The 230,686-nt window shown below is 42.5% G+C and carries 200 protein-coding genes, 2 tRNA genes and 2 pseudogenes (2 of these 204 running past the window's edge); 116 read left to right on the top strand and 88 right to left on the bottom strand.

Annotated features, from left to right (window positions below):
- The 4 genes from clpB to AK822_RS09010 all read left to right on the top strand — a co-directional run.
- Positions 1–638, top strand: partial view of an ATP-dependent chaperone ClpB gene (gene clpB / locus AK822_RS09025; RefSeq protein ID WP_060491394.1) — the 3' portion only. It extends 1,960 nt beyond the left edge of the window; only the last 638 of its 2,598 coding nucleotides appear in the window; its start codon lies off the left edge, out of view; its stop codon occupies positions 636–638.
- 203 nt (positions 639–841) lie between these two features.
- Positions 842–2,095, top strand: coding sequence for a PQQ-dependent sugar dehydrogenase (locus AK822_RS09020; RefSeq protein ID WP_087945615.1), 1,254 nt, complete (start codon positions 842–844; stop codon positions 2,093–2,095).
- Between the two features lie 176 nt (positions 2,096–2,271).
- Positions 2,272–3,921, top strand: a complete 1,650-nt coding sequence (locus AK822_RS09015) for a BCCT family transporter (protein WP_060491393.1) — start codon at positions 2,272–2,274, stop codon at positions 3,919–3,921.
- A 236-nt stretch (positions 3,922–4,157) separates the two neighbouring features.
- Positions 4,158–5,813, top strand: coding sequence for a BCCT family transporter (locus AK822_RS09010; RefSeq protein WP_060491392.1), 1,656 nt, complete (start codon positions 4,158–4,160; stop codon positions 5,811–5,813).
- 137 nt (positions 5,814–5,950) lie between these two features.
- On the opposite strand, the gene AK822_RS09005 is transcribed toward AK822_RS09010, so the two are convergent.
- The 9 genes from AK822_RS09005 to dnaQ form a co-directional block, all read right to left on the bottom strand.
- Complete coding sequence (locus AK822_RS09005; RefSeq protein ID WP_060491391.1) at positions 5,951–6,283, bottom strand: hypothetical protein; 333 nt, start codon at positions 6,281–6,283, stop codon at positions 5,951–5,953.
- Positions 6,284–6,602: 319 nt separating this feature from the next.
- Positions 6,603–6,974: a DUF3144 domain-containing protein gene (locus tag AK822_RS09000; protein WP_372815298.1), complete on the bottom strand. Its 372-nt coding sequence runs from the start codon at positions 6,972–6,974 to the stop codon at positions 6,603–6,605.
- A 72-nt stretch (positions 6,975–7,046) separates the two neighbouring features.
- Complete coding sequence (gene metK / locus AK822_RS08995) at positions 7,047–8,213, bottom strand: methionine adenosyltransferase (RefSeq protein ID WP_045451444.1); 1,167 nt, start codon at positions 8,211–8,213, stop codon at positions 7,047–7,049.
- A 162-nt stretch (positions 8,214–8,375) separates the two neighbouring features.
- On the bottom strand, positions 8,376–8,972 hold the full coding sequence (locus AK822_RS08990) for a DJ-1/PfpI family protein (RefSeq protein ID WP_060491390.1): 597 nt from the start codon (positions 8,970–8,972) through the stop codon (positions 8,376–8,378).
- Between the two features lie 138 nt (positions 8,973–9,110).
- Entirely contained in the window at positions 9,111–9,806 is a 696-nt protein-coding gene (nth, locus tag AK822_RS08985; RefSeq protein ID WP_060491389.1) for an endonuclease III, read from the bottom strand.
- A 111-nt stretch (positions 9,807–9,917) separates the two neighbouring features.
- On the bottom strand, positions 9,918–10,766 hold the full coding sequence (locus AK822_RS08980) for an RnfABCDGE type electron transport complex subunit B (protein WP_060491388.1): 849 nt from the start codon (positions 10,764–10,766) through the stop codon (positions 9,918–9,920).
- Between the two features lie 123 nt (positions 10,767–10,889).
- The gene (gene nudC / locus AK822_RS08975; protein WP_060491387.1) at positions 10,890–11,915 is read right to left on the bottom strand and encodes an NAD(+) diphosphatase; all 1,026 of its coding nucleotides are present in this window, start codon (positions 11,913–11,915) and stop codon (positions 10,890–10,892) included.
- Between the two features lie 249 nt (positions 11,916–12,164).
- On the bottom strand, positions 12,165–13,847 hold the full coding sequence (locus AK822_RS08970) for a hypothetical protein (protein ID WP_060491386.1): 1,683 nt from the start codon (positions 13,845–13,847) through the stop codon (positions 12,165–12,167).
- A gap of 160 nt (positions 13,848–14,007) precedes the next feature.
- Positions 14,008–15,624 (bottom strand): DNA polymerase III subunit epsilon, encoded by a 1,617-nt coding sequence (gene dnaQ, locus AK822_RS08965; RefSeq protein WP_060491385.1) that lies wholly within the window; start codon positions 15,622–15,624, stop codon positions 14,008–14,010.
- 427 nt (positions 15,625–16,051) lie between these two features.
- Between dnaQ and AK822_RS08960 the strand changes: the two genes are divergently transcribed.
- Complete coding sequence (locus tag AK822_RS08960; protein WP_087945614.1) at positions 16,052–16,606, top strand: hypothetical protein; 555 nt, start codon at positions 16,052–16,054, stop codon at positions 16,604–16,606.
- Between the two features lie 91 nt (positions 16,607–16,697).
- The gene (locus AK822_RS08955; RefSeq protein ID WP_045445540.1) at positions 16,698–17,003 is read left to right on the top strand and encodes a hypothetical protein; all 306 of its coding nucleotides are present in this window, start codon (positions 16,698–16,700) and stop codon (positions 17,001–17,003) included.
- 123 nt (positions 17,004–17,126) lie between these two features.
- Here the strand turns inward: AK822_RS08955 and AK822_RS08950 are convergent, their stop codons facing one another.
- Entirely contained in the window at positions 17,127–17,537 is a 411-nt protein-coding gene (locus AK822_RS08950) for a YkvA family protein (protein ID WP_060491384.1), read from the bottom strand.
- 243 nt (positions 17,538–17,780) lie between these two features.
- Here AK822_RS08950 and AK822_RS08945 point away from each other — a divergent pair, with 243 nt between their 5' ends.
- Positions 17,781–19,058, top strand: coding sequence for an LD-carboxypeptidase (locus AK822_RS08945; RefSeq protein WP_060491383.1), 1,278 nt, complete (start codon positions 17,781–17,783; stop codon positions 19,056–19,058).
- Between the two features lie 33 nt (positions 19,059–19,091).
- Here AK822_RS08945 and AK822_RS08940 read toward each other — a convergent pair whose 3' ends face one another.
- Positions 19,092–20,114 (bottom strand): GlxA family transcriptional regulator, encoded by a 1,023-nt coding sequence (locus AK822_RS08940; RefSeq protein WP_060491382.1) that lies wholly within the window; start codon positions 20,112–20,114, stop codon positions 19,092–19,094.
- Between the two features lie 182 nt (positions 20,115–20,296).
- Between AK822_RS08940 and AK822_RS08935 the strand changes: the two genes are divergently transcribed.
- The 6 genes from AK822_RS08935 to arfB all read left to right on the top strand — a co-directional run bounded on the left by AK822_RS08935 (position 20,297) and on the right by arfB (position 26,401).
- Entirely contained in the window at positions 20,297–22,102 is a 1,806-nt protein-coding gene (locus tag AK822_RS08935; protein WP_060491381.1) for an acyl-CoA dehydrogenase family protein, read from the top strand.
- Positions 22,103–22,124: 22 nt separating this feature from the next.
- Positions 22,125–23,132 (top strand): NADP-dependent oxidoreductase, encoded by a 1,008-nt coding sequence (locus AK822_RS08930; RefSeq protein WP_060491380.1) that lies wholly within the window; start codon positions 22,125–22,127, stop codon positions 23,130–23,132.
- Between the two features lie 3 nt (positions 23,133–23,135).
- Positions 23,136–23,918, top strand: coding sequence for an SDR family NAD(P)-dependent oxidoreductase (locus tag AK822_RS08925; protein ID WP_060491379.1), 783 nt, complete (start codon positions 23,136–23,138; stop codon positions 23,916–23,918).
- Between the two features lie 169 nt (positions 23,919–24,087).
- Positions 24,088–24,852 carry an SDR family oxidoreductase gene (locus tag AK822_RS08920; protein WP_201554126.1) on the top strand — a complete coding sequence of 255 codons (765 nt, stop codon included), beginning with the start codon at positions 24,088–24,090 and terminating at the stop codon, positions 24,850–24,852.
- Between the two features lie 220 nt (positions 24,853–25,072).
- Complete coding sequence (locus tag AK822_RS08915) at positions 25,073–25,927, top strand: HpcH/HpaI aldolase/citrate lyase family protein (RefSeq protein WP_060491377.1); 855 nt, start codon at positions 25,073–25,075, stop codon at positions 25,925–25,927.
- Between the two features lie 60 nt (positions 25,928–25,987).
- Positions 25,988–26,401, top strand: coding sequence for an alternative ribosome rescue aminoacyl-tRNA hydrolase ArfB (arfB, locus tag AK822_RS08910; protein ID WP_060491376.1), 414 nt, complete (start codon positions 25,988–25,990; stop codon positions 26,399–26,401).
- Between the two features lie 101 nt (positions 26,402–26,502).
- Here arfB and AK822_RS08905 read toward each other — a convergent pair whose 3' ends face one another.
- Positions 26,503–27,702 carry a sugar transporter gene (locus AK822_RS08905; RefSeq protein WP_060491375.1) on the bottom strand — a complete coding sequence of 400 codons (1,200 nt, stop codon included), beginning with the start codon at positions 27,700–27,702 and terminating at the stop codon, positions 26,503–26,505.
- A 404-nt stretch (positions 27,703–28,106) separates the two neighbouring features.
- On the opposite strand from AK822_RS08905, the gene AK822_RS08900 reads away from it, so the two are divergent.
- The 7 genes from AK822_RS08900 to AK822_RS08870 all read left to right on the top strand — a co-directional run bounded on the left by AK822_RS08900 (position 28,107) and on the right by AK822_RS08870 (position 37,740).
- Positions 28,107–29,054 (top strand): LysR substrate-binding domain-containing protein, encoded by a 948-nt coding sequence (locus AK822_RS08900; RefSeq protein ID WP_060491374.1) that lies wholly within the window; start codon positions 28,107–28,109, stop codon positions 29,052–29,054.
- Positions 29,055–29,282: 228 nt separating this feature from the next.
- Positions 29,283–30,554, top strand: coding sequence for a 2-aminoadipate transaminase (locus AK822_RS08895; RefSeq protein WP_060491373.1), 1,272 nt, complete (start codon positions 29,283–29,285; stop codon positions 30,552–30,554).
- 229 nt (positions 30,555–30,783) lie between these two features.
- Positions 30,784–32,184 (top strand): 2-oxoadipate dioxygenase/decarboxylase HglS, encoded by a 1,401-nt coding sequence (locus AK822_RS08890; protein WP_060492245.1) that lies wholly within the window; start codon positions 30,784–30,786, stop codon positions 32,182–32,184.
- Positions 32,185–32,354: 170 nt separating this feature from the next.
- A complete protein-coding gene (locus tag AK822_RS08885) occupies positions 32,355–33,845 on the top strand; it encodes an L-piperidine-6-carboxylate dehydrogenase (protein WP_060491372.1) in 1,491 nt (496 codons plus the stop codon).
- Between the two features lie 301 nt (positions 33,846–34,146).
- Positions 34,147–35,607, top strand: coding sequence for a Na+/H+ antiporter NhaC (gene nhaC, locus AK822_RS08880; RefSeq protein WP_060491371.1), 1,461 nt, complete (start codon positions 34,147–34,149; stop codon positions 35,605–35,607).
- A gap of 17 nt (positions 35,608–35,624) precedes the next feature.
- Entirely contained in the window at positions 35,625–36,911 is a 1,287-nt protein-coding gene (locus AK822_RS08875) for an L-pipecolate oxidase (RefSeq protein ID WP_060491370.1), read from the top strand.
- Between the two features lie 373 nt (positions 36,912–37,284).
- Entirely contained in the window at positions 37,285–37,740 is a 456-nt protein-coding gene (locus tag AK822_RS08870) for a hypothetical protein (RefSeq protein WP_205628043.1), read from the top strand.
- A 143-nt stretch (positions 37,741–37,883) separates the two neighbouring features.
- On the opposite strand, the gene AK822_RS08865 is transcribed toward AK822_RS08870, so the two are convergent.
- Positions 37,884–38,522, bottom strand: coding sequence for a TetR/AcrR family transcriptional regulator (locus tag AK822_RS08865; protein ID WP_060491369.1), 639 nt, complete (start codon positions 38,520–38,522; stop codon positions 37,884–37,886).
- A 317-nt stretch (positions 38,523–38,839) separates the two neighbouring features.
- Between AK822_RS08865 and AK822_RS08860 the strand changes: the two genes are divergently transcribed.
- The 10 genes from AK822_RS08860 to AK822_RS08815 all read left to right on the top strand — a co-directional run bounded on the left by AK822_RS08860 (position 38,840) and on the right by AK822_RS08815 (position 52,711).
- Entirely contained in the window at positions 38,840–39,991 is a 1,152-nt protein-coding gene (locus AK822_RS08860) for an acyl-CoA dehydrogenase family protein (RefSeq protein ID WP_060491368.1), read from the top strand.
- 102 nt (positions 39,992–40,093) lie between these two features.
- Positions 40,094–41,302, top strand: a complete 1,209-nt coding sequence (locus AK822_RS08855; protein WP_060491367.1) for an acetyl-CoA C-acetyltransferase — start codon at positions 40,094–40,096, stop codon at positions 41,300–41,302.
- 85 nt (positions 41,303–41,387) lie between these two features.
- Positions 41,388–43,559: a 3-hydroxyacyl-CoA dehydrogenase NAD-binding domain-containing protein gene (locus tag AK822_RS08850; RefSeq protein ID WP_060491366.1), complete on the top strand. Its 2,172-nt coding sequence runs from the start codon at positions 41,388–41,390 to the stop codon at positions 43,557–43,559.
- A gap of 64 nt (positions 43,560–43,623) precedes the next feature.
- A complete protein-coding gene (locus tag AK822_RS08845) occupies positions 43,624–44,691 on the top strand; it encodes a CaiB/BaiF CoA transferase family protein (RefSeq protein WP_060492244.1) in 1,068 nt (355 codons plus the stop codon).
- A gap of 71 nt (positions 44,692–44,762) precedes the next feature.
- The gene (locus tag AK822_RS08840) at positions 44,763–46,448 is read left to right on the top strand and encodes an AMP-binding protein (RefSeq protein ID WP_060491365.1); all 1,686 of its coding nucleotides are present in this window, start codon (positions 44,763–44,765) and stop codon (positions 46,446–46,448) included.
- A gap of 443 nt (positions 46,449–46,891) precedes the next feature.
- Positions 46,892–47,815 carry an ABC transporter ATP-binding protein gene (locus tag AK822_RS08835; protein ID WP_087945612.1) on the top strand — a complete coding sequence of 308 codons (924 nt, stop codon included), beginning with the start codon at positions 46,892–46,894 and terminating at the stop codon, positions 47,813–47,815.
- Positions 47,816–47,879: 64 nt separating this feature from the next.
- Positions 47,880–49,574: an ABC transporter permease family protein gene (locus AK822_RS08830; protein WP_060491364.1), complete on the top strand. Its 1,695-nt coding sequence runs from the start codon at positions 47,880–47,882 to the stop codon at positions 49,572–49,574.
- A gap of 102 nt (positions 49,575–49,676) precedes the next feature.
- Entirely contained in the window at positions 49,677–50,681 is a 1,005-nt protein-coding gene (locus AK822_RS08825; protein WP_060491363.1) for an ABC transporter substrate-binding protein, read from the top strand.
- A gap of 141 nt (positions 50,682–50,822) precedes the next feature.
- Positions 50,823–51,965: a TIGR03364 family FAD-dependent oxidoreductase gene (locus tag AK822_RS08820; RefSeq protein WP_060491362.1), complete on the top strand. Its 1,143-nt coding sequence runs from the start codon at positions 50,823–50,825 to the stop codon at positions 51,963–51,965.
- Complete coding sequence (locus tag AK822_RS08815; protein WP_060491361.1) at positions 51,965–52,711, top strand: HAD family hydrolase; 747 nt, start codon at positions 51,965–51,967, stop codon at positions 52,709–52,711. Before AK822_RS08820 ends, AK822_RS08815 begins: the two co-directional genes overlap by 1 nt.
- Before the next feature lie 218 nt (positions 52,712–52,929).
- Here AK822_RS08815 and AK822_RS08810 read toward each other — a convergent pair whose 3' ends face one another.
- From AK822_RS08810 to AK822_RS08795, 4 genes are all read right to left on the bottom strand, one after another.
- Positions 52,930–53,490, bottom strand: a complete 561-nt coding sequence (locus tag AK822_RS08810; protein WP_228139002.1) for a GlcG/HbpS family heme-binding protein — start codon at positions 53,488–53,490, stop codon at positions 52,930–52,932.
- A 55-nt stretch (positions 53,491–53,545) separates the two neighbouring features.
- Positions 53,546–54,757 carry a CynX/NimT family MFS transporter gene (locus tag AK822_RS08805; RefSeq protein WP_060491360.1) on the bottom strand — a complete coding sequence of 404 codons (1,212 nt, stop codon included), beginning with the start codon at positions 54,755–54,757 and terminating at the stop codon, positions 53,546–53,548.
- Positions 54,758–54,909: 152 nt separating this feature from the next.
- A complete protein-coding gene (gene cynS / locus AK822_RS08800; protein ID WP_060491359.1) occupies positions 54,910–55,380 on the bottom strand; it encodes a cyanase in 471 nt (156 codons plus the stop codon).
- A 114-nt stretch (positions 55,381–55,494) separates the two neighbouring features.
- Positions 55,495–56,157, bottom strand: a complete 663-nt coding sequence (locus AK822_RS08795; RefSeq protein WP_060491358.1) for a carbonic anhydrase — start codon at positions 56,155–56,157, stop codon at positions 55,495–55,497.
- Between the two features lie 138 nt (positions 56,158–56,295).
- Here AK822_RS08795 and cynR point away from each other — a divergent pair, with 138 nt between their 5' ends.
- Both cynR and AK822_RS08785 read left to right on the top strand, forming a co-directional pair.
- A complete protein-coding gene (cynR, locus tag AK822_RS08790; protein ID WP_060491357.1) occupies positions 56,296–57,204 on the top strand; it encodes a transcriptional regulator CynR in 909 nt (302 codons plus the stop codon).
- Between the two features lie 47 nt (positions 57,205–57,251).
- Entirely contained in the window at positions 57,252–57,638 is a 387-nt protein-coding gene (locus tag AK822_RS08785; RefSeq protein WP_060491356.1) for a DUF6122 family protein, read from the top strand.
- A 212-nt stretch (positions 57,639–57,850) separates the two neighbouring features.
- Here AK822_RS08785 and AK822_RS08780 read toward each other — a convergent pair whose 3' ends face one another.
- The gene (locus tag AK822_RS08780; RefSeq protein WP_060491355.1) at positions 57,851–58,339 is read right to left on the bottom strand and encodes an META domain-containing protein; all 489 of its coding nucleotides are present in this window, start codon (positions 58,337–58,339) and stop codon (positions 57,851–57,853) included.
- 304 nt (positions 58,340–58,643) lie between these two features.
- Positions 58,644–59,093: a PACE efflux transporter gene (locus AK822_RS08775; protein ID WP_060491354.1), complete on the bottom strand. Its 450-nt coding sequence runs from the start codon at positions 59,091–59,093 to the stop codon at positions 58,644–58,646.
- Positions 59,094–59,183: 90 nt separating this feature from the next.
- On the opposite strand from AK822_RS08775, the gene AK822_RS08770 reads away from it, so the two are divergent.
- The 7 genes from AK822_RS08770 to AK822_RS08740 all read left to right on the top strand — a co-directional run bounded on the left by AK822_RS08770 (position 59,184) and on the right by AK822_RS08740 (position 68,013).
- Positions 59,184–60,062 (top strand): LysR family transcriptional regulator, encoded by an 879-nt coding sequence (locus AK822_RS08770; protein WP_060491353.1) that lies wholly within the window; start codon positions 59,184–59,186, stop codon positions 60,060–60,062.
- 662 nt (positions 60,063–60,724) lie between these two features.
- Positions 60,725–61,612, top strand: a complete 888-nt coding sequence (locus AK822_RS08765; RefSeq protein ID WP_060491352.1) for a hypothetical protein — start codon at positions 60,725–60,727, stop codon at positions 61,610–61,612.
- Positions 61,613–61,645: 33 nt separating this feature from the next.
- The gene (locus AK822_RS08760; RefSeq protein ID WP_060491351.1) at positions 61,646–62,230 is read left to right on the top strand and encodes an alpha/beta hydrolase; all 585 of its coding nucleotides are present in this window, start codon (positions 61,646–61,648) and stop codon (positions 62,228–62,230) included.
- Between the two features lie 237 nt (positions 62,231–62,467).
- Complete coding sequence (locus tag AK822_RS08755) at positions 62,468–63,109, top strand: hypothetical protein (protein ID WP_060491350.1); 642 nt, start codon at positions 62,468–62,470, stop codon at positions 63,107–63,109.
- A gap of 74 nt (positions 63,110–63,183) precedes the next feature.
- Entirely contained in the window at positions 63,184–63,924 is a 741-nt protein-coding gene (locus AK822_RS08750) for a hypothetical protein (RefSeq protein ID WP_060491349.1), read from the top strand.
- 123 nt (positions 63,925–64,047) lie between these two features.
- Complete coding sequence (locus AK822_RS08745) at positions 64,048–64,782, top strand: DarT1-associated NADAR antitoxin family protein (protein ID WP_372886004.1); 735 nt, start codon at positions 64,048–64,050, stop codon at positions 64,780–64,782.
- Between the two features lie 894 nt (positions 64,783–65,676).
- Entirely contained in the window at positions 65,677–68,013 is a 2,337-nt protein-coding gene (locus AK822_RS08740; RefSeq protein ID WP_060491348.1) for a FepA family TonB-dependent siderophore receptor, read from the top strand.
- A 256-nt stretch (positions 68,014–68,269) separates the two neighbouring features.
- On the opposite strand, the gene AK822_RS08735 is transcribed toward AK822_RS08740, so the two are convergent.
- From AK822_RS08735 to AK822_RS08725, 4 genes are all read right to left on the bottom strand, one after another.
- Positions 68,270–69,040, bottom strand: coding sequence for an iron ABC transporter ATP-binding protein (locus tag AK822_RS08735; protein WP_060491347.1), 771 nt, complete (start codon positions 69,038–69,040; stop codon positions 68,270–68,272).
- A 100-nt stretch (positions 69,041–69,140) separates the two neighbouring features.
- Complete coding sequence (locus tag AK822_RS08730; RefSeq protein WP_226951667.1) at positions 69,141–69,665, bottom strand: iron chelate uptake ABC transporter family permease subunit; 525 nt, start codon at positions 69,663–69,665, stop codon at positions 69,141–69,143.
- Positions 69,641–69,835 carry a hypothetical protein gene (locus AK822_RS14875; protein ID WP_157292385.1) on the bottom strand — a complete coding sequence of 65 codons (195 nt, stop codon included), beginning with the start codon at positions 69,833–69,835 and terminating at the stop codon, positions 69,641–69,643. Before AK822_RS14875 ends, AK822_RS08730 begins: the two co-directional genes overlap by 25 nt.
- A 117-nt stretch (positions 69,836–69,952) precedes the next feature.
- Positions 69,953–70,996 (bottom strand): siderophore ABC transporter substrate-binding protein, encoded by a 1,044-nt coding sequence (locus tag AK822_RS08725; protein WP_060491346.1) that lies wholly within the window; start codon positions 70,994–70,996, stop codon positions 69,953–69,955.
- Positions 70,997–71,489: 493 nt separating this feature from the next.
- Here AK822_RS08725 and AK822_RS08720 point away from each other — a divergent pair, with 493 nt between their 5' ends.
- The 3 genes from AK822_RS08720 (at position 71,490) to AK822_RS08710 (ending at position 73,857) form a co-directional block, all read left to right on the top strand.
- On the top strand, positions 71,490–72,425 hold the full coding sequence (locus tag AK822_RS08720) for an energy transducer TonB (RefSeq protein WP_228139000.1): 936 nt from the start codon (positions 71,490–71,492) through the stop codon (positions 72,423–72,425).
- Positions 72,426–72,548: 123 nt separating this feature from the next.
- Positions 72,549–73,238, top strand: a complete 690-nt coding sequence (locus AK822_RS08715; protein WP_060491344.1) for a MotA/TolQ/ExbB proton channel family protein — start codon at positions 72,549–72,551, stop codon at positions 73,236–73,238.
- A gap of 214 nt (positions 73,239–73,452) precedes the next feature.
- A complete protein-coding gene (locus AK822_RS08710; RefSeq protein WP_060491343.1) occupies positions 73,453–73,857 on the top strand; it encodes an ExbD/TolR family protein in 405 nt (134 codons plus the stop codon).
- Between the two features lie 371 nt (positions 73,858–74,228).
- Here the strand turns inward: AK822_RS08710 and AK822_RS08705 are convergent, their stop codons facing one another.
- Positions 74,229–75,251 (bottom strand): alpha/beta hydrolase, encoded by a 1,023-nt coding sequence (locus AK822_RS08705; RefSeq protein ID WP_087945611.1) that lies wholly within the window; start codon positions 75,249–75,251, stop codon positions 74,229–74,231.
- Positions 75,252–75,566: 315 nt separating this feature from the next.
- Here AK822_RS08705 and AK822_RS08700 point away from each other — a divergent pair, with 315 nt between their 5' ends.
- The 4 genes from AK822_RS08700 to AK822_RS08685 all read left to right on the top strand — a co-directional run bounded on the left by AK822_RS08700 (position 75,567) and on the right by AK822_RS08685 (position 78,819).
- Complete coding sequence (locus AK822_RS08700; RefSeq protein WP_060491341.1) at positions 75,567–76,235, top strand: nucleoside/nucleotide kinase family protein; 669 nt, start codon at positions 75,567–75,569, stop codon at positions 76,233–76,235.
- Positions 76,236–76,373: 138 nt separating this feature from the next.
- Positions 76,374–76,781: a hypothetical protein gene (locus AK822_RS08695; protein WP_060491340.1), complete on the top strand. Its 408-nt coding sequence runs from the start codon at positions 76,374–76,376 to the stop codon at positions 76,779–76,781.
- Positions 76,782–76,817: 36 nt separating this feature from the next.
- Positions 76,818–77,177 carry a hypothetical protein gene (locus tag AK822_RS08690; RefSeq protein ID WP_060491339.1) on the top strand — a complete coding sequence of 120 codons (360 nt, stop codon included), beginning with the start codon at positions 76,818–76,820 and terminating at the stop codon, positions 77,175–77,177.
- Between the two features lie 511 nt (positions 77,178–77,688).
- The gene (locus AK822_RS08685) at positions 77,689–78,819 is read left to right on the top strand and encodes a siderophore-interacting protein (RefSeq protein WP_060491338.1); all 1,131 of its coding nucleotides are present in this window, start codon (positions 77,689–77,691) and stop codon (positions 78,817–78,819) included.
- A gap of 597 nt (positions 78,820–79,416) precedes the next feature.
- Here AK822_RS08685 and AK822_RS08680 read toward each other — a convergent pair.
- Entirely contained in the window at positions 79,417–79,746 is a 330-nt protein-coding gene (locus AK822_RS08680; RefSeq protein WP_060491337.1) for a LysR substrate-binding domain-containing protein, read from the bottom strand.
- A 349-nt stretch (positions 79,747–80,095) separates the two neighbouring features.
- Between AK822_RS08680 and AK822_RS08670 the strand changes: the two genes are divergently transcribed.
- The 3 genes from AK822_RS08670 to AK822_RS15110 are packed head-to-tail and all read left to right on the top strand — an operon-like array spanning position 80,096 to position 81,331.
- Positions 80,096–80,848: an IS5 family transposase gene (locus tag AK822_RS08670; RefSeq protein WP_060490363.1), complete on the top strand. Its 753-nt coding sequence runs from the start codon at positions 80,096–80,098 to the stop codon at positions 80,846–80,848.
- 45 nt (positions 80,849–80,893) lie between these two features.
- Entirely contained in the window at positions 80,894–81,073 is a 180-nt protein-coding gene (locus tag AK822_RS15115) for a hypothetical protein (RefSeq protein WP_060491335.1), read from the top strand.
- A 39-nt stretch (positions 81,074–81,112) separates the two neighbouring features.
- A complete protein-coding gene (locus AK822_RS15110; RefSeq protein ID WP_060491334.1) occupies positions 81,113–81,331 on the top strand; it encodes a WG repeat-containing protein in 219 nt (72 codons plus the stop codon).
- A 47-nt stretch (positions 81,332–81,378) separates the two neighbouring features.
- On the opposite strand, the gene AK822_RS08655 is transcribed toward AK822_RS15110, so the two are convergent.
- The 3 genes from AK822_RS08655 to AK822_RS08645 form a co-directional block, all read right to left on the bottom strand.
- Complete coding sequence (locus tag AK822_RS08655; protein WP_228138999.1) at positions 81,379–82,467, bottom strand: MFS transporter; 1,089 nt, start codon at positions 82,465–82,467, stop codon at positions 81,379–81,381.
- Between the two features lie 300 nt (positions 82,468–82,767).
- Positions 82,768–83,385, bottom strand: a complete 618-nt coding sequence (locus AK822_RS08650; RefSeq protein WP_060491332.1) for a nitroreductase family protein — start codon at positions 83,383–83,385, stop codon at positions 82,768–82,770.
- A gap of 107 nt (positions 83,386–83,492) precedes the next feature.
- Positions 83,493–84,455, bottom strand: coding sequence for a DMT family transporter (locus tag AK822_RS08645; protein WP_060491331.1), 963 nt, complete (start codon positions 84,453–84,455; stop codon positions 83,493–83,495).
- A 171-nt stretch (positions 84,456–84,626) separates the two neighbouring features.
- Here AK822_RS08645 and AK822_RS08640 point away from each other — a divergent pair, with 171 nt between their 5' ends.
- Positions 84,627–85,145, top strand: a complete 519-nt coding sequence (locus tag AK822_RS08640; RefSeq protein WP_060491330.1) for a MarR family winged helix-turn-helix transcriptional regulator — start codon at positions 84,627–84,629, stop codon at positions 85,143–85,145.
- 352 nt (positions 85,146–85,497) lie between these two features.
- On the opposite strand, the gene AK822_RS08635 is transcribed toward AK822_RS08640, so the two are convergent.
- Positions 85,498–86,433, bottom strand: coding sequence for a LysR family transcriptional regulator (locus AK822_RS08635; protein ID WP_060491329.1), 936 nt, complete (start codon positions 86,431–86,433; stop codon positions 85,498–85,500).
- Positions 86,434–86,528: 95 nt separating this feature from the next.
- On the opposite strand from AK822_RS08635, the gene AK822_RS08630 reads away from it, so the two are divergent.
- Together AK822_RS08630 and AK822_RS08625 are read left to right on the top strand one after the other, a co-directional pair.
- A complete protein-coding gene (locus AK822_RS08630; RefSeq protein ID WP_060491328.1) occupies positions 86,529–87,098 on the top strand; it encodes a DMT family transporter in 570 nt (189 codons plus the stop codon).
- Between the two features lie 392 nt (positions 87,099–87,490).
- Positions 87,491–88,057 carry a hypothetical protein gene (locus AK822_RS08625; protein ID WP_060491327.1) on the top strand — a complete coding sequence of 189 codons (567 nt, stop codon included), beginning with the start codon at positions 87,491–87,493 and terminating at the stop codon, positions 88,055–88,057.
- A 281-nt stretch (positions 88,058–88,338) separates the two neighbouring features.
- Here AK822_RS08625 and AK822_RS08620 read toward each other — a convergent pair whose 3' ends face one another.
- The 3 genes and pseudogenes from AK822_RS08620 to AK822_RS15105 all read right to left on the bottom strand — a co-directional run.
- Positions 88,339–88,605 carry a hypothetical protein gene (locus AK822_RS08620; protein WP_228138998.1) on the bottom strand — a complete coding sequence of 89 codons (267 nt, stop codon included), beginning with the start codon at positions 88,603–88,605 and terminating at the stop codon, positions 88,339–88,341.
- Between the two features lie 80 nt (positions 88,606–88,685).
- Positions 88,686–88,910: a hypothetical protein gene (locus AK822_RS08615; protein ID WP_228138997.1), complete on the bottom strand. Its 225-nt coding sequence runs from the start codon at positions 88,908–88,910 to the stop codon at positions 88,686–88,688.
- A pseudogene (locus tag AK822_RS15105) lies at positions 88,907–89,371 on the bottom strand (tyrosine-type recombinase/integrase); the annotation flags it as partial. The gene AK822_RS08615 and the pseudogene AK822_RS15105, both read right to left, overlap by 4 nt.
- A 70-nt stretch (positions 89,372–89,441) precedes the next feature.
- On the opposite strand from AK822_RS15105, the gene AK822_RS08605 reads away from it, so the two are divergent.
- Positions 89,442–89,753 (top strand): transposase, encoded by a 312-nt coding sequence (locus AK822_RS08605; protein WP_060491324.1) that lies wholly within the window; start codon positions 89,442–89,444, stop codon positions 89,751–89,753.
- Positions 89,753–90,631 (top strand): IS3 family transposase, encoded by an 879-nt coding sequence (locus AK822_RS08600; RefSeq protein WP_060491323.1) that lies wholly within the window; start codon positions 89,753–89,755, stop codon positions 90,629–90,631. The genes AK822_RS08605 and AK822_RS08600 overlap by 1 nt, the downstream gene beginning before the upstream one ends.
- Positions 90,632–90,638: 7 nt before the next feature.
- Here AK822_RS08600 and AK822_RS08595 read toward each other — a convergent pair whose 3' ends face one another.
- Together AK822_RS08595 and AK822_RS08590 are read right to left on the bottom strand one after the other, a co-directional pair.
- On the bottom strand, positions 90,639–91,406 hold the full coding sequence (locus AK822_RS08595) for an Arm DNA-binding domain-containing protein (RefSeq protein WP_228138996.1): 768 nt from the start codon (positions 91,404–91,406) through the stop codon (positions 90,639–90,641).
- A gap of 26 nt (positions 91,407–91,432) precedes the next feature.
- Positions 91,433–91,648 (bottom strand): hypothetical protein, encoded by a 216-nt coding sequence (locus AK822_RS08590; protein ID WP_060491322.1) that lies wholly within the window; start codon positions 91,646–91,648, stop codon positions 91,433–91,435.
- A gap of 196 nt (positions 91,649–91,844) precedes the next feature.
- Between AK822_RS08590 and AK822_RS08585 the strand changes: the two genes are divergently transcribed.
- Positions 91,845–92,069, top strand: a complete 225-nt coding sequence (locus AK822_RS08585) for a helix-turn-helix domain-containing protein (protein ID WP_055125017.1) — start codon at positions 91,845–91,847, stop codon at positions 92,067–92,069.
- 436 nt (positions 92,070–92,505) lie between these two features.
- Here AK822_RS08585 and AK822_RS08580 read toward each other — a convergent pair.
- Positions 92,506–92,580 (bottom strand) — tRNA-Gly (locus tag AK822_RS08580).
- Between the two features lie 261 nt (positions 92,581–92,841).
- Between AK822_RS08580 and AK822_RS08575 the strand changes: the two genes are divergently transcribed.
- From AK822_RS08575 to AK822_RS08565, 3 genes are all read left to right on the top strand, one after another.
- On the top strand, positions 92,842–94,512 hold the full coding sequence (locus AK822_RS08575; RefSeq protein ID WP_060491321.1) for an alpha-keto acid decarboxylase family protein: 1,671 nt from the start codon (positions 92,842–92,844) through the stop codon (positions 94,510–94,512).
- Positions 94,513–94,705: 193 nt separating this feature from the next.
- Positions 94,706–95,041 (top strand): GlpM family protein, encoded by a 336-nt coding sequence (locus AK822_RS08570; protein WP_228138995.1) that lies wholly within the window; start codon positions 94,706–94,708, stop codon positions 95,039–95,041.
- Between the two features lie 214 nt (positions 95,042–95,255).
- Positions 95,256–97,025: a potassium/proton antiporter gene (locus AK822_RS08565; RefSeq protein ID WP_060491319.1), complete on the top strand. Its 1,770-nt coding sequence runs from the start codon at positions 95,256–95,258 to the stop codon at positions 97,023–97,025.
- 40 nt (positions 97,026–97,065) lie between these two features.
- Here the strand turns inward: AK822_RS08565 and AK822_RS08560 are convergent, their stop codons facing one another.
- On the bottom strand, positions 97,066–97,965 hold the full coding sequence (locus tag AK822_RS08560) for a LysR family transcriptional regulator (RefSeq protein ID WP_060491318.1): 900 nt from the start codon (positions 97,963–97,965) through the stop codon (positions 97,066–97,068).
- 233 nt (positions 97,966–98,198) lie between these two features.
- Between AK822_RS08560 and speB the strand changes: the two genes are divergently transcribed.
- The 6 genes from speB to AK822_RS08530 all read left to right on the top strand — a co-directional run bounded on the left by speB (position 98,199) and on the right by AK822_RS08530 (position 106,878).
- A complete protein-coding gene (gene speB / locus AK822_RS08555; protein ID WP_060491317.1) occupies positions 98,199–99,167 on the top strand; it encodes an agmatinase in 969 nt (322 codons plus the stop codon).
- Between the two features lie 109 nt (positions 99,168–99,276).
- Positions 99,277–101,010: a 5-guanidino-2-oxopentanoate decarboxylase gene (locus AK822_RS08550; protein ID WP_060491316.1), complete on the top strand. Its 1,734-nt coding sequence runs from the start codon at positions 99,277–99,279 to the stop codon at positions 101,008–101,010.
- Between the two features lie 157 nt (positions 101,011–101,167).
- Positions 101,168–102,976, top strand: a complete 1,809-nt coding sequence (dld, locus tag AK822_RS08545; protein WP_060491315.1) for a D-lactate dehydrogenase — start codon at positions 101,168–101,170, stop codon at positions 102,974–102,976.
- Entirely contained in the window at positions 102,960–104,366 is a 1,407-nt protein-coding gene (locus AK822_RS08540; protein ID WP_060491314.1) for a YjiH family protein, read from the top strand. Before dld ends, AK822_RS08540 begins: the two co-directional genes overlap by 17 nt.
- Positions 104,367–104,545: 179 nt before the next feature.
- The gene (locus AK822_RS08535) at positions 104,546–106,081 is read left to right on the top strand and encodes an aldehyde dehydrogenase family protein (RefSeq protein ID WP_060491313.1); all 1,536 of its coding nucleotides are present in this window, start codon (positions 104,546–104,548) and stop codon (positions 106,079–106,081) included.
- A gap of 185 nt (positions 106,082–106,266) precedes the next feature.
- Positions 106,267–106,878, top strand: a complete 612-nt coding sequence (locus AK822_RS08530) for a TetR/AcrR family transcriptional regulator (RefSeq protein WP_060491312.1) — start codon at positions 106,267–106,269, stop codon at positions 106,876–106,878.
- 192 nt (positions 106,879–107,070) lie between these two features.
- On the opposite strand, the gene AK822_RS08525 is transcribed toward AK822_RS08530, so the two are convergent.
- The 10 genes from AK822_RS08525 to AK822_RS08480 all read right to left on the bottom strand — a co-directional run bounded on the left by AK822_RS08525 (position 107,071) and on the right by AK822_RS08480 (position 117,773).
- A complete protein-coding gene (locus AK822_RS08525) occupies positions 107,071–107,724 on the bottom strand; it encodes a DsbA family oxidoreductase (protein ID WP_060491311.1) in 654 nt (217 codons plus the stop codon).
- A 28-nt stretch (positions 107,725–107,752) separates the two neighbouring features.
- Positions 107,753–108,307 (bottom strand): carboxymuconolactone decarboxylase family protein, encoded by a 555-nt coding sequence (locus tag AK822_RS08520; RefSeq protein WP_060491310.1) that lies wholly within the window; start codon positions 108,305–108,307, stop codon positions 107,753–107,755.
- A 238-nt stretch (positions 108,308–108,545) separates the two neighbouring features.
- Complete coding sequence (locus AK822_RS08515) at positions 108,546–109,355, bottom strand: sterol desaturase family protein (protein WP_060491309.1); 810 nt, start codon at positions 109,353–109,355, stop codon at positions 108,546–108,548.
- A gap of 50 nt (positions 109,356–109,405) precedes the next feature.
- Complete coding sequence (locus AK822_RS08510; RefSeq protein ID WP_060491308.1) at positions 109,406–110,047, bottom strand: CDP-alcohol phosphatidyltransferase family protein; 642 nt, start codon at positions 110,045–110,047, stop codon at positions 109,406–109,408.
- 64 nt (positions 110,048–110,111) lie between these two features.
- Positions 110,112–110,768, bottom strand: coding sequence for an ATP-binding cassette domain-containing protein (locus AK822_RS08505; RefSeq protein WP_060491307.1), 657 nt, complete (start codon positions 110,766–110,768; stop codon positions 110,112–110,114).
- Positions 110,769–110,867: 99 nt separating this feature from the next.
- Positions 110,868–112,655 (bottom strand): ABC transporter permease, encoded by a 1,788-nt coding sequence (locus tag AK822_RS08500; protein WP_060491306.1) that lies wholly within the window; start codon positions 112,653–112,655, stop codon positions 110,868–110,870.
- Positions 112,652–113,959: an ABC transporter substrate-binding protein gene (locus AK822_RS08495; RefSeq protein ID WP_060491305.1), complete on the bottom strand. Its 1,308-nt coding sequence runs from the start codon at positions 113,957–113,959 to the stop codon at positions 112,652–112,654. Before AK822_RS08495 ends, AK822_RS08500 begins: the two co-directional genes overlap by 4 nt.
- Before the next feature lie 51 nt (positions 113,960–114,010).
- On the bottom strand, positions 114,011–116,197 hold the full coding sequence (locus AK822_RS08490; protein ID WP_060491304.1) for an FAD-dependent oxidoreductase: 2,187 nt from the start codon (positions 116,195–116,197) through the stop codon (positions 114,011–114,013).
- Between the two features lie 260 nt (positions 116,198–116,457).
- Positions 116,458–116,862: a hypothetical protein gene (locus tag AK822_RS08485; RefSeq protein WP_060491303.1), complete on the bottom strand. Its 405-nt coding sequence runs from the start codon at positions 116,860–116,862 to the stop codon at positions 116,458–116,460.
- A gap of 377 nt (positions 116,863–117,239) precedes the next feature.
- A complete protein-coding gene (locus tag AK822_RS08480; RefSeq protein ID WP_060491302.1) occupies positions 117,240–117,773 on the bottom strand; it encodes a DUF2058 domain-containing protein in 534 nt (177 codons plus the stop codon).
- Between the two features lie 281 nt (positions 117,774–118,054).
- On the opposite strand from AK822_RS08480, the gene AK822_RS08475 reads away from it, so the two are divergent.
- From AK822_RS08475 to AK822_RS08445, 8 genes are all read left to right on the top strand, one after another.
- On the top strand, positions 118,055–118,918 hold the full coding sequence (locus tag AK822_RS08475) for a universal stress protein (RefSeq protein ID WP_060491301.1): 864 nt from the start codon (positions 118,055–118,057) through the stop codon (positions 118,916–118,918).
- Between the two features lie 124 nt (positions 118,919–119,042).
- Complete coding sequence (locus tag AK822_RS08470; protein ID WP_060491300.1) at positions 119,043–119,711, top strand: cupin domain-containing protein; 669 nt, start codon at positions 119,043–119,045, stop codon at positions 119,709–119,711.
- 940 nt (positions 119,712–120,651) lie between these two features.
- Complete coding sequence (locus AK822_RS08465; RefSeq protein WP_087945608.1) at positions 120,652–121,623, top strand: OmpA family protein; 972 nt, start codon at positions 120,652–120,654, stop codon at positions 121,621–121,623.
- A 58-nt stretch (positions 121,624–121,681) separates the two neighbouring features.
- Positions 121,682–128,017, top strand: coding sequence for a BapA/Bap/LapF family large adhesin (locus tag AK822_RS08460; RefSeq protein ID WP_060491299.1), 6,336 nt, complete (start codon positions 121,682–121,684; stop codon positions 128,015–128,017).
- 144 nt (positions 128,018–128,161) lie between these two features.
- Entirely contained in the window at positions 128,162–128,506 is a 345-nt protein-coding gene (locus AK822_RS15100; RefSeq protein ID WP_228138994.1) for a TolC family protein, read from the top strand.
- Between the two features lie 54 nt (positions 128,507–128,560).
- The gene (locus tag AK822_RS08455; protein WP_228138993.1) at positions 128,561–129,700 is read left to right on the top strand and encodes a TolC family protein; all 1,140 of its coding nucleotides are present in this window, start codon (positions 128,561–128,563) and stop codon (positions 129,698–129,700) included.
- Between the two features lie 46 nt (positions 129,701–129,746).
- Positions 129,747–131,990 (top strand): type I secretion system permease/ATPase, encoded by a 2,244-nt coding sequence (locus tag AK822_RS08450; RefSeq protein ID WP_060491298.1) that lies wholly within the window; start codon positions 129,747–129,749, stop codon positions 131,988–131,990.
- Between the two features lie 2 nt (positions 131,991–131,992).
- Entirely contained in the window at positions 131,993–133,162 is a 1,170-nt protein-coding gene (locus AK822_RS08445) for a beta-barrel domain-containing protein (RefSeq protein WP_060491297.1), read from the top strand.
- A gap of 25 nt (positions 133,163–133,187) precedes the next feature.
- On the opposite strand, the gene AK822_RS08440 is transcribed toward AK822_RS08445, so the two are convergent.
- The 4 genes from AK822_RS08440 to AK822_RS08425 all read right to left on the bottom strand — a co-directional run bounded on the left by AK822_RS08440 (position 133,188) and on the right by AK822_RS08425 (position 137,907).
- On the bottom strand, positions 133,188–133,877 hold the full coding sequence (locus AK822_RS08440) for a hypothetical protein (protein ID WP_060491296.1): 690 nt from the start codon (positions 133,875–133,877) through the stop codon (positions 133,188–133,190).
- Between the two features lie 125 nt (positions 133,878–134,002).
- On the bottom strand, positions 134,003–134,641 hold the full coding sequence (locus tag AK822_RS08435; protein ID WP_060490559.1) for an IS1595 family transposase: 639 nt from the start codon (positions 134,639–134,641) through the stop codon (positions 134,003–134,005).
- A gap of 174 nt (positions 134,642–134,815) precedes the next feature.
- Complete coding sequence (locus tag AK822_RS08430) at positions 134,816–135,571, bottom strand: siderophore-interacting protein (RefSeq protein WP_060491295.1); 756 nt, start codon at positions 135,569–135,571, stop codon at positions 134,816–134,818.
- A 98-nt stretch (positions 135,572–135,669) separates the two neighbouring features.
- Positions 135,670–137,907 (bottom strand): TonB-dependent siderophore receptor, encoded by a 2,238-nt coding sequence (locus tag AK822_RS08425; RefSeq protein ID WP_060491294.1) that lies wholly within the window; start codon positions 137,905–137,907, stop codon positions 135,670–135,672.
- A 344-nt stretch (positions 137,908–138,251) separates the two neighbouring features.
- Between AK822_RS08425 and AK822_RS08420 the strand changes: the two genes are divergently transcribed.
- Positions 138,252–139,745: a PepSY-associated TM helix domain-containing protein gene (locus tag AK822_RS08420; protein ID WP_060491293.1), complete on the top strand. Its 1,494-nt coding sequence runs from the start codon at positions 138,252–138,254 to the stop codon at positions 139,743–139,745.
- 120 nt (positions 139,746–139,865) lie between these two features.
- Here the strand turns inward: AK822_RS08420 and AK822_RS08415 are convergent, their stop codons facing one another.
- The 5 genes from AK822_RS08415 to AK822_RS08395 all read right to left on the bottom strand — a co-directional run bounded on the left by AK822_RS08415 (position 139,866) and on the right by AK822_RS08395 (position 149,330).
- Entirely contained in the window at positions 139,866–141,578 is a 1,713-nt protein-coding gene (locus AK822_RS08415) for a multidrug ABC transporter permease/ATP-binding protein (RefSeq protein WP_060491292.1), read from the bottom strand.
- A 112-nt stretch (positions 141,579–141,690) separates the two neighbouring features.
- Positions 141,691–143,979: a TonB-dependent receptor gene (locus AK822_RS08410; RefSeq protein ID WP_087945607.1), complete on the bottom strand. Its 2,289-nt coding sequence runs from the start codon at positions 143,977–143,979 to the stop codon at positions 141,691–141,693.
- A 325-nt stretch (positions 143,980–144,304) separates the two neighbouring features.
- Positions 144,305–145,432, bottom strand: coding sequence for a siderophore-interacting protein (locus AK822_RS08405; protein ID WP_060491291.1), 1,128 nt, complete (start codon positions 145,430–145,432; stop codon positions 144,305–144,307).
- A gap of 349 nt (positions 145,433–145,781) precedes the next feature.
- Positions 145,782–147,047 carry an HmuY family protein gene (locus AK822_RS08400; RefSeq protein ID WP_060491290.1) on the bottom strand — a complete coding sequence of 422 codons (1,266 nt, stop codon included), beginning with the start codon at positions 147,045–147,047 and terminating at the stop codon, positions 145,782–145,784.
- A 102-nt stretch (positions 147,048–147,149) separates the two neighbouring features.
- Positions 147,150–149,330, bottom strand: a complete 2,181-nt coding sequence (locus AK822_RS08395) for a TonB-dependent receptor plug domain-containing protein (RefSeq protein ID WP_060492239.1) — start codon at positions 149,328–149,330, stop codon at positions 147,150–147,152.
- A 480-nt stretch (positions 149,331–149,810) separates the two neighbouring features.
- Between AK822_RS08395 and AK822_RS08390 the strand changes: the two genes are divergently transcribed.
- The 8 genes from AK822_RS08390 to AK822_RS08355 all read left to right on the top strand — a co-directional run bounded on the left by AK822_RS08390 (position 149,811) and on the right by AK822_RS08355 (position 159,552).
- The gene (locus tag AK822_RS08390; RefSeq protein ID WP_060491289.1) at positions 149,811–150,944 is read left to right on the top strand and encodes a ChuX/HutX family heme-like substrate-binding protein; all 1,134 of its coding nucleotides are present in this window, start codon (positions 149,811–149,813) and stop codon (positions 150,942–150,944) included.
- A gap of 150 nt (positions 150,945–151,094) precedes the next feature.
- Positions 151,095–151,952, top strand: a complete 858-nt coding sequence (locus AK822_RS08385) for a heme/hemin ABC transporter substrate-binding protein (protein ID WP_228138992.1) — start codon at positions 151,095–151,097, stop codon at positions 151,950–151,952.
- Positions 151,953–151,999: 47 nt separating this feature from the next.
- A complete protein-coding gene (locus AK822_RS08380; protein ID WP_060491288.1) occupies positions 152,000–152,986 on the top strand; it encodes a FecCD family ABC transporter permease in 987 nt (328 codons plus the stop codon).
- A 15-nt stretch (positions 152,987–153,001) separates the two neighbouring features.
- On the top strand, positions 153,002–153,859 hold the full coding sequence (locus AK822_RS08375) for an ABC transporter ATP-binding protein (RefSeq protein WP_060491287.1): 858 nt from the start codon (positions 153,002–153,004) through the stop codon (positions 153,857–153,859).
- A gap of 332 nt (positions 153,860–154,191) precedes the next feature.
- Complete coding sequence (locus tag AK822_RS08370; RefSeq protein ID WP_060491286.1) at positions 154,192–155,433, top strand: efflux RND transporter periplasmic adaptor subunit; 1,242 nt, start codon at positions 154,192–154,194, stop codon at positions 155,431–155,433.
- Positions 155,430–156,713 (top strand): ABC transporter permease, encoded by a 1,284-nt coding sequence (locus tag AK822_RS08365; RefSeq protein WP_228138991.1) that lies wholly within the window; start codon positions 155,430–155,432, stop codon positions 156,711–156,713. The genes AK822_RS08370 and AK822_RS08365 overlap by 4 nt, the downstream gene beginning before the upstream one ends.
- Before the next feature lie 88 nt (positions 156,714–156,801).
- Positions 156,802–157,509, top strand: coding sequence for an ABC transporter ATP-binding protein (locus tag AK822_RS08360; protein ID WP_060492236.1), 708 nt, complete (start codon positions 156,802–156,804; stop codon positions 157,507–157,509).
- 360 nt (positions 157,510–157,869) lie between these two features.
- Positions 157,870–159,552 carry an NAD-dependent malic enzyme gene (locus AK822_RS08355; RefSeq protein WP_060491285.1) on the top strand — a complete coding sequence of 561 codons (1,683 nt, stop codon included), beginning with the start codon at positions 157,870–157,872 and terminating at the stop codon, positions 159,550–159,552.
- Between the two features lie 522 nt (positions 159,553–160,074).
- On the opposite strand, the gene AK822_RS08350 is transcribed toward AK822_RS08355, so the two are convergent.
- The 8 genes and pseudogenes from AK822_RS08350 to AK822_RS08310 form a co-directional block, all read right to left on the bottom strand.
- Positions 160,075–161,240, bottom strand: a protein-coding gene (locus AK822_RS08350; RefSeq protein ID WP_087945602.1) for an IS3 family transposase whose coding sequence is annotated in 2 segments (ribosomal slippage) — positions 160,075–160,982 and positions 160,982–161,240 — 1,167 coding nt in all. Because the reading frame shifts where the segments join, the coding sequence is not laid out codon by codon here.
- 21 nt (positions 161,241–161,261) lie between these two features.
- On the bottom strand, positions 161,262–163,382 hold the full coding sequence (locus AK822_RS08340) for a DUF3987 domain-containing protein (protein ID WP_060491284.1): 2,121 nt from the start codon (positions 163,380–163,382) through the stop codon (positions 161,262–161,264).
- On the bottom strand, positions 163,369–163,653 hold the full coding sequence (locus AK822_RS08335; protein ID WP_060491283.1) for a helix-turn-helix transcriptional regulator: 285 nt from the start codon (positions 163,651–163,653) through the stop codon (positions 163,369–163,371). The genes AK822_RS08340 and AK822_RS08335 overlap by 14 nt, the downstream gene beginning before the upstream one ends.
- Positions 163,654–163,771: 118 nt before the next feature.
- Positions 163,772–164,671, bottom strand: coding sequence for a hypothetical protein (locus tag AK822_RS08330; RefSeq protein WP_060491282.1), 900 nt, complete (start codon positions 164,669–164,671; stop codon positions 163,772–163,774).
- 57 nt (positions 164,672–164,728) lie between these two features.
- Entirely contained in the window at positions 164,729–165,352 is a 624-nt protein-coding gene (locus AK822_RS08325) for a tyrosine-type recombinase/integrase (RefSeq protein WP_416202330.1), read from the bottom strand.
- Positions 165,326–165,571: pseudogene (locus tag AK822_RS15280) on the bottom strand (phage integrase central domain-containing protein); the annotation flags it as partial. The gene AK822_RS08325 and the pseudogene AK822_RS15280, both read right to left, overlap by 27 nt.
- A gap of 15 nt (positions 165,572–165,586) precedes the next feature.
- A complete protein-coding gene (locus tag AK822_RS15055; RefSeq protein WP_060491280.1) occupies positions 165,587–165,907 on the bottom strand; it encodes an Arm DNA-binding domain-containing protein in 321 nt (106 codons plus the stop codon).
- Between the two features lie 631 nt (positions 165,908–166,538).
- Complete coding sequence (locus AK822_RS08310; protein ID WP_087945606.1) at positions 166,539–168,356, bottom strand: sigma-54-dependent Fis family transcriptional regulator; 1,818 nt, start codon at positions 168,354–168,356, stop codon at positions 166,539–166,541.
- A gap of 380 nt (positions 168,357–168,736) precedes the next feature.
- Between AK822_RS08310 and AK822_RS08305 the strand changes: the two genes are divergently transcribed.
- From AK822_RS08305 to AK822_RS08280, 6 genes are all read left to right on the top strand, one after another.
- A complete protein-coding gene (locus AK822_RS08305; RefSeq protein WP_228138990.1) occupies positions 168,737–169,051 on the top strand; it encodes a phenol hydroxylase subunit in 315 nt (104 codons plus the stop codon).
- Between the two features lie 81 nt (positions 169,052–169,132).
- The gene (locus AK822_RS08300; RefSeq protein WP_060491279.1) at positions 169,133–170,143 is read left to right on the top strand and encodes an aromatic/alkene monooxygenase hydroxylase subunit beta; all 1,011 of its coding nucleotides are present in this window, start codon (positions 169,133–169,135) and stop codon (positions 170,141–170,143) included.
- A gap of 53 nt (positions 170,144–170,196) precedes the next feature.
- Positions 170,197–170,463 (top strand): MmoB/DmpM family protein, encoded by a 267-nt coding sequence (locus AK822_RS08295; RefSeq protein WP_060491278.1) that lies wholly within the window; start codon positions 170,197–170,199, stop codon positions 170,461–170,463.
- A gap of 72 nt (positions 170,464–170,535) precedes the next feature.
- Positions 170,536–172,053 carry an aromatic/alkene/methane monooxygenase hydroxylase/oxygenase subunit alpha gene (locus AK822_RS08290; RefSeq protein WP_060491277.1) on the top strand — a complete coding sequence of 506 codons (1,518 nt, stop codon included), beginning with the start codon at positions 170,536–170,538 and terminating at the stop codon, positions 172,051–172,053.
- 146 nt (positions 172,054–172,199) lie between these two features.
- A complete protein-coding gene (locus tag AK822_RS08285) occupies positions 172,200–172,562 on the top strand; it encodes a phenol hydroxylase subunit P4 (protein ID WP_060491276.1) in 363 nt (120 codons plus the stop codon).
- A gap of 62 nt (positions 172,563–172,624) precedes the next feature.
- Positions 172,625–173,683, top strand: coding sequence for an NADH:ubiquinone reductase (Na(+)-transporting) subunit F (locus tag AK822_RS08280; protein WP_060491275.1), 1,059 nt, complete (start codon positions 172,625–172,627; stop codon positions 173,681–173,683).
- Between the two features lie 141 nt (positions 173,684–173,824).
- On the opposite strand, the gene pcaD is transcribed toward AK822_RS08280, so the two are convergent.
- From pcaD to AK822_RS08240, 8 genes are all read right to left on the bottom strand, one after another.
- A complete protein-coding gene (pcaD, locus tag AK822_RS08275; protein WP_060491274.1) occupies positions 173,825–174,601 on the bottom strand; it encodes a 3-oxoadipate enol-lactonase in 777 nt (258 codons plus the stop codon).
- An 86-nt stretch (positions 174,602–174,687) separates the two neighbouring features.
- Positions 174,688–175,920: a 3-oxoadipyl-CoA thiolase gene (gene pcaF / locus AK822_RS08270; protein ID WP_060491273.1), complete on the bottom strand. Its 1,233-nt coding sequence runs from the start codon at positions 175,918–175,920 to the stop codon at positions 174,688–174,690.
- A gap of 34 nt (positions 175,921–175,954) precedes the next feature.
- Positions 175,955–176,605, bottom strand: a complete 651-nt coding sequence (locus AK822_RS08265; RefSeq protein ID WP_060491272.1) for a 3-oxoacid CoA-transferase subunit B — start codon at positions 176,603–176,605, stop codon at positions 175,955–175,957.
- A 26-nt stretch (positions 176,606–176,631) separates the two neighbouring features.
- Entirely contained in the window at positions 176,632–177,324 is a 693-nt protein-coding gene (locus AK822_RS08260; RefSeq protein WP_060491271.1) for a 3-oxoacid CoA-transferase subunit A, read from the bottom strand.
- Between the two features lie 33 nt (positions 177,325–177,357).
- The gene (locus tag AK822_RS08255; protein WP_060491270.1) at positions 177,358–178,185 is read right to left on the bottom strand and encodes a SphA family protein; all 828 of its coding nucleotides are present in this window, start codon (positions 178,183–178,185) and stop codon (positions 177,358–177,360) included.
- Between the two features lie 250 nt (positions 178,186–178,435).
- Positions 178,436–179,359 carry a catechol 1,2-dioxygenase gene (catA, locus tag AK822_RS08250; protein ID WP_060491269.1) on the bottom strand — a complete coding sequence of 308 codons (924 nt, stop codon included), beginning with the start codon at positions 179,357–179,359 and terminating at the stop codon, positions 178,436–178,438.
- A gap of 60 nt (positions 179,360–179,419) precedes the next feature.
- Complete coding sequence (gene catC, locus AK822_RS08245; RefSeq protein ID WP_060491268.1) at positions 179,420–179,710, bottom strand: muconolactone Delta-isomerase; 291 nt, start codon at positions 179,708–179,710, stop codon at positions 179,420–179,422.
- Between the two features lie 43 nt (positions 179,711–179,753).
- Positions 179,754–180,920 (bottom strand): muconate/chloromuconate family cycloisomerase, encoded by a 1,167-nt coding sequence (locus AK822_RS08240; protein WP_060491267.1) that lies wholly within the window; start codon positions 180,918–180,920, stop codon positions 179,754–179,756.
- 198 nt (positions 180,921–181,118) lie between these two features.
- Here AK822_RS08240 and AK822_RS08235 point away from each other — a divergent pair, with 198 nt between their 5' ends.
- Together AK822_RS08235 and AK822_RS08230 are read left to right on the top strand one after the other, a co-directional pair.
- Entirely contained in the window at positions 181,119–182,036 is a 918-nt protein-coding gene (locus AK822_RS08235) for a LysR family transcriptional regulator (RefSeq protein WP_060491266.1), read from the top strand.
- A gap of 342 nt (positions 182,037–182,378) precedes the next feature.
- Positions 182,379–182,717: a hypothetical protein gene (locus AK822_RS08230; protein ID WP_227673302.1), complete on the top strand. Its 339-nt coding sequence runs from the start codon at positions 182,379–182,381 to the stop codon at positions 182,715–182,717.
- Between the two features lie 280 nt (positions 182,718–182,997).
- Here AK822_RS08230 and AK822_RS08225 read toward each other — a convergent pair whose 3' ends face one another.
- Entirely contained in the window at positions 182,998–183,873 is an 876-nt protein-coding gene (locus tag AK822_RS08225; RefSeq protein ID WP_167541672.1) for a LysR family transcriptional regulator, read from the bottom strand.
- A gap of 257 nt (positions 183,874–184,130) precedes the next feature.
- Here AK822_RS08225 and AK822_RS08220 point away from each other — a divergent pair, with 257 nt between their 5' ends.
- From AK822_RS08220 to AK822_RS08185, 8 genes are all read left to right on the top strand, one after another.
- Positions 184,131–185,009 (top strand): ABC transporter ATP-binding protein, encoded by an 879-nt coding sequence (locus AK822_RS08220; protein ID WP_060491264.1) that lies wholly within the window; start codon positions 184,131–184,133, stop codon positions 185,007–185,009.
- A gap of 56 nt (positions 185,010–185,065) precedes the next feature.
- Positions 185,066–186,748 carry an ABC transporter permease family protein gene (locus AK822_RS08215; RefSeq protein ID WP_060491263.1) on the top strand — a complete coding sequence of 561 codons (1,683 nt, stop codon included), beginning with the start codon at positions 185,066–185,068 and terminating at the stop codon, positions 186,746–186,748.
- Between the two features lie 77 nt (positions 186,749–186,825).
- A complete protein-coding gene (locus AK822_RS08210) occupies positions 186,826–187,812 on the top strand; it encodes an ABC transporter substrate-binding protein (protein WP_060491262.1) in 987 nt (328 codons plus the stop codon).
- Between the two features lie 102 nt (positions 187,813–187,914).
- Complete coding sequence (locus AK822_RS08205) at positions 187,915–189,057, top strand: TIGR03364 family FAD-dependent oxidoreductase (protein ID WP_060491261.1); 1,143 nt, start codon at positions 187,915–187,917, stop codon at positions 189,055–189,057.
- Positions 189,057–189,830: an HAD family hydrolase gene (locus AK822_RS08200; RefSeq protein ID WP_087945605.1), complete on the top strand. Its 774-nt coding sequence runs from the start codon at positions 189,057–189,059 to the stop codon at positions 189,828–189,830. The genes AK822_RS08205 and AK822_RS08200 overlap by 1 nt, the downstream gene beginning before the upstream one ends.
- A gap of 356 nt (positions 189,831–190,186) precedes the next feature.
- On the top strand, positions 190,187–190,684 hold the full coding sequence (locus AK822_RS08195) for a GNAT family N-acetyltransferase (protein ID WP_060491260.1): 498 nt from the start codon (positions 190,187–190,189) through the stop codon (positions 190,682–190,684).
- A gap of 155 nt (positions 190,685–190,839) precedes the next feature.
- Complete coding sequence (locus AK822_RS08190; RefSeq protein WP_060491259.1) at positions 190,840–191,040, top strand: hypothetical protein; 201 nt, start codon at positions 190,840–190,842, stop codon at positions 191,038–191,040.
- Between the two features lie 101 nt (positions 191,041–191,141).
- Positions 191,142–191,606 carry an NUDIX hydrolase gene (locus tag AK822_RS08185; protein WP_060491258.1) on the top strand — a complete coding sequence of 155 codons (465 nt, stop codon included), beginning with the start codon at positions 191,142–191,144 and terminating at the stop codon, positions 191,604–191,606.
- Positions 191,607–191,707: 101 nt separating this feature from the next.
- On the opposite strand, the gene AK822_RS08180 is transcribed toward AK822_RS08185, so the two are convergent.
- Positions 191,708–192,082: a recombinase family protein gene (locus AK822_RS08180; protein WP_228138989.1), complete on the bottom strand. Its 375-nt coding sequence runs from the start codon at positions 192,080–192,082 to the stop codon at positions 191,708–191,710.
- Positions 192,083–192,278: 196 nt separating this feature from the next.
- On the bottom strand, positions 192,279–193,265 hold the full coding sequence (locus AK822_RS08175) for a hypothetical protein (protein ID WP_060491257.1): 987 nt from the start codon (positions 193,263–193,265) through the stop codon (positions 192,279–192,281).
- A gap of 439 nt (positions 193,266–193,704) precedes the next feature.
- On the opposite strand from AK822_RS08175, the gene AK822_RS08170 reads away from it, so the two are divergent.
- The 3 genes from AK822_RS08170 to AK822_RS08160 all read left to right on the top strand — a co-directional run bounded on the left by AK822_RS08170 (position 193,705) and on the right by AK822_RS08160 (position 196,697).
- A complete protein-coding gene (locus AK822_RS08170) occupies positions 193,705–194,322 on the top strand; it encodes a trimeric intracellular cation channel family protein (protein ID WP_060491256.1) in 618 nt (205 codons plus the stop codon).
- 379 nt (positions 194,323–194,701) lie between these two features.
- Positions 194,702–196,081, top strand: coding sequence for a dihydrolipoyl dehydrogenase family protein (locus AK822_RS08165; RefSeq protein WP_060491255.1), 1,380 nt, complete (start codon positions 194,702–194,704; stop codon positions 196,079–196,081).
- Between the two features lie 40 nt (positions 196,082–196,121).
- Entirely contained in the window at positions 196,122–196,697 is a 576-nt protein-coding gene (locus AK822_RS08160; protein WP_060491254.1) for a TetR/AcrR family transcriptional regulator, read from the top strand.
- Between the two features lie 259 nt (positions 196,698–196,956).
- Here the strand turns inward: AK822_RS08160 and AK822_RS08155 are convergent, their stop codons facing one another.
- A complete protein-coding gene (locus tag AK822_RS08155) occupies positions 196,957–197,934 on the bottom strand; it encodes a zinc-dependent alcohol dehydrogenase family protein (protein WP_060491253.1) in 978 nt (325 codons plus the stop codon).
- Between the two features lie 120 nt (positions 197,935–198,054).
- Here AK822_RS08155 and AK822_RS08150 point away from each other — a divergent pair, with 120 nt between their 5' ends.
- From AK822_RS08150 to AK822_RS08145, 3 genes are all read left to right on the top strand, one after another.
- A complete protein-coding gene (locus AK822_RS08150; RefSeq protein WP_228138988.1) occupies positions 198,055–198,996 on the top strand; it encodes a LysR family transcriptional regulator in 942 nt (313 codons plus the stop codon).
- Between the two features lie 203 nt (positions 198,997–199,199).
- Entirely contained in the window at positions 199,200–199,355 is a 156-nt protein-coding gene (locus AK822_RS15005) for a hypothetical protein (RefSeq protein ID WP_087945604.1), read from the top strand.
- Positions 199,356–199,421: 66 nt separating this feature from the next.
- A complete protein-coding gene (locus tag AK822_RS08145; protein WP_060491251.1) occupies positions 199,422–199,646 on the top strand; it encodes a DUF3955 domain-containing protein in 225 nt (74 codons plus the stop codon).
- Positions 199,647–199,650: 4 nt separating this feature from the next.
- Here the strand turns inward: AK822_RS08145 and AK822_RS08140 are convergent, their stop codons facing one another.
- Positions 199,651–200,322 carry a hypothetical protein gene (locus AK822_RS08140; RefSeq protein ID WP_060491250.1) on the bottom strand — a complete coding sequence of 224 codons (672 nt, stop codon included), beginning with the start codon at positions 200,320–200,322 and terminating at the stop codon, positions 199,651–199,653.
- A gap of 239 nt (positions 200,323–200,561) precedes the next feature.
- Positions 200,562–201,029, bottom strand: coding sequence for an Lrp/AsnC family transcriptional regulator (locus AK822_RS08135; protein WP_060491249.1), 468 nt, complete (start codon positions 201,027–201,029; stop codon positions 200,562–200,564).
- A gap of 102 nt (positions 201,030–201,131) precedes the next feature.
- Between AK822_RS08135 and AK822_RS08130 the strand changes: the two genes are divergently transcribed.
- The 5 genes from AK822_RS08130 to AK822_RS08110 all read left to right on the top strand — a co-directional run bounded on the left by AK822_RS08130 (position 201,132) and on the right by AK822_RS08110 (position 207,114).
- Positions 201,132–202,289, top strand: a complete 1,158-nt coding sequence (locus tag AK822_RS08130; protein WP_060491248.1) for a cystathionine beta-lyase — start codon at positions 201,132–201,134, stop codon at positions 202,287–202,289.
- Positions 202,290–202,340: 51 nt separating this feature from the next.
- The gene (locus AK822_RS08125) at positions 202,341–203,504 is read left to right on the top strand and encodes a M24 family metallopeptidase (protein ID WP_060491247.1); all 1,164 of its coding nucleotides are present in this window, start codon (positions 202,341–202,343) and stop codon (positions 203,502–203,504) included.
- A 133-nt stretch (positions 203,505–203,637) separates the two neighbouring features.
- Positions 203,638–204,984 (top strand): APC family permease, encoded by a 1,347-nt coding sequence (locus AK822_RS08120; protein ID WP_060491246.1) that lies wholly within the window; start codon positions 203,638–203,640, stop codon positions 204,982–204,984.
- Between the two features lie 113 nt (positions 204,985–205,097).
- Positions 205,098–205,883, top strand: a complete 786-nt coding sequence (locus AK822_RS08115; protein ID WP_205628041.1) for a maleate cis-trans isomerase family protein — start codon at positions 205,098–205,100, stop codon at positions 205,881–205,883.
- Between the two features lie 79 nt (positions 205,884–205,962).
- Positions 205,963–207,114, top strand: coding sequence for a M20 aminoacylase family protein (locus tag AK822_RS08110; RefSeq protein ID WP_060491245.1), 1,152 nt, complete (start codon positions 205,963–205,965; stop codon positions 207,112–207,114).
- Between the two features lie 1,455 nt (positions 207,115–208,569).
- Here the strand turns inward: AK822_RS08110 and AK822_RS08105 are convergent.
- The gene (locus AK822_RS08105; protein ID WP_060491244.1) at positions 208,570–209,862 is read right to left on the bottom strand and encodes a dicarboxylate/amino acid:cation symporter; all 1,293 of its coding nucleotides are present in this window, start codon (positions 209,860–209,862) and stop codon (positions 208,570–208,572) included.
- Positions 209,863–210,308: 446 nt separating this feature from the next.
- On the opposite strand from AK822_RS08105, the gene AK822_RS08100 reads away from it, so the two are divergent.
- The 4 genes from AK822_RS08100 to AK822_RS08085 all read left to right on the top strand — a co-directional run bounded on the left by AK822_RS08100 (position 210,309) and on the right by AK822_RS08085 (position 215,807).
- Positions 210,309–211,220, top strand: coding sequence for a LysR substrate-binding domain-containing protein (locus tag AK822_RS08100; RefSeq protein ID WP_060491243.1), 912 nt, complete (start codon positions 210,309–210,311; stop codon positions 211,218–211,220).
- A gap of 279 nt (positions 211,221–211,499) precedes the next feature.
- Entirely contained in the window at positions 211,500–212,777 is a 1,278-nt protein-coding gene (locus tag AK822_RS08095) for a 2-aminoadipate transaminase (protein ID WP_060491242.1), read from the top strand.
- A gap of 63 nt (positions 212,778–212,840) precedes the next feature.
- Positions 212,841–214,268, top strand: a complete 1,428-nt coding sequence (locus AK822_RS08090; protein WP_060491241.1) for a 2-oxoadipate dioxygenase/decarboxylase HglS — start codon at positions 212,841–212,843, stop codon at positions 214,266–214,268.
- A 141-nt stretch (positions 214,269–214,409) separates the two neighbouring features.
- Positions 214,410–215,807 carry an FAD-binding oxidoreductase gene (locus tag AK822_RS08085; RefSeq protein WP_060492231.1) on the top strand — a complete coding sequence of 466 codons (1,398 nt, stop codon included), beginning with the start codon at positions 214,410–214,412 and terminating at the stop codon, positions 215,805–215,807.
- 991 nt (positions 215,808–216,798) lie between these two features.
- On the opposite strand, the gene AK822_RS08080 is transcribed toward AK822_RS08085, so the two are convergent.
- The 6 genes from AK822_RS08080 to AK822_RS08055 all read right to left on the bottom strand — a co-directional run bounded on the left by AK822_RS08080 (position 216,799) and on the right by AK822_RS08055 (position 223,626).
- Positions 216,799–218,535 (bottom strand): BCCT family transporter, encoded by a 1,737-nt coding sequence (locus tag AK822_RS08080; protein WP_060491240.1) that lies wholly within the window; start codon positions 218,533–218,535, stop codon positions 216,799–216,801.
- A gap of 42 nt (positions 218,536–218,577) precedes the next feature.
- A complete protein-coding gene (locus AK822_RS08075; protein WP_060491239.1) occupies positions 218,578–220,065 on the bottom strand; it encodes an aldehyde dehydrogenase in 1,488 nt (495 codons plus the stop codon).
- 61 nt (positions 220,066–220,126) lie between these two features.
- Complete coding sequence (locus AK822_RS08070; protein ID WP_060491238.1) at positions 220,127–221,164, bottom strand: LLM class flavin-dependent oxidoreductase; 1,038 nt, start codon at positions 221,162–221,164, stop codon at positions 220,127–220,129.
- Positions 221,165–221,226: 62 nt separating this feature from the next.
- Complete coding sequence (locus AK822_RS08065; protein WP_060491237.1) at positions 221,227–222,138, bottom strand: flavin reductase; 912 nt, start codon at positions 222,136–222,138, stop codon at positions 221,227–221,229.
- A gap of 35 nt (positions 222,139–222,173) precedes the next feature.
- A complete protein-coding gene (locus AK822_RS08060) occupies positions 222,174–223,010 on the bottom strand; it encodes an alpha/beta fold hydrolase (protein WP_060491236.1) in 837 nt (278 codons plus the stop codon).
- A gap of 13 nt (positions 223,011–223,023) precedes the next feature.
- The gene (locus tag AK822_RS08055) at positions 223,024–223,626 is read right to left on the bottom strand and encodes an amino acid synthesis family protein (protein ID WP_060491235.1); all 603 of its coding nucleotides are present in this window, start codon (positions 223,624–223,626) and stop codon (positions 223,024–223,026) included.
- 187 nt (positions 223,627–223,813) lie between these two features.
- On the opposite strand from AK822_RS08055, the gene AK822_RS08050 reads away from it, so the two are divergent.
- The 4 genes from AK822_RS08050 (at position 223,814) to AK822_RS08035 (ending at position 227,529) form a co-directional block, all read left to right on the top strand.
- On the top strand, positions 223,814–224,467 hold the full coding sequence (locus AK822_RS08050; protein ID WP_060491234.1) for a GntR family transcriptional regulator: 654 nt from the start codon (positions 223,814–223,816) through the stop codon (positions 224,465–224,467).
- A gap of 12 nt (positions 224,468–224,479) precedes the next feature.
- Positions 224,480–224,860: a carboxymuconolactone decarboxylase family protein gene (locus AK822_RS08045; protein WP_060491233.1), complete on the top strand. Its 381-nt coding sequence runs from the start codon at positions 224,480–224,482 to the stop codon at positions 224,858–224,860.
- Between the two features lie 26 nt (positions 224,861–224,886).
- The gene (locus tag AK822_RS08040) at positions 224,887–226,338 is read left to right on the top strand and encodes an NAD-dependent succinate-semialdehyde dehydrogenase (protein WP_060491232.1); all 1,452 of its coding nucleotides are present in this window, start codon (positions 224,887–224,889) and stop codon (positions 226,336–226,338) included.
- Positions 226,339–226,776: 438 nt separating this feature from the next.
- The gene (locus tag AK822_RS08035; protein ID WP_060490363.1) at positions 226,777–227,529 is read left to right on the top strand and encodes an IS5 family transposase; all 753 of its coding nucleotides are present in this window, start codon (positions 226,777–226,779) and stop codon (positions 227,527–227,529) included.
- A 350-nt stretch (positions 227,530–227,879) separates the two neighbouring features.
- On the opposite strand, the gene AK822_RS08030 is transcribed toward AK822_RS08035, so the two are convergent.
- The 4 genes from AK822_RS08030 to AK822_RS08015 form a co-directional block, all read right to left on the bottom strand.
- A protein-coding gene (locus AK822_RS08030) for an IS3 family transposase (RefSeq protein ID WP_087945602.1) occupies positions 227,880–229,045 on the bottom strand; the annotation gives its coding sequence in 2 pieces (ribosomal slippage) (positions 227,880–228,787 and positions 228,787–229,045; 1,167 coding nt in all).
- 232 nt (positions 229,046–229,277) lie between these two features.
- Positions 229,278–229,354 (bottom strand) — tRNA-Ile (locus tag AK822_RS08020).
- 95 nt (positions 229,355–229,449) lie between these two features.
- A complete protein-coding gene (locus AK822_RS14675; protein WP_228138987.1) occupies positions 229,450–229,683 on the bottom strand; it encodes an SDR family oxidoreductase in 234 nt (77 codons plus the stop codon).
- Positions 229,640–230,686: the 3' portion of a tRNA nucleotidyltransferase/poly(A) polymerase-related protein gene (locus AK822_RS08015; protein WP_060491230.1), read on the bottom strand. It continues 129 nt past the right edge of the window; only the last 1,047 of its 1,176 coding nucleotides appear in the window; its start codon lies off the right edge, out of view; it ends in the stop codon at positions 229,640–229,642. Before AK822_RS08015 ends, AK822_RS14675 begins: the two co-directional genes overlap by 44 nt.

The raw sequence follows: 230,686 nt of genomic DNA, 5'->3' as shown, positions 1-230,686 counted from the left end.
CTCCAGGTTATGTGGGCTACGAAGAAGGTGGTGCATTAACCGAAGCGGTACGCCGTAAGCCTTATAGTGTGATTTTGTTTGATGAAGTTGAAAAAGCGCACCCTGATGTGTTCAACATCTTGCTACAAGTATTGGACGATGGTCGCTTAACGGACTCACAGGGTCGCGTGGTGGACTTCAAAAACACGGTCATCATTATGACCAGTAACTTGGGTTCGCACAAAATCCAAGAGATGGTCGGTGAAAGTTACGAAGACATCAAAGCTGAGGTGATGGAATCAGTTGGGCAGCATTTCCGCCCAGAGTTTGTCAACCGTATCGACGAGATTGTGGTATTCCATCCGCTCGGTATGTCGCAGATGTCCGGTATTGCTTCGATTCAGTTGGATCGCTTGCGCCAGCGCTTGCATGAGCGTGAGATGGATATCGAGCTATCAGCTGATGCGATGAACAAACTGGTTGCGATTGGTTATGATCCTGTCTATGGCGCACGCCCACTAAAACGTGCGATCCAACAGGAAATTGAAAACCCATTGTCATTGAAGCTATTGGCTGGTGATTTTGGCGCAGGAGATATCATCAAAGTCGATGTCGGCGCGGATGATAAGTTGGTGTTTGAGAAACGTAGCATGAATTAATATCTAACCCTAACTGACCGTGGTTTAAAACCAACCTCTTACTTGCCTATTTTTTCTACAGGCAGGTAAGGGGTTTTTTTGTGCGCTATTATTATTTACGGTTTGAGTGCTTTGACTATGTTATAAATAAACTAAGCACTAAAAACTAAGCAATAGGAATTAAGCACTAGGAATAAGACATCAACAGTTACGGAGACGACAAAATGACGATCATCAGTATGCAGCACCTAAGCACGCCATTAATGTTACCGATAATGATCAGCGCACTGCTGTTTAGTGCTCCTGCTTGCTCCAATCAAACTGCCGTCGATACCCATGAAGACCTAACAGACTATAAAGAAGGGCAAGTCTCTGCTAGTGAATCGCTAGCAAGTACCGAAAAACCTACCTTTATCACCAAAAAAATAGCCACGTTTGATGAGCCTTGGGCAATGACAGCATTACCTACCGTTAATAATGAGCCCCCTAAATTACTTGTCACCCAAAAGACAGGAGGGTTATTCATTGTTGATACGGCAACAGGGGCTAAGACAACCATCAGTGGTATACCGAAAGTGGCTTATGGTGGGCAAGGTGGTCTTGGCGATATCGTTCTTGCACCAGATTTTGCTACTTCTAATCATGTCTATATGAGCTACGTTGAAGCAGGGAATGGCACTGATAATAATAAATTTGGTGCCAAAGTTATCAAAGCGACATTGATAGGATTGGATACAGCTACGCCACGTTTGCAGGATATTACGCCCATTTGGGAGCAAATACCGAAAGTAAAAGGGCAGGGGCATTATAGTCATCGCTTGCTGTTCTCGCCTGACGGAAAATATTTATATATCAGTTCAGGTGAGCGCCAAGAAAAAACACCGGCACAGGATATGAGCGTCAATTTGGGCAAAATTATTAGATTAAATCTTGATAGCTCAGTGCCAGCAGACAATCCTTTTGTAGATAATAGCAATGACATTGCCGCACAGTTTTGGAGTATAGGTCATCGTAATGTATTGGGTATGGCATTCGATGAAAAAGGTAGGCTTTGGGCGCATGAGATGGGACCACGGGGCGGTGATGAATTTAATCTGATTGAAAAAGGTCATAACTACGGTTGGCCAATCGTCTCAAATGGGCGTAACTATACAGGAACGGATATTCCTGACCATGAGACGCGTCCTGAGTTTACGTCGCCCAAAATTAGTTGGAAGCCAGTGATATCGCCGTCCTCGATGAGTATTTATAACGCTGGACAATATAATGATTTCCCAGCGTGGCAAGGTAATGCGCTCATTAGTGGCTTATCATCTAAAGCGCTGATAGTCGTCGATTTTGATGAAAATAGCCGCGCGACTGAGCGCTATCGCTATGATATGGGCGAGCGTATTCGTAGTGTGTTAAATGTAGATGGACAAGTTTGGGTATTAGAAGATGGCGATAATAGTGGATTATTACAATTGATTCCGCAGTAGTGATTAGTAGCCATTGCTCTTCAACTTTCCGAGCGTTTGCACTATTGTAGGTTAGGCTGCTAAATGGTTTTGGTCTATTTCTATCAATAAGAAAAACGTAAATAGCTAATTAGATTTGATAGTTGAGAGGTATCTTGTTAAGGTATTCTTCCTAAAAAACTAAGGCTAACAAACAAATGGATCATGTAAAAGTTGGCAGGTTAGGCCCTTTTCCACGGGTAAGTAAACCTGTGTTTATTACTTCAGCGCTACTTATCGTTGGATTTATTATCTTTGGTGCTTTCTTCACTGAAACCGCTGGTGCACTATTTAGCTTTTTGCAGAATTTTATTACGGATAAGTTCGGCTGGATGTTTGTTATATTAATGAACGTTGCGCTGGTATTCTGTATTTATCTAGCAGCGAGTCGTTATGGTGACATCCGTTTAGGTCAACAAACAGAAAAACCGCAGTACAGTTTGTTTTCTTGGATAGGGATGTTGTTCTCTGCTGGTATCGGTATTGGACTGGTATATTGGGGGACGGCTGAGCCCTTGTATCACTTTATGGCACCACCACTCGGTGAGGCGGAAACAATAGAAGCCGCCAAGCAAGCCATGAGTATCTCATTTTTACATTGGGGACTACATGCTTGGGCGATTTATACCATTGTGGCATTGGCCCTGGCTTACTTCCACTTTCGCCGTGGACTGCCATTGTCGATTCGCTCGACACTATACCCGTTATTAGGCGAGAAAATATATGGTCGCTGGGGTCATACGGTAGATATTCTAGCCGTGTTCGGCACGATGTTTGGTGTGGTAACTTCCTTAGGTCTAGGGGTTATGCAGATCAATTCAGGTCTTGAAAATTTATTCGGTATACCAAATTCTTTAACCGTACAGTTTATTATTATTGCCTTTGTGACTGCGTTGGCATGTGGCTCATTGATGCTTGGTCTTGATAAAGGTATCAAGCGCTTAAGTGACATCAATATGGGTTTTACAGGTGTGCTCTTGGCATTTATGGTCATCTTAGGGCCAACCTTATTTATTTTTGATAGTTTTATAGAAAACATTGGTAATTATGTTGTTGCCATGATTCCGTTATCAACATGGGGCGAAGCTTATAGTAATACGGATTGGCAGAGTGGTTGGACGATATTCTATTGGGCGTGGTGGGTAAGTTGGGCACCGTTTGTCGGCGTATTTATCGCTCGCATCAGTCGCGGTCGTACCATTCGTGAGTTCGTATTGGGTGTCTTATTGATTCCAATGCTGATTTTGTTTTTCTGGTTCACCACTTTCGGTGGTGTCGCTATCCATATGGAGCTTTTAGCGGCGCTTGATCCTGCTATGGCCAGTCCAGGATTGGTGGAAGCGGTGCAAGCAGATACGGGTAGCGCTATTTTCAAGCTGGTTGAGTATTATCCATTCGCGAAACCAATTACCTTGCTCATCGTTATTATGATTGTTTTATGGTTCGTGACTTCATCGGATTCAGCAAGTTTCGTCATTGATATGTTGACGGCGGGCGGCGATACCAACCCACCTAAGATTCAACGTTTATTTTGGGCGATTATGGAAGGTTTGATTGCCGCTATATTGTTAGCAGCAGGCGGATTAGGCGCATTGCAAGCCGCCGCTATTGTGGCTGGACTGCCATTTGCTTTAGTGATATTTGTCATGATGTATGCCTTACTTCGTGGCTTAAGCCGAGATCGATTGATACTGTATCGTGCTCAGCAGCACTTTATCACCGAAGAATCAGCAGATCATAATTCAGCCAATGAGTTTGCTGATGAGCACTTGTTAAAAGGACCACCTAAAATTGTAAAAGGTGATTAGCAGGTTCTATATATCAGCTTTAATACTGTTTTTATGAAATGAATCAGGCAGTTAGCTTCTTCTTTTTTTACGTAAAAACACAATATAACAATTGTGATTTGAAATCCTAAGATGCATCGTTATCTTAGGATCTTTTTATTTGCTAACCAATAGCAAGGTTATAAAGTGTCTGATTCGATTTGATAGTTGTGCAGTATCTTGTTAAGGTGAGCCCCTTCAAAAATTGAGATGACTAAATGGATCATGTAAAAGTTGGCCGCTTAGGCCCTTTTCCGCGGGTAAGTAAACCTGTGTTTTTAACTTCAGCGTTATTAATTCTTGTGTTCATTATTTTTGGTGCTCTTTTTAATGAGCAAGCAGAATTGTTGTTTGGTCATGCAAAAGCATTTGTGTCTTTGCGTTTTGGCTGGTTCTTTATTGTGGTGGTCAACTTAACGTTGGTGATGAGTATTTACATGATATTTAGTCGTTATGGCGATATCAGGCTTGGTCATCAAAATGAGAAACCAGAATACAATCTAGTATCTTGGATCGGCATGCTATTTTCCGCGGGCATCGGTATAGGCCTGCTTTACTGGGGGACGGCTGAACCCTTGTACCATTTTATGGCGCCGCCGTTAGGAGAAGCTGAAACAGTGGCTGCCGCCAAGCAAGCGATGAATATCTCGTTCTTGCACTATGGTTTGCATGTGTGGGCGCTCTATGGCATGGTCGCGTTGTCATTGGCTTATTTCCATTACCGAGTGGGCTTACCGCTGGCCATCCGTTCGACACTATATCCTATATTGGGCAAAAAGATTTATGGTGGCTGGGGTCATACGGTCGATACACTAGCGGTATTTGGTACGATGTTTGGAGTAGTGACCACTTTAGGTCTTGGGGTGTTGCAAATTAACTCAGGTCTTGAGACGTTATTTGGCATACCCAATAATATTACAGTGCAAATTATTTTGATTGCCTTAATCACTATGTTGGCAGGTCTGTCTCTATTTATGGGGCTAGATAAGGGGATTAAGCGCTTAAGTGATACCAATATATTATTTACTGTGATATTGCTCAGCTTTGTGATTATTTTAGGACCAACCCAGTTTATCTTTAATAGCTTTGTAGAAAATATTGGCAATTATTTGCATCAAATTGTGCCATTAGGTCTTTGGACAGAATCGTATGATGGTCAAGAAAACTGGCAAGCGTCATGGACGATTTTCTATTGGGCATGGTGGATAAGCTGGTCGCCTTTCGTCGGTGTGTTCGTAGCTCGTATCTCTCGTGGTCGAACCATTCGTGAGTTTATCTTAGGGGTGTTATTAATTCCTATTACTATTTTGTTCTTATGGTTCACCGCTTTCGGTGGTTCAGCCGTTAATATGGAATTAATGGCAGCCGCTGATCCCAACCTCATTAGTCCTGGCTTGATTGAGGCTGTCCAAGCAGATACTGGCAGTGCCATCTTTAAACTGATGGAATCTTATCCATTTACGTCAGCTTTGAACTTGCTTATCGTAGTGATGATTGTGCTTTGGTTTGTCACATCATCGGATTCTGCCAGTTTCGTCATTGATATGTTGACCTCAGGTGGCGATGCCAATCCACCGAAAATTCAACGCCTATTTTGGGCGGGTACAGAGGGTGTCATCGCTGCCGTACTATTAGCAGCAGGTGGCTTGAGTGCACTACAAGCGGCTTCCATTGTGTCAGGTTTCCCTTTTGCGATTGTGATAGTCGTTATGATGTACTCCTTATTACGCGGCTTGAGTCGAGATCGTTTGATACTGTATCGCAACCAGCAGTGGTTTGTCACCGAAGAGTCAGCAGAGCATAATTCAGCCAATGAATTTCGTGATGAAGATTTACTGACAGGTCCACCTGATATTGAAAAACCTGAAGGTTAGATTTTATCGATCTAAAAGATCATAAAAAAGCACCCGCCTATGATTAAGCGGGTGCTTTTTTATATGATTTAATTGTCTTTTTTAGTTTGATATAAAGTATTTACACAAAGTTATGAAGCCAAAGTTATAAAGCAAGGTTATGAGCACTGTCCTTTAACATAACCTACTGCTGCCGTTGTGCCACATGCCGAACATGAGTTGCCCGCAGTGCGATAACTAAATCCTGAGCTGGTTTTCACTTTGACACAAACAGGATCGTATTGCGCGGTGCACATCGTTTGCTCAGGGTTGTAAGGTGGGCACTTGATGAAAGGGTTGTCGCTGTTCTGTTGGCTGTGCCCAGTGCTATGAATAGGGGCGGTGTCAGGCGTATCGATGCTTTGGATGTTATTACAGCCAGCTAAGGCAATAGTGACTGATAACCCTAATAATGACAGGCATAATCGCCATGATTTGAATAAGTGGTTCATAATCATATGTCCTTATAAATAGTGTTCGGTAAGTCCCTGTTATCGATAGCTGGTTGCAACCATGTGATGAACAAGGTGGTTTCAATTGATAGTAGCCTATTTATCAGCAGTCATCTACCAAATCATGATTAATAAAAAACCCAAGCCTATGATTAAGCTTGGGTTTGAGCACCACTATAGTCATTCCACTATAAAAATATTACTGCGTTAACCTCGCTTGAGGTATTAAATATACATCTACACTCGGTTGCCTCGTACTACTTTTAAATTGAACCGACTATACTAGCCGTTTTATAAATGCCAGCTAAAGGCGATAGAGCTATTTGGCTGCTTTGTCATCTTGATTAAGCTGAACATATTTATCAAAGTTCTGCGCATAATCAGTCAGGTTGTCGCTCAGCATTTGGCGATACTGTTTGACATAAAATTCAACGATATCATCTTTTTCTTTGGCAAAGTCATCGCCTTTGACAAAGCCGATAGAAGCGACAGACGCGCTATAACGTGCGGCTGCATAAAGTAGTGATGCACCTACTTGTCCTGAATGCGCTTCAGAACCCAACTGACTGTTTGCGATACCAATAATGGCATCAGCACGTTGGTAAAATGCCTGCATTTCAGGGGTAATCTCAATGTTAGCGTCAACATTGCTTTCTTGAATGTTGCTGTCTTGCATATTGTCTTGAGACATAAGCGACTCCTAATAAGTGTCGGTAATTTTAAATTTATAAAGAGGGTTTGTAAGGGGTGCAAAGTTATATTTTTACAAACCAGCGTCTGCTTTTAAGATCTCAGCTTTGTCTGTTTTTTCCCACGTAAAGGCAGTTTCAGAGCCAGGACGACCAAAATGACCAAAAGTCGCTGTTTGCTGATACATTGGTTGTAATAAGTTTAGCATACGGGTAATGCCATAAGGGCGCAGGTCAAAATGGGTGCGAATCAGACGGATGATTTCATCATTGCTGATTTTATTCGTACCAAAGGTATTGACAGAGATAGAGGTTGGTTCAGCGACACCAATGGCATAACTAACCTGTATTTCACAGCGCTCAGCAAGTCCTGCCGCAACGATGTTCTTAGCCACATAACGTACGGCGTACGCAGCACTACGATCGACTTTCGATGGATCTTTACCACTGAATGCACCGCCGCCATGACGCGCCATACCGCCATAAGTATCAACAATAATTTTACGACCTGTCAATCCAGCATCACCTACAGGACCGCCAATCACAAACTTACCCGTTGGGTTGATATGATAGCGCGTGCCAGCATGCAATAATTCAGCAGGCAATACTTGTTTGATGATAGATTCCATTATTGCTTCTTGCAGATCTTTTTGCGAGATACTTGGATCGTGTTGCGTTGATAGCACCACGGCATCAATGGCAACAGGCTTGCTACCATCATATCTTAAGGTCACTTGCGCCTTGGCATCTGGACGTAACCACGGCAACTCGCCTGCGCGGCGCAGCTCAGATTGGCGTTCCATCAAACGATGAGCAAATTCGATAGGGGCTGGCATCAACACGTCAGTTTCATTGCTGGCATAGCCAAACATAAGACCTTGGTCACCTGCGCCTTGCTCTTCAGGGTCGCTACGATCGACACCTTGAGCGATTTCAGGAGATTGTTTGCCGAGCATATTGATGACCGCGCATGTTTCGCCATCAAAGCCTAAGTCTGAGTGGTGATAACCAATACCGTTTACGGTATCACGCACGATACGCTCAACATCGATATTTGCCGTCGTGGTGACTTCACCTGCTAGTATCACAGCACCTGTCTTAACCAAGGTTTCGCATGCCACGCGTGCATGCAAATCTTCACGTAAGATGGCGTCAAGGATGGCATCTGATATTTGGTCAGCCATTTTATCAGGATGACCTTCGCTCACAGATTCTGAGGTAAATAAGTTGTATTCACGCATAATGGGATCGCTTAATTGCAGGGACTGTATTCTACGAACTCAGTCATTATTAAATGTATATAAAAATAAAAGGCGAAAACGAATAAAAAAATTAGCACATTTTACCGTGTATCGAGGTAAAACTCTAGCGATGGATAATACTAAGAAGTAACTAGGCATGGATTAACCATGGTAAAAGTCATCAATCTCGCTATTTTCTTGCCAGCGATATTCAGTATAGTGAGCGATCTGGCGCGCTGTATCGATGTCATGTCTGTCGGCGATAAAACCAAGCGCCATGTCCATACCTGCACTGACACCTGAGGACGTATAAAATTTGCCATCAACAACCCAGCGTGCTTGCTCGGCCCAATGGACTTTGTCAGATTGCGCTATCACCCATTGCCATGACAGCTTATTAGACGTTACGCGCTTGTCATCTAAGACGCCAGCCTTAGCCAACAATGCGCTACCCGTACAAACGCTAAGTACCCAATCAGCATGGTCAACCAAGGTTATTAACGTCTGCAAAAATGGTCGGTGATTGATTTGCTGGCGAGTACCCATGCCGCCAACCATCAACAAGATATCAGTCTGATGCGCTAACTCGCTGACAGCGACTGTTTGCATCGCAACGCCATGCTTACTATGGATAATGCCGCCGTTTAAGGAGGAAAATTGCAGACGATAATGCTCAGGTAAGCAGCCAAACATCTCGATAGGTCCAAATAGATCTAAAGTCTCAAAATCATCGAATAATAGCGCGGTCAGTGTCTGCATCTGGCTTCCTGATTTTTAAATAATATTTACAAAAGTAAGTGGGCGTCTACTGCTTTTTTAACCACGCTATTTATGTTTTATTCATATAAAGTAGATAAATTAAACCTTTTATAACTAGAGCAGTTATCGTTCTAAAAATTATAGCTCCAAAAACTTGGCTTTGTCTTTAAACATACATTCGTCATAAACAGGACACGCCCCGCATTTGGGTGTACGGGCTTGGCAGGTATAGCGCCCGTGCAAAATAAGATAATGATGCGCATCCACGATGAAGTCATCTGGGATACGTTCGACCAACTTATTCTCAACGATCAAGACGTTCTTGCCAGTGGCAAGTCCTGTACGATTACCTACCCGAAAGATATGAGTGTCGACCGCCATGGTTGGCTGACCAAAAGCGGTATTTAACACCACATTGGCGGTTTTACGCCCAACGCCAGCGAGAGACTCTAAGTCTTTGCGGTTATCAGGGACGGTGCTATTAAATTTCTCAATTAAATCATGGCAAGTTTTGATGACGTTTTTGGCTTTGGCATTATATAAGCCAATATTTTTGATATAAGATTTTAGACCGTCTTCACCCAATGCCAAGATTGCTTCAGGTGTATTTGCTACGGGATATAATTGCTTGGTAGCAATATTGACGCTCACATCCGTCGCCTGCGCAGACAAGATGACCGCGATCAGCAGCTCAAAATTACTCTTATAATTCAATTCCGTAACCGGCTCATCAATCGTCGCTGCTAGCTTTTCAAAAAATGGACGCACGTCACGATTGGGCATTCGCCGCGATGGCGGGGTATCGGCAGTTTTGTGCTTGACGGTTTTACTCATAGTATTCTTACTATTTTTTGGCTATTGATAGTTAATAACTGATACAAGATATCGGGATAAATTTATTTTAGCGATGTTGGGTAGACTGTCTAACAAATGATAATTACGCTGTTAAAGCTGACTTAACTCTACTTGCAACGCGTCAAGCTCTACTTGTTTGCTCTCATTTGGACGGACACTTAGCTGCTTTTCTAGCTTTTTAATTTTACTACGAAGCTTCGCTGCGGCAATGGTATTTTTTGCCTGCGCTTCGCTGATGTTCAACGATTGACTAGCGGCATTGTTCAGTTTTGCTTCAACCATGCTGACCACAGGTCTACTATTGCTACTATCAGCCAGCTGCTCGGTGACGCGTCTTAAATGAGTATGATAGCGCTGTCTTAAATCTTCTTGCTCTGTGGTACGTTCAGAGCTAGACAGCTCCCGTTCAACAGTGACCAAGTCGATACAGTCTACTGGACAAGGAGCGATGCAAAGCTCGCAGCCCGTGCATAAATCCGTAAAGATAGTATGCATGTGTTTACCAGTACCGACAATAGCATCGACTGGGCAGGCAGGTATACATTTGGTGCAGCCGATACAGTCATCTTCACGGATCACCGCACGTACCTCAGTCGGACGTTCAGAGGTCGCATCTATTGGCCACTGAGAAGGCGCAGCGCTAAGTATCGCTTCATGACTATCTATATGAATGATTTGAGCGATAGCATTGGTAACGGGTTGACCACCGGGTACACATTTATTGTATGGCTCATTGTCAAGCACGATAGCGGCGGCATAAGGTAAGCAGCCGTCTGGGTGCTCGCAAAGTCCACATTGTGTTTGCGGTAGACAAGCATCAATATATGAGATTTTCGCTTGTATGTCCGCAGGTAAGCGCTCTATATCCAAAGTGTCGAACAAGGTTGGCAAATTGGTGAGACGGATGTGGGTGCTATTTTTACTAGTGCTGCTTTGCATATGCTTTAAAACCTTAATATCAGTGCTAAGTGCTAAGTGCTAAGTGCTAAGCGTGCTCTGAGCGCTGACATTAGAATAATAGGATAATAACGATATTGATAAATGCTGCATTGATATTATAGATTAAAGCAAAATACCTTGCTCATTGGCAATTTGTGCAATCAGCTCGTAAGCAATGCTACCTTTTGAGGGTATTTTTGGCAAATTTGATAGATCAAAAAAATCGGCGTGCGACAGCTCATCTTCTTGGATAACAATTTCGCCAGCTGCATAAGAAGCGCGAAAGCCTAGCATTAAATTAGACGGAAATGGCCATGGCTGACTGCTGACGTAACGAATATTTGATAGACTGATATTCACCTCTTCTGCCACTTCGCGCACCACCGCGTGTTCTAGGCTTTCACCCACTTCTACAAAGCCTGCAATCAAACCGTATAGTAACGGTTGTGGCGACTGTAATAAATGAGGCGCTGTTTTTTGCTGTCCATAACGATGATGATGGGCTAGCAAAATCTGCATTTCACCCGTTTGCGGATTCGGGCGAGTAATAGCTGTGATGACACAGGGTTGTACACGTGGGTACTGGCGCAATCGGCACACTGGACAGACCATCGCACGCTCATCTCGTTTGGCATGAATGGTTGGGGCAGCACAGCGACTACAAAACTGTGTATCTGTTTGCCAGCGCAATAACTGTATCGCTTGGCTAAGCTGATCGGACAAAGCCACGGGCAACTGAGTAATCAGCTGGCGGTAAGGAACAAACGCATTGCCACTGCCCTCAGCGAGGATGGGCAGTGCAATATGATGTGCAATTGCATAGTCATAAGTAATGGCGCTAGCCGCTTGCGCAGTAAAGGTGTGGGCAGTATTAATCGAACTGTCGGAACTTTCTAGAGTATCGGAACTTTCTAAAATATCGGCATACTTCAGAGTATCTACACTCGCGTTAGTATGATTGACATCAGGCGACCAGTGACGCGGTGCTAGGCTTTCGAGTAGTGTGACATGACCAACTTGATAAGCAAGCTGGGTCTCCTCGTCTGAATGTGTAGCGGATGGGGATAATTCAAGCTGCACCGGCCACCATCCATTAGGTCGCTGGTGGCATAAAACAGTATCATCACTAAATACAAAAGCGCTGGTCATAGGTAAAATTCCAAACCGGTTACGGTCAGTACGCATCAGTGTTGATACAGACTTTTTTTAATTGAAGTAAAGTCAATCCAATATCATTCGGATACGGTGTCAGTCAGGCTCGCTTAGCACTACTATTCGTAGTGCTTTCACTCACCTTGTTTATATCCGGATTATATGGGATCGACTATATATAAATGAAGGGCTATGGCAGCAAAGCCGCCATTTAAATATCATTTTAGTGCTTAAGTATGATAAAAATTAGGCTGCGAGTAAATGACTCAAGCTCTGCTGTCCCACATCTAATGCTTGTTTGCTGACCGGACGATTATGCTCAAAACCATCTAGATGATGATCGACGGCCATAATGACATCAGCGATACAGGCAAGCGTACTGTCTTCAATACGTTGTCCACCTTCGATACGTTGCTGAAGATAATTGGCCAATTGACTGAGCATGCTGGCAGGTGTTGGCAGCTGTAAGAAGCGCACAGCCCCTGCCACTTGGCGCATCATCTCAGGTATGTTCTGGATATTGAGCATATCGCGCTCTGGCTCAGCCAAATAATCGTTAATGGCTTGTTCTGCACTGGCAATAGCGGAACGACTTTCTTGTATCAAAGTATCATTAGCCGTATTGAGCTGATGTAAAGAGATATGCGGGTTATTCAGTGGCAAATAGATGGCCCCTGGTGTGTGCATTTCTGCCATTGCAATGGTGGCGTTTTCCGCATGCATTAATGCCAACAGCAAGTGATCGAAATCTTCAGGCGAGGGCGTTTGCCAATGACTAATAGCTTCTGCTGCTATGCTGAGACTATTGGCTGCATTTGATAAACCAAGCAAGCGTAACGCTGAGCTCAATTCTGTTAGCTCTTCGATAATCTGTGCGGTTTGCATATCGACAGGGTTCAATGAATCACCGCGTGCGTAGCTATCCACATTTTCTTTGATGGTATTAATTTGGGTCTGAATGATGGTGTTCAGCGTATCGGTCAGGGCGCGATTAGGACCGAATAAGAAACGCTTCATTTGCTCAAGTTGCGCGCTTTCCAAGTGGTTGCTGGCGTATTGCTCACGCAGTCGTTGCGCTGCATCACTGTCACGCTGGCAAGCAAAACTGACCAAATCAGCAAAACGTTTGTCCATCACAGGCAAGTAGCTTTGGAATTGCTGCTCTAAATAAATCAGTGTGTGTTTTTGACTCAGATTTAGCGGTAATATCGTGGCAATGTCAGTGACAGCTGCGGTGGCTGCTTGCCAAAATAGACTGCTGGTGTTCGATGCTATCAAAGCACACGCTGCACTCATAGCGTCAAGTTTCTGCTGATCGTCTGGGCTAACGTTGCCATCTTGATTGAGCAGAGCGACTCCAAGACCACTACGATAAGCATAAGTTAGTAGTTCAGTGTCTAGGTTAAGCTCGTCAAGTGGTTGGAAGTTTTGTTCAGGGTTGGCAATGATGACACTACTGCTACCAAAGGCTGCAAAATAGTCTGCTGTGATAGGGGTTTCTTGCCCGTGAGCATTGAGTTTATTGATGACAGGTAGTAACAAGGTTGGCTCTACCGACTCTGTCAAAAGTACAAACTCGATATAGCGATCCAGTGTCATAATGGCTTCTGATAAGTCCATAATCAAGCTGGTATCGTTATTATCGCCATTATCATAGAGGCGCTGTAAACCATTGACAATAGCGGTATTCAAAGCCTCTGCACCAACCAAAGATATCAGCTCAAAGATGCAAGACAGCTGCTTTAGCACAGTGATAGAATCTAATAATAAAGGGGCTTGACTATTATCATCATTAAATTCACTCAGATGAATCTCAGTATCTTTTAAGGTTACGATGATCTCATCATGCAACAAATGTAGCGATGGTAGATTGAAATCAGTAACACTAAGCGTTGGGGCCGTTAACTTCATTTGCGCAGACTGGTTCATAGGTGTTTTTCCATAATGTACTGATGAGAATGGCGATGGTTTAAATGATGATCGAAAAAGCACTTGCTGGTAACGTTTTAACGCTTAATATAACAATAATCAAGCCTATATTATACAAATGTTATTGCTCAAAGATTGATATCATCAGCTTATACGGCGACTACATATTGGCTTTTAGCTCAGGATACGCTTCAGCGAGCGCGGCATACCACTCTTGATTGGTATTTTCATCCGTAGATGACTCTAGCAACAAAGACGCTAAATTAGCAAAACTGGCGTGTGCTGTCTGCCCACCATCTGTTTGCGTGTCTTCTTCGATGGCGAGTGTAACCTGCCCACCTGTCATCGCCAGATAAACTTCTGCTAAAATCTCTGAATCAAGTAAGGCGCCGTGAAAAGTACGATCTTGCTTCCCCACATTTAGGCGACGCACTAAAGCATCTAAGGTGTTTTTTTGCCCAGGATATTGCTGCTTTGCCATGACCAGCGAGTCAGTCACTTGTACGCGCTCGGCAAAGTCGTTCATACCAACTTTGGCAAACTCCATGTTTAAGAAGTTCATATCAAAGGTGGCGTTATGAGCGATGATTTCTGCGCCGTCCATAAAATCATAGAGCGACTGAGCAACTTGATCGAAGGTAGGCTTGTCGGTCAAAAATGCCTCAGAAATACCATGGATACGAATGACTTCATCATCCATGCCGCGCTGTGGATTGATATAAACGTGGAGCTTTTCACCCGTAAATTTACGCCCGATCATCTCCACGATACCGACTTCGATAATACGGTCGCCTTTTAACGGATCAAGACCTGTGGTTTCAGTATCCATAATGAGCTGGCGATCAGACTCATGACGATGGATAGGTTTGGGCAGCAGCGGTATGAAATACGGATTGGCACGGCTGGTGTCGCCGTCGAATTTTGGTGTATTAGCTTCTTCTATGCCAGTAACGGTAGCAGGCACATGATCATTTATCGTCGCATCAGTCATAGACGTTTGGGTTTCCGGCATCTCTATTTTACTCATTGGTTTGCTAGCATTATGCTGATAGCGATCGGCTTCTATTACAGCATCTTTACTCATCATCTCATCGGCAGGGTTTGTATCGTTATCAGTGTCTATGACATCTTCGTCAAGCTCATCATCTGTCATATCCAGACCCAGTGGATCGAAACTTAGCCAGTCATCGTGAGCAGAATTTTGCGCTGTATTAGGCATTATTTGCCCTTTTTTTTTAGCCGTGTCTTCCGGCTCTATGCTCGATAATTCTTCACTGCTGGACGTCACGCCCAAGTTTGCCAGCTCGTCCGCTTTTTCATTGCCTGCATGTCCTGCGTGACCTTTTACCCAATGCCAGTCAACATCGCGCTGCTGGCATAGCTTGTCTAATTGCTGCCAAAGGTCTTGATTGGCGACAGGTTTTTTACTTGCCGTTTTCCAGCCTCTTTTTTTCCAACCCTCTATCCATTCGGTGATGCCTTTTTTGACATAGCTTGAGTCTGTCCAAATCTCGAGGTTGTGCTCATGCGGGCTATGGGTCAATGCTTGTATCGCGCCCATCAACTCCATGCGATTATTGGTCGTCTCTTTATCACCGCCGTACAAATCTTGTGTACGTCCATCACTAAAAATGAGGTGTGCGCCCCAGCCACCAGCGCCTGGATTGCCTTTACAGGCACCATCCGTATAGGCCACGGTGGTGTTTAATTTGGCGGCCAACGGATTCATCGCGTTACTGGTGTTGAATGGCTGCGCTGAGGTGCGATTGTCTGACATAAAAAATTATTGACCTAAAAATTGATAAACATAGGGAGGGTTGGAGGGATTTTGCTAGCGTTGTTTTTACACCAGCGATTCCGTTATATTTTGGGAATGAGTATAACAAATCTATCGTTGATGTGGGCAATCGTAATGCACAAAGTCGCCAAAAGCACAGATCATAATAGTAACCTTGCTATTTTCTGTTAAAATGAGCTGTGTTGCGACACACAGTATCAAACGGTATTGACTACGCAGCAGAGAAAATAGCAGTTTTCTTGCGTCAGTTAGTAGCGCAAATCATTCGACAGTGCCAATAGTTAATGAAAACATGCCCTAGAAAATCACGTTAATAGCAAGATTGTCATCATCACTGTTTAAAGGTAGTTTTTTTAAAGACAATTTTTCATAAAAGTTTAATGCATGAATGCAGGATAACCCTATTATGTCCTTACGCTCAAACATTTTTTATAAAAGGCTGATGTGCTTACCAGTCGGCATAGCGGTGAGCAGCGCGCTATTTTTAAGTGCTTGCAACGATAGCAACATTCAAGCTGATACCGGACTGGTCGAAGCGGCGACAGACTTATCGGTTTTTGAAGGTTGTTACACGGTTAGTCATGACGAGCCTGCCCAAATAAAAATCAGTCAACAGGATGGCTCGTGGGTGATGCAGATGAAAGAGCCGGCAAGTGCGAAGCGCGTTTGGGATGACGCTGAGCCGCTAGAAGTGATTGAAAATAGCGAAATTCCGCAGTTTTTCTCTATTGACCCTGACAATGTCGATGCGGTCATTGGGCGTCCTGATCGAGTGCTAGTACTGGCTCATGTTAAGCCTGTCTATGCCAATATCGATCCACTCTTAGATAGTGAATATTTATCCTATATTTATCGCGGTGCCAATACCATCTATCGTGTCGAGTGTGATGATGTTAATACCGATATTTTAGCCAATCCACATGCCAATATTGTGATTGATAATGTTAATGAGAGCCTCTAAAAAAGCATGGCTCATAAACAGAATTTATGATCGGTAGTGTTATTTTAAAGAGTGTTTTGCTATAAACCATATGTTATTAGAGTTAAGCAATATGAATTTTTTTAGTTACGTGGTATTGGGCGGATTTTCTTATGCAGCGGGTTGGGCAATCAGAACCTATGTACTTGATAAGAAGCCTGAACCTGAGCAACCTTATAATCTAAAGCATCCTGCAATTTTGGCGTACTTAGGCGGTTTCTTTATTATTATGCTGATTGTCTCGTGGCTGATTGGTCGCTATGCGCTTGGGCATGCTGCTATCGATTTGCCGTTTATTATTATCAATAGCCTCGTTGCAACCTTTGTCTATTCGTTCGGTCTCAATCCAGAAAAAGCGCGTTATGATGTTCCAGATTAACTCACATAAATAATTGCTATTAATGAATAAAAAAGCCACGGCTGATACATTGATTGTCAGTCGTGGCTTTTTATAACGATTATTTTTTATAACGATCATTTCAGGATGATAGCTTGTACAAAGTTACTTGTTTTTCTTTAAGTCGGTAGCGGTTTTGATAGCGGTTTGTTTTTTCTTCCAAGTTTGATATTTTTGCAAATCTTTTTCGACCAACTTCAAGCAAAAGGTGAGTACTAGCGCATCGTCAATATGACCGATAAAAGGTATGAAATCTGGAATGATATCGATTGGGTTGAGAGTATAGAGCAGTCCAACCACACCTGCTGAAATGGTCTTGTAGGGAATATCGCGATAGTTTCCTTGATAATAATCTTTAATCAAGCTCATGAATAATATCAAATCTTTGGCAAAACGCTCAAGATGGCTACTGTCTTTTAGCTTTTCTTGCAGTTTTTCTTCTTCGTTGATGAGGTACTCTAAATCGGTATCCAATATGTCCTCTTTTTTCTGTTTATAAATCGCTTTCTCAGCCATTATTATTATCCTTATTTAACCGAAATCGGTATTCTCATACTACAACAAAGTCGCGGAATGTGCCAATAGTGCTAGGTTTTTGGTGTAACATGGCGAAAAATTAAATAGTGGTAAGGGTTGGGCAACTACCATAGCCAAAAAAGCGTTTACAATATGCTGCTGTGTGGTTTAAGCAAGTAGACTGCAAAAATAAAGATGATGCAAAAATATATCAAAATAAAAACGATAAGGTGGCAGAGAGAGATGTTTTCCAAGAGTCAGTTATTAACAGATGATAAAAATAAAAATGGTCATACAGCGATTGAAACAACATCTGGGCTAAACCGTCGGCAGTTTTTGCGTCGAGTGGGTATCAGTGCGGGTACTGCGGCATTGGCGACCCATAGTATTTCTCAAGTATTTGCCGCCAGCCCTATCGACCCTAATAATAGTCGGCAGCTCACCAAGGATGATTTGCCAACCGCGTTATTGGATGAGCGTTCATCATCACAGCCGTTACTCACGCAAACACGCTGTATCACGCCAACGATTGAAACGCGGCTTTTTGCCAGCTCTAATGTGGGCGGTAGCGATGACCGCAATCAATTGGCATTGGAGCGTATGGCCTGTGCAGGTTTCAAAGTAAATAATCCTACGATTACCAATCGGCAGTATCTGCGTTTTGCTGGTACGGATTCGCAGCGAGCCAGTGATTTACAAAACCTCGCTACTGGTGCAATAGCCGCCCCAAAATTGTTACTCGGCGTGCGCGGCGGCTATGGTGCAATGCGCATATTACCGATGATTGATTGGTTGACGCTAGGACGGATTATGCAGGAGCGCGGCACGATACTGGCGGGCTTTAGTGATGTGACTGCTATTCAGTGCGCATTATTGGCAAAAGGTGATATGAGTTCGCTTGCAGCACCGATGCTCTATAGTGAATTTGGAAAAACTGTCCCTGATCAAGTCAGCTGTCGACAGTTTGTTGAAGCACTAACCAATCCTAATCTGGTTATTGATATATCAGACGCTACCTTAACCAGTCCAAATTTACCGAGTATTTTGACAAGTACTGAGCCAAAAAATATAACGGGCACTATATGGGGTGGTAATCTAAGCGTGGTGTCAGCGCTGGCAGGTAGCGAGTATTTACCGCGCATTGATGGCGGCATTGTTTTTTTGGAAGACGTGGGCGAGCAACCTTATCGTATCGAGCGCATGCTATATGATTTGTATCTGGCAGGTGTCTTTAAAAATCAACAAGCGATTGTATTTGGGGCATTGTCTGGTACAGGAGAGGACAGTTATGACAAGCGTTATGATGTCGCGACAGTCATTCGCCAGCTGCATAAATTGACCGGATTACCCATTTATAGCGGCATGCGCTTTGGGCACATTGGACAAAAACACAGCTTTCCACTAGGCGCAAAGTGTCAAATTAGCTCCAATACAGCTGGTGGCTATCAGTTGGCATTTAGTGATTACCCAACCATCAAGGCTGATGCTATCCAAGTAGAAGGCTTGTGGAAAACTGCTTAAACACTAATCTCTAACTACTATGCATTGCCATGACTAAATCGCTAATCGCGAAAATTTATCTTGATATTCTTTGGGAGTTAGCTCTGTCGCACGTTTGAATAGGCGTGTAAACGAGGAGATATCATCATAGCCAACTTGCTCGGCAAGCGATTTTATGGTCACATCGCCTAACTCTAGCAGGCGTTTTGCCTGCTCAATTCTGACGGCTTGAATATACTCAATCGGGCGCATAGCAACAGCAGATTGAAAGCGCCTGTTCAATGTCCGCGGGGTGATATTGACCATGGCAGCCAATCCGCTCACCTGAATAGTCTGATAAAAATTTTCCTCAATGAATTCTTGTACCTGCTTGATCAGTTGGTCTGAATGGGGTTTGTGCAAGGTCACATTGGTATAGCTGTTTTGACTGCCTCTCTTGCTATCAATAATTTGGGTTTTGGCTACTTGAGTAGAAATCTCACGTCCGCAGTAGCGCTCTATCAATAACAGTCCTAAGTCAAAAAAAGCACTACCACCCGCTGCACAAAATATATTACCCGACTGGCTGTCTGACTTGCTCTTTGAATGAGTGACAAACTGGTTTTCTTGTAAATCAACGAGCGGAAAATCCGCCTTGAATTTACTGGCGTAACCCCAGTGCGTAGTGGCGATTCTGTTATCTAATAATCCTGCCTTTGCCAAAAAGAAAGCACCGCTACAATTGCTGGCTATATCTGACTTGGTGTCTGCCAACCGCGTTAGATGGGGTATCAACGCTGCATTTCGGCTCAGCACCTTATCGATTGAATCACCAATCGTCGGAATCAATAGCAAGTCGCATTCCGCCACGTCATGGATATCGCAGTGTGCTTGCATGATTAAGCGGTTGCTACATCTGATATCTACGCCACCAACGCTTGCTATCTGCACGTTGAACCGTGGTTCTACTGGCTCATCTAAAAATCGCTGCCAACTGACACCCGTAAATGAAAATAAATCTAATGCGCCTGTCAATGCGCTACCGAGCACACCATCGAATCCGATAATGATGACTTTAAACGGTTTGAAATAGGGCATAGGTGTCTATCCTTCTTTTAATTCTAAAACCGAAAATATCAAATTTTTATCTGAACTCTCGAAATATAAACGCTATTTATGTCATATTTGACCATAATTATGTCATAAATGACAATACGGTAAGACGTTAAATTAGCTTAATATCGATTGATAACCAAATTTAATCAGTTAACGAGAATACTATGGCAGCAGATACGCTTATCAATGACTTTGAGTTACCGTTCCAATTATATGATGTATTGGGCACTGAAAATTTAACCAAGCATGCTAATTTTGCAGAGCATAGCCGCGAAACGTTTGACGCAGTACTGGATACGGCCAATAAAATTGCGACCCAGTTATTTTTGCCGCATAACCACGTAGCAGACAAGAATGAGCCACAGTTTGATGGCAAAAAAGTCAGCATGATAAGTGATGTAAAAGTCGCTTTTGATGCATTCCGTAAGTCAGGGTTTATCGCAGGTCGTTATAGTTTTGAAGATGGCGGAATGCAGTTGCCTGAGACAGTGATGACAGCCGTGGCAGGTTATTTTATGGCTGCCAATCCCTCAACCACTGCTTATCCATTTTTGACCACTGCTGCAATTAATGTCATCTCGCATTTTGCTAGTGATGAAATTAAAACTGCCTTTATGCCGCGAATGCTGACAGGTGAGTTCACCGGAACGATGGCATTAACAGAGCCACATGCAGGTTCGTCACTTGCTGATATCAAAACCACTGCAGTAAAACAAGATGATGGCTCATACCGCGTCAAAGGCAGCAAAATTTATATCTCAGGCGGCGATCACGAACTGTCTGACAATATCGTCCATCTCGTATTGGCCAAAGTGCCAGGTGGTCAAGGTGGGGTCAAAGGTATCTCTTTATTCGCCGTGCCCAAGTATCGCTTAAACGAGGATGCATCGGTGGGCGAGCGCAATGACGTACATTTAACAGGACTCATTCATAAGCTGGGCTATAGAGGCACGACGTCGACGGCATTGAGCTTTGGTGATGACGGCGAGTGTTATGGCTATCTAATTGGCGAAGAGCACTTTGGCTTGCGCTATATGTTTAAGATGATGAATGAGGCACGTATCGCTGTTGGTTTTGGTGCAGCGATGATTGGCTATCGTGGCTATCAGTATTCGCTAGATTACGCCAAAGATCGTACCCAAGGTCGCATCGCACCAAACAATAAGCCTGAAGATGCAGCGACTGCCATTATTCAACATGGCGATGTCAAGCGAATGCTGCTCGCGCAAAAGGCCTACTCTGAAGGTGGCATTTCATTATGTCTATATGGTTCAAACCTAATCGACCGTATCAACACTTGTGAAGACGAAACGCTAAAAAATGAGCTAACAGAGCTATTAGATTTGCTGACCCCAGTACTAAAAGCATGGCCGTCTGAGTATGGGCCGAAAGCCAATGATTTGGGTATCCAAGTATTGGGCGGGGCAGGCTATACGCGTGAGTATCAAGCCGAGCAGTTTTGGCGTGACAATCGTCTAAATCCTATTCATGAAGGCACAAATGGTGTGCAGGCGCTAGATTTGTCATTCCGTAAGTTATGGCAAAAAGGCGGTCTGGGCATTCAAATCCTAAAGCGTGAAATCACACAAGATTTGGAAAGCATCACTACACCTGAGAGCGCTCAATTGGCGGGTAAACTGATGCCTTATATGGGTCAGCTACATGAAGTATTAGTTCATTTAAGCAAAGTATTACAGACAGAGGAAGCATTAACGCTAACAGGTAATGCTCAAGCACTGATGAATATTTTTGCCTCAATTATACTGAGCTGGATTTGGATTCGCCAAGCCAGTAAAGCCGAGAAGCTACTGAGCACTACCCAAGATATTGAGCAGCAGAATTTCTACAAAGGCAAGATACAAGCGGCCAAATACTTCATCGATTGGGAATTACCATTAATCAAACGCGACATCGAATTATTAACCAATACCAACTCGGTTTGCACGGATATGCAAGCGGACTGGTTCTAAAAACAACTCTAAGGAAAGAGACATGACAACGATAAATAAACAATGGCGCTTAAAAGCAAGACCGGTAGGCGAGCCTAGTGCTGAGACTTGGGATTATACCGAGAAAGAAATCCCGACGATCACCGATGGTCAGCTACTGATTAAGGTTGAATATATCTCTATCGATCCGGCGATGCGTGGTTGGTTGAACGATGCCAAATCTTATATTGCACCGGTACAGATTGGTGACGTCATGCGCGCTGGTACGGTAGGCGAAGTGATAGAAAGTAAGCATGAGAAGTTTGCCGTTGGTGACTATGTCGCAGGTCACGATGGCGTGCAATCCTATGCCGTCAGTGATGGCGCCAATCTGTATAAAGTTGATCCAAAACTTGCACCATTGTCTTATTACTTGGGTGTACTCGGTATGCCGGGTATGACAGGGTATTTTGGTCTGCTAAAAACAGGTCAGCCAAAAGCGGGCGAGACCGTTGTTGTCTCTGGCGCTGCTGGCGCTGTCGGTAGTTTGGTTGGTCAAATCGCCAAGATTAAAGGCTGCCGTGTTGTCGGTATCGCAGGCGGTGCTGAGAAATGTAAATTCTTAGTCGATGAGCTTGGGTTCGATGCAACGATTGACTACAAAAACGAAGATGTGAAAAAAGCATTGAAAAAAACCTGTCCTGATGGCGTCGATGTGTATTTTGACAACGTAGGCGGTGATATCCTGAATGACGTGCTCACACAAATAAACCTGCATGCGCGTATCGTCATTTGCGGTGCGATTAGTCAGTATAACAACACCACAGAAGTCAAAGGCCCATCGAACTATTTATCATTATTGGTCAATCGTGCCCGCATGGAAGGCATCGTGGTATTCGATAATCTCAAAGAATATCCAGTCGCCATGAAAGACATCGCTGGCTGGATTCAGTCAGGTGATATGAAAGTAAAAGACCATATCGTTGAAGGCATCGAGACGTTCCCAGATACCTTAATGATGCTCTTTAACGGTGAAAACTTCGGCAAACTAGTACTTAAGGTAGAGGGATAGATCATGACACTGAATACAAACGGAATTGCATCAGATGTAACGGGTAAACGAATTTTAATCACGGGCGGCGCCTCTGGCATCGGTGCGGCTAGCGCGCTATTACTGGCAAGTCGCGGTGCGAAAGTCGTCATAGGCGATTTAGCAGAAGAGATGGGTGCTGCGGTTGCCAAGCAAGCTCAAGATGCTGGTGACAGTGTCGTCTTCAAAAAAGTAGATGTGACCAGCGGTGATGAAGTACGTGCGTTGTTCGACTTCGCAGTAGAAACGCTTGGCGGTCTAGATGTGGTGGTAAACAATGCTGGTATCGACCATAAGCCTTCGCCCATGCATGAGCTAAGCGATGATGACTTTGATCGCAATATCGCCGTGAATTTAAAAGGTGTTTGGCACTGTATGCGTGCTGCCGTCAACTGTATGCTACCTAATGGTGGTGGTCATGTGATTAACGTAGCGTCTATTGCTGGTCTGCGTTCAGCACCGATGATCTCAGCCTATAGCGCGGCTAAACATGGTGTTATGGGTCTAACCAAGTCTGCTGCCCATGAGTACGCGCGCGCCAATATTCGTTTTAACGCGGTCTGCCCAAGCTTCATCGATACGCCAATGGTACGCAATACCATGGCAACGATGGATGAGCGTACGCAGCAAGCAACGGTTAAGGCCAGTCCAATGCGCCGTTTGGGAGACGTTAACGAAGTGTCAGGCGCGATTGCTTGGCTGGCTAGTGATGAAAGCAGTTTTATGAATGGTCATGCGTTTACCCTTGATGGTGGCATGTTGGCTTAATAGTCAAATAACTGCTAAATCATTACGATGTTAGCCTCGCTCGATGTACTATGCGTACTATCTACGCTCAGCTGCCTTGTAATGGATTTGCAGTTTTTCGACTATAATTTATTAAGTGGTTACGATAAAAAATTGAAAACTGAATAGCTAATTCAAAATATAAGGAACAATGATGAAAGATTTATTTGATTTAACCGGTAAGGTCGCTTTGGTTACTGGCGCAAGCCGCGGTATTGGCGAATCTATTGCTCGTTTATTGGCATCCAGAGGCGCACATGTAATCGTCTCAAGCCGCAAAATCGATGCTTGCCAAGCAGTTGCTGATAGCATCATCGCAGATGGTCACAAAGCCAGTGCCTTTGCTTGCCACGTGGGCGAGATGGCACAGATTGATGCGATTTTTGAACATATTAAAAGCGAGTTTGGTCAAATCGATATCTTGGTCAATAACGCCGCAGCCAACCCATACTACGGCCATATCTTAGATACGGATTTAGCCGCTTTCGATAAGACGGTTGAGGTAAACATTCGTGGTTACTTCTTTATGTCGACGGCAGCTGGCAAAATGATGCGCGAGCAGGGCGGCGGCGTGATTTTAAATACCGCATCGGTCAATGGCTTGGTTGCAGGCGACAAGCAAGGCATCTACTCAATCACCAAAGCAGCGGTCATTAGCATGACTAAAGCTTTTGCCAAAGAATGTGGCCCACTCAATATCCGCGTCAATGCGTTGTTGCCAGGTTTAACAGATACCAAGTTTGCCTCTGCCTTGACGACCAATGATAAAGTCTTAAAAATGGCGCTACATGCTATTCCACTAGGACGTGTTGCGAATCCTGACGAGATGGCTGGCACAGTGTTGTATCTAGTGTCTGATGCATCAAGTTATACCACAGGCGCGACTATCGTTGTCGATGGTGGTATGTTGGCTTAGTTAGCCAGTCAGAAGACTTAGAATACCAGTTAAAGAAAGCATGACTATTAAGAACTGCATGAGATTAATTTTCATGCGGTTTTTTTGATTTTTTTTGATTGAATATCTAAGTAGCCTTAGTTTTGTGCTATAGGGTGAATCGCTAATTTTGAATGGGGATCAGCGATATAGTGGCATAATAAAGGTATTAACAGCTACTTGAATAATATGGGAATCAAGCATGAATTCAGTGACCAATCATAAAATAAATATAATCTCTCAAAATAAAACATGGCTATTCGTGCCAGCGACTCGCATTGATAGAGTAGCCAAAGCCTTTGCCAGTAATGCAGATGCTGTCATTTTAGATTTAGAAGATGCTGTGGCTCTAGAGGATAAAGACCAAGCCCGTGCAGCGTTACAACAATATCATGACAGTGCAGATTATCAGCCGATTTGGCTACGTATTAATAAAGCAGGGGGCGGAGAGTTTTTTAAAGACATCGTGCTTTGTCAGAAAATGCCTAATTTGGCTGGTGTGTTGTTAGCCAAAGCTGAACAAGCATCAGATATTGAGAGCGTGCACCAGCTTACTAATTTTTCTGTAATTGCCTTGATTGAGAATGCCATTGGATTGTATCAACTCGATAGTATGGCAAAAGCAGTTGGGTTAGCCGCGTTTAGTTATGGGTTTTTAGATTTATGCAATGATTTGCGGGTACAAGTAGGTACGCCTGCTGCGGATGTCATCGCCAATCAAATCCGCTATCAATTTATTCTGACTTCAAAAGTGCACCAATTGTCCCCACCGATTGATACTGTTTATCCTGATTTTAATGATGAGATAGGACTAAGCGCCCGAGTAAGTTTATGGTCACAGATGGGTATGTCAGGAATGCTGTGTATTCATCCCAAACAAGTAGCTGTCGTCCAGCAGGCATTAAAGCCGACTGACAAAGCATTGTCATTTGCTCAGCGTGTGGTCGAAGAGTATGAGCGCAGTGGACAGGCAGTGTTTGAGATAGATGGTCAAATGGTAGACGCGCCAGTGATTGAGCGTTGTCGCCAGCTATTAGGTTATTTATTGACGAAGTAGAAGGGGAGCAAATAATGGTTTATTATGCATCATACTTATTTATGATTTAAAAAGAGCTCTATGATTTTTATTAGTAACAGTATTAGCCTGAATGATAGTGATGTCGAGATTAGCGCCATACGCGCACAAGGCGCTGGTGGACAGAATGTCAATAAAGTGTCGTCTGCTATCCATCTGCGTTTTGATATTCATACCTCAAGCCTAAGTGATGAGCACAAACAGCGTTTATTGGACAGTAAAGACAGCCGAATCACCAAAGAAGGCGTGTTTGTGCTTAAAGCGCAGCAGTTTCGTACGCAAGAGCGGAATAAGATAGATGCCTTTGAGCGGCTGCAAAGCTTTATTATAAAAGCCACTCATGTCAATCAAACCAGAAAGCCGACTAAACCTAGCAGAAATGCTAAGCGTAAACGCGTGGATCAAAAGACCCAGCGCGGCAAAACAAAAGCCTTGCGCGGTAAAGTGAATTTTTAAATGGGTGGCTTATTTCTTATTTTTAAATGAACGAGAAAGCAAAATGCCCGCCCATTTAAGTGGCTGGCATTTTTTATGCTTATTTACTATCAAGTTTTTAGCTAACCAAGTCTTCTGCTTAATTCAGGAAAGCGCTTTATCATAAATAACATCAAGAGCAGCGACACACTGGCGATAGCGGCGCCGACATAGCCGACGCTTGATATTGAAATATGGGTCACTGCATAACCACCAAACAGCGCACCGGCGCCAATTCCTAAATTAATAATGCCTGAGAACATTGACATCAGCATGTCTTGTGCTGTGACATCGACCATGATGACTTTGGCTTGCATGGAGATAATCAGCAGCATAAGCGCCGCGCCCCACAGTAACGCAATCAAGCTGAGTGCCCAGATGGAGGTCACGGCAAACAATAGAACCAGCATAGAGATTAACATTAATATTATCGATATCAGCATCAATCTGGTATTAAAACGATCACCCCAGCGACTGAATATCACACTGCCCGCAATTCCTGCCACCCCAAACAATAGCAAGACAACAGTTGCGGCGTTTTCACTGATAGCGCCGACTTGACGCATAAAAGGTTCGATATAAGAATAAGCGGTATAGTGGGCGGTAAAGACCAGTAAAATGAGTAGATACAAACAGACCAATAAGGGGTTTCTAAGCAATTCTGGAATCTTTCTAAACGAGCCTTCAAACATACTTGGTAGCGTTGGCAATAGCCTTGCTTGTAGAATAAATACGATGAAAGCAATCACGCCAATACCACCAAATGTTGCTCGCCAGCCAAACCATTGACCGACCAAGCGCCCTAATGGCACGCCAAGTACCATCGCCAATGAAGTGCCGGTCGCAAGCACACTAAGTGCCAGTGCTTTTTTGCCTTCTGGTGCTACGCGTATCGCAATCGCCGCGGTGATTGACCAAAATATCGCGTGTGATAGCGCAATACCAACACGACTAATAAGCAATACATCAAAGCTCCAAGCAAATACGGACAATACATGACTGGCAATAAATACCACAAACAAGCCCAAAAGTAAGCTTTTGCGCTCAAAGCGGCTGGTGAGCAGCATCAATGGCAATGACATCGCCGCGACAATCCACGCATACAGCGTCAACATCCAGCCAGTTTCTGCTGTAGTGATGGAAAAATCTTGGGCAATGTCACTTAATAGGGCAACGGGGACAAATTCGGTGGTATTCATAATAAAGGCGCTGACGCCCATTAAGAATACTTGGAAATACTGAGTTCGGCGAGCATTTGCGCTCACCTCAAGGTTATGTTTCATATGATCCAATACAAATAAAGAAGGCGCTAATAGTGCAAATTAGCTGAAAAATAATTCATGAGTTTAAGAATAACGGCGGCATAGGTCGTAATGATGAAAAAGAGGAGGGCAAGATAGCAAATCAGTTGCGGTATGTGAGAGCCTATCATCAGACCCTACTATTTTATCAGCAATCGACGGTGTTTTTTGTAGGAAAGTCTTTAAAATTAGTGACCGAATAATTGGTTGAATGCTTAAGTAAATCCGATAATGACATCAGTGTCAGTTACATAGTGCTTATAGTGAGGTATCGCTATTTACGCTTGAGTATAGGTATGATGACGCCATAGGCTAGGAATGCCTGATAACGTGATTTTAAATAATCATTGATATTTTATTAAGATGGGATAAAAGAAAAACAATCTATGAAAACAGACACCAATAAACCATTAGCCTTTAGAAGATACCCTTCAACGACGGCGCTGCAATGTTTTGAGACCGCTGCCCGTCATTTAAGTTTTACCAATGCGGCGCAAGAGATGCACATGACCCAAAGCGCCATCAGTAAGCAAGTGGCGCAGTTGGAGGAGATGCTAAACCTGTCTTTGTTTTATCGGACGCCGCACCGGATTTCATTGACCCCTGCTGGCAAGTCATATTATCTTGAAGTGTTAGAGATTTTAAAACATATCGAGGTGGCAACCACCAATTTGATGTCGCATAGTAGTAATACTGAGCTGCTAAAAATTGTCTCGCATCCGACATTTTGTGCCCGTTGGTTGATTCCAGCACTCAGTGGCTTTAGTCAAAAATATCGGCTTATCAACCTAGATATCAAAGAGCTGGTAGGGCCGTTTTTTTCTGAAGACCAAAATGTTGATATTGCTTTTTTATATGGCGATGGCATGTGGGGCAATATGGAGGCCATAAAATTGTTCGATGAATATTGCGTTGCGGTCTGTCAGCCGCAGTATTTGCGAGATAAAACACTGAGTACCGAGTGTTTAGATGACTATGTCCTATTGCAAATAAGCTCGCGTTTAAGTGCGTGGTATGAGTACTTTAAGCAACAAGATATCAGCGTCGACGGCACCTTTGTAGGACCACGTTTTGAGACTTTTCATGCTTGCATCTCTGCCGCCTTACTGGGCTATGGTATAGCCTTGGTGCCGTTGCGTTTGGTTGAGCCTGAGCTACAATCAGGCGCTTTAGTCATGGCGTGGGATTATGCGGCAAAGGGTCGCGGCAGCTATTATGTGACTTATCCTGTTTCTTCGGGACAATCGCATAAGGTCAAAGCAGTTTTAGAATGGATTACGGCTTATTTAACAATCTCAGATCAGCGTGAAAAGGCGTTAGGGCTTGCTTTATAGTTTATATCTTATTATTGTATTCTACAAAGTTATCTGCTGTAAGAATTTAACAAGCTAAACAAAAAAACTGCCTTAATACGCAGTTTTTTTGTTTTTTAAAGGATTCGTTTAGGAAGTTGATTCACTGGTAATGACAAAAAGGAATGCCACCACAACTATTATTCGTTTGCTGCCGGAATGATGTTTTGTTGAAATGAGTCTAACTCAAGGAAGAGATAGAGATTCATCATGGACAAGTTTTATAACGTGACCGATGCCTTTACGATGGTGCATCCGCTCACGCTCGTCAAAGGCAAAAATGCCAGAGTTTGGGACAACAATGACCGCAGCTATATCGATTTTGTTGGCGGAATTGGTGTTTTAAACTTTGGTCATTGCCACCCTCACATCGTTGACGCCATCATTCATCAAGCCCAGTCGCTGATTCACTATGCCTACAATGCGGCAGCACATCAGCCTTATCAAACCTTTATGCCTCGATTGTGTGAGCTGGTGCCTATCAACGGCGAACTGGCAGGCATGCTGACTAACTGCGGTGCAGAAGCGACCGAAAATGCCATAAAAATCGCTCGTCTAAAGACAGGGCGCACAGGTGCCATTGCCTTTGATGGTGGCTTTCACGGGCGCACACTGGCTGCTGTCAATCTAAACGGTAAAGTTGCGCCTTATAAGCGCGGGCTTGGTGCATTAGGGAGCGGCGTTTATCATATTCCTTTTCCCAGTCCCGATAACAATATCAGCGACGAGCAAGCGATTGATGCGCTCCAGCGTTTATTTATGGTAGAAACCGATATCGACAATATCGGTGCCATTATCGTCGAACCTGTACAAGGGGAAGGCGGTTTTCAATTGCTGTCGCCCACCTTTGCGCAGTATCTACGTAAGTTTTGTGATGAGCATGGCATGTTACTTATCATGGACGAAATCCAATCCGGCTACGGCCGTACGGGCACGCCGTTTGCTTTTACCCATTTAGGGATTGAGCCTGACCTTATTTTACTTGGCAAAAGCATCGCAGGTGGCTTGCCCTTAGGCGCAGTTATAGGCAAGGCTAGTGTGGTCAATGGCCTACCCAAAGGCAGCTTGGGCGGCACTTATTCGGGCAATCCAGTTGCTTGCGCCGCTGCCAATGCCACGCTTGATATCATGCAAGCCGATGACGTTTGGCAGTCAGCCAAGCATTATGCCCAGACGATTGAGACGACCATCAGCCAATGGCAACAAGAAGGTATCTCACCTTGGTTATTTGGTCTTACGGGTATCGGTGCGATGCGCGGCATTGAGCTGCGTCATCCTGAGCATGATGTGCATCCGAGTGTGATGGCGCAAGTATTAACCAAAGCACGTGAGAAGGGATTGCTGCTGATGCCAAGTGGGCAATATCGCCATATCATTCGCTTATTACCGCCACTCACCATAGAACCTGACACCCTAAAAGAAGGGTTGGATATTCTAAAAGAGGTGCTCATCGCGCTTCCTGATGGATTGCCTGCCGCTTAATATTTAGGAGTGATTAAGAGTGATTAAGAGTGATTAAGAGTGATTAAGAGTGATTAAGAGTGCTTAGGATAGACAGCGCATCGTCATAACCAAATGCTCGAAATCAAATACTTATTATTAAGCTAAAAATTTATTAACTCTATTACAAGGATGTTTATTTGTGCAAAATAGTAGCGTCAGTCCAGATAAGGATTTTATCTGCAGCGATGATATCCGCCATCATTTCTCTATGGCAATGTCAGCGATGTACCAAGATGAGGTGCCGCTATACGGCGACTTGGTTGATTTGGTCAGTGATGTCAATGCCGAAGTATTAATCTCACATCCCGATATTAAATCACAACTGCTGCATACGGGTGAGATTGAACGTCTAAGCATGGAGCGTCACGGGGCGATTCGACTGGGTACCGCAGCAGAGCTGAGTATGATGCGCCGTCTTTTTGCCGTGATGGGTATGCACCCTGTCGGCTACTACGATTTAGCGCCTGCTGGCGTGCCGGTGCATTCAACAGTTTTTCGCGCACTTGACTCGCATTCATTGCATAAAAGCCCCTTTCGCGTTTTCACCTCGTTATTGCGTTTAGATTTGATTGCCGATGAAACCTTAAAACAAGAAGCCACGGCCACACTGGCGCAGCGTCAGATATTCACTACTGGCGTTATTGAGCTCATTGAGGTTTTTGAGGCGCAAGGTGGTTTAACTGCTGCGCAAGCAGAGCAATTTGTCCAAGAAGCGCTAGAGACATTTCGCTGGCATGATAAAACGCCGGTGGCAAAAGCGCTCTATCAGCGTCTATTAAATCAGCATCCGCTGGTCGCTGATGTGGTCGGCTTTAAGGGTCCACATATCAATCATTTAACGCCTCGAACCTTGGATATTGATGCGGTGCAACAAGGCATGCAAGCTCGCGGTATACCCTCAAAGGCCATCATCGAAGGGCCGCCACGTAGAGCGTGTCCTATCTTATTAAGGCAAACCAGTTTTAAAGCACTACAAGAAGCGGTTGGCTTTAAAGTTGCTGATACCTCAGACCCTAGCAATGGGGATTATGAGCAAGGGCACCATACCGCGCGCTTTGGAGAGATTGAACAACGCGGTGTGGCGTTAACGCAAAAGGGCCGCGCGCTTTATGATGAACTATTGGCCGCAGCTCGCCGCCAGCTTGGTGTTACCCCAAATGAGGACAATGCGGCTCAATACAATCAAATTTTAGCCGAAGTATTTACTGCTTTTCCTGATGATTATCAAACTCTACACGAAGAGGAGCTAGCGTATTTTTATTACCAGTTGACGGATAGCACCCTTGATTCTGAGGACGGTCAAGCGTTGTTGGCCGCGATCTTAACACGCGATGATTTGAATAAACTGCCTAATGCGAAGCTGACTGCTCTGATTAATGACGAGGTGCTTCGCATTGAACCCATCGTTTATGAGGATTTTTTGCCCGTCAGTGCCGCCGGTATCTTTCAATCAAATCTGCAAGAGGCGCAGCCAAGCCAATATGACGGTTACTCAAGCCAACAAAATTTTGAGCGTGATTTGGGGGCAGCCATTTATGATGAAATGGCATTGTATGAAGCGATGCAGGCGCAAAGCCTTGAGCAGTGCTTGTCCACCGTCAGTATTTAGTAAAATTTAGGCTAAAAATAGCCAGCTTATAGCCGACTTATTAGCACGTCATTCCAAAAAGGAATGGCTGCAAGAAATTTATTATTTTGCAACTTAGTAGGTAGCAGGGTAATTTTATAAGTCAGTCAAGGACGTAGTAAACCATTATACCAATATGCAAGGGATTGATTATGATTAAGCAATATATGTCTGCAATGGGCGTAGAAGAAGCACACTATCAAAATGGCGACTTTGAAGTCACCACCCCAATTGATGGCTCAGTTATCGGTAAAGTCACATTAGATACAGTCGCCGACGTCGATACTAAAATCCAAAATGCCAAACAAGCCTTTCAAGAATGGCGTGTCGTTCCTGCCCCTAAACGTGGTGAGTTGATTCGTCTGTTGGGTGAAGTACTGCGTGAGCACAAAGAAGACCTAGGTATCTTAGTATCGTTAGAGGCCGGAAAAATCAAAGAAGAAGGCCTTGGCGAAGTCCAAGAAATGATCGATATCTGTGACTTTGCCGTGGGCGTATCGCGTCAGCTTTATGGTCTAACCATCGCCTCAGAACGCCCAGGTCACCACATGCGTGAGACATGGCATCCACTCGGCGTCATCGGCGTCATCTCTGCCTTTAACTTCCCCGTTGCCGTTTGGTCTTGGAACACGGCGTTGGCCATCGTCTGTGGCAACCCTGTCATCTGGAAACCTTCAGAAAAAACCCCACTTGTCGCATTAGCGTGCCAAGCGTTATTTGAAAAAGCATTGGCAAAATTTGGTGAGGCACCAGCACATTTATCGCAAATCATATTGGGCAAAACTGATATCGGTAATGCCTTGGTTGAAAATAAAGACATCGCCTTGGTCAGTGCCACCGGCAGTACACGCATGGGCCGAGAAGTCGGGCCAAAAGTCGCTGAGCGTTTTGGTAAGTGTTTGCTTGAGCTTGGTGGTAATAACGCCATGATTTTGGCACCCACTGCCGATTTAGATTTGGCGCTCCGTGGCATTCTATTCTCAGCAGTAGGAACGGCAGGGCAGCGTTGTACCACCTTACGCCGTCTGTTTGTTCATGAGTCGGTCAAAGACGATATCTTACCGCGCGTTAAGTCTGCTTATGAGACGGTGAGCATCGGTCATCCGCTTGAAGGCAATTTGGTCGGTCCACTGATTGATGAAGACAGCTTTAATAACATGCAAGCGGCGTTAGAAAAAGCCCGCAATACTGGCGGTAAAGTCACAGGCGGAGAACGGGTGCTGATGGATAAATTCTCCGATGCTTATTATGTGACCCCTGCGATTGTTGAGCTTGATGAGCAAAATGACGTGGCACGTAGTGAGACGTTTGCGCCGATTTTATACGTCATGCCTTATAAAGAATTTGACGATGCGCTAGCGATGCAAAACGATGTGCCACAAGGGCTGTCATCTTGTATCTTTACCAATGACTTACGTGAAGCTGAAACTTTCCTCAGCGACCGCGGTAGTGATTGCGGTATCGCCAACGTCAACATCGGCACCAGTGGCGCTGAGATTGGCGGCGCATTCGGCGGCGAAAAAGAAACCGGCGGTGGTCGTGAGTCAGGTTCGGACGCATGGAAAGCCTATATGCGTCGTCAAACCAATACAGTCAACTACTCAACCGAGCTACCACTCGCGCAAGGCATCAACTTTGGCTAATAGTAGTTTGATTTGACGTGATGTGATGTGATGTGATGCTTGTTAAGTAGGCTCAGCGCTTATTTAGCAAGCCAATTATTAGCTATTTTGGTCGCCAATTATTAAGTATTTATTGTTTTAGTATGAAAGCCTGCGGAAGTGATGAATAAATATTCATGACTTCAAAAACAGGATTTTTTTACCCCCTTTTCAGTACTCTTTGCAGCGCTTTTTTAGCATTATCGGCAGCCATGGATTGGTTGTTTCCACTACTGTTATTTTTATGGCAGTAGTTTCCACTACTAAGGAAGGTAGGTGTCTTATGATGGATGATAAACCTTATGACGAAGCTAAAGATGGCTACGGTCCGTCTTCTAGTTTTTTATTAGATATTGCACCTCTGGTGTTGACTGCCATTATTCTGATGGTGCAGTTTTTCGTATTCAAAGATTTTACCCCTCACATTCCCTTAGCTTGCGGTATTTTAATCACTGGCTTGTTTATGAAGCTGCGTGGCCGTGACTGGGATGGCATGGAACAACGCTTTTTAAAGGTTGTCAAAATTGGTCTACCAGCCATGATTATCTTGATGGGCGTTGGTATGCTCATCGGCGCTTGGATTATCGCTGGTACGGTTCCCACGATTTTATACTATGGTTTTAGCGTTTTCTCTCCTTCATCATTCCTAGTCTCTGTCTGTATCATCTGTGCCATTATTTCTGTCGCTACAGGCACTTCGTGGGGCACGGTTGGTACGGTTGGTCTTGCCATGATGGGTATTGGGCTAGGATTGGGTATTCCGCCGTCACTAACGGGCGGTGCTATTGTTTCTGGCGCTTTTTTCGGTGACAAGATGTCTCCTTTATCGGACACCACCAACTTAACCCCAGCAGCGGCTGGTGTTGATCTTTGGGAGCACATCCGCGGTATGTTGCCAACCACGGTACCTGCCATGGTAACTGCATTGATTATCTATGCTTGGATTGGTATGGGTTACGGCGCAGAAAATGTCGATTTAACTTCAATTAAAGAAATTCAAACTTCGCTAGCGGCCAATTATAACTTGAGCATAATTACGTTATTACCGGCTGTTGTCGTTGTCATTGCAGCGGTGATGAAAATGCCAGCTATTCCAACAGTCTTATCTGGTGTGGTGGTCGCAGGATTGGTCGCGTTTTTTATGCAAGGCGTGGGTGTGCACGACATTTTTACTGTCCTACAAAATGGCTTTATCAGTGAAACGGGATTTGCTGTCGTGGATCAACTGCTGTCTAAAGGCGGCATCATGTCGATGACATGGGTTGTGACCTTGACCATCTTTGCTTTAGCATTCGTCGGCTCAATTGAGCATTACGGTACGCTAAAAGCCATCATGGCAAAAATTAATAAGATGGTGAAATCGAGATTTGGTTTAGTAATGACCACTTATGCCAGCACGCTTGGTGTTGGTACGCTCATCGGTGACGTCTATACCACACTGGTGTTGCCAGGTCGTTTATTAAAAGACAAATATCAAGAAATGGGCTACAAACGCACGACACTCACACGTTCTATTGAAGATACCGGAACCCTGTTATCTCCACTTATTCCTTGGAACATGGGCGGTAGTTTCGTCGCGGCAACACTAGGTATTGCGACCCTCACTTATGCACCATTCGCCTTTGCCTGTTGGTTATCACCGCTATTTGGTTTGTTATGGGTATTCTTAGACAAATTTATCCCCCGTGAAGAACCTATTGTTAATAACGACACAAACACGCTCTCCACTGTAGACAACGTGTAATTTAGAAGGAATATAAGATGTTGCAAGAGCAATGTTTGTGGAATATGACAGCCCCCATTATAGATACCTATAGCCAGATGAATAGCGATACTGCAGCGACTATCTGTGTTATAGGTGGCGGTTATACAGGGTTATCGGCGGCGATTCATTTGGCCGAAAAAGGCGTCAAAGTCATCCTTTTAGAGAGCCATACGATAGGTAGTGGCGGCTCTGGTAAAAGCGTAGGGCTAGTCAATGCAGGTACTTGGGCGCGCCCTGATGATTTGAGCGTCACTTTGGGTAAAGCATCAGGTGAGCGTCTGACTGAAGCACTGGGGCAAGCGCCAAGCTTAGTATTCGACTTAATCAAGCGTTATAATATCGATGCCCAAGCCACCCAATCTGGTAATATCCATATGGCACATAACGCTAAAGGTGAAGTCGATGTTGATATTAGATACGAGCAGCTCAGCCGCCGTGGTGCGAATGTTGAGGTATTAACCGGCAGCAAATGCCATGAGTATTGCGGGACGACAAGTATCAATAAAGCATTACTAGATCATCGGGCTGGTACGATAAATCCGCTGGCTTATGTCAGAGGACTCGCAAAAGTAGCAAAAGATCTTGGTGTTACTATCTATGAGCATTCTGCGGTTGAAGCATTAGAGAAGGTGGATGGCTATTGGTATACAAGGACGTCTAAAGCGCGCGTGAAATCTGAGCGCGTTATTATTGCGACCAACGCTTATACCGAAGGCGAGTGGACAGAAATCACAAAGACATTTTATCTGGTTTATTACTATCAGATTGCATCTGAGCCACTGAGTGGCGAGGCGGCAGATCGTATCTTACCTTACAAAACAGGAGCATGGGATACTCGTTTGGCCTTGTCTAGCTTTCGCCGTGATGACGACGATCGCCTATTATTGGGAACGGTGGGTGGTACACAGCTTAAACCAAAATCCTTTTATCAATCATGGGCCAATGCGGTGCAAAAGAGCTATTATCCAGATTTGCCAGCATTTAAGTGGCAGTATGAGTGGACTGGTAGTTTTGGCTTCACGCAAGATCATATTTTTCGAGTCATGGAGCCCGACGAGGGCTTGCTGACAGCAACGGCCTATAACGGTCGCGGCATTACCACAGGCACGCTAATGGGTAAGTGCTTTGCAGATTATATAATGACAGGTAATAGAGATAGTATTCCCTTACCATTTAAGACCTTAGAAGAGGCAAAAGTTTCTTTTGGCGGGATGAAATCTGGCTTTACTGAGTTGGGACTGACTTTATATCATGCAGGACAATGTCTAAAAATAATTAGATAGCTTTGTTGAGTCATCGTCTGATTTTTTCTACCGTTTTTAAATATAAAGGTATTCAGACTTTGACGGCGATAGAGAGACCGTAACAATCGTGTGATTACCAAAGCGTATTAATATCAGTATTTATTTTCTATTATCTGATATGCTATCATCTTTAAGTCATTATCGTGGGTTTAACAGTTTTGTCATTGCCAGCCATTATCGTTATAAATGGTGGCGTACAAACCTTGCAACTTCCAGCACGATATAAAATAATTCTGGTAAAGCGCATGAGCCTGTACTCCGACATCCTCATTTGTGCCTGATTTTATTTGCCTATTTGGGCGTATTTCAACCTTTTTCGTCGGAGTTACAGGAGTCTAAGGTGTTCAATATCATGAGCCACATTGCTAACCAATCCAAATATACCCGTCATTACCACCCACGTCACCTTCTTGCCCAGTATGCGATCAATCAGATAGCGACACTTGAGCTGCGTTCGCAAGATATTGTCAAAGCCATGGGTTATCCTATCAAGCATACCATCCCTGCTTGTGAGCGACTGCGTCATGTATTATCGAATAAATACCTTGGGCTTGATGGCAGCTATATGGATAAATATTTTACCGCTGAAGAATTTCTAGCCGCGCTATTTGCTGTGCTGGATATCCCTCATACGCCGTTTGCAGAAGACATTGCCCAGATCAAAGATGCTGCTGTGCAGGCTCAGCATGATAATAAAAATTCATCCTATGGCAGTGTGAGCAATGGCTATCAACAGATGAGTGAACAAGATTATGAAATGGTTGATAGGGTAGAAGAATATAAGCTAAAAAAATCTAAGGAATGTTGATTTTTAAGCATTAGTTTTTAAGCATTAAGTAAAGCCTCACTACAAAGTGAGGCTTTTTTCGTTGTGATTTTTAATTGTGAAATGGAAAAATTGGCTGGTATGAATTTTCATAATATCGTACAAGTTATTGTATATCGAACTGACTATATGTCAGGCTTTGATATGGCTCGCCATAAAATCACGAATAACGCATCAAACTCTGCATTAATGGGCGTGTCAGTCTGGCGAATGATATGCATCAAGCCAAGACGACTGATAAAACCCATAAACACATCAAAAAGTATATAAAGGGGCACGGTGTCATTTAGTACTCCGCGGTTTTGACCATCTTCTAATACATTCAAAAATGCGCCAATCAGCTCTTTATTTTCATAAATTGCAATATTACGTATACGCGATGCCGATACCGAAGACAGCACCATCACGGCATCAGGATGCGAATCTACAAAGTCAAAACAAACCCATAATGTCTTGCGCAGCCGATCTTGCACACTATCAATACCTTGCAAATGATCCATGATGCGCGCCGCCAACCTGCCCAATACAATATCCATGATGGTATAAAACAGCGTTTGCTTATCACCAAAATATTTATACAGCGTCTGTAGTGAGACATTGGCAGATTTTGCAATTTGTGCCATGGTCACCTCATTAGAGTCAAAACCTGCAAATACTTTACGAACGGCTTTTTCAATTTTTTCTAAAGTAGCAGGGCGCATATCGGATAAGGGTGCCAAAGCTCGGGCTGTATTCATACTGGATGTCTGATTGGTAGATTGCATGCTTGATGATCCCTGTGCGGTGAGAATTTTTAAACTGTGCTACAGCGTCTTATTTAACGGCTTAATAAGCTAGAGTTGAAACAGGTAATATAAATTACTATTGTTTGTTAATAGGTTGCGCATTGTCTTTTACTGTCCTAGTATAAGTTTCGTATGATATTAAATATAAAGAATGCTTATATTGTATATAACGGTAATTAAAATTACCATAAGTAATATGTTTACACTCAATAGTATTTTATATTAGGGCGTGTCCTCGTTTGAATTGGGAACACGTCCTAGCCATTATCAACTTCCCATCGTCAAGGACAGACAATATGAGTATTGAAAAATTCACCCCGAACTGGATGACCGAAGAACATCAAATGGTGCATGACAGCGCGCTTAAAATGTTTAAGAGCTGGGAGCCAAAGGATGAGCAGTGGCGTAAAAACGGCATGATTGACCGCGCTGCGTGGGAAGAGGCAGGCGCGATGGGTTTCTTATGTGCATCGATTCCAGAGGAATATGGCGGTGGCGGCGGTGACTTTGGTCATGAAGCAGCGCTTCTTTATGCGCAGGCTGAGGCCAATCAATCTGGATTCGGTGGCATGGTACATTCGGGTATTGTTGCGCCTTATATCTTGAGTCATGGTACGGAAGCACAGAAAAAAGAATGGCTACCTAAGATGGCGACGGGTGAGTATGTGGCTGCGATTGCTATGACCGAACCGGGTACTGGCTCAGATTTGCAGAACATCAAAACCTATGCCGTAAAAGACGGTGATGATTACATTATTAATGGCTCAAAAACCTTTATTACTAATGGTCAGCATGCCAACCTAATTTTGCTCGCGTGCAAAACAGATCGTGAAAAAGGTGCGCAAGGTGTTTCGCTTATCGTGGTAGAAACGGACAAAGTAGAAGGGTTTGAGCGTGGTCGTAATCTCGATAAGATTGGTCTGACTTCACAAGATACTTCGGAGTTATTTTTCAGCAATGTACGTGTGCCGCAAACAAATTTGCTTGGTACAGTAGAGGGCATGGGTTTTATTCAAATGATGCAAGAGCTGCCACGTGAGCGTTTAATTATTGCCTTAACGGGCGTTGGTGCGATGAAGCTGGCGATTAATTTGACCCTAGATTATGTCAAAGGTCGTGAAGCCTTTGGTAAGCCTATTTGGAAGTTTCAAAATACGCGCTTCAAAATGGCAGAATGCTACGCTGATTATCTCGCTGCCAGCACGATGTGTGATGCCGCTGTCGATGCCATGTTAGAGGGCAAATTAACCGTACCGCAGGCGTCTTTGATTAAATATTGGGTGACGCAAAAGCAATGTGATGTGATAGACGAATGCGTCCAGCTGTTTGGCGGTTATGGTTATATGACGGAATACCCAATCGCTCGCCTATATGCTGATGCACGAGTACAAAAAATATACGGCGGCACCAATGAAATCATGAAAGAGCTGGCGTCACGCTTTATGTAAGCGGCTGATTTGCTTTTTGGTTCTACTTCTTGATTCTAAGAAATAGATTATATTGCCATCATCCATCATGGTTATTTATTCAAAAAATAAAAAGGGATTTTTATGACTGAGACTGCTTACATTTATGATGCTATCCGCACCCCACGTGGTAAAGGCAAAAAGGATGGCTCCTTGTATCAGTCGTCACCGATTTGGCTTGCCCGTACCTTGTTAAAGGAAATGCAACAGCGCCACCATTTGGATACCAGCTTGGTTGATGATGTGGTGCTTGGTTGCGTGACGCCCGTTGGTGAGCAAGGTTCTGATATTGCCCGTATAGCCGTCATTGATGCAGGATGGGCGCAAAGTGTCGCGGGTGTCACTTTATCTCGGTTTTGTGCCTCAGGTCTGGAGTCTATCAATCTAGCTGCCGCCAAAATCATGTCAGGTATGGAGGATATGGTAGTCGCAGGTGGCGTTGAGTCCATGAGCCGCGTACCGATGGGATCTGATGGCGGTGCATGGTATATGGATCCACGGGTTAATGAAGCGACGCATTTTGTCCCGCAAGGCGTTGGCGCTGATACCATAGCGACGCTAAAAGGCTTTAGCCGCACCGATGTTGATGCGTTTGCTACCGAGTCACATCGCCGCGCCGCGCATGCTTGGGAGCAGGGCTATTATGATAAATCGGTCGTTCCCGTCACGGATATCAATGGCATGACGTTATTGGATAAAGACGAAACCATTCGTCCTAATACCAATATCGAAACCTTAGCAGGTCTCAATCCTTCTTTTATTATGCCGGGTAAGATGGGCTTTGATAGCGTTATCTTGGACAGATATACCACCATTGAAAAAGTAAATCACGTGCATCATGCGGGCAATTCTTCAGGCATCGTTGATGGTGCCGCAATTTGCTTAGTCGGTAGTGCAGTTGCTGGTCAAAAAGCAGGTCTGAAACCACGTGCTAAAATCACTATGGCTGCAGTCATTGGCTCAGAACCCGCCATTATGCTGACAGGGCCAACGCCTGCCTGCCAAAAAGCGCTCAAAAAAGCAGGTATGCAAGCTTCAGATATAGACCTATGGGAAATCAATGAAGCCTTTGCTGCCGTTCCGCTGAATACTGCCGATGACTTCGGCATCTCGCTTGATATCGTCAACGTCAATGGCGGCGCTATCGCGATGGGTCATCCACTTGGCGCAACTGGCGCGATGCTCATGACTACTGTTCTTGATGAATTAGAACGTCGCGACCTAAAAACCGCGATGATCACTTTGTGTGTCGGTGGTGGTATGGGCATCGCTACTATCATTGAGCGCGTATAGTGCTGATAGCGCTAATAGATTTTAGTGATTGTCATTAGTTTCTAGTGACTGATATCGACATAGAATAATATAAAAAGGATTTGAAATGAGCACAAACAGCGTAGACGCCATCAATGCATTGAACCACTTTTCTGCCGAATCTGATAATGGCATTATCACCGTCACGATTGACCAAAGCAGCCGCAAAATGAATGTCATCGGTGACGGTTTCACCGATAGTTTTGCAGTGATGGCTGACAGCTTTATTAACGACGCGTCCGCCAAAGGTTTGATTTTAACCTCTGGCAAAGAGACGTTTGTGGTCGGTGCCGATATTGATCAGTTGGCTAATATTAAAACCGCTGAACAAGCCTTTGAGCTGGTCGAAGACCTAAAAGCTACCTTACGCAAACTAGAGAAATCAGGTAAACCTGTCGTTGCTGCTATGACTGGAACGGCACTTGGCGGTGGTTTGGAGTTGGCATTGGCCTGTCATTATCGTATCGCGATTGATTCGCCTAAGACTAAATTGGGTTTACCTGAAGTCAAATTGGGCTTGCTGCCGGGCGGTGGAGGTACTCAGCGTTTACCGCGATTGGTTGGTATTCAATCAGCGTTAGAGCTTATGACCCAAGGGAAAGAGCTGCGTCCAACTGCCGCTAAAGAGATAGGTTTAATTGATGCCATTGCCACTGACAAAGCAGATATGCTCAAGCAGGCGACAGACTGGATTACAGCCAATCCCAGTGCCCAGCAGCCATGGGATAAAAAGGGTTTTAAAATTCCCGGCGGTGATAGTAAGCATCCCAACATCGTGCCAGTGTTTTCTATTGCACCTGCCATGGCCAACCAAAAGTCACACGGCAATTATCCAGCCATTACTCATATCATGTCTTGCGTGTTCGAGGGCTGCTTAGTGGATATCGATACGGGACTTGAGCTTGAGTCGCGTTACTTCGCGGCTTGTGTGCTGTCTGTTGAATCTAGAAATATGATTAATACGCTATGGACTCAGCTGAATAGTATTAAAAAAGGTCAATCTCGTCCAAATGATTTTGAGCACTATAAAACCAAAAAAGTTGGTATTTTAGGTGCAGGCATGATGGGCGCGGGCATTGCTTATGTCACTGCAAAGGCGGGGATTAACGTTGTACTCCTCGACACTGATATAGCAGGCGCTGAAAAAGGCAAAGCATATTCTGCCACCATTTTGGATAAAGTCATTAGTCGTAAACGCTCCACGGAAGAGAAAAAGCAGGCGTTACTCAATCGCATCAAGCCAACAGTGTCTTATGAGGATTTGGCAGACTGTGACCTTATCATTGAAGCGGTGTTTGAAAATCGTGAGATTAAAGCCAAGTGTACTGAGCAGTCTGAGGCGGTGATTTCTAACACGGCTGTCTATGCATCTAATACGTCGACACTGCCCATTACTGGATTGGCTAAAGCCAGCACCCGCCCCAATCAATTTATCGGGCTACACTTCTTTTCGCCAGTCGATAAGATGCCGCTGGTTGAAATTATCATGGGCGAGCAAACGGATGACGCCGCTTTAGCAAAAGCCTTTGATTATGTGCTGCAAATCGGTAAAACACCTATCGTCGTTAATGACAGTCGCGGTTTTTATACCTCACGAGTATTTGGCACTTATGTGTCAGAAGGGGTGGCGATGTTAGGCGAGGGCGTCCATCCGCGCAGCATCGAAGTTGCTGGCATGAAAACTGGTATGCCCATGCCGCCATTGGCATTGCAAGATGAGGTGTCATTAAGTTTGGCGTTGCATGTTAGCGAACAACAGCAGCTGGATATGGCAGCTGAAGGTAAACCCATTGCTGTGCGTCCTTCATACGAGATACTGAAAACGCTGGTCAAAGAACACAATCGCGAGGGCAAAAAAAATGGTAAAGGCTTTTATGAGTATGCCGATAATGGCGACAAATACTTGTGGCCTGAGCTGATGAATTTATACCCTGCAAAAGCCGCGCAGCCATCACAGCAAGATTTAATCGATCGTTTGATGTTTATCCAAGCCAACGAATCTGCTAAATGTTATCAAGAAAACGTCGTGCGCTCTGTCGCTGATACCAATGTCGGCTCCATTTTTGGTTGGGGCTTTGCGCCACATCAAGGCGGTACGCTACAGTTCATCAATGCCATGGGGTTAGAGGCGTTCATCACCCGTAGTCGTGAACTCGCGGCTCAATACGGTGAGCGTTTTGAGCCAGCACAGATTGTGCTAGACATGGCAGATAAAGGTGAGGTGTTTTCTGATGACTGAGCTGATGGTTAATTCTACGATTCATTCTATGCTTGATTCTGTGACTAATACGAGCACTGGTTCAATGATAGATTTAATGGCAGATTGCTTACAAGGGCTGCGCGTCGTTGATTTGACTCGTAATTTACCGGGACCCTTTGCCACACGTTTGCTTGCAGATTTGGGCGCAGAAATCATTAAGATTGAACCTAAAAATGGTGATCCTGCCAGAGCCTTTGGCGAATTGTTTAAAGTATTGAATCATGGTAAAACTACTGAAAGTCATGACTTCCGCGATCCTCAAGGTATTGCTGCTATCAAAGCGCATCTTAAAGATGCTGATGTGCTGTTTGACAGCTTTCGCCCTGGCGTCCTAAAAGGTATGGGGCTAGATGCCAAAACATTGCATGCGATTAATCCAAAATTGGTCATGGTATCGATTACTGGTTACGGTTTGGCATCTAGCGATTCGAAAACTGAGATTAATCATGACTGGGCTGATAAAGCTGGTCATGATATTAACTTTATGGCGATGAGCGGTGTTTTAGACCAACTAAAAACGGCAGATGGCGAGCAGGCGATGCCTAACGTTCAATTTGCAGATTTGGCAGGCGGCAGTGATACCGCTGTGATTGCACTGCTAGCTGCTGTATTCGCCGCCCAGCGGACGGGCAAAGGTCGTCATGTTACCGTTAGTATGACGCACAGCTTGTATCAGCATATGATCATGCCAAAGGCAACCGGAACACTGGTGAAAAGCTTTTCAGGACAACAACCAGCACCGCAGCATGATTTTTTGGGTGGGTTATTGCCTTGCTATCGCCTATACAAAACCTCAGATGCACGCTATATGGCCGTTGGTTCGCTAGAGCTGAAATTTTGGCAGGGCTTGTGTGAAGTATTGGATTTGTCTGCGCTCAAAAATAGCCATTGGCAACTTGGGGTTATGCCAAATACCTGTGAAAGCCAAGCGGCGGCTAAGACGGTAAGCGATAAATTTGCCAGTCAAACACTTGAGCATTGGCAGCAAGTTTTTGCGCTCGTTGATGTCTGTGTCACCCCTGTGCTTAGCCTCAGTGAAGCAAAAGCACATCCCTTATTTGCCCATCAAGATGCGTATGATGCAACGTCAGGATGGCAGCAGGTTCAGTAGCTAGGTTTTTTATGAGAAATGCTTCAAAGCCATTGAGTTTTTCATAAGTTGATTACCAAGGAAGGTAAGTTATGGATCAGTTTTGGACGCAGCATTATCCTAAAGGGATACATGCACAGATAACGCCGCCACATAATACATTGATTGACATGTTTGATGACAAATTAACAGAATATGCCAGCCATGAATTTATCACCAACATGGGTGTTACTTATACTTATGGGCAAGTGGATAGCCTGTCATTGGCTATTGCGGCTTGGATTCAAAGTCTGGGTCTAGCAAAGGGTTCGGTCATAGGCATCATGATGCCCAATGTCAACCAGTACCTGCCTATTGTCATAGGAGCAATTCGTGCTGGTATGGTCACAACGCTCATCAATCCGCTGTATAGTCCTCGTGAATTGAGACATCAATTGGCTGATTCAGATACTGCTGTATTATTTATATTAGAACCATTTTGCAAAACGTTAGAGAAAATCATCAAAGACACGCCTGTTAAAACCGTGGTCATCAGCAAGATTGGCGATATGTTAGGAGTAGTGAAAGGTGCGCTTGTTAATATCGCTGCCAAATATGTCAAAAAAGCCATTCCCCGTTATCAGTTGAAATCCAATTCTCGTTATACCGTGATTCGCTATAAATCCGTTTTAAAACGCGCCAAAAAATTAAGCTATTCTCGTCCTACCATTCAAGCGGACGACTTATTAATGCTGCAATATACCGGCGGTACGACAGGCGTTGCCAAAGGCATCTTGATTACCAATCAAAATGTTGTGACCGCCACTTACCAGTTTGTCGAATGGTTCAAGCCAGTCTATGACGCCATGTCTGATAGTACTCAAATAAATACCATTGTCGCTTTACCGCTGTATCATATTTATGCGTTTATCTGCTCAATAGTTGGGTTGAGTGTGGGTCAGCATCTCACACTGGTTACCAATCCACGTGATATTGAAGGGTTTATCAAGATATTGCGCAAGCGTCCTTTTCATCTATTGCCTGGTGTCAATACTTTGTTCCAAGCCCTGCTGATGAATCCCAAATTTAAGGAGCTGGATTTTTCTGCATGCCAATTAACTGTAGTTGGTGGTATGGCAGCGACTCCTGAAACCGCTAAGCGCTGGCGTGAAGTCACAGGTCTGCCTATCCTCGAAGGCTGGGGTATGTCTGAGACGCTAGGCGTGGGTACCGCCAATCCATTTAATAGCACTGAATATAGTGGCAATGTAGGGTTACCACTGCCTAGTGTCGATATCAATATCCGTGATGACGATGGAAATATTCTCGCCATAAATGAAGTTGGTGAGATGTGTATCAAAGGTGACAACGTCATTACTCATTATCATAATATTGACAATACGACGTTTTTTACCGCTGATGGTTACTTAAAAACAGGTGATATTGCGTCTATGAACGAGCAGGGTGCTATTAAGATATATGACCGTAAAAAAGACATGATTATCGTCAGTGGTTTCAACGTTTATCCTAACGAAGTAGAAAACATCATTGAGGAGCACCCTAAGGTTGCCGAATGTTCAGTGGTGGGTATCGATGATAAGTTGCAGGGTCAGTCGGTCAAAGCCTACGTTGTAAAATCTGATGACAGCTTAAATGAGGATGATATTAAAGCGCTGTGCCAAGCAAATCTGGCCGCCTATAAATGCCCGCGCCATATTGAATTCATAGACGAGTTACCCAAATCAACTGTCGGAAAAATACTGCGTCACAAGCTGAGAAAATTGGCTCATGAAGCGTAACAACTACTCAACAGACTCTCATCAATAACATCTACGTTTAACGCATTTTGTCTGTCATCTATTGGCAGGCTTTCTGTTTTTAGAAGACCTCATTTAATGGTATTAAATGGGGTCTTATATTTTGAAAAATGCTCATGGGATTGTTTTCGATACTTTATCTAGGGCGTGTCCTCATTTTAAAAATGGTGATAAAAATGAGATAAATTGCCGTCAAATAAGGAAGATAGCGCCGTTAATATCGAGATATTAATAAGCTATTTGACGATGTTTAACAAAATTTAGCCATTTTTAGCCCATTTAGAGAGTAATTGATTGAATTGAGGACACGCCCTAACGTTGTTTGATGTCATCGTATTGTCATGGCTCTTTAACCAAAATGTCACAACTACTGGCTACACTGCTGACCTAGGCAATACAAATAATAAATGATCAGGTTGGTTGATATGTTAGAGCTTAGAGGTGTGACGAAAAAGTATGAGAATAAAGTCATCTTTGAAGATATTTCCCTCAAAATTAATAAGGGCGAAATCGTCTCAATCTTAGGGCCTTCTGGCTGTGGTAAAACGACTTTATTGCATATTATCTTAGGTTTGACAGGTATCAATGGCGGTCGTCTTGCTTATAACGGCGAAGACATTACACGAGTGCCGATGAAAAAAAGAGGCTTCAATATTGTCTTTCAAGACTATGCACTGTTCCCCAATCTAAATGTCAAACAAAACATCGAATACGGTCTACGCAATAATCCCCATATTAGTACGCAAGCAGAAGTCGATGAACTGGTCGACTTACTCGATATCAAAGCCCACCTAAATAAACGCATCAGCCAATTGTCTGGTGGTCAAAAGCAACGCGTGGCACTCGCACGCACTTTGGTGATGAAGCCTAAAATTCTGTTATTAGATGAGCCTTTATCTGCGCTAGATGGTGTCATCAAAGAAACCATCAAAGCACGTATTCGCGAGATTTCCGTTCGCTATCAGTTGACGACTTTAATAGTCACTCATGATCCAGAAGAAGCCATGACGTTATCTGATCGTATTTTACTGCTCTCAGATGGCAAAGTGGCACAGTTCGCGACACCAACGGAAATCATTCGCAACCCAGCCAATGATTTTGTCAAAAACTTCATTCTCAATCAGCTCAATATTAAGCGTCGCAATATCTTAAGTTTATTCGCGGATGATGGCGCAACTATCGATCCCTTAAGCAAGTATACCCAGCGCCAACATTACGGTCAGAATGACAGTGAGGTGACTCATCGTTATGACGATATCGATGGTATGGACATTATCGACAATACCGACGATCTTAACGTTATCAAAGACAGTCATCAGCAAAAACGAAAAGATGCCACCATCAATTAATATTGATTAAAAATAAAAATGCCGTGAATGACCGTATTTGACCATTTGATCGTCTTGGATATTTATGAAATTGAGCAATTCACCCCTCATAAAAGCAATTTGGCTATTCGTTGCTGTTTTATTCGTCATGTTTATGTTTGTGCCATTAGTCAAACTGCTGGCACTGTCTTTGAATGTCGGTGATGCATTAGGGCTAGAAAACTACACCAGTATTTTGAGCAGTGATGGCTTTTTGCAGACCATGCAAAACAGCTTTTTTGTGGCGACGATGAGTGCGCTTAGCGCGACGTTTTTGGGCTTTATTTTGGCTTATACCGTGCATTGGACCAATTTGCCCAAAAGTTTTAAACAATTTATTAAGCTGGCGGCATTATTTCCTATGTTGTTGCCAACCGTAACCTACGGCTTTGCCATTATTTATACTTTTGGTAAACAAGGCTTGCTTACTCAGATTCTTGGCTTTCAGCTGTTTGAGGACATATATGGCTTTTATGGCATGTGGCTTGGTTATACCATTTATACCTTGCCCATTGCTTTTTTATTATTGAACAATACGTTCCAGTATTTGGACAAAAAGTTCGTCGTTGTATCAGAGTTGATGGGAGACTCTCCTTATCGCCAGTTTGATATGACTGTGGTGCGCCCTCTAATCGGTACCTTTGCAGCAGCGATGATTCAATGTTTCTTTTTAGCCTTTACAGACTTTGGTATTCCAGCGTCGATTGGGGGGCAATATAGCGTCATCGCCACTGAGCTTTATACCCAAATCTTAGGCGCGTCACCGTCATTCGAAAAAGGGGCAGTGGTTGCGTTATTTATGCTGGTGCCATCCATCCTAAGCATCGCCATACTATGGTACGTGGCACGCTTCAATGTGCGCTATGACTCAGTTGAAATGATTGATCTGCCCACCTCAAAAATCAAAGACCGTGTTTTGGCGGTGTTATCGAGTGTGATTTTAGCCTCACTGTTACTGGTATTCGCCGTGATATTCATTATCCCATGGATTAAGTCATGGCCTTATCAGATGGTCTTCACCACCGAGATTGTCAGCGAGGCTTTAGAGTCTGCCAATCTGATGCGGGTCTATAAAAACTCATTACTTGTGGCGGTATTAACGGCGGTGTTTGGCACCTTGATTACGTATTTTTCAGCCCTGTTATACGAGCGCTCAAGCCTGTTTAAACTGGGTAAATTCAGTATTGAAAGCTCAGCATTGGTAACCAATACGGTGCCTGGAATGGTCGTAGGTATTGCCTATTTGATGGTGTTTTCGGGGTCGGCGGTCGCCAATACTATTTTTATCATCGTGATTAGCAACATCATTCATTACTTTGCCACGCCTTATTTAATGAGTAAAAACGCACTGTCTAAAATGAATTTGGGCTGGGAGACGACGGCTGGTCTGTTGGGTGACTCATGGTTTACATCGTTACGCCGCATCGTCGTGCCCAATTCGTTTTTTACGCTGATTGAAGTCGCTTCATTCTATTTTATCAGTGCCATGGTGACGATTAGCGCGGTTATCTTTATTTCAGGTGCCAAAACCATGGTACTCACCACCAAGATAGTCGAGCTACAGCACTTTGCGCGCTTCGATGAGATTTTTATCCTGTCACTAATGATATTGCTGACTAATATTGGCGCACTGATGTTGTTTGCTATTGTCCGTCATATTTATAGCAAAAGGCTCTCTGGTACAACGGCAATAAAAACCAAGAAAAAACCTAAGTCAATGGTGGTACCAACGTCTTCTTAGTCTTACTCATCGGTCAAGCGCATTGATAAGACTTATTTTCGTTTTATATTTTAAGCAACAACTTTTTCATTATTAAAACCTCAACAAATAATAGGACAAATAATGTTTTTATTTAAAACGTTAGTGGCAAGTTTCGCGTGTGGGATCGTCTTAGCAGGTTGTAGTTCACCTGAGTCGGAAGGAGGTGCTTCTAGCAACGTCGAAGAAGTGGTCATTTATAGCAATGCCGACGAAGAAGCGGTCGAGGTCATCCAAGAGGTTTTAGACGAAGCAGGCTATGAAGGTCAGTATGTCTTTCAGTCTTTTGGGACAGGGGAGTTGGGTGGGCGTTTGCTGGCAGAAGGCGATAATACAGAGGCTGATATGGTGACGATGAGCTCGTTCTACTTAGAAAGCGCCCAAGCCAAGCATCCTATGTTTAAAGAATTGACCTTTGACGTTGACCCGCAAGTGGCGGTCCCAAATTACTATGCACCAATACTGGGCTTTACGGGCGCTATTATTTTAAACACAAAAGAGATGGCGGCGCAAAATCTGCCCAGACCAACCAGTGCCAAGGATTTGGCAAACCCGATCTACAAAAATAAAATTGCGATGGTGGATCCTAATGGCTCATCGACAGGTTGGCTCTTTATTCAAGACGTCACCGCTACTTATGGAATGGGCGCTGAAGGGCAGAAAATTATGAACGATATCCGCACCAATGCGGGTCCAAACTTGGAGTTGTCAGGCTCAGGTCCGATCAAAAAAGTGATGGCAGGTGAGGTGCCGATTGGTTTTGGCTTGCGTCATCAAGCAATCGCAAACAAAGCACAAGGCTTGCCCATTGATTATGTTGACCCAAGTGAAGGAAATTATACGCTAACGGAATCGGTAGCCGTTATTGATAAAGGCGAGAACACCAATCCAAATGCGATGAAAATGGCTGAAATCATTGTTAAAAATGCGCGTCCAAAATTATTAACGATATACCCAAATGTGATTTATGACGGTGAAACAGTCGCTCCTGACAATCAAATAAAAAACAGTAAAACGTACGGCGAGCCACTGACGGCTGAGCTGCTAGACAAGCACAGAGCGTTTTTCCATGGACAAACTGAACCGTAAATGAATCCATAAAAACCGTGATGAGTAGTCATTGTTCAAATGCACTATTTCATTGGCTAGTGAAATCCTTAAAACATGGATTGAGCCGCTAAAACATAAATTGAGTATCATTTGTAATCAATCATAAAGAAGAAAAAAGCTATGATAGGGACAAGTAAATTATCAAATAAACAGTATGATGTGGTCGTCGTTGGGGGCGGTATCGTTGGTCTTGCCAGCGCTTATGCTGCCGTAAAAAAAGGGCTGAAAGTGGCGCTGGTAGAGCGTGAAGCACAGAATAAAGATGCCTCGATTCGTAACTTTGGCTTTGTGACGGTTAGTGGTCAGCGTAGCGGTGAACATTGGCAACGTGCCATGCACTCACGCAATATCTGGGCGGATATCGCGCCAAAAGCCGGTATCAAGGTTGAGCATACCGGTCTGCACATGCTGGTTCAGCGCCCTGAAGCGATGAGCGTTGCCGAAGCATTTTTGAAGAATGAAATGGGCGAGTCCTGTCGCTTATTGAGCCAATCAGAAATACAGGAGCAGACGCCTTATCTTAGAACAGGTTTGGGCGTTTTATATAGCCCGCACGAGCTGAGAGTCGAGTCAAATACCGCGATTGGCAAATTGGCGGACTGGTTAGCACAAGTGCATGGCGTGGATTTTTATAACAAAACCACGGTTCAGGTGGTTGACTTGCCCACTGTTCATACCAGTCGAGGGACATTACATACGGCGCATTGTGTGATCTGTCCTGGGGCAGATTTACAGGGCTTATATCCTGATATTTTAGCGCAGTCTGATGCCAAACTCTGTACCCTCAATATGATGCGCGTGATGCCAAGGCAAGCGTTCAAACTAAATGCTGCTGTCATGTCAGATCTGAGTTTTGCTCGTTATGATGGGTTTGCCCAGCTACCAGAAGCCCGTGCGCTTATCAGCTTACTAGATGACACCCAAGCTGCTGAACGCAAGGCTGGCGTACACTTAATCGTTGTTCAATCAGCGGATGGCTCACTTATCATTGGTGACAGTCATGATTACTGTGATAAAGAGCTGCCCTTTAGAGACACTTATCAAGATAACTTAATCATCAACGAGTTCAAAAAAGTCATGGATATCGGTGAGGTAGACATCACTCAGCACTGGTTAGGGGTCTATCCAAGTGCCGACAATGTCGTGTTTAAAGCATCACCAGAATCAGGAGTTGCCATCGGTACCATCACAAGCGGCACAGGCGCATCAACGGGATTTGCCTTTGGTGAAGAGTTAATTAATTTAGTATTGGAGTCAAAATAATGAATACAGATATTCATCGTATCAAAGCGCCATTCGACGCGATCAAACTGTGTGTCTTTGATATGGCAGGCACGACCGTCAATGAAAACAATTTGGTTTATAAGACCGTATGTGATGCGATCAATCACACCCTACAACAGGTTGGTCAAACAGACATTCAGGTTAATCTAGAGGTGTGTTTAGAGTTTGGGGCTGGCAAAGAAAAGCGACAAGCCATTAGCGATATACTCAATGAAGTATGCAAAAATGACAATACCGCGACCGCTGATAGTGAAAAATGGACGGATGCTGCCTTTAATACGTTTAAATCCGCGTTGGCATCAGCCTATACCAAGGACACGGTAGCAACCTTCGATGGTATGCTAGACTTTTTCAATCAGTTAAAGCAGTCAGGTAGAAAAGTCGTGCTAAATACCGGCTACGATATTCAGACTGCCAATAAGATATTGACCCTTTTAGGATGGTCAGTGGGTCGTGATATTGATGCTTTGATTACAGCGGATGATGTGCACAATGGTCGTCCTGCACCAGATATGATTACCCTTGCTATGGACAAGTTTGGGGTTGAGCATTCGCAACAGGTACTGAAAGCAGGGGACAGCGGTATCGATATCGAAGAAGGCAGAAACGCCCATTGTGGTCTATGTGTTGGGGTGCTTACTGGTGCTCAAACCCATGTGCAACTGGAGAAATATTCACCAGATGTCGTGCTTGAGCAGCTCACGGATTTAGCGGCATTGATCTAGAGTATGTCCTCAATTTAATTGAGGCATCTATATGGGCTAAAAATGGCTAGATTAAGACATGGGCTACTTTAATGGCGCATTTCAGAAGGAGAGAAATCATTAGATGGTTTCTCTCCTTCTGCTTTTATAGAAGTAACGATAAACATAAGGACAGGCAGGCTTATCAATTTTCAAACAGCCTAATATGTGGAATATTTGTCTTAAAACTTTAGCCCGCGCTAATGCTGCTCTAATGCTTTTAGACCTGCTTTGGCGATGTGTACATCTTCGCTGCCATGTGCGCCGCCCACCCCGATACCACCGACTACGATACCATCGATATAAATGGGTACGCCGCCATCTAAGATAAGGATGTTTTCATCCAGATAGCGTAGGTCTTCAGGAATCGTGCCGTCTTTGATGCCTTTTGCGATGACCGCCGTTTCTCTTTTTTGTGAGTTTGCGGTATAGGCTTTTTTATAACTGGCACGCACGGTATGCACGCCAGCGCGGTGATCTCTGAGCACTGCTAAGGTTTGTCCAGAGGCATCAACGACGGTCACAGATACCATCAAATTGTTGTTTTTGGCTTCTAATGCAGCGGCATTCACCATGTTTTGTGCCATCTCGCCAGTCAATAATGGAATGGTTGCCATCTCTGCTCCTTGAGTTATTACGTTTGGTTTAATTGCTTGAACTTGATACTGTGAGTGTGAGGTGTTGGCACACGCGGAGATGGACAACAGTGAAGTTGCAAGCGCGGCATAGATAACGAGTTTTTTCATAATCAATCCTTTCATAGTTAATCCTTGAGGTTGTTTTGAATATCGCATGACGTGACTCAATACGCCTTAATCAAAGCTTAGACAAGCTAATTGCCTGATGATAACTTGCTGGGGCAAACTTGATGGTGACAAACAGCATACCGATAAGGCTGATCAATAGCATCCACCAAACCGCTTGAAAACTGCCAATCGACTCGCGTAGCACACCTGCGATATAAGGCGCGATGGCGGTAATAATAAAGCCAATGCCTTGGACAAATGCTGCCAGTGCCCCAGCGAGTTTGGGTTTTGACAAATGATCTAACGCGACGGTCAGTGTCAATGAAAAGCAGGCACCAAGACCACAGCCAATCAAGGCAATCCACAAGATGAGCAAAGCTGTCGGCATGGTAATCAAACCTATAAATCCAGCGATTTGTATGCCTACGGCAAAAAACAACCAAGGTCGGCGGTCGAGACGATGAGCGGACAACATTGGAATAACCAGAGCACCAACGACCTGAAAAATCGTCATGATACCGATCAGCTCGCCACTATTTTGCGCGCTCCAGCCCAAAGTCTGCGCATAGCTTGGCAACCATGCAATCATACAAGCATATCCGGCGTTTGCCAGACCAAAATAACTTGCCAATAGCCAAGCACGGCGATTGCCAAAAAAGTTGATTTTTACCCCATCGTCTCGATTTTCTATCTGCTCAGAGGGGCGCCGCCACCACAGCACGAGGGCACAAACTGGCACTATCAGCCAAATACCCAAACCGGATTGCCAACTGCCGTAATGTTGAGCGACTACCGGACTCAAGATAGCGGCAACCCCGCCACCAGTCATCAGTGCAGCAGAGTAAACGCCCATAGCAAGTGGTACACGCGCAGGATACCAACGCTTAACTACACCAGGTGCCATTGCTTGCACGATGGCGATACCCGTGCCGCCTACTAAGGCACTGGCAATTAGCGTCCCTCCAGTATCTAACCACAAGCGCCATAAACCCGCTAAGGCAATCGAAAACAGACCGCCTGTGATCCACGCGCTTTCACTAAATCGTCGCCCAATCCAAGGCAACAGTAGCGGAAATATACCCATACACAGCATCGGCAGCACCACCAATAAAGAGGCGGCTTGCAAACCCATACCTGTGCTTAGGCGAATCTCTGTCAGCAACGGACCAGTAGAAGTGATCGTTGGGCGCAGCGTCATCGCCAACCCAGCAATCACCAGCATAGGAAACAACAAGGTCAGTATCGACGAACGCGCCGTGGAGGAGATATGATCGGTACTCATGAATAATATAAAATCCGTATTAAGAAAGGCAGTACCAAAAAATCACCGCCTGAGTCGCCAAAAAAGCCGACGTCACTATATGCCGAACGTCGACTTTTTCAATAAGTGCTACTTTTAAAAACCGCTGATTAAACTGCTATTTAATGCATCATTTAAAAAGGTTTGAACGGTAGGAACTTACCATCTAGAGTAATCACTGCGCGGTCACCACCTTCAGGATCAGCCACTTTTTTGATATCCATTTTGAAATTAATGGCACTGATGATACCATCACCAAATTGCTCATGAACCAAGGCTTTTAGCGTGGTGCCATATACCTGCATCATCTCATAAAAACGGTAAATTGTCGGGTCAGTAGGAATCTCACTACCAACGCTGCCTCGTGATGGAATGCATTGTAGTAACGCGATGGCGTCCTCATCAAGTCCTAAAGTTTCACCAACTTTTTGGGCGGCATCAGCAGGTAGCGGATGCTGACCTAGTAAAGCGGCAGTGACAAAGACATCACTCAAGCCTGTTCCTGAAGCGATTTGCTCAAAGGAGAGATTTTTTGCCGCTTTGGCAGCAATGATGGTATCCGTTAATGTTTGGCGTGCGGTGTTGCTCACTTGAGACTGAATCATAATAATACCTTTTAAGATTGTTAGTGGTTATTGGGCTAATGACTCTTGCGAATCATAGGGGTTAATTAGGTTTGTGCTGGTTTATTAATATCGGTAATAACTTGTCATGACACGCTAAACGGCGACTGCAAGTGGCGATATCGGATAAGCGCGAACCTCAGTGTGCGTGGCCAATGAGACAAATTCATTGGTCACGCCATCTAAGGCATCGATATCACCGGACTCGATATCGTAAACCCAGCCATGTAGTGCCAAACGATTTTCTCTTAGCGCCAAACGTATCGAAGGATGGGTTTTGATATTTTCGATTTGAGCGATGACATTTTCACGAACCATAGAGGCGACCCGCTCGCTATCACTGTCATGTTCACGGGCTTCATTGACCACCCGTGCTGAGTCAGCGTAGCGTAGCCAGCTGCCTACCGCTGGCATATGATCCATGCAGGTGCAATTAGCAATGGCGGTCATTGCGCCGCAGTCTGAGTGCCCGCAAATCACCACATCCGTGACTTTTAAAGCGGTAACGGCGTACTCAACTGACGCCGATACACCACCAGGCTCAGGACCATAAGAAGGCACAATGTTGCCCGCATTGCGAATCACAAACAGACCACCGGGTTCGTGTTGAGTAACAAGCTCGGGCACTAAGCGGCTGTCTGAACAAGAAATAAACAGCGTGCGCGGGTTTTGTTTGGTCGCCAAATTTTTGAATAAATCGGCGCGCTTAGGATAGGCGTCACTGTGAAATTTTAGAAAACCTTCAATAATATCTTTCATCGCGTTGGTCTCTGTGTAGTTGATGAAAGGAATGATACGCCGCTATCGTTATAAGGTAAAATACTAGTATATTATGATGTCGATAATAATTACTTATGAGAAAACCTTGATCAATCCCTAATCCACACGAGATGACCCATGATTCTTCGGCACATTAAGTATTTCTTGGCAGTGGCAGAGCACCAAAGCTTTACCCAAGCAGCAGCGTCTTTGTACGTGTCACAGCCGGCGTTATCACAGCAGATTAAACAGTTGGAAGAAGGTCTAGGCGCGACTTTATTTGATCGCTCTGGTCGCCGTGTCACATTGACCGATGCCGGTGACGTCTATGCGCGCTATGCCCATAGAGCCTTGCAGGATTTGGAGGAAGGACGGCGCGCCATTCACGATGTGCAGGATCTCAGTCGCGGTGCGTTGCGGATTGCGATTACGCCTACCTTTACCACGTATTTGCTTGGACCTTTAATCAAAGCATTTCATACTCGTTATCCGAGCCTCACGCTAAGCGTGCAGGAGATGTCACAGGAGCAGATGGAAAAGCAAATACTCGATGATGAGTTTGATGTGGGTATTGCTTTTGAAGATGTGCAGTCTGCCGATATCGATACACAAACCTTGCTGATAGAGACGCTCGCACTGGTTGTTAGTAAACATCACCCTCTTGCCAAGCAAGCGGCGATTGATTTGCCAACGCTAAACGCGCAGTCACTGGTATTGCTGAGCCGCGAATTTGCCACGCGCGAACAGATTGAGCATTATTGTCGCCAGCATGACATTGCGCCAAACGTACTGATGGAGGCAAATTCGCTCAGCGCAGTGATCGAAATGGTTCGCCATACCCAACTGACCACCTTATTACCTTCCAACATCGCTCATAATTATGATGAGCTGGTGGCGATTACCTTAGCGCCGTCTTTGCTCCAGCGTACAGCGGTATTACTACAACGAAAAGGCGCGTATCAGAGCGCTGCTACCAAGGCGTTTGTTGCGTTGGCACATGAGGTTTGTTCGAACACGGTTGAATCCAATGCACTGTTTTTCAAATAGAATAAACTTAAAAAACGAACGGTCACGATAAGATAGGCAAAAGGTCAATGACGCAAACCTTAATTCACTACTTTTTTCACTTCGGCATGCCTTTAATAGTTGCCTATGTGTTTTTCCGCAATGATTATAAAAAGGTTTATCTGATACTGCTCGCCACTATGTTGGTTGATTTGGATCATCTGCTAGCAACGCCTATTTTCTCGCCCAATCGCTGTAGTATTAACTTTCACCCGCTGCACAGTTATTATGCAATGGCAGTATATGTGGCTATGTTAGTGCTGCCTAAGCCATATAGAGTCATAGGTTTGGGCTTACTGTTGCATATGCTGACGGATCTGAATGACTGCGTTATGACGTATGTCCAAATCCCCCAAGCGTTGGATGATGCGCCAGCTCGTGAGCTGGTAATCTGGTTTGCAAATAGGTTTAAGTAGTATTTTTTAACTTTCCATCGGCTGCTCATTAATTCCGTATTTATTATGGGAACCTTATATTTTCTAAAAAATCGGATTATTTACTGAGGATTTAGTTCTGCACTAAATCTAAATTCCGTATTCAGATAATAAATATAGACAAAAAAAGCCTCACTTATTAATAGTGAGGCTTTTTTATTGAGTGGCTAGTTTAGTACTCTATACGGCAATAACTATTTAGCAACCGCTTTAAAATTCGCTACTTGGTTCGCATTGGTAATGGTCAAGACAGGCACGTTATTGGCATTTTTGCTCATGCTATATTTACCATTTACGGTTGCTAGTGCGGCACTATCAAAGCTGGCTTGTGGGGCAGGGCAAGCCATTCTTGTGCTTCTTACTGGACCCAAGGTTACCTCGCCATTTACTACCTTATATTCAGCACTCATATTGTTACAAGTATTCATCAAAGTAACGATATTGCTCCCATTCGCCGTCACAAAATCGAGGGTTAATGGTTCGGCTGGATTAAAGAATAATGGAGTAATGGTCTCGCCCTTGGTGTTTTTGGCATCCACGAGTTGCCAATGATAGGCTTGTAATGCATCCGAGGTAATAGGCTGGGTAACGGGTGCACTTGGCGTAGATGTGGTTTGACAACCTGCTGCCAATGTTCCCACTGCTAAAACGCTTACCATCATTATCTTGGTCATATTTTTCATATAAAGTCCTTTATTGCTTCAATTATTGTATAGAAATATTTATCTCAAAATTATTGTGCTTGCTGCCCCAATAACTGACATGAGACACTAGCAGATGCAGGCATTATTACAAAGCAATGATAGCGATACAAGCGCAAGTAACCATTCAAATACCAAATTGTTTTTATGTTGATATAGTTGGTTCAATATAATTTGGATACAAGGAAGGCAAGCGAAAGTACTACAAATAGTAGACTAAGCGAGCCTGACACCGTATCTGATTTATATAGGATTGACTATAAATCTTTAGCACGGCTCATTGCTATTAGGCGATCACATCATTACGTTGAGATAGCAGATGGTTTGCTGGAATAGGAAACACATTGTCATAAATCCAGTTATAAACAAAAGCATGTACCAAGTAAAAAGTAGCCATCGTAATATCCATGATAAAGGCTTGCCAGAGGCTGATGCCTAAGTGCCACGCAATTATTGGTAGGAATAATAACAGTAGACCACCTTCAAATAAAAACGCGTGCAACATCCGTAGTGGAACCGTCTTATGTACATTGCCGCGTAGCTTCAGCATGCTGTGGTCAAATAACAGGTTATAAAAGTAGTTCCACAACGTCGCGATAATCGAAGCAGCCACGGCGATAAGGCCTATCGACTGAATATCAAAGCCAAATAACCAGCTTGCCAACGGTACAAATATAATTAAACCTATTATCTCAAAACCCAAGGTATGACGAATACGATCTTTCACGGTGCGCATGAAGCTTCCTAGTTGAATCAGTTATTTTCGCGCCTATTGTATCTGTTAAACTATTATAACCAAGTTGGAACCTATAGGATTTTTAGATAGATGAGCCTTTCATTAGAGCAACTGCAAGCCTTTGTCGCCACGGTAGAGACCGGTTCTTTCTCAGCCGCCGCCCGTTATCTAGGCAAGGCGCAGTCTGCTATTAGCACGGCGGTATCAAATTTAGAAATTGATTTGGACAACAGCTTATTTGTCCGCAGTGGACGCTATCCAGTCCTGACGCCAGCTGGAGAGCGCTTGCTGGTAGAGGCGCGAGTGATACTAGAGCGTTGTGAGCATTTTCGCGGGGTGGCCAAAAGTCTGGGCGAAGGAGTAGAGAGTCGATTGGTACTGGCGGTTGATGAGCTGTACCCCGAAGCAACGTTGGGCGGCTTGATGGAAGAGTTTTCGCGCCGATTTCCTAGTGTGGAGCTGGAACTATTGTTTCCGCTGATGGAAGATGTCAGCCGCTTGGTGTTAGAAGATCGCGCCGATTTAGGCATTATGTGGCGTCAAGAGATACTACCTTCAGCGCTGAATTTTCATGGGCTTGGTTGGGTGTCGATGAAAATGGTGTGCGCGCCGAACCATGAGCTAGCTCATCAGCCAGTGGGGTGGGAGGAGTTGAAACGCTATCGGCAATTGATGGTGGCAACACGTAACCATAGCGAAGAAAAAGCGCGATTGCGAATAGCATCTGATGTCTGGTGGGTCGAGAGCCAGTGGGTCATTGTTGAGCTGGTACAGCGTAATTTAGGCTGGGCATTCGTGCCTGAACATGTGGTAGCCAGTGCTCTGGATAATGGTTTTTTAGTCGAGCCAATATTGGACTTTAACGATCATGATTGGCCAGTGGCTTTAGAAATCGTATGGCACAAGCAGCGTCCTCTAGGTAAGGCAGCTGCTTGGTTGAAGTCGGCTGCGATTACGCTAAATAAGTAATATTAAGCGGTCAATAATAGCGAGTTTTAAAGGGTCGTCCATTTATTGCGGGTGTACTATCTATAAAGTTCATAATTTGCCGATAGATTTTAATAGTCTATAAGTTTGAGTAGGTTATAAATTTAAACGGTTTTTAATATATAAGCGCTTTAGTGATCAAGTTATACTCTGCTTCAATCCAAATTATGTTTTTAACTTAAGTATTCGATACCGCTGAGCGACAGCAGTTGTCGCCCGCTTTAATTAGACGCTTTATTTTTCTCGATTTTTATATTATAGTTACTGAGTTAGGATGTTATTTAGTCAGGAAAACAGCAACATAGAGTTAACCTTCGAGGCGCAACGCTTCACCCTATAACTTCGCTATTGCTGTTAAATATCAACACTCTGACTGGCATTAATCATTATTTTTCTAATCAACTAAACCCAAGCTACTCATAAATTATAGCTGTCATATCAATGATGGCACAGATTTCGTATTGTTAAAAATAAGTTTAAATAACTTCTAAAATAATCATTGAAACACTCATTTTACTTTTTAACGTTGCTCTAAAAGCGGCGGACACGCTCGTCTGACTTAAATTTGATCTGAAAATTAAAAAAAATTAAAAATACTACAAGCTACTGATATTCAAAATAAATTAAAAAATAAGGACAATATTATGATAAACACAACTAACACTTTTGAGCAAAAACGTATCGATAATTTAAATTGGTCAAGTGGATCAAAACTGCCTAAATCCATTCAAGATAAGGTACAAACTAAACCAAAGATACCGTTGTTTTATCTGCATAACGAGTCTATCAATAACTATGAAGATGATATCTACTTTGTGAATAATAGCGATGAGACATTGAGCTTTGTTGCTCCCTATGAGCTGATGAAGAGAGATCCAGATTGCTCTGAGGTAGTGGTTGCTGCCGAACCAAGTGAACGTGACATATCCCTCACTTATACCGATGTCTTGCCCAAGCAAGGCGTGAGAATTGATCGTCAACATATCATCTATGATAGTGATTATCTCAATCAAATTATTGTCTATACCATGAGTCGTGCCAGCAAGGAGATGTGGGGAATATGGCGTTTGAATGTGTGCGAAAAAGGCATGTTTTCGTCTTGTCCATTGCTATGGGAAGGTGGCGCCAAACCCTTATCTGTTGTGAGTGCAGACAAACGAAATGATCTTAAAGATCGTCCTATTTTACCTTGCGTATTGCCCATACGTCAGCAGTTATACCAGCAATGGACGGAACATTATGACCACGCGAGTGCAAGCTTAATGAGGTCTATCACCGATATCATCTATCGTTATGACTTTGGTATTGTGGGATGTTATTACAATGATACTTGGGATGAGTACAGCAGTGAGGCGGAGCAGATTGCTAACATGCTGATTAAGGAGGGTGCTGATAGCGCCGATGAGGTTCTCGCGATGATGACTAGGGTCTATGACGTGTCATTTGGTGCTGGATATACGAGGATTCCTATGGATGTCGCTGAGCGCATTTATGGTCTATGGTTGAATTATAAAAGTAATGCTAATAAATAAAAGACACAATGATAAAAGGAAAAGGAAAAAGCCATGATGTTTCCCATTGAAAATAATGACACATTTTTACTATTCTTTCACGGTCTTGATTCAAGCAATGAAACCACTAAATATACTTGTATTAGCCGTGAGCCCAAAACCTGCCAAACCGTCAATTATCGAGATAATTTCAACGAGATTTTCGATATTTATGAGGCGTTAATTTTAGAAAAAATGCGCGAGTATCCTCGAGTCGTCTTGGCAGGGCACTCACTTGGTGGCTGGTTCGCCAATCATTTCGCCCATAAATACAATTTGCGTGCGCTATTAATAGCGCCTTGCATTTATCCCAGTGAGGTTTTAGCAGACCGCATACCAGACGTGGCTGATATGAAATTGTCATTTCCGACCTCGAATACTGAGATGATAAGAGTCATGGTTGAGGTTGATGATGAATGCTTAGATGTCGCCGTCGCCAGACGCACGCTCATCAACTTACCTGAGAGCTGGGAAGTAGAGTATTTTGAACGTGGTCATCACCGTATCGCCCGTAGCGAAGATATTTGGTATCACTTGGTACATCTGTGCGAAGACCCCATTGTCTGGATGGATGACGCGACATATCATGGTGAAGATTAAATACCATCAGCCTTGAAGTAAGGCATTATTAATTACTATTATAAAGAACTAAAAACTATCGTGGGTTTAACGGTTTGCCAAGTTCTTCAATAATCACTTAGCAAACATTGCAACTTCCAGCACGATATAAAACCACTCTGGTAAAGCGCATGAGCCTGTACTCCGACAAGGTTACCCATGCCTGATTCGATGAGCCTATATAAGCTTATTCTTATTGTCGGAGTTCAGGAGTCACCGATGTCTCATATCAATAGCCAAAATCTTACGCCTTCCAAATATACTCATCGTTATACGCCGCGGCATCCTTTGGCAAAAGAGGCGGTTAGCCAAATAGAGAAATGTGAACGACGTTCGCAAGATATTGTCAAAGCCATGGGTTATCCGCCAAAACACATCATATCTGCCTGTGATCGTCTGCGTCATGTATTGTCTAGCGACATACTAGGACTTAATGCGACAGATATTGATAGCTACTTTACTGCTCATGAATTCTTAAAAGCACTATTATCCGTGCTCGATATAAAGTACGACACCTTTGCAGAGGATATTGCGCAAATCCAATATGACTTGGCGCATTATCCTTATCCGCTACCGCAATATCAATTGCGAGCGGTCATCGACTTTACATGGAGTGAGGGCGCTAACTGGATGTCGCGCGGCGTGGCTAGCAGTAAAGCTGTTGCGTATTTACCGCAAAATATCGCCAAAATGAATGCGGCAAAGCGTGAGTCGGTGATTCAACAATGTCTGGCTGCGCATTATGCAGAATATAACGGTCACTTGCCGTATAATGGCGTGATTAACGGTTATCAACTTATCATTGAACAGCGTCATGAGATGGTTGATAGCATCGAGTATGATCTGCCGCAGTGTGAGTAGGATGTGATACATCACTCATCAATTGGTAGCATTAACATTTAACACAGCATACCCAAATAAAAAGGCCGTCCCCAATGACCGATACTAATCCTGATAACCCGTATAATTTTGCACCTTTGCAGCCAACTGGTAGAAACGAGACCAATACTGCCAATACCTATGCGCCTGAAGACATGATTAAAATATATGAGCAGCAGTTTCTTATTCCAGTACCTGAAGAAAAGCTGACCGAGTTTTTACCCGCGCTAAAAAGCTTCTATGATATCGACGATCATACGTTAGACGTCAGCGCCATTATTTTTGACGCAATCGCAGAGTCCGCTATCATTTACAACCATAAAATCAAAGTGGGCGACTATCAAATACTAGGTGGATTGATAGAGGAGGCGATTGAATACGATGAAGACAGTGATGAAAACAATAAAGATGACCAAGCCACTGAAGACCTATCCGTTGAAGACAAAGACATTCAAGCCTATACACTAGAATGTAAGCGTACTTTTTTCATTAATGAGGTAGAGATACCTTATCATTTCAACTTGTTTATTTATGGTGATGGCTATTCTACTTTGACCAAAAAAGAAACCGTGCTAGAAAAAATGTACTGGTTCGTTAGAGGAAGATTTGAAGAAAATCTATTAGACGACACTGAAGATAATGACAGTTTAGACTCGATCAATGAGCAGCTAGCCAGTTTGAGTATTCGGGAAATGGATTTGACCACGATAGACGAAGTAATAAGCTATGTGGAAGACAGTATCATAGATGATGCCATGGTAGAGGCGCTTAACAAGTTATTAGATGCTGCTGAGTAGGTAGCTATCCGTAAAATTGATGTCAGAACAACACGTTTTAACGTCAATTTTTATAAGAGCCGTTGTAAAAGAATATTTATATAAGACTAGCTATAAAAGACTATTGATATAAGGCACATTGCTATGCAACAAACACAGAATTCTGTGGATCAAAGACAAGATATTGTAGAACACAGACCCGTATTTATGCCGAGAACCAACAGTGATAATCTGGTAAAAACAGACATGGTTAGGTTTGAGCGGCATGTGGGATTTGCCAGTCGCCAGAAGAAAAAATCCATCAATGATATGCATCAAGTCATTCGCAAAAAGTATGGCTTTAGTCATGTCCTTGAGCTATCGAGCAAGTCTGGTAATAAATTGAGTTTTCCGCTGAGTCCATTGAGCTTGAAGCTAACAAATGAACAAGATGCGCAGCAGTACAGTGTCGAAAATGCCTTTCAAAGCAGTATGGTTTTTGAGGATGGTGGTCCCTATACTGACTTGTTAAGTGCGCCGCCAAGACAGGCCAGAAAGGACGAGCGCTTAATGACCTCGGGTGAACTGATTGGCTATAATTATTTTGGCATGGAGTGGAGCGTAGAGCCATTGACCACATTTTATGATTGGCTCTATGTGAATGCCCTAAAGCAAAACCCGCATTTGCATGAAGAAGTTATGCAATATCAAGCCTTTACGGATCGTGAGTTTAATCCTAAAAAGTCTATCCATTGTGCGGCTTATGCACTGGCGATGTTTGTGGCGCTCAATAAACGCGAGTTGCTCGATAATATTGAAGACCCTGCGGTATTTTTTAATTTATATCATGAATTCAAAATAAGTAATACTGAGCAGCTTTTAGAAGCGGGTTGGGTTTGATCGTTAGAGCGGTAATTTATGTAGTAAAAATTATCAAGATAAACTTATGCTAACCAAGTGACTTTATGATATATGAGAATAGCCAAGCTTGTCTTGGCTTTTTCATGCCTAAAAACTTTTGATACTTAAAAACTTTTCATGCCTAAAAAATTAAGCACCTTAGTCTGATTGATTTTAGTGTTATATATTTCAACAGAACGCTTATTACTCTTAATTATGTAGATGCGATGTAAGCTTACGAATACTAGGGCGTGTCCTCATTTTAAAAGTGGCGATAAAAATGAGATAAATTGCAGTCAAACAAGGAAAATAGCTTCTTAGTATCGAGATATTAAGAAGCTATTTGACGCCGTTTGGCAAGATTTAGCCATTTTTAACCCATTTAGATAATTATCGATTGAATTGAGGACACGCCCTAAGTATGACTATAATTCTAGAAAATTAGACAAAAAAATCCCCACTTCTTATTTAAGAAATACGCGTTTTAGAAATATAGAAGAGGCGTGACAAGTGACCTATCCCGTCAAATCCGTAGACCTCAATTTGGGAAACTTTAGCTACATGATATGAAAATAGGTGTAGTGGTTAACTGCCTTAGTATATATAAAAATAATGCAAATACTAATGATAACTATTATCATTAGTATTTGCATTATTTTTATAATGTTGCTAAAGTGTGCACTCTTTATTAATAAGCATCGATCAGTTCTTTGCGTGCTCTATTTTCAAGGTCTTATCGATATCAATGCTTCATTTATTCTGTTGTTATAACATTAAAAAATAACCACTTTTGCATGCTTTTCTAGTGCTTACCCATAATGTTATAGCGAATCTGCTCTATCAGAAAATTTGCAAAGTATTGGTAAACACTAAATATTTCTAGGATTTTCATCTATGCCAACATTACCAATTTCTTCTGCTTCTATAAATGCTCTTTACCTACCAAAGCCGTTACGCTTAGCGACTGGCAAAGCTTTGCTTGGCATTGCTATCGCCTCTATTTTGAGTACAACTGCATTCGCTGCTGAGATAGATAGCCGTAACGTACCACAAATAGCAGCGCAAGAAATTGATGAACAGCAGGCAATGCCTTCTGTTGAGCTAGATACCATTGTTGTTAAGGCGGCAAGAGAGGAGCTTGAACAAGCAGCTGGGCTTTCAGTGATTAGTGAAGAGGCTATCAAAAAAGCTTCTATTTCCAATGATATTGCAGAGATCGTGCGCAAAATGCCTGGGGTTAACCTATCTGGCTCGTCTACTTCTGGTCAGCGCGGTAATCAGCGCCAGATTGACCTACGTGGTATGGGCCCGAATAACACGCTGATTTTAATCGACGGCCGTCCTGTTACTTCTCGTAATGCCGTTCGCCCTGGTAGGGCTAGCGAGCAAGATACCCGTGGAGACTCGCAATGGGTGCCGCCGAGCGCTATTGAACGAATCGAAGTATTGCGTGGTCCAGCCGCGGCTCGCTATGGTTCTGGTAGTATGGGCGGGGTAGTCAACATCATCACTAAAGCGCCTACTAAAAAAGAATTTTCGGTCACTGGTCACTACGAGTCCCCAGAGAGTGACTTGGAAGGTAAAGACTGGCGCACCAATATCAATATGGCTGGTTCTTTAAGCGACAAGCTGTCCTTCCGTACTACGCTTGGTTACCACGAGAGTGAAGGCGATGACCCTTATATCAATGCCGAAGACGCCCAAATTGTAGATGGGCGTGACGGACCAGTCGCTTCTATTGCAGCTGGGGTTGAAGGCGTAGAGAATATAGATGTCCGCCAGCTTTTTGAATACGCTATGGATGCGATGAACACGGTAGGTTTTGAAGTCAACTATAGTACCCAGGATAATCGCTGGGCGGGCGACTCACAATTTCAAAATGTCAATAATGATTTGGTCGAAACCTTAGCTGGAGAATCTACCAATAAGATGCGACGCTATGGTGCTGCCATCACGCACCGCGGTGACTATGATAATACCCGTAGCAACAGCTACTTAGAGTTTAGCCGTACTAATAATGAGCGTTTGGCAGAGGGTACCGCGGGTGGCGGTGAAGGTCAAATTAAACCGCCTGTCGAAGGAGAGGATTATCAATGGAACAAAGCAACCTATGACACACTAAACGCCAAATCAGAATGGGATGTATTTTTTGACCGTCATACTTTGACTGCAGGAGCTGAATTCCGCGGTGAAAAACTGACCAATCCTTTAGTGTCCGACTTAACCTTTGATGATGGTTTTGACTTCGGTGATGTCGAAACCGATCCTGCTAAGCGCGATCCAAAATCAGATGCCTATCTTGTCGGTGCTTATGTAGAAGATAACTACCAAATTACTCCAGATTGGTACGTGACCCCAGGGCTACGTTTTGATTACCACAGCGAAGCTGGTAGTAATTGGTCGCCTAGTATAAATACTACTTGGGACTTTAGCCCTAACTGGTCATTAAAAACAGGTGTAAGCCGTGCCTTTAAGGCGCCTGACCTCTATTTATTAGACTCTAACTATATTTACTACACTAGAGGCAATGGCTGTCCTTCTTGGGTTCCTGAAGATCAAAGAGGCTGTCAAGTATTGGGAAATCCTGATCTTGAGCATGAGACTTCTTGGAACAAAGAGCTGACTTTTACTTATGATGATGGTACAGGATTGAATGCTGGATTGACTTATTATCATAACGCCTATGATAACCGTATTGGTGCAGGTGTAGACAGGGTGGCAGTCGATGGTGCAACGAACCGCTCTATTTTCCAGTGGGAAAACCAAGGTGAAGCCATTATTGAAGGTCTTGAAGGATTTGTGAAAGTTCCAGTGACTGATGCGCTCTCTTGGTACACCAACGTCACCGGAAATCTGCGTTCAGAACGTAAAGATACGGGTGAGCCGCTATCGCTAATTCCTAAATTTACTGTCAACTCCAATGTTAACTGGGACATTACCCCTCGCTGGAATGCCGACTTAGGCGTCAGCTATTATGGCACCATTGATGCACCTGAAATTTCGGTTACTACTGGTGATGAACTCACCACCTTAAATCTTGACCGTAAGCCTTATGCGCTGGCAAATATCAGCACGCGCTATAACTTGACGGACGGTATTACTGTTGGCGCAGGGATTAAAAATCTATTTGATAAGCAAATTAAGCGCGAAGGCACGGGTACCAATGCGGGTGCTCGAACCTTTAATGAGCCAGGCCGTGCTTATGTCTTTGATGTTAGTTTTGATTTCTAATCTTTAGATATAGTATTTTCTTTAGGACGCAAAAAGGTCTGAACTAATTGTTCAGACCTTTTGATTTGTACAACCAATCTTACTTATGATCTTACAAACAATCATTAAAACAGATAACACATAGCCATCATCTTGTAGTTCTTAATTGAATTTGGTTGAAAAAATAGTTAACAGTCATTTCTATTAAAATATTACCTATATTTTATGAACAGCATTTCTTATATGGATTCATCTTTTTAATTTATTAGACAGCAGGTTATAAGCTATCGACAATCACTGGGCGACCTTGATGATTGAGTACGGTAACATCGACGTTATACAGATCCTTCATGGTTGTTTGGGTGATGACCTCTGCAGGTTGACCGACAGCCATTACCTGACCCTCTTTCATAGTGACCACGGTATCGGCGAACTGCGCAGCTTGATTGATATCGTGCAGCACAATGACCACGGTTTTTTGCTGGCTATGACTCAATTCGCGCAGCTCACGCATCAGGCGACCAGCATGATACATATCTAAATTATTGAGCGGCTCATCGAGCAATAAGTAAGGCGTATCTTGGCAAACAATCATCGCAATCAATACTCGCTGACGCTGACCACCTGATAGTGTCGATAAAAAACGCTCGGCTAACGGCGCAAGCTCAAAACGTTCGATAATTTCTTGCACTTTTTGCTGATCATCAGCCGTCGGTTGCCCTTGATGATAAGGATAACGCCCAAACATCAGCAGCTCATGCACGCGAAGTCGTCCTTGTACTTGGTTGTCTTGTCCAAGCATCGCCACAGTTTTGGACAAGGTTCGCGCATGACAACTAACAATATCACGTTCCTCATTATCTACAGCGAAACTGACCTGTCCCGACTGTAGCGGTTGCAAGCGTGCCATGACCGAAAATAAAGTAGATTTACCTGCGCCATTGGGACCAATCAGGGCAATCACTTGTGCGCTTGGTAACGACAACGTAATGTTATGAAGAATTTGCTGTTTGCCAATATGGTGCGAGATGTTATTGAGTTTAATCATAGTGGTTCTTATTTTTACAAAGGATCTGATTTTTCATTACTATATCAATGGTTTTTAGATGATTGGCTACTAGGTCAGTGATGATTAAATAAGCACGATATTAACGACGCTGAGTCATAAAAATTAATATTAAGAATACCAAGCCACCAGCCAATTCAATGACGACCGATAGCACACCCGCCATGCCCAATAGTTGCTCAAATATCGTCTGACCGAGTACCAAGCAAATCATCGCCACCAAACAGACCAATATCAGACGCTCGCTGTGATACATATGCCGAGCGATACGATTGGTTAGCGCACAAACCAACAGCCCAAAGAAGGTCACTGGACCGACCAATGAGGTTGCCGTGGCGACCAATACCGCAATGACCGTTAATAGCCCAAATGCCAAGCGTTGATAGTTGATACCGAGGTTAATGGCTTGTGATTTGCCAAGCATCAATACGTCACATTGATAACGCCAGCGCCAGATAAACAGTGCGCTAATGGCACAGATAACAATGCTGATACCAAGCAGCTGAGGATTGACTGTATTGAATTGTGCGTAACTGGCAGATTGCACGACGACGAAATCATCAGGATTGATCAATCTGGCAATCAGGGCTGATAAGCTACGAAACAAGACCCCATAATAATGAGGCTGCCCGTGTTGATGACCCACGGCGGTATAGAAGCACGGCGATTTTTAGAACTTAGACCACGGCTTGCGCTTTTTTGCCAACTCGTTGATGCGGCTGGTAAAGTAGGGCGGGCTTTGACGCTGGTCTGCGCACGAGAGGAAAATAATGGCATATCAGCTACTGGCTTAAAGTGAGGGTTGGCAACTGACAGTGATGACAGTTGCCTAAAAACGAATGACGCTTATTTAACATGTTGCTTGTTTAGCATATTACTTATTTAACGCATCATTTATTTAGCGTTAGCAAAAGCCTCTTTAATGGTCGTCAAATCCTGCATCCATTGATAATAACCGCCAAAGGCAAGGTATGAGTCTGGGCTAAGATAGACCACTTGATTGTTACTCCATGCGTTGGTTTGCGCGACCAATGGATTGTCCAATACGGCTTTGGCACCAGCACCATCTTCACCAATGGCGGCACTGCGATCGACGACGAATAACCAGTCTGGATTGGTTTTTTGTATGTATTCAAACGAGATTGGCTGACCGTGATTACCATCTTTAATTTGATTATCTGCTATTGGGATATTAAGTACGGTATGAATAAAACCATAGCGTGACTCAGTACCATATACGGACATTTTATTGCCATTGACCATGACCACTAAGCCTTTACCTTTATCTTTGGTGGCAGCTTTGGTTTCTGCTAACAGACCATCGATGTCACCTTGTAGTTTTGCCGCTTGCTCGCTTTTACCGAATAAAGCGCCTAAGTCAGACAAGCGACGTTTGCTCGATTCATAAATATCGGCAGTATCGACACTCATATCAAGAGTAGGAGCAATACTTGCTAATTCATCATATTTTTTAGCAGTGCGACTCCCAATCAATATTGCCTGTGGTTGTAGTGCATTCAAGGCTTCAAGATCCGGTTCAAACAATGTACCTACTTCTTTTGGCTCCGGTTGATTTTTTGCTTGCAGATTGTCTAACAACATATTGCTTGGCATACCTTGAATAGGTACTTCAAGAGCCGCTAAATCTTGCATTAACGTCATGTCATATACTGCAATGGGTGACGGATTAACTGGTAAGCTTATCTCACCTTTTGCAGTATCAATTTTTATACTAGTGGTAGATTCGCCATTATTCGTAGCATTCGATACGGTATCTGCCGTTTCATTCTCTGTTGTAATCGTTGCAGTTTCAGAATCGCTAGAGTCGGGTGAGGTACAGCCTGTCAAGCTGGCGGTAGCTATTAATGTTGCCATCATAGTTGTTAATAAAGGACGTTTGAATACGGGCACTGGTATAGAGAGTAAATTAGTAAACATAGGTAACTCATTATATTACAAGTTATAGAAAGTTGATTAATCAAATGACTGCAAAATATGGGATGGTTAGTAAAGAGGCTGCATAGCAGTATTCATAACGGCGCTCTTCGCCATTTAATTTGTCTTTAAGGCTATTGACTACTTCAGGATTAATGCTTACTTGAACTTTTTTAAAGTTCAAAAGAGTAAACAGCGATTATCATAAAGTAGTTAACAGTATTTATCAATGATAATGAGAATTATTATCATTTTTGATTTTATAGCTTCATAGGCTGAGGTATTTAGCTCTAGCGAGAATTTTCAGTAGTGACTTAGTGGTAGGAAGAATTCTTCTTGAGTACATGAAGATGAGAGAGGGTGCTTTGTAAGCGGGAATAAATATTTAAAAGATAGTTATTAAATTTATTGATAATAGTTATCATTTGCATTAACATTGCTATTACATTTTGTTTAATAAAATTATTAGGCTGTTATGGGTTCAACAAGTTTCAATATGCCATCAGTTAAATTAACATCCACAGTTATGGGTTGTGTTGTCGCATTACATTTGCTGACAGCAATCGTATTGGTGATGGTCAAAACCCCTGTGATTACTATTAAGCCACTTGAAATAACACCGCCTATAGAAATACAGTTTGTGTCAGAAGTTACGACAATTGCAGAGCCAGTGATGGCAGTCGCAGAAGTCGAACCTATTAAAGCGCCTAAACCACAATCTGTTAGCGTACCTGAGGCAAAACCAGAGCCAAAAAAAGCAGTGCAACCAGTTGTGAGGAAGGAGAAACCAAAGCCTCAGGTTGATACTAAGCCAGATACTACGACAACAAAAATAGTAGAGAGCAAGCCTGTCATCAAACAACCAATAAAATCACAAGAATCAGACGCAGCAGCTCAAGCAAGCGCTTTAGCAGCCGATAACGAACGTAAAATATTGGCAGCACAGACTGAAAAGGCTAATCAACAAACGCATGCTAAAGCTATGCGCGAGGCTCAGGCTGCAGCGGATACCAAAGCAAAGGCAGATCGTGAAGCGCAAGCCGTATCCGATGCCAAAGCTGCACAAGCCGCCCGTGCAAAAGCTGAAGCCGCGACTCGTGAGAAAGCTAATCAACAAGCTGCTGCTGCAAGTAATACACCAGTCAATTTCACTGCGACCAACGCTAACTGGGCATCAGCACCGAGTTTTAGTTTTCCTGCTCGTGCCAGACGAGGTGCTAGATCAGGGGAAACCTTTAGAGTTGTCTTGGTACTACAAGTTAATAAGCAAGGCAGCATAGATAATGTGAGCTTAGCGCAATCTTCTGGCAACGCCGCACTCGATAGGGATGCTCAACAACAAGTACTTTCTGGTAAATTTAAACCCTTTACGAAAAATGGCGTACCAGTGGTGGGTAATGTAACTTTACCTATCAGTTATGCAGCACCATAAAATTTAGTTATTTAACGAGCCTATTATTTTTAGAGAATCATTACTGATGATTTTTCATGATAAGTGGATATGCGGTACTCGCAACAAACTCATATGATTGCATAACATATTAAGGAGTCTGATATGGATTTTACAAGCTACTGGCAATACAGCGATTTGGTGACCAAAAGCTTGTTTTTCTTGCTATTGGTCTTATCGGTGCTCTCTTGGGTAACTGGTATTATTCGTATATTACAAAGCCGAAAATTGGCCGCCTGTGTTGCTGATGATTTGAGTCAGCAGGTTGAGATGAAGCGTTCAGCTGTGATTAACTCTGATGCTGCTATGCATCGATTAGTCATTGAGCAAGCATTATTAAAGCATATCGGGCGTTACCGTTTTGCTAGCGAACGCGGCCTACCTATTTTAGGTACCACTGCAGCGATCGCGCCATTTATTGGGTTATTTGGTACAGTGTGGGGTATTTTTCACGCGTTACATAATATCGGTACCAGTGGGCAAGCAGGACTTGGACAAGTGGCAGGACCAGTTGGCGAGGCGCTCATTATGACAGGTCTCGGTATTGCCGTCGCAATTCCAGCAGTGGTGTTTTATAACCTTGCCGTACGTATCAATCGACGGGTAATGTACCATGCCAATGATAGAGCCCATGATTTATTGGCGCAGTCTGTTGATTTAGCAGCAATGCACCCTTCAATGGAGCCTCATAATGTAGCTGAAAAGCAAGGCATAACCACTAATGTCACTTTTAGTAAGAGTGCTCATAGCAATAGTAGTATTCATACTGATACACAAGAGGCTTACCAACAGTAGCATTGCTAGATTTTATTTATAGTCAGAGCACTTTTAAACCGCTACGGTGTTACCCGCCCTAAATGTACTCAATGTACTATCTGCGGTCGGTCGCCTTGTAGCGATTCTAAAATTCCTTGACTATATAAAGTTGTTGTAAATGCCAGCGCTGGATGGTTTTTTTAAAGCAAAAGTTTATGATTTTGTATAAGACTGACACACGATAGAGAATATTATGGCATTTCAGTTAGGTAATGATGACGTCCAAAGTATGAATGAGATGAACCTCATTCCACTGATTGATATCATGTTGGTATTGATGATTATCTTTTTATTGACAGCGACTGTTTTGAATCCAACAGTACCGCTTGATTTACCCAAAACCAGTGCGCTAATCAATGAGCAGCCACCTGAAGCAATCCAAATTAGTATAGATAAAGATGCTGGTATTTTTTGGGATAGCGATCCTATTAGTATGGAAGAACTAGGGGTGCGTCTACAACAGCAAAGTGGAGCTGGTAAAGACCCTTCCGTGCTATTAAGAGCAGATAAAGAAAGTAGATATGAGACGGTGGCGCAGGTACTGGCGGTAGCCAGTCAAGCAGGGCTGAGCAAAATAGCCTTTGTAAATGAATCGTAATGAAAACTAGGAGCTATTTAGCATAGTTGGCTTTCAATATAATCAATCCCGCTATTATTAAATACAAATAAGATAATAATAAACATAAATATCATAACAACCTTTCTCTCCCGCCTTGCTTGGGTAACCTAGCGAGGTTTTTCTTATCTAGTAGATAAGGTCAGAGTGCTAAATGTATCTTGAACATACTCAATCTTAAAATCACTCATCGCTAGGAGGTCTAAACCATAATTATTAAGGTAATGATTTTTTAAGAAATAGGTATCATTCCAATTGATAGGGGGAGTTGAAGAGTCTTAAAGTATAAGTTTTAAAATATCTGCTATAGATCAATAAGAATAAGCCTACAGTTTTTCTATTAAAAGTCAGTCTTAGAAACGTTTTAAGCTCTCCAATAGAGAGGTTGTAAATACTTCTCCGTGTGATTGATTGTAAAACTGATAACTACAACTCTTCTCAAAGTGGTCACAGACTTCCTTGGCGAATTCTTTTTTACTCATCAGAGCGGGCGCTACTACTGGCATAGTGGTTTGCTCTGCAGAGTAACCAAAAGTGAGTCGTATCTGTTTGTGTTTATTATTGGATATATCTGCAAGTTGCGCTTCAGGAAGGTTTTGATACGCTTGCCAATAGTTAATCATCTCTCCATCTTGCCACCATAGTGAAGGATCAGCACTGAAGTACTGCTGATAAGCTTCAGGGTGCTTGAACAAATTATACAATACAAACAAACCACCGTAAGAGTGTCCCCAAATGGCTTCTTGCTTCGGTTTCTCGCCCAACTGTTCATATACCCACGGCTTAATTTCTTTTTCTATCAGCCCATAAAAATGCTCTGCACCACCATTTAATCGCTCTATACCTTCTTCTGTAAACGCACTGTTATCTATAGTGTTGGCTAATAATGGTGGGGTATAGTCGTAGGCGCGGGCATCGACATCGAAGCGATAAGGTGTTTGGTAACCTATAAAGACTAAAGCAGGCGCTGATTTTTTTGGCGTAGACTTGGATAAGGCGCGCAGCGTTTCTTTATCTAAATGATCAATAGCCGCATTACCATCCAGTATATAAAGTAATTTACTAGGAGTTTTTACAGAATTGTTAGAGAGTTGATGATCGGTTGTTTGCTCAGGAATAGCTAACCATACTTGATAATGACGAGGTTTTGCATAGGCTTTCAGCGTTTTCAATTGTGAATCTGTTACGCTAGAGGAGGGTAGTTCTGGTGCAGGTTTAATGAAGGTATGATATACGAAACGATATCCGGTATCTTTGGCATGCAATAAGCTCATATCTACTGTCTTGGTCAAGTCAGGTTTAGCATAGCTTGGTGACATCATTACTCCTGCTATGGTTATCGTTATAATTGCAAATTTTGTCTGAAATTTTGACATACCTATCCTTTATCATATTCAAAAAGCCTTGAGCATAGTATTGCTTATATGAAAACTGTAAGAGAATTAACAAATGTATTTTATATCCTTGATAAGGATTGACAACTAGTTACATTATCGTAATAATAATACATATGATAATCGTTATCAATTACAATTTTTTTCTAGTAGTTCTGCATTTCACAAAAATCCTTCTTATGAGATTAAATTATGTCGCGTTCAACTCAGTCATGTTTCAGCAAAAATCTATTATCTAAATTTTCAGTTTTATCTATTGCGCTGTTATCTTTAGGGATTATAGGATGTCAAAATACGATGTCACCATCGAGCGTAACGCCTGTATCTACCTCTCATTCTGTGACCAACGGTCTCATGAAAACGCAAAGCAACTATGCCGATAGTCGTTATTTGACGATTGACGGCAAAGACTATCCCGTTTCTGAAAACTCTGCTCGAGTAGTCATCAATAAAGCGAAAAATGCACCAGAATTGGTCGCAGATATTTTTGATGGAAAAGGTAAAGTTGCGGTACCAGGTTATAAAGTGATGTTGATGGCTCGAACCAATTCAGTCGCTGTAGAAGCCAGAAAGCTAGATAATGGTAAAGTTATCGATAATCGCATGATTCACCGTGGCAGCAAGTCTCTTGTTGGTATTCCTGTTGTCAACGGACAAGCAAAACTTGATCAGGCACAATTATTAGATTTCGATATTATTTATGATGATTTAACGAAAGTCGTTGCAGAGGGCGAAGTGGTCAAACCACGGGGTACAAAATTAACCAAAGCAGAGACACCCATTACCAATAAGAAAGTGGTCGTGCATTCACTGACCTTGCCGAACATTGCTAGCGGTGAAAGTGCAGGTGGTGGTGTTAATTTCGAAGCCAGTGCAACGGTAGACGGTAAAGTTGTCAAAACTGGCGCTAATAGTGCCTTCAATATCTTTTATACCGCTACTAGTGATAATGCTAGAGGATTTTAGTTGTTGAGTGCTAACCGGTAAGAGCAGGCTCTGACTTCACTAGATGAAGTTAGAGTTGTTTTTATTTAATAGCTATCTGTTTTTAAAGCCATTAACAAACCCAATGGGTTATCTACTATGGCTTTAAGGAATACTAACGTGGTTCGTAATACCTCAAATCAATCCTCGCATTTTAGACTGTCACCGCTGTGCTATTCTATATTATTTTTACTCTTTATGTCGTTACCAGCGATAGCGGCTGAATCAGAAGATAGTGCTGATGCATTACCTAGTACCACTTTAGATACGATTGTGGTAACCGTGAACCCTTTATATGCCATTGATCCAAGTGAAGATAATGACTTATATAATGCCAATGTCGCGACGGTCGGTACCAAGATACCAGATTATCTAGAAAATATTCCCCAGTCTATCAGTTTGATCACCCAAGCAAAAATTGATGACTTAAATCTTGATACGTTAGACCAAATTGCTAAGCGCACGACCGGTTTACGAGTTCTGAAAGATGATGATGGGCGCTCATCTATTTACTCTCGTGGTTATTAATATGATCAATATAGTATTGATGAGCTCGCATCTCCCATGGCAAGTATCAATGGCACCTTGCCTAACTTAGCCGCATTTGACCGAGTAGAGGTTATGCGCGGACCTTCTGGCTTGTTTAACTCAGCGTCAGAGATGGGCGGTGTGGTGAATTTGGTTCGAAAGCATGGTAAAGCCAATATTAGCAATCCAGAAGGCTATGGCGTATCTGCTGGTCTTCAGGGCAGCTTGAGCGCCGATGACAGTCTCATTGGTCGCACGGGGCTGCAATACAATCAGCGCTCCAATCCAGTAGTTGATGACATCGGTGGTAAAGACAATCAAAACAGTACGGCCTACGTCAGTGTTGATAAGCAATTGAATGATACCAGTAAATTTGGTCTGGGTTATTTGATGTAAGATCGACAAATCACCCCCAATAATGGTCTGCCTACCTTTGCTGATAAATCTTTAATCTCCCTACCTAATAATGATTTTTATGGGGCTAAGTGGAACGACTTTAACAGTCAGAGCCATGATGTGTTTGCTGATTTTGAGCATCGTCTGGCTAGTGCTGGTGTCATAAGTGTCGGTATTCGCTATTCTGATAGAGAGGCTGATTATCATTATACCTAAGTTGCAGGTATCTGGTGGTTATAGCTATCTAGATAGTGATATCAAACAGACCTCAATACCGGTCAATTAAACGTTTATAACCTGTTAAATAAAGACCGTTATGTCCGCGTCGGCTCACTCAATACCTTTACTATGCCAGGTGATGAGCGTGAAGTAAAAGCGTCGCTGTCTTATAAGTTCTAGTTTTGATTCTAGTTAAAAGTATTGTTATCACACAATATTAATGGATCAGGCGATTGAGTGAATCATGCGCCTTGTCTTTTTTATAAAACCAACTTTTTATAAAGAGTGCATTATGTCCCAAGTTTTTGATCAACATTATACAGACAAAATGCCATTACCCATGGTAGCTAAAATAAAGTTCATGAACCATGTCAATGATGAACACCAAGACGAATTGGCGCTGTTTGTAGAAGCATTTGCTGACACCAAGCTCAGTAATGATATGGCAGTTGTGGTAGCAGAGGTTTATAGCAATGGATTATTGCTCGAAGCATCAGTCCAAAATGTAGAAGCTTTGCCAAATCACAAAGTAGAAATGTTATCTGATGGCATCAGCCAGTTTTTTATTGAATTTGAAAATGTGATTGATGAAACCATTACTTTGAAGTCGCAATATATTAACCTTTTGCAAGTGGCTTCAAAGAAACTTGGCAAGCTCGCGATAAAACAGCAAGAGCGTTATTTCACTGTGATTGATGGTTATTACGCCAGCCCGAATATGTTCCGATTGGTAGTCGCTGCACCTGCTGATACGCCACTGAATCATGCAGGATACGCCTATCTGTTTGAAATGAATACTGACGTATCAATTAGTCATAACTCTGCCGCCGCCTCGGAGAAATTACAGCGTTACTATACCTTGCGAAAAGCATGGCAAGATGCAGAAACTCAGCAAATACAGGGTTGGGTGGATATTTATATTCATGGGGATACCTCTGGTGGTAATTGGGCGAGAGCGGTTCAAGCAGGAACACAGCTTAAAAGTGTACGCGATTATCCAGAAAGGATTGCGCATTTAAATGATGGTCAGTGCCTGCTTCTGTGCGACGAAACATCTATGCCGACAGTCGCTAATTTATTAGAAAACTGGCAAAATCCGATAGCGCCAATCGTCATTGTCATGACGAATGATGGTGCAGAGCTGTCTTATCTACAAGAGATCGAATTAAGTCAGACATTGGCAGAGATAAATAGTTTTAAACAAGACAATATAGTGCATATTTTGAATGCACCTTCTATTGATCTTCCTGATGCTATTGTCTCAGCTATAGATACACGTTTAGAAGACGGCTCTATTCTTATAGAGAAGGTTTGGGGCGCGCTTAGCGCAGCTGATGCCAAAATATTAAGGCGCCAATTAAAAACTAAGTTTGATTTATCTCGCCAAGATATGGTTATGAAGGTGTATTGGCGAACGTCTTAAGGAGTAGGTGTATCTTATTATTGAATCTCATACTTATTCAAATAAAAATAATGCTAATAAAAATTTGTATTTTCAAAATTACAATAAGGAGATAGTCATGGATAGACGAAGTTTCCTCGAAATTGGTTCAGGATCTTTAGCGATCAGTGCAATGAGTATGAGTAGCACTGCATCGGCTCTGCTCAATTGTAGTTTACATGACTATTAAGGCATACAGCAATGTGATGCTAGTATAGATAGTAGACTAGCTTTTATGAGTGCAAGAGTCCAAAGAAATACTCAGTGGTGCTGGTGAGCTATGCTGAAGAAATCTTGGAGAAGAAGTTGGTAAACTAACGACTCTATGAGGAGTTTATCATGACTAAGAAAACCAGAGTCTATAGTACAGTTTCCAAAGCTGAAGCTGTTAAATAAATAGAAGGCAACAACAGCAATGTTTCACTGACTGCAAGGCAGCTAGATATATCGGGTCTTCGACGGTACTGGTGCTGTTCAGTTATAAGTGGTTCCATTATACCAGTCTGTTATAAGTGGTATGTTAATAGGTTTGAAGGGTGAAGTAGCTGGTTTCCTTGGGATATAGCTATTACAGACTAATCAACCAATAACCAAGTTTTCAATAAACCACTCCCATACCGCATCTACAGCAGGTCGTGATACTGATGTGCGTTTACGAATAAGGTAGTAATCAGGCTCAACAGTTAAATCTAACTTACTAACTTGTACCAAACGCCCCGCAGACAAATCAGCTTGTACGAACGCCTGACAAGTAATCGCAACTCCCTGTCCTGCTAAAGCAGCATCTAAAGACAGCGCGGTTTGGTTAAATACTGCACCTGACAGCTTATCTGCCGTGTTAAGAAAACGTTGCCAATGGTTGTGTGAATCATGTAGCAGTGGCATCCCTTTTAATTGCTTGAGTGACATAGGAACCCCTAAATTTAATACCCATAGTAGCAGTGTTATATAGGCCAGTTTTTATCAATGCTATATCGTTTCCACACCTTATAACCGAGATTAAGATGAAAATATATAATAAAAAAACGTCACTGGTTTTAGGTCTCTGTGGCGTATTTGCGATATTACCTGCTGTAGCCGCATTGCAGAGTTTTGAGGTAGAGAATAATAATGATTTTAAGTGTGGCTATAAAAATGATAATGGGAAGGTTTTTGTACCTGCAAACTAGGGCGTGTTGAACATTGGGAATAAAATAGTAGCAAAAAAATAGCAAACGGTTAGTCTTTAAGTTCTCACACAAAAAAGACATCGTTTGCTATGCCTCGTACAATGCTCAAAGATCAACACTGGACAAGACTAAGACCTATATTACTAGAACTTAATATCTATGACAAAGGGAATCTTAGACAAACCTTTGAAGGCGTATTATATCGGATGCGTGTTGGCTGTCCTTGGCGTGATCTGCCACCTTACTTTGGTAAGCCTAATACCGTCTACAAGGCTTATCAGCGCTGGTTTCGTAGCAATAAACTGATTGCACTGTTCGCTTTATTAACTAAAGACTCAGACTGTGAATGGGTGTTTATCGATGGCACACACATTAAAGCACATCAGCACAGTAATGGTAGCAATGAGGTGGAACAAGCCATTAGTAAAAGTGTGGCAGGACGCGCAACCAAGATTCATTTAGCAGTTGATGCTCATGGCAACCCTATTACTTTTATCCTATCAGATGGCACGACTCACGATGTAAAGGTGGCTCCAGACTTAATTGATGAGATTAATTTAAGTAGTACAGACATACTATGTGCCGATAAGGGCTATGATTCTGATCCACTGCGAGCGCATATTGAACGAGCAGGTTGCTTCAATAATATTCCTCGAAAACAGAATACTAAGTCCACCAATAACCATATGGACTGGCACTTGTACAAGGCTCGACACTTAGTAGAAAATGCTTTTGCTAAGTTAAAAAACTACAGGGCGGTTGCAACTAGATTTGATAAGCTCAAGCAAAGTTATGAGAATACGGTGGCTCTCGCTTGTGCTTATCTTTGGTTGAAACTTTGAATGTTCAACACGCCCTATTATAGTTGAGGTGATTCCTCTGAGGGCATGGCTCGTGTCTCATTAATGAAAAAGAGCAAGGTCAAAGGTTACGATGGCGCTGAGGATTACGAAGACTATTTATACATGCAAGGCTATATCAATGAAGCTGGCAAACTAGTCATACCGGTTGAACATCAAGCACCGCTTTTTTATGGGGTGATTATTGACTATCGTGACTTTAAATAAGGCTTGGTTGCCGTCTACAAAAGCGGTAAATATGGCTACATGAATAAAACGGGTAAAATGGTCATACCCTATGCTTACCAAACGGTAGGCGATTTCAGTGACGGTAGGATAGTCGTCAGTAAAAATGATAAGTATGGCGTCATAGATAGAACTGGTAAGACCATAGTACCTTTTAAGTTCAGTTGGTTAGACGATTACTATGAAGGTTTGGCTAGATATAATACCTTGAGCATAGCTCAAATAAATTGGTGTCCATAATTAGAATATATCCTTTCTTTTAGTTCCCACTTTTATCTTAAAGTATACTAATAACGAACCACAAAATCTCGTGGAGAGAATTTATTACAAATAGTGAATAACAGTAAAACCCCAATAATCATTCCAATCCATGCTCCCGTTAACTCACTTGAAGCATCAATTAAAACACCTGCCATGAACGGGAATACTGAAGCAATTAAGTATCCACCACCTTGCACAAAAGCTAATAAAGTCACGGCTTGCTTAGCGTTAGAGGCGTAATCAAGCGCTATGATTAAAGATAAAGGAAATAAAGCACCAATCCCTAACCCTAAAATTATAACGGTTAAAAATGCAAGCTTTGAGGGGATATAGATAAGCAATATTAAACCAACTAATATGAGCGATAGAGTGACAAATAATGGCTTTCGGCGATCGTTGAATTTTTTGATAAATATAGAAATTAAGATGCCAGAAATTACTTCTGCCATTGTTAAAATACTTAATAAAGCGCCAGAAGCATCTCTACTCCACCCAAGCTGGGTGTAATTTAGTGGCAACCAAGCTAGAACCAATGTGTATGCGCCTGTTCCTATGCCAAAGAAAAGCATTAACAGCCATGCATTTTTAGACTTTATAGGTAGAGGCAAATAACCGTTTCTACTGCTCTTGATATGTGGCATACCAGAGAAAAACAGTATAATTGCCAATATAGCAGGGATAGCCATAATTGATAAAGCGATATTCCAGCCAAATACTCCTTCTAAAGGAGAGGTTGTAGCAGCTGATATTGCAGCCCCCGCCATAATACCTGTTGTAAATAACCCCATAAAAACACTAGCATTGTCTGGCGCAATTCTTTTTAAATAGGCGGGCATTAGAGTTTGAATGATTGCTATACCAATACCTCCAATGAGAGAAGTCAGTAGTAGAAGTAATGTAGAGTCAGCAAAAAATCGGTAGCCACAAGAAAGTGCTATCGCCAACAATCCAACTAATATACCTATATACTCGCTTACTCTAGATTGAATTCTGGGACCTAAAAGCGCAAAGCAGCCCATCATTGCAACTGGCAAAGTAGTCAATAGTCCAGCAGTTTGATTATTTATTCCTATATCGTTTGCTAAAACGGGTATGATTGGAGATATGGAGGCCATAATAGGCCTAAGATTAAGACCTACGAGTATTATTATGGTGACTAGTATCCATTGGTTATGACTAAACTTATTCATTTCCTACCTCACACTATTGGCTATGTGTCTTTTTTAGTTATGAGTCGATGCAGCATCACAACTTTAATTGGTTGTCTTTTGCAGTAGTGCCAAGCAATAATCAAATATACGCTAGCATTTTAGATCTAAAAAATCGTAAAAATTAAGGGCTCTGTCTACTGTATATATTCGAGAAAATCTGACTTTATAATGTCCAAACATACTGACATTAGCATCAAGGCCTTGTTACTGCAGTCCAAACACTCTGATACGTTCACTGGCTGACTGATAGGTTTTTTCGCCAGCTGGCTCAACGATGTTACCAAATGGCATTTGAGCAACCAGTTCCCACTGCTTAGGAATTGAAAAAGCTGATGCAATATCATTATTGATTAGTGGATTATAATGCTGAAGATTTGCACCAATATTTAAAGCACTTAATTCTAGCCACATAGCATATTGATGCATTGCTGAGGTTTGCTGCGCCCAAATAGGAAATCTATCAGCATATAGCTCAAACTTATCTTGCAACGATTGTATAACCTCCTTATCTTCGTAAAACATAACTGTACCCACAGCCGCACGAAAACCATCCATTTTTTGTTTACTACCTGAAAAGTCGTTACTGCCAACCGCCTTACGTAAATGGGTTTCAGTGATATCCCATAGCTGCTTATGCTGCTTACCAAACAACACTACCAGACGTGTCGTCTGTGAATTGAAGGCTGAAGGGGTATTTAGTATTGTGCGCTCAGCAATATCAATAATTGCTTGTGATTTTACTGGTAAGTTGCCACCTAAAGCATAAATGGACCGACGTTTAGTGAAAGCTTGTTGTAGGTTGGCTGAATTGGATTGCGGCATATTTTTATCCTTTTAAATTTTGTTAAATAGAATGTTATTTATATCGTGTGATTAAGGTTGGCCAGGCTTATTGAATAAACTTACAAAGGAAATCAAACTTTTTAAATTCAGGTCTTATCAGGCACTTCAAGTTTTTGTTTCGATAGTGTCATCATTTTCATACCACCCCATGTAACAAGTGCCACACCGAGTGCAATCAAAGAGGCGCCTAGAATGAGTCCGTCCGGTGGAGACTCGCCTTGTAAAAAAACAGCGACAGGCACACCTACAATGGCGCCAACTGACCCCAGTAAGCTTAGCAAAACCGGGCCACCCGTTTTTTGAAGCAGAAACAATAATTGAAACTGACCTGCGAATATGAAGGCCTGTAAGGTAATTAAACCAAGTGGCAGGAAACCTCCCAGTGGAACAGTCAGTGAGAAGTTCGGTAGGAGGCTTGTTGCGCCAAGTAAGACTACAGCCGCAATAAGCATGCCTGGAGCAAGCGCATTGGGAGACGCTCCTTCCGGCCAACGCAATGTACGATAGAGATTGCCAATAGCGAGTAAAACAGGGCCACAGAGTGCTATCAAAATCCAAAATACACTGGCATCTGGTGCAGAAAATTTACGGGCAGCTAGGACACCTGCACCGGCAAGTGCAGCTGCAACCCCAAGAGCTCGAACCGTCTGAAATCGCTCCATCCCTAACGCTAGTGCCCCAAGATAGGTAAGAAGTGGTGGTAAGGAAATGATTAGGGCTACAAAACTGGCACCGACATGGGGGATAGCGGAGAAGAAAAGTAAGTTAGAGCCTGCAACGCTGACCAAAGCAGAGATAAAGTAATATTCAAAGCTGCGTTTATTGAGAGGTGGAAGTTCCTGGCGTAGTAACGCAATAACTAACAAGATTGTGGCAGCACCAGCAATTGACCAAAATAAAAAGGCAAGCGGAGACAAATCTATTTCACCCGCATATTTTGCAACGTTGGTAGAGATACCAAGTAACGCGCCTCCAACTAGAAGGCAAGTTAAAGGTACTAGCCATACACTTTTACAAGGAGAGCTATTTCGTTCTGTAAATTTAGTCATATAATATCCTAACGGCCTAAAATGTGGCTTGATGTCAGAATATCATTAAATATCTTGATGTCAAGATAATAATCTTGCTATTATTATCGTTATGAGCAGTTTCTTAGTAGAAATAGACGTTTTAATATTTACAGAATCATAAATATTTTGATCGTAACGAGGAGTAAATCAATGCAAGCTAAAGGGTGTACGCAAGAAGATGCGGTACAGAAAATTATTAGTCAATGGCAAAACCAAGGATTTGCTACTGATACTTTGTTGGCAATGGAGACTATAGGGCGTATCAAACGGTTAGAAGTGATATTAATGCGAAGGCTATCGGCTAACTATAAGATAAACTATCAAATATCACATTGGGAATTTGATGTGTTGGCGACACTACGACGCACAGGGACCCCATATTTAATGAGCCCAACCGTTTTGTTTGATAGCATGATGGTCAGTTCTGGTACGATGACCAATCGCTTACAGCATTTAGAAAAGAAGGAACTTATTGAGCGCATTGATAACCTAGAGGACAAACGAAGCTTATTAGTCAAACTAACCCCAAAAGGTCTTGAATTGATTGATAGAGCCGTCGCATCACACGTGCAATTGGAGAATGACTTGATGAGTGATATGAGTGAGGAAGAGCTACTTATTCTCAATTTATTATTAAAGAAAATTGAGAATAACCTGCCTATTGTTTAGACATAAAAAATATCTTTATGTAGAGATAAATAGTAGGTAATCGAAAACAATTGAACTTATCCTCGGAAAGCTTACTTAATGTGCGTTACAAGTAAATCGTAATTCCATACCTTACGGAAGATATCAGTAACCTACAGCCTAATATCCAAGTCTTCACCAAGGCACCGAACTGATTAAATCAGTTCAGCAATTATCAGCTCATTGAATTCGTTCAGTGAGATATACAGTCATCGAAATATTAATGTTATTTTCTACATATGCAACAGCATAGATCAAACATCGCTATGAACACATTGATGACCAACAGGCTATTATTGATGATAGGTATACGTTGTTAGACTGAGTTATTGTTTTAGGTGGTTCTGCTAACTTCTTCGTTAAGTTCTGAATTGAGCAGACTAATAATTAATTGCCTCAGCCAATTATGCGCCGCATCGCCCTCACGGCGTTGATGCCATAGCAATTTAAAGTCGAATGATGCAATTGGAAAAGGTGGTTCGAATATTTGAACCTGTGAGTTGCTATCAGTCATATCAAAGCTACGCCGCGCCGCTGTCAAAATCAGATCGGTACCAGCCACTAATTGATTGGCAATTCCCCAATGTGGCAAAGTCATTACAACACGACGACTTAATCCTGCGCCATTAAGTGCACGTTCAATTTCATTATTAGCACCTGACTGCATGGCAACGAGGATATGCGGTCGAGCCAACCAACTATCTTTATCGAGAATACCAGTCTCTGGCAAAGTTTTTTTGTCTGCTAAACAAGCAAAAGACTCAACAAATAAGGTGTGCATACGAAGCGCTTCTGGCACTTTATCTGGGAATACACCGAAAGCCATGTCAGTTTCACCATCGAACACATCCGCCATCATCGCTTCGCGGCTTCCTTGACTCACCTCAAGCTCAATGCCAGGCGCAAGCACTCTTAATGAGCGCACCAAACTTGGCATAAATACACGCGCGCCATAGTCAGACATAGCCAGACGAAATACTCGCTTCGCACTGAGAGGATTGAATTCTGGGGTCTCAATCAACGCACTGAGCTGCTCTAGAACATCAGTCAACGGCAGGATTAACTCGCTCGCTCGCGAAGTCAATTCCAATTTTCCTGAACGTCGAACCAATAGAGGGTCATCAAATAGGGTACGTAAATGGGCCAGTGCGTGGCTAACTGCCGGCTGACTTTTATGTAACCGGAGAGCGGCTCGTGATACGTGCTTTTCTACTAATAATGCGTGCAACGTCACGAGCAAATTAAGGTCAATACGTCTTAAGTTATTCATATAACGAATAGTGAAGTAAAAAAACAATAATTTCAATTCAAATTTTTAATATGAAATAATTATTCCAGAAAATTAAATAAATCTGGAGCAAACGTATGAATCTATCACTTACTGGTATCTCTTTTGCCATTATCGCCTTAGTTGCTGGCGCTTTAGTCCCTCTCCAAGCTGCGAGTAATGCTGAATTAGGCCGTGCTCTTGGACATCCTCTTTGGGCAACGGTAGTGTCGCTATTGGTGAGTGTACTTATAGCGATACCTGTCATTCTTTCTATGCGTGTCCCTACGCCCATATTGAGTGAAATCGGACAATTACCAATATGGGTCTGGTTTGGTGGCATAGCTGGCGTCATCTATATTACATCCGCATTAATTCTAGTCCCTCGTTTAGGCGCAACTCGCTTTATTGTTTGCGTGATCGCGGGTCAAATGCTTATTTCATTAATATTAGACCAGTACGGTCTTATGAATTTACCAGTGAAAGAAATAAATGCTGGGCGTTTAGTAGGTGTTACTTTTGTTCTACTAGGCATGATCATGGTGCTGTGGCTCACGCCTTCATCTACCAATTCAAGTAATGTTAAAGCTAGCATCATTGGCGATTTAAATACCATAGAAAATACGTCGACAAGTAGTACTAAGTCTGTTTCTCATTTTGAAAGCTAATCATATCTATATCAATGCGTAAGCAATGAGGATTAATTATTCAAATACTATTTGGTGATCTTGTTAAGCCTGTATTTGAAAAAAGATAACTGGGGTATGCTATTAAGTCCCTAGAACCAAACTTGGGAGATTTTAATCAAGCGGCGGTGCAATAAAACTCATGATAAACCTGTCTAGGTGATTTTATCCCCAAATCCTTTTGAATTATAGTTTGATTGTATTCAAGCTCAATATAGAGCTTGTAAGACTTGACCAAACCTTATCAGGTTATTATTTTAATAAGTAATTTTAGGAAAAATTATTTAACTTAATTGATGTAGAATTAAACAAATGTACTTACCGTACTATAATTTCCGTTTTCTGTACTGACCGCGATTAAAAAAGGAATTCTTATGAAAAAGCTTGCGGCTTATCTTTGTTTTGCCTTGGCTTGCATCTCTACTTCTCATGCTGAAACCATCGCTGGTTACAGCTTTGAAAAATACCCTGCTAAAATCTATAACGGTAAACAAGCACCCTTAAAATTAGGTGACTGGAGCTCTTTTCGTACTCGACTGAAAGCAGCTCATAAAGATGGTGAAATTAACTTCGCGGGTAACTATATCGTAACAACCTGGGGCTGTGGTACAAGCTGTGTATCAGGGGCTATGATTGATAAACGTACTGGCAAAGTATACGGTATCCCACTGGGTGAAACTGAGGATAGTGTAACCCCTTATGAAAGTGGCGCAGAATGCTTCGCAGACGGCGCAGAACTTGATGACAACGAGCGTTTGGCTTTCTATCCCAATAGCCGCTTATTTATCAGTCGCAATTGTGAAGGCGAGCAAGTCAACGAAACCACAGGTAAACAACTTATCACCTATTATGTCAACATTTGGGATGAAAAGACCAAGACATTCAAACTAAAAAAGGTTCAGCAATCTAAACTCGTTAAAGTGGACTACAGTCAATTTTAAACTAACTTTTTTCCTGTATTTACCTTTTAAAGCCAAGTTTTTAGCCTAAACTTGGCTCATACTACCCTCTACCTTTTTTAGAGGTCTTAGCTTGGGCTATCTTGACCAAAAAAATAAACCATCTCGACGTTGTAGTGGCACACTAAATTTAAGCTGTATTTAAGAGAAGATCTGCTGCCCACAAAAAAGCCAGGCAACTCAAGCTGCATGGCTTTAAAATTTCTAATAATTTATCTATGATTATGTTCCCGCCACACAGCATGCTCACATACCTCACAGCACTAACGCTCTTTTGCACGCATATATGAAATATCTGCCGGTACTTCAAGTGGACAAGGATAACCACAGTACTCACATACAACATCATCTAAGTAGACATAACACTGAGCGATTATCGCAAACAATACAGGTGAGCTAATCTCATACGTCTGACAAAGCGCTTTTACGTGCTTAACGTAGTCGCTTTGATTATCATATGCCCAGTAATCCTCACAGATTTTTAGATCTCGTGCGTTCTGCGTCATATTCGGCTGAAGTTTTACACTCATTACATTCTCCTTAGTAGCCGACATAGTCAGAGTGCGGTAGTAGCTCATAAAGCTCGCTTTGAAGCTGACAACGCATATCCTCAATCAACATAGTCAAGATCCACCTCCAAGCGCTTCTGAACCCACACACGCATCGCCATATCATTAGCAAAACAGTGCTTTACTCCTAAGAAGCGTGCGAGGTTATGACCCGATGAAATATAAAACTCACGCATCAATGCATTAGCAATCTTATTCGCATCCTCACTGATTGCACCGTCAGGTTTAAGTTCAGCAAACAGCTCTTCATAATTGATGATTGTCATTGTGACGTCTCCTTGTCAGTCTGTTTATTCCTGATGAGTGCTTCAGCCTCAGAGCTATTCGATGCGCTGGTCAGCTTCTCCTTGCTAGCTAGTAGCAAATTATCCATCGCAGAGCCATCCTGTCGGGTAATATCAGGTACGTAGCGGCTATACACCCGAAACAGCATCTCCGTACTACTGTGACCCATCTGCCGCGCTATCCACTCAGGATTTTCACCAGCAGCGAGCTAAAGCGTCGCTGCGGTATGGCGAGTCTGATAAGCACGCCGATGTTTGAGACCGAGTAGGGCAAGCGTAGGCTTCCATACCCGCCTGTTTACATTACGGTACTCCATTGGATTGCCTTGTGAGTTGCAGAAGATAAAATCTGACTTACCAAAGGTGCGCGTCTTCTGCTCTAGTAGGGCGTCATATACTAACTGTGACATCGCAATATCGCGTTGTGAGCCTAACGTCTTAGTCGGACTGTAGTGGCATAATAAAATTGGACAGCGCATAAGAGGTTTATACTAACCCAAAGAGGAAAGCAGTATGACCACCAAACGCAATCAATATACCCGAGAATTCAAATTAGAAGCCATCAGCTTAGTTGTTGATCACAAACGTAAAATACCTGACGTGGCCGATTCATTAGGGATAGGTAAATCCACCTTGCAGAAATGGCTGAGTCAATACCGTCAAGAAATGAGTGGCCAAGCACCTAAAGTCGGCAACGCTTTAACGGATGAACAGCGCGAGCTTCAAGAGCTGCGTAAGCAGGTTAAGCGACTCACTATGGAGCGCGATATTCTAAAAAAGGCTTCTGCTCTGCTGGCGTTAGACAGCCTGAACGGCTATCGTTAATCATTCAGCTTGCAGAGCAAGACAAACGGATCAGTAAAAGTCTTCTTTGCAAACTGTTTGGCGTGATGAAGAGCAGCTACTACTATGGACTAAGGCCCAAGTCAATTAGCCTTGACACTGTCAAAACCAAAGCCTTAATACGCCAAATATTTAACGACTCGAAGCAATCAGCAGGGGCTCGCAGCATCATTGCCATACTAATGAATGAACACAACATCGAGCTTTCACGTTATATGGTAAGTAAACTTATGAGCAGCATGGGCCTTAAAAGCTGTCAATTGAAGACGCACAAATACAAGCACGCTGACGAGGTTCATAAAACGCATCACAATATCTTAAATAGAAACTTTAGCCCATCAGCGCCCAATCAAGTCTGGACGGGCGATGTCACATATATTCGTATCAAAGGCGGATGGTGCTATTTAGCTGTCGTTTTAGATTTATATGCTCGGCGTGTGGTGGGATTTGCTGTATCAGACTCACCCGACAGCATACTGACCGCTAAAGCACTGCAGATGGCATATCAGACGCGCTTACAGCCAAGTGCGGTGTTGTTTCACTCTGATCAGGGAACCCATTACACCAGTAAGACATTTGCTGAATCCGTTGCCAGTTGTGAGGGCATGACGCAAAGTATGAGCCGTCGTGGAAACTGTTGGGATAATGCCCCAACCGAACGATTCTTTAGAAGCTTTAAAACAGAATGGATGCCAAAAAGTGGTTATGAGAATATCGCTGAGGCTAAAAGCGCCATGATTGATTATATCTGGGGCTATTATCAAACCGTGAGACCGCATACTTTTAACAATTATTTAACACCGCTAGAAAAAGAGAAACGTTACTTTAATCAAAACCTCTTATCAGGTGTCCTAAATTAGTTGACCACTACAGACCCATCTCCCCATTCACTAACGCCCCTCTGATACTAATCTCACGCCGATCAAAGTTAATGCAGTCCCACTTCAGCCCATCGATCTCACTGGTACGCATCCCCGTAAAGAAGCGAATGGTGTAGTAGGGCTTATAATCCGCACGGACATGTTTTAAAATCAGCCATACCTCGTCTAACGTAAAAGGACTGACATCAGGTCGTGCTTGTTTAAGATTCTTAATGTTTTTATAAGGCATCTCAAACTCATGGCGATCTGATGCTTCTTCTAGTATCATAATCTGATTGATTCGTGCTACTGACAGACTTGACTGACCCTCTTTACCGTAACGAACTTTGGCGAGGGAGCTACGGAAGGTCAGCAAGTCTGGTTTTTTTATCGCATGTACCGCTTTACCACCAAACTCAGGTAACAAGTACTTATTTAAAATAATCTGCGTCTTTTGCCGATAGCTCGGCCGCCATTCAATCTTCTTCTCCTCATACCAAATATCGACAAACTGCCTAAAGGTTGGGTTACGACTGATACAAGCTTCCGCTCTATCAGCCAGTGCCGTCATCTCTTTTAAACGCATACTCTTCGGAAAGTAAGCGCCATAGTCAAAGATACCTAGGGTGATTTCTGCTTCCATTTTTTTTGCTACTAAAGCCAGCTTTTTAACGTTTGCCGGAGTATCAGGGAAGTTTGTTGTCTCACGGCAACGAATATTCATATATGTGAAATCTATGAATAGTTTGCCACGCCTTGCTCTTACTGATGCCATTGTTAATCTCCTTGTTTAAATAAAACTTACTGTAAAGCCATACCATTGATGGCACTCATAACTGGCTTACACATATCTTCTTCGATACGCTCCCAGACATATAAAATCTTACGACCGCCAAAAGGACGGATGTAGTGAATGTTTTCAATCAAAACAATGTCTTTCATTTGATTGCGGATAGTACGTGCGTCGTATTTGATGCGTTCGGCTAACTCATCAGTTGTTAAATAAGTATTGCTCATGGTATTTACCTCTTTTCAGTTATTAAGTCGTTGCATTAAGTGATAGAATGAAAACTATTTTATCAGCCTGTAAAAATGTACCTTTGAAGTATCAGCTATAATTTACCCGCTTAAAGGTAATTAGTAACCGATTTGTGTACTATATTGTCTTTTTACTTCAATGTAAATCATTTTTACCCGAAAAGAGGTATTAATTATGATTGTGTCTAAACTTCCTGTGATTCTGGCAGAGAAAAAGTTGCGTGTAGCAGATGTCGTAAGAGCAACAGGCATGAGTAAATCAACACTTCATAAGCTATACAATGAAGAGTCATCAAGAATTGACTTCAATACTATCGATCAGTTATGTGAGTTTTTAGATGTGCAGGTGGGTGACTTATTTATTTATAAGCCAAATACTAAAGATGATGAAGAGTCTTGATGATCTACAAAATTGAAAAAGATGCGCAGAGGAATAAGTGGTAGATCCCTATATATATATATATATGACGTTTCAAGGCCTACAATTAAGGTTGGGGTTATTTTTAAAACTTACTTTTTCATGATTTGGTCACGTTTTGGTCACGTTATGAGTTCAATATACAAAAGCAGTAAAAAAGGAAAAGCGATGTTAAGAAAATATTTCTTAGCATCGCTTTTGATAAAGATAAGAATAATAAGTTGGGGTCAATTACGTAATTAGTGTTTATAGCGTGGGCACGAAATGGTCACGTTTTGGTCACGGTGCTGATTTTTGAGCTTTTAATATGTTAGATAATCTTATCAATTAGACTAACTAGCTAATAATGAAAATCCCTACAACCCCCGAAAATTAGACAAAAAAAAGCCTCACTGTTAAGTGAGGCTTTTTAAGTATTTGGAGCGGGAAAAGAGATTCGAACTCTCGACCCCAACCTTGGCAAGGTTATGCTCTACCACTGAGCTATTCCCGCTAATTATCAATTAACTATCGTCAGTTGATGAAGGCGTATTATACGCAGTTTTTTGAACGTGTCAACAGTTAGTATGAAAAAAAGTAAAAGATAGTAAATTGGCATATTATCCTAGCCTTCATCTGTGATATAACAGATTGTTGTAATCTATATTCCAAAAGCTTTGCTTTCTATAAATAGGCTGGAATACAGTTTTATAATGACTTTAACCATATTAATCATTTTCATGAGTTATAAAGATAACACTTAAGGATAAGTACTATGAGTCAACAATATACCATCGCTGATTATTTGTTTGATCGTGTCGCAGAAGCAGGCGCGTCAGAGATATTTGGCGTACCTGGTGATTTCAATTTAACTTTTTTAGACAATATTATCGCCTCTGATAAGCTGCGCTGGGTGGGTAACACCAATGAGTTAAATGCAGGTTACGCAGCGGACGGCTATGCACGTGAGCGCGGCTTTGCGGCGATGGTGACGACCTTTGGGGTGGGAGAATTGTCAGCGATTAACGCGACCGCAGGCTCTTTTGCTGAGTATGCACCAGTGCTTCATATCGTGGGCGCGCCAAGTACGGCTCTACAAGATTCAAAGCGCCGCATCCATCACTCACTTGGTGATGGCGTGTTCAATCATTTTATTAAAATGGTAGAGCCGGTCACGGTAGCACGAGCGCAGCTTACCCCTGAAAATGCTGCCTCAGAAATCGACCGTGTGATTCGTCTGATTCTTAAAAAACATCGCCCAGGCTATCTGTTACTATCGCCTGACGTTGCTCGTCAACCTATTTATCCGCCGACTACAAAGCTTGTGGATAGCCAAGAAGACATCACCAGTCAAGCAGCATTGGCAGATTTTAAACAAGCGCTCATAGAGTTTTTGCCAAACAAAACCACGACGCTGATGGCAGATTTGATGGTGCATCGTTTGGGACTACAAAATCAGCTTAAAGCACTTATCGCTGATACAGATATTCCTTATACGACGTTGTCATGGGGCAAAACTTTGCTTGACGAAAATAGTGAGCGCTGGGCAGGGACTTATGCTGGCGTGGCATCACGTCCCGTGGTCAAGGATGCAGTCGAAAACTGTGAGTGCTTAATAAAAATAGGTGTGCAATATACCGATACTACGACGGCAGGTTTTAGCCAAGATATTGATGAAAATACAGTGGTTGATTTGCATTATGAGCGCGCGAGCATTGCTGGCAAAAACTTTGCGCCCATTGCCCTAAAAGACGCCCTAAAAACGCTACATGAAGTCTTGACCTCAGATATTAATATTGTGCCAAAGCCGTTCTGTAAAGAAGTCAAGCCGCATGAGCAGCAGGGTAAGGACAGCGAGGCTATTCTTCAAGATGATCTATGGCATATCATTGCCGATCATCTAGACCATAATAATTTGGTGTTTGCAGAACAGGGAACGGCATATTTTGGCATCAGTGATGTGCGTTTACCAGAAGGCGTGACTTGTTATGGACAACCAATGTGGGGCTCGATTGGTTATACGCTACCGGCAAGTTTGGGTGCGGCTATTGCATCGCCAAATAAGCGCAGTGTCTTATTGATTGGTGATGGCTCAGCATTATTGACCATTCAAGAAATCGCGGTGATGATTCAAGAGCATATCAATCCAGTGATTGTACTGATTAATAATGATGGCTATACCGTGGAGCGGGCGATTCATGGTGAAAACCAGCGCTATAATGACATTCCTAAGTGTAACTGGCAGATGATGCCAAAAGCTTTTGGTGCTACCGATGATAATAGTCTGCTGCTAAAAGCAGAAACAGCAGGCGAGTTAAAAGCAGCTCTTACGCAAGCAGCGGCTGTAAAAGACAAATTGGTTATGTTGGAGGTCATCGCTGATAAGCATGATATCCCGCCACTACTCGCCGATATCAGTGCCGCACTGAAGCCAAAAAATGATTGAGTGAGTAATAAAAAACTCGCTTCATAAAAATGAATAGCCCCATTTAGCACCATTGCTAGATGGGGTTTTTTGCACTTTTTTATTATATAGATTAATTAATCAGCTATGGCTCTTATGTCGGTTTGCAGACTTTAGTATCATGGTGGATTGGGCTATTTCCAGCCCTTATCATTCCATAGGAGATGACCCCGTCGTGATTTGGTTAAAAATGCTTATTGGTGCTTTAATGGTATTGGCGATTCAATTATTCGCGCAAACCAGATTTTTTTATTTGGCAGCGCTCGCGCCATTGTTTCCCACATTTACGTTAATCAGTCACTTTGTTGTGGGTACTGAGCGTAGCCCCGCTGATTTAAAAGTCGCATTAATATTTAGTATGCTCGGTGTCATACCGCACCTTATTTATACCTTTGTGGTGTTTTTTAGCATCGGTTACGTCAGCTTATATAAGGCATTACTGTTCGGCGTTGTCGCTTGGACAATAGCCGCAGCGATTTTGGTCCTTACATGGCAGTACATTCAGGCTTAGTTGTGGTTAGAAAAAAACGTAAACTCTGTCAAAGAGCAATACATCAAAGGTATATATGAAATTCAGTACATATTTCTAAAGATAATTTTTATAGATTCGGTCGTAGATGTTATTCTTAAGAGTGATTTTATGGTGCTACCTGTAGCAAACTAAAATTAGAATGATCGCGATAACTCCATTCATTACAATTTATAAAAATAGGGCTTAAAAAAAGATGGATACCTTAAATATCATCTATCTCGTAGGGGCATTGTTAATTTTCGCCAGTATTATGGCAAGTACGTTATCGGCGCGCTTAGGCGTTCCGCTATTGCTGTTGTTTTTGATCGTAGGGATGTTGGCAGGCGAAGATGGTATTTTAGGTATCGAGTTCGCCCAATATGGTATTGCTAACTTTGTCGGGCAGGCGGCTCTTGCTTGTATCTTGTTAGATGGTGGGCTGCGCACGTCTTTTAAGTCATTTCGAGTGGGTCTCAAGCCTGCTATTACCTTAGCCACTTGGGGCGTACTTGCGACGGTAATGATACTGGGTATATTCGTCACCTGGCTACTGGATGTTGATTGGCGACTTGGTTTATTGATGGCGGCCATTGTCGGTTCAACCGATGCAGCAGCGGTGTTTTCGCTATTGCGTAATGGCGGCGTCAAACTTAACGATCGTGTGCAAGCCACACTGGAGCTAGAATCGGGCGCGAACGATCCTTTGGCTATTTTGCTAGTGACAGGATTAATCGCTTTAAATGTTGATCCCGCTGGACAGACAATACTGGGCTTTTTAGGGTTGTTATTACAGCAGCTTGGCTTTGGTTTGGGCATGGGCTTACTGTTTGGTTATTTATTGGCAAGGCTATTACCAAAAATACACTTGGCAGAAGGTATGTATGCCATTTTGATCATGTCTGCTGGCTTGGCAGTCTTTGCCGCGACTAATCTGATTGGCGGCAGTGGATTTCTGGCAATTTATCTCACTGGTGTGCTAATTGGCAACCATAAAGTGCGCTCAACTGAGCATGTGATGCGGGTGATGGATAGCTTTGCGTGGTTGTCACAAGCGGTATTGTTTGTGGTACTAGGGTTATTAGTGACGCCATCGCATGTGATTGATGTTTGGTATTACTCCGTCGCAATTGCTGCTTTTATGATTTTTATTGCCCGTCCTATTGCGGTCTATAGCAGTGTGAAACCCTTTAAATTTAAAGACAGAGAAATTGGCTTTATTTCTTGGGTAGGTCTGCGCGGCGCGGTTCCTATTACACTTGCCATATTACCGGTGATGGCAGGGATAGATGGCGCTTTTATGTTGTTTGATATTGCTTTTGGCGTGGTGGTTTTGTCTTTGATTTTACAGGGAACGACCATTCCTTTTATGGCAAATTTATTCAAAGTGCGTATTCCTAGTAATAAAGATCCAGAAGAAGAGCATGAGGTTTGGGTATCTGACAAAGCAAGCATTACTTTATATGAGTTTGAAGTAAAGTCAGGGGCATTTGCGATTGATCGTCATCCAATGGCCATCTCTAAGCGCATAAGCCCTAATGAAATCAGTGTCTTTGCCTTGGTACGCAGGCAGCATATTATCGTTGTTGATGAAAATACCAAGCTCAAATGCGGTGATAGGGTGTGGTATGCGATGACAGGAAACCACGCCACCCAAATTGCTAAGATTTTCAACGATACGACCCTTGACCATAAAGCCATGGATGATTTTTATGGCGATTGGCTGCTATCCCCAAGTGTGAAGCTTGGAGATTTGCCGTTTTTTACCGGTATTATGGCGTCTGAGTCGCTTGTCGATAAACTCAAATCTGAGGACAGCGCCAAAAGCATGTGGGATCAAACGGTCGCTGAATATATCAATGATAGCTTAGAGATAAAGCCAGTATCGGGTGATACGGTCGACATCAATGACGAATGGTCGTTGGTCATAAAAGAAGTGGATGACAAAGGAAAGCTTAGAACCATTGGTTTAAAGCATCTAGAGTGATTAATAGCAGGGTAGCTATGTAGCTATTTGCCGTCATTATTCACAAAAGACGCGTCATTTGACTTAAAAACTCGGCGACTTGTTTGTGTAAGTTTTCTCGATAAGCCCAATGATGCTTGACCTCGTAACTGGCCTCATTGGGCAGTAGTATTTTCATCAGCCCCATTTCTTCATAACGCTTGGCTAAATCATTAGGCAAGTAACCAACATGATGACCCGCCAGAATGAGCTGCGCGGTCGCCTCCATATGATAGGTAGTGGCACTCAAGGTTTTTGGACGGACATGATTGATACTCAAATCGGTAATATAGCCTCGTTTTATCCATGGATAGTTTTGTTCCAAATCCTCAAAAGTTAACCCTTCTGATTCATAAAACAATCGATGCTCGCGTCCACAGCAGACCACCTGCTTTTCAATAAATGCTGGCTGAAAAGTGAGTAGTGGTGGAAAACTGCCAAAATATCCCACACCAATATCACTCTCGTTGCTTAGCAGCTTCTCTAGCATGCTTTCAGGGCTTTGCACATCGATAGAAAAGTGAATAAGGGGATTGTCACGATAGCTAGCAGCCAAGCATTGGCGCAAGGCATCATAAAAAAATGTCGGCATCTGGTCAATGAGACACAGTCGGATATGACCGCCACGCACCGAATCCAATTGGCGGATATAGTGCAGTTGATGTTGAAAGCTGGCAACCGCTTCGGTAAAACTCAAACAGGCTTCATAAACCGCTGCGCCATCTTCTGTCAGCTTAAAACCTGCGCGTCCACGATGACAAAGCGTCATACCTAAGCGATCTTCTAAATGGGTCAAATGACCACTAATGACAGAGGTCGTCACATTTAAGCGAGACTGCGCAGCTGTCACGCCCTGACACTCTACGATCGCCATAAAACTGCGCAAGGTTTTGATGTCTATTTTTATCAATTCATCTAGCATCGGTCATTATTCCTCAGTAGCTATGATGTCTATCAAAATAAATCCTCTATTTATCACTTCTCTAACATCAAATTTATATCAAACTTCTGATAATAACGGTTAAATCTAAATTACTACGAAAAACCAGAAGTTTACTTCTAAATTTTACCATGGTCTGACTTCAAATATTTAGGTATTGTCAAAGCATATAAAAAATTGCCTATTTTAAACAAACTGAAACAAGGATGTGATTCATGAAATTCAATCAACCATTAAGCGGCAACGATATGCCAAGATTTGGCGGCTTTGCTTCTATGATGCGCTTGCCAACTCAAGCTGATGCAGAAGGGTTAGATGTGGCATTTGTGGGTGTGCCGTTAGATATCGGTGCGTCAAACCGTAGTGGTGCGCGATTGGGCCCACGACAAATTCGTGATGAATCACGCATGATTCGTCCCTATAATGTCGCCACTCGTGCAGCGCCTTTTGAGTCTTTACAAGTTGCTGATATCGGCGACGTGCCTATCAATACTTTCAATTTTCTAAAAAGCATTGATATCATCGAAAAATTCTATACCGATAAAATCGTGAATCATGGTGCTATCCCATTGACGTTGGGCGGCGATCATACCATTGCCTTGCCTATCTTGCGTGCGCTTGCCAAAAAACACGGACCTGTCGGCATGGTGCATATTGATGCGCATGCAGATATCAACGACGAGATGTTTGGCGAAAAAATCGCTCATGGTACACCTTTCCGCCGTGCTGTCGAAGAGAACTTAATCGATGGCAATCGTGTGGTACAGATTGGCTTACGTGGTACAGGCTATAGCGCCGAAGAGTTTGATTGGTCAACCCAGCAAGGCTTTCGTGTGGTGCCTGCCGAGGAATGCTGGTACAAGTCGCTGACACCATTGATGGCAGAAGTACGCGAAAAGCTCGGTGATGGCCCCGTCTATTTGAGTTTCGATATCGATGGTATTGATCCTGCGTTTGCACCGGGTACGGGCACTGCTGAAATCGGCGGCTTGACCTCAACGCAAGCGATAGAAATCATTCGCGGTATGCGCGGACTTGATGTGGTCGGTGGCGATTTAGTAGAAGTGTCTCCTCCTTACGACCCCTTTGGTAACACCTCTGTATTGGCGGCAAACTTACTGTTTGAGATGCTATGTATCTTACCGGGTGTGCGCTATGACGATAAGGTAAAGGCGGTGTATTAAGAATAATTTATAATCGCAAGCTGCTTTTTATAAGGGATTAAAGGACAGCTTGGGTTTGACACTGAACAACTTATTTAAACGCGATTGAACTTTTTAGGATGATTAACTCATGACGCAAACGCTTCAAACATCTTCTTCAGCGCCCGCCAAGCCGTCTCTGACATGTGGTGAGTTGCTTGTACAGTGGCTAGAGTATTATGGGGTAGAGACCGTATTTGGTATTCCGGGTGTGCATACGGTCGAGCTATATCGTGGTCTACCAAACACCAACATCCGCCACGTGACGCCGCGTCATGAACAAGGCGCGGGGTTTATGGCTGATGGCTATTACCGCGCGTCTGGCAAAGTCGGGGTATGCTTTATTATCACAGGCCCCGGTATGACCAATATCATGACAGCCATGGCGCAGGCGTTGGCAGACTCTATACCGATGCTAGTGATTTCTAGTGTTAATAAAGTGGCAGATACGGGCAGCGGTGAAGGGCACTTGCATGAATTGCACGATCAGCAAGGCATGGTCAGTAAGGTTACACTCATGAGCAAAACTATTTGGCAGCCTGAATCGTTACCCAAGGTCATCGCTGAAGCGTTTGCATTATTTAATGGCGCACGTCCGGGGCCAGTACATATCCAGTTGCCCATTGATGTGATTACCGCCGATGCCAGCCATGTCGCAAAGCCTTCTGATTTAACTCCTTATTTAAATAACTTTGTAAAAAATTCAACTGATGCACATGGTTTAACGTTACCTCAAGTAATGAGACCGCTGCCCAATCCTGCGCAATTAGATTTGATCGTTGAATCTCTAAAAGCGGCAAAAAATCCAGTGGTGCTTTATGGCGGTGGCTGCGTCGATGTGGATCATGACGCGCAGACTCTAGCAGAGCTTATCGATGCACCGACGTTTTTGACCATCAATGCCAAAGGTTTGCTGCCACCTAGCCACCCATTAAGTTTGGGTAGCAATCAGTCATTAGAGGCAGGTCGCGCCGTTATTGCTGAGGCTGATTGGGTGTTGGCGATTGGTACTGAGCTGGGTGAAACTGATTATGATGTGTTCTTTAACGGCCAGTTCAAAATCAATGGCACGCTGATTCGTATCGACTGCGATGCTCAGCAATTACAGCGTCCTTTTAGAGCCGATATCGCGGTATTGTCCGATGCGCAAATGGCGGTAAGTGGTCTATGTAGTCGTTTAAAGGGTCAGGCGTTAAATCATCAAGCGGTATCACGAGTAAACGAGGCAAAAAAAGCACTATTAGCAGGAATGACACCAGACTTTGCTGGGCAAAATGCGCTACTTCAATTGATTCGAAATGAAGTAAAAGACGTCATCTTCGTTGGTGATTCAACGCAGCCTGTCTATAGCGGCAATCTTGGTTTTGAGGCATTGGCGACGCGTCGATGGTTTAACTCGTCAACAGGGTTTGGCACGTTAGGTTATGGTTTGCCTGCTGCCATTGGTGCCATGATTGGTTCAAATAGTCCAGTGGTCAGCTTGATTGGCGATGGCGGTATTCAGTTTACGATTGCAGAACTTATCTGCGCCGCTGAGCTTGAGCTGCCATTGATTGTGCTGCTGTGGAACAACCAAGGCTATGGCGAAATTCGTCGTTATATGGAAGAGGGTGGATTGCCACTAATCGGGGTTAATATTAAGACGCCGAACTTTGAGCCGCTGGCAGCAGGATTTGGTGCAGGTTATCGCAGAATTACCGATAAGCAGCAATTACTAGACGCCTTGCAAAAGGATATCAACGGCAAGCAGCCTTTCATTTATGAAGTTGATGAAGCCGATGACTTTTTGATTGAAATGGGTAAAACGTTCACCTGCTTTAGCTAACAATATAGTTAATCCTATATAAATCAGATACGGTGTCAGGCTTGCTTAGTCTACTATTTGTAGTACTTTCACTCGCCTTCCTTGTATCTAAATTATATTGAACCAACTATACCAACACTAAGCATAATAAAGGCTGGTCGCTCAAGGAAGAACGTCTATGATGCCACATGCTAACCGCTCGTCTGGTCGCTTGAGCACCTCGCTGGCAAGCTTATTAACGGATTTATCCGCCGTTGTTGGCGCGACCAATGTATTGACCAAACCCAGCCAGCAGCAGTCGTATACACAAGGGGCGATTGCTTCTATCACCGATGCTGTCGCGGCAGTTGTGATACCAGACTCTCTTGTGGCACTATGGCGCGTCATTAATCTCTGTGCGGCGGCTGATGCGATTATTATTGCACAGGCTGCTAACACAGGGTTGACCGGAGGCTCGACACCGTACGGAGAGTACGATCGAGCAGTCGTCGTGATTTCTATGCAACGATTGGGCGGTGTTCATCTGCTCAATGATGCAGCAGAGCTTGTTGCTTTGCCAGCGGCTAGCCTCCAGCAGTTGGAGTCTCAGCTTGCGCCATTAGGGCGTGAGCCGCATTCAGTGCTGGGCTCAAGTTGTGTTGGTGCTTCGGTGATTGGCGGTATTTGCAACAGCTCTGGCGGTATGTTGGTGCAGCGTGGTCCGGCGTATACCGAGATGTCGCTATTTGCCAAACGTAATGCCATGGGTGAGTTTGAATTAATCAATCACTTAGGCATTGATTTAGGTGCAGATCCAGAAGAGATGCTTGAAAACTTACAAACTGGCACGTTCAATAAAAATACAGAGAGTGCCAACAGTAAGTCCTGTACAAACCACCATTATCAACACAAGGTGCGTGATTGCGAGGCAGACACACCTGCTAGATTTAATAATGACCCTAACGGATTATATGAAGCCTCTGGTTCAGCAGGTAAAGTCATCGTCTTTGCGGTTCGAGTCGCGACATTTGCCAAACCGACTCAAGAGCAAACATTCTATATCTCGACCAATGACGCCAATACTTTGACCACATTCAGGCAACAGTGGTTAAAAAGCGAGCTAAACCTGCCTATTTTGGCAGAATATATGCACAAAAATTACAACGATATTACCATGCGCTATGGCCGTGATACTTGTTTGAGTATGCGAAAACTGCCAGCCAGTAAGATAGGAGCGCTGTATCGGTTACAAGCCAAGATTGGCTATTATTTGGATAAATGGCGACTGCCTCAGACTTTACCAGATCGGATGCTACAAATGACTGGTGTTTTCATGCCGCCGTCATTACCCAATTCTTTGGCGAAGCAGGCGCGCTCCTATCGCTATCATTTAATCATTAAAGTCGCGGATGGCAATAATACGGACGATGATAATAGCGATGATAACGGCAGTCATGGTCATATTGCCGCTGCCCAAGCATTTCTACAGTCTAATATGCAGCAGCATCAAGGCGTCGTACATCTTTGTACAGCAGCAGAATCCCAAGCATTATTGGTGTTTCGTAGTGCGGCAACCGCTGCCATGTTTCGTTATCATAATCTTAACCACACAACATTTGGCGAGCTATTATCTACCGACATTGCCTTACCAAGGAATGCCGTAGATTGGGATGAAGTGCTACCTATTAACTTACAAAAGCAAGTCAGTAAAACCTTTTATTTGGGGCATTTTTTCTGTCATGTCATGCATCAAGACTATCTGTTATACCCTGAAGTGGATGCAAAAAAATTCAAGGATGAGCTATTGGCGTTTTATGATCGACGTCGTATAGAGTACCCTGCTGAACACAACGTGGGTCATGTCTATACCGCAAAACCTGCACTACATAATTTTTATAAAAAACTAGATCCAACCAATTCGCTAAATCCAGGCATTGGTCAGACAGCAAAATGGAAAAATTGGCGATCGTCGCCCATCAAGGAGGAATTAAATGACGAATTATCTTGATAAGTCGCAGCAACCGATATTAGGAAACGATGTTGTCGATTCAGAAACGCCGCAAGGAGAGCAGTGGCGTGCGTCAATGTGGAAGTTTTTGCTGTTTTCAGCATTGGGCATTGCACTATTTATAATACCGTTTCAATGGGACGGAAAGGTTACAATTTTATTGGGTGTGTTAACGGACGCTTTGCAAGCTTTGTTGGGCGGTTCTGTCGTTTATGTGGCAATGGCAATCGTGACGACATCCTTTCTTGGGGCGCTGGCTGTGAAGGTGTTAAAGCCCAACCTACATGAAGACTCTATGGTCAAAAAACTCTTCGATGTTGATTGGTTTTGGCTCACCGCCCGATTGCTAGGGATGGTGTTTGTCTGGATGATTTATCTGCAAGTTGGCCCTGAGTTTATTATTAATCGTAATACAGGCGGCGTTATTTTCGAAGATTTGATTCCAATTTTGATTCCTTTGTTTTTCTTCGCCATTTTATCGTTACCGTTTTTGACGGATTTTGGTTTGATGGAGTTTTTGGGTACACTGGCGAGCAAAATATTTGTCAAGCTGTTTAAGTTGCCAGGACGCTCAGCGGTAGATGCCATGTCCTCTTGGTTTGGCGCAGCTTCTATCGGTCTACTGGTCACTATGCAGGAGTATGATAAAAGCTACTATAGCCAGCGTGAAGCGGCGATTATCGCGACGACTTTTTCGGTGACTTCGATCGCTTTTACTTATGTCGTCGCCAAAACCATCGGCGTGGACGATAACTTTGTTTATTTTTATCTGACCATTGCTTTAACAGGCTTTATCGCCGCGATTATTATGCCGCGTATACCGCCACTTTCCTTAAAGCCTGATACCTATCATTCTGGCAAAAGCATGCTCGATGAAGGGATTCCTGCTCAGTACACCACCTACCAATGGGCGGTCAATCGTGCTGTGACGCGCGCGCACTCAATGCCAAGTCTGGGTCAAGTGTTCAAACGTAGTGTAAAGAATTTATTCGATATCTATTTTGGGCTAATCCCCGTGATTTTCGCAATTGGTACGATTGGTCTGGGCTTAGCCGAATATACGCCTGTGTTTAAATGGTTGTCTACACCGTTAGTGCCATTGCTGGATTTATTACAGATTCCAGAGGCAGCAGAGGCGGCTCCAGCGATGATTATGGGCTTTGCGGATATGTATTTGCCAGCCTTGGTCGGTAAAAGTATTGAGAGTGAGATGACAAGATTTATCGTTGGTGCATGTTCTATTACTCAGATTATTTATATGTCTGAAGTGGGCGCGCTGATTTTGAAATCAAACATCAAGCTTAATGTGTTAGAGCTGTTTATGATTTTTATTCTTCGTACTCTGATCAGTTTGGTGGTGATTACCTCAGTAGCGCATCTACTGTATTAGCCATGTAGCCAATATCAACCCAGCCTCTAGTATAACGATAATGTGCCAAATAATCGGTTTATTCTTTAGTTAGATAAACCGATTACTTAGCCAATGATTGACAGAGACACTTATAAATACAATCAAAGACAATAGGTATAAAAACAATTATATCAAACCATATAAGGTGATTGACCATCATGGAAATGACGAATGCTAACATTTTAACGAGAGAAAGCGCCATCCAAACAATTCAAGATGAAGTGATATTAAATGCAGCCTATATAGATGGCGAATGGATGACTATTGAAGCGCCTGCTACCGATACTGCTGACGCTGATAGCTATGATTCAAATCATGATTCAAGTTATGACTTATATGATTCAAATTCGGGAACAATCATCGCTACCACTCGATTGTGTACCAAGGTACAGGTAGAAATGGCAGTCAATGCGGCTTCTGCGGCGTATCCATCTTGGTCGCAAACCATCGTAAGCACGCGTGCATCGTATCTCAATGCCATTGCCGAGAAGATGGAGCAGCAGTTTGACAAATTGGTTGGATTGTCTGTGTTAAATAATGGTAAGCCCATTGAAGAGGCAAAAATAGACGTGAGCGATGCTATTGCTTGTTATCGCTATTATGCCAATCTCATCACAGAACAAGCGACTTGGTCGGAGGTATCCACCAGCGAGTCAGGCATACGTTTGCTAAAAACGTATGCACCTGTTGGTATTTGCGCCCTCATTGTCCCATGGAATTTCCCAATGGTGACCACTGCTTGGAAGTTAGCTCCTGCATTGGCTGCAGGCTGTACGGTGCTATTAAAGCCCTCCGAGGTGACATTATTGCCAGAGTTGATGCTGGGCAATATATTGTCTGCTATTAAACTACCGAAAGGAGTCGTTAATATTTTACCGGGTGCAGCTGAAGTGGGCGCTGCCATGACCTGCCATCCATTAATCGACAAAATTTCTTTTACTGGTAGCAACGCCGTTGGTGAAAAGGTAATGAGCCAAGCGGCAAAAGGTATCAAAGATATCAGTCTAGAGCTGGGCGGTAAGTCAGCCATCGTCGTATGTGCAGATGCTGATATCGACCACGCTTGTGATTTGATTATCGGTGGTATATTTACCAATGCCGGTCAGATCTGTTCAGCCACTTCACGACTGCTTGTTCATGAAAGCATTGCTCAGTCGTTGTTCGACACATTAAAAGTTAAGACAGAAAGTTTGCAAATTGGTGATGGCTTTGACACTGACACGCAAATGGGTCCACTGGTTAGTGAGCAGCAGCTGAATCAAGTAAAAAAATATTTCGACATTGCTACTGCCGAAAACCTGACTTGTCTCACAGGTGGTGAGGTCTTAAATCGGCAAGGGTATTTTGCGATGCCGACGATTTATACCAATGTTCCAGTGACCAGTCAGTTATGGACAGAAGAGGTTTTTGGGCCAGTCTTAGTGAGTCAAACGTTTACCGACCATGCCGAGGCGATTGTTTTAGCCAATGATAGCCAATTTGCTTTGGCCGCGAGCATTGTCAGCGCTGATGAAACGGCGGCCGTAGAGATGGCGCTACAGATTCAAGCGGGTCATATCTGGATCAATGAACAGCAAATTGTACTGCCAGAGTCAGGATGGGGCGGGTTTAAGCAAAGCGGTATCGGTCGTGAGCTGGGTGTAGATGGCTTGTCTGCGTATCAAAAAAGCAAGCATGTACTATTGAGTCATTAAACGTTGGGCGCTTTCATATCTTATTTAGCCATTAATATTGCTACCAATGGCTAAATAAGATATTTGCTTTGTAAATTAACTTTACTGGACTAAGAATGCCATTCGATATAAAATTGAGCAATCATTCAAATTTTCTCGCTGTGCTTATTTTTATATGAGATTACAGCTTTTGAGATGGAAAAACTATGTCACGTACCGCACTTTATAACCGTCAGGATGCCTTAGAACGCGCGTTACAGCTTTTTTGGCAAAAAGGCTTTCATGCTACTTCGTTAAAAGACATAGAAGAGGCGCTCGATATGCGTCCAGGAAGCATTTACGCTGCGTTCGGCAGTAAAGATGGATTATTTCAAGAAGCGTTAGACTACTATGCTCGTCTAGGTTTGAGTGAGCTTGAGCGGGTAATGAGCGCTTATCAATCGCCGCTGTTGGGGTTAGCCGCTTTCGTGCGTCAGCTGGGCGGTATTCGTGATAAAGGGCTGCCGAGTCAGGCTTGCATGCTGGTCAAAAGCTTACTGGAGCTTGGTGCTCGTGAGCAGACAGCGCTACAAAAAGTTGAAATGCTGCTGGCAGGTATGGAGCTGCGTTTTATAAATTACTTTACCGAAGCACAGCGGCTGGGTGAGCTTGATACTGAGCTCGACGCGACTAGGCTTGGACGACGACTACAGGCGGAAATTATGGGGCTGCGTGCTTTTGCGCAGCGTGATGTCGAGAGTGCAGCGGTGCAAGCGTTGGCTGAAGATATGGCGCTCTCTATAGAAGCGCTGCGTATTGATAAGCCTGTTGGCGTGTAGTTCATGTTGACCATTTGAAAATAAGCACTGCTAAAGGGTTATTGCCGATTAAGTAAGGCTGATTGCTAAGATATTTTTGGTATGAAAAAAGGGTTTTAGAGCTACTGTATAGCCCGAGACTATACAGTAGCTCTAAAACCCTTAGCTTTTCTAAAACTCTTAGTTTTGAAGACTAAACCATGACTTCATGGTTTAGTCTGGCATGTCAGCTAACTGCTGCAAAATGCTTTTATAATTTTCAATACCTTGTGCGCCGCTAATTAAATGACGCTCATTGAAAACCATAGATGGCACACTTTGAATGCCTTGCTGTTGCCAATGCTGCTTTTCTTTTTCTACCGCTGCAGCAAATCGCTGATCTTTTAAGACCGCTAGTGCTTCGCTACGATCCAGTCCAACATCGGCCGCAACATCTGCAAGTACAGCACTGTCAGCCACACTTTTATTATCGACGAAATGTGCGACGAACAATGCTTGTTTTAGGTCGTGTATACGTCCTTTCTGATCAGCCCAATGCAGCAACTGATGCGCATTAAAAGTATTGTAAGTACGAAAGTCATCGGTAAACTGAAAATCAAATCCAGCTTCAGCACCTACTTCTGTCATTCTAGCTCGGTTCTCTTGAATGTCTTCAGCAGTCGTACCGTACTTCTCCATAATATGCTCACGATAGTTTCGTCCTTCGTGCGGCGTATTAGGATTTAACTCAAATGGATGCCAGTGAATCTCGTGCGGAGTGTTGGTTTGTTTTAATGCCTCGGCTAGTTGACTATAGCCGATAGCGCACCAAGGGCAGACCACGTCCGACACGATATCTATTCGTAATGGCTTTTTTAAATCACTCATAGTGGCTCCTTATTTGGTTCTTATATAATTAGACAGCTTTATGCCATTCAAACTTTTGGAAAGGCTTGTCGATTGGCGTGTTGGCCAAATGGTTGGTGTAGTTACTCATCACTTTTTGAGCCGCTGCAAGAACCACTTCCAAAATCTGACGTTTAGTAAAGCCTGCATCTAAGAACGCTTGCACTGCGTCATCATTTACATTACCACGATCACGAACGACCGATAGCGTAAAGTCGCGTAATGCTTCTAGTTTTTCAGTTGGCAGAGGTGTCTCATTACGTAATGCATCAGTGATTGCGTCATCCACTTTCATGCTTTTGGCGATACCAGTATGAGCGGGTACACAGTAATGGCACTCATGTTCGACGTTGATGGTTTGCCATACGACCGTGACTTCCTCATCATCAAAACTGCTGTCTAAAAACAACTGATGCAGGCGTTGATAGCCTTCTAATAGCCCAGGTGCTTCAGCCATGACGGCATGTAGACCTGGGACTCTGCCAAATGCTTTGATAGATACATCAAGCAAATCTTTACTTTCTGCTGGGGCTGTATTTTTATCGTGTAGGGTAAATTCAGTCATATTAAAACCTTTTAATCATTATTAGTGAATTGTTGTAAAAGTAAGTGTGTAGAAGCGACTTGAGAACCTATTATATAGTTGAGTGAATACTCAATTTTATAAGTGAGATTTTCGTGAGTCGCTCAACAACTGCAGCCACTATAATCCATTTTGAGCAATCGTTCAAATAATATTTGAGTGAATGCTCAAGTTGTTTGTAACTTTGACTTACATTCAAAGCTAGGCGGCATCACGACAGTTATTTATTTTTCTTAACCAAGTCATTGCTAAATGGCATGGTTAACAATCCCCATAGCGAGGCATTTTGTTTGGCTGCTGGGTATTCTTTTAGCCCAATATCTAGCTCATTATCAGACTGCTTTACTTTACCCTTATAACTACCAAAAATCCAATCCCACCAGATGACACTAAAGCCATAGTTTGAGTTGGTCTCACTAACGCGTTGGCTGTGATGAATACGGTGCAAAATCTGCGTCATCAATATTAAGCGCAGCGGTTTTTCAAGCGCAGGTGGCAGGCGAATATTGGCATGGTTAAATATTGCTAGGCCATTTAACGCAATCTCAAATATCAATACGGCGATGGCAGGAATACCCAATAAGCTGACGGCAATGAGCTTCACTAGAATGCTTAAAACGATTTCAATGGGATGAAATCTAAGCCCTGTACTGGCATCGACATGTGCATCAGCGTGATGGACTTTATGCAAACGCCATAGCATAGGTACGCGGTGAAATAATCGATGCTGCCAGTAAATGATGATGTCGAGCAATATCAAGCTTAGTATGACGACGACAATACTTGGCAAATCGATAATATTAAATAGACCAATCCCATGCTGCTGATTATACAGCGCCACAGCCGTTAGACCGACAGGCACCGCTAGACGAGCAATAACTGACGAGATAAAAACCAAGCCAAAGTTAGCGAACCAGCGTTTGCTGCTTTTGATCGGTGCTTGACGTGCAGGCATGAGCCATTCTATCAGCATCATAATCACTAAAATGCTTAAAAAGAACCCAAGCCGCCACCATACTTCGTTAGTCATTACTTACCTCTTGAGGGTTTAAACCAGCAGGATATTGTGACCATATTTTTTTATTTTGAACCGACTATGGTATCAGTCTCTAACTGCTTCAGGGTATGATAGCCACTATGGATACGGGTAAAAATCGTAATCGCGCAGGCCGTTGCAAAAATACCTGCGAGTAGTACAAAGTGCTGCGGCCAAAGGCAAAGGGCGACAAACAGCGCAATGGTTTCGGTGCCTTCCGTCAAACCGTTCAAATAATAAAAGCTTTTATATTTAAACTGTGGTTTATCCAGTTTAAACTTTTCCGCAGCAATGGCAAACGCTAAAAAGCTAGAGCCTGTGCCAATAAAGGTCGCGAGTAATAAAGCGCCAGCAATGGCATTCTGTTCAGGATTTGCCAAGATAAAACCCAGCGGGATGGCGGCATAAAATAAAAAGTCGAGCGTAATATCTAAGTAGCCGCCTGCGCTTGAGCTTTGCTTTGCATAACGGGCTAAAGCGCCATCAAGACCATCAAAAATACGATTTAATGCAATGGCTGCCAGTGCGCCATACCAAAGCTCAAACGCGAGTAACGGCACCGCTAATATACCGATTAAAAAGCCTGCCACCGTGAGTTGATCAGCCGTAATACCGCGTTTATGCAAGACAACGACGACAGGGCTTAGTATCGGCTTAATCATGGGCGTAAGAAATTTATCTAGCATGCGCTTGCCTTTTGTATTTCGCTTTGACGTTTAAGATTTTATGTATAAAACTAGAACTCTAAAACTACAGTTCTAAATGAATGACTTTACCGTTTGCGGCTTCAGCATCGCTATAATCGTGGGTGACCATGATGGCGGGAAGTTTATGAGTGCGGATTTGCTCAAACACCAGTTGCCGCGTATCTACTCGAAGTTGGGTATCAAGCTTGCTAAAAGGCTCATCGAGTAGTATCGCTTTTGGTGCGCTGAGCAAGGTTCGCAGTAGCGCCACGCGTGCTTGTTGTCCGCCTGATAAATTGTCAGGATGGCGATTTCCCATGCCTGCTAAACCAACTTGTTCAAGTGCCTGCTCTATTTTTTCACGGCGCTGTTTTTTATTGAGCTTCTCAGCGCTATTTTTATTGTCTTGAGGCATCGCAAACGCAATATTACCTGCGACCGATAAATGCGAAAACAGTAGGGCATCTTGATACAGTACCCCAATATGACACAGATGCGTAGGCAGATGGCTTACATTTTCATCATTTAACCAGATGTCACCAGTAGCGGTAAAACCGTTTGGCAATATACCTGTTAGCCAGTTCAACAAGCTCGATTTACCACTGCCAGATGGGCCCATGACAGTCAATATTTCACCACCAGTAATCTGCTCATCTAGGCTCAGTAATAGCTCGCCTTGTCGATATAACTGCAAGTTTTTTATCTGTAAAGAGGATTGCATCAAGAGCCCTTTATCTGCGTTTTTATAGTGAGTTGTTTTTCAAAATTAGTGCTATTTAGAATCAGTGCTCTTCAAAACGAATATATTTTAAAAAACGTTTTAACGGCTACTATTTTTACCACTTTTAAAGAAGTACTTTGGCAATACCCACGCCAATATAAACCCAATTAACGGTAGCGCCATTTGGATGATGGCATACACCGCACTGGTGCGTCTACTGGCACCATTAGCGAGGGTTACGGCTTCTGTGGTGATGGTGGCGATACGTCCGCCACCTGCTAATAATGTCGGTAAATATTGACCAAAGCTAATCGCCAGACCAAGAGCAATGGCAATCAAAATCGGCGCAAACAGTTGTGGTAATTTCACCTGCAAAAATACTCTAGCAGGAGTTGCACCAAGGCTTGCCGCTACATGAGCAAAACGAGGGTCTAGACGTCGATAACTGCTAGCAAGCGATAAAAACACATAGGGCAGCACAAAGAGCAGATGGGTAAATGCCACATTAAAAAATGCCGTTTGGTTATTCACCAGTTGCTGTAGCCATACTAAGCCAAATAAAAAAGCAATGCTCGGCACTAACAGCGGCAAATAGATAATGAAACTGGTAAATGTCGAGAGTGGTTTTTTACTTAATTGCTCCGCTTCTAAACATAACAATGTCAGCACAATAGCAAATAGGGTACTCACGATACCGATTGTAATGGTATTAAATAGCGGCGTACCCATTTGCGTAAAGGCGCTTTGAAAATGTAATAACACTAACTGCTCTGGCAATACAGCTGGGAAACGCCAAAAACCAGCCACTGACCACATTACCAGACCAATGAGCGCCAGCAAAATAAAGCCAATCACCACAGTGGTCAACGCTGCGGTGATTTTTTGCCACAGTGCATCGGCATAGTTGCGCTTGCCGTTTATCAACGTACCATTAAAACACGTTTTAAGGATTCTCTCAGCGCCTAGCCACAAGGCGATTAAACCACCCGTCAAAGCGAGCTGTAACAACGCGCCTGCCGAGGCTTTTATACGCAAGTTTAAATCAACATCGTTAAACCATTGCATGATAGTAACCGCAAGCGTTGGCGGCGTGTTTGGACCGAGTATTAATGGCATCTCTACGCTGGCACTGGCATAGGCAAGCACGGCTAAGATAGGCAAACGTAAAAAAGGATAGAGGACAGGAAGTACCGCTTTAAAAAAGGCAGTAATGGGGTAATAGCCGAGATTTAGCGCGACTTTATACTGCTGACGTAGCTTTTTACCAAGCTCTGGTTGCGCCAAAGCGCCTAGTGCCATGAGTAATAAAAATGGCAGCTCTTTCAACGTTAAACCAAAGATAATACTGATACCGTAGGGATCATGTGGAAATATACCGTCTGGAGCCAATTCCCAGCCGCTTAGCCATGGTGAGATGAAGCGTGAAAACATACCAGAAGGCGCAATTAAAAAACCAACCGCAATGGCTGCTGCTGCATGAGGAATGACCAAGATTGGACTCAGTAAACGCTCAATACGGGTCAGCCAAAGGCTATTAAAAAAAGCCGCCAAAATCATTAAGGTCATGACAAAAGCGAGTAGCGTGCTGATTAATCCAGTAGCGATACTTAAAGCGACCATTTGAGTAAGACCAGGCGTCTGCCAAAGATCATGAAAGCCTTGTAGACTAACAGTCGTTTGCTCAAGTGCAGGCACCCAGCTAAAGGCAGGCAACAGCACGCAAACCAAACCACCGAGTACCGGTAATATCAGTAGCAGCAGTAAAAATGTCGGACTCAAGGAGACGATACGCGTAAATAGATCTGTTTTATAAGGCGAGGTTATGCCAGTAATTGTTGCAGAATGGACTTTTTCCTTTGCCGTTTTATTATTAGTATTTTTACTCATGGGCTAACCCCATAACGCGCTTGCCAGCCTTGCATAATGGCATCAACCCAGCTTGGATGTGGTTCACTCACGGTACGTTTGATGCTATCAAAGGGCAGGGCGCTAGGGTGTGGTTTATTTTCTTTAAATAGCGCTTGTTGTTCAGGATTGAGCGTAGAGGGAACGAGTACGGTTTTATCACCCCATATATCAGGGGTTTGCTTTTTGGCCTGTGCTTCTGGGCTCATTAAAAAGTTTGCTACTAGCTGCGCAGCTTGCGGATGGCTGGCATTATAAGGAATGGTCACAAAATGGGTGTTACTTAAACTGCCATCACTCATTGCATAGCTACGAATGCTCTCGGGTAAGTCATAACGCTGCACGGCCGCGGGTACTTCAGGTGCAGAAAAAGTAAAGGCCAAACTCAGCTCGGTATCATCGACCAAACGCCGCATGTGCGCGCCCGTTTGCACAAATTGCTCACCCTTGCGCCATAGAGTGGGATGCAAATCATCTAAAAACGTCCATAAAGGAGCTAATATAATATCTGTATTTTGCTCAGTGGCTGGCAGGTTGAGCTGTGCCTTGATATTTTTGCCTGTCTTAGCATCATGTTGCTCGTGTAGCATGACTAAGGTATATTTTAAAAAGCTCATGCCTAAAAAGTCAGGCGGCTTTGGATAGCTAAAGCGCCCAGGATTTTGCGCGGTCCAATTAATCAGCTGATTTAAAGTGGCTGGTGGCTTATTCGTTGATAAACTGTCGTAATAAAAAGTCAACGAAGCTTGTCCCCATGGCGCTTCCATGCCATTGGTCGGCACACCAAAATCAAAGTTAACCGTAGGATTGTTCTTTGGATCGGTCAAGGCAAAGTTAGGGAGTTTGTTCGCCCATTGTTTCAGTAGTAACGAATTCTCACTCATGGTGGCAAAGTTGGCACCATTTATCCAGATGAGATCCACGCTGCCTCTATCATTGTTGTTGGCGGATTTTTCTGCAAGTACACGGCTAACGGCTTCACTGGTGTCGCTCAATTTCACATGAACTAAATTAATATTATATTTATCATCGACTTGTTCGGCTGCCCACTGTAGATAGGCGTTGATCTGCGGGTCACCGCCCCATGCATAAAAGTAGACGTCTTGATTGCTACCTTGCGCCTCTATTTGCTGCCAAGATGATAAATTTTGATTAAGGTTACCAGTAGTGGGTGAGGCAGTGCTTGCTGATATACCAACACAAATGCTAAGCACCATAGCATAGGCACTATAGCGGCTTAGGTTTTTTAACGCGGTCAAAGCGGGCAGAGATTTGATAACGTACATTTAAGTTTCCGTTATGATGATATGTTTTTAGCGCAGTGAATAAAAACCCAGCTAACCTCGACGCCATGTATGGTATTTCTCAAGCCAGTTTAATACCGTTTCGGGCGCATGATTACGTTTCCATTCACCAGCAGCGTACTTATTAGCCTCTGCCCACGTTGGATACATATGGATAGTGCCGAGTATTTTGTTCAGCCCTAAACCGTGCTTCATCGCCAGTATAAATTCTGGCATTAAATCCCCAGCATGTTCAGCGACGATGGTCACGCCAAGTATTTTATCTTTGCCTTTAGGGGTAATGACTTTGATAAAGCCATCGTTGGCGCTTTCCGTCACCGCGCGATCTAAATCTTTAAAGTCGTAGCGGGTAATCTCAAAATCGATACCTTTTTCGATAGCCTCTTGCTCATTTAAGCCCACGCGTGCGACTTCTGGATCGATAAAGGTTGTCCACGGAATCACGCGGTAATCTACTTTAAACTTCTTTAAATGTCCAAATAAACCGTTTACGGCAGCGTACCATGCCTGATGGGAAGCCACATGAGTAAATTGATAAGGGCCGACGACATCACCTGCGGCGTAGATATTAGGGTAAAGGGTTTCTAAATAGTCATCGGTATCAATCGTACGCTCCGTTTCGATGCCCAAATCTTCAAGACCATATCCTTCTAAGCGGGCACTGCGTCCAACGGCACAAAGCAATTCGTCATATTCAATAGCGATTTCTTGCTTGTTTTGACGGTCTTGCTTAATGGTACTGTCGCCTTGCGCTTCAACGATAATGAACTTTTTACCATCGCGAGTTTCGCAGCGAATCGCTTGATGCGAGGTTAAGACATTTACGCCGCTCTCAACGAGGACTTTCTGCGCAAATTCTGAGACTTCCACGTCTTCTTTTTTCATAAGACGCGCGCCTCTTTCGATTTGAATCACATTAGAGCCTAAGCGTGCAAAAGCTTGTGCCAGCTCAGAGCCAATTGGTCCGCCGCCAAGTACCACCAGCTTTTTCGGCGCTTCTTCTAATTCGGTAAATTTATTCCATATGGTGTCGCTAGTCACATAGCCGGTTTCTTCTAAACCAGGTAAGTCTGGGATAAATGGGCGCGCACCAGTAGCGATAACGATGGAACGTGCGGTGAGTGTTTGCGTGCCGCCATCGTTTAACGCAATCTCTACTGTCCACGGGTCGATGAATTTGGCATAGCCTTTTAATACTTCGACACCCAAGTCTGTATAGCGCTCGACGCTGTCATTTGGCGCGATGTCAGCGATGACTTTATGGATGCGTGTCATAACGTTTTTGAATGAGAACTCTGGTGGTGTATTTTCCAAGCCATAACGCTCACCATTGCGCATTTGTTCTGCGACTTTTGCGCTTTTAATCAGGGCTTTACTGGGTACACAGCCATAGTTTAAACAGTCGCCACCCATTTCACCCGCTTCGATTAAGGTCACTTTTGCTCGGACGGTCGCCGCGATATAGCTAGTGACTAGCCCGCCAGCACCAGCGCCAATCACAATCATATTACGGTCGAATTTTTTAGGTTTGCTGTAGTTTTTATAGACGCGGCGTTTTTTTAGCATATTTAATATCCCTTTTGCTATTAATGGGAAAAAACCTAACAACGCAAATGAGACGATTAAATTAAACGATAAAATCCCCGACAAACTGTCAATTTGCGCCAGTTGTGTACCGGCATTAACGAATACAAAAGTGCCCGCGAGCATACCGATTTGGCTTACCCAATAGAATGTCCTCGCTTTAATCGCGGTGACACCCATCAATAGGTTAATTAAAAAGAAAGGAAATATCGGCACTAAGCGTAGGGTGAATAAGTAAAATCCGCCTTCTTTTTCAACGCCAGCGTCAATGGCTGTTAAGCGCTCAGGAAAGCGCTGTTTAATCGTATCACGCAGTAAATAACGTGAGGTTAAAAAGGCGAGTGTCGCACCAATACTGGAGGCAAATGAGGCGACCAATAACCCTTGCCATAAACCAAATAATGCGCCAGCTGCCAAGGTTAGGATAGCGGCACCCGGTAAGGATAATGCGGTGACGACGACATATAGCAAAAAGAATCCACCGATAATCAATAATGGTGATTGCGTTTTATAGTCGTTAAATTGCGCCATCGACCCTTTTAAGCCGTCAAGCGTCAATAATTGATTGAGGTCAAAGTAGAAAAAGCTTGCTGCTAATATTAATATTAACAGTATTAACAATATTCTTTTAATCATAAAATATCCGGCTAAGTAGTAGAGCGAAGGCTAAAGTCATCGTCATTCTTTTATGATTAAGAACCTTGACCATGTTAGTGGTAATGACAAGTTAGTGGTAACGATAATTGCGTTAAGTTTTTTGCATGGTTTGTGCATTTTTATACAATAAAACAGCTAACTTAGTAGTCTTCATAGTATAGGGCTTGAGTTTCGGAGGCTAGTATTTATATTTTTGCATGTTCAACCCAGCCCAATCTAACGATAAACATGACTGATGTTTAGGCTAAAGAAACTTTTTTGCCCAAGGTTAAGGTATCCCAATCTTTCATTAAGAAAAGCGCCAAACACGCAGCCAACATCGGCCATGCTGCAAAGAACAACAAGTTATCAAAAGGCTTGAGGTATAAGCCGAAGGTTGAGAACGTCGAAATCGCATGAAGTAGCAAGATGATGCCGTAAGTCCAAGTTTTGAATAATCCTGTGACAAACAATAGAATGAGGATGAATTGAGCCGCGCCAATGACATAGAATACGGTGTCGCCTATACTTTCAAAACCATAAAAACTAGAAAAGACGCCTGCGGCATGATCAGGATTAATCAGCTTATCTAAAGTCCAGACTAAAAAAACAATGAAAATACCCAGTCGAAGCAATAACAGTGAAAGAGGGAGATGTTTTGGCATAAGTTATTTCTTCTTAATAAGCGTTAAAAGTGAGTGCAAAAGAGCTTGGCAAGTCTAATCAATGACATATATGGCAGTGACTACTATTGTCAGGCAGTAAGCATGAATAAAGTGTTTATTTTGAGTGATTACTCAAAATTAGACAAAATACTAACGCTCAGTAGGTCAATAAACCGCATTGTAGTTGTTATTGAATGGTTGTTCAAGTTCGTATCCTCAAGCATGCTAACGTTCCAGAGCATCGTTACGTTTTTCAACCAAAGCAGCAATGCTTGGTTAAAGGTGGTCGCTTTTCGTACAATAAAAAGCCCTTCATGGACTGATACAGTCCATGAAAGGCTTTTGGCTGACATCATAAGTATGATGAAATTAAGCGGTTACCACATCAAATCATCTGGAATCACATAAGCGGCATAAGGATCATCTTCTGCCAGTACTTCTTCTGATGTATCGTTAGACACGACCATGAAGCCCTCCATTTTTGCATCGATACGATCTGCCAACGGACGGGGAAGTAGCGCATAGCCTTCTTCTAAGCGTGCAATCACCACATGACCGGCGACGATTTGGTCATATAGTTTTTGAGTGACAAAGATTTTTTTAACCTTAGAATTATCGACAAATTGATAATTAACATCGCCATTGGTATCGGCAATCTGATGCTGCTTAATCATCTGTACGATATTAGCCTTGAGCATCTTCTCTTCTAAAATACGTTGCTTTTCTTGATTGAGCTTTTGATCTTTCTCTAGTTTTTTCGCTTGGGCTTCTGCCAACGCTTTTTTCGCTTCCATGCTTTCTGAGTCACCAGTACGCTTGGCATGCTGAGTCTGCTTGCTGATTTTCTTGGCTTTTTTGCTATCCACCAATCCTGCTTTTAATAACTGAGCCTGTAGGGCATTTTTTGCCATAATTCCATCACCTAGATAAGGATACTTAAATCATAAATGCTAAAAAACCATTGTAGCAAAATTCGCTACGGCATGTTGTTAGACGATGACAAGACTTTTTTTAATTATGGTAGAAGTGGGCACACATCGCTGGCTGAAGCCGTTTAAATTCGTTATTATCAAGGCAGTGGATATGCTTTTTTTGCCATTATATTTTTTGGTAACTATGTTTTTCGGTGACCATATTTATAGTGGGTATAGAAAGCTGTATAGGGTTAAATCGTTAAATTTAAGGACGGAATATGACAACATCACAGCACATTTTAGCCTGTATAGACGGCTCGGCAGTGACTGAATCGGTTTGTGACTATGCAGCATGGTATGCCAGTAAGTTAAATTTACCTGTAGCGTTGTTGCATGTGAGTGAGGTTCCAGCCTCGACCAGACGCGATTTGTCAGGCGCAATAGGAGTCAATAGCCGCCAGTTTTTATTGGAGGAATTAACACAGTTAGATGAGCAAAGAGCGAAGGTGGTGAACAGTTATAGCAATGCTTTGGTACAAGACGCAAAAAGCCATATCCAAGGTAACTTTACTCAGGTCGATATTCGTATCTATCAACGTCGCGGTAAGCTGTTACCTGCCATTGAGCATTTCAAAGCAGAAAATCGTGCCATCGTCATGGGACGCCGAGGTGAAGATCACAAAAGCAGCCGTATTAATATCGGTAGCCAAATCGAAACCGTTGCCCGCGCATCTGACGTTCCTATATTAATTTGCTCAGAGACGTTCAAAGAACCCAGCTCATATATGATAGCTTTTGATGGTAGCAAAACGGCTATTAAAGCAGCATGGATGGTTGCGAGGAGTCCTGTATTAAAAGGGTTGCAAGGTCATATCGTCATGATAGGCAATCATAACGACGCGTCAAAACAAAGCTTAAGCGCCGCAGCGGCACAATTGGAGGACGCAGATTTTAGCGTCGCGGCACATCATTTATCTGCCTCCGATGCCGTCGACGGCTTGTTAAGGTTTCAGGTAGAAAACAACATTGATATGATGGTGGTGGGTGCTTATGGACATTCGAAATTGCAACAATTATTCCTTGGTAGTACCACGACAGAAATTATCGCCAGCACGCTATCTCCTGTGATTTTAGTACGTTGAAAACTCGGTAAGGTTTATAATAGCGAGGTGCAATCATTGCGCCTTTAGCTGTCGATAACGTTCAATAATCATATCTGACGTTTGCTAAAGGATCATCTCATCATACTATTTTTGGACATGGTTTATGCTTATTCATGCAGACTTTACTCGCCGCGCTGCCCTTACACCTGAGCAACACCAGTGGATTAAGTCACCACAAAATGGGGTAGAGCGCGTGATGCTTGACCGTGTGGGTGCAGAAAAAGCACGTGCCACTAGCCTTGTACGCTATGCGCCCAATTCTTATTTTCCGCATCATCTACATCCGGGTGGTGAAGAAATTTTAGTATTGTCAGGTACTTTTTCTGCAGATGACGAACATTACCCAGCAGGTTGGTATTTGCGCAATCCACCGACCTCAGGACACAAGCCTTATAGTGATGAAGGCGCAGTGATTTTCGTCAAGCTACGCCAAATGCCAACTGATGAACCTCATTATGTGGCTATCGATACTAAAGATAATGCTTATTGGCAACAGCAGGGCAGCCGTGATGTTTGTCCTCTATTCTCAGGTGACAATGAGAAAGTGAGTTTGCAGCGTATCAAGGCAGGCGAGTTACTGTTTAATAAGGCAGTCTGTGGCGGTGCAGAAATACTGGTCTTAGCAGGCGAGTTGATAGATGAGGGTCAAGTTTATCAGCGCAGCGGCTGGATACGTCTGCCAGCAGGTGAGCATGCGCAAATACAGGCAGGATCTGAAGGGACTACAGTGTATCTCAAGACAGGTCATTTAATGCAAGTGATAGGGTTGTAAGCATTTTTCTGAGCTGAGCATGCGGTGCGCGTGAATAATCCATAACCAAGTTGTTTGGTTGTAGATTATTCACGCTGGCTTTAGGCACTATATTATCTACGTACAATCAATGCCGCACTATCAAAGTCGCTTTCCACTAAAAATCCTATCTCCATGAGTATCAAGTGACAATGACCATTTCATATATTATTCAATATATAATATTCGACTATCATAAATTTTATTTATACCTATATAGCTTTGCTATTAAAAAAAATGTTGAATAGCCATGTCTAATGGGTATTTTCCAACAACCATTCCTTTCGTTTACTGGTCTTTTTATTAATAAAAAATCCTAGACAACAACATTTTCTCTACCGAGATAGTGCGATAAGTCGTCATGCTGAGTCATTGATTGGGATTTCTCATCTAAGTTTTTATGCCTTATCGCTTTATCGGCACTCACTTAGCGGTTTTTAAATATTTACGTCGAAAAAATTCAGCTACCACCTAAGTATTCCTGCATGAGAAACGATCTTAATTCCTCTATATCTCCGTGGTAAAAAATGCATCCTCACTTATCAGAAAACTCTGTTGAGACTTATTCATTCTTATATATTCATTTATTTGAATAAATTAATTTTAATGATAGAAAGCGAAGAATAAACAGTAGGTTATGCTAATTAATGATTTTCATAGGTTTAATGATTGATCGTACAAAGCTAACTCGAATAGTTTTTTTATATTCAAAAATAAGAATATTCATAAAATTTAAAAAAATTATATGATTGCAATAAAAATATAGCGAGCTATAATAAAGTTTGTGTTGTGGTAATAATAAAAAAGTAAGCGCTTTATAAAAAAGCGTATTAGATTTTTTTGTTTGGTTATGTAGAAATACTAAGGTGAAAATAAAGGGATAGATCTTTACTGAATTTTTCGTTTATTAGGATGAAATGCTATGGATAGCAGAAATTTACTATTACCAGTAACACTTTGTGCAGCAATTAGTTTATTAGGCTGTCAAACGGTAAAAAATGAGCGAATGTCATTTGATTCTGATTCTCATTATCAAGTTAAACAAGCTGTGTGGGACAAAAATGGCGAATTGTTTCGCGTACCCATCGACAGTAATTTGAAAGCCAGTGAGAGTAGGATTGTTGTTTTTCGTCATGCTGATGATAGTGAGAATCAAAATAATATCAATATAAGTATTGGGCGTGATGAGGTTTTTCATACCAGTCTACAGAATGGTTATTATTCAGAAAAAATTATTTGCCATGGCTCTCAGCTTATCAGTGCTTCTATCTTAGATAAAGAAAGCGGTAAGATTGTTTCTTATTCTGAGAGTTATCCGCTTATACCTCAAACAACGACGTATTTAAAAATAAGTCTATCAAAGGCAGGTAACCCTACTATTCAGCAAGTATCAGCTGATGAAGCCTTGTCATTATTAAATCAAAGTATGCGTCAAAACCATCAAATAAGCCGTGTTTTATCAAATTGTAATACGGCAAACCAAATGCTACCGCAAACCTCTCTCCAAAGTTCTTCGACGAACAATCAAATAAAAATTAAAAATCCTAAGCAATTCAATATATTGTTTGATTTTGATAGTGCAGATATGACAAGTAATAATCATGCTGTGCTAGATGGTATGGTGGATTTTATTCATTCTTATCCAAAATCGGACGTGACCTTAGAAGGTCACACCGATAGCAGAGGGTCTGAAAGTTATAATCTCAAGATTTCTCAGTCCCGTGCAAACCTCGTTAAAGATATTTTAATAGATAAATATGGTATTGAAGCTATGCGTTTAAGCGCTATAGGTTATGGCGAGTCTATGCCTATCGATACCAATGACACTGAGCAGGGACGGCAAAATAACCGCCGAGTTGTTGCTACTGTTAGCCAAGACAACCAACCAAATTAACTCATCATTCTAAATTGATACTTATTTCATTTAGAATTAATTAATCAAGGATGATTCTATGAGCACTATCACTGTCAAAGTAAACACGCAAAATGAAACGGTTGCTGAACACAAGGTCGTCACAAAGCAGGGCACACCTACTACAATAAAAGCCGCCGATAAAATTAATTATGAGCTCCTTGATGAAGCAACTGGTCGAGCTCCGAACCATATTGTTACTAAGCGAATAGATAAAGATCTTCATATTTCTTTTGAGAATGACAGTCTAGACCCTGATCTCATTATTGAAGGATTCTATGATGATATTGATAGCGCGCTCATTGGCGTCGCTGAAGATGGTAGTTATTATTACTATGTTCCTGATACAGGTGAAGTGGCAGATTATGTCACTGAGCTACAGATGGGTGATATACAAGGTCAGGCGCTAGGTGGGAATGCCCAAGCGACTCCTTGGTGGGTAGGTGCTACAGAAGCTGAGAGCTTTGATGCATTGCCATGGCTAGTTGGTCTTGCAGGAGTAGGGTTAATAGGCGCTGCTCTAGGTAGTAGTGATAATGATAACAATAATAATGACAATAGGCCTTCAATTGATATCACAGCTCCCGATGCGCCAACAGGTTTAGTAATCAGTGAAGATGGTAGTAAAGTAACGGGTAAGGGTGAGCCAGGTGCCAACGTTGAAATCACAGATCCAAATGGTACTATCATTGGGGAAGGTATAGTTAATGAAAATGGTGAATTTGAAGTTGACTTGGTTCCACCGCAAGTAGATGGAGAAGAAATAGAAGCAACCTTAACAGATAATGCAGGGAATACTTCTGATTCCACCAATATAGTAGCTCCTGATTTAACCGCGCCTGATGCGCCAACCGCTGAGATTAATCCTGAAGGTACGCTTATTAAAGGAACTACTGAGCCGGATGCCATTGTTAGTGTAGACACAAATGGTGATGGCGATCCTGACTATACAGTGACTGCCGACGAAAATGGTAACTATGAGGTGGATACCAGTGATATGCCACTAGTCGATGGTGAGACTATCACTGTGACGGCCACTGATATAGCGGGGAATAAGTCTGAGCCTACTGATATTTTGGCAGAAGACACCACCGCGCCTGATGCGCCAACCGACATTACCGTTGGCAATGGTGACGGCTTCCTCAGCGCCGCAGAAATTGATATTGATGGCAACGTAGACGTTGTCATAGGCCTTCCTGGTAATGCCGTTGCTGGTGACACCCTCATCGTCAATGGTGAAGAGCAAGTGATCACCGACGCCGACATCACCGCAAATCAGGTGACCGTAAAAGTCCCAGCACCAGCTGAAGGAGACACCCTTGATATCACTGCCAGCATTAAAGATGCTGCTGGTAACGAATCAGCAGCATTGACCGAAACCATCGGTGTGGTAGACACCACCGCGCCTGATAACACCAGCACCACAATCACCATCGACAGCCTAACCGATGACAACATCATCAACAGCCAAGAAGCCGCCGCTCAGGTCACGATTACAGGTCAAGTGGCAGGGGACTTCACCATAGGCGATGCCGTTACCGTAACCGTTAATGGCATCAAGAGCATCGGTAAAGTTGGTGCCAATGGCCTATTCAATGTTGAGGTTGCTGGTAGCGACCTTGCTGCTGATACCAACGTGCGCGTGAGCATTGAAGCCACGGACGCAGCAGGGAACACAGGGACAGTGACTCAGGACAAAGCCTATACCGTGGACACCACCGCGCCTGATGCGCCAATAGCATCCTTTATTGTTACTGATAACGTTGCCAATGATGGCAGTGGAGATATCTTAGATATTCCAGAAATCATCCAAGCAGGTGAGGTCACCAATGACAACACCCCAAGTATCACCATTCCTGCTGGCACCTTAGGCGTTGATGAAATTGCTCAACTAGTTGTTGATGGTAAAGTGGTTGAGGCAACCATCGTAGAAAATGCTGATGGTACCATCACCTTGACTCCAAATACTGCCTTAGCAGAAGGTACGCATGACATCAGCTACAACCTTAAAGACAGTGCTGGAAACGAAAGTGGCAATGGCCCAGTAGTGAATATCACCGTCGACACTACTGCACCTGGCGGTCAAGACGGCGCCACCCAAGTTGCCCCAGTCATAGCCATACCAGAAGCTGAGGAGGGCATCAACGCTGACGAGATTGCCGATGGCATTCAAACTCAAATTACCCTGCCGACAGGTACTCTAGCAGGTGATAGCATCACTCTAACCGTGACGCCAACGGGTGGAGGCGCTCCAATAGAAGTCACGCACACTGTCACAGCTACTGAAGCCACATCTGGCATCTCAGATGTCACCATACCTAGTGACCCTAACGGTATTATCGAAGATGGCGATTATAGTATTGTTGCCACGGTAACAGACAAAGCGGGTAACAGCAGCACGCCAAGTACCGCATTAGATATCATCATTGATACGGTTGCAGTATTAACTGTCGACAGACCTATTGCAGGCGATAACGTCGTTAATGCTGACGAAGCCATCGATGGCTTTAATGTGACGGGTACTGGTACGGCAGGCGATACGATTACCTTAACTTATGGGATAAATGGTGAGCTTGGTACAGCCGTTGTAGGAGCTAATGGCAAATGGTCTATTACTGTCACTGAGCAAAACATTGCCAACATGAATCAAGGGCTAGAAACCTTGACGATCACTGCTAACGATCCAGCAGGTAACGTTAGTTCTGAGACCGCTGATATTACTATTGTTCCAGCTACGGCCTTGACTATTACCTCTCCAATTGCTGGTGACAATATTGTCAATGCTGATGAAGCCGTTAATGGCTTTAATGTGACAGGTACTGGTGCGGTAGGCGATACCATCACTTTAACCAACCAAGCAGGCGATATTATTGGCACTGCGGTTGTGGGAGTCAATAACAAATGGAGCATTGCTATTGGCTCGGCACAAGTTGCTGCCATGGGAGAAGGCGCTGAGATTCTGACAGCGACATCTACAGTTGGCTCTGATGTTACTAAAGCGACGATTACTATCGATACCATTGCTCCTAATGATACTACTACTGAGATTATCATTGATGATGTGACTGGCGATAACGTTATCAATGCGATAGAGGCGGAAGGTAGTATCGCTGTTACTGGCACCGTTTCTGGTGATTATCGTGAAGGCGACGCTTTGACGATGACGGTTAATGGCGTGATCTATTCAGGTGTGGTAGACCTTGCTGGTAATTTTAGTATTGAAGTGCCAGGTGCGGCTCTGGTGGCCGATGCTGATAAGCGTATTGAAGTGAGTATTACAGCAACCGATAAAGCAGGTAATACAAGTATTGTAAATACCACCAAAGACTATGTAGTTAATACTACTGAAATCATCGCCGCCGCTGATAATTTTGTGGATTTACAATTAGTTGCTAATCCGCTAGAAATACCGAATGAGAAACCATCAGATTTGAATAAGACAGGCTTTACCGTGGTTGGTGCAAGTTTAGGGCCAGTACTAGGAGCAGGCGTTGTCGCTGATGTCATCAAAAACTCAGTGGTACTTGAGGTAGGTGAAAATCAAGTGCGCGAAGTGACTGTCAAAGGTAATGCTGGCGGTGTACAGGTTGTTGGCACTATGGACTTGAGCTTATATAAATTGAACGAGTCTACAAATGAATGGGAGCTACAGGAAGTAAAAGAAAACTGGGTGGTGTCCTATTTATTAGGTGGGGTGTCCAAAGATACTGATTTTAGCTTAGATGAAGGTCAATGGCTCTTTGTGATGTCTGGTGGTGAAGGTGTCTCGGCACTGACAGGTTATACTTTACAGTTTGAAAAAGATGTGGTTTTAGACTATTCCCAAGCAACTGAAGTCAGTGGCTCAGTTACAGGAAATATTTTAGATGATGAAGACTCAAGCTTTAGTTATGACGAATTGCCAAGTGGTACGACAGTTATTTCAATAACTTCTGTGAATGGTGTAGAAGAACTTGAAACAGGTAGTAACACCATTCAAGGACAATATGGAACACTGACAATATCGCCTGATGGTACTTATGATTATAAGGTTAATGACGACTTCCGTGGACCTTATGGCAGTGAGGAGAGTTTCACTTATACGATTGCATCACCAGACGGTAATACCGCGTCTGCAGATCTCACTATTCAGTTGAATATACTCCCTGCTGACAAACAAGTTAAGATAGATGAAAGCTTAGTGGTCGATATTGAACCCACCGTAACCTTAGATACAGCGGATTCTGACATTAAAGATGCTGTTGGTTTTGGGGTTCTTGACTTAAGTCTTGGATCGTCGTCAGTGTTGGATATTGAGCTATTAGGAGGCAAGCCGCCACTTGAGTTTACGGTCGGTGATAACCAAGTGCGTGAGCTCACCTTACATGGTAGCGGTGGTGGAGTAGATATTGCAAAAACTTACAGCATGGCCGTTTATAAGCTAGATGAAAGTACGGGGCAATATGTACAAGTGCACTTTGAGAAAAACTGGTTCAATGTTCCATTGCTTGGTGGAAGATCAGATCCATTGACTCTAAAGTTTGGCGAAGGTGACTATAAAGCCGTTTTATTAACCGCAGGCGGTGTCGGAGTACTCAGTGGCAATGGCTTATATGTAGATTACGATAAAATCTATGACTACAACTCACCATCTAGTTTTATGGGTCAGATAGCAGGGGATGCAACCCCAGATGCTAGTACCGTGATACTCAAAGTTGGCGAAACGTTGGTCACTTCAGGCTCGCCTATGACTTATCAAGGTAAGTACGGACAGCTCACCATCGATGCAAATGGCGAGTATACCTATAGCGTAAATAATAATGCTAGTGATCCTAATTGGCAGCCGCCGTATGGTGAGGTTGACTCATTCAGGTTAGTGACTAAAGACGCCAATGGTAAAGCTACGGTTGAAACTCTAAATATCAAGATCAGCACTCATACTGCGGTTGATGATTTTAATAAAGTGGCAGTACAAACGCAAAATACGGTAACCAATATCAGTATTAATGAACCAGACAAAATAGGTGATTATGGCAAATCTTATTCAAAAGAATTTGAGATCGCTGAACATGATGCCGCTGCCCCAATTGTTATAGAAGCTACCGCTAGTTCTCTTAATATTCTTGGTGGTTCTAATATAACTATTACCTATACATTATTAAATACCACAACTGGTGAGAGCTTTACTGGATCAGTGGAAGGGACAAAAGCCAGTGCATCATTGAGCGCTTCATTACCTGATTTGCCTACAGGTAATTATGAGCTGACGATTACTACTAACAAAGGCAACTTACAGAGTATATCTTTTGATACCACAGTCATCCATTCAGCAGATTATACAGCCGATGACGTGATTGCTGTTACTGGCTCATTGATTGCTGGTAGTGATAATGATCAAGGGCTGAGTAATATCACTGAAATCAAAGTTGGGAATAAGTCTGTCTTTATCAGTGATCCAAATCAAGGCGCAAAATCGATTGATATCGAAGGCTTGTATGGCACTTTGACTGTTTCTAAAGATGGTAGCTATAGCTATCTACCAAATGGTGAGAGCTTTGGGATTGAAAGTTTTACTTATCAAACCACTTCTGTGACAGGTGTCAAAGAAACTGCTTCATTAGAAATAAATGTTGGCAAAAACATAACAGCTTCTATTTATGATGATATCGCAGTTGGCTCTGCTGCCGATGATAGTTTCACTATGGGGGCAGGTGCTGACACCTTAATATTTAATAATTTAAATGGCACAGAAGGTGGTAATGGCAATAACGGTGTTGATATCTGGACCGATTTTAGCGAAGTGCAAGGTGATAAGATCGACCTTACTGGATTACTTGATGGTAACCAAACATCAGGTAATATCGGCGACTACCTTGCTTATGAAAATGGCGTTCTTATGGTAGATCGTAATGGTAATACCGAATATGAAGCGTTGTTGCAAGTGACAGCGACAGATCTCAACGAGTTATTAGGCAGTATTGATTGGCAAGTCGGAGTCACAGGCAGAGCAATTGGTGAGGACGGTATCGAGACTGCCAATAACAATGCTGACATATCATTCATGAGCTTGAATGAAGACACTGATGTTTTCAATTTGACGGGATCTGAGCAGACCATCAGTTTCTCAGATATCTTTGAAACCGAAATGATTGATATCAGTGGAACTGGTGCCAATACTTTAAATATTCGAGAGGAAGATATCGTCAACGCCAAAGTGTCAAATCCTATCTATGTTAAAGGTGATAGTGACGATACTGTTGACTTGCAAGGTAGCGATTGGGCAAATACAGGTCAAACAGTGACTGATAATGCAGGACAGACATATAACGTATGGCAGGTAGAAAACAACCTTTCTTCTCAAGTTTATATTGATACTGAAATTGCCAACGTCATCTAATTTAATTGCGATTTTAAAAGCGCTTCCAGTAGGGAAGCGTTTTTTACACTTGTCTTTTGCTACTAGCATTAGGAAGTGCTGAGTTTATCAAAATCCCATAATCACACAGAAAAATATTTATAGAATCACTCACTGAATCCTAATATGAAAAACCTGTTCAGCCCGAAAAAATTATCTCCTGTCCGAATGTTATGCCGTCAGATTGCGATTTTGGCAGTTGGTACGTGTTTTGCCATGAGCACACATGCAGCCGTAAACGACTTACGAGTCGATAGTTTAATTACGCAAGCCATTCAGACGCATCCTTTAGTTTGGTCAGCCAGAGCGAACCAACAATCGACGATAGAAGGTATTAATGCTGCCAAATTAAGTCTGTTGCCGACGCCAAGTGTAAGCTCAGGCTACGATAGAGACAATGATTTTGTCTCACAGGTAACAGTCCGCCAGCCGTTATGGACAGCTGGTAAGCTGACAGCTGATGTCAATTAAGCGATATTCGATGATAAGGCTGCGGTAGAATATATTTATGAGCAACAAAACCTAGTGGCCAAAACGACGATCGATGCTTGGCAGAGTTATATTCAGGCCATCGCACAACAAGAGATTCATGCTAATGGCTTAAAGGCGCTTAACGATTTTGAAGCCATGATGCAGCGCCGTGTCAGTCAGGGTGTGTCTGCTCGGATTGAGCTTGATTTAGTGACTAACCGTATATTGCAGGAGCAAACTGCCTATCAAGCGGCCGTTGAACAGCAACGTATCGCCGCCGCCAGACTTGAGCAGATTATTGGTCAGCCACTGTCTAATGCCAGTGCAATGAGTCTACCGAATATCAAGGTGTTGGTGGATCAAGCCAAACAGCAGTCAGCGGATTTTGAAAAGATGGCTTTTGATCAAATCAGTTTTTATAACCCCATCATCGTAAAAGAGCACTTTCAAATTGAATCCGCTAAGCAAGGCGTTGAGGCACAGCAGGCAGCACGATATCCTACTATTTATGCCCAATACGAACATGCTTACTATCATGAAGACAGTGAAAATGATGGAAAATTCTCATTAGGCATGAGTTATACACCAGGGGCTGGCTTTTCTAACCTTTCGTTAGCACGAGCATCACAAGCACAAGTTGATAGCTTAGTGCAAACCCAAGAAGCATCGCGCCGTAGCGTAATAGAGAACATTCAGGTGCAATATCAGCAGTTTGTGAGTGCCAAAGACCGAGAGACCTCATTAGTAGCTGCCGTGGCAGGTGCACAAATTGTGGTGAGCTCTTATCGTAGGCAATTTATTGCTGGCCGTAAATCGTGGCTTGAAGTGTTAAATGCCGTGCGTGAACACAATGATTATCAAGTACAGCTGGCGCAAACACGTGCAGATATACTGGGTGCTTTCCATAGATTACAAGTAGATTTTGGCATTATGCAATGGCAGAAATTTGGACACAACCGTAAGCCTGTGACACTGTTTAGACCGACAGATCCCGTAAAAGAATGGCTCAACAAGCAAGATAAAAAAAATTCGAGCCCTACCATGGGTTATCGACCAGAGATGAATGAAGAGTATATAGAAATCAGGCTGCCTGCTGCTATGGAAGAGAGTCTTAATAAAGGCGACCTTATTATGCTGAATGAAGATTACAGCATTACACCTATAGTTGACCAAAATGATGTCAGAAATAATTAAGGATTCTACGCATGTGTCTGCCCCAAATATTAAATAAGCGATGAATATGAGTCCAAATTTGCAACCGACAGAGGCTGTCTCTATCCATCATGACGATCAGCCGTCCAATCTCGATCAAACTTCGACTCTAATAGAAGCGATCAGACATCTACTCAGTCAACAAGGCTATCCGGTAGATAATATACGTCTAAACGATATTGTAAAACAGCATAGTGAGTTGCCTAAAAATAAAGGCCAAACCATTCACCAACTAAGCGGTATCATTGCGATTTTGCAAGGTATCGGCATAAAAGATATGCCGGAGATATTAGAGCAGCCAGATGCTGCCTTTTTGCCTCTATTGGCATATCGAGCAGATATAGGGTGGGGCATTATCGACAGTCAAACCCCGCAAAAGAGCTGGAATTTCAGGCAAGAACACAACCACGTGCATACACCTGCCAATCAGTTGTCATTAATTCTAAGAATTCGTTTGAAAGACGACCCTATTAAGCAGCGCAAAGTGTCTTTTTCTGAATTATTGAAATCTGATTTAGGCAATTACAAAGGTATTTTATTCGAAGCTATTATCGCCACTTTTTTAATCAATATGCTGGCATTAGCTGTGTCGTTATTCTCAATGCAAGTATATGACCGAGTTATCCCAACACGTAGTGAATATACGCTTATTATCTTAGCAAGTGGTGTGTTTATAGTCATTATTTTTGAAGCATTCATGAAATTTTCACGGTCAAGAATCATGGACAAGGTAGTCGTGGGACTCGATCAATACTTGTCTCGCGAAGTTTTTCAGCGACTTCTCAAAGTTCGTATTGATCAGATGCCAGGATCGGTCGGTTCTATGGCAGCACAGCTGCGTGGTTATGAGCAAGTACGCAGTTTTTTCACAGCTAGCACCTTGTTTGGCTTGGTCGACTTACCAATGACCATTATTTTTATCAGTTTAGTGGCTTTTATAGGATCGCCACTTGTTGCTGTTGTTCCCGTTATTGCCGCAGTGGTTGCTATTTTGATGGGATTATCGGCACGCAAGCGTATTGATGCGATTGCTGCTGAAGGGGCCACTGCTTCTTATTATAAAACAGGCTTGTTAGTCGAGGCTGTGGAAGGCGTTGAGACGATCAAAGCAGGCGCTGGGAACTGGAAATTTTTGTCTCGCTGGCTCGAGGTGATGAATACCACCATCAAAAACGACTTAGACATGAAGCACGCGAATGATAATTTAACGTATTTTACTCAACTGCTACAACAGGTTAGCTATGTCGGTATCGTGATTGTAGGCTCATTTGTGGTGATGCAAGGTGATATGACCATGGGTGGACTGATTGCCTGCTCAATATTAGGCGGAAGGGTGTTGGCGCCTGTTATGATGCTGCCCAATTTACTGGTTCAATACTCACATGCCAAAGCCGCTAAGCTCAACATTGAAACTTTGTTTGAGTTAGAGCAGGACAACCATGGCGTCGCTTATCCTTTGTCACCCAGTCGTATTAATGGTTTTTATCAATGTGATCATTTGGTATTTAACTATAAAGACAACGATAGACCCGCGATCAATATCAATAAACTAACGATTCGTCCTGGTGAGCGCATAGCCATACTTGGGCCTATAGGATCAGGAAAGTCTACCTTGCTCAAAGTGCTGGCAGGTCTGTATGCACCTACTAAAGGACAAGTTTTGTTAGATGGTTTAGACATACATCAAATAAGTCGTGAAACCTTAAGTGAACGTTTGGGGTACTTGCAACAAGACCATCGCTTGTTTCAAGGCACCTTAAGAGAGAACTTGCTCATAGGTATGGCGGCACCTGATGATGATGTGCTCCAAGAAGCATTGATAAAAACAGGACTTATAAACTTGGTTGCCAGTCATTCAAGCGGTCTTGATTTGCCCATTAGTGAAGGCGGGCGTGGACTATCAGGTGGACAAAAACAGCTTGTGGCTTTTACCCGCTTATTATTGACGAAACCCAATGTATTCCTACTCGATGAGCCTACCGCTTCTATGGATAATCGTCAGGAACAGCGCTGCTTGCAAGTGCTCAAGCAAGCATTAATAGATGGGCAAACCTTTATTGTGTCCACTCATAAAACAGCGTTATTAGAGTTGGCAGATCGGCTTATTATTATGGACAATCAACGCATCATTATAGATGGCCCAAAACAAGCTGTGCTTGATGAATTAAGAAAAAATGAGCAAATGAAAAGTCAGACAAGCCAATCGGATAATAAGCCAATGAAGATTAAGTCTATGACTACCAAAACTTCAATAAATGCTCAAGGTAAGTAGATATGGCAGACTACAAATATACACCCACTAAGCTTAAAGTTGGCCGTTCGAGACTGAGTATCTGGATTGCGTTAGTTGGTGTAACCTTTTTAATTATATGGGCTTCTTTTGCCAAAATCGATCAAGTGACTCGTGCCAAAGCAACAGTGATTGCCAGTGCCCGAACTCAAGAAATTCAGGCATCAGAAGGTGGTGTATTAACAGAGCTTGCAGTTGTGGAAGGTCAAGAAGTTAAAGCAGGGCAGTTACTTGTGGTGTTAGAAGAGGAGCGAGCAAAAGCGGCAGTAGATAACTCTGCCTCTAAAACAGCTGCATTGAAAGCCAAATTAGCACGACTAAATGCGGAGATTTTTGAAAAACCTTTGATTTTTACGCAGGATGTTAAAGATTACCCAGAGTACGTACAAAACCAAACGGCACTTTATAATCGGCGTCGCCAAGCCATCAATGAAGATGTCTCGTCTTTGGAAAAAATGTTGGTCTTGGCTAAGAGAGAGCTTAGCATGAATGAGCCGCTACTGACGTATGGTGATGTCAGTCAAGCAGATGTAATAAAACTGCGTCGCCAAGTCGCAGATATTGAGGCGCAGATTAATAATAAGCGAAATAAGTACTTTGAAGAAGCTCAAGCCGAGATGACCAAAGCCCAAGAGGAGTTGGATACAGAGCTTGAGCAGTTAAGAGACCGCCTGCAAGTCTTAGATGAAAAACGTCTATTGTCACCCACAGAAGGTAAGATTAACAATATCAATGTGACAACTATTGGCGGTGTGGTCAAGCCAGGTGAGGTCATTATGCAGATTCTACCAACCAGCAGTGACCTTATTATAGATGCAAAAGTCAGCCCTGCAGACATTGCCTATATAAAAGAAGGGCAAGATGCAACCGTTAAGCTTGATGCCTATGATTATTCAATATTTGGGGCAATGACTGGTACTGTAAATTATATCAGCCCAGATACTTTAATGGAGAAAACACCCAAAGGAGAAGAGCCATACTATCGAGTATTAATCGTTATCACGGGTGCTGAATTTAAAGGTCGAGAAGATAAAATAGTCATCAAACCAGGCATGACAGCTTCTGTCGATATAAAGGCGATGGAGCGCACAGTATTGTCTTACCTAACAAAGCCTATTACCAAAACGTTATCGGAAGGTTTGGGTGAAAGGTAGTAAGGTATAATAAAATCGCAATTAATCACTGAGTAATGGCTTGAGGGTCTTTTTTGTCAAAGTCATTTTTTAGTTGCTCTATCTCATCAATCTTTTGCTGATTACGCTTTTTCACTTCATTGATGGCTGAGCTTAATTGATGGTTAATTTCTTCTGCTTCAGACTTTACCGAAAGATAGTTTTTATCTGTATTAATCTCATTTTTCTCTGTTGGAATGTCTATATTTAATAAACCTGCCCTGTTTCTCATATCCTCTATAGACTCGATATTATTTGCCGATAGAGACACAGTTGTTTCGTTTGCTGGATATTTTAGCGTGTCACTTTCTTGAATTCTCTCTTTCGGTAGGATTGCAGGTGTTTTATAAGGAGTAGGGCTGTTTTTTTTAGAATCTAAAGAAGAGATTGTTTTTGCTTCATTGGATGGTGCCATTGTGTTTTTATGGGTTATTTGCTTCGTGTCTTTAGGGTCATTATCAAGGTTGTTAGGAGTTTTAGTCTCACTGAGGGTAGGTAGATAGGTTTTTCTGGTGATGGGTTGAGAGTCATGGTTTAGCGCTTTAGCCGCTGATGGTTTAGCGGTATGTGCACTGCTACTGGTCAGCTGCGTCGATGTCTCCTTATGTATATTGAGATAAAAAAGGTAGAAAATCCCTATGTGCACCAATATTGCAAGACATAATGCCCATAGCCATTTCTCACGGAGTTTTAGCATGATTTGGCTTTACCTCTTCGATAGTAGAGCATGTGGCAGATATATCGAGATTATCAAATAATGAGGCTCATTACTATTGATAGGAATAATAATCAAGGGGCTGTCCTAGATAACTAGTTCAGTTCTTATTTAACCCATTGTTTTAGCTGATGTAATTGACGTTTCGGATCACTGTAGTTAAAACGCCACTCACATTCCTTTAAAAATAGATGGAAATGCTCTTTTGGGATGCCATTATATTTACGCATATGTCGCTTGGCTTGGCTCCAAAAGTTCTCTATTCCGTTGATATGGTTTCTGTCTTGTGCAAACTCTTTTGAATGATTGATACGGTAATGGGTGAACTCACTGATATCAAGTGCGTTGTAACTTCTAAAGGAGTCAGTGTAAACAATACTATCAGGCTCTACTTTCTCTCTTATAATAGGGATTAAGGTATCGGCTCTGGCATTAGGGATAATACAAGCGTAGATGCTACCATTACGCTTAAGCAGTCCAAACACAGGCACTTTGTTACCAGCACCGCGACCACGTTTTCCTTTGCGCCTGCCGCCAAAGTAGCTCTCATCAACTTCTATTTCGCCTTCTAGAAGGCCAGGTTCCTGACTATTTTCATAAATCAGTAGTCTTAGCCTGTGAAAGTAATAGCTGGCTGTTGTTTTATTAACACCCACTAAGCTTGATGCTGTTCTTGCGGTAGAACCTGCAACAAATAGTTCGATAAGCTTAGTTTGTTTGTACCAACTTAATCTACTCTTTCTCATATGACTATCCTAGATTATTTTACTTATCTAGGACAGCCCCATAATCAATGTTGAGTTTGGTCATGATTTAAGGCATGTTGCACTTGAAGAAAGATTTTTAGTTTGAGAAAAGCGATAAATTGAAGTGGTTCATCGCTTTCAAAACAGTTAAAAAATACAAACCATAATTGCTTATCATTCTATACTTTGGGCATCCTCTCGTTTGACAATTTTATGCTGGTCTTCTGTGCTATCGACTTTCCAATAGCTAGATATGTACAAATGTGTTTTTGGTATTGGGCGATCTACTTTAAAATAATGGCGTAGAGCGCGCATACTATGGAACTCGCAAGCTGCCCAAACAGCAGGTTGTCCTGCTAGCCACGTAAGCATTTTAACGCGATCAAGTAATGGGCTGCTTTGTTCATTTGGATGTGCATTTGGATGCGCGTTTATCACCCAATGAATGTCAAGATTGTCTGGCTTTTCGAGTAGTTGCTTATCTGCTTCAGTGGTAATCTCAAGGACTGCATAGCCGTGTGCGTCAGCAGGTAGCTGGGCAAGATTGACGGTAATCGCCGGCAGCGCTGTCATATCACCGATCAATAAAAACCAATCAGCCTCATTGTTAATCAGCTTCTTTGGTCCAGGGCCGCCTACCAATATTCGCTCGCCCACTTGAGCGTTACGTGCCCATGCTGAAGCAGGGCCTTCTGTCTCATGCAACGCAAAATCGACATCTATCTCATTATCTCGTTGAACGCTGACGGTATAGGTACGCATCAATGGTCGAGCCTCATCGCCTTGAGGGAATATCAGCTTAATGTACGCGCTTTCTTGATCTGCCGGAAAATCAGTTAGTCCAGCACCGCCAAGCGTGACACGGCACATATGTGGCGTGAGGTATTTACTGCCAATCACATCTAGCATTCTTGGGGTAGATTTTGCCATATTAATACTTTCCTTCATTCAACTGTTTCATATTTTTAGCCCATTTATTAGATTTGGTTCAGATTGATATTCTCTGGTAATGGTAAGTTCTACATTGTCTAAAAATTGGCTTTTAGGCTGACGGACATTTGGCGCTCAGGTCCCATCCAGCAATTGTTAATATCGTAACAAGCGCCGACATAGGTTTTATCAAAGAGATTGTTGATACTCGCGCCGACAGTGAGCATCGGATTGATTTGATAATTGCCGCCAATGTCTACCAAAGTCACGCTTGGTAATTCGTCTGAGTTCTGTTTGTCAAGTTGCATACCGCCTTCATAGCGTACGCCAGCATTGAGACTGAGCTTGTCTGAAGCGTAATAATCTGTCCACAATGTTGCCTTGTGCTTAGCCGTTTGCGCAGGGGTATTGCCAACCACATCAGGGTTGAATTCATCTTCTGTAATTTCAGCATCGGTATAGCTGTAACTGGCGGCAATATCTACCCAATCATTAAGCATGTGGCTGCCCGAAACTTCAAAGCCTTTAGAGGTGATTTCACCCGTTTGTGTTTGACTTCTATAATTGATTTCATCAACCACCACGACATTTTTTTGAGTGATATCAAATACTGCTAATGTTCCTTGTGTGGCGCGATTGGCAGAGAGATATTTGACACCAGCCTCTAGCTGATCGGCAGTCGTTGGCTTAAATGGCGCATTGGTAATAAAGTTACTACCGACCACTGGCTGAAACGACTGCGAGTAGCTTGCATAAGGAGATAGCCCATTATCAAAGTCATAAATGGCTGCGAGACGACCACTGGTTTCTGACGCATCGTTGTTAATTGTTTTTTCATTATAAATGACGCCTTTAGTGGCTTCGGTTTGCTCAGTAATACTATCAAAATTATCGTGACGTAAGCCTGCTACTACTGTCAAATCTTGCCATTTCATCTCATCTTGTACATAAAACCCAAGTTGGCTTTGTTCGATGTCTTCGTCTTGACGATAAGCCTCTAAAGGCAACGTATCGGCATTAATTTGCGAAAAATCTGGATTGGATAAGTCAAGATTTGGCGTGCCATCTGCGCCAGCATCATAATAAGTGGCGGTACTGTCTGTCTCTTGATATTCAACACCGAACAGTAGATTGTGTGAGGTATTAGCTGTATTAATTTTATAAGCAAGCTGGTTGTCCGTGGTCCAGTTGCTCATGCTCTCATCGGTGGTGTAGGCCACCCGATTTAGTATCTTATCACTACCGCTTACAAACCCACTGTTGTACATATTACGCTGCTGCGCGTCGGCGTCGGTATAGCGCAGAATGTGCTTGAACGTCAACTTATCATTGATGTCCCAGTTTATGGTAACACTTGGCATAAATACTTCTTTGCTGAAGTGATTCCACTCATCGCCGGCATAGGCGTCACTGCCCAGTTTGCCATAGCTGGCATGGTAGACAGTGCCAACGGCAGGCAGTGGGGTGGAAGGCACCATTTCCGGATCATCTTGATAAAACAGATTGGCAAGAACAGACACATCTTTTGTCGGTTGCCATTCAAGCGACGGATTGATCAGGGTACGTTCTTCTTCTGTGGTTTGCATCTGCCCATCTTTTTGTCGTTTTAACGCCACCAGTCGATAATTGAGTGTGTCTGAGATAGGTCCTGTCGTATCGACCGCCACTTCTTTTAGGTTTTGATTGCCGAGTCGCAGCTGCACTTCAGACGCTTGGGTGCTTTTTGGGGTTTTGGCGACTTGATTGACCATGCCACCTGGAGATGCATAGCCATAGAGTGAGGATGCTGGTCCTTTGACTATTTCGACTGCTTCTGTTGCGTAGATATCGACTTGCGGCATCAGATTCCAAGCCCCATCGTAGGGCAGTCTTAATCCATCGTAAAAATTGGAGTAAGTTTTAAAACCGCGAATATTGTATTCATCAAAGATGGACACCGTACCGCGACTCTCAGTACTCACCCCTGGCTCATAACGTAACGCTGCATTGACACTATCTGCTTGACGTTTTTGTAACAGCGCTTGATCGATTCTCGTATAGCTCATGGGCGCATCATTAGGATCTAATGCTGTTTTGGTGCCCGTACTACGGTAGTTGTCGGCATAGACAGTAATGGTATCCAAGGTGGTCGATGGTGTCACGGTCTCATTATTATTAACATCATTACCAACATCATTACCAACATCATTATCGACGTCGTTCTCAACACTATTTTCGATGTTATTCGGCATTGTCTCAGCATAAGCTGCATGGCTCAAACCCATTGCCAATCCCAGTTGCACCGCGAGAGTTAAACGTTTTTGACGAATGGATGTAGACGTTGAGATAAAACGCATCATATTTCCTTGTAAGTTATCAAATGCCGAAAGCGAAAGAAAAGGAATAATAACATTAATGATTATCATTATCATTAAAAATTTACAAACAAAGCGTTCTTAGTAAGATGTCGAGTGAAGTAGCCCCATTTTTAGCCCATCAAGATGACTATGATGCAAACATGAAAATTGAAGAAACGCCTTAATATGACGATAATTTTTGGCTATAAACGATGGTGTTTAAATCGGTTTCCTCGTATGATGCAACCGTCTATTTGAGATCAATAAATAGACATAATTTATTACTATTATTGATAGATTTAGGTCGTTCACTGAGCAACCAAAGATTGTTAAAGGTCATATTTATGAACAGACATACAAGTCAATCAACCAATACTCAACGCTATTTTACGGTATGGCGTTGGCATTTTTATGCGGGAATGTTTATAGCACCTTTCTTAATTATCCTAGCTTGCAGCGCACTTGGCATGCTGTTGATGTCTAACATCTCAGGTCGTGATGATGATCGCCTCACCATTACCACCCCAGAGTCGGCGATGACGGCACCTATTTCTACGCAAGCTAAAAACGCGTTGAACACTTTACCTAACAGCACGCTGGTGAAATATATCGCGCCTCGTGATACGGACACTGTTGCCTTGTTTCAAGTTAAGTCAGCCAGTCATGAGAATATGGTGGCGGTGAATCCTTATACGGCTGATATCGTTAAAAGCACACCGACTAATAGTGGTCTGTACTATACCTTTAATGATATTCATGCTGATTTACTATTGGGCAAAGTCGGTGATTATATCCAAGAAACCACTGCTTCATTAACCATCTTAATGATTCTAACGGGTTGGTATTTGTGGTGGAAAAAACGCAAATCACTCAAAGCCATGCTTATACCCAATGATGCTGTAAATAATAAGAAAAAACGCTCATTCATACGTACCATTCATGCGACATTGGGCAGTTGGATATCTGTGTTGCTACTGTTTTTCTGTATTTCAGGAATGGCTTGGGCAGGCATCTGGGGCGAGCGTATGGTACAGGCATGGAGTCAGTTTCCTGCGGGCAAATGGGGCGTTGCGCCAATGCCGCTTTCTATTGATCACAGTCAACATCATGCTGGTATGGATATGAATAACGCTGAAGCCATGCCGCATGTTCATGGAGCAACACCAGACACGCATGGTGATGCACTAAATACGGGTAGTACCAAAGATGTGCCTTGGGTGCTTGAATTGACACCAATGCCAGCATCTGGCACGGTCGCTGGCAAGGATGGTATCGCGTCCAATATACCGATTATGATCGATACCGTAGATCGATTTGCTCGTGAGATTGGTTTTGTCGGACGTTACCAATTAAATCTGCCACAGGGTAGTACGGGTGTCTGGACGATTAGCCAAGACTCAATGAGCTATGATATGAAAAATCCAATGGCTGATCGTACGGTACATATCGATCGTTATTCGGGCAATATTTTGGCAGATATCCGCTTTGATGATTATAATGCTTTTGGTAAATTTATGGCGGCGGGCATTGCTATTCATATGGGGACGCTTGGATGGTGGAGCGTATTGGTCAATGTCCTATTTTGCTTATCGGTTATTGCTATTTGTGTGAGCGGTTACATCATGTGGTGGCAACGCCGTCCACGTCATGCCAGTAAAAAGGTTGGACTGAATCCACCAGCGCGTGGTCTCAGTTTTTCTATATGGTGGCCGTTTGCCATTCCTTTGTTAGCAGTGGCAATCATATTCCCAACCGCCATCATCGCGATTGTCGCTATCGGATTACTAGATTTCTTAGTCATTTCACGGGTTGGATTTTTACAGAAATTATTATTTTAAAATTAAATAAAATAAGAGAGCCATTCAAAAAGTCATTCTTATTTACACAAAATCGGGGCAACTTTATAAAAGATGCCCCGATTTTTATTGTTCGCCATTAACTTTTTATTAAGCCAGTATTTACGCCAACATAGCAATGGCATCGGCACTGGCACGTTGCCGCTCTTCAGCATTTAACTCAATTAATCGGCCTTCTTTCATCAGTAATAATCGATCTGCATGTTCAAAGTAACCATCATCATGACTGATGATAAACAGCGTTTTACCCAAGGCTTTGAGTTCAGGTATCAGTGTTTGATAAAACACTCGGCGAAAGGCAGGATCTTGGTCAGCCGCCCATTCATCGAGTAGCAGTATGTCTTTTTGTTCAGCCACAGCAATGAGCATGGCCAAGCGCTTGCGTTGTCCTTGTGATAGCTTGTCGGTCGATAATTGGTTGTCAGTCACGCTGACTTTATCTTGCAAATTGAGCTTGTGTAGCCATGTATTTACGAGCGCTTCATCGGGTTGCTGTCCCTCTCTACCAATCAGCTGTTTAAAAAGATGCTGATCGCTAAAAATGGCAGAAAAAAGCTGTCGGTAATCGGCGTTGTTTTCTGAGTCAACGAGCTGGCTGTCTATTTTTACAGCACCGATGCTAGGGGTGAAAATGCCCGTGATAATCTTGGCAAGCGTAGACTTGCCGCTACCATTTGCCCCGATTAAAAACACCACATCGCCACGTTTCAAAGTCAGATTAACCGATTTTAGGATATCGCTAGCATGCTCATTTTCTTTGACCGCTAGCTCATTTGCATCGGTATCAATACTTGCATAGCGATAGCCAATATTATTGAATGATATGGACTGCCAGTTGTTTACCACAATATCCGTTATAAAGGTTGATTGGTACTCCGCCAATTCTAACGATTGTATTTTATCCAGCGCCACTTGTGCCGTTTGTAAGGTCGGGTACGCGCCGACGGCATGGAGGATGGGTGATTGCATGAATAGAATGGTTAAAGAGAAAGTGGTGGCAATACCCATTGGAATAGCAAGATAATTTGACACGGCAAACACCACACCAATGGCTGCGAACATCATAATATTCGACCAATTCACGGCGGATAAATGATATGTATCCGATTTAACCACTCGATTTTGATAAGACTTGGCATGATTTAAGAAATCATTTTTATAGAGTTTTTCAGCGCGGTGTTGATTAAGCGCCAGCTCTTTGCGACCATCTATAATGGATTGATAGTCCTCATATAAAAGATCATTGATCTCTCTGAGCTCTCTTAAATGAGTATAGACATGCTTCACTAAAATGGTACTTATCCAAATCGTCATCGCAATCCAAAACATGACAATCAATAATAATGGCAGCGACAACCAGCCTAAATAAAGGGCGACACCAACCGATAAAATAATGCCTTGCACCAGCTCTGGCATACGCACAAAGGCGACGGTAATCGATTGAATATCTGAGGATAAGCTGGCGAGTAACCGTGCGCTACCCAAATGGTCTATTTGCGGAACTTTGGTATCGATGATTTGTTTGACCAGCTTGGTTCTGAGCTCGTAGACGAACTGATGCCCCAAACGGGTCAGTGCATATTGTGATACGAAGGTCGTGACTAACAGCAGCACCACCAAAGCTGAAAATTGACCCAAGCTTGCCCACGATAAGGTATTAAAAACAGGCTGACTGATAAAGGTGTGATTGATATAGGCAATGATGCCCACACTGACCGCCGCATTCACCAAATTAAGGAAAATAACTTTAAGAAAGGGCAGGCGATAGTGTGCCCAAATCATCTGATATAAAGAAACGGTGGCGTGAGAGGACATAATGGCTCAATAATAGAATGGTTTTTTGCGTATTTTTGATGGCATAAAAGGGAGTAGGTTGTGCCTAATCCCTTTTATCTAAGTCTTATAAATGTGGTTTAACCCGCATATCTTAAAAGTCGAAAGTCGCTGATACTTTTAGGGCAGTAGGCTCACCGGCATTTAAATACCCAGCACCCGCATAACCACCCACTGATTGCCAATAGTCTTCACCAGTAATATTAGTAACTACTCCTTTTAGCGTCACGTCTTGTCCAGCGAGCATGGTTTTGTAGCGAGCACCTAGATCTAGCGTGGTATAACCGTCAACTTTTAAGCTGTTGGCAGCATCAGCATAACGTGCGCCTGTGTGAATGATATCACCGGTCACCGTCATTCCTTCAACTGCCGCAATATCATATTCTAGGTTGACGTTGCTTTGTAGCGTGGGCAGTCCGATGACTCGGTTGCCGTCGAACGTCACATCGCCCGTGTCTTTTTGCTCAGCATTTAAGTAAGTAACACCAGCATTGAAGCGCATGTTTTCGCTTGGGCTACCAAATACAGTCAATTCCACCCCTTGGTGACGGTTTTCGCCTGCAGCCACAAAGGTGTTGGCGTCATTGATATAAGCACGTGGCTCATTAGTGCGGAATATCGCCAAACTACTGCCAATCAAACCATTGTCATACTTAACGCCAACCTCAGTTTGCTCACTCACATAAGGGTCTAAATTTTGACCACCATTGGTGACAGCACCACCATTATTAGTCAGAGGTGCCCTTGCGCCTGGCGCTAGGCTTTCGATATAGTTACCATAAACAGACCAGTCCATGCTTGGTTGATAGACAATTCCAACGCTTGGTGTCCACTCGCTTTTATCGTAATCAGCCGTTTTAGCCTGAGTGTTAGGATCATAGCTGGTGGTTTTTAAATTCTGATGACGCACGCCTAAAGTGGTTTTTAGTTTGTCATCGAACAGTGATATGGTATCGGCTAGCGCAAAGCTTTGGAACTGCTTCTCGTTGGTTAGTTTTGGATCGTCTAAGTTACCACCGAAGATTGCTGTGCTTGTAAAAGGGACCTCAGCGTAGTCGGTGGGATGGTACAAATTGGTCACGGGTTGATTACCAAAATCATAGGCGAAGGCCCCTTTTTCTTCTTGGTCATAGAGATCCGCTGCTAGTACCCAATTATGAGCCACTTCACCTGTTTGCCATTTACCACGCAGACCGAGCTGGGCACTTTGTACCAAATCTTTTCTAGAGTTATCAAAGCGATAAAACGTACCTGCACCATCAACATTGTTGACGGTTAGATTGGCCAGTGAGTTTTCTTCCTCACCACTTCGCACACCGTAAGCACCATAAGCGGTAATATTATCAGTAAAATCATATTCTCCTCGAATGGTACCAAAGACATCTTCTTCATCTGAATACGTCCAAGGCTGCGCCCAATTTTTTGAGCCGTGTGGTGCTTTTGGTACTCTAGAAACACCAGCAAGTGTGACACTAGGACGGGTCTCTTTGAGTTTGTTGTCTTGCCAGCCCAAATCAGCTGATAGTCGATACTGATCGCCTCTATAATCTAATCCTAACGCTGCCAGACCCAGTGTTGAAGATTCATCATCAATCGCGCTGTCGCCATCTTGATAAGCGGCATTAAAGCGAACGCCAAACGCATCCTCCGTGCCGAAGCGATCACTGACGTCTACGGCAACTTTGCCTTGATTGCCCTGACCATAACCGAGTGTCACCTTACGTAGCGGGTCATTACCAGCTCGTTTGGGTAGCAGGTTAATCGTACCACCGGCGTTACCACCACTGGGTGCTGCGCCATTGAGCATGGCGGATGCCCCGCGCTGAACCTCAACACGCTCGAACAATTCCGTTGCGATATACTGCCTTGGTAATATGCCGTATAGACCGTTATACATGGTGTCATCAGAGGTTGTGACAAAGCCGCGTATAAAGTACGCTTCTTGAAAGTTGCCAAAGCCTCTAGCGACACGAACAGTCGGGTCTTTTTTGAGCAGGTCGCCCACACTTTGGGCTTGTTGATTGCCGATATACTCATTGGTATATGAGGTAGTGGAGAACGGCGTGTCCATGATGTCTTGATTGCCCAAGATTCCGACACGGCTTCCTGTCGCTACTTGACCACCTTCATAGGCATCTGGCAACCCATCGGCTGATGCATCAGCACTACTGGTCACGACAATCTCATCGAGTACCACGCTTGGGGTATCGGATTGAGCGTCAGCATTTAAATCTGTTTGTGCCCACGCGGCTTGGCTTGCACCCAGTAGTATTACCGATGTGGACAGACAAGATGAGCACAGTGATTTTAATGACAAGGGATGGCGAGACATATTCAATAGAGTAGGGCGAAATAAAGCAGAGTATAAGCGAGACAGTTGCATGAATATTTCCAGCACATAGATTAAATGCTTATTATAATGATAATCATTTTCATTACAATATATTACTGGATTAAATCTCAATATATTTTTATCGTGTTAAGTGTACGTTTTTGTTAGGCAAAGTAGTAAGTCGTCTAAAGTTGATTAATTACACTATGTTGATTAGTCGCGCTACACCAGCAGCAACGATTGTTATTAGCTCAATTTAGCAGTCAGCACAAGTGGTTAGTAAGTGGCTAAATGCTTTCTGTTTATGACTAAATTTTTGCTACTTATTAAATGCTTGCTGTTTATAGAGATATTCCACTTATAAAAAACATAATGATTATTGCGCACGCCAGTAGACTTTAATGACCATATCCTGACGTGATAACCCAAGGGTTGCCTTTAGTTGCTTTCGCAATGATTTGATATCTGCTGCTTCCAGCGCGCCCCATACTTTGTCAATATTGACAGGCAGTCGCGCAAATTGTGTATTTAATAATGCCATTATTTGCTCAGTAATATCAGTTGTTGGAGTATTAACCAGATGGCACACATTATCTTGCAAAAAATGCGCATCGTGGCGCAGTTGATTACTGAGTGTTAGCGTATGTAAATAACGGATATCGTCTGGATCATTAGTGATGGCAATGACAAGAGGCGGCAAAGGATTCTGCCAGTTTTCCAATAGATTGGCCACCGTAGGCAAAGAGGTTTCATCACAGATGAGTAAGCACTGACCAGTGCTGAGATGTTCTATTTTCTCTGGATATTCACGTACCGTTTTGATTTGACTGCCACAGTTAAGTGCGCGTGCCCAATTGCCTCCTGCCGTGTCGCCATGAGTATAAACGTCTATCCACGCTTGGACAGACGAGCTGCTCGAATCTCGCCATGCTTTTCGCAAGGTATAGTAGCGCTGCAAAGGTTTGTCGCTATCTTTGGGCTGATGTTTTGTAGCAGATAGACCGTCCGCATCTAGCTCAAACAAATACGCGTAGCCCGGATGAGAGAGTGGCGTACTATCGGGTGCGGTTACTAGCAGTCGATACATATTGGGGCTGGCATAATAGCCATTAATGACCGTAAAACGCTGTTCTTGAAGCTTGATCGTGCGCTTGCCAAGCTTATTGGCAGAGGTTTGCAATAGCGTTATATATTGCTCCTGTAGCGTCATAGAGTCACTAATAGGAACTATAAAATCGATAAAATATTGACGGCTGAGCTTGCTGCTGTTTGTCAAGGTATCGTTGTCATGATGGGCGGTTGTGACATCCATTAATATCCCATCAGTATACAGCTCTGCTATCGAGGCGATCTCGTGCTCACTCACTGCCGTGTTAGTAAAGGCATTGATAAACATCGCGAGTTCATCTTGATGCTCTTCATTGACATGACTCATAAACTGGGCTTTGTCAGCCATGTCGAGCGGTGTTTTATCGAAATCGTACTGAGTAAGTGGTTGAGCCATAAAATGTCGTCCAAGCCAAAATTCAAATAATTATTCAGCAAAATTTTTATTAATAAATGATTGGCTGCTGATTAAGGGCAAGATGGAAATATAATAGTTAATAAGCATAAAACATGCAAATGTTAATGATTATTAATGTCATCTAGATTTTTATTACGATAATATACCATAGGTTAATTTATTTACAATCATAAAAGGACTGGTGTTATCGAATGACTAATAGCTTTCTTGTAATGCTTGGCAGTGGTGACTCTTAAACCGTGTATAAACGTGATCGCCCAACCTATTTTTGTAAGCTATCAAACCTTACAAAAATAGGTTGGGCGAGCTAAAGTCGAACAGTAGAGTGTTAAGGAGCAGGTTGAATGTCTATTTTAAATTCCCATGAGGTCGCAGTCGTCGCTGAGTTATCAGGGTAATTGATTTTATCCAAACGCACGCGGGCATAGCTATTGCCTTCAGCAGATCTAATGAGCGCACCTTGAGCACTGTCAACCGCTTTGGCATTTAGTTGATGGGTCATGCCATTGTAGGTATACCAGCCAAAGTCTAGGTTCGGGAAATTACCCGTATAAGCAGGATTGAGATCCGAGCCTTTACTATCAATGACCCAGCTTCTGGCACTCATCGGTTTATCGTACACAGCGGTGTTGGTAAGGTCGGTTAAAGTCGCCGCACTACCATCGGTTATAAACTTGCTGACAATGGGTTCACCTTTATCGTCATAATACCCTATTGGTGTTTTTGATAAGAAGCCACCAACTTTGCCTTTATTAGTGCCAATCGCAGAATCGCCACCATTTAAAATGACGCTATTACGCTTAAAGCCAATCTGCCAAGAGCTGTTTTTATCGGCGCTACTTTGTCCTGTGGTTAGATCAAAATAGACCCAGTTATCATTGTTTGAGGCATCGATGGTTTGCGTTTGTACCTTGTTCGGTAGCGCCGTATCAATCCAGCGCAGAGTAGGGTAGCCAGAGGTTCCAGCATTATTATAGTAGTTGGTAACCTGCATGGCATAAATAGGCTGCTGGACGCTGCTGTCTGTCATGGCGCTGCTATTATCTGTGGTGACAAGGTAGACACGATTGTTCGGGTAGAGCTGATGGTTGTCTTTTAAATTGTATTCAAACCAAGGCTGTGCATCAAAAATACCACCACTACGGTCTTCATTGTAGTGCATGGTAATATCACGACTGGTATCAGGATCTTGAGTTGCATTGCTATAACGGCTCAAATCTGACCAATCGATTAAACCAAAAACGCCGCCTTTACCTGCGCCAGAATCACCGCTATTTGACCAAAGCTTGACCGAACGCGCTTGGTTATCAAACTTGATATCCCACTTATCCTCAGCACACGAGCTTTCAGCTTTGGCATCAAAGTCATAACAAGTCGCAGTATTAGGCGCTAGATTGGTGACTTGCCAAGTGGCCGTTTCGCTAAAGCTGGCACTGCTCACAGGCGGGGTAGTGCCGCCATTACCGTTACTGCCACTACTGGTGCCATCACCGCCGCCACCGCAGCCGGTCATGCTGAGTGCTAAAATACTGCCACTAAACAGTAATGCCAATTTGGTAGGCTTGGTGTGAACTGCTGGGAAAATGGGGGTCATATCAGCTTCCTTGAAGGTTGTGGTTTCAGATAGAGGGTACAAAATAAGGGGAAAAATAGCGGTACAAATACACTTGCTTTAGAATAATTGTGAATCAAAGACTTACCAATGGTAGCTGGCGCCAAGTAACCACTCGCGATTATCAATGGGACGATAGTCACTGGTATCGGTGACATCACGCTGCACATCAAAGATATTATTAATCGCTGCATACAAGCTCAAGTTTGCAGTTGCGTCATAATTGAGCTTGCTATCGAGCGTCCACCAAGACGGTGAATACGCTTGCTCGCTGGTACTAATCAGCTGTTTGGATTCATAATTGAGGCGCGGGATCAGCTGTAATTTGTCATTAAGCTGATAATCTAGTGCCAGCATCGCTTTGTGATTGGGCTTATAGGTCAGCTCGGTATCTGTCACATTGTTATGCGTTTTTAAATAAGCATAGCTGGCTTGCAGTTTGGCGCGCTCGTCCACTTGCCAGTCAAGGCCAATATCGCCGCCATAGGTTTTGGCACTATCGACGTTCATATATTTATAAATGGCGATATTTCCCTCAAAGCTTGCATTGTCTTCATCGGTCTGAATCAGATCATCTATCTCGTTATAAAAACCATTGACCGTCAAATTCACGGTGTCGCTCAGCTGACCTTGATAGCCGATCTGGTAACTGGTTGAGGTTTCAGGCTGCAAGTCAGGATTTCCCATGACTTTATAACCCAAATTGCTATGGTCAAAGACGTAGTAGCGTTCTTTCAGGTTGGGCACGCGATAACCACCGCCAATACTGCTACGAAAGACATGGTCACGACTGCTGGCATCCAAATGGTTGTATTTGAGTGATACTTTTGGCGCTGTATGACCACCAAAGTCTTCATCGTTTTGATAGCGAATACCGCTCAAAACTTCCCAGTTATCGCCAATCAGCCAATCATCTTGTAGATATAGCTCACCGACATCACGGCTGACGTCATCGCTGATGAGCTCGCTGACTTGGTTTTTCGTTTGGCTTAACTTGTCTTGCTGAACCTGACCGCCGACTTGGATAAGATGAAGGTGATTATCGGATAGCAATAGCTCAGGTAGATCGATCTGGGCTTGTGCCAACGTCATACTAATCTCTGTATCACGGGCACTAGTGATGGCTTGCTGCGTTTTAGTATTGGATTCGCTTTGATATTCCTCATGCAGCGCTTGTGCGGACAATCGATAAGTCCTGCTGCGATCATCGACATGCGGCGCGATATCAGCGCGTGCCCCGATACTAAAGCGCTGCTTGGTGATGTGTTCATCTCTTTGCTGTGCCAAATAGCGCGGCGCGACATAGTAATTAAAGCGACTAATATCGTCTTCTTTATAGTGGCTGGCTTCTAGCCAATATTGAGAATTTTTGACCAGTCGGCTATCGTTGCGGTCATTGTTATTACCTGATGTGTCGTTACCGTCAGGGCGGTAGCTGAGGCGGGCACTGACTTGTGATTGCTCGCTGGCATCTTTTAATCTGGGCCATGCTTCATGGTCTAAGCTTAAGCCATCATTGTCCAGATACGAGCCTGATAGACGCGCGTGAAAGCGCTGGTTTTTATCCAATGCCCCTTCCACGCTGGCTTCTACATAGCGCTTATTGGCATCTAGCGTTTTACCAGATGGATTTTGCTGCCCATTGCTGGCAATCTCGGTGGTGATATGTCCTGTTGCCGCGCCAATGGGTTTGGTGATGATATTAATGACGCCGCCCATCGCTGCGCTACCAAACTGCGCTGATGCCGCTCCTTGCACCACCTCTATCTGTTCGATATCCATATTCATATACTGATTCAAGTTTACTGTCGAGCCAGTGCTGGCTGTGATCGGTAAACCATCAATCAACACCAATACTTGATCACCCGTGAAGCCTTGCATGCTGACTTCGTAACCTGTCTTGCCGTGGACTTCACGTAAGTAGACATTGGGCAACAAGGCCAGCGCTTCTTTTAAAGTATGAGCATGGTTGTCATCGAGCTGCTGGCGGCTAAGTACTTGCAGGGCAACTGGCGAATCACTTAAAGCGCGCTCAGAGCGAGTCGCCGTTACCACGATAGGGTCTAAACGTGTGCTCGGCATGGCTGCATCGTCGGTCATATCACCATTCGTCTCTGCGAAAATAGGCGCTGCTTGGGCTAAAACTGACGTGAATGCAAACAATGCTAATGCCACACTTATGGCTAATGGGCTACGACGCAGCAGTGAGGGATGGGTGTCTAGTCCCGTATGAGTCAACGATAAATCAAACGCTAAAATTGACATAAGTAAAACAGCCATCGTAAAAAGAGAAAGTAAGAAAGTCGCGCTGCTTAAAGACCTTTTGCTACAAAAAGAGCGATCTAAAGCGACCGTTTCATAGTATTAATTATTAAAGGTTTGGTTACTTGATTCACTAGATTAAGTAACAAAGCCCAGACATAGTATTTCAAACGATAATAATTATCAAGATGTAAATGATAATTATTATTATTTACAAAGTGAAAAAATGTTGCCATAATGATTTCGTCTGAAGCCTAGAGATAAAATTATAAATGATGAAATAGAAGCGATAATTGCTAACAGCCTGCTTGATAAATATACCCTTGCTGCATCATTGCGGGCACTGTAGTACAGCAGGCATTATTTTTATCAAATATTAATCATAGGCATCGTCGCTGCTATTTTCTGAAGATGTTCATATCTCAATACTACATAGCCAAGATCATTGGCTTTTTTACTGCTATTTATTTTATGGAGACCATCATGAGTCAACCGTTATCGTTAACCAAAAAAAATACTGAGCTGTGGCAACAGTACCAAGCATTAAAAGCAAAAACGCCGATGCTATTTCCCACAGAAGGCGCGGCTGCATTAGGTATCAGCGAGTTTGAACTGATGTTAGCCTCGCCTTATAGCCAGTATATTGGTGATCAGTGCAAAACTGTATTAAAGCAATTTGAGAACTTTGGTGACATGGAAAGCATCGTCAGAAACGAGCTAGCCGTGCATGAAAAAACCGCGCCATATCATAATCTTAAGCTTGGTGAAAAGATGGGATTGGCACTCAATGTGGGTGGTCTAGATTTGCGATTCTTCATGTGGCAATGGCAGCATATGCTGGCGGTAACGGATACCAGCCGCGCCGATAAACCCTCTTATAGTATTCAATTCTATAACGCGCAAGGCGGTGCGATTGATAAAGTCTATCTACGAGAGTTAAGCGCTGAGACTATTGCGCGCTGGCAAGCGATGATTCAGGAGCAGCAGCAAACGGTGAATAATGAGACGCTGACGTTAGAGGCACAAGAGCCGCTAAATGACTGGCGTTACAAGGCATTAAGTGAAGAGGAGCGTACGCAGTTACAGCAAGGCTGGCAAGCAATGACAGACGTGCATCAATTCCACTCATTATTAAAAAATCTCGATATCGATCGTGCTAGTAGCTACTATCAAGCACCAGAGCAGATGACGCAGCAGCTTGATATTAGCGCGGTCGAAGCGGTATTTGAGCAAGCGCGTGATGCGAAATGTCCGATTATGATTTTTGTCGGTAATAGCGGTCTGGTGCAGATTCAGACTGGCACCGTGCAGACGCTCAAGCGCATGGGCGATTGGTTCAATATTTTAGATAAAGACCATAATGACTTTACGCTGCATTTAAAAGACAAAGCATTGGCGCAACTGTGGAGTGTCAAGCGCCCAACCAAAGACGGCATCGTGACTTGTATCGAAGGTTTTGATGATCACGGCGTCAGTATCTTTAGCGTGTTTGGTCAGCGAATTGAAGGCACGCCTGAGCTTGAAGCCTGGCAGCAAATTGTCTCGACGGTCATCGAAGCGCATCCATATGCAGAAGCCTTAGCAGCAGTTGCAATGCCTGAAGAAGAGAGCGTGTAAACCCGTCATAAAAAATCAGCAAATTTTGCGATATTGACACTCACATAACGGATAAGTCATAGCTGTTGTGTGAGTTATTTGGGATGCTTAATACACGTTAATGGTTCTGTTAATAGTGTCATTTTTTACGTTAGCAAATTAGGAATGCTTATGTCTTCTGCATTATCAAAAACAGTAATCACTCACGCAGTGATAAATAAAAAATTGATGAGTCGTGCTATCAGTACTGCGGCTATTATTGGCGCATTTGCCGCGCCCTCACTTTCTGCCCAAGCTTATGATCGTATTGTCGCGATGAGCCCCGATGTTGCAGACGTCGTGGTGGCACTAGGAGCGACCAATAAGTTGGTTGGTAAAGATGCGACCAATCATAATCCAGCGTTAAAGAGCGTGCCAGCCGTGGGTATGCACCGTAATATCACCGCCGAGTCTGTGTTGGCGGTCAAGCCTGATTTAGTGCTCGGCAGTTATATGGTACAGCCAGTGAGCATTTATCAGCGCTTAAACGGCTTAAAAGTTAAAGCCGTCAATGTCGCGCCTAAAGAAGAGGTAAGCACCTTTGCCAACAGTATTAAATCTATCGGCAGTTATGTTGATAAAAAAGCTGAAGGGTCGCAGCTTGCGAAGCGTTGGAATACAGGGATGAGTCCAATGGCAAAGACGGGTAAGCGTTATTTATTAAGTTACGATGGTCGTATTGTTGCAGGTAAGGGTACGGTAGGGGATGAGTTGATTCGCCGTGCGGGTGGGATAAATGCTGCCAATGTATCTGGGTTAAAACCCATGTCACGTGAAGGCTGGCTGGCAGCCAAGCCCGATGTGATCATTATTGCTGATCATAATCAGGCAGTGGTCGGCGGGGTCAGTAAATTTAGCAAACGTCCAGAGATTGCAGCAAGTGCCGCAGGCAAGAAGGGCGGCGTACACTTTTGGCCAGCCGATGACTTTCTGCGTTATGGCTTGCATTCGCCTGACGTCTTAAAAAAGCTGAACACTGTAGCAAAATAGCCTAAGCAAAAATCCTTTATCTCATATTCAACAAAATGACATCTCACATGGCAAATACGATTTCTGCTTCTATCTCTACACAAATTGGAAAACATAAACCTAGCATCTACTATATTACTGCCGCTGTCATATCTGTGCTACTAATTTGGTTGGCGCTTGGTATTGGCTTTGGCGAATGGTCAAGCCCTAGCCATCTTGACGATACTATTTGGCAGCTGCGTTATCCGCGTGTGGTGACGGCATTACTGGTTGGTATGGCGTTGTCAGTTAGTGGTGCAGCATTACAGGCTTTATTTGAAAATCCTTTAGCGGACCCTAGCTTAATCGGTACATCAGGTGGCGCAGCGCTTGGTGTTGTTTTGGTTCTGGCATTGGGGTTTGGCGGCATTGGGATACCGCTTGCGGCGTTTACTGGAAGTGTATTGGTGTGCTTGTTTATTCTCGCTTGTCATCGGTTTTTGGGTGGTGGGCAGATGGGCTTGCTGATATTGGGATTTGTCATCAGTGCTTTTTGTGCGGCGGTGGTCAGCCTAATTTTATTCATGTCTGATGACATGGTGCTGCGTTCCGCGACCAATTGGCTGTCAGGCAGTATGGCGGAAGCGGGCTTTGTACCGCTGCGTTATTCGATTGTCTCTATGTTATTGGGGTTAGCAATTTTATTGCCATTAGGTCGTCAGTTGGATGGACTGATGCTTGGTGAAGCCGCTGCTAAATCTTTGGGTATCAAAGTGGGTGTGGTTCGTTGTTTGGTCGTGATTGCCTCGGCATTATTAACAGGGGCAGCGGTGTCTTTAGCAGGCGTCATTGGTTTTATTGGCATGATGGTACCAAACCTATTAGCTATTCTGTTTGGTGGCGGACGTATGCGTCTCATGATTTGGTCTGGCTGGCTTGGGGCGATATTATTACTCGTCATTGATGGCGCGGCGCGGCATGTTGCTTATCCAGTGGATGTGCCCGTTGGCATCGTTTTAGCGTTGCTTGGCGGTCCATTCTTTATTTGGCTGTTTGTGCGTAGTAGCCGCCGCTAATTGGAGAGAGTATTTATGTTTCATTCATTTTTTACGGCTATATCAAAGACATCACCAGCGAGTCGAGACAGTCGTATAAATAGTAGTGATATCAAGAGTAGTGATGCAGGCGAGCTGTTGTCGATGCAAGATATTCATATCTCGCATGGTCATAAAACATTGTTAAAGATAGACAAACTAACCGTGCCAAGCCAAAAGCTGGTCGCCTTTATCGGACCAAATGGCGCGGGTAAAAGTACGTTGTTGCATACGGTTTTAGGTCAACACACAGGAACCGCGCTTAAAACGGATGGTCACATTACGATTTACGGTCAGCCGATCAACGAGGTCATGAATGATGGTCATATCGCTTGGGTTGGACAACATGAGCGTTTTGAGCTGCCGTTAACGGTATTGGATTATGCGCTGTTAGGAGTCTCGCCAAATCTTGCATGGTATCAGCGCCCAAATAGCCATCATGTTGAGCGCGCGCAACGTTTACTACAAGATTTTGAGTTATCAAGTTTGGTCAGTGCCCGCGTGCAAACCTTATCAGGCGGTGAAAAGCAGCGCTTGGCTATCGTAAGGGCGCTAATGCAAGACACTAAAATCATGATGTTTGATGAGCCGACCAATCATCTTGATATTCGCCATCAGCGTTTTTTACTTCATTATTTGCATAATTTGGTGCGACAGCAACACAAAAGTATCTTGGTTGTGTTGCATGATTTGACCCATGCGCATCGCTATACTGATGAAGTGGTGCTATTAAACGGTGGACAAATGGTTGCACAAGGAACGCCTAGTGAAGTGATGACACGCTCGCAACTAAGCGATGTTTATGATGTCGACATTAAGGTGCATCAAACTGAAGATGGCTTGGTGTTTGTATGATTCTGAGCACTTGAGCTATTATTTTGACTTTACGATAGGTATTTGATGATCAACTTGGCTTTTTAATCTGTATATATCGCACTGATTTATTCGGCAGTAAAAACCCTTTCATGCTATATAAATAATAGTATGAAGGGGTTTTTTACATCTTAACTATTGTAGTGAATCAAATACTCTTAATATAACCATGCAAAATATAACCATACTAACAGGATGATTTTCAGTTAATAAATAATTTTAAACCTAAAAAATGTTGCAGTAAACTCGCATAACGATCGGATTTAGTAGAAACTGTAAACCACTAGATATTTGTTCTGAACGGGAGAAACTCATTGCGCGCTATTCCTTATAAACTGATTGTTAGCGCACTACTGCTCATCATTGTTGCGGGCTTTTTTGCCTTTCGCTGGTGGCAAGGACCACTATTACCAAGCTATAGAATATCTTCGATGCCTTTGGTGCAGACGGTCGTAGCGACTGGACGGATAGTTGCCGTATCGAATACTGACATTGGTAGCGAGATATCAGGTGTTATATTAGAGCGACGGGTAGCAGAAGGCGAACAAGTCGCTGCAGGAGATTTATTGTTGGTACTAAGCTCCGATGACGTTGCAGCCCAAGTGCGGCAAGCAGAAGCCGAGTTGGCGGAATTGATTAGTAGCACTCGTCCACAAGCAGTGGTGGATTTGACCAATGCCAAAGTAGCGTTGGCGCAAGCTGACCGTAATGTCGAGCGTAGGCGCGAATTGGCTGCTATCTCAGCCATCTCTGATGAGGAAATGGAGCAAGCGATTCAATCCCAAGCCCAAGCACGCAATAATCTTGAAAATGCACGCCTGAGAGCGAATGCACTCTCCTCTGGTGGTGTTGAAGAAGATTTATTACGTGCTCGTATCGCAGCATTGCAGGCTCAGCTCAATAAAGCGCAAGTACGTAGCAAAGTATCAGGCACTATTCTGACCCGAAATGTAGAAGTAGGTGATTTGGTGCAACCAGGTCAGAGCTTGTTTACTATTGCCCTCGATGGTAAGACTGAAATAAGAGTACCGCTTGATGAACGTAATTTATCTCGGTTGGCTTTGCAGCAACCAGCTGTTGCTATTGCCGATGCCTATCCGGATAAACCGTTTCCCGTACGTATTAGTTTCATTGCACCAAGTATAGATCCGCAACGCGGTACGGTAGAGGTGAGATTGTCCGTCGATCCTGTACCTGATTTTTTGCGTCAAGACATGACGGTATCAGTGAATATCGAAACGGATCAACGCGCAAAAGCCTTAGTCATTCCTAATGATGCACTAGCCAATGTTAAAGAAGACAGCGCCGAAGTATTATTATTGCGTGATGGTAAAATACAACGTCGAGTAGTGAAATTAGGGTTACGCGGGCTATCAGCATCAGAGGTGCTCTTAGGACTGAGCGCAGGCGATGAGATATTGGGTGATGCGACAGTCTCACTGGCTGATGGAAAAAGAGTGAGAACCGCGCTTCAAGCAGCACCTTTTGCCGCTCCTGATGCTGACAAGATGAAGACTATAAGTGATAAGAGCCAAGCAGCGGAGACAGTCAATTGACGGCTTTTTTCGGTAGACTATGGATTGATGCCAACATTGCCATCAGTTTTTTGCGCGAGGGACGCATACAGTCGTTGATGATTACTCTTGGAGTGGCGATAGGTGTTGCCGTTATTATATTTATCACCGCACTCATCCAAGGATTACAGACCAACCTTATTGACAGTACCCTCGGCAGTCAGGCACATATTCGCTTAGTAGCGCCAGACGAAGTCAACCTAATAGCGCCATCTGCTGATGATACGCTGCAACTGATACAAGAAGACAAGCGTCCACAGCGGCTACGTTCTATTAATAATTGGCAGCAAATCACTGACACGCTAGATCAACTGCCCTTATTAACTGCCGTATCGCCAAACGTGTCTGGGCCTGGGTTTGTCCGGCGTGGTGAGGCATTAGAGTCGGTAATACTAGTAGGTACTGACTTGGTGCGTTATCAGAATATAATCCCACTTAATGAATACTTAATCAGTGGTGAGCTGCGAGTGGGCGCAGATAATGTATTGATTGGTAGCGAGCTGGCTAAAGATTTGGGTGTAGAGGTCGGTAGTAAACTGCGCTTAGATACTGGTCAAGACGATGGCGATAGTAGTCCCAGTAATAATTTGAGTAACAACCTTGGTAGCAACATTAATAACAACAGCGCTGTAGTCAATATCGCTGGTATATTCGAGCTCGGCGTACGAGAGCTTGATGCGCGCTACGTGTATCTAGACCTAAAACAAGCGCAGTCATTACTCAACCTACCGGGCGGTATCACAGTCATTGATTTGACGGTTGAAGATATCTTTGAGGCGGAGGAAATCGCTGCACAAGTGGGTCGTTTGACCTCATTGCAAGCAGAAAGCTGGATTGAAACCAACGCCCAACTGCTGAGTGGTCTCACGGCTCAAAGTTTATCTAGTAATATGATTGTCGTTTTTGTGGCGATCTCAGTAGCTTTTGGCATTGCCAGTGTGCTGTCGGTCAGTGTGGTTCAGCGTACGCGCGAGATTGGTATCTTACGAGCCATGGGTGCAACTCGTCAGCAAATCCTACGAATATTCTTAATTCAAGGGGCTATATTTGGCTTGTTAGGCTCTATTGTCGGTAGTGGTGTCAGCTATGTATTGGTCTGGTCTTTTAATACTTTTGGGCCCGACATATTTACCATTCCCATATCGATAAACCTGATCTTAGTGACTATGTCGTTAGCCACGCTAACTGGTGTGATAGCAGCTGCTATTCCAGCGCGGCGCGCAGCAGCACTTGATCCAGTGGTGGCTATTCGTTATGTCTAATCATGATTCTAGCGACACTTTTAATAATGAATTTAACAGTGAATTTAACAATGTTTCTGCCAATCCTTTTAATAAGACGTCAACTCCTATGTCCAGTCAATCTCACGAAGTTCTGCGTTTAGAGGCACTAAAAAAGTCTTATAATATCGGTCAACCTAATGAGATTGAGGTGCTGCACGGTATTGACTTAACCATCAGCAATAACGACTTTGCTGCCCTGATTGGTCCTTCTGGTTCAGGTAAAAGCACTTTGCTAAATGTACTAGGGTTACTAGATCAGCCAACCAGCGGTGAGCTATATCTATTGGGTCAAGCAACCAGCGCTATGAATGATGCTGGTCGCACCGCTTTGCGTGGCAGTAGTATTGGCTTTGTCTTTCAATTTCATCATCTGATTCAAGCGTTTAGTGCATTAGACAATATCTTAATGCCGCTAACATTGACAAGGGGTCGTCCAAATAAGCTTGCTATCCAAAAAGCGCGCGAGCTACTGGCAGCGGTTGGGTTAGAGCGCTTTGCTGACAGTAAACCTAACGAGCTATCAGGTGGTCAGCAACAGCGTGTTGCCATTGCACGCGCCTTGATAACCGAACCGGCATTGCTATTGGCTGATGAACCTACAGGTAATCTGGATACCGTGACGGCTAGAGAAGTGTTTGAGTTGTTCCGCAAAGTCAATCAGGAACGTGATTGCGCGGTATTGCTGGTCACCCATGATCCACGCTTGTCAGCATCTTGTGATCGAACGATTAATTTGGTTGATGGTCGTATTGATAGTGATACGTTGAATAATTGAAAAATATCGTAGTGATAATAAAAGTCATATTGGCGGATTACTTATCTGCTTAACAAAGATTTCTATAAATACCGCCGTCAATACTGACATCAATAAAGGTAGCGGCTTCGATTGTATGAAATCTCATAGAAAACACCCAATAATCAAAAACCCTTTTTTATAAAAACTTAAGGTAAAAGCTAAATATATCTATATTTCTAGGTCAATGTATTCGTGCCATCACCTTTAGAGTCATGTTCATTCAAAATGATTTTGTTATCTATTGTTAAATACCAGTAGATGCTATGTATAATGCAGCACTAGCATAGCTTTCACTCAGTATGGCTTTCACTCATATGCCTTTAATAAGAAGATTACATTATGTCAAACAAGCGTCCTTTATATATTCCCGTTGCAGGGCCCGCTCTTTTAGAGACTCCTTTACTAAATAAAGGCAGTGCTTTTTCATCAGAAGAGCGCGATAGCTTTAATTTAACTGGGCTATTACCTCATAACATTGAGACAATTGAAGAGCAATCACTACGCGCTTATCATCAACTGCGCTCATTCACTAATGATATGGATAAGCATATTTACTTGCGTAACATACAAGATACCAATGAAACCTTATTTCACCATCTAATTGAGCAGCATATTGAAGAGGTTATGCCGCTCATTTATACCCCGACGGTTGGTCAAGCATGTGAAAAATTCTCGCAAATTTATCGCCGTAAACGTGGTTTATTTATCTCATATCCTGAGCGCCATAAAATCGATGACATGCTGCAAAATGCCACCAAGCAAAACGTGAAGGTAATCGTTGTCACTGACGGCGAACGTATATTAGGTCTAGGGGATCAAGGTATTGGTGGTATGGGAATTCCCATTGGTAAATTGGCTTTGTATACCGCTTGTGGTGGTATTAGCCCTGCTTATTGCTTACCAATTTTGTTGGATGTTGGTACCAATAATCAACAGCTACTTGACGATCCTATGTACATGGGCTGGAGAAACCCACGCATTTCTGGTGATGAGTATAATGAGTTTGTCGACTTGTTTATTCAAGCCGTTAAACGTCGTTGGCCAGAGGCATTATTACAATTTGAAGATTTTGCCCAAGAGAATGCGACACCATTATTGAATAAATATCGTGACCAATTATGCTGCTTCAATGATGACATTCAGGGTACTGCTGCGGTTTCAGTCGGTACCTTGATTGCAGCGTGCTTGAATAAAGGTCAGAAGCTTAGCCAACAAAAAATAGCATTTTTAGGCGCAGGGTCTGCTGGTTGCGGTATTGCTGAGCATATTATTCGCCAAATGCAGCGTGAAGGGTTAACGGAGTCGCAGGCTCGCAGCCAAGTATTTATGGTTGACCGCTATGGCCTGCTTACTGATAACATGACGGAGCTACAAAAATTCCAAGAACCGTTAGTACAAAAAGAATCTGCTATTGAAAGCTGGGATAAAAGTAAAAAGCTCGGTTTAGCGCAAGTGGTTAAACAAGCAAAAATAACTGTATTGTTTGGTGTCAGTGGGCAAAAAGGTCTGTTCACCCAAGAGGTGATCGAATCCTTGTGTGTTAATACTGAGCATCCTATTGTATTACCACTTTCAAACCCCACGTCTCGTGTGGAAGCAACACCGCAAGAAGTGACTAATTGGAGCAAGGGTAAGGCAATTGTTGCAACAGGTAGCCCTTTCCCTCATACCACTTTTGAAGGTCAGTCTTTCGAGGTTTCTCAGTGTAATAACAGCTATATTTTCCCCGGTATTGGTCTGGGTGTTTTAGCAGCACGGGCGACGGGTATCAGCGATAATATGCTCATGGCGGCAAGCCAAGCCCTTGCAGATATATCAATGGAATACGAAAAAGCACCTGGTGCCATACTACCGCCGATTAAAGTTATCAGAGAGATCAGTGAAAAAATAGCGTATGCAGTGGCATTGCAAGCGGCTCAAGATAAGCTCGCACTACCTATCACAGCGGAGAATTTACAACGTCGATTAAAAGCGAATTTTTGGTTGCCTGAATATCGTAATTATCGCCGTACTTCTTTCTAATGTTAGAAATTAGATATAACAAATTCTAATATTAGGCACATTATCTAAGTAAAATATTAAATGAAAAAAGGTTGCTAACGCTATATTACATATAGTGTTGGCAACCTTTTTTACTGCTATGCAATCTATTAGTTTAGCAAGTTTACTTTTACCGGTTTTTCAGCACAGCTCAATGATTGTTTTTTATTAAATTCTAGACAACAAAAAACCCTTACAAGCAAATGCCTGTAAGGGTTTGAATTTGGTGGCCCCCAGTATCAACCATACTTTATTTTTAAGTAATTGATATAAAAAGTTATTATGTGAAAATAAATTCCTTATACCAACAAATATACCAACAATATACTTGAGTAATCACCTAATGGAATAACCAGATTTATAAATCAATAATCTGTAAAAAATATTGTTACTTATTGTACGATCAGTGTTTTTTGTACTTGTTAAGCAATTTAATGAAATACATTATAATGATATACTGACCCCTGCCGTCAAATCCGTACACATAAACTTGGGAAATTTTAGTTACGCAGCCTGACGATAAAAGTCAAACCACACCTGCCTTGGCGATCTATAGCCTAAACCTTTTTGAATCCTAGTCTGGTTGTAATACAGCTCGATATACTGTGTGATCTCGTTGGTCGCTGTAAACCTTGTTTTACACTCTTGATGGTATACAAGCTCATTCTTTAATGTACCCCAGAAGCTTTCTATCGGAGCATTGTCAAAGCAATTACCTTTACCACTCATTGAGCCTTTAAAATGATGCTGCTCGATGATCTTGTGATACGCATGGCTACAGTACTGACTGCCTCTATCAGAATGCACAATCAGCCCTTGGCTTGGACGTTTGTTCTTAATGGCCATATTAAGCGCACGGCATACTAAGTCTGCTGTCATGCGCTTACTTGTAGCGTAGCCGACAAGCTCTTTGGTATAGAGATCTTTAACACCTGCTAAATACAGCCAGCCCTCATCGGTCCAAATATAGGTGATGTCACTGACCCAAGACTCATTAGGAGTCTTCGCATCAAACTTTTGATCAAGCACGTTGTGATAGACAAGCTTGTTATGATTGGAGTTGGTGGTGACTTTAAAGCGCTTATGGCGACGACATTTGATGCCATGCTCTTCTTTGATACGTCGAACCATATATAGGCTAATATCGTGCCCTTGATCAGCTAGCTTTGCATGCAGTCGCTCAACACCGTAGCGCTCACGGGTTTCACTGTGAGCGGCTTTCACCAGTAGCTCGCAGTGGTTACGATGTATTTGTTGGTCGCTAATATCGCGACTCAGCCAGTCGTAATAACTTGATGGCTTAATAGCTAAGACCTTACACATGCTTGCGATAGTAAAGAATGGTTTATTATTTTTTATAAAAGCGTACTTCACGAGCTGTGTTTGGCAAAGTACGCGGTGGCCTTTTTTAGTATCTCTCGTTCCTCTTCAGCCATTTTAAGCTGCCGCTTGAGCTGCTTTATTTCCTGAATAGCCGTCATAAGATCAGGATCATATTGTTCTGTACCGATAAGCTTGCCTTGATTGGCTTTATTGTTCCAGTTCGATAGCGTTTGCATGGCGATGCCAAGTTGCTTTGCAGTCGCTGAAATATTGCCGTTATTGTCCGCTATCTTCTTGACGGCTTCTGCTTTGAATTCTGTACTGTAGGTTCTGATTTTCTTGGTCATGGTAAACTCCTGTGAATACGCTTAGTTTACCAAGTTTACTTGTACGGCTTCTTCAGCGTAGCTCACCCTGCCACTAGTTATGATTTTGATATAACCCTCGCTTTCTAATACCTCAGCTATCAACTCAAAGTTATGCTTTTTCCGTAAGTGCTTAGGATTAACCTTACTTTGAGCCGTTGAGTAAGCCAGTCGATTGACTGACTGTCTATTACAATACTTGACCAGCCAGCCTATGAGCTTTTGCGCGTCATTATCTCCAGCTTGGGGCTTGTCGGTGTACCTTATGCGCTCACTCATTGAGTAGTCAGTCAGTAATGTAGCTCTATGTATGTCATCAGCAGATATGAAGCGCTGGCCATTGAAGTAAGCCAGTATTGAGGCGATACGACTGGCATTTTCATGTAAGCGTCTGGCATAGCTTGCGTATTTCTCAAGCTGACCGCCTTTGCATAATTGGCGCTCTTTAGCAGTTTGGTAGTCTGCTAATGCTTTTCTAGCCTGTCTGTTCTCAAAGGGCATATCAAATCGAATGATCTTACCCTCGTCGTCAGTTCTGATAATGCCTTGGCTAGGGTCTAGTAACTCATAGCACCGCTGCCAGTAGAATTGTAATCGAGTGTCAAGATTAGGCTTAGCGTCTAGCCTTTCATCAGTGTTATAAACGAGTTTACCGTTCATATTTTCAGGAAAGGCGAACAAAAAGCGTGGTAACAATCCTTGTTCATTCATAGCGTTATCATTGAGTGCTTCAGCTATGACAGACGGCTGCCCTTGCAAGTCGAGCGTAAACCGAACCCTGTTCATACTGTTTTGCTCTATGCTGTCGTAGCGCGGTGATAGAAGCCTATCAAATGAGCCATCACTCCATATATCGCACAGCTGGCTTATGTTACTTTTTGCCGTGTCACTGGTTAAGCTGTGACCACTTAAAAACAAGGCAGCTTCAGCTGTTGACCATGCTATATCTCTAGTATTTCCAATCAGCATATGGTCTAAAAAGCCTTGGATAGTGCCAGACTTCACCAAAAGTATAAACTGCTTAGGTTTGGGGTTTTCAAGTAACCATACTTCTAAATCTTTCTTTAGTGTGCTGGTTTTTTGTGCTTTCCATTCATCTAGCAACTGCCTGTCTTCCTTGCGTTTGTCTTCTTGATAGCTCACAAGCGCCTTGTGGCTAAAGCCTACAGTTCGACTTTTACCACTACCACTATCGCCTTCAGTAAGTATGAATAGGGACACAGGCATAAACTTATCACCTAACACATAAGGCGCGTTGATATACTGCTGAATAATGGTAGCTAAAGCGCCTAACATGCCATTTCCAGCCATCGCTGAGGCAACTTGGGCATGATAGATAATGGCTTTTATTGCATCGTAAAGTATATCGCCGTTCTTGCCCCAGGCTTCTATCGGGTAGGGTGTGGCTTTGCTGTCAGGGTCGGCTATATCGCCCAGCTTTCCCCATGCTTCAGCTAGCAAGTCCTTAACTATTGTTTCAGGGTCGCTCAAAACATCATCAAGCGTCTGTTCATTAGCAAACGATAGCAGTAAATCAAAAGTAGTTATAATCGCTTTAACGTTTACGCCTAGCAGTGGCTTAGTTACTTCATCTTTTTTATCAATGGTGGCAGTAACAATAACTTGCTTAACCTCAGCAAAATGTTTGACCATATTGTTAAAGTGAAAAGGATTAGCACTGACTAGGATAGTCACGTTTAGCCCTTGGCTTATCAGTGCTTTATATAGCTCTATACCATCATCTAGGCTCTTTACCCCGTACCAGTCACTATTTAGGTTAAGACTGCCAATGATAAAGGCGCTTGGCGTGTTTGGGTCTGTCACCTCGATCGGTGCATCACTATTAAGCGTGTAAAGAGCTAGGTTTGCTGGCTGGTTTATGTTGTCACTGAGTATCAAGCCCACCTTGCCAGCAGTGTTGATTATATCGCTTTTTCTATCGCCATTATGAATAGTGAATGTACTGCTAAACTGTCTTAGCTTATCGCCTTGGTCTAAAGCTATAAGGTTGGTGAGAATCTCATCATCTGCTATAATTGCATGGCTAGTTTGCTGTGTAGAGCCTAGTAAAGTATTAAGCCCCTTGTCATCAGCTTGGGGCTTTTTGCTGTTACCTTCCTTCATTTCTACCTCCACTGGTTCTTATATTCGTGGAAGTATTACTGGTATAGTTATTCAGCCAATCGAGAACTTCGGAGTTTTTCCAAGCCACTATTGTTGGCGATAAGCGGATGCTCTTAGGAAATCTACCATCTCGACTCCATTCATGCAATGTGGTTCTCGAGAATGGCAAAAGTGGCAGGATGTCTTTAGCGCGTGACATGCCTTGAAGAGGTAATAGTTTTACTAAATCTTTATCATTATGGGTTTTAGTGGGGGTATCAGATTCTAACATTCTATTTCTCCATACTAGCCGTGACGGGGTGTCTCGGTATGGATAGAATGATAGTTTTATGAGTTAGGAATGTGTTGAAAGTTCAAATGTTATATTGAACTTTCAATTTAGATTAGCTTTAATTCTTAACATCTTTATCAAAGTACTGAGAGAACTCTTTCAAACAAGTCGAAATGCGCTTATGTGGCGCATCAAGACCATGTAAATGGGACTTATCAATATCTAAATCAAAAACAAGGTTCTTAATGTCCCGTTCAATCGCTTGCATATTGAGTTTATCCCCATGTTTGAACTTAGCAGACGTATCAGCAAGAAGAATAGCCATCATTGCAATTATTTTATAATCTTGCGATTTGGTATTGTTATTATCATTATTAGAAGAGCTGTTTTTTTGATTGTTTAATTCTTTCTTTAGCCCACTGGTTTCTATTTCTAATAGGTTTCTACTACGTTTTAAACGTTCAATATACTCTCTGGCTTCTTCAAGTTCATTTTCTAAATAATCGTTCCTTTGCTTGTTTTTATATTCACTGACTATATCTAGCAATTCTTCTTTATCAAAAACTATTTCGCATTTCAAACCAGTTTTTGGGTGCTTTTCATTTATTTTGTCATTTATTTTGTCATTTATATTATATAAGCAATAACCTAATGAAAGATCTTTATTTTTTAGATTTTTATTACTAATGCTATAGATCTTAATTTTTTGAGCTACAGGATTTCCAACTCCTAAGATAGCTTCAAGACAAAATTCTGAAAGGATTATATTTTCGTTAGATAACTTAAATACACCCGAAACATAAAATTCTTCTTCAAATAGTTTGGAGACATAGTCAATACCTCTCAAAACTGTTCCATTTTTAGTAAGATGGGCAGCACCTTTGTAGTCAAGATAGGGGGTCAATTGACCAGATTTTATTCTTCTATATATTTCAGTGTCACTTATGCTTTTATCTATCATATCTTTAAAAAGTGCAACAGAGTCTTTAAAATTATAAAAATCACTACTTTTTAGCATGAAAATTACTCTATAAGTTGGAATAAGATAAATATATTAATAAAATCAATAACCTTTTCAAAAACTATTATCTATAAAACTCGCCCACTCATTCATCATATCTCTACGATAGTCTAAATGCTGAGCGCCATTGTAAGCTCGGCTTATTTTGCTTTCTTGTTCATGTGCCAGCTGTAACTCAATCGCTTCATGCATGAAGCCTTGTTCATGAAGTGTTGTACTTGCAAGTCCTCGAAAACCGTGCCCTGTCATTTTATATTTATAGCCCATTTGATATAGAGCGTTAATAAAAGCGTTTTGACTGTACGGCTTACGGGTAGAGGGGTTATAGAACACATACTGCTCTGAAAAATTCAGCTCTTTGATTTGCATTAATATATTTATAACTTGTGGTACAAGAGGAACAATATGAGGTCTATTCATTTTCATTTTTTCCGCAGGTATCCGCCAAATTTTATCATTCCAGTCAATTTCTGACCATTCCATGAATCTAAGCTCATTGGTTCTTACAAAGGTATAGCATAAGAACCATAAACCTAGTTTGACGGTTATATGTCCAGTATAGTCATCAATATCTTGTAAGAGTTTTGGCAATTCTTTTGAAGTAATGCGACTGTGATTTTTAGTCTTATGCGGTTTAATGGCCGCTGATAAATCTGCTGCAGGATTTGACGTTGCTATACCTATGCGAATAGCGTGCTTAAATATTTGCCCTACTTCTGCCATTATTCGACGAGCCATTTCATTAGCACCACGTGCCTCGATACTTTTACCAATCGCTAAAATATCAGGTGATGTAATATCGTCGATTAGCTTATGCCCTATAACTGGTTTAACGTCACGCATATAGGCTGAGTAGTTACGACTAAACGTACTTGAGGCTAAAAAGGTTTTACGGTCTGCATACCAAGCCTGTTAAATAGTATCAAAAAGTCTTGAGCCATCTTGCTCAGCAAGTTTTTCTTTTTTCTTATCTTTTGGGTTAATACCTTCGTGAATCAGTTGCTTTATTTCTAGGTTACGCTGGCGTGCCTGCTGCAGTGTAATTACTGGGTACTTGCCCAAGGTCAGTGATTGCTGTTTACCTTGCCAGCGGTAAGCACTGATCCAGACTTTGTTTCCGGTGTGTCTTACCCACAGTTGAAGGCCGTCGCCATCACTATGCTTGTCAGGGCGGCTAGGGGTGCATTTGTCACTTGGGGTTAGTTTGTTGATAATCGTATGAGTTAATGGCATGTTGGTATAATCTATACCAACAAATATACCAATATTCTATATAATTCGCCATATACCAAGGTATTCGGAAATTACGCAAAATCCCATAAAAAAAGGCTTGCCGCATCGCTGCGAACAAGCCTGATTCAATATGTGGTGGGCCCAGTAGGACTTGAACCTACGACCAAAGGATTATGAGTCCTCTTTTTTACAACAACAATACACAATACTTATCAATAAGTAGCCGTGTATTTTACATTAAAGCCTTTACTCATAAGGTCTCAGGATAAAAACAAAACATAGCTATCAACAAAGAGTCATATCTAACAATATATACAGAGTATCAAAATAGTATCAAATCATTAATGTCGATACTATTAAAAATTTTAAATAGTTATAACTACTACCTTTGAATGATTTGAAGTAAGGGATAAATATTTAGTTCAAAGTATCAAAAAAGTCAGTTCATAGTTCACTGATTCTTTATATAGTAAGACTTACATACCAATAATATAGTGATAGGTATAACAAGCAATAGATAGTATCTTGTAACTGATTTTAACTCTATTCACTATTTAACAACCTCATTAACATAAGTTAAATGTGGGATCATAGTAGCTAGTTTTAGTTACTTTGAATATAACAATCACCGCTAATTGAGCTTGCTTAGTCGATAGTCAAGTTTTGCGCGGCTGATATTTAAGAGTCGTGCAGCTTTTGAGACGTTGCCATTACACTGACTTAAAGCGACGCGGATAAGCTTGTCGTTAAAGGCTTCTAAATTAAAACCATCATGGAATAAAGTGGCAAGTGCGGTATTACTATGGTCATCAACGCTGGAGTGTTGTAAACCACCGCTTTCAGCCGATACCCGAAGCTTATTAGCATTCATACTATTATCTTCGATATTGGATAAAAGCAAATCACTAGCGTCAATCCACTTGTGGTTATCATTGAGTATGACCGCTCGTTCGGTGACGTTTTGTAGCTCTCGTATATTGCCTGGCCAATGATATAAACTCAGATACTCTCGCGCTTGATCTGTAAAACCTTGAATATTTTTTTGATACATATCGGCATATTTATGTAAGAAAAACTTAGCCAGTAGAAGTATGTCCTGCTTACGTTCTCGTAAAGGAGGTAGGTAGATAGGGAAAGTGCTTAATCGATAATATAAGTCTTGACGAAACTTTCCTTGAGCTACGGCCTGTTTTAGATTCTCATTGGTGGCTACCACCACTCGAATATCAACAGCTATATCAATGTAGCTGCCGACATGGTTGAGTATACCTTCTTGTAATACGCGCAGTAGAGCTGCTTGCGCCCGCGATGATAACTCAAAAACCTCATCCAAAAATAGTGTCCCTAAATGTGCCGCTTCAATTTTGCCTTTTCGAGATTGCGTAGCGCCAGTAAAAGCGCCTTTTTCAACACCAAACAGCTCAGACTCAATAAGATCGGTAGGGATGCTGGCACAGTTTATAGCGATGAAAGGGTTGCTTCTGCGATCACTAGCATCGTGGAGCGCTTGAGCAAATACCTCTTTACCAACCCCAGTTTCTCCTTGCAATAAAACAGTCGCTTTGGTTTTTGCGACCTTTTTCATCAGCGCTGTTGCCTTTTTAAAAGAAGGCGATTCACCAATAGCAGAAAAAAAACCTTCAGGGTTGATACGTAAATCAGGGTTTTGTCTTTTTATCTCATCAAAATTACTGCGCCGCTCAAACAGTTCAGTATTTAAGCGCTCAGTGTTGAAAAACCTTTCAAGATCCGTTTCTTCCTCCCAGTCCTCTAATGGTCGCCCTTCAATACGACAATGATCAAAACCCATTGCCGCGCATTGTACTTCTTTAAAAGCAATCTGACGGCCAAAGAAGGAGCTGGTATAGCCGCTGGCGTAACCCAGTGAGCTAAAACATATCGGCTTATCTGAAACCCCATGAAACTTTTTATGATAAGCGGCTTCAAAAGAGTTATACCAATCAAAGCTTGCAAAAAATCTGCCATTGTCAAAATCGACACTCATTTTATCAGGAACGACTCTCACCATACCGCGTATGGCATGCATCTGTGGACCGGATAAAAACACCTCTTTCCAACTGCCTTCTGGTCGTAATTTTTTACTAATCTCAGCGTCTTGTTCCCCAGCAAAATGACCGTAGCGAAAAAAAAGCCGCTGCATAATATCGCTACCCAAAGTCGATTCGATATCCTCTCGCAGGCGCCATAGAGCATGAGCATGGCTTAATATCATGCGCTGACCGCCGAACCATATCTTTCCTGAATGCAAATCAAACTCAAGATGTGTCAATAAATCTTCGATTCTCTTTGTGAATTCAGTTTTTTCTTTATTATTTTTTTTATTAAGTTTGATTGGCTCAGGTATAGCCTCGCCATCGAGAAATTTAGATGGATGAGAGACTGCATTTACTTCAGGAGTATCATCTTTATAAGAGGTTTGTTTTGACATAGCAGATGCGTTCCTTGCAAGGAGCTGAGTAACATCTATCCTTAGATGGTTGAGCCAATCATCATTACACATCCATCTAAATCATGCAATTTTATCATACTAAATATATGGCCTATCAAGCTACATCAGACTATGAGCAGCGATTCTAAATTTAATAATTTAAGTATTTCATGAAATTTTGAAAAATGAATGACTCAAATCATGAAATAAAATAAAGAAAATTATTGAGCTTAGATGATTAATACGCAGTGTTTTTTAAAAATGTTATTAAAAATCAATAACTTAAGTTGGTAATTATAAAGTTGGCATACAACTTGTAAGGTAGTAAATACCAGATAAGGACTGTCTATATTTATACCATTTAAGAAAAGGAGTTGAGAGTGAATTCACCTAATACCTCATCAAATTACGATAAAGAGTCTAATCTTTCTTTTAATGACTTGCCCAAATATGTTCGGGTTAGAAGTGATCCGGATGATAAGTTTGTCATGTTTGACTTTGCTATTGGCGAATCCAGCCTCTTTGTTGAGCTGGTATTACCTCCTGAAAGCTTTAAGGAGTTTTGTGCCAATAACAACGTCATAAACATGACACCTGAGCAGATGCATATTAATGATCAGGAAGAAGACAAGTGGCGTTATGGCACAGAGACTACCTTAGTAGGCCAAAATCACTCAGAAACTCGTAACCATTAAACCTACTTCATCATAATTGTTGTTAAACACGGAAGGCGCTCGCGACTAGAGCGTAATAATTTATATCAAGGAGAAATAAGCATGTCTTTAGAAATCAAAACATCAACGCTTGAACCCGTTCGTCATACCTATGCGAACATTGCTCGGCGTTTTGGTGACAAACCTGCAACTCGTTATCAAGAGGCCACCTATGATGCGCAGGCCACGGCTAACTTTCATTATCGTCCACTATGGAATCCTGACAAAACATTGAACGATGAAAACTACACGATTATTCAGATGGAGGATTGGTACGACCTGAAAGATCCTCGTCAGTTTTATTATGGTGCCTATGTTCAGAATAGAGCACGTATGCAAGACATCACCGAAGGTAACTATAAGTTCTTTGAAAAACGTGATTTGGTAGATAATCTGAGTGAAGAAGTCTTAGAAGCCGTTATTTTTGGGCTCTTGCCACTACGTCACGTAGAACAAACCGCCAATCTAAACTTCATGTATGGATCTGCTTATGGTTATGGTACAGCTATTTCGCAAGCTTGTTTATATGCAGGTATGGATCGGCTGGGCATGGCACAGTATTTATCACGGATAGGGTTGTTGATCGATGGCAACTCTAGTGACTCACTACAGCAGGCCAAAGATTATTGGATGAATGATGAGGCGTGGCAAGGAGTTCGTGCCCTTTGTGAACATACCTTAATCGTCAAAGATTGGTTTGAGCTGTTTCTTGCGCAGTCTTTAGTCATAGATACTTTTATTCACGTTGTTCATTATCAGCATTTAGATAACTGGTTGGTTGAAAATAACGGTCGTGATATCGCTATCCTGACTGAGTTTATGCAAGATTGTTTCAAAGACATAACAGGCTGGAGCAACAGTATCATCAAAACAGTGGTTGCAGAAAGTGAAGAAAATAAGGAGTACTGCCAGCAGTGGCTAGATACGTGGCAAGAGAAGGTTGCCACTGCCTATCGTCCTTTGATTGAAAAACTATTTGATGCCGAGCAAGTGTTAGTCGTGTTGGATGACATTCAAGCACAGTTGGCAAAACGTTGTAAAACTGCCGGTTTAGTTGTGCAAAGCGCTGCTTAATCTAGTTATAAATTTATCATCGTAACTTAAACCAATTTTCATGGAAGAAGCTTATGTCAAAAGTATATCTGGCGTTACAAGACAACGATATGTCGCGTTATATCGTTCAGGCCGTTGAAGAAGATAATCCAGGAGTCACCGTTACCTACCAGCCAGCTATGATTCGTATGGAATGCGAAGATCGCTTGGTCATCAATCGCGAAACGGTCGAAGAAAAGCTTGGCCGTGAGTGGGATGTTCAAGAGCTGCAGCTTAGCTTGGTAACACTTGGCGGGAATGTCGAAGAGGAAGAAGATTCTCTGACGTTGAGCTGGAGTTGATAGTCTTAATTAGTCATGAACGATTGAAGTATATCATTAACTAATAACCTAGCATTTGCTAAGGAGTACAACATGAGTACCACAAAAACTAAAAAGCGCTTAAATCTGAAAGAAAAGTATCGGCTACTCACTCGTGATCTTGATTGGGACTTTTCTTATGAAGACAAAAAGGAAGCCTTTCCTTATGAAGAGTTCGAAGGCATCAAGATTACTGATTGGTCAAAATGGGAAGATCCGTTTCGTCTGACCATGGACACCTATTGGAAGTATCAGGCCGAGAAAGAGAAAAAGCTTTATGCTATTTTTGATGCATTTTCTCAAAATAACGGTCAGATGAATGTATCAGATCCACGTTATCTTAATGCCATTAAAGTGTTTTTGACAGGCGTTACGCCATTAGAGTATCAAGCATACCAAGGCTACGCTCATGTTGGTCGGCAGTTTGGCGGTATCGGCGCTCGTATTGCTTGTCAAATGCAATCCATTGATGAGCTTCGTCATGTGCAAACGCAAGTTCATGCTATGAGTCATTTCAACAAGTATTTCAATGGCTTTCAAGATTGGAGCCATATGCATGACCGTGTTTGGTATTTATCTGTTCCTAAGTCGTTCTTTGAAGACGCACGCTCAGCAGGACCATTTGAGTTCTTGCTTGCCATTTCGTTTTCTTTTGAATACGTACTAACCAATTTGTTATTCGTACCTTTCATGTCAGGTGCTGCACACAATGGTGATATGGCAACCGTAACCTTTGGCTTTAGTGCGCAATCTGATGAAGCCCGTCACATGACGCTTGGGCTTGAGATTATTAAATTCCTACTTGAGCAGCATGAAGATAACTTACCTATCGTACAAAAGTGGATCGATAAGTGGTTCTGGCGTGGAACGCGTTTGCTCTCTATCGTCGCGATGATGATGGATTATATGTTACCGAACAAAGTCATGTCTTGGAAAGAAGCGTGGGAAGTATATTTTGAAGATGCGGGCGGGGCGTTGTTTGATGATCTCGCTCGTTATGGCCTAAAAAGACCAAAATACAGCGAAGTGATTGAAAAGGAAAAAGAACATATCTCGCATCAAGCATGGTGGATTTTCTATAACTTCGGTCATGCGGCTGGTTTCCATACCTTTATCCCCTCTGATGAAGAGCTTGACTGGCTCAGTGAAAAATACCCTAACACTTTTGATAAATACTATCGTCCGCGTTGGGAGTTGGCAAAGAAAATGGAAGCAGAAGGCAAGCGTTTTTATAGCTCAGGCCTGCCTATGTTGTGCCAAGTCTGTCAGGTACCCATGACCTTTACGGAAATGGACGGTGATCCTGGTACATTTAGCTACCGTACGACAGTTTATAACGAAGAGCGCTACCACATGTGTTCAGATGGTTGCCATGATATCTTCGTTGATGAGCCTGAAAAGTACGTGCAAGCGTGGTTACCAGTACAGCAAATATTGCAAGGTAACTGTGGTGGCCCTGAGCTTGAGAAGATTCTTAGTGAGTATTATCGCTTCAATGTGGGTGTCGATAATATGGACTTCAAAGGTTCTGTGGATGAGCAAAACTGGAACAAATGGAAAGGGAACGCTTAATTTATTGGTTGATTAGAGCTTAGTAGCGCGGCCAAACAAAGTCAGCGCTACTGAACCAAGATACACAAATAAGCTCTCAACAATAGAATGCTAAATAGTTAATAAGCAAGTAATTAATGAGCAAATATATCAATAAGGAAATTATTATGGTAGTTACAGCGATTCGCCCAGATTACACGGGCAAGGTTATGGACAAACAAGAAAATTATGGCGACAACATTGTAGTCTTTGTCGGTTGGGATGAGCATCTGCTATTTTGTTCGGCAAAGGCTTTTCCGTTGCCGCCTAACATGACGTTTAAAGACTTTAAGGCTGGTGTATTACCTGACGGCTTCAATCAGCATCCTGATTTTGAGCATATAAAATGGGATGAGGTACTCTGGAATCTCAATGGAGAGATGATTACGCCATCAGATGAGCAAACTCTAGAAGAGGTTGGCTTTGATCATAAGTCGCTCTTACGCTTTAAAACGCCAGGTTTAAATGGCTGGAAAGGTACAGGTGTTTAAGGTTTCTTTTCAATTAAACATTTAAATCACTAATTTTAATAAATATTGCAAGGGAGAGCGATATGTCCTATGAAGTCACTATTGAGCCAACCGGTGATGTTATTGAAGTAGAAGACGGTCAGACTTTATTACAAGCGGCTTTAAGGCAAGGGGTTTGGCTACCTTTTGCTTGCGGTCATGGTACTTGCGGGACTTGTAAAGTTCAGGTTTTAGAAGGCTTTGCTGATCTTGGAGAGGCATCTACCTTTGCACTGATGGAGGTTGAGCGTGATGAAGGCAAAGTACTCGCTTGTTGTTGTTATCCTGAGTCCGATTTGGTCATCGAAGCCGATATAGATGTTGATCCTGACTTTTTGGGCTATCCGGTAGAAGATTATACAGCGACGGTTGAGTCAGTGACGCCTTTATCGCCTACTATTTTAGGAATTCGCTTGCAGTTAGATAGCGACATGCAATTCCAAGCCGGCCAATATATCAACTTAGATATCCCTGATGTTGGGACGCGAGCCTTTTCTATTGCCAATCCGCCGTCACAGTCTAATATCGTTGAACTGCATGTGCGCTTAGTCAATGAAGGTAAAGGCACTTCTTGGCTCCATAATGAGTTAGCAGTTGGTGATAGCATCGAGCTGTCAGGTCCTTATGGTCAGTTTTTCGTGCGCAGTAGCGATAGTCAAGATATGATCTTTGTGGCAGGCGGGTCAGGTTTATCAAGTCCTGAGTCGATGATTCTGGACTTATTAGAGCAAGGGGAAACTCGTCAGCTCTATCTATTTCAAGGGGCTAGAAATATTCCTGAGCTGTATCATAGAGATAAGTTTGAGCAGCTAGCAATAGAGTATGACAACTTTCATTATATTCCTGCTTTAAGTGATGAAGACACGTTAGGGGAGTGGTCAGGCTTCAAAGGTTATGTGAATGATGCGGTCAAGCACCATTTTAATGGGAAATGCTCAGGTCATAAAGCGTATATGTGTGGTCCGCCGCCTATGATTGATGCGACTATTACAACTTTGATGCAAGCCCGTCTATTTGAGCGAGATATTCATATGGAGCGTTTCTTAACTGCGGCTGATGGTACGGACGAGTCAAGTCGTTCTGCTTTATTTAAGCGCATTTAGTAGTCATAAGCTTGTCATATTTTTCTCAATATATACTTACATAAAAAACCCCGACATAAATGTCGGGGTTTTTTAGTTATCGTTTAAAGCGAGTCATTTTAATCGGTTTAAGCATTATGTTTATTTAAATAAAATACTTATTTAGGCAAAGTGTTTATGAATAGTTTGATTGAATACTTGTGGTTGCTCAATGTTTGAGATGTGTGACGCGTCAATCGTGGCAAGCGTGGCGTTAGGAATATGATCGACCATATATTGACCATCGGCAACCGTCGTCACTGGATCTTTAGTACCTGCCACCACCGTAATCGCGACATCGATATCTTTTAACTGCTCGCGAGTATCAGCGACAGCCAGCGCCTCACAGCAGCTGGCATAACCTTCGCTACTGTTAGCGGCAAGAGTGTCAGACAAGGCGTTGACGATATCAGGATGGTTACTGATAAAGCCCTCAGTAAACCAGCGCGATGCGGCTGTAGCGGCGATAGAATCCAAACCTTGCGCGCGAACCAATTGAGCGCGCGCTATCCACGCCGCCTCATTACCAATCTTGGCGGCAGTATTGCACAGCAACAAGTGATAGAAGCGGTTAGGATAATGGACGGCTAGCCACTGGCCCGTCATGCCGCCCATTGAGATGCCACAAAAGAACGCTTTATCAATATTCAAGTGATCGAGCAAATCAATGACGTCTTGTCCAAGCTGATCTAAGCTATAAGGGCCTTTGGGTGCAGAGGACTTACCATGACCACGGGTGTCATAACAGATGATGAAGTAATCGTTTTGCAAAGCATCAATTTGCGGCTGCCACATGTGGTAGCTGGTACCTAAAGAGTTGGAGAATATAAGCGCAGGGTTACGGCTATCACCAAAAGTGGCATAGCTTAAGGTAACGTTTTTATTTTCAAGTACAGGCATAACGATCATCCTTATTTGTCATTTTGGGGTGATGATGATGGTAGTGGCGCATCGAGTTATGGCTACGATGATTGGTTATTTATTGTTCAATACTCAGCACGTTCAACAATCATGGCGATACCTTGTCCCACCCCAATACACATCGAGCAGATGGCATAACGCTTATCCGTTTTCTCAAGTTGATTGAGTGCTGTCAAAATCAAACGTGCGCCTGATGCGCCAAGTGGGTGACCAAGCGCAATCGCACCGCCATTCGGATTGACACGCTCGCTATCGTCAGCTAATCCCAAGTCACGCGTGCAAGCTAGTGATTGCGCTGCAAAGGCTTCGTTTAATTCAATGACATCCATCTCATCAAGAGACAGTCCAGTTTGCACCAGTAGCTTTTTCATCGCAGGCGCTGGAGCAAAGCCCATAATACGTGGCTCAACACCTACCGTGGTGGAAGCAACAATACGCGCACGCGGCTTTAAGTTAAACTGTTTCACCGCTTGCTCTGAAGCTATTAAAAAAGCCGCCGCACCATCATTAATGCCTGAGGCATTACCCGCCGTCACTGTGCCGTTTTCTTTGACGATGGCACGCAGTTTGGTTAATTTCTCAAGCGTGGTGTCTGCACGAGGATGCTCATCTTTATCGACAATGACAGCCTCACTTTTGCGCTGCGGGATGATGACTGGGACAATCTCGTCTTTGAAAAAACCTGATGCTTGTGCAGCATTGGTACGTTGTTGGCTGCGTAGTGCAAAGGCATCTTGGTCAGCACGATTGATGTTGAACTGCTCAGCGACATTTTCCGCCGTTTGTGGCATGGTCTCCGTGCCATATAACTCGTCGAGCTTTGGGTTGATAAAGCGCCAGCCCATGGTGGTGTCTTCAAGCTTTTGACCACGCCCAAATGCTTTGACTGATTTTCCCATTACAAATGGTGCACGGCTCATGCTCTCAACGCCGCCTGCGATAATGAGACTTGCTTCTCCGGCTTTAATCGCACGCGCCGCTATCGCTAACGCATCCATTGATGAGCCGCATAAGCGGTTGACCGTAGTAGCAGGCACTTGATAAGGAAGACCTGCGAGCAATGATGACATGCGCCCGACGTTACGATTGTCCTCACCGCTTTGATTGGCACAGCCGTAAATAACATCATCTACTTGCACCCAATCGACATTGGTATTGCGTTCCATCAAGGCTTTAATAGGAATAGCGCCCAAATCATCGGCACGTATAGGGGCTAGAGCACCACCGTAACGTCCAAAAGGCGTGCGAATGGCATCAATAATATAGGCGTTGTTTAAACCAGTAGTTGAATCGAACATAGCGGTTATCCTAAGTTTTAATTATGAGATGTTTCTATTTAGTCGCGTCAATGAGGGTGGCACCCGTTACCGCTTGTAAGTCATTAAAGCTTAGGTTATCTACCATTTCAGTCACTACCAGCCCTTTATCAGTCACGTCGATGACACACAGGTCGGTGAAAATTCGATCGACGCAGCCCTTGCCAGTGACAGGAAAAGTAAGCTCACTGACGATCTTGGGTTCGCCTGTTTTAGTCGTGTGATTGGTCATTACAAAGACTTTTTTGGCACCGACGGCTAAGTCCATAGCCCCGCCGACAGCAGGTATTGCACCTTCTGCACCAGTGCTCCAGTTGGCCAAGTCACCATTGGCTGCAACTTGAAACGCACCCAATACGCAAATATCAATATGGCCGCCGCGCATCATGGCAAACGAGTCGCCATGGTGAAAGAAGCTACCGCCATCTAACATGGTGACGTATTCTTTTCCGGCATTGATCAGTTCTGGATCTTCTTCACCTTTGGCAGGGGGAGGGCCAAAAGCCAGCAGGCCATTTTCTGAATGCAAAAACACATCCTTATCAGCAGGTAAATACTTTGCAATTTTTGTGGGTAGTCCTATGCCCAAATTGACATAGGCACCATCTGGAATATCTCGGGCAGCACGCTCAGCGATTTGATCCCGTGTGAGTAATGTATGGCTCATGATGACGCTCCTTATGATTGACCGTATTAAGCGCTGGCTGCGGTAGTAGCATGTGTCGGCTCGATTTGCACCACATGTTGCACAAAGATACCTGGTGTGATGATGTGTTCAGGATCAAGCTCACCCAGATCGACACTACTAGAGACTTGAGCGATCGTCACGTCAGCTGCCATGGCCATGATTGGACCAAAGTTACGTGCCGATTTACGATAGACTAAATTGCCCCAGCGATCGCCCTTATCCGCTTTGATCAAGGCAAAATCTGCTTTGATTGGATATTCAAGCACATAGTCCTTGCCATCGATATGGCGCGTCTCTTTACCTTCTGCCAGCAAAGTACCAAAGCCAGTTGGCGTATATACCGCACCAAGTCCCATGCCAGCTGCTTGAATACGGCAGGCCAGATTGCCTTGTGGTACCAGCTCAAGCTCGATTTTTCCCGCATGATATAGCTCGTCAAATACCCAAGAGTCTGACTGACGCGGGAACGAGCAAATAATTTTGCGCACTGCCCCTGTTTTTAATAGTTTGGCAAGACCATGATCACCATTGCCTGCATTATTGTTAATAATCACTAAATCTTTAACACCCAAATCAATGAGCGCATCAATCAGTTCGGCAGGTTGTCCTGCCGTCCCAAAACCACCAATCATAATGGTAGCGCCGTCTTTGATTTGACTGAGCACCTTAGTCATACTTTTTTCGGCTTTATTTATCATAGTTTGACCCTATTTTAGATCTTATGGAAATCTTTAGAATACTTTGGTTAGCGACGCTCTGATCACCTCTCCCTCAAAAGTATTTTTATTTGAATACTCTTTATACACGGCGACATCCCCACCTAGTAGGTTAGGCGGTGAAAAGTAGCCCATGGATAGTCCTAAGGCGTTTCTTTCTTCGTCGCCATCGCCAGTCTCAAAAGTGTTATAACCGACCAAACCGACATCTAGCAAGCCGTAACTTTTGCTCAGACCCCATTCAACAATCAGTTCGTCATCTAAGTCATCACCGTTCGGCATCTCATAACGACTTAAGGCGCTGAGATTAATGTCACCTTGTTGATTGAGCTTGACGTTACCGCCAAGGGTCAGCATGACCGAATCATAGCCCTTTCCTGGACTTGCAACGCGTGTCGCATCAAAGTCGCCTGTGTCTGCCCAATAGCCAACGCCAGTGACTGCATCCCATCTGTCACCGTGCCAACCAATTACGCCGCCCACGTATAAATCACCTAGTCCTGTACGCTCGTCAATATTTTGGCCACCAACTTCAAGGTCAGTTCTTAATAAAGGGAGAACAGCTTCAAGTGTTAAGTCGCCACCTAATACCTTTTGCGGTGTGACCCATATCGCTCGATTGGCAAGGGCAGTAACATTAACCTCGCTGTCATCTGGTAACGCCTCATTTTCATCAGCGCTATAATTTACGAGATAGCCTCTGTAATACACCCCAGGTGGCGGTACTACACTTGCTTTTATTCCTTCAATGCCTGGGACATAGTGAGAGTCAGAAGCATGGACGGTAAATGACAAGCTAGCAGCGATCGTAAGTAGGGCGATTTTATTCATCGTATTTTTCATAGAACATCCTTGTTCATATTTTATTTTATGATTGTCTAAAACTTAAGATTAGTGTTTATATTAGACAACAAGTTCATGAATGGATTAGTGAGTTAAAAAAGATTAGATATTGGATTGAAAATAATGAGTGCTTGCCGAAAGTTAAACTTGATACCACAGCAGGGCGTGGTATCAAGTAGATATTGAGATTATTAGTCATGACTTTTATGTAAATACCTGAAGAAGCTAAGTATTTAACAAAATATACTATCTACCCTTGTGCACGGCGACGTTCTACTTCACTACCTTGTACATCAGCTTTACTGTTTTTTAACAGATGGAAGTCGAAATCGATTGAAGCATAAGGCTTATCAAGGCCTTTTTCTTTGAGATTATCAGCGTCGTCAACCATAGTGACTTCCGGTACTAAGCCTTCACGACTGGCAAAAGCAAAGTCATCCCAAAGGTATTCATCACCATCAATATTGATCTGCGTGGTTAATTTGCGCATACCTTCAGCACTAGCGAAGAAGTGAATGTGAGCAGGGCGATTACCATGACGTCCTAAAGCACTTAATACTTTATCCGTCATGCCACCTGGTGGTACTGAGTAACCCAGTGGCACAATACTACGAAAAGCATACTTGCCATCACCATCAGTAATGATGGTACGACGTAGATTAAAGTCAGGTTGCGATTCATCGAAGAAAGAGTAGTTACCTAAGGTGTTGGCATGCCATGCCTCTACTTTAGCATTCGGAATAGGATTGCCATCTTCGTCATAAACATATCCTTGCATAAATAGCACTGTGCCTTCTTCATCTTCAGTACCATCATCAAGCCGCGCAAAGCCTTTTTCTTCAGGAGCACCTGCTACATATAGTGGCCCTTCAATGGTACGTATTGTGCCACCTTCTAATCCAGCCGCTTTCATATCTTCTTCAATCATTAAATCCATGAAATGATCAAAACCTAAACCTGGTGATAAAAGGCCGGCTTCTTTGCCTAAATCGCCAATGTAAGACACACCAGTCCAGTATTCATCAGCAGTGATATTTAGATCATTAATCGTTTTCATCAAATCGGTCACAATGCGCAGGGTGATTTCTTGCACACGTGGATTAACTTTCTCAGGGAAGTCGATCTTGCCTTTAATGAACTGTTCAGCCAATTTTTCAATCTGCTTGTGTTCCATGTCCTTTCTCCTTGGGTTTAACCTGATTTGTGAGGATATCCTCGTGGTCGTTCAATCGTTTTAGCTGTCATCTTCACGAACAGATGATGGGTGACGAAGTAGTGGCGTCACTTCTACTTTCATGTAAGGATAAAGAGGTAATGACATCATGATATCGTGCAGCTCTTCATTGCTCTCAACATCGAAGATACTAAAATTTGAGTACTCGCCAGCCAATCGCCAAATATGACGCCATTTGCCTTGCTTTTGCAATTCTTGTGATAGTGCTTTTTCAGTGGCTTTTAGTTCTGCAACTTTATCAGCATCCATATCGTTTGGTATTAAGACATCCATTCGTACGTGATATAGCATTACTCTTTCCTTATGGTTTTGAGATAGTTAAACATTTGATTCGTTATAAGCTATTTTCAGCAGCAAGGTAGGGTTGAGAGTTTGTATTTGATACCGCTGATAGGCGGAGTCCTGCATAATGATAGACTTTATCGCGATCCACCTCGATACCGAGCCCAGAACCTGTTGGGACAGTCAGTCCAAAGTTATGGTAATTTAGCGGACGAGCTAAAATATCGTCTGTAAGAAGTAACGGTCCAAATAGTTCAGTATCAAAATTTAAACTAGGGTAAGTTGAGAACACATGAGCCGATGCGGCCGTGCCAATGGGGCCCTCTAACATCGTACCACCGTATAATTCTATTCCTGCAAGCTGTGCCATTTGTCCAATGAGGCAGGCCGCCTTTAGTCCACCAGCTTGGTTGATTTTGACTGCAAAGACATCAGCGCAATGATCAATTGCTAAACGAAAAGCATTTTGTGGATCTTGGACAATCTCATCGGCCATGATGGCCACCTCAAAATGCTCTTTTAAACGTTTCAGTCCCGCCTGATTACGCATAGAGATAGGTTGTTCTATTAAATCTACCCCGCCAGCTTGCAGACGCTTGATTGCGCTCATGGCTTCAAGCTCAGTCCATGCTTGATTGACATCGACGGTGACACGATACTCTGGTATAGCTTGCTTGATAGCCAGTACATGAGAAACGTCTTCATTAATAGGGTTACTGCCAATTTTCAATTTGAAAATCCGGTGCTTTTTTTGTTCGATCATCTGTTTTGCTTCGCTAATATCTTGATCAGTATTACCGCTGGCAAGTGTCCATGCCACTTCAAGCTCATTACGTACACGGCCACCTAATAACTCACTGACCGGTATGCCAAGACGTTTGCCCTCGATATCGAGTAGTGCGGTTTCAATTGCGCATTTCGCAAAGCGATTACCACTGATATGCTGGTTTAGTAACTGCATAGCTTTGGCAGTGGAAGTAGGGGCTTCTTTTAATAACAAAGGCGTGAAGTAAGTGTCTATATTGGTCTTGATACTATGTGGGCTCTCTTCTGCATAGTTGAGCCCACCGATGGTTGTCGCTTCGCCCCAACCTTCAAGCCCATCTTCTGTTTGAATATGAACTAAGACTAATGTCTGCTCATTCATTACCGTACAAGCAAGTTTATGAGCTCGAATGGTAGGTATCGGAACCAGCAATGTCGTAATTGAACGAATCATATTGCGCTAACCCTTGATTAATTAGTTATTATGCTTGTTATTAACTATAAGACTTATAAACTGCCGTGTCTAAGACCTTATATGATGCTTTTTTATACCTTTTAGGTATAGTATGGTGGTAATACAAGGGTTAAATAGACGGACAAAGTTGATTGACAACCTAATGATAATTAAAAAAATGATAATAAGGATAACGGTATGGAACTTAGACATTTACGTTATTTTGTCGCAATGGCAGAAGAGAAGAGCTTTAGTAAAGCGGCTGAGCGGCTTTTTATATCACAGCCACCGCTTAGTCGTCAGATAAAACAGTTAGAAGAAGAGATGGGTGTACTTTTGATTGATCGTGATCAACGGCCTCTTAAGTTAACTGAAGCAGGGGTCTTTTTTTACGAGCATGCCATACAGATTCTAAAAAAGTCTGATAATCTTCGAGCGATGACTATGCGTAAAGGGAAGTTTGATGGCTCTTTGTCTATAGGTTTTGTGGCGTCGATTTTATACGGAACGTTACCAAGAGTGATCTCCCGATTTCGCAAGGTATATCCTAATATAGAAATAAAGCTTCACGAGTTAAATTCGTGGCAGCAAACGCAAGCACTGACAAATGGCAAGATAGATGTGGGGTTTGGAAGATTATTTTTTGAAGACGCTGCGGTGAGACGTATTTTACTGAGAGAGGAGAGCTTAGTGGTAGCCACTCCTATTGATCATCCCATCATTCAACGACGACAAAGCACTATAACTATCGCTGATCTAGCTAATGAGAATCTATTATTATATCCAAAGGCACCGCGCCCTAGTTTTATTGACTTTGTTTTGAGTTTGTTTGAGGAACGCAATATTGAGCCAAATTCATTTTCAGAAGTCAGCGAATTGCATGTGGCTTTAGGTTTAGTAGCTGCAGGAGAAGGGATCACCATTGTGCCTCAAGCGCTTAAGAACCTACGCGGTACAGAGATTGGTTATATTCCATTAGAAGATGGATTATTAACGTCGCCAGTTATTATGAATGTCCGTCATTTTGATAAGTCGGATTTGCTAAAAACGCTACTCGATGTCACCTACAAGTTATATGATGAAGAGGAGTTTGTTTATCGGCGTGAAGAGATTTAAGCAATTTACTCACTATTCGTTAAGCTTCCTAATATTGACTCGCTTAAGGATAAAATCATGCAACAGTTTTATTATATATAAAGTGCTGCTCGTTTTGACGTAGGGATGTCAACGACATCTTACTTCACCATAGTTGTTAGAAGGTATTAGTGATTAAGACACCTGGTCAAACTCCAATATTAACAACACCACCTGAGAAAAGTGGATTTCATACCTCAGTCTTCTGCACTATATAAACAATAGCATTTAGGTGATTTTCGAATCAACAGAGTAAAAGAGTTTTATGGTAAAACAGTGGGGTGATATTCAGATGAATGTCTCACACAAAAAGGCTATGCTTGTTTGGCCAAATGGGATAATGGCTCTGTGCCCAAGCATACGTTATTTACATTGAATCAAGGGTTTGTCTATCCTGATCTTTACTTTTTCGACAAACCACAGTCCAACTACAATACCAATAATATGGTTATTGAGGTTGCGACTCAAAACTTCGATATCGAACATGATATCCAGCATTTCGATCGTAAAATATCGACAGACGAGCTGTTTGAGACTCATCAGCGCGCATGGAAAGAGGGTATCTATGTCGATGACGAACAATGGGCGATACTCAAAAAAACAGCAGCGGCTATATTGGTTGAGAATAGTGAAGCATCTAGTCGCGGGGCAGGGAGAGTGTAGGTTAGAGTATTTAGCAACAGAGGTGTAACCCTATGAATGTTCAGCATTGCTTAGCTTCTTCACTCAAGAAGACGACAATATTCAGTCAGTAACGGCCAAGTGAATTCTTTACCATCATTATTAAATAAGATATTGTCGTTAGTTATGCCCTTAATAGTACCGTTTAACTTCATCGAATCGCATACATAAAGGTACATTACAGTAAATGAATACGAAGCAAAAAACTTAATTCGCAAGATACGTATATATTGAAAACATTAGGATGCTTTTTTCAAATAGTCTAACCAGAAGCATCTAAAGAGTTCATCAAAGCAGTCACCACTAAATTGTTTACATTTTTGAGTGAAAAGACCACCTCATCATAGTCTGAAGGTAGCTCCGCAATGGGTACCTTCACAAAACCACCTTTTCTGATTGCGCTTTCGCTCCATGCAAATCCGACACCTAAGTTCTGGTAAACTGCATCGTAAACACTTTCTTGGGTGTTTACGATATACGTAGGGGTTATCTCTAAATTAATTTTTGCTAGCGCCTCATTTATAAGCTTTTGAGTGGTGGAGCCGTGTGTGCGGAATATAACAGTTTCAGTCGCTAATTCAGTTAAGCTTATAGATTCTCTTGATGCAAAAGCATGGTTCGGTGAGCACAAAGCAACAAGCCTTTGGGTAGAACATTTCTTAAACTGTAACTTGTCACTTTTTGGAACATTTGCAAGAATACCAACATCTACCTGACCGTTAACCACTCTACTAAACGTTTCATGGAAATTACCAAAATAGATTTCAGTCTGTAGCTTGGGATAGCGCTTACTAAACTGCTTAATAATTTCAGTGCCCGGCAGCGGACTGCATAGACCTACCTTCAATATAGCTGATTCAAAAACTTTACTTCTTTGAATCAGCTGATCTAGTTCGTCTTCAACTGCTTGCACTTTACTCGTTAACGTTCCAAGCTCTAAGCAGTAATCTGTTGGCACAAAGTGCCTGCCACGCTGCATAAATAGCTTAAACCCAAGATTGTTTTCAAGCGTAGATAATGCTTGGCTAATGGCAGATTGAGACACACCCAAACGTTTAGCCGCCTGCGTGTAATTACCTTCCTCAAGCACAGAGTTTAAGATGTTTAGCTGATTATAGGTGTAAGGTTTCTTCGTCATATGACCCCCGTCTTTCATATAGGTTTCAGTTACAGAGATTGTCAGGCTTATCTCCGGGAAGTACGAGAAGTTATACACGATAAATAAGACTGAATGATTAAATGTATAAGCTAACCTTATATTTGACGCCAAACTGTCATATTCATCTTCTATATTAGTTACGTGTAAACGATTAAAGCATTGAACAATTTACCTAAATGTATTTGCTTGAGCTATCACTCACTGCTAATACCAAAATATAAGTTTGGGCTTGAATTATGTTAGAACTAAGAAATGTGACTAAGAAGTATGACGGCAAAGTTATTTTTGAGGATATCTCCCTAAAAGTGAATAAGGGTGAGATTGTTTCAATATTGGGCCCATCTGGCTGTGGGAAAACCACGTTGCTGCATATTATTTTAGGTCTAACCGATATTAGTTCTGGTCGACTTGCCTATGATAAGGAAGACATCACACGTGTGCCTATGAAGCACAGAGGTTTCAATATTGTATTCCAAGACTATGCATTGTTTCCTAACTTGAATGTAAAGCAGAATATTGAATATGGGCTGCGCAATAGACCTAACGTAAGTACGCAAGCGGAGGTTGATGAGCTAGTTGACCTTTTGGAGATTAAGCCGCATTTGAATAAGCGAATCAGCCAGCTCTCTGGTGGGCAGAAGCAGCGTGTTGCATTAGCACGTACTTTAGTGATGAAGCCTAAGATTTTATTATTAGATGAGCCTTTATCTGCCTTAGACGGGGTTATTAAAGAGACCATTAAGACACGTATTCGCGAGATTGCAGAGCGTTATGAGCTAACCACTTTGATTGTGACACATGATCCTGAAGAAGCAATGACACTCTCTGATCGCATTTTGTTGTTATCAGACGGCAAAGTAGCTCAATATGCTAAACCATCAGAAATCATCAAAAACCCTGCCAATGATTTTGTTAAGAGCTTTATCTTAAATCAGCTAAATATCAAACGTCGTAATATCTTAAGCCTATTTGAAGCGGACAATGCGCCAGCTGATCCATTAGAAAAATACACTCAAATGAGACCTGCACTAAACAGTAGCTCAGTCACTGAAGATATCAATTCCATAATCCAGCGCACAGCTACTAAATCAATTAAAGACACCTCCAAAGGTTAATCGCACTAGGCCAACGCTGGTCTCTCAAAACTTCCTTATTTCGCGCGTAGGTCATTATGAAACTTAATAACTCACCGCTAATGAAAGCTTCGTGGCTTTTCATTGGTGCGCTATTTCTCGTCTTTATGTTTGTGCCTTTGGGCAAAATGTTGATGCTGTCATTTAATGTGGCTGATGGATTAGGTCTAAGCCACTACGTCGATATCATCAGCAGTAATGACTTTAGACAAGTGATGTTGAATAGTTTTTTTGTCGCCATTGTTAGTGCGATGAGTGCCACCTTTTTGGCATTTATCCTTGCCTATACGGTGCACTGGACTAACTTGCCAAAGGGTTTTAAACAAACCATTAAGCTTGCATCACTGTTTCCTATGCTATTGCCAACAGTGACTTATGGATTTGCTATTATTTACACCTTTGGTAAGCAAGGTCTACTCACTAAGATGATGGGCTTTCAGTTGTTTGAAGACATATATGGTTTCTATGGTATGTGGCTTGGCTACACCATCTATACCTTGCCAATAGCCTTTTTACTGCTTAACAATACCTTTCAGTATTTGGATAAGAAGTTCGTAATCGTATCAGAACTGATGGGCGATTCACGCTTACGCCAGATAGATATGACGGTCATTCGTCCTTTAATTGGTACGTTTGCAGCCGCTATCATTCAATGCTTCTTTTTGGCCTTTACTGACTTTGGTATTCCAGCCTCTATTGGTGGTCAGTACAAGGTTATCGCCACTGAGCTTTATACCCAAATACTGGGTGCATCTCCCTCGTTTGAAAAGGGATCTGTGGTTGCCTTGTTTATGCTAATCCCCTCTGTTTTGAGCATTCTACTGCTTTGGTATGTGGCTCGATTTAATGTCAGATATGACTCAGTAGAGCATTTTGACTTGCCTACCTCTAAAGTCAAAGACAGAATTCTGGGTGTGTTGTCCAGTGGTATTTTGATTTCACTGTTATTCGTATTTGCTGTGATATTCATCATTCCATGGATTAAGACATGGCCTTACGAGATGGCGTTTAGTACAGACACATTTACTAAGGTGATCGAGTCCTTGAACCTAATGCGAGTGTATAAAAATTCACTTATTGTCGCGACCTTAACGGCTGTTTTTGGCACCATTATTACCTATGTTGCCGCGTTGATATACGAGCGTTCCGGGCTATTCAAGATAGGTAAATTGACGATCGAAAGCTCAGCATTAGTAACCAATACAGTGCCAGGTATGGTTATTGGTATTGCCTATCTAATGGTTTTCTCAGGCTCATCGATATCGAACACCATCTTCATTATTGTGATTAGTAATATCATTCATTACTTCTCCACACCTTATCTCATGAGTAAAAATGCACTATCAAAAATGAACCTAGGTTGGGAGACCACAGCTTCTTTACTTGGAGACTCATGGCTACAGTCTTTACGCCGAATTGTTGTACCCAACTCAATATTTACACTTATCGAAGTGGCCTCGTACTTCTTTATCAGTGCGATGGTCAGCATCAGTGCAGTGATATTCATTTCAGGTGCGAAGACGATGGTGCTTACTACAAAAATTGTTGAATTACAGCACTTCGCCCGCTTTGATGAGATTTTTATCTTGTCGCTGATGGTGCTACTCACAAATATCACGGCATTAATATTCTTCGCAGTAGTTCGATACCTTTATACCAGAAGCATCAATGGCACAACAAAAATAAAAGTGAAAAAACCCACAGTAACGACGGTCGCTTAGATATTTCAACACAGTCTAGGCGTTGATGTTACGAAAACTAATCTAACCTTTAATCACTCAAATAATCAGGGAAAACAATGAATTTATTTAAAACGATAATAACGGGATTGACTTGTGGAGTTTTAGTAGCAGGTTGTGGGTCGCAAAGCTCGGGAGATACGGCTGGCGAGGAGGTGATTATTTATAGTAATGCTGATGAAGAGGCAGTCGAGGTTATTCAAGAGGTGCTTGATGAGGCAGGCTTTGAAGGTCAATACATATTTCAATCATTCGGAACAGGTGAACTTGGTGGACGACTATTAGCAGAAGGAAAAAATATTGAAGCTGATATGGTGACAATGAGCTCGTTTTATATCGAAAGTGCTCAAGCAAAGAACCCAATGTTTAAAGCGTTAGCATTTACGGCAAACCCGCAGATTGCGACGCCTAATTACTATGCACCGATTCTCAGCTTTACGGGTGCCATCTTACTCAATACCAAAGAGATGGAAGCTAATAATCTTCCAGTACCTACTAGTGCCAAAGACTTAGCGAATCCTATTTATAAAAATCAAATTTCTATGGTTGATCCAAATGGTTCATCAACTGGTTGGTTGTTTGTACAAGATATTGCTGCTGAATATGGCACCGATGCTGAAGGTCAACAAATCATGAATGCTATTCGTGAAAATGCAGGACCTAATTTAGAGCTATCTGGCTCTGGTCCTCTTAAAAAGGTAATGGCAGGTGAGGTGCCTATCGGTTTTGGTCTACGTCATCAGGCAGTCGCTAATAAAGCAAAAGGCCTACCAATTGATTTTGTGGATCCCAGTGAAGGTAATTATACATTGACTGAATCGGTTGCTGTTATTGATAAGGGAGAGAAAACCAATCCTAAAGCAATGAAAATGGCTGAGTTAATTGTCACTAAAGCTCGCCCAGGTTTATTAGAGATTTATCCAAATATTGTGTATGACGGCGAGACAGTAGCTGCTGAGAACCAAATTGATAATTCTAAGACCTACCCAGAGCCATTAACTGCCGAGCTGTTAGATGAGCACCGTGCTTTTTTCCATGGTGAGTAATTTTAGTTGAATCAAAATAATGCCCATTCATGCTTAGCTATATTAGTTCATAGGTTAAGCAAGTAGAGGGTTAATTAATAAAGATGTATGGGAAGAGCAGATATGACAATGAGCAAAATACTTTCTGATAAAACATACGATGTCGTCGTCGTAGGTGGGGGCATCGTTGGGCTGGCAAGCGCCTACGCCGCCGTTAAAAAGGGGTTGAGTGTTGCAGTTGTAGAACGCCAATCTCAGAACAAAGATGCTTCTGTTCGTAATTTTGGATTTGTGACCGTTAGTGGTCAGCGTCGAGGTGAGCATTGGCAACGCGCCATGCACTCGCGTAATGTTTGGGCCGAGGTTGCGCCAAAAGCAGGTATTCAGGTAGAGCATATCGGTCTGCATATGTTAATGCAGCGACCTGAAGCGGTAGATGTTGCACAAGCTTTTTTAGATACGGAAATGGGTGAGGGGTGCCGACTACTGACACAGTCTGAAATTAATGAAGCCGCGCCTTATTTGAACAAGGGAGAAGGGGTGTTATATAGCCCGCATGAGCTTAGAGTGGAGTCCAATACTGCAATTGCTAAGCTGGCCCATTGGTTACAAGAGACGCAGAATGTGAACTTTTATAATCATACCACGGTGACTTCGGTGGAATTACCAAAAGTGCATACCAGCCGTGGTGTCCTTAACGCTGAGCACTGTGTGGTCTGCCCAGGAGCTGACTTTACTGGCTTATATCCAGAAGTGCTCGCTAAGACCAAAGCTAAAATGTGCACACTAAATATGATGCGAGTCATGCCCAAAAAAGCATTTAGATTAAATGCCGCTGTCATGTCAGATTTAAGCTTTGCCCGTTATGATGGATTTGCTCAGTTGCCTGAAGCTGCGGTACTAAAAACCTTACTTGACGATATTCAAAGTGTAGAGCGTCAAGCAGGTGTCCACCTAATTGTGGTTCAGTCTGAAGATGGCTCACTAATCATTGGCGATAGTCATGATTATAGTGATAGAGAACTGCCGTTTAGAGACACTCAAATTGATGATCTAATCATTAATGAATTTAAGCAGGTGATGGATATTGGTGAGATAGATATTACTCAGCACTGGTTGGGTGTATATCCAAGTGGAGATGACGTAGTATTTAAGGCATCACCTGAAAAAGGCGTGGTGGTCGGTTCAGTCACCAGTGGTACAGGGGCATCAACAGGTTTCGCATTTGGCGAAGAGTTAATTGAATTGGTAATGGAATCAAAGTGATGAATACAGCAAATAATTATGTAACAAGCAGCAGCTCACATAGTGAGAGTTTAAATAGTATTAAAAATAAATTTTTTGACATTAAGCTTTGTGTATTTGATATGGCTGGCACAACAGTAGATGAAGGTAACCTGGTCTATAAGACCGTACGTAATGCCATTAATGAGGTACTGATGCGCGCTGGCAAGTCAGATAAGCAAGTGAGTCTTGAGTTATGTTTAGAATATGGTGCAGGTAAAGAAAAACGCAACGCCATCCGCGATATTTTGAACATGATAGATTTATCTGATGCTGATATTGAATCGTTAACGGATACTGCATTTGCAGCCTTTAAAGTCAATCTTGCAACTGCTTATAGCAAGGACACCTTATCTGAGTTTGAAGGCATGTCAGAGTTGTTCGAGCAGTTGAAGGTGAGTGGTCGTCATGTGGTGTTAAATACAGGATATGATGCTAAGACTGCTAATAAAATTTTGACTATCTTAGGTTGGTCTGTGGGGGATAAAGTAGATGCATTAATAACAGCCGATGATGTAGACAATGGCCGTCCAGGCCCTGATATGATTACTCTTGCGATGAAACAGTTCAATGTTGATAATTCACAGCAGGTGTTAAAAGCAGGGGATAGTGGTATCGATATTGAGGAAGGCCAAAATGCAGAGTGTGGGCTGGTTTTAGGTGTGCTATCTGGTGCCCAGAATGAGCAGCAGCTGGTGAAATATTCACCTGATGCAATTTTAGGCAAGCTGACTGACTTAAAAGAGCTTATTTAGCTTAAAGCTAGGTCTAAGCTTCAAAATATACAACAGAACAGTAGAGCCATAAAAGTAATGACTTTTATGGCTTTTTAATTTAGAGAAAACATCGCAGTTTCTGTGTAATTGTCGTTTAGATTAAAGGCTTACTGATATAGGAATCAAACATAAAGCGTTCTAAAACAGACGTTCAGTCACGGATCGACGCTTGCTAGGCTGCTAAGTACACGACCTTAAATACGGCCTGACATCCATTATACGATTCGATGAATAAGCTTGAGTCTTTGATAATCTCAAAACTATCTAAAGACCTCAGACGAGATATTTTTTGCTACGCTGTGGTATTACCCTAATATTTAACTATGGAGTATCACATGTTTTTTATACGGAAAGCAGACCAGAACTATGCAGCAGATATTGCTCATATACACTTTGAAAGTTGGAATGCTACGTATTCGAACCTTTTACCCGAAACGTATAGAAACAAAGAAAATAACTTATCTCAAAAGATGGAGATGTGGGGAAAAATATTACCTAGCTCTGGTGTGAACACATGGGTAGCATATGATACTGAGAATACCACTGTAGGGTTTATTTCTTACTTTAAGAAAGATCATGAGTGTGAAATAACCACTCTATATCTTCTACCTCAATATCAGAATTTAGGTATAGGTACTAAGTTAATTAATGCAGCTTTAATTGATGCTTTTCAGTGTAATACCTGCTCTAGTCTATCTTTATGGGTTTTACGAACCAATCTATCTGCGATTAGTTTCTATGAAAAATTTGGTTTTGAGTCTGATAGCCAATGTCATGAAGAGCTATACGAGGGCACCAAAATAACAGATGTCAGAATGATAAAAACACTCTAATATCTGTTATTTTAAGCATACCTTTTCCTATATAGTCTCAAACTATCTTGGGACGGTTTAGTGATAGAGTACCCCGGCTCTGGCACTGAAACCAAATAGATTAAGTAAAGTTTATAGCTACCTATTATTAATAAAAACCATAGGAAGAGATTGATATGCCAACCTTTATAATTTTAGATAATGGAATTGTTAACCTATCAGAAATTAAAAAGATAACTGCGGATAAAAAGCGACTTACAATTACATTTCATTTAGGGTTTTGGAATGGTAATGCGTTTAAAAGATGTACTGATAGCCAGCACTTTGAAGAAGTCTTTGAAAGTATAGTAACTAAGTTAGAAGCTGAGCGTATTTGAATATCTATAATGAATCAATCAGGCGCTTTCACCGGTTCAATTTCCTAGTGAGAACTAGAATATTCAGCTATCCTCTATGTCCTATTCTCAATTGAGTTTTTATGTCTAATAAACTATATAATGACCCCATAATACAATACGAGCCGCAGAGCCTACGTCCAATAGTAGCTACTATTGGAGTACTTTTTAAAGATGGAAAGGTGCTTTTAGTACGCCGTGCTAACCCACCCGATGCAGGTCGATGGGGTTTCCCCGGTGGTAAAATTGAACGCGGGGAAACTGTTAGAGATGCTGCTGTTCGTGAACTTTATGAAGAGACAAGCATTGTATCAAACGCCTTCAAGACATTTAACGCTGTAGACGCGTTTGACTTTGATAGTAGTGGTAAGCTTCGTCACCATTTTGTTCTTGTAGCCGTACTTTGTATTTGGGTTTCTGGTGATCCTCTAGCAGGTGATGACGCCCTAGAAGCTAGATTTTTCGATATTGAAGATTTGATCAATACAGATTTAGCCCTTAGCTTAGATGTTAAAGAAATAGCATTACAAGCTGCTGAGTTACTCTAAAAAGTAAGAATGTTCGATATCCTATATTCCAACGGAACTATCTAAAAAGGCTCATTAATCCATTAATAGACTACTCATAGTAGACTGCTGTAGTGGAACCCTTAATGAGCAATGATAAATTCCGGTCTTTCTTTGACCACATCAGCGATCAGATGCCATGAGCACTTGGTCATATCTTGTATCTCAGAATATCTATGGCCTAATTTGAGCAGACTAGCGATGATCTTACGCTTCTCCATATCTTTACTACGTCCTAAATACGTACCTTCTGCCTTAGTACGAGCAATACCTTGCGTCTGACGGTTACGGTGACGCTCATAGTCTTTTCTAGTAATAGCAGCTAGCATATCCAGCATCATCGAGTTAATGGCCTGCAATACACTGCTCATAAATTCAGTGCTGCTTTCAGATTGAAGCACCATATAGGATGTCGGCAGCTCTTTTGATACGATAGATAGCTTTTTTTCTGATAGCATTCTTTGGAGAGTATCCCTATCAGCTTGGTTCAAATGTGCCAAGCGATCAATCTGTTAAAATAAGATCACATTGCCCTTATGAGCATCTTCAATCAGCTGCATAAGCTTAGGTCGCACTAAGGTAGCTCCTGCTCCAGGTTGGAACTATAAGAAATCTTGATCTGCTCGAATGTAGTGAGACTTCATAGCAAAGTACTTAGAGTTCGCTGACTCCATTAACTACAAACTGACGAGAAGCCTCACCCTCTATCATACGATACTGAATTTGGCGGATTTTACCTTGGGGGTTAGCATTGCTATCGTCTTCTAAATAGAGTGGAAAATGTCTAACCAACACATTCTCAACCAAGGCAAATTCATCATGACCCATATAACCTTGTTTGAGTGCATCAGTCAGCTCTGGATAAGAGACTTGACTCCACGACAGCCCTTTATTGCTCGAATAAGCAATCACATCACCATATGAACCGCTACCCACACTTTGAGTGAATACTAGAATTTCAGGATATCCATCGCCATTTATATTACCCACATCGGCACTAACAACAGGATCGCTAATTGGTCGCTCGATAATGTCTTCGCCCATTGGCTGAATCTGCAAGATATAGCCGCCATTACCGTCAGAGGTACTGGTCACTTGAGTAGAAAAATCACCATAGTTGAGTGAGGTAGCGTATTGCGAGTTATCCACCTGTCGAGTATCCAGCGTATCGCTTAATTTTTGATATACGCCACCAAGCGTTGCACCGCCGCTACAATAAAAAGCTGTTTTTTGTAGATAGGCTTCTTCACCTTCAATGGATAAGCTATTGTCATTAAAACGCAAATAAACGGGGTTATTATCTACCCAAAACTGATACCGTCCATCATGAGCTTTATGAAGTACGGTGTCTAATGTACAAGTAGGTTTCTTTTTGTCTATGCGAGAACGAATAGACACACTAATAGCATCTTGACCAGCATCACGTACGCTGATTGCAAACCAGTCATAACCCTCGTTACGCTTTGTATAGCCATCTGTGACGTAATCGCCCGTTATATTGTTAGTATACTTATCGGTTGAGGTTGTCGTCGGTAGGTCGTTATGTAAAACCGTTGTTGTCTCAAGGCCCTGTGTATTAGTGTTCTGGCAAGCAGTCAGACTTAATAACAGCATGCTTGGCAGTAACGTTTTTCTCATCATAATTTTTATTCCTTCAGAAGATCGTTATATGGGCCATTCATAATAAATTCATGACAGCCCACATCATTTAGCAATTTAAAAAACCATTATCCATTCTTGGTGTGGAATATTGGTTTGTACCCATTTCTCTCGATGGGGTCTAAGTCAGGGCACTAGGATAGAGGAGTTCAAAGTCTGTGACTATGTCTATTCAGTAATTTTTTTACTTATTTATGAAAATTTGATGCTTACGCATAAGCCGCGATTTATGCTTGGGAAAAGCAGTGCTTTTGCATATAAAGTGACAATAACGTTGCATTATTTTTTGCTTTCCCATTGCTAAAATAGATTGTTACTTGATGCTTGCAAAACGATTCAAATTATCATTCGTAATACATCAGATTTATCTTTACAATCTCATCTCATTTACACTATCAGATAGATTTAAGGTGAGTATTCCATGCTTTTGAGTATAGTTTACATTATTGGTATTACAGCAGAGGCAATGACAGGTGCACTAAGCGCAGGACGACAAAATATGGATTGGTTTGGCGTTGTGCTTATCGCTAGTGTAACGGCGATAGGTGGTGGTAGTGTCAGAGATATCTTGCTTGGTAATTATCCCTTAACTTGGGTAGAACATCCTGAATATTTATTAATTGTTTGTGTGGCTGGGCTTATAACGACCTGGTTGGCGAGATGGGTTGTTAAATTTAATGGTGTTTTCATGCGTTTGGATGCCTTGGGGCTAGCGGCCTTTAGCATTATTGGTTGCCAAGTAGGGCTTAACATGGGACTTCATTATGGTGTTTGTGTGGTTGCTGCCATTGTAACAGGCGTCTTTGGCGGGTTGCTACGTGATTTAATATGTCGCCAACCCCCATTAGTTTTACATCATGAATTATACGCTTCAGTTTCTTTAATCATTGCGTGTTTATATTTAATACTTCAGCATTTTGCTATTAGTAGTAATATCAGCGTCATTATTAGTTTAGTTGCTGGTTACTTAATCCGTATGGCAGCGGTTAGAGCAAAGTGGCGATTACCTGTATTTCATTTGTTAGAAACTTCCAAATAAAATAGTGGTTCTACCATTATAATGATGTCTACGAGCGGGCTGTGTTATTTTAGAGAGTCGTTAAGGCTCTCTATTTTTTTACCATCATACTGACTTAACGCCACTAATATGACGATCTAGCTAAGTTTTAGCATGTTCTTAAGCCTCATTAAGGCTTAGTAAGTATGGTATGTATAGCCTATTAGGTGCTCACAAGACCTCTGCGGTCTATTTTATAATCTAGTGCATTTATTCAAGAAAGTCCCAACAAATACTTTAAAAAATACTGGTTATTTTCGAGTAAATCCATTAACCTACTAAAAGTAACTTACCTTAAGTAGGTTGCTTTTAGTAACAGGTTTCTTTAGTTAAATAAGTTTTGGTATAAAAGGGTTCTTTTATGAGCATAAGTGACTATAGTACATCCAAATTGTTATACGACCTAGTGGTCATTGGTGCAGGGGCTGGTGGCTTGAACGCAGCATTGACTGCTATGGAATATGGGAAAAAAGTGGCTTTAGTAGAACGTAATCAGCCAGGAGGAGAGTGTACATGGTCTGGCTGCATCCCTAGTAAAGCGATGATACAAATGGCAAAAGAGATTAAAATCTCAAAAAAATATGGTTCTATAGAGATAAACTCTGCTGATGTTTTATCAAAAGTACGAGCATTAATTCAGAAGGCACATCAAGCAGAAGCTGTACCTGTTTTAGAAGCTGCTGGAATCGAATATTTCTACGGTGAAGCCGTGTTTTTGGATAAAGATACTGTTCAAGTAGGTACAAATACTTTGCAAGCAGAGAATATAATGATTGCCACAGGCTCATCGCCTGTCGTTCCAGATATCTTTGGTATTAACACAGTTAATTATCTGACAAATGAAAATATTTTTCTTTTGCCAAACCTGCCTAGTAGCATCATTGTGTTGGGCGCTGGGGCTATTGGTGTTGAGCTGTCACAAGCAATGCAAGCGCTGGGCGTAGAAGTTAAACTGGTAGAAATGGCTCCTCATATTCTTTATCGAGAAGAAGTAGAGCTTTCTAAGTTACTACAGGAAGTCTTAGAAAAAGATGGGGTAGATATTCTTCTAAATCAACGTGCTATTGCTGTCTCAGAGGATGCTACAGGTATTCAGCTAACACTTTCTTCGCCTGAGGGAGAAGCCATCGTTTGTGCGGAAAAAATCTTGTTTGCTTTAGGACGGCAACCTAATCTAACGACGCTAAATATAGCCGATATTGGTATTAAAGCTACCTCGCAAGGAATCACGGTGAATGACTACTGTCAAACCAACGTCTCTAATATTTATGCAACTGGAGATGTGGTAGGGCCTTACCTTTTTTCTCATATGGCTGGGTATCAAGCACGAAATGTAATCCATAATTTATATGGTGTAGGAACACAGCCTATTGACTTATCAGGTGTCGCTTGGTGTACGTTCTCAGACCCCGAGTTTGCTCGTTGTGGCTTAACTGAAGTTGAAGCAAGCACGGAGCATAATGATATCAAGACTTTTACGTTTGACTATGAAGATTTAGATCGTGCCGTTGTGGATCAAAAAACAATAGGTAAAGCAAAAGTAATTTGTGACAACAAAGGATTAATACTAGGGGCTTCTATTTTAGGAGAACGGGCGTGTGAATTGTTGGGTGAGTTACAGCTATTAAAGCAGAATCAAATCCCCCTACAGAAACTGCAGGAGAGCATACATCCTTATCCGGGATACAGCGAGTTACTCTTTTATTTAAGCATGGATGCAAAAGCATGTTTCATCGCTTAAAGTGTTAATCAATACGTATGAATAAAAGAAGGAGAGAGGGATGGGTAAGCGTATGACAAAAGAAGAACGTCGTATTCAGTTATTGGCCATGGCTAATCAAATTGTTCAGAAGTCAGGTACAGAGGCTTTAACATTAATTTCATTAGCTGATTACGCAGGAGTTAGCAAGCCCATCACATATGAACACTTTGGATCAAGAGAAGCGTTACTTTCAGCCCTCTATCAAAGCTATGATCAACGTGTAATTGAAGCTATTGAGCAGGCGGTGGCTGAGCACCCAGTCTCTCTCGAAGCCACCGTCGATAGTGTTGTTAAGTCATATCTTGCTTGCGTAGTACATTGCGGATCTCAATACGAGGAAATTATTGCCGCTTTACAAGCTTACCCTGGCTACCGAAACCTCAAAGCTGATATTCGATACTACTTTTCTAAAGCCTATTGGCAGATTTTACAGCCTCATTTAACAGGGTCTTTCCAAGAAAACAAGGGGGTGTTATACGCTATCCACGGTACAATCGATGCTATTTCAGATGCAGTAATGATGGAGGGGTTAAGTTATGAAGCTGCTGAAAGCCTTTTACGAAAATTAATTCTTACTGTAGTTAGGTCGCTATAAAAAATTACAGTGAGTCTGGAGTAAAGTCTTCGGAGTACCTGTTGGTATACTTCCTAAAGTGTTAGAAACTTCTAAATAAAATATGACCCTACCGTTATAAGGATGTCTACGAGCGAGCTGTGTTATTTTAGAGAGTCGTTATTATCTGTGAACACCTCATTTTTAACACAGCTATTTGACGCAGCTATTTAATACAGTCTGCCAGCAATTTATCTCATTTTTATCGTCATGTTCAAAATGAGGACACGTCCGAATACTACTATATAGTAAGCGTAATTTTACCTACTGCTTTACCTGATTCAAGATGGTCATGCGCGCGCGCTACCTCCCAAATAGAGTAGTTACTATCATCTATGATAGGCGTGATTTTGCCAGTATCAACCAGCTCCGCAATCATTGTCAGGATACGACCGTGCGATTCATGGTTGATGCCATGAAATAATGGAATGAGCACCAAAACACCGTGAAAGGATAAGGCTTTGAGAGCAATTTGCAATGGATCAGCAATGGGTAAAATAGTGGCGACATGGCCATTGAATCTAACAGCTTGAAAAGATTTTTGAATATTATCACCAGCCACCGTATCGAAAACTTTGTCAAAACCCACGCCGTCAGTATACATCGCCACATAGTCATCAACCTCCGCTGTTGTATAATCCACTAGATAATCCGCGCCTAGTGTTTGTGCTAGTGCACGATTAGCAGGAGAGTAGGTAGCGGTGACTGTCGCGCCAAGTACTTTTGCTAGCTGAACGGCAATATGACCAACGCCCCCTGTTGCGCCATGAATCAAGACATTATCGCCTTCTTTGACATTCATCTTTTGTACGAGTGCCTCATAAGAAGTGAGTGCGACCAACGGCAGGGCTGCGGCTTGCTTCATGCTGAGTGTTTTAGGCTTTTTAGCCATCAAACGCACATCAACTAACATGAATTCAGCAAGTGCACCATCAATACCGTTAAGGCCACCAGCCATACCATAAACTTCGTCACCAACACTAAATTCAGTGACGTCGGCACCTAACTCGCTCACAATGCCAGCTACATCACCGTGTAATATCTCTGGCAAATTATCCGACCAAGGCAGCTCGACTGAGCGCAGCATGGTATCAATAGGGTTCACACTAGTGGCTTTCACTTCCACAACCATATGACCTAGTGTTGCCGTTGGTTTTGGTTTTTCTGCCAATTGGAAAACTGCAGTTGTACCGATTTCTTTAATGATCATCGCTTTCATATTATTACCCTTTACTGTTGTGGATGTCTTATTGTCTGTTTCAGAACACTCAGTTTAATCATTGCTAATCCAGCAAACCATTACCCAGTAAACAAATTACTTTTGCTTTTTGAGCAAATCATGGTTACAGTTAAATTGAATCCTTATCAATTTAATAGAGGAGTGGCAATGAGCTCAATAAATCGATTGGCGTATTTCAATAGTGTTGTCGAAACTGGTAGCATTTCAGAGGCTAGCCGCATCTTTGATGTACAGCCGTCTTCTATTTCACGGCAGTTAGCGGTGCTTGAAAAGGAGCTGGGCGTACGTCTGCTCAATAAAACGACCAGAAACACCAGTTTGACTGAAGCGGGGCACAAATATTACGAATACTCTCAGCGAATTGTGTCAGATTTTGATAACGCCAAAAGAGTCGTTAATGACTTACAAATAACGCCGCAAGGTAAGCTGAAAATCAGCATGACAGTCGGTTTTGGTGAAAGTATGGTATTACCATTAATACCAAAATTTATGTCGTTATATCCAGATATTGATATAAAAATTGAGTTAACAGAGCGGGTTGTAGATCTTATAGAAGAAAATATTGACGTGGCTATTCGAAGTGGGCGCCTATCTGATTCAACCATGGTTGCCCGACGCTTGGTATTTAATGATTTTCTGCTGTGTGCAAGCCCTCAATATTTGAAAAATAATGGTACGCCTTGTGGGATTGACGATCTAGCTAATCATCAATGTATCCGATATGGTTATAACGGTTGGAAAGATTGGTTTTTGATAGCAGAAGATAGTAAAAAACTGATGATTAATAGTCAAGTTTCAGTCAACTCAGTGAATGGACAGAAGCAGCTGGTATTGAATCATACAGGCCTAACGCTAATACCACTGTGGGCCGTTAAAGATGAATTGGCGAACGGGTCGTTGGTCCAAGTTATGCCAGATCATGTTTTTAGTCCCTATGAAGAACTGAGTGCTACTTACGCTATTTATTTAAAGCGAGATATGGTCTCTCCAAAAACGCGCGTTTTTTTAGATTTTTTGATAGAACAGATGATAGCGATCTGAGTTTGGGTCTGCAGCTTGATCGTACAAATTGTTGTATTCGATGTCTGCTAAATACACTTTCATGAATATTGATGTTCTTAAAGACCGAGTATGAATAGTTTATGAAAAAATAGAAGAGCACCCAATCTGCGTATTATTTCATATACGATATGTGCCTAGGCATTCATTAGTTGATAAACGTACTCATTGGTTAGGATATTCATATGAATACTAAGATGATGATAATCATTATTATCACTGCCATTCTTGCGTTCTGGCTAGGCATCAAAGCCCATGAATTCTATTACAATGATATTTGTTTGGATCTAGGCGGTGGTCAGAATCCAGGAAACCACCATATTTGCGTCATTCAGCAATAACTATACTGCAATAACTTTCGAATAAAAATAAATTATTATTGCTAATTCTTATATAACGGAGATTTCATGACATCTAAATTATTTATCAGTGGCTCAATTATGCTGACCCTCGCTGCATTGTCTGGACTGATGGAGAGCTTATTTTACGGTGACATTGCTTCTGATGGCGTGCTCCAAGAAAGCTTGTTTTTACCTTTGGCTTTTATTTTTTTAGCCTTAGCAATCATCCTTTATGGCTTATCATTAATCATGGAGGTAAAAACAAGAGTGACAGGTACTCACATTAGCTAAACACTTATTCCCCAACCACATTATCAATCATCATCTCTTCGCTCACTTTAAACGTCATATCATGAACGCTGGATCTGACGTTTTTATTTTGGTCAGCCTGTGTTGGATACTGACGTATAGTGACATCAACAGTCTTTTGTCCATCATAGTCTATCGCAGTCAATGCACTGTACTTGCCTAAGAGCTGTTGATCATATTGAGTGATATTATTGGTGTTGTAATCTAGCTCAAAAAATCCTAAATAGAGTGAGTTGCTGGGTAGATTTGGGTTGTCTAGAGTAGACCGTGTTTCATCTGACGCAGCGTTGCTATTAGTTAGTGTATAAGGAGCGATAAATTCAACAATATTTTTATCCTTTGAGCCATTTAATACGGTGATATTGCTATAGTCCAGCGACGCTGAATAATTTTTATTATCTGCTAATACACCTCTCACATACGGTTTGCTATCTTGGCTGTTATTGGTACTGACAAACTCAGTCAATGCCACTTGATTCTTGTGGTCAGGGAAAGTGATATAAAACTGTCTATCAGTTTCAATATTAAACAGTTTTTGCATGACTTCAGATGGTTCTTTCTTTAATTTACTCTCTAATATTGTATCAGCGTACTGGCAACCATTTATCGTAGTTAATGTCACTAACGCGATGATTGGGCTGAATGGTAAAACTTTCATGGCATTCTTTTGAGTTTAGTAAGAGTTCAAAATATTCTACTAGAATCAACGATATTATAAAATTTCTTCTTGTAAGGTCTGATAAATGTGCTATATGGCAATAAAGTCGTTACATACAAATTTGATGACTAAAATATGAACAGCATAGGTCAACACTTCAGTAGTTATGAAAACAGCGTGTGCTTCAATCTTTTGTATACCATCTCAACCTGTTTAGACTCTAACTAAACTTTATACAGCTATATCAGTTGATGCAATGTTGATTTCACACGATCCATCACAATCATTGTTCTAAACCACTTAATATTTGGGTTGTCATAGAACAACTCTTTCCTAATAACGCTATATTCTTCCATGCTGGAAACGACTAGGATCAGGATAAAATCTGCGTCTCCTGTTACATAATAACACTGCTGTATCGGCGGTTCTGAAAAGGATTTTTTTAGCTCGTCCATCTTAGATGAATGAGATTTTTCTATATGTATTTCAACAACAATGGTAATGAGTTTTCCGATTTTTATAGGATCTACGACTGCTGTATTGGTAGAAATAACACCACTATCCTCCATCTTTTTTATTCTGCGTTGAACGGACGCTATAGATAAACATACTTTCTCAGATAGGAGCTTCAAAGAGGTTTTATTATCCTCTTGTAAAGTACGTAATATTTCCTTATCGAAATTATCTAGCAAATCTGGTGTCTTCATTAGTAAATTTTCTCGTTTATCAGCTCTATTCAGAACCTTATTCTTATAATAAAAGGGCTAAACTTACAAGTACAAATTAATAAATACTTCAGGGAAATAAGTATGCACTGGCAAACTAAGTTAGCTCAACCACAAGTTCTATCTACGCTAGGGTTTAAATCGTTAGTAACGCCTACCTATAGAGGTTCTACGGTACTATTCGAAAAACAGTCAGATGTCGTTGATGGTTGGGATCAGAAAAAAAACGGCTATAGCTATGGCTTATACGGAACGCCGACGACCATTGAATTGGCGGAACGCATAGCCGAGCTAGAGAATGCACATCATACTTTTACCGTTCCAGGAGGACAAGCTGCAATTGCGTTGGTTTATTTGGCCACTTGCCAGAGTGGAAGTCATGCTTTAGTACCTTATTCTGCCTATGGCCCAAATAAAGAGATGGCGCAAGGTATGCTCAAAAACTTGGGTATCGAAGTTGAGGCATATAATCCAATGCTAGGCGCTGATATTGCTCATCTTATTAGAGAAAATACTACTCTAATATGGGTTGAAAGCCCTGGTTCAGTCACTATGGAAGTACAAGATATTCCAACAATTTGTGCTGAAGCTCACAAAAGGGGCGTCATTGTTGCTTTAGATAATACTTATGCAGCAGGAGTACACTTTGATGCATTCGGTCATAACGTTGATATTAGTATTCAAGCGCTTACCAAGTATGTCGGCGGGCATAGTGATTTGCTTCTAGGAAGCGTCTCAGTAAGTTCTGAAAAATTAAAAGCAAAAGTAGGTGCTACTTTTAAGCAGTTAGGGCTGGCTGTGTCTCCAGATGATTGTAGTTTAGCGCTTAGAGGATTGCAAACACTAGCCATTCGACTCACGCATCTTGAAAAATCAACGCTAACAGTTGCCCACTGGATAGCAGAAAACCCTAACGTTGAGCAAGTGTTACATCCCGCCTTACCTTCTTGTCCTGGTCACGAATTTTGGAAACGTGATTTCACAGGCTCTAGCAGCGTTTTCTCTTTTATTTTCAAAGACTATGTCAGCGCGCTTCAAGTTGAAAATTTTATTAACTCTTTAGCGCTATTCAAAATTGGTATGAGCTGGGGTGGTGTAACCAGTCTGGCCTTAGTTTACCCCTCTATCGAACGCCCAAATAAAGATTATGAAGGCCGTCTAGTTAGACTAAATATAGGTCTGGAAAATACTGACGACTTAATTTCTGATTTACAGCAAGCCATGCAATCAGTCATTTCTTAAAAGAAAACCTAATTCTATAAATAAATTTCAATATATATGGATGTCATAAATATGAACAAACTCACAAGAGGGTTTACTCAAAAAGAGTTTGAGACCAGAACAGAAAATGCTCAGAAAATGATGCATAAGCGCAAACTCGATGCAATGATTTTTACTACTGAACCAAATGTTCGTTACTTTACTGGTTTTCTATCGCAGTTCTGGCGCAGTCCCACGCGTCCTTGGTTTGTCGTCTTGCCAGCAGCAGGGAAACCCATTGCCGTTATTCCTAAAATAGGAGCTACCGGCATGGCAGAAACTTGGATTGAAGATATATACACTTGGGCCTCACCTCAGCCAGAAGATGATGGCATTAGTCTATTGGCCAATACTCTTAATACGCTGCCTCGTAAGCATGGACGAATCGGCGCTACATTAGGTATAGAGTCTCATTTACGAATGCCCATCAACAACTATGCATTGCTGACTAGCATGGTAAGCAGTGATTTTGTTGATGTGTCACTTGATGTACATACATTACGTCAAATCAAATCAGAAGCTGAGATTGCCAAGACTCGTGAAATTTGTCGTATCACAAATGCAGGTTTTGACAAAATACCGACATACGCAAAAGTGGGCATGACAGAACGTGAAATCTGTAAACAATTTAGTATAGATATGATGAGAGAAGGCGCTGACGAGACACCTTTTGTTATCGCAGGGTCAGGGCCAGATGGTTATTACGAGATTTTGATGGGGCCCACTGATCGAGTCATCGATTCTGGTGACGTTTTATTAATTGATACTGGCGCCGTCTGGGATGGTTATTTTTCTGATTTTGATCGTAACTGGGCGTTTGGTCGTGCTAGCGAACAAACAAAAGCGGCTTATCGCGCTACTTATGAGGCTACGACTAAAGGCTTCGAAGCCGCGCGTCCTGGCGCAACCACAACAGATATCTACAATGCAATGTGGAATGTACTAGAAGCCAATGGAGCGTTAGGAAGTGACATTGGTCGTCTGGGTCATGGTTTGGGTATGGAGTTGACCGAACGTCCTTCTCATACCGCCACGGATAATACCGTTCTTCTACCAGGTATGGTGCTTACTCTAGAGCCAGGTATGACCTATGCGTTAGACAAAATGATGTTGCATGAAGAAAACATTGTCATTACAGAAGATGGTGCAGAGTGGTTAACAAAACGAGCTGAACCTGAATTAATCATTATTGACTAATAGCATCAAGAGCGGATGAAAGATGCATATAGGTGAATTCCATATAAAAGGACAGCTATAGGTACTTTGGCCGCTCTAAAAAATCACATCGGAAGTGATATATCCACTGAATATTAATAGGGAATAAAATAAGATGTCAAATTCTTTAAACAGAAATCATCATATTCTGGGCAAATGGACGCTATTAGCCATGGGGATCGGCATTTGTGTCGGTGCTGGGCTGTTTTCGCTTGTTGGTGCAGGTATTGGGCTCACTGGACATGCTTTGTGGTTGGCTTTTGGCATTGCACTAATATTTGGACTGCTCTATAACATACCTATGTTATTTGCGAGTGGTGCGATGGTTTTAGATGGTGGTCCTTACGCTCTTATTAGTAGAATACTTGGCAAAAAATATGCGGGCATGTACGTTGTAAGCTTCTTTCTATACTTTCCTACGGTCGCTATATATGCATTAGCGCTAGGGTTTTACATAAACTCCTTACTTCCCTCAGTCACTCCTTCAGCGGGTGCCATTGCAGGTTTAACAGTATTCTATATTGTGAATTTATTTGGTCTAGATACCCTATCTAGATTCCAAAACATAATGACAACTCTACTGTTGGTTGGTGTTGCGACATTTATTCTAATTGGCTTTGGGCAAGTTGACTTTAGCCTTCTTTCACCACAAGCAAATCCAGATTTTGCATCCCAAGGTAATCTAGGTATCTTTAAAGCAGCTTGCTTACTTTCTTTTGCAACATATGCCCAATACTATCTAATGTATTTTAGTAAATACGCCAAAAATCCTAAAAAAGACATTCCTTTCGCGATGATAGGTACAACCGCTACCATTTTTATAATCTATCTTGGCGTTTCGGTCGTAGCCAGTGGTGTTCTTCCTGTTGATGAAGTTGCTAACCAGCCTATGACCCTTGTTGCGCGAGAAGTTCTTTCAATGCCATTATTCGTGTTCTTTATGATCTGCGGACCATTTATGGCTCTGTCGACGACCATTAATAGTGTTTATGCCTCTTATGTACAACCTATTCAAGCAGCTACGCATGATGGATGGTTTCCAAAAAGTTTCGCTATTACCAATAGAAGAGGTACTCCTTGGAAGATTTTAACGCTTTGTTGGCTGGCCTCTATGCTACCAATCATTCTCGGTTGGGACATCAGCACTATCGCAAATACTTACATTCTTACTGATATTTGTATTGGTATTTTTATGATGGTATCAATTGCAATGTTGCCTAGTAAATTTCCACATGCTTGGGCAACGCGAGAGTTTGGTAAAAAAGTTCCTTTATGGGCATTTTATACGCTAGTAGGCCTTGCTGGTGTGGTGCAAGGGATTCTTATATACAATTCAATTACTTCTATCAAACTGTACATTGTACTGGTAACGGGACTGGCTTTTGTTGCAGGAATCATTTATGCCATTAGAAAAGATAAAGAAATTAATGTTGAGAGCCCGAAAATTGCGACGACTATCTAACCAAGTATCACTCTTTTATTATCCTTCAGATATAACACTGATAAAACGTTCAATTATCACTATTCTAAATATATCAATATGATGGATACAGTATTGCTATGACGGAAATAACAATGGATATGAATATGAATCTTGAGCAATTTAATGATTTTGAGATCAAGTTGACATTTACGCCTGCACCTCGTCCAGACAGAGTACATATTGGTCTGGTGCAATTAGCCAATGATCATACTTTAGAAACAGATTGGTCACATTTACTGGCAGAACAAGCGTCCTTATTCAGCAATCGCGTATTTAAAAAAAACGGCATGACACCAGAAGCGTTGGATGAGGTTGCTGCAAGCATTGGTGCAGCTGCGTTACTGGTGGCGGACGGACTACCAATGGATGTTATGGCATTTGCATGTACCTCCGCCTCATTTGTGATTGGTGAAGAAAAAGTATCCAACCTGCTGACAGAAGGGCGTGGTGATATACCTACTACAAACCCATGGTCTGCTGCAAAAGCAGCCTTTAAACATCTTAACGCAAAGAAAATAGCTATATTTTCTCCCTATCCAACCGATGTTAACTACCAACTTAAACTGCGATTAGAAGATTCTGGTTTTGAATTAGTCGCATTAACTGGGTTAGGGATTATGGATGATAATATGATTCATAAAGCGTCATTAAGTAGTTTTGAAGAGGGTATTGAAATCCTTGTAAAAGATACTGGAGCAGAAGCAATATTTATGTCTTGTACCAGTCTTCGAGCAGTAGAACATATTCAGTATCTTGAAGATAAATATGGTATTCCTATCATTTCTAGTAATTCAGCTCTATTTTGGCATTCTATGCAACTTTGTGGCAAAACAGCTAAATGTTCAGGCTACGGTAAATTGCTAAATGGTGAAAAATAATTTCCATTGATAAGCTTATATTGGTGGAGGAATAACGGTAATGAGGAAGCTTTTTTAATAGCAATAAAAGGATATATTCATGAATTTAGAACAAAAAGTAGTCGAATGGCGTCATCATATACATCAGCACCCTGAGCTGAGTACCAAAGAGTTTAAGACTGCAGAATTTGTCGCTAATAAACTCGAAGAGTTTGGACTGGAAGTTAATCGCAATATTGGTGGCACTGGTGTGGTTGGCATTTTAAAAAATGGTACTAGTGCGCGCTCAATTGGTCTACGTGCTGATATAGATGCGCTACAAATACATGAACAAAACACGTTCAGCCATACCTCAAAGAATGATGGCGTGATGCATGCTTGCGGGCATGATGGGCATACTGCTATGTTGCTAGGGGCTGCTTACGCACTGGCAAATAATAAACGCTTTGATGGTACAGTGCATTTCATTTTTCAGCCAGATGAAGAGCGAGCTACTGGTGCAAAAGCAATGATTGCTGACGGCTTATTCACCCGCTGGAAGATGGAAGCCATATATGGTATGCATAATATCCCTGGTGTTCCAGCAGGACAGTTTATAACTAGACCAAACTCATTGATGGCAAGTGAAAGCAGCTTTAAAATTGTTATCAATGCCACTGGTGGGCATGCGGCATTACCGCATATGGGTACAGATCCGATCGTTGTTGGTGCGCAAGTGGTTACTGCATTGCAAACGATTGTTTCGCGTAATTTAAGTGCCATAGATGAAACTGCTATAATCTCAGTGACCAACTTTGAGACCAATGGTACGGTTAATGTTATTCCTTCACAAGTTACGATCACTGGTGACACGCGCAGTTTTACCGATTCAGCATTGGGTAAAATTGAAAAGGCCATTGAACGTGTGGTGGAAGGGCAGTGTATATCTGCAGGAGTTGATTATGAATATCACTTCAACAGCACTTGTTTGTCTACGGTCAATGCTCCAGTTGAGACGACTCATGCTGTCACAGCGGCAAAAAAAGTGGTTGGCGCTGATAACGTAAATGGCAATTGTGAACGATACACAATCAGTGAGGATTTCTCATTTATGTTACGTGAGATTGATGGTTGTTATATTTTGATTGGTAATGGTGAAGGCGAGTGTGGCGGTACTGCTCTACATAACCCACTTTATGATTTTAACGACGGTATTTTAGCCATTGGCGTTGATTATTGGATAACCTTGGTTGAGCAGCAGCTTAGTCAATAATGGCGTTGTTATGTAATATTATACGTACCAAATTAAGGTTGCAACTTAAAAATCGCAACCTTATTGTAGGTTTTATTAATGTCTGCACCATTTTTTCATATAAAAAACTATGGACTTCACACGTTATCTAAAATTAGTTTAAGTGACCCTCTCCGAGCATATTAGAGGCGGGCTTGATCTATGCTGTAAAACTAGTAGAAACTAGCTTGGGATATCTTAGTTATGCAGCCTGACGGTAAAAGTTAAACTACATTTGTCTTGGCGATCTATAGCTTAAACCCTTTTAAATGCTCGTCCCACTGTGAGAACAACTCTTGTCTTGCATCTCTGTAAACCCCGATATTGAAAAATTTACCTAAGAATAATAAAGGCCTGAGACAGGTATATATCATATACAACCTAGCTTAAAATTTTTTGAAGGTTATAGTCTCTTAAGTAAATTATATAATATTGCTATATTAGCTATCATGAAGGTTATGCCATTGTTATTTAAGAATATCTGTCTTAGAAGCAGTGCTTCGTAGGTGAGCCTAATCTAAACTCTATTGAAAAAAATGGGTGCAAGAGGAGTTTCTATACCAAGGATAGATGGAGAGTTATTTAGACGAATTGTTCTATGATATGGGTTGTGCTAAGTTTATTGTAGACTGACTATAGCAGTAGTGTTTATTACACCGCTAACAATATTTATTGCTGAATATGGTAGCGACTTGCCAGTCTCCTTCAGAACTATAAAGCGGTTATCCAAGCGCATTTGACTGATACTGGATTAGGCTGCCTGATGGGATTAAGTGGTGGTATGGCAACGTATTCAACTGCGTTACGTGAACCAATACAACGGCTAGAACGATGGTTAGTAGTGAGTTTTGGATAGCGGAAAAAACCAGTTTTTAGATATTTACTTAAAGATTATGGTGTTGATTGAGGACATGGAACATTAATAGAGGAAACTCCAATATTAAGAAGCTTACCTAGATAAAAACATGAAATCGATAAAATACTCTAAGCTATGAAATCTAAAGATCCAAAGGTCTTTTCGTACTAAAAGTATAAGAGGATGGTTATAATTAGTACTGCCATGAAAGGCTGATGCTAGAATCTCCCCAAACGTTGTTGTAAGCCTAGCTAAGGTCTCGACATAGTCGGCTTGCGCCTAATTTGGTGTAATTTTAGCGATCATCAGCCCTAATGTTTGAATGTTCAACAGACCCTATAATATCTTCATTAATTAATGTTAGTGCCTTTCAAACACCTTATACATACAACCTTGAGTTTGCAGTCCTATTGCGACTACTCCGTTTATTTAAGGTGCGTTGATATGTTGCAAACTTGAGACACTCTAAGCGGCGTTATAGGCAAACGGCAATATCGACATGAGTGTTATGTGATGTGCATAATACTCATGTGAGTAATCCTAGAATATATTCAGATATTATTAATTTTTCTAGTTAAAATTTATTCAATAGCGATCACTTTTTGCATCTCATTTTGATGTCCCAAATTAGCATCAGTTAAGTTTCCAAAGTTACTTTTTTTCTCAGTCTGATCTACTATTTTGGCACCCACTAAGTCACCAACGACATTGCCAAAGGTGAAGATCATATCGACCAAGATATTGATACCTGCAGTGAGTGCAACGATTTCGATGGGCAGTCCTGCTTGGGTAAAGACAATAGACATACCGATTAATCCAGCACCTGGGACACCAGCCGTACCAATCGCGGCCATGGTGCCAATGATGACAATAGTGGCCAATTCAGGTACCGATAGCGACATCCCCATGATTTCTGCTGCAAAGATGACAGCGACACCGAAACGTAATGCCGTCCCATTCATATTTACGGTTGCGCCAATAGGCAATGTCAGCTTGGCGACACGCTCACCAATACCTGCTTTTTCTGCACATTTAATGGTAATAGGTAGCGTGCTCAGACTACTGCTGGTCACAAATGAAGTAAAGGCCGCTTCTTTGATGTTTTTATAGAATTGAATGACTTTTACGCCAAACAGTTTCAACATGATTGGGAACACAACACCCACCAGTATGATGACGCCAAGGTATGATGTACCAATGAATTTTCCTAGCGCAATAACAACATCCAATCCTTGTGTACCAAAGGTATTAGCAGTGATGCCCAATACGCCAATCGGTGCATATAATAGAATGCCGTTTAGTATTTTAGAGACGACTTCGTTGCAAGCTTCGAGCAGTCTGAATAAAAAATTGCCCATTTCTTGTTGCTTTTCGTCTGCTGAATGGCGCATGAACAAAATAGCCAATCCAGAGATAACAGCGACAAATACGACCGCGAGAATATCACCTTGAGCAAAAGCATGAAAAATATTACTGGGTACCATGTTCAGTAAGGTATCAATGAAAGATGGGCGGGCAGGGGCGTCCATAGTGACGGCGGTGGGCAACGAAAACCCTGCACCCGGATTGGTCATTTTTGCCAAAATAATACCAACGACCACAGCAATACCAGTCGAGACAATATAAAAGGGGAATATTTTTAGCCCTATGCGACCGAGCTCTTTAGGGTTGGAGTGATTGACGGCGACCATCAAAGAAAAAAGGACAAGAGGTATCACGACCATCTTTAATAAGTTTAAAAACAGAGTCCCAAGCGGTGATAGAAAACTACTGTGCTCGCCCAGTACCAGTGCCAAAAAGATACCTATTAAAAAGCCGCCCGTCATTTTTACCATGAATGACATACTGGTATACCAACGCCAAATTATTCCCATTACTATCTCCTGTTATTTACAATATCTGTTACTGACCTTGAGAAGGATATGTCGAGATGGGCAAGAGAATATTTTGATTTTAGACATTCCATTGTCCAGTCCTGTATGATTCAAACGCTTTGGCTTGATACGGATGCTGTCAGCTTTCAGACATGTGATATTAGAATTTTTCCTTAAGGTAAGGATACTAAACACCAACAATCACTGAGACAAGCGAATTAAATTATGGCGAGCATTCCTTTTTTTCTTGCTAAGGGAGGAATGTGCGCCTATTTTTAGCGAATGCTTAGGCGCTTTACTTGATATATAGTCGATCAATTTAAAGCGGATACAGGATGGTTGGGATAGGTTTTACAGCCTTTGGAGTGTTTTGTACACAGCAAGCGAGGCAGGATTATACCAGCAGACCCTAACCACAATTACTATTTTGGATTTAAAAATAAGTTATGAAAACGGATACCAACAGTTCGCTAGATTTTAGAAAATATCCTTCCACCAAAGCTTTACAATGTTTTGAGACAGCGGCTAGACACTTAAGTTTTACCAATGCCGCGCAAGAGATGCACATGACTCAAAGCGCCATCAGTAAGCAAGTTGCGCAGCTAGAGGAAGTGCTAAATATTGCTCTGTTTTATCGAACACCGCAAAAAATCTCATTGACGCCTGCTGGCAAGATGTATTATCTGGATGTGCTAGATATACTAAAACATATCGAGATGGCAACGACCAATTTAGTGTCGCACAGTGATAATACTGAGGTGTTGAGAATTGTCTCGCACCCAACGTTTTGTTCACGCTGGCTCATTCCTGCGTTGAGTGGGTTCAATGAGGCGCATCCTTTAATAAATGTAGAAATCAAAGAACAGGTTGGACCGTTTTTCTCTGAAGACCAAAATGTCGATATCGCGTTTTTGTATGGTACGGGTATTTGGGGTGGCATGGAAGCGATTAAGCTGTTTGATGAATACAGTGTGGCTGTCTGTCATCCTGATTATTTAAAAGACGAAAAACCCTTCACGAGCACTGTCGCTAATTGTACCTTATTGCACCTCAACTCGCGCTTAAATGCATGGCATGAGTATTTTGATCAACAGGATATCAGTGTTAACACGACGTTCATTGGCCCACGTTTTGATACGTTTCAGGCATGTATATCAGCGGCATTATTGGGGTATGGTCTCGCGCTGGTACCGCTACGCTTGGTAGAGCGTGAGCTGCAGTCAGGGGCGCTGGTCACCGCATGGGATTATGCTGCAAAAGGCAGAGGGTCTTATTATATGACCTATCCATTATCACTTGGTGAATCACACAGAATAAAAATTATTATAAATTGGATATCTGCTTATCTTGAAACTTAGGGCATATTGAACCGTCAAAAAACGAATCGTGCTTGTTGGTCAGATAAATATTTACCGCTAATCGATAGTAATCAGTGCAAGTGCATTTAATTGGAATTTGTTGAAAGGCTTCATAAGACTTTGATTGAACATATATTTATGCTTAGGTCTTTCCTGTTTTAGCTTTGATTTTTTACCACAATGACAAAAAGGAATGAACGCACAACTATTATTCGTTTGCTGAGTGCATCAGGTTTTGCTGAAATGAGGGTCACACTTAAGGAAGATAAGAGACTCTTAATGGATAAGTTATACAATGTCACTGATGCTTTTACGATGGTGCATCCCATCACCTTAACTAAAGGTAAAAATGCAAAAGTTTGGGATAATAACGACCAATGCTATATTGATTTTGTGGGTGGTATTGGCGTCTTGAACTTCGGACATTGCCACCCTCACATCGTGACGGCCATTATCAATCAAACCCAATCGCTCATTCATTATGCTTACAATGCAGCTGCTCACACTCCCTATCAAACCTTCATGCCACGATTGTGCGAGCTCATTCCTATCAGTGGTGAGCTCTCGGGCATGCTCACCAATTCTGGTGCGGAAGCCACAGAAAACGCCATAAAAATTGCCCGTCTCAAAACCCAGCGCGTCGGTGTCATTGCGTTTGATGGTGGGTTCCATGGACGGACACTTGCTGCTGTCAACTTGAATGGTAAAGTTGCTCCTTACAAGCGAGGATTGGGGCCGTTAGCCGGCAGTGTCTATCACATTCCTTTCCCTAGTCCAGATAATGAGGTGAGCGACCAACAGGCAATCGATGCGCTAAATCGTTTGTTTGAAGTAGAAACTGACATCAGTAATATTGGTGCGATTATCGCAGAGCCCATACAAGGGGAGGGTGGGTTTCAATTAATGTCACCCTCTTTTGCTCAGTACTTGCGCGCCTTTTGTGATGAGCACGGTATCTTGTTGATTATGGATGAGATTCAATCAGGCTATGGGCGTACTGGTTCACCTTTTGCCTTTTCACATTTGGGCATTGAGCCAGATGTGATACTACTGGGCAAAAGCATCGCAGGCGGCTTGCCCTTAGGTGCGGTTGTAGGCAAGGCCAGTGTCATAAATGGCCTGCCTAAAGGCAGTTTGGGCGGTACATACTCTGGTAATCCAGTGGCATGTGCAGCGGCAAATGCCACGATAGACATCATGCAAGAGGATGAGATATGGGCATCTGCTAAGCACTATGCGCAAGAGATTGAAACAAGTATCGCGCAATGGCAGGCGGAAGGCGTTTCCCCTTGGCTATATGGTCTCACGGGTATTGGAGCGATGCGCGGTATTGAGCTGCGTCATGCTACGTATGGCTCGCATCCTAGTGTGATGACTCACGTACTAACCCAAGCGCGAAAGCGAGGCTTACTGCTCATGCCAAGTGGTAAATACCGTCATATCATTCGATTGTTACCACCTCTGACCATTGAGCCTGAAACGCTGCAAGATGGCCTTGATATTTTAAGAGACGTATTAAGTACGATTCCTAATAAAAATCCAGTCGAGTGGTCTTAAATATACAGATTAATTATTAATGGGATTCAAGCCCGCCGTAGATGTAAAAAAGGATAAATATCTATGAATAATAACAGCTTTATGAGCAGTGATGACATTCGCCATGAGTTTTCTATGGCCATGTCAGCGATGTATCAAGCAGAAGTACCGTTATATGGTAATCTTGTTGATTTGGTCACTGACGTGAATACTGAGGTTTTAGCTGCTCAACCTGATCTTAAAGCGCAGCTTGAGCGTACTGGCGAAATGAATAGGCTCAGTATGGAGCGCCACGGTGCCATTAGAGTGGGTACTGCTGCTGAGCTTAGTATGATGCGTCGATTGTTTGCGGTGATGGGTATGTATCCTGTGGGCTACTATGATTTAGCCCCTTCTGGCGTGCCCGTACACTCCACCGCATTTCGAGCGATAGATGCAGAGTCATTGAGCAAAAGTCCTTTCCGAGTATTTACGTCATTATTACGCTTAGATCTCATTGGTGATGAAGCGCTCAAAGAAGAGGCCGTAGCAGCTTTGGCCCGCCGTAATATCTTTACTAATACTGTCATCGAACTTATTGAGTCTTTTGAGGCGCAAGGTGGATTGAGTGAGCAAGCAGGTCAACAGTTCGTCGCTGAGGCACTAGAAACGTTTCGCTGGCATGATAATACCCCTGTGTCAAAGACGCTGTATGAAAAGCTGTTGCAGCAACATGGTCTCATCGCTGATGTGGTTGGGTTCAAAGGCCCACATATCAACCACCTAACCCCTCGAACCTTGGATATTGATTCTGTACAGCATAGCATGCAAGCAAGAGGGATACCGCCAAAAGCGATCATCGAAGGGCCACCAAAACGAAATTGCCCGATTTTGTTAAGACAAACGAGCTTTAAGGCACTAGAGGAGGCGGTTCGCTTTAAGAATACGTTGGCCGATGCAGGACAAAATAGCTATGAGCAAGGCCAACATACGGCACGCTTTGGTGAGATTGAGCAGCGCGGCGTGGCATTGACGCCAAAGGGTCGAGCACTATATGACAAACTGCTGAGTGACGCTCGTAACCAGCTAGGTATGACCCCAAATGAAGCCAATGCCTCACAGTATTATCAGATTTTAGAAGCGACATTTGATGAATTTCCTGATGATTATCAAACGCTACATAGCGAAGGCTTGGCGTATTTTTATTATCAACCCGTGGATAACAGCAATACTGACTTGCAGTTCACGAGCTTGGAGATGGCTGAGTCCAAATCTGCGATTATCGAGCTGATCGAAAAAAACGTGATGCGTATTGAGCCTATTGTTTACGAAGATTTTTTACCTGTGAGTGCGGCAGGAATTTTTCAGTCGAATCTACGTGATGATAAACAAAGTAGCTATGAGGGAAATTCAAATCAACAGGCGTTTGAAAAAGCACTGGGTACTCATGTTCAAGATGAATTGGCTTTGTATGAGATGACCCAAGCTCAGAGTCTGCAAAATTGTTTTGTTGCCTTGCAAAAGACGACATAAGATTTAAACACATATAGTCGGCTTAAAATAGCAAAATATCTGTGTCACTATTGATAAAAATAGTGGCAGCTATTAATGCGTTCTCATTTACTATCGTAGGGAATATATCCGGTGAATAGTTTTTTAGACCTATCACAAGGGGTGGTTGATCTTATCATTCAAAAGTTGCAACAAGATCATAGTTTCGATCCCAGCCAAATCAAAACCGATGCTGAAAGCCTAGAGCATTGGGGTAAAGACTGGACCAAGCACTTTGCCCCTGCTGCCTCTGCCATCGTCTTTCCAAAGACCACCGAACAAGTACAGACTATCGTACTGCTGGCCAATGAGCATAACGTCGTCCTAACCCCAAGTGGCGGTCGTACAGGCCTGTCTGCCGGTGCCGTCGCAGCCAACGGTGAGATAGTCGTCAGTATGGATAAAATGAACCACATCGGACAGTTCTATCCTGCCGATCGAATAGTTGAAGTCGAAGCCGGTGTGGTCACCCAACAGTTGCAAGAATTCGCTGAATCAAAAGACTTATACTACCCTGTCGACTTTGCCTCAGCAGGCTCTAGTCAAATCGGTGGCAACATCGGTACCAATGCTGGCGGTATCAAAGTCATTCGTTATGGCATGACTCGTCAATGGATTATGGGACTGACTGTCGTCACGGGTAAAGGCGATATCTTGCAGCTGAATCGCGGCATGATAAAGAACGCTACTGGTTATGACTTGCGCCAATTATTCATCGGTAGTGAAGGCACACTAGGTCTCGTCACTCATGCGCAAATCAAACTTGAGCGTCAGCCAAAAGACTTAAACGTCATGGTGCTTGGCATGGACAGCTTTAACGATGTGATGAACGTGCTCTCTGCCTTTCAAGCGAAGATTGATTTGACCGCCTTTGAATTCTTTGATGATGTGGCGATTGATAAGCTGATGGCACATGGTCAAGTACAAGAACCGTTTGAATCACGCACCAAGTTTTATACGCTATTAGAGTTTGAAGCACCTTATGAGCCGATTATGGATAAAGCCATGGCCATATTTGAGCACTGTATGGAGCAAGGTTGGGTCGCTGATGGCGTCATGAGCCAGAACCTCACGCAAGCAGCAGAGCTGTGGAAGCTACGTGAATATATCTCTGAGACTATCTCTGTATTCACCCCTTACAAAAATGACGTCTCTGTACTGATAAGCCATGTACCGACCTTTATAGAAGAGATTGATCATATTGTCAGCAGTAACTATCCTGACTTTGAAGTGTGCTGGTTCGGTCATATTGGCGATGGCAATTTGCATCTGAATATCTTAAAACCTGAAAACATGAGCAAAGATGATTTCTTTGCTGAGTGTCAGGTCGTCAATAAATATGTGTTTGAGACGGTACAGAAATATGGCGGTTCCGTGTCTGCTGAACATGGGGTTGGTATGACAAAGAAGCCGTACTTGCACTATAGCCGCAGTGAGACTGAGATTGAGTACTTAAAAGAAGTCAAAAAAGTATTCGATCCAAACAACATTATGAACCGTGGTAAAATTTTTGATATGTGATTAGATGTTTAACACTTATCTCAAATAAAAAGACGCTACACCGAGAGGCTAGCGTCTTTTTTATTGATCATTATTTTTTACCAATATGCAAAAAATAATGATCAATAAAAAAGTACCTCTAACTTATTGGAAATTCTTAATGAGGTATCTTAAATACAGATTTTTCACAAGTCCTAATACTAACAGTATTACCTAAACCGAAGTAAAACTTTAAATAAAAAGGTGCTGTTAACAGCATATAGTCAGTCTTTTATAAATAAGATACAATACTTTTAAAATAAGCGAAGTAGCAGAAGAATCCATGACCTATTCAGCAGACTTTCGAACGCAAGTGATCAAGAGCGTCAAACCCCGATATTAATAGCGTCACCTAAGAAAAATAATTTTCATACCCCAGCCCTCTACACTATATAAATAATAGCATATAGAGCTTTTCCGAATTGTCAGAGTAAGATTGACCATAGTATATGCAGAGTATGATGATATTTTAAACACCATAATATTCAGGGATTTACTACCTAATAAGTTATAGTTTCAATAAGAAATTGATCTACTTTAGCGTTAACTATGTCTAATATCAATCTCAAGGATTATTAGCTAGATTAATCAGACTATCAGGCACTAGTTCAGTGAAGTAAATATAAGTAATGGCAGCATGCAAGTTCTTTGCTTGAGCGCTTGCCACATCTCGGTGGAAGGGTAGTTTCCCCGAAAAATAAGAACACTCATAAATATGTAATTGCTTTATACAGTATTAGAAAGGTGACTTGCGTTGTACTTATTTCCTTAGAAAGTAGTTTCTCAAACCTAAAAAAACCACCCTCACTTAAATAGCTAGGGTGATTTTTTATCTGTGCAATAATATAAATTAAACAACATATCCGTTACGTAGAAACAGCACGATTTTTATTTATTAAAAAAAGAGCTCCTATGAAGTAGCAATCGGATTATAAGAGATCTAACAAAGATGATACTTTTAAATAAATATCAATCACTTTTCTCTTTTTCGTACGCCATCTAAAATAAGAGCCTTCAGTAAACTGACTGCCATCAAAATAATGATGAGTGAAAAGGGTATTGCGGCAATAATCATAGCCGAGGTAATAGCACTCAGTCCACCAGCTAATAACAGTGCTGCAATAACGGAAGCCAGAGCAAGACCCCATACGACAATGTGTTTTTGACCATTTTCAACTGCGATCTCACCACCAGCATTGAGCATATTGACAACTAGCAATGCAGAGTCAGCAGAAGTAACCAAATAGGTTAATAGCAATACCACCACCATAGCTGATAATATTTTTGCCATCATTGGCTCTAACATAAAGCCAATAATTTCGAATAGCTGAGCAGTTAACCCTGACTCAAATATTTTACCACCAGCAATACCACTTAACTCTAAATCGATGCCAGTACCACCAATGAAAGAGAACCAGACAAACAGTGTCAGACTAGGTGCTACGATACCAATCAATCCAAATTCACGAATGGTACGGTTTTTGGAAATACGTGCTAAAAACATACCAACGAATGGTGCAAAAGCAATCCACCACGCCCAGTAAAAAATAGACCAACTGGTTTGCCAGCTGCCCAGTTCAGTATCGGGATCCCAGACGGTAAATACCATTGCAGGCAAGTGCACAACGTAGGTAAAAATCCCCTTGCCTAGCATTTCTAAGGCGAACATAGAGGCCCCAAAAATCAAGAAAAAAGCTAAAAGGGAAAATGATAATATCATATTGATATTACTTAACCACTTGACGCCTCGTCCAACACCTGACAAAGCAGAAATCATCGCTAGGCACATGACCACAAACAACGATAGTAATAATGCTCCAGTGGTGGGCTCAGGGTTATTAGTATTGGTCACCAACCAAGTAATACCAGTAATACTGTATAGCCCAGAAGCAAATGAGCTTAAGCCAATACCAATCGTTTGTGCAATACCAAATATAGTGGCAATGACGGCAGATATATCAATAATATGGCCCAATAACCCTTCTAAGTGTCTACCAAACAAAGGTGATAGTGCTGAGCGCATAGTTAATGGTAATCCACGAGAATAACTAAAGTACGCCAAACAAATACCGACTAGGCAATAAGTTGCCCAAGCACTGATACCCCAGTGTAGAAAGGAATAGCGAAAGGCCGCGTCTAGCGCTGATTCAGTTTTGGGTAATACCACGCCATCGATAGCAGTTAAAGTACTGGCTGCCACTTGGTCTTGATAAAAACTGAACACGTCAGCACCTTGAGGCAGTTTCAGGCCGTTAGCGTTCAACGCTGACATTATTATTTCTTTTGACATAATAGTGTCAGGATTGTTTGCCAAATGCCAGATAGGTTCGGCAGCACTATAGGTCAGTACACCAATACCAATACCTGCCCCAAAAATCATGGAAAACCATGAAAAATTTGAAAATTCAGGTTTTCCATTAGGGTCGGAGCCAAGTTTCGTGCGTCCAAACGATGGCCATAAAATAGCGGTTAGGCAAACAAATATATAAAATGCGACAGAATAGGTATAGTAGCCATTGAGATTGGTGTAAGACCAGTTTTTCATATTATCTAGAATTGCGCCGGAACGATCGATGTCACTTAGGATCCAGATAACCATTATTGTCACCAAAATCTTTGATGTTATAGTGACAATACGGTTAAAACCTTTATAAAAACCTTTGTCGTGAGTTTTTATGTTTAGCTCTGTCAATGGGGGACGAATAGACATAGTTTCTTCCTTAAAACTAATGTAGTGGATTGCATCGAGTGGTTACCTCATAACAAAAGGATTGGCCATCGGCTCCGCCGAGATATTAATCCATGTCGTTTTTGTGCGAGTATATTGCAGTACAGATTCGCTCCCAGCTTCACGTCCATAACCTGATTGGTTGTAACCACCGAAGGGTGCTGTAGGAGAGATAGCTCGATAGGTATTTACCCAGCAAATACCTGAACGAATCTGTTGTGAGACACGGTGCGCCCGAGCTAAGTTTTGAGTGAAGACACCAGAGCCTAGGCCATAGACACTGTCATTTGCCATAGCAATAGCTTCGTCTTCAGTGTCAAAAGCAACTAAAGACATGACAGGTCCAAACATCTCCACACTTTGTGTTTCAATATCAGTATTAGGACATTCTACTAAGGTAGGCGTAAAGTAATTGCCGCTAGCTAAAGCAGGATCAGTAGGCGGCTGGCCACCGAAACGAATGGTCGCCCCTTGTGAAACTGCCTTCTCAAGCGTATCTTTAATACGATCTACTTGAGCCTTAGTGCATAAAGGGCCTACGTGAGTACTGGTATCAAGAGGATTACCAATGACAATATTTTTGGCTTTTTCTTCTACACGTTTGATAATTTCAGGCAAGATAGAACGGTGAATAAAACCACGAGATCCTGCCACACAAGACTGACCGGAAGCGCCAAAATTACCAGCAATCAAACCGTTTGCCGCACTTTCCAAGTCCGCATCTTCAAAGACGATGATGGGTGATTTACCACCTAACTCCAAGCTCGTTACCGCAAAGCTATTGGCAGAGTTTCTGACTACGTGCCTTGCTGCATCGGGCCCACCAGTAAATGCGATTTTGTCTATATCAGGGTGACTGGTCAATGGAATGGCACAGTTTTCAGCATCACCTGTAATGATAGATACGACACCTTTAGGGAAGCCTGCTTGTTCTACTAGTTCAGCAAAAGCAAACATAGGGCAAGGTGCTACCTCGGAAGCTTTTAGAATGATCGTGCAGCCTGCTGCTAGAGCTGGACCTAGCTTAGTCGCTGTTAAAAACATTTGCGCATTCCAAGGCACAACAGCAGCCACTACGCCAATAGGTTCACGCGTGGTAAAAACATGCATATCTGACTTATCAATTGGTAGTGTAGCGCCTTCTACTTTGTCAGCCAGTCCTGCAAAGTAACGATAATAGTCGCTGACATAACGTGTCTGAGCCACAGTTTCATGAGCCAATTTGCCACTATCCGTTGTTTCAATTTCCCCTAGTGTTTCGGCATTTTGCTCAATCAGATCTGCTAAGCGGTACAATAACTTACCGCGTTGGGTGGCAGTCATCTTTGCCCATTCAGGATTATTCAGTGCAGTCTTAGCACCATCGACAGCGCGTTCGACATCAGCAGAGCTAGCACAAGCGAATGTTGCCCATGCTTCATTCGTTGCAGGATTATAGCTGTCTAGGACTTGGTTAGTGCTCCCTTCGCACCACTCGCCATTAATATAAAGTTGATAATGAGGTTTAGCCATAGTGGTTCTCCAAATTTCTTATTGGGTTATCTGTTTGTCATCTACTAGAAACTAAGTATGGTTATGCAAATGCTGGCATGACATCATCAATAAAACGGCGCAAGGATGCTTGTTTCTGCTCATAAGTCATACTAGAGTCAATCCAAAATGCAAACTCGTCATAGCCAAGCTCTTCGTATACTTTGAGTTTTTCAATGACCTGATCAGATGTGCCAATAGGCATGTTCTCTAACATTTTTTCAGGAGCATACATGTCGATTTTTGCCATTTCTTCTTCGCTTAATGGCTCAAGTAGTCCTTGACGAATAGGACGTTCGTTTTTGAACCACGCGCCAAAATAACAGTAGAAACGGCTGATACATTTAGCAGCTTCAGCTACGTCATTGGCATCACTCCCAACATATGCATGTTGCAACAGCATGATTTTTGGATTTTTACCTTCGCCGTGTTCAGCTTTGGCATTTTTGAAGGCTGTCATTAAATTTTGGATTTCTGTTAAGCCTTGCCATAGCGGGGTGACTTGCACGTTGCAGCCATGTTCTACTGCAAAGTTGTGGCTATGAGGGTCGCGCGCTGCAATCCACATGGGTACGCCACCTTTTTGTAAAGGTTTTGGCGCTGAAGTGGTTGATGGGAATTGGGTATACTTACCATTGTGGGCGTAGTCACCTTTCCATAGTTGCTGTACGGCAGGGACAAGTTCACGCATGCGACCGCCTGCTTCCATGGCATCCATACCAGGCATTAAGCGCTCATACTCAAAATTATAAGCACCGCGAGCAATTCCCAAATCCAATCGGCCGTTAGTGATAATGTCAGTCATGGCCGCTTCACCAGCCAGTTTGATCGGATGCCAAAACGGTGCAATCACCGTACCAGTACCTAAACGTACGTTTTCGGTGTGATGGGATAGATCAATTAGATTTAAAAATGGGTTTGGGGCGATGGTAAAATCCATACCATGGTGTTCACCAGTCCAAATAGCATGCAGGCCGCCTTGGTCGGCTATTTTCGCCAACTCAATGAACTCATCATGCAGTTGTTGATAGCTCTGTGATTCGTCGAGGCGTTCCATATGTAAAAATAGTGAAAATTTCATGAGGCAAATCCTTTGCTTTTTGGTTTAATTTACTTTGGTTCAATTTGATTTAAATATAAATTTTAATGGACGTGACCTTGTTCTTCTTGGCCAACATACACGCCATAAAGGCCATTTTCGCTTTCAGTTGCGTAGCGTGTCATCATCGAACTCATGGCCGGTGTAACAAAATGCTGTTCGGAAATATTATTGATTGAGATATATTCACCTAGCCCTTTAGGGTCAGCCGATTGAGCGGTAGCTCGATAAAAAATGTAATTGGTATTTGTTTTGCTATTCTCATAAATAGAGAAGACAGCGCCCAACTGAGCGTCAATATTACTGTCTGCTAAAAACTGTTGGATCGTGCTAACAGCATTGGTATTGTCATCGGTAGGCTTACTAGGCAAGGTTGCTTTGCCATCCTTTTGACTGAGTAGGATTTTTCCATTGTGCTCTATAATCACACCCACATTGACATGTTTTTCTTGGGTGCTGATTTCTGCGGCTTCACGCTCTAGTGCTAAGCTGAAATAACCTCCAGACGCGTAGCCCAAGCCATATCCTTCACTAGATGAAAAATCAAGCACTTCACCAACCAAGAGGTGGTGGTCGCCAGCCTCTAGATTACGATCTGTTTTGCAAGAAAAATGCGTTAAGGCGCCTTTTATGATTGGATTACCATGTTCATCTTTATTCCACTCAATTTGACTAAAGCGATCGTCTTTTGATCCGGCAAAAATATTAGAAATACTCTGTTGATCTTCGCTCAAAATATTAACAGCAAAATGCTTACAGTTAGCAAAGACGTCAAAACTGGACAATGATTTTGCTGGGCATACCAGTAGGAGCGGTGGATCAAGTGATACCGATGTAAATGAATTAGCAGTAAAACCGACAGGTTTACCGTCATTAGACATGGCAGTTATGACAGTAACACCAGTCATGTAGCTGCCAAAGGCATTACGTAGAGTTTTAGGATCAAGTTGCTTCATGAGAACCTCTTTTTAAAAATAGGCATGCTTTTATATTAAGCAAGCGTCATATTGTGTGAGTCACATTGAGTAAAAAATTTTGCCAATGCAGCGTTAACCGTATTTGAATGAGTCATTTGAGTCATATGACGTGCTTCGGGTACGATAATGGCATCAGCCTTGGGTAATATATTTGCCATCGCTAATGACATTTCGGGCTTGGAGTTGACATCCAGACCACCTGTCAAAAATAATGCAGGGACTGTAATAGCTCGCAAGTCCGCTTCTGCAATACCACGTAAATGTGCAAACATCTGATAAGCTCGTGCATATCCTAAACGACTGCCATTATCTAACCATCTTTGACACAGCTCTGCTTCTGAGCGGTATTTAGGATTGCTATCAAACCATCTGGCGATCGGTTGATCAGTAACATTTTGATTGAGGTCGTTTATCAGTGATTCAGCTCTAGCTTGTACATTTTTAGCCGCCTCATCTGGGCGATTATAAATAGCATTTAATGCAGCGATACCAAGTACTACTTTGGGAGACGAGACCGCAGTCTGTAAAGCCGTCATCGCGCCTAATGAGTGACCGACAATGATGGCTGGTTGACCCACAACATTATTAATAAAGATTGTTAGTACGTCAGCAAAGTCTTGTAGCGTGAGCACGGGGCTAGATAGTAAGTCGCTTTCTCCATGTCCTGGCATATCAATCGCATAACAGCGATAGTGTTCAGTAAATGCAGATAACTGCTGGTTCCAGCTCTCTGCTCGTAAGCCCACACCATGAATAAAGACGATAGGAGTGGCTTTTTCATCAATGTTTTTATCGTTGTTATCACTATAGTGATAAGCGATTCCATCGGAAATTTTACGTGACCACTTCATTGATATCTGCTCCTTATACGGCTGCTGGATTATCTAGATCGCGACCCAAATCTTTTAAGTCTTGATAACGGTCACCAATACGATGATGCGGACGGCCACCAGTAGCACCTCCTAAAACGATGACTACTTCATCATCACGAGGAGCATCCGGAATGGCGAATTGAATGGTCAGATAATGTGAGCGTCGACCAACATCATCTTTATCCATCAACGGCACCATAATGGGGGAGTTTGCCCCGCCGCGCATATTAGTAAACGATAAATAACTACTGGCAGACAAAGCTTCACGATAAAAGTTGCCAAAACGCAGCGTATGAATCAGGCCTGAGGCGTGTTCAATTTCACCATTAAGTCCAACGACAGCCGCTTTACCATACGCTTGTATTTTGTCTGCACCACCAGCTAGAGCGATGATCTTATCGGTCATTAGCTTACCCAGTATAGGACCGAACGCTTGAATCTCAGGTTTTAGATCTTCGACATATCTTCCAGCCCACGGATTGGTAATCACTGCCGCAACAGCAAACATTCGAAGCGGTGTATCAGCGGCCTTGAATCCTTCAATGAACGTTTCTTCTTCAAAAGTTACGATTTTTCTGATTTCTGGTTTTAGCATTATTAGTTCCCTACAGTAATGAATAATTTTTAACAATCTTGGTATACCATAATACGGTATTTAATTAATTGCTAGCTTTTTTTTGAAAAAAATATTATGGTATACCGTAATACTATATTAAAGCGTACTGTTTTTTTGCTTCACAGTCGTTATACTCTGCATTTACATCTTACAAAATAGAGGTCGTATGTTAGAGAAAGTGGAAAAACCAAAAACGTTGAAAGAGACAACACTAGAACAGCTACGCTTAGCGATCATGATCGGACAACTTGAACCAGGTAAGCGTTTGGTTGAACGCACTATCTGTGAGCAATTAGGTGTCAGCCGCACTGTTGTACGTGAATGTATAAGACATTTAGAAAGCGAGCACTTGGTGACTTTTTCTGCAGGAGGGTCTTCAGTTGCTGTTTTAGAAAGTGATGAGATTCGTCAAATTTATCATTTACGTACGATGCTAGAGAGCGAAGCAGTTCGCTACTGCGCTGAACAACCGACGCCTGAACTAGTAGATAAATTACAAAGCCACTTAGTCCAGATCCGAGAAAACTTACATGCAGGAGATGTGGTGGAGGCGCTTGCGTATTCTTATTCATTTTACGAGCATTTATTTGTGACGGCTGGTATGACGGTCGCATGGGAGTTGACAGAGAGATTGAATGGACGTATTGGACGTCTGCGTTTTATGACTTTATCTACGCAAGAGCGTGCTACTAAAGGTCCTAATAACCTACAAGAGATCGTTAATAGTATTGTTAAAGGTGACAGTAAGTCGGCAATTGAAGCTTGTCGAAAACACATTGATGAAGCCTGCCATATGGGGTTGCATCTTAATAAACAGTAAAAGGAAATAATAATGGACAAACAACGATTTGAATTGGGACTTACTCAACGCAAAGCCACTTTGGGTGCTGAGTACGTCGAAAAAAACCTACAAGCTGCTGACGATTTTAACCGTCCATTTCAAGAAGCAATGACCGAATGGTGCTGGGGATTTGGATGGGGCGATGAGACGATTGATGCCAAAACCCGTTCGTTAATGAACTTAACTATGATTGCTGCCTTGGGGAAAATGCATGAATGGGAGTTGCATCTAAATGGAGCAGTTAATAATGGTTGTTCTGTTGAAGAGATACGCGCTGCTATACATGCTATTGCGATTTATTGCGGTGTACCACAAGGTGTAGAGTGCTTTCGAATTGCCCGTGAAGTACTGACGACACGCGGATTGTTGTAGTCCTAAAAAACCAGTTGGAGTGAGAAATGCAATTAAAAAATAAAGCGTTGTTTAGACAGCAAGCCTTTATCAATGGCGTGTGGTGTGATGCTGATAATAAAGAAACCCATGAAGTACTGAATCCTGCAACGGGAGAGCTGATTGGTACTGTACCAATGATGGGAAGTGACGAGACTCGACGCGCCATTGAAGCTGCAGATATCGCTCAATCAACTTGGTCGAAAAAAACAGGTAAGGAACGTAGTAGCATTTTGCGTCGTTGGCACACGCTGATTGCTGAAAATATGGAAGACTTGGCTGTCTTAATGACCCATGAACAAGGCAAACCCATCGCTGAAGCAAAAGGCGAAATACAAAGTGGGCTGGATTACTTAGAATGGTTTGCTGAAGAAGCGAAACGTATCTACGGTGATTTTATCCCTGGGCACATGACAGATAAGCGTTTAGTAGTGATTAAACAGCCTGTCGGCGTCACTGCAGCCATTACCCCATGGAATTTTCCGCACTCTATGATCAGCCGCAAAGCAGGTCCTGCGTTAGCAGCGGGATGCCCAATGATTGTTAAGCCTGCAATGGAAACGCCTTATTCTGCATTAGCAATGGCTTATCTGGCTCAGAAAGCGGGTGTTCCTGACGGTATATATAGCGTAGTCACAGGTGATCCGATAGCCATCGGAGAGGAGATGACGACAAATGCTTTAGTTAAAAAAATCAGCTTTACTGGATCCACGCGGGTGGGGAAAATCCTAATAAAACAGTGTGCTGATACTGTCAAAAAGATGTCATTAGAATTGGGAGGCAATGCACCTTTTATCGTTTTTGATGATGCAGATATAGATGCTGCTGTGATAGGCGCAATGATGAGCAAATACCGTAATAGCGGTCAAACATGTGTATGTGCCAATCGTCTTTTTGTACAGGCAGGTGTTTATGATGAGTTTACCAAAAAATTAGCAGAGCAAGTAAGAGCTATAAAAATTGGTAACGGTTTAGAAGAAGGCGTAACACAAGGACCTTTGATTTCTCAGTCTGCAGCAGATAATGCGGAGGCGTTGGTTGCTGATGCGAAAAGTAAAGGAGCAACTGTATTATGTGGCGGTCAAAGAGTTGAGGCTGTTAGCAATTTTTTTGAGCCAACTATTTTGACTGACGTTAATAACAATATGCGCGTTGCTGATGAAGAAATTTTTGGTCCTATTGCGCCAATTTTCAAATTTGAGACAGACGAAGAGGGCGTTGCTCTCGCAAATCGTACTGAATATGGTTTAGCAGGTTATTTCTATAGTCGAGATATCGGGCGTGTATGGCGTATTGCTGAAGCACTCGAAGTGGGTATGGTCGGAGTCAATACTGGAATGCTGACGACAGAGTTGGCACCGTTTGGTGGTATCAAAGAATCTGGATTGGGACGTGAGGGCTCAAAATATGGTATCGAAGAGTATGTTGAGACTAAGTATATTTGTTTAGATATTAATTAGAATTAAAATAATAGGACGTAGTAAGAATCTAATTCCAAGACTCTTAATTAAAAGAATATGTGATCAATAAAGCCTTCCAAGCTTTGTATTATAATACTTGGAAGGCTTTTTTTATTTTAGATAATACTTTAATTAAGAGAGTAAGCAGGGGGGAGTTATAATTATCAAAAGGCCATAAAGACCAGTTGTAGCGTAAACCCCAATATAAACAACATCACCTGAAAAAGGTAAGCTTCATGCTTAAGCCTTCTATACTATATAACTAAAAGTGTTTAGGTATTTTCAACCTAGTCAAAGCAAGGTTGACATATGGTATACGTGGATAACATTAATATTTTGAACAATATAGGGCGTGTTGAACATTGGGAATAAAATAGTAGCAAAAAAATAGCAAACGGTTAGTCTTTAAGTTCTCACACAAAAAAGACATCGTTTGCTATGCCTCGTACAATGCTCAAAGATCAACACTGGACAAGACTAAGACCTATATTACTAGAACTTAATATCTATGACAAAGGGAATCTTAGACAAACCTTTGAAGGCGTATTATATCGGATGCGTGTTGGCTGTCCTTGGCGTGATCTGCCACCTTACTTTGGTAAGCCTAATACCGTCTACAAGGCTTATCAGCGCTGGTTTCGTAGCAATAAACTGATTGCACTGTTCGCTTTATTAACTAAAGACTCAGACTGTGAATGGGTGTTTATCGATGGCACACACATTAAAGCACATCAGCACAGTAATGGTAGCAATGAGGTGGAACAAGCCATTAGTAAAAGTGTGGCAGGACGCGCAACCAAGATTCATTTAGCAGTTGATGCTCATGGCAACCCTATTACTTTTATCCTATCAGATGGCACGACTCACGATGTAAAGGTGGCTCCAGACTTAATTGATGAGATTAATTTAAGTAGTACAGACATACTATGTGCCGATAAGGGCTATGATTCTGATCCACTGCGAGCGCATATTGAACGAGCAGGTTGCTTCAATAATATTCCTCGAAAACAGAATACTAAGTCCACCAATAACCATATGGACTGGCACTTGTACAAGGCTCGACACTTAGTAGAAAATGCTTTTGCTAAGTTAAAAAACTACAGGGCGGTTGCAACTAGATTTGATAAGCTCAAGCAAAGTTATGAGAATACGGTGGCTCTCGCTTGTGCTTATCTTTGGTTGAAACTTTGAATGTTCAACACGCCCTAATATCGAAGGTGAAATCACCTAACTATTTATGATCCAGTTTAAGGCTACATTGTCATAATACCGTCTTTTAAACTCAAAGGGTGACACATAATCAATCGCACTGTACAATCGTTTTTTATTAAACAAATCTATCCATTCAATGATTACCAGTTCAACATCGTTAATGCCATTTCAGTTCTCTTTTAAATAACAAACTACTTCAGTCTTACAAAGGCTATTGACCGTTTCAGCCAATGCATTGTCCTGTGAATAATCGCCTGTACCCACAGAGGCAATAACGTTTGATTGACCCCTGCCGTCAAATCCGTACACATAAACTTGGGAAATTTTAGTTACGCAGCCTGACGATAAAAGTCAAACCACACCTGCCTTGGCGATCTATAGCCTAAACCTTTTTGAATCCTAGTCTGGTTGTAATACAGCTCGATATACTGTGTGATCTCGTTGGTCGCTGTAAACCTTGTTTTACACTCTTGATGGTATACAAGCTCATTCTTTAATGTACCCCAGAAGCTTTCTATCGGAGCATTGTCAAAGCAATTACCTTTACCACTCATTGAGCCTTTAAAATGATGCTGCTCGATGATCTTGTGATACGCATGGCTACAGTACTGACTGCCTCTATCAGAATGCACAATCAGCCCTTGGCTTGGACGTTTGTTCTTAATGGCCATATTAAGCGCACGGCATACTAAGTCTGCTGTCATGCGCTTACTTGTAGCGTAGCCGACAAGCTCTTTGGTATAGAGATCTTTAACACCTGCTAAATACAGCCAGCCCTCATCGGTCCAAATATAGGTGATGTCACTGACCCAAGACTCATTAGGAGTCTTCGCATCAAACTTTTGATCAAGCACGTTGTGATAGACAAGCTTGTTATGATTGGAGTTGGTGGTGACTTTAAAGCGCTTATGGCGACGACATTTGATGCCATGCTCTTCTTTGATACGTCGAACCATATATAGGCTAATATCGTGCCCTTGATCAGCTAGCTTTGCATGCAGTCGCTCAACACCGTAGCGCTCACGGGTTTCACTGTGAGCGGCTTTCACCAGTAGCTCGCAGTGGTTACGATGTATTTGTTGGTCGCTAATATCGCGACTCAGCCAGTCGTAATAACTTGATGGCTTAATAGCTAAGACCTTACACATGCTTGCGATAGTAAAGAATGGTTTATTATTTTTTATAAAAGCGTACTTCACGAGCTGTGTTTGGCAAAGTACGCGGTGGCCTTTTTTAGTATCTCTCGTTCCTCTTCAGCCATTTTAAGCTGCCGCTTGAGCTGCTTTATTTCCTGAATAGCCGTCATAAGATCAGGATCATATTGTTCTGTACCGATAAGCTTGCCTTGATTGGCTTTATTGTTCCAGTTCGATAGCGTTTGCATGGCGATGCCAAGTTGCTTTGCAGTCGCTGAAATATTGCCGTTATTGTCCGCTATCTTCTTGACGGCTTCTGCTTTGAATTCTGTACTGTAGGTTCTGATTTTCTTGGTCATGGTAAACTCCTGTGAATACGCTTAGTTTACCAAGTTTACTTGTACGGCTTCTTCAGCGTAGCTCACACCCATGCAGCAGTACATAACCATAGTGTTAGTAGTTATCATACTTTAATTACTACACGGGTCAAAGTATCAAGATAGTATCAAAAAAACAATTACATCAATGCATTCACATAAATTTTAGACAACAAAAAACCCTTACAAGCCAATGCTTATAAGGGTTCGAATTTGGTGGGCCCAGTAGGACTTGAACCTACGACCAAAGGATTATGAGTCCTCTGCTCTAACCAACTGAGCTATGGGCCCTAATGCTAGACGGACAATGATACCTGAATTTTTTAATTTTTCAAGTAAAAGATAGATAGTAATCAAGATATTTTTTATGATGCTCTACTTTTCTATCAAATATGACCATCAGCCAATGTCAGGCTGCGACCACTATCAACAGTAATAATCTCAGCAGTAACATAATTGGCCTGTACGAGGTACAACACATGATGGGCAATCTCGTCAGGTCGACCTATACGCTGCATAGGAATTAAGTCAATGATATCGCGCTGCTGCATCTTTTTAAATGTCTTAACATTGGTTTCATACTTGCAAGTGCTCAATTCTGGCTTGTCGTAATGCAGCACCAATCGCAGGGCCTGTTAGTGCTGAGTCAATATCCTGCATGTTAATGGCATGAAAGCTATTCAGCGCTAGCATCATCTGACGGTGCTGTGTTGCCAATTGCAACACGTGGCTGGTTACTAATAGCTGCGATAACTTATCAGGCTCTTTATGAGCGCCGCAAGTCTGTATGAGGTCAATTTTTTCAGCCGCGCTTAAATGGTTTATTGTGCTTAGCTTTGTGGCTTGCTGAGCGAAGAGAGTCGCAAATTGAGTGTGTGCCTTTGGTACCTTAGCGGCGTTGCCTATATCATTGATGCCTTTTATATTGGCTGCTTTATTCACGTTTTCATTTGTATGTTCTGAGGTAAATAAAAATGAATTAAGGCTACTCATTAATAGAGCCCAGCGTTGTGACAAGTTCAATTGCATTTGACCTGAGAAATATAGCGCCGTCTGTACCGTTTCACGTATCTGAGTATTAGCCCAAGCTTGATGTAGTGGGGCAAAATATTCTGTGAGCGCACCAATCTCAAACAGTTGTTGCCAGTATACCTGGGGCGATAGCTGCATGGTTGCACGGCTAGATTCTTGCCAAATACGCTCTGCACTTAAATGCGCAAGCTCTCCAGAGTCAACCAATTGGCGCATCAACGTCAAAGTTTCATCAGCAATGATAAAACCTAGGTCATAATAACGGCTATAGAAGCGAGCGGTTCGAAGCACTCGTAGAGGGTCTTCGCTAAATGCACCTGATACATGACGCAAGGTTTTGCTTTCTATATCAGCCATTCCACCATAATAGTCAATGACGTCACCGTTGATAGGCGTATCATCAGTTAAGCTGGTGACTTCTATCGCCATGGCATTAATCGTCAAGTCTCGACGTTGTAGATCTTCTTTTAAGCTGACGTCAGGATTGGCATGTATGCTAAAGCCTTTATACCCCAAGCCTTCTTTGCGTTCAGTGCGTGCCAGTGCGTATTCTTCATGGCTATTAGGATGCAAAAATACAGGGAAATCTGC

Origin of the sequence: Psychrobacter sp. P11F6 (assembly GCF_001435295.1) — a bacterium.
In the GTDB taxonomy this organism is placed as follows: Bacteria; Pseudomonadota; Gammaproteobacteria; order Pseudomonadales; family Moraxellaceae; genus Psychrobacter.
Note: the sequence above shows the minus strand (reverse complement) of the source record. Positions and strands in the feature narration are given on the sequence as shown.

Excerpts from the sequence above, each read along its gene's own strand:
- AK822_RS08490 (WP_060491304.1), bottom strand. The coding sequence starts at position 116,197 with ATGATTAAAAGAATATTGTTAATACTGTTAATATTAATATTAGCAGCA.
- AK822_RS08535 (WP_060491313.1), top strand. The coding sequence starts at position 104,546 with ATGGAAATGACGAATGCTAACATTTTAACGAGAGAAAGCGCCATCCAA.
- AK822_RS08720 (WP_228139000.1), top strand. The coding sequence starts at position 71,490 with ATGCCATCAGTTAAATTAACATCCACAGTTATGGGTTGTGTTGTCGCA.
- dld (WP_060491315.1), top strand. The coding sequence starts at position 101,168 with ATGATGCCACATGCTAACCGCTCGTCTGGTCGCTTGAGCACCTCGCTG.
- AK822_RS08445 (WP_060491297.1), top strand. The coding sequence starts at position 131,993 with ATGGCAGACTACAAATATACACCCACTAAGCTTAAAGTTGGCCGTTCG.
- AK822_RS08920 (WP_201554126.1), top strand. The coding sequence starts at position 24,088 with ATGATGAAAGATTTATTTGATTTAACCGGTAAGGTCGCTTTGGTTACT.
- AK822_RS08635 (WP_060491329.1), bottom strand. The coding sequence starts at position 86,433 with ATGAATAACTTAAGACGTATTGACCTTAATTTGCTCGTGACGTTGCAC.
- AK822_RS08710 (WP_060491343.1), top strand. The coding sequence starts at position 73,453 with ATGGCATTTCAGTTAGGTAATGATGACGTCCAAAGTATGAATGAGATG.
- AK822_RS08210 (WP_060491262.1), top strand. The coding sequence starts at position 186,826 with ATGAATTTATTTAAAACGATAATAACGGGATTGACTTGTGGAGTTTTA.
- AK822_RS08375 (WP_060491287.1), top strand. The coding sequence starts at position 153,002 with ATGTTTCATTCATTTTTTACGGCTATATCAAAGACATCACCAGCGAGT.
- AK822_RS08745 (WP_372886004.1), top strand. The coding sequence starts at position 64,048 with ATGCAACAAACACAGAATTCTGTGGATCAAAGACAAGATATTGTAGAA.
- AK822_RS08525 (WP_060491311.1), bottom strand. The coding sequence starts at position 107,724 with ATGAGTGATTTAAAAAAGCCATTACGAATAGATATCGTGTCGGACGTG.
- AK822_RS08990 (WP_060491390.1), bottom strand. The coding sequence starts at position 8,972 with ATGCAGACACTGACCGCGCTATTATTCGATGATTTTGAGACTTTAGAT.
- AK822_RS08550 (WP_060491316.1), top strand. The coding sequence starts at position 99,277 with ATGACGCAAACGCTTCAAACATCTTCTTCAGCGCCCGCCAAGCCGTCT.
- AK822_RS08930 (WP_060491380.1), top strand. The coding sequence starts at position 22,125 with ATGACAACGATAAATAAACAATGGCGCTTAAAAGCAAGACCGGTAGGC.
- AK822_RS08420 (WP_060491293.1), top strand. The coding sequence starts at position 138,252 with ATGAACAGACATACAAGTCAATCAACCAATACTCAACGCTATTTTACG.
- AK822_RS08465 (WP_087945608.1), top strand. The coding sequence starts at position 120,652 with ATGGATAGCAGAAATTTACTATTACCAGTAACACTTTGTGCAGCAATT.
- AK822_RS09020 (WP_087945615.1), top strand. The coding sequence starts at position 842 with ATGACGATCATCAGTATGCAGCACCTAAGCACGCCATTAATGTTACCG.
- AK822_RS08215 (WP_060491263.1), top strand. The coding sequence starts at position 185,066 with ATGAAACTTAATAACTCACCGCTAATGAAAGCTTCGTGGCTTTTCATT.
- AK822_RS08765 (WP_060491352.1), top strand. The coding sequence starts at position 60,725 with ATGATAAACACAACTAACACTTTTGAGCAAAAACGTATCGATAATTTA.
- AK822_RS08435 (WP_060490559.1), bottom strand. The coding sequence starts at position 134,641 with ATGAGAAAGAGTAGATTAAGTTGGTACAAACAAACTAAGCTTATCGAA.
- AK822_RS08115 (WP_205628041.1), top strand. The coding sequence starts at position 205,098 with ATGGATATGAATATGAATCTTGAGCAATTTAATGATTTTGAGATCAAG.
- AK822_RS08335 (WP_060491283.1), bottom strand. The coding sequence starts at position 163,653 with ATGTTAGAATCTGATACCCCCACTAAAACCCATAATGATAAAGATTTA.
- AK822_RS08235 (WP_060491266.1), top strand. The coding sequence starts at position 181,119 with ATGGAACTTAGACATTTACGTTATTTTGTCGCAATGGCAGAAGAGAAG.
- AK822_RS08155 (WP_060491253.1), bottom strand. The coding sequence starts at position 197,934 with ATGAAAGCGATGATCATTAAAGAAATCGGTACAACTGCAGTTTTCCAA.
- AK822_RS08440 (WP_060491296.1), bottom strand. The coding sequence starts at position 133,877 with ATGCTAAAACTCCGTGAGAAATGGCTATGGGCATTATGTCTTGCAATA.
- AK822_RS08125 (WP_060491247.1), top strand. The coding sequence starts at position 202,341 with ATGAACAAACTCACAAGAGGGTTTACTCAAAAAGAGTTTGAGACCAGA.
- AK822_RS08925 (WP_060491379.1), top strand. The coding sequence starts at position 23,136 with ATGACACTGAATACAAACGGAATTGCATCAGATGTAACGGGTAAACGA.
- AK822_RS08265 (WP_060491272.1), bottom strand. The coding sequence starts at position 176,605 with ATGAGCCATACATTACTCACACGGGATCAAATCGCTGAGCGTGCTGCC.
- AK822_RS08400 (WP_060491290.1), bottom strand. The coding sequence starts at position 147,047 with ATGACCCCCATTTTCCCAGCAGTTCACACCAAGCCTACCAAATTGGCA.
- AK822_RS08185 (WP_060491258.1), top strand. The coding sequence starts at position 191,142 with ATGTCTAATAAACTATATAATGACCCCATAATACAATACGAGCCGCAG.
- AK822_RS08050 (WP_060491234.1), top strand. The coding sequence starts at position 223,814 with ATGTTAGAGAAAGTGGAAAAACCAAAAACGTTGAAAGAGACAACACTA.
- AK822_RS08845 (WP_060492244.1), top strand. The coding sequence starts at position 43,624 with ATGATAGATTTAATGGCAGATTGCTTACAAGGGCTGCGCGTCGTTGAT.
- AK822_RS08655 (WP_228138999.1), bottom strand. The coding sequence starts at position 82,467 with ATGGCCTCCATATCTCCAATCATACCCGTTTTAGCAAACGATATAGGA.
- AK822_RS08470 (WP_060491300.1), top strand. The coding sequence starts at position 119,043 with ATGCTTATTCATGCAGACTTTACTCGCCGCGCTGCCCTTACACCTGAG.
- AK822_RS08385 (WP_228138992.1), top strand. The coding sequence starts at position 151,095 with ATGTCTTCTGCATTATCAAAAACAGTAATCACTCACGCAGTGATAAAT.
- AK822_RS08450 (WP_060491298.1), top strand. The coding sequence starts at position 129,747 with ATGAGTCCAAATTTGCAACCGACAGAGGCTGTCTCTATCCATCATGAC.
- arfB (WP_060491376.1), top strand. The coding sequence starts at position 25,988 with ATGATTTTTATTAGTAACAGTATTAGCCTGAATGATAGTGATGTCGAG.
- AK822_RS08425 (WP_060491294.1), bottom strand. The coding sequence starts at position 137,907 with ATGCGTTTTATCTCAACGTCTACATCCATTCGTCAAAAACGTTTAACT.
- AK822_RS08100 (WP_060491243.1), top strand. The coding sequence starts at position 210,309 with ATGAAAACGGATACCAACAGTTCGCTAGATTTTAGAAAATATCCTTCC.
- nudC (WP_060491387.1), bottom strand. The coding sequence starts at position 11,915 with ATGACCAGCGCTTTTGTATTTAGTGATGATACTGTTTTATGCCACCAG.
- AK822_RS08110 (WP_060491245.1), top strand. The coding sequence starts at position 205,963 with ATGAATTTAGAACAAAAAGTAGTCGAATGGCGTCATCATATACATCAG.
- AK822_RS08815 (WP_060491361.1), top strand. The coding sequence starts at position 51,965 with ATGAATACAGATATTCATCGTATCAAAGCGCCATTCGACGCGATCAAA.
- AK822_RS08640 (WP_060491330.1), top strand. The coding sequence starts at position 84,627 with ATGCAAGCTAAAGGGTGTACGCAAGAAGATGCGGTACAGAAAATTATT.
- AK822_RS08295 (WP_060491278.1), top strand. The coding sequence starts at position 170,197 with ATGTCAAAAGTATATCTGGCGTTACAAGACAACGATATGTCGCGTTAT.
- AK822_RS08300 (WP_060491279.1), top strand. The coding sequence starts at position 169,133 with ATGTCTTTAGAAATCAAAACATCAACGCTTGAACCCGTTCGTCATACC.
- AK822_RS08945 (WP_060491383.1), top strand. The coding sequence starts at position 17,781 with ATGTTTTCCAAGAGTCAGTTATTAACAGATGATAAAAATAAAAATGGT.
- AK822_RS08890 (WP_060492245.1), top strand. The coding sequence starts at position 30,784 with ATGGCAATGTCAGCGATGTACCAAGATGAGGTGCCGCTATACGGCGAC.
- AK822_RS08130 (WP_060491248.1), top strand. The coding sequence starts at position 201,132 with ATGCACTGGCAAACTAAGTTAGCTCAACCACAAGTTCTATCTACGCTA.
- AK822_RS08770 (WP_060491353.1), top strand. The coding sequence starts at position 59,184 with ATGAGCCTTTCATTAGAGCAACTGCAAGCCTTTGTCGCCACGGTAGAG.
- AK822_RS08220 (WP_060491264.1), top strand. The coding sequence starts at position 184,131 with ATGTTAGAACTAAGAAATGTGACTAAGAAGTATGACGGCAAAGTTATT.
- AK822_RS08630 (WP_060491328.1), top strand. The coding sequence starts at position 86,529 with ATGAATCTATCACTTACTGGTATCTCTTTTGCCATTATCGCCTTAGTT.
- AK822_RS08895 (WP_060491373.1), top strand. The coding sequence starts at position 29,283 with ATGGACAAGTTTTATAACGTGACCGATGCCTTTACGATGGTGCATCCG.
- AK822_RS08160 (WP_060491254.1), top strand. The coding sequence starts at position 196,122 with ATGGGTAAGCGTATGACAAAAGAAGAACGTCGTATTCAGTTATTGGCC.
- AK822_RS08070 (WP_060491238.1), bottom strand. The coding sequence starts at position 221,164 with ATGAAATTTTCACTATTTTTACATATGGAACGCCTCGACGAATCACAG.
- AK822_RS08430 (WP_060491295.1), bottom strand. The coding sequence starts at position 135,571 with ATGGCAAAATCTACCCCAAGAATGCTAGATGTGATTGGCAGTAAATAC.
- AK822_RS08065 (WP_060491237.1), bottom strand. The coding sequence starts at position 222,138 with ATGAAGCAACTTGATCCTAAAACTCTACGTAATGCCTTTGGCAGCTAC.
- AK822_RS08190 (WP_060491259.1), top strand. The coding sequence starts at position 190,840 with ATGCCAACCTTTATAATTTTAGATAATGGAATTGTTAACCTATCAGAA.
- AK822_RS08850 (WP_060491366.1), top strand. The coding sequence starts at position 41,388 with ATGAGCACAAACAGCGTAGACGCCATCAATGCATTGAACCACTTTTCT.
- metK (WP_045451444.1), bottom strand. The coding sequence starts at position 8,213 with ATGCGTGAATACAACTTATTTACCTCAGAATCTGTGAGCGAAGGTCAT.
- AK822_RS08255 (WP_060491270.1), bottom strand. The coding sequence starts at position 178,185 with ATGAAAAATACGATGAATAAAATCGCCCTACTTACGATCGCTGCTAGC.
- cynR (WP_060491357.1), top strand. The coding sequence starts at position 56,296 with ATGATTCTTCGGCACATTAAGTATTTCTTGGCAGTGGCAGAGCACCAA.
- AK822_RS08035 (WP_060490363.1), top strand. The coding sequence starts at position 226,777 with ATGCCTCGTACAATGCTCAAAGATCAACACTGGACAAGACTAAGACCT.
- AK822_RS14875 (WP_157292385.1), bottom strand. The coding sequence starts at position 69,835 with ATGCCATTATTTTCCTCTCGTGCGCAGACCAGCGTCAAAGCCCGCCCT.
- AK822_RS08405 (WP_060491291.1), bottom strand. The coding sequence starts at position 145,432 with ATGGCTCAACCACTTACTCAGTACGATTTCGATAAAACACCGCTCGAC.
- dnaQ (WP_060491385.1), bottom strand. The coding sequence starts at position 15,624 with ATGTCAGACAATCGCACCTCAGCGCAGCCATTCAACACCAGTAACGCG.
- AK822_RS08780 (WP_060491355.1), bottom strand. The coding sequence starts at position 58,339 with ATGAAAAATATGACCAAGATAATGATGGTAAGCGTTTTAGCAGTGGGA.
- AK822_RS08565 (WP_060491319.1), top strand. The coding sequence starts at position 95,256 with ATGGATACCTTAAATATCATCTATCTCGTAGGGGCATTGTTAATTTTC.
- AK822_RS08825 (WP_060491363.1), top strand. The coding sequence starts at position 49,677 with ATGTTTTTATTTAAAACGTTAGTGGCAAGTTTCGCGTGTGGGATCGTC.
- AK822_RS08855 (WP_060491367.1), top strand. The coding sequence starts at position 40,094 with ATGACTGAGACTGCTTACATTTATGATGCTATCCGCACCCCACGTGGT.
- AK822_RS15005 (WP_087945604.1), top strand. The coding sequence starts at position 199,200 with ATGAATACTAAGATGATGATAATCATTATTATCACTGCCATTCTTGCG.
- AK822_RS08620 (WP_228138998.1), bottom strand. The coding sequence starts at position 88,605 with ATGAGTGTAAAACTTCAGCCGAATATGACGCAGAACGCACGAGATCTA.
- AK822_RS08280 (WP_060491275.1), top strand. The coding sequence starts at position 172,625 with ATGTCCTATGAAGTCACTATTGAGCCAACCGGTGATGTTATTGAAGTA.
- pcaD (WP_060491274.1), bottom strand. The coding sequence starts at position 174,601 with ATGCCTGTACTTGAAAATAAAAACGTTACCTTAAGCTATGCCACTTTT.
- AK822_RS08200 (WP_087945605.1), top strand. The coding sequence starts at position 189,057 with ATGAATACAGCAAATAATTATGTAACAAGCAGCAGCTCACATAGTGAG.
- AK822_RS08145 (WP_060491251.1), top strand. The coding sequence starts at position 199,422 with ATGACATCTAAATTATTTATCAGTGGCTCAATTATGCTGACCCTCGCT.
- AK822_RS08645 (WP_060491331.1), bottom strand. The coding sequence starts at position 84,455 with ATGACTAAATTTACAGAACGAAATAGCTCTCCTTGTAAAAGTGTATGG.
- AK822_RS08905 (WP_060491375.1), bottom strand. The coding sequence starts at position 27,702 with ATGAAACATAACCTTGAGGTGAGCGCAAATGCTCGCCGAACTCAGTAT.
- AK822_RS08095 (WP_060491242.1), top strand. The coding sequence starts at position 211,500 with ATGGATAAGTTATACAATGTCACTGATGCTTTTACGATGGTGCATCCC.
- AK822_RS08080 (WP_060491240.1), bottom strand. The coding sequence starts at position 218,535 with ATGTCTATTCGTCCCCCATTGACAGAGCTAAACATAAAAACTCACGAC.
- AK822_RS08980 (WP_060491388.1), bottom strand. The coding sequence starts at position 10,766 with ATGCAAAGCAGCACTAGTAAAAATAGCACCCACATCCGTCTCACCAAT.
- AK822_RS08605 (WP_060491324.1), top strand. The coding sequence starts at position 89,442 with ATGACCACCAAACGCAATCAATATACCCGAGAATTCAAATTAGAAGCC.
- AK822_RS08805 (WP_060491360.1), bottom strand. The coding sequence starts at position 54,757 with ATGAGTACCGATCATATCTCCTCCACGGCGCGTTCGTCGATACTGACC.
- pcaF (WP_060491273.1), bottom strand. The coding sequence starts at position 175,920 with ATGTTCGATTCAACTACTGGTTTAAACAACGCCTATATTATTGATGCC.
- AK822_RS08935 (WP_060491381.1), top strand. The coding sequence starts at position 20,297 with ATGGCAGCAGATACGCTTATCAATGACTTTGAGTTACCGTTCCAATTA.
- catC (WP_060491268.1), bottom strand. The coding sequence starts at position 179,710 with ATGCTATATCACGTACGAATGGATGTCTTAATACCAAACGATATGGAT.
- AK822_RS08105 (WP_060491244.1), bottom strand. The coding sequence starts at position 209,862 with ATGGGAATAATTTGGCGTTGGTATACCAGTATGTCATTCATGGTAAAA.
- AK822_RS09015 (WP_060491393.1), top strand. The coding sequence starts at position 2,272 with ATGGATCATGTAAAAGTTGGCAGGTTAGGCCCTTTTCCACGGGTAAGT.
- AK822_RS08510 (WP_060491308.1), bottom strand. The coding sequence starts at position 110,047 with ATGCTAGATAAATTTCTTACGCCCATGATTAAGCCGATACTAAGCCCT.
- AK822_RS08785 (WP_060491356.1), top strand. The coding sequence starts at position 57,252 with ATGACGCAAACCTTAATTCACTACTTTTTTCACTTCGGCATGCCTTTA.
- AK822_RS08760 (WP_060491351.1), top strand. The coding sequence starts at position 61,646 with ATGATGTTTCCCATTGAAAATAATGACACATTTTTACTATTCTTTCAC.
- AK822_RS08055 (WP_060491235.1), bottom strand. The coding sequence starts at position 223,626 with ATGCTAAAACCAGAAATCAGAAAAATCGTAACTTTTGAAGAAGAAACG.
- AK822_RS08205 (WP_060491261.1), top strand. The coding sequence starts at position 187,915 with ATGACAATGAGCAAAATACTTTCTGATAAAACATACGATGTCGTCGTC.
- AK822_RS08540 (WP_060491314.1), top strand. The coding sequence starts at position 102,960 with ATGACGAATTATCTTGATAAGTCGCAGCAACCGATATTAGGAAACGAT.
- nth (WP_060491389.1), bottom strand. The coding sequence starts at position 9,806 with ATGAGTAAAACCGTCAAGCACAAAACTGCCGATACCCCGCCATCGCGG.
- AK822_RS08595 (WP_228138996.1), bottom strand. The coding sequence starts at position 91,406 with ATGGCATCAGTAAGAGCAAGGCGTGGCAAACTATTCATAGATTTCACA.
- AK822_RS08750 (WP_060491349.1), top strand. The coding sequence starts at position 63,184 with ATGACCGATACTAATCCTGATAACCCGTATAATTTTGCACCTTTGCAG.
- AK822_RS08360 (WP_060492236.1), top strand. The coding sequence starts at position 156,802 with ATGTCCAGTCAATCTCACGAAGTTCTGCGTTTAGAGGCACTAAAAAAG.
- AK822_RS08310 (WP_087945606.1), bottom strand. The coding sequence starts at position 168,356 with ATGTCAAAACAAACCTCTTATAAAGATGATACTCCTGAAGTAAATGCA.
- catA (WP_060491269.1), bottom strand. The coding sequence starts at position 179,359 with ATGGAACACAAGCAGATTGAAAAATTGGCTGAACAGTTCATTAAAGGC.
- AK822_RS08260 (WP_060491271.1), bottom strand. The coding sequence starts at position 177,324 with ATGATAAATAAAGCCGAAAAAAGTATGACTAAGGTGCTCAGTCAAATC.
- AK822_RS08340 (WP_060491284.1), bottom strand. The coding sequence starts at position 163,382 with ATGAAGGAAGGTAACAGCAAAAAGCCCCAAGCTGATGACAAGGGGCTT.
- AK822_RS08380 (WP_060491288.1), top strand. The coding sequence starts at position 152,000 with ATGGCAAATACGATTTCTGCTTCTATCTCTACACAAATTGGAAAACAT.
- AK822_RS15110 (WP_060491334.1), top strand. The coding sequence starts at position 81,113 with ATGAATAAAACGGGTAAAATGGTCATACCCTATGCTTACCAAACGGTA.
- AK822_RS08615 (WP_228138997.1), bottom strand. The coding sequence starts at position 88,910 with ATGACAATCATCAATTATGAAGAGCTGTTTGCTGAACTTAAACCTGAC.
- AK822_RS08150 (WP_228138988.1), top strand. The coding sequence starts at position 198,055 with ATGGTTACAGTTAAATTGAATCCTTATCAATTTAATAGAGGAGTGGCA.
- AK822_RS08860 (WP_060491368.1), top strand. The coding sequence starts at position 38,840 with ATGAGTATTGAAAAATTCACCCCGAACTGGATGACCGAAGAACATCAA.
- AK822_RS08090 (WP_060491241.1), top strand. The coding sequence starts at position 212,841 with ATGAATAATAACAGCTTTATGAGCAGTGATGACATTCGCCATGAGTTT.
- AK822_RS08585 (WP_055125017.1), top strand. The coding sequence starts at position 91,845 with ATGATTGTGTCTAAACTTCCTGTGATTCTGGCAGAGAAAAAGTTGCGT.
- AK822_RS08165 (WP_060491255.1), top strand. The coding sequence starts at position 194,702 with ATGAGCATAAGTGACTATAGTACATCCAAATTGTTATACGACCTAGTG.
- AK822_RS08505 (WP_060491307.1), bottom strand. The coding sequence starts at position 110,768 with ATGCAATCCTCTTTACAGATAAAAAACTTGCAGTTATATCGACAAGGC.
- AK822_RS08740 (WP_060491348.1), top strand. The coding sequence starts at position 65,677 with ATGCCAACATTACCAATTTCTTCTGCTTCTATAAATGCTCTTTACCTA.
- speB (WP_060491317.1), top strand. The coding sequence starts at position 98,199 with ATGAAATTCAATCAACCATTAAGCGGCAACGATATGCCAAGATTTGGC.
- AK822_RS08865 (WP_060491369.1), bottom strand. The coding sequence starts at position 38,522 with ATGCAATCTACCAATCAGACATCCAGTATGAATACAGCCCGAGCTTTG.
- AK822_RS08940 (WP_060491382.1), bottom strand. The coding sequence starts at position 20,114 with ATGCCCTATTTCAAACCGTTTAAAGTCATCATTATCGGATTCGATGGT.
- AK822_RS08735 (WP_060491347.1), bottom strand. The coding sequence starts at position 69,040 with ATGATTAAACTCAATAACATCTCGCACCATATTGGCAAACAGCAAATT.
- AK822_RS08395 (WP_060492239.1), bottom strand. The coding sequence starts at position 149,330 with ATGTCAATTTTAGCGTTTGATTTATCGTTGACTCATACGGGACTAGAC.
- AK822_RS15055 (WP_060491280.1), bottom strand. The coding sequence starts at position 165,907 with ATGCCATTAACTCATACGATTATCAACAAACTAACCCCAAGTGACAAA.
- AK822_RS08670 (WP_060490363.1), top strand. The coding sequence starts at position 80,096 with ATGCCTCGTACAATGCTCAAAGATCAACACTGGACAAGACTAAGACCT.
- AK822_RS08960 (WP_087945614.1), top strand. The coding sequence starts at position 16,052 with ATGTCCTTACGCTCAAACATTTTTTATAAAAGGCTGATGTGCTTACCA.
- nhaC (WP_060491371.1), top strand. The coding sequence starts at position 34,147 with ATGATGGATGATAAACCTTATGACGAAGCTAAAGATGGCTACGGTCCG.
- AK822_RS08390 (WP_060491289.1), top strand. The coding sequence starts at position 149,811 with ATGAGTCAACCGTTATCGTTAACCAAAAAAAATACTGAGCTGTGGCAA.
- AK822_RS08180 (WP_228138989.1), bottom strand. The coding sequence starts at position 192,082 with ATGCTATCAGAAAAAAAGCTATCTATCGTATCAAAAGAGCTGCCGACA.
- AK822_RS08495 (WP_060491305.1), bottom strand. The coding sequence starts at position 113,959 with ATGTACGTTATCAAATCTCTGCCCGCTTTGACCGCGTTAAAAAACCTA.
- AK822_RS08040 (WP_060491232.1), top strand. The coding sequence starts at position 224,887 with ATGCAATTAAAAAATAAAGCGTTGTTTAGACAGCAAGCCTTTATCAAT.
- AK822_RS08075 (WP_060491239.1), bottom strand. The coding sequence starts at position 220,065 with ATGGCTAAACCTCATTATCAACTTTATATTAATGGCGAGTGGTGCGAA.
- AK822_RS08410 (WP_087945607.1), bottom strand. The coding sequence starts at position 143,979 with ATGCAACTGTCTCGCTTATACTCTGCTTTATTTCGCCCTACTCTATTG.
- AK822_RS08120 (WP_060491246.1), top strand. The coding sequence starts at position 203,638 with ATGTCAAATTCTTTAAACAGAAATCATCATATTCTGGGCAAATGGACG.
- cynS (WP_060491359.1), bottom strand. The coding sequence starts at position 55,380 with ATGATTCAGTCTCAAGTGAGCAACACCGCACGCCAAACATTAACGGAT.
- AK822_RS08840 (WP_060491365.1), top strand. The coding sequence starts at position 44,763 with ATGGATCAGTTTTGGACGCAGCATTATCCTAAAGGGATACATGCACAG.
- AK822_RS08625 (WP_060491327.1), top strand. The coding sequence starts at position 87,491 with ATGAAAAAGCTTGCGGCTTATCTTTGTTTTGCCTTGGCTTGCATCTCT.
- AK822_RS08560 (WP_060491318.1), bottom strand. The coding sequence starts at position 97,965 with ATGCTAGATGAATTGATAAAAATAGACATCAAAACCTTGCGCAGTTTT.
- AK822_RS08875 (WP_060491370.1), top strand. The coding sequence starts at position 35,625 with ATGTTGCAAGAGCAATGTTTGTGGAATATGACAGCCCCCATTATAGAT.
- AK822_RS08830 (WP_060491364.1), top strand. The coding sequence starts at position 47,880 with ATGAAATTGAGCAATTCACCCCTCATAAAAGCAATTTGGCTATTCGTT.
- AK822_RS08685 (WP_060491338.1), top strand. The coding sequence starts at position 77,689 with ATGTCCCAAGTTTTTGATCAACATTATACAGACAAAATGCCATTACCC.
- AK822_RS08970 (WP_060491386.1), bottom strand. The coding sequence starts at position 13,847 with ATGAACCAGTCTGCGCAAATGAAGTTAACGGCCCCAACGCTTAGTGTT.
- AK822_RS08460 (WP_060491299.1), top strand. The coding sequence starts at position 121,682 with ATGAGCACTATCACTGTCAAAGTAAACACGCAAAATGAAACGGTTGCT.
- AK822_RS08900 (WP_060491374.1), top strand. The coding sequence starts at position 28,107 with ATGAAAACAGACACCAATAAACCATTAGCCTTTAGAAGATACCCTTCA.
- AK822_RS08500 (WP_060491306.1), bottom strand. The coding sequence starts at position 112,655 with ATGAGTAAAAATACTAATAATAAAACGGCAAAGGAAAAAGTCCATTCT.
- AK822_RS08060 (WP_060491236.1), bottom strand. The coding sequence starts at position 223,010 with ATGAAGTGGTCACGTAAAATTTCCGATGGAATCGCTTATCACTATAGT.
- AK822_RS08820 (WP_060491362.1), top strand. The coding sequence starts at position 50,823 with ATGATAGGGACAAGTAAATTATCAAATAAACAGTATGATGTGGTCGTC.
- AK822_RS08355 (WP_060491285.1), top strand. The coding sequence starts at position 157,870 with ATGTCAAACAAGCGTCCTTTATATATTCCCGTTGCAGGGCCCGCTCTT.
- AK822_RS08915 (WP_060491377.1), top strand. The coding sequence starts at position 25,073 with ATGAATTCAGTGACCAATCATAAAATAAATATAATCTCTCAAAATAAA.
- AK822_RS09005 (WP_060491391.1), bottom strand. The coding sequence starts at position 6,283 with ATGAACCACTTATTCAAATCATGGCGATTATGCCTGTCATTATTAGGG.
- AK822_RS08170 (WP_060491256.1), top strand. The coding sequence starts at position 193,705 with ATGCTTTTGAGTATAGTTTACATTATTGGTATTACAGCAGAGGCAATG.
- AK822_RS08810 (WP_228139002.1), bottom strand. The coding sequence starts at position 53,490 with ATGAAAGGATTGATTATGAAAAAACTCGTTATCTATGCCGCGCTTGCA.
- AK822_RS08870 (WP_205628043.1), top strand. The coding sequence starts at position 37,285 with ATGAGCCACATTGCTAACCAATCCAAATATACCCGTCATTACCACCCA.
- AK822_RS15115 (WP_060491335.1), top strand. The coding sequence starts at position 80,894 with ATGGCTCGTGTCTCATTAATGAAAAAGAGCAAGGTCAAAGGTTACGAT.
- AK822_RS08715 (WP_060491344.1), top strand. The coding sequence starts at position 72,549 with ATGGATTTTACAAGCTACTGGCAATACAGCGATTTGGTGACCAAAAGC.
- AK822_RS08175 (WP_060491257.1), bottom strand. The coding sequence starts at position 193,265 with ATGATGAGAAAAACGTTACTGCCAAGCATGCTGTTATTAAGTCTGACT.
- AK822_RS08330 (WP_060491282.1), bottom strand. The coding sequence starts at position 164,671 with ATGCTAAAAAGTAGTGATTTTTATAATTTTAAAGACTCTGTTGCACTT.
- AK822_RS15100 (WP_228138994.1), top strand. The coding sequence starts at position 128,162 with ATGAAAAACCTGTTCAGCCCGAAAAAATTATCTCCTGTCCGAATGTTA.
- AK822_RS08575 (WP_060491321.1), top strand. The coding sequence starts at position 92,842 with ATGAGTCAACAATATACCATCGCTGATTATTTGTTTGATCGTGTCGCA.
- AK822_RS08515 (WP_060491309.1), bottom strand. The coding sequence starts at position 109,355 with ATGACTAACGAAGTATGGTGGCGGCTTGGGTTCTTTTTAAGCATTTTA.
- AK822_RS08530 (WP_060491312.1), top strand. The coding sequence starts at position 106,267 with ATGTCACGTACCGCACTTTATAACCGTCAGGATGCCTTAGAACGCGCG.
- AK822_RS08795 (WP_060491358.1), bottom strand. The coding sequence starts at position 56,157 with ATGAAAGATATTATTGAAGGTTTTCTAAAATTTCACAGTGACGCCTAT.
- AK822_RS09000 (WP_372815298.1), bottom strand. The coding sequence starts at position 6,974 with ATGTCTCAAGACAATATGCAAGACAGCAACATTCAAGAAAGCAATGTT.
- AK822_RS08135 (WP_060491249.1), bottom strand. The coding sequence starts at position 201,029 with ATGAAGACACCAGATTTGCTAGATAATTTCGATAAGGAAATATTACGT.
- AK822_RS08705 (WP_087945611.1), bottom strand. The coding sequence starts at position 75,251 with ATGTCAAAATTTCAGACAAAATTTGCAATTATAACGATAACCATAGCA.
- AK822_RS08415 (WP_060491292.1), bottom strand. The coding sequence starts at position 141,578 with ATGTCCTCTCACGCCACCGTTTCTTTATATCAGATGATTTGGGCACAC.
- AK822_RS08955 (WP_045445540.1), top strand. The coding sequence starts at position 16,698 with ATGAATTTTTTTAGTTACGTGGTATTGGGCGGATTTTCTTATGCAGCG.
- AK822_RS08285 (WP_060491276.1), top strand. The coding sequence starts at position 172,200 with ATGGTAGTTACAGCGATTCGCCCAGATTACACGGGCAAGGTTATGGAC.
- AK822_RS08700 (WP_060491341.1), top strand. The coding sequence starts at position 75,567 with ATGTCACCATCGAGCGTAACGCCTGTATCTACCTCTCATTCTGTGACC.
- AK822_RS08520 (WP_060491310.1), bottom strand. The coding sequence starts at position 108,307 with ATGACTGAATTTACCCTACACGATAAAAATACAGCCCCAGCAGAAAGT.
- AK822_RS08045 (WP_060491233.1), top strand. The coding sequence starts at position 224,480 with ATGGACAAACAACGATTTGAATTGGGACTTACTCAACGCAAAGCCACT.
- AK822_RS08240 (WP_060491267.1), bottom strand. The coding sequence starts at position 180,920 with ATGATTCGTTCAATTACGACATTGCTGGTTCCGATACCTACCATTCGA.
- AK822_RS08680 (WP_060491337.1), bottom strand. The coding sequence starts at position 79,746 with ATGTCACTCAAGCAATTAAAAGGGATGCCACTGCTACATGATTCACAC.
- AK822_RS09010 (WP_060491392.1), top strand. The coding sequence starts at position 4,158 with ATGGATCATGTAAAAGTTGGCCGCTTAGGCCCTTTTCCGCGGGTAAGT.
- AK822_RS08725 (WP_060491346.1), bottom strand. The coding sequence starts at position 70,996 with ATGTTTACTAATTTACTCTCTATACCAGTGCCCGTATTCAAACGTCCT.
- AK822_RS08195 (WP_060491260.1), top strand. The coding sequence starts at position 190,187 with ATGTTTTTTATACGGAAAGCAGACCAGAACTATGCAGCAGATATTGCT.
- AK822_RS08950 (WP_060491384.1), bottom strand. The coding sequence starts at position 17,537 with ATGGCTGAGAAAGCGATTTATAAACAGAAAAAAGAGGACATATTGGAT.
- AK822_RS08290 (WP_060491277.1), top strand. The coding sequence starts at position 170,536 with ATGAGTACCACAAAAACTAAAAAGCGCTTAAATCTGAAAGAAAAGTAT.
- AK822_RS08690 (WP_060491339.1), top strand. The coding sequence starts at position 76,818 with ATGGCAAGTATCAATGGCACCTTGCCTAACTTAGCCGCATTTGACCGA.
- AK822_RS08485 (WP_060491303.1), bottom strand. The coding sequence starts at position 116,862 with ATGCCAAAACATCTCCCTCTTTCACTGTTATTGCTTCGACTGGGTATT.
- AK822_RS08590 (WP_060491322.1), bottom strand. The coding sequence starts at position 91,648 with ATGAGCAATACTTATTTAACAACTGATGAGTTAGCCGAACGCATCAAA.
- AK822_RS08775 (WP_060491354.1), bottom strand. The coding sequence starts at position 59,093 with ATGCGCACCGTGAAAGATCGTATTCGTCATACCTTGGGTTTTGAGATA.
- AK822_RS08475 (WP_060491301.1), top strand. The coding sequence starts at position 118,055 with ATGACAACATCACAGCACATTTTAGCCTGTATAGACGGCTCGGCAGTG.
- AK822_RS08755 (WP_060491350.1), top strand. The coding sequence starts at position 62,468 with ATGTCTCATATCAATAGCCAAAATCTTACGCCTTCCAAATATACTCAT.
- AK822_RS08480 (WP_060491302.1), bottom strand. The coding sequence starts at position 117,773 with ATGGCAAAAAATGCCCTACAGGCTCAGTTATTAAAAGCAGGATTGGTG.
- AK822_RS08885 (WP_060491372.1), top strand. The coding sequence starts at position 32,355 with ATGATTAAGCAATATATGTCTGCAATGGGCGTAGAAGAAGCACACTAT.
- AK822_RS08225 (WP_167541672.1), bottom strand. The coding sequence starts at position 183,873 with ATGACGAAGAAACCTTACACCTATAATCAGCTAAACATCTTAAACTCT.
- AK822_RS08650 (WP_060491332.1), bottom strand. The coding sequence starts at position 83,385 with ATGCCGCAATCCAATTCAGCCAACCTACAACAAGCTTTCACTAAACGT.
- AK822_RS08835 (WP_087945612.1), top strand. The coding sequence starts at position 46,892 with ATGTTAGAGCTTAGAGGTGTGACGAAAAAGTATGAGAATAAAGTCATC.
- AK822_RS08140 (WP_060491250.1), bottom strand. The coding sequence starts at position 200,322 with ATGAAAGTTTTACCATTCAGCCCAATCATCGCGTTAGTGACATTAACT.